We start from the raw sequence: 230,686 nt of genomic DNA, 5'->3' as shown, positions 1-230,686 counted from the left end.
TATCCACCATGGCGGCAACTTCGCTCAATAGGTCGTGCTGCTTGGCAATGTCCTCGGTAGTAAACAAAGGTCGAGTGAACATCAGCTCCCAGTGCAGCGACAGGCTCTTGAGCTTGAGTTTACGCACGTCGAACAGCTCCGGGTCATCGATCAGTGCCAATTTGCCCTGGGGCTTCAAGGCATTGATGATCGCCTCGAAGTGGTGATCGGTTTGATTGAGGCTGACCACCATATCCACCTGCTCATAGCCTGCGGCGTTGAGCGCTTCATCCAGCGGTTGGCGGTGGTCGATCACTGCATCGGCGCCGAGCGAGGTGATCCAGGCTTGGCTTTCCGGGCGTGAGGCCGTCCCAATCACGGTGATATCGGTGAGCTGCTTGGCCAGCTGAATCAGAATCGAGCCAACGCCACCGGCAGCACCTACCACTAATAATGTTTTGCCTTTGGTGTCGCGCAGGCCCAGTTCCAGGCGGTCAAACAGTAGCTCCCAGGCGGTAATGGCGGTGAGAGGGAGAGCCGCTGCCTGGACGTCAGACAGACTTTTCGGCGCCAGGCTGGCGATACGCTCATCGACCAGTTGGTACTCGGCATTGGAGCCTTGGCGAGCGATGCTGCCCGCGTACCACACCCGGTCACCCGGCTGAAAGCGAGTGACTGCACTGCCCACGGCATCGACCACGCCTACCGCGTCGTAACCCAGCACCCGCGGCTCGCCGCCGTCGGGCAGCGCGCTTTTGCGCACCTTGGCATCTACCGGGTTGACGGAAACTGCGCTTACCGCGACCCGAATATCGTGGGGCTCGGGGGTGGGCAGCGGCAGCTCGACGGCGTGCAGGGCGTCTGGGTGGTCGATCGGCAGGCTTTTGGTAAACGCGAATGCTTTCATGGTCGTTCTCCAAGAGATGATGAATGGTGACATCATGCCTGGGTGTCGTTTTATGAAAAAGAGGGCTAATGTGGCTAACAGTTTCCAATTTTATTTGAAAATAAGGGCCCTATCGCTCCATGCGTACCGATGACCTAAACGTGTTTGTCTATGCTGCCGAGCACGGCAGCCTTTCCGCCGCCGCGCGGGAGCTGGCGATTACCCCTGCAGTGGCTAGCGTGGCGATCAAACGGCTTGAAGACGCGTTGGGCACGCGGCTACTGGTACGCTCTACCCGCAGTTTGCGGCTAACACCCGCCGGGGCGCACTATTTAGTGCATGCGAAAACGGCGCTGGGTGCCCTTGCCGAAGGGGAAAAAGAGCTGCACCGCGAACGCCAAGAGATTGCGGGAGAACTCAGCCTCTCAATGCCGTCTGATCTAGGCCGCAACGTGCTGCTGGGCTGGCTGGACCGTTTTGTGGCGCTGCATCCGCAGCTGCGATTGCGGCTTCGAGTCAGCGACCGGGTGAGCGATCTATTTCGCCAGCCAGTGGAGATTGCCCTGCGCTACGGCGTGCCGGAGGATTCCAGCCTGGTCGCCCTGCCGCTAAAAGACGATAACCAACGGGTGGTGTGCGCCGCACCTCGCTATATCGCGCGCCACGGCGAGCCCGCCACGCCAGATGAGCTACGCCAGCACAACTGCCTCTGCTTCAATCTTGGTGAGCGGGTGCACAACCAGTGGCAGTTCGGCAGTGAGCGTATCAGCGTGCAGGGCAATCGGGTGAGCGACGATGCTGAGTGCGTGCGCCGCTGGGCGCTGGCGGGAGAGGGTATTGCCTATAAATCTCGCCTGGATATTCAGGCAGACCTAGAGGCAGGCCGCTTGGTGGCGCTGTTGGCTGCATTTCCTACCGAGCCCGCGCCGCTGTATCTGGTCTGCCCGCACCGGCTGTCGCTCACGCCCGCCGTAGTCGCGCTGAAAGACTTTCTGATCGAACGGTTACAAGAGGATGCCAAGTGAAGAGCATCATCTATCCTCGAGGAGCTCGCTATGTTTGCAGGGTTTGAAAAACAGATGCGCCGTGTGAACGGCGTCGATATTGCCTACCGCATGGGGGGCAGCGGCCCGGCGTTGCTGCTGCTTCACGGCCATCCGCAGACCCATGTGATTTGGCACAAGGTAGTGGATACGCTTGCCCAGCACTTCACGGTGATTGCCGCTGACCTGCGCGGCTACGGCGACAGCGGTAAGCCTGACGATGACCCCGAGCACCTCAATTACGCCAAGCGCACCATGGCCGCCGATATGGCTGAATTGATGAGCGCGCTTGGGTTTGAGCGGTTTAAAGTACTGGCCCACGACCGTGGCGCGCGGGTGGCGCATCGTTTAGGCGTTGATCACGCCGAGCGGGTCGAGCGGATGGTGCTGTTAGATATCGCCCCGACGCTGGCGATGTATCGCGGCACGAATGAAGCGTTCGCACGCAGCTACTGGCACTGGTTCTTTCTGATTCGCCCTCAGCCACTGCCAGAAATGCTGATTCAAGCCGACCCCGCTCAGTATCTACAAAGCGTGATGGGCGCCCGCAGCGCGGGCATGGCGCCCTTCGCCCCAGCAGCGCTGGCGGAGTACGAGCGCTGCCTGGCACTTCCCGGCACGGCCACCGGTATCTGCGGCGACTACCGCGCCAGCGCCACCATCGACTTGGAGCACGACCAGGCGGATATCGACGTGGGGGTGAAGCTCACCTGTCCGATCAACGTGATGTGGGGCGCCAAAGGTGCGATTGAAGCCTGCTTCGATGCCTTGGCTGAATGGCGCAAGGTAGCGACGCAGGTAGAGGGTAAGGCGCTGCCCTGCGGGCACTACATTGCCGAGGAGGCTCCTGACCTGCTGCTGGAAGAAGCGCTGTCGTTTCTACACCAGGATGAATGACACTAGGTGCTAGCAGTACCGATCATCGCGTCGGTTCTGCTAGCGCTACTCTTAACGTTCCATGCTGCTGACGATCAGTGCCGCATTGACGCCACCAAAACCAAACCCGTTGCACAATACATGCTGAGTGGCGTGCTGATGCGCCGACGTGACGAAGGTCAAATCCTGCATATCCTCGTCGCACGCCTCCAGGTTAATGGTGGGCGGGAGTTGCTGATGCCGGAGTGCCAGTACGGAAAAAATACTCTCTATGCCGCCGGCTGCGCCCAACAAGTGACCTGTGGCGGCTTTCGTGGCCGATATGGGAATAGCGGGCAAGCGCTCACCGAATACGTTGCGCAATGACGCTATTTCAGCCCGGTCGCCAACGGGTGTGGAGGTGGCGTGGGCATTGATATGGTCAATCGCATCAGGATCTAGTTTGGCCATCCCTAGCGCCGCTTGGATCGCGGCGGCTGCGCCAGATCCATCTTTTGGACCTGCCGTCAGATGGTAGGCGTCCGCGCTGGTACCGTAACCGCTAATCACTGCTAAAGGCGTGGCGCCCCGTGCCATCGCATGGTCAAGGGTTTCGATCACCATGACGCCAGCGCCTTCTCCCATGACGAAACCGTTACGGGCGTTATCAAACGGTCTGGAGGCACGCTCCGGTGCGTCTGCCTCTGTGGAAACGGCCTTTAAAGCGTTGAAGCTGGCGAGTGAAAGCGGGTCGATGCACGCTTCGGCCCCGCCGACGAGGGCGACATCGGCTTCGCCATTGCGGATGATGCGCATGCCGTCGCCAATCGCCTGTAGTCCTGCTGCGCAAGCCGTTACTGGGCACCCCAGCGGGCCTTGAAATCCATAGCGAATGGAGAGATTACCAGCGGCCAAATTGGCCAGAAATGCGGGCACCGTGAAGGGGGTGATTTTACGATAGCCGCGCTCGACAAGTGTCCTTTGTGCTTGTGTGATGGTAGGAAACCCGCCAATACCAGAGCCAATGATGGTAGCCGTTCGGCGTTTTTGCGACTGCTCGACGGGGAACCAATCGGCCTGCGACAGTGCCTCTTGGGCGGCTGCTAACGCGTACAGGCTGAACAGGTCCATTTTGCGCTGCTCTTTGGGGTCGGCGATGGCACTCAAGTCAACGCCGCCGCTGGGGTCCTGGTGAATGCTTGGTACCGTCCCAGCAATTTTAATCGGGATATTGCTGGTATCGAAGCGGTCAATGGTGCTGATGCCAGACTGGCCGTCAACCAGGCGCTGCCAGCTTTTATGGACGCTGTTGCCTAGCGGGCTGACCATGCCCATGCCGGTAATCACAATAGGTGACTGCATAAGTGACTCCTGAATCAGTAGTGTGGTCACCCTAGCAATGGGCAGTATATGATCAAGATAATATTTAGCTGACGCACGATGAGGTGAGTATGCCTTACCCCAAAAGCCATAAATCGAAAACCAAAGAGCGCATTTTGGCGTCGGCGACCGAGCTATTCAGCCGCAACGGGTTTCAGAAGGTATCGATTGGCCAGATCATGAAGCTGGCGAAGATGACTCACGGCGCCTTTTATGCCCATTTCGCGTCAAAAGAGGCCCTCTACCATGAATCCGTACGCCTGACCATCGATAACAGTCGGGCCGCTAGACTGGTAAAAGGCCCTCTTTCGTTAAAACACCTGACCGAATTGGTCGATAATTACTGCAATCTCCAAGAGCTGGAAGCGAAGCATAAGCCTGGGCCCGAGGCGGTGCTGTTCAATGAAATAGGCAGTGAAAAAGCCGAAATCCGCACCCTGTTCGAAGCGTCTTACATGAGTATGAAAAAGATGCTCGAAACGCGGTTGATGGCGCTTAGCAAGTTGAAACAACTTCCCTTTGCCGCTGATCGCAACGCGATTGCGGATAAGTCGCGGGTAATATTGGCATCTCTAGTGGGAGCCGTGGCGATTGCGAAAAGTCTACCTAGCGAGGCAGAGCGCAAGCAGGTGTTGATCGCCACACAGCGCCAGATTCTAATCATGCTAGGGATCAGTGACACCGAGGCCGAGCGTATGTTGCAAGCGCAGTAAGACGTTACTCTCTTTAACGGATCGCCAGGATGCTGCTATGGCCGACACTGCCATTGTCACATAACGGCAGCCGGTAATTTAGGCGGTGGCCCAAGACGAGGCGGGCAAAAAACTGGATAATGGCCGCCATTCGCCTGATGCGTTGGCGCTCAGGCACACTCATTACTCTGGACGCCCGCCCATGGAAATCAAAGTCAACTACCTCGACAACCTCCGCCTGGAGTCCAAGTTCGACGATTTTACGGTCATCTCCGACCAGCCGATTCGCTACAAAGGCGACGGCTCGGCCCCCGGCCCGTTCGACTACTTCCTGGCCTCGTCGGCCATGTGTGCCGCTTACTTCGTCAAGGTGTACTGCAACGCGCGCAATATCCCCACCGAGAACATTCGCCTCTCGCAGAACAATATCGTCGATCCGGAAAACCGCTATAAGCAGATCTTCAAAATCCAGGTCGAACTGCCGGAAGATATCTCGGAAAAGGATCGCGAAGGCATCCTCCGCTCCATTGACCGCTGCACGGTGAAGAAGGTCGTGCAGACCGGCCCGGAATTTCAGATCGAGGTGGTCGAAAACATCGACGAGGACGCTCAGGCGCTGCTGATGGGCGCGCCGGAAGGGAGCAGCACCTACATCGAAGGCAAAGACTTGCCGCTGGAGCAGACCATTGCCAACATGAGCGGTATTCTGGCCGACCTCGGTATGAAGATCGAGATCGCTTCCTGGCGCAATATCGTACCCCACGTGTGGTCGCTGCATATCCGCGACGCGGCATCGCCGATGTGCTTTACCAACGGTAAAGGCGCGACCAAAGAGAGCGCGCTCTGCTCGGCGCTGGGCGAGTTCATCGAGCGTTTGAGCTGCAACTTTTTCTACAACGATCAATTCTTCGGTGAAGAGATCGCGGGCAGCGCGTTCGTACACTATCCGAATGAGAAGTGGTTCAAGCCGGGGACGAATGACGAGCTGCCGAAAGGGATTCTCGACGAGCACTGCCTGGCGATTTACAACCCCGAAGGCGAGCTTGGCGGCTCGCACCTGATCGATACCAACTCGGGCCGCGAAGACCGGGGCATCGTCTCGCTGCCGTTCGTGCGCCAGAGCGATGGCGAAACGGTCTACTTTCCCTCCAACCTGATCGAGAACCTGTTCCTCAGTAACGGCATGAGTGCGGGCAACACCCTGGTGGAAGCTCAGGTGCAGTGTTTATCTGAAATTTTCGAGCGGGCGGTGAAGCGTGAGATCCTCGAGCAGGAGCTGACCCTGCCCGACGTACCCCAAGAAGTGCTGGCCAAGTACCCCAGTATCGTCGAGGGCATTAATGCCCTGGAAGCTCAGGGCTTCCCCGTGCTGGTGAAGGATGCCTCCATGGGTGGGCAGTTCCCGGTGATGTGCGTGACGCTGATGAACCCGCGCACCGGCGGGGTATTCGCTTCCTTCGGTGCCCATCCCAGTTTCGAAGTGGCGCTGGAGCGCAGCCTGACCGAGCTGCTCCAGGGCCGCAGCTTCGAAGGCTTGAACGACCTGCCGCTGCCGACTTTCAACTCGCAAACGGTGTCCGAGCCGAACAACTTCGTCGAGCACTTCATCGACTCGGTGGGCGTGGTCTCCTGGCGTTTCTTCAGTGCCAAGCCTGATTTCGAGTTCAGCGAGTGGGACTTCTCCGGCAGCAACGAAGAGGAAGCCGAGACCCTGTTCGGCATTTTCGAGGAGCTGGGGGCCGAAGTGTACATGGCGGTGCACGAAGACCTGGGCGCACCGGTATGCCGTATTCTGGTGCCGGGCTACTCCGAGGTGTACCCCATCGAAGACCTGATTTGGGACAACACCAACAAGGCGCTGGATTACCGCGAAGATATCCTCAACCTGCACCGCCTGGACGACGCACAGCTGACCGACCTGGTCGAGCGGCTGGAAGAGAGTCAGATGGACGACCACGCCGATATCATCACGCTGATCGGTATCGAGTTCGACGAGAACACCGTGTGGGGCCAGCTGACCATTCTGGAGCTCAAACTGCTGGTCTACCTGGCCCTGCAGCGCCATGAAGAGGCGCTGGACTGCGTGCAGATGTTCCTCCAGTACAACGACAACACCGTCGAGCGCGGCCTGTTCTATCAGGCGGTCAACGCGGTGCTGGAGATTGCCCTGGACGACGAGCTGGCGCTAGACGACTATCTACCCAACTTCAAACGCATGTTCGGCGAAGCCACCATGGAAGCCGTCGTCGGTTCGGTAGAAGGCACGGTACGCTTTCACGGCCTCACGCCCACCAATATGCAGTTAGAGGGCTTGGATCGCCACCAGCGCCTGATCGAGAGCTACAAGAAGCTTCACGCAGCCCGAGCGGCTAAAGCGGGTCTCTAACGGCGTTTATGGGTGAGTAATATCGGTGATTAACGACAGCGGTGCGTGGCCTCATTGGTCCGCACCGTTTTTTATGTGATGCACTGTGGTGCAGCAATTGGCGCAGTGAGTGCAACCAACTGCATCGCTGCGCCAAATTTCATCCCGCCCTTGGCTTGGTACAACACTCTCCGCGCATCCCAATAGCACAAAGACGCGGTCGTTAACGACGCAACTTACAACATAACGCTCAATAATAACGCGGAGAGTACTCCATGCTCGATATGCTCAATGACCTCCTCTGGGGGAAGGTATTACTTGTTTTACTGGTGGGAGTGGGAATCGGTTTTACCGTTGCCTCCCGCTTCGTACAGTTTCGCTATTTTGGTGAAATGTTCCGCATCCTGGGCACAGGACAAGCCTTCAAGCGTAACCAGCACGGCCACTTGAGCTCGTTCCAGGCGCTGGTGCTGTCGGTGGCGGGTCGTGTAGGTGGCGGCAACATTGCCGGTGTGGCCGTGGCGATTACGCTGGGCGGTCCTGGGGCCATTTTCTGGATGTGGCTCGTCGGCCTAATGGGCATGGCCACCAGCTTTCTGGAGTGTACGCTGGCGCAAACCTATAAAGAGGCCGAGGGCGACGGCACCTACCGTGGCGGCCCGGCGTACTACATCGTCAAAGGCCTGGGCAAGCAGTGGCGCTGGCTGGCGGCGTTCTACTCGGTGCTGCTGCTGATTACCTTCGGTTTTGCCTTTACAGCTCTACAGTCCTATGCGGTTGCCACGTCCTTTGGCGATGCCTTTGGCGTGCCGGTGCTGTACAGCGGTATCGCGCTGGCCATGCTGGTGGGGCTGATCATCTTTGGCGGTATCAAGCGGATTGCCCGAATTTCCGAATTTTTGGTGCCGTTCATGGCCGTGGGGTACATCGCCGTGGCGCTGCTGGTCATTGCGTTGAACATCACTGAGATTCCTGGCGTGATCGCGCTGATCGTGAAAAGCGCCTTTGGTTTGGAGCCGCTGGTGGGCGGCGGTATTGGCGCGGCCATCATGATGGGTTTGAAGCGCGGCCTGTTCTCCAACGAAGCGGGCTTGGGCAGTGCGCCCAACGTGGCCGCCGTTGCCTACGTGCCGCACCCGGCCAACCAAGGGATCGTTCAGGCGTTCTCGGTGTTTATCGACACGGTCATCATCTGTTCGGCCACGGCGTTTCTGATTCTGCTTAGTGGCGTGTATGACCCGGCTGCTGGTGCGGGGGTCGAAGGTATTGCGTTGACCCAAGCTGCTCTGGCAGACCATGTGGGTGAGTGGGGCCGCACCTTCGTGAGCCTAGCGCTGCTGCTGTTTGCCTTCAGCACCATTTTGTACAACTACTACCTGGGCGAAAACAGCCTGAACTTCTTCAGCCGTGATAACCAGAATCTGTTCAACGCCTTCCGCGTGGCCATCGTGCTGCTGGTGTGCTGGGGCGCGACGACCGACCTAGGCACCGTGTTCGGTTTTGCCGACGTCACCATGGGCCTCTTAGCGGTCGTGAACCTCGTGGCGCTCATTCTGCTGTTCAAATGCGCTCTGCGCATTATGAAGGATTTTGACAGCCAGCGCCGTCAGGGCATCGAACAGCCGATTTTCGACGCCAACCAGCACCCGGATCTCGACCTGGACCCCAAAGCGTGGGAGCTGGAGCCCCAAGAGGCCGAAGCGCTAAAACAGCGCCTGGAAAGTGCGCTAGCGAAGTAAGTTCGCTTCTTTTCAGCTCATAAGGAGAACCCATGCCCCGCGTCCTCATCCTCTATACGGGCGGCACCATCGGTATGCAACCCTCGCCCCAAGGGTATGTGCCCAGCGCGGGGCTGGCCGAGCGCTTGGCGGCGCACTTGGCCGTAGGTGATCCTTATCGGCTGCCTGTCTTCGAGGTGGTTGAAATACAGCCACTTATCGACAGCGCTGAGCTGATGCCCGAGGCGTGGAATCGTCTCGTGGCAGCGCTAGAGAGTCACTGGCAGGCTTACGATGCCTTCGTGATTTTGCATGGCACCGATACCATGGCCTACAGCACTGCGGCGCTGTCGTTCATGCTCGGTGCGATTAACAAGCCGGTGCTCTTCACCGGCTCCCAAATTCCGCTGGGTGAGCCAAGAAGTGACGCGCTGAACAACGTGGTCAGCGCATTACAGCTAGCGGCTCATCCGGCGACGCCCTGCGAAGTGAGCCTGCTCTTCCATGACCGGCTACTACGCGGCAATCGCGCCCGTAAGGTGCGCACGCAAGGTCTGGATGCCTTCGATTCTCCCAATTTCCCCTGGCTGGCCGAGATCGGCATTGACATCACCTTTCCCCAGCCCTCGGCGCTGCTCAGTGGGGAGCCTAACTTTGCTCCCCTTCAGCTAGACGATGAAGCGGTGGCGGTACTGCCGCTGCATCCAGGAATGTCGCTACGGCGCGCTAAAGAACTGCTGGAAGATACCACGCTCAAAGGAGTGGTGATCTCAAGCTACGGTGTGGGCAATCCGCCAAGCTTTGAGGGTGAACTGCTAAACGCCATGAAAGCCGCTAACGAACGGGGTGTGGCGCTGCTCAACGTGACTCAGTGTGCCCAAGGGAACGTCGTGCAAGGCGCCTACGCCACGGGGGCGGCGCTCAATCGAGCGGGCGTGATCGCCGGTGGGGATATCACGCTGGAAGCTGCGGTCGCTAAGCTCACCGTACTGCTAGGCCGTGGGCTTTCGGGGCCCGCACTGCGTATGGCGCTGAGTGCGTCCATTCGCGGCGAAGCAACGGCCCGTTAAGGGGACGTTACGCTTAAGGCGGTTACGGTCAGTAAGATCATCCCCATCCCGACCATTTGAATGAACGCCAGACTTTCCCCCAACACCGCCACACCAAACAGCGTGGCGGTGACCGGCTCGACCATAGCGACCATAGATGCCAAGGCCGGTGCGGCATGTTTGATGCCCATTACGTAGAGCAGAAACGACAACCCCGCCCCTAAAATACCCAGCGCCACAAACAGCGGAAGCTGTGGCGCGCTGACCACGCTGAGTGTCTGAGAGAGGTCGGCGGGCACGAGCAGAACGATGACCAGCACCGTAAAGGCAATCGCAAGCACGGCGGAAGGACTGCCATGGGGGGCGGCGTACTTGAAGCCAAAAATGAACAGCGCATAGGAAAGCCCCGCCAGCAGCCCCGTGGCGACGCCCATCAGCGACAGATCGCCTGCGCCAATGGCGTACAGCTTGGTTAGTAGCACCACGCCGACCATGACCAGCGCGATGGCCAGCCACTTAACGGCCGTCGGACGCTCAAGCTTCAGCACAAACGAGGCCAGATAGACAAACACCGGGGCGCAGTACATTAATGTCGCCGCCACCGCCACGTTGCCGTACTCAATACTCAGAAAATAAAACGTGAAGTTGCCCGCAACCCCTAAGCCTGCCACCACTGACCAGAACCACAGCGAATGGCTGGCCAATCCACGGCCGCCCCGCTGCACCAACAGCCACAGCAGTGCGAAGATAAGCCCAACGAAACCACGATAAAATGAGACGACGGCGGCATCCCAGCCGCTGTCTAATAAGATGCCCGCGATGCCTCCGGAAATCCCCCAGAAGAGTGCCGCGAGCGCAATCCATAGCGTGCTGGCGCCTGGCATGTGTCACCTTTCGTCCGTGAATGGTATGACGTGGCTTTGAAAGGTAGATGCCGAACATTCAGAACGAAAGCGCTTGGCTCGCTACTTAACTTAACCAAAGAACCAATAGCATACGAAAACGGCGGTGGTGATGCCTGCCGCGTCGGCTATCAACGCGCAGCCAAGACCATGACGAATGCGTGTAATGCCCACCGCGCCGAAGTAAACCGCCAGCACGTAAAACGTGGTTTCGGTGCTGCCTTGGAAGGTCGCGGCCAGTAGCCCAGGAAAGCTATCGACCCCAAAGGTGTTCATGGTTTCGATCATCATGGCACGGGAGCCACTGCCAGAAAGCGGTTTCACAAAGGCGGTGGGCAGCGCATCCACGAAGCGGGTATCCCAGCCAATGCCCTCCACCAGCCAGCGGATACCGCCAAGCCCGGCATCCAGCACGCCGCTGGCGCGCAGCACACCCACCGCGACCAGCATGGCAATCAGGTAGGGCAGTAGGGTGATGGTAAAGCTCAGGCCCTCTTTAGCCCCTTCGATAAAAGCGTCGTACACCTTGACGCCGCGTAGCGCCCCAACCATCAAGAACAGTATCACGATGCTAAATAGTGTTAGGTTGCCGACCAGAGTAGACGCTGCCGCCAGTGCCTGGGCGGACATCCCGGCGAGTGTGGTCATCAGCAGGCCCAGCGCGAGTGCTGCGGCTAACAGGTAGGCCAACACCACCGGTTGCCATAGTTTCAGGCGCTGCATGATCGCCACGGCTATCAGCCCTGCCAGACTGGAGGCGCTTGTCGCCAACAGGATCGGTAAAAAGACCAGCGTTGGCTCGTCCGCCCCTTGCTGGGCACGGTACATGAAGATCGTGACGGGCAGCAGGGTCAGCGACGAGGTGTTCAGCACCAGAAACAGAATTTGCGCATTGCTGGCGGTATCGCGGCTGGGGTTCAGGGTTTGCAGCGAGTGCATCGCCTTGATGCCAATCGGCGTCGCAGCGTTGTCCAGCCCCAGAATGTTGGCGGCAAAGTTCATGCTGATCAGGCCCATGGCTGGGTGGCCGCGGGGCACCTCGGGCATCAATCGGCAGAACAGCGGGTCGAGCACTCGCCCCAGCAGGCGTATCAAGCCCGCCTTTTCGGCAATGGCCAGAAACCCCAGCCACAGCGTCATGGTGCCCAGCAGCACCAGAATGATATCGACGCTGACCTTCGCCATATCGAACAGCGACTGCACTAGGCGGGCAAACACCTCGCTGTCGCCACCCACCAGCCACTGCCAAAGCGATGCCGCAAAGGCGGCAATGAAAAAACTTAACCAAATTCCGTTGAGCATGGCGGGTGGGCGTCCTTGGTGATGAATAAAGCAGAGCACTTGCTGCGTATCCTACCCAAGGAGCGCCCGTACGCGCTAACCCGACAGCGAAAGAAAAAACAGTATCAGCGGAGGCGACAGCAGCGACAGGATAAAACCGCTAACCACCGCGATCGGCACACAGGCCACGCCGCCGTGCTGCTGTATGACGGGCAGGGTGAAGTCCATGGAGGTGGCCCCGCCGTAGCCAATTGCTAGCGCGGTGTGGCGGTGAATGACCAAGGGAATCAAAATGAACGCCAGCAGCTCGCGGGTGAGGTCGTTGAAGAACGCCACGCCGCCCATCAAAGGGCCGAGCTGGTCGCCAATCAGGATGGCCGACAGCGAGTACCATCCAAACCCAGAAGCCAGGGCCAATCCTTCGTTCCAGCTCAGCGAGAGCAGCGGCGCGGCGGCCAGTCCCGCCAGCAGCGAGCTCAGCGCCAGCGTGATGGCAATGGCAAGCCCCAAGCGGTTTAGCAAAATCTGCTTCAATGGCATGCCGGAGTTGCGTAACTGGCAGCCAATCAACGCCAACAGCAGGTAGAGCACCCACTCCGCCAGCCGGTCAGCCGTGGTGAATAGCGCCTCGCCAACCCTTGGCCCCAGCAGCAGACCTGCAGTGACACCCGCGGCGACCACTCCCACTAACATTAACGAGCCCTGCATCGCGGCGAGTTTACTGGTGGGGGCATCTTTCACCACTGGCGAGCCGCCCGCGCTGAGTCGTACCCGCCGTGACAGCCACCATAGCGCCGCTAGGTTAAATAGGGTGGTCATGCTAAACAGCAGCAGGGCATTGCCCCCCAAACGAGAGAGCTGGCTGCCTAGGTTGTCGAGACCGGCAAGGCTGATGCCCATCAACAGCAGGATCACATATACCGAGCCGCTAACGGCTCGGTTGATCAGGTTGAGTAACGTTGATGAGCCAACGCGTACCAAGTAGCCCAAAAACAGCGGCAGTAAAACGATCAATAGGCCAGACAGCATTTAGGGCGCGTTATCCTCGGCAGGGGTGAACTGGGTCATGGTGAGCGTCGTTTGTCGGCGCCCCTCTTTTTCATAGGTGGCTGAGAGGATGAGCCCCGGCCAGTCAGGATGGAAGTTGATCAGCAAATGCCGATCGGGCTTTTCAGCATCGATCAGCGTGACTTGCTTGGCGTCGAACTCACCGGCAGGCACACGGGCTGTAGTGGGCTCGTTCACGAAGTACTGGAAGTGTTCGTCGCGCCCACGGTGATCCACGAAGTCGATATCGCAGGGGTTGCTCTCGGTGCAGCCTTCTGTGCCAGCCCGGCGGGAGAGGTCGAACAGGGCGGCTTGACGATCGATGGAGGGAATGTCGTCTTGGTTGAGCTGATAGCTGTCGCCGACGCCGAAGAGAGAGTAGCTGCTGTTATAAAGCAAAGAGTGTGTGTCGCCATCATCGATGTAGAAACGACTGCGCTCGTTACCTCGGGCGACGGCAATGGAGAAACTCATGTCGCTCAGCCAATGCGAGCCTTCATGCGTGAGCGTATGGGTAATGTTGGCGCTCGGCCAGCCGCGAATGTCAAGCCGGTACTGCGCCTCGAATGGCTGAGGAGAGGCCAAGGAAGCGCTGTCATCGGCAAGCGCGGCGGCGCTGGTCGTCATCAGCGCGGCAGTCAGTGTAGCGCCCATTAGGCCGTGCCGTGTGTTACGAGCGAATGTGTGTTGCAAAGGCTCTTCCTCCCTACAGTGTGTCGTCCTAAGAGCCTTTAGCAAGCGCTTGGTTCCTTGGGTGAGTATAGCGAGCGGGCTACTTGCCGTCAGTAGCCCAGCTTGGGATCGACGGTGGCGACCGGCTCTCCTGCATCGAAGGCATGCAGGTAGGAGATGACCTGGTCGATGGCATCGTTCAGCGGTGTGGGGGCCGCCATGTGAGGCGTGACGATGACCTTGGGATGCCGCCATAGCGGATGGTCAGCGGGCAAGGGTTCTTTATCGAACACATCCAGTAGCGCGCCGCGCAGATGGCCTGAACGCTCGTCCTGACCCAACGCATCAAGCAGCGCCTGTTCGTCGATCAGGCTACCGCGACCTGGATTGATGACACTGGCCCCTTTAGGCAGTTGGGCCAGCCGCTCGCCGTCGAGAATGTGCCGGGTTGCCGCGGTGTCAGGCAAGATCGTCACCACGCTTTGTACTTGGCTCAACAGCTCGTTCAGACCTTCATCGCCATGTAAGCAGCGCACACCGTTGATGTGCTTGGGCGTTCGGCTCCAGCCCAAAACGGGGAAGCCTGCTTGCTGGAGTGCACTGGCGACGTAGCTACCGATGGCGCCCAGCCCTAATACGCCGACTGGCCAGTTTGTTTTATCCGGCACTGTCTGGGGCTGCCAACGAGCGCTGGATTGTTGCGCAGCGTAACGATCCATACTGCGATAAAAATACAGCACGCCGTAGAGCACATAGTCGGCCATCAGCTCGCTCATCCCGGCATCACGCAATTTGACGATGGGCACGTCTTTGGGTAGTTCAGGCGTCTTGAGCAAATGATCGACGCCGGCTCCCAGGTTGATAATCCCCTTCAGCTGGGTTTGTTCCTCGAAGAGATGCGCGGGCGCTTTCCACACCGCGAGGTAATCGGCATTGGCGCGCTCACTGGGGGGAGCGTCGCTCGTCACGACGTCCGCGTGGGGTAGCGCTTGGGCAATGGCGTTCTGCCACTGGGCCGCGTCGTCGATATGCACGACAATTTTCATATGATCTCCTCGTTATCTAGCCAATGCCGTCATTCACTATCATGGGTGAGAGTCTTACGAGTTCGCAACCCGTAGAGCGCCTTGTGCCAAGGAGTAAGAGCGCTGTTAACACCTCGATGTATACAACGTTAACGGCATATGAAATTTTTGTCATAAAGGTTTTGACCGGCAACCAAGGGTGGGTGCTAGTATCGGCTTAAGACGACATTGGCGGGCCAACAGCGGCGGTGGCCAGGTCGATCCTGTGGCCCAGTGCGGCATGTCCTTGCGGCTCGCGCTGGTTCTTAGTGATCTTTGATGGCGAGTTGCCCGATGACTGAGGTTTCCCTGCCTTTCACTCGTGAAGAGTATGCAAACCGCCTTTGGAAGGTGCGTACCGAAATGGCCGTTCGCGGCATCGATGTACTGATCGTCAGCGATCCCTCCAACATGGCGTGGCTAACCGGCTACGATGGCTGGTCGTTTTATGTTCACCAGTGTGTATTGGTAGGGCTGGAAGGCGAGCCGGTGTGGTTTGGGCGACGTATGGATGCCAACGGCGCGCTGCGCACCTGTTGGATTCATCCAGACAACATTACCTACTACCCGGATTATTACGTCCAGAACCCCGACATGCACCCGATGGAGTATTTGGCGCAGTCGATCATGCCCGACCGCGGTTGGCACACCGGCGTGGTGGGTATGGAGATGGATAACTACTACTTCTCTGCTAAAGCCTACCAAAGCCTGCTCAAGGAGCTGCCCCACGCACGCTTCATGGATGCTAATGCACTGGTCAACTGGTGCCGGGCGATCAAGTCACCGCAAGAAGTCGCCTATATGCGCGTGGCGGCCAAAATCGTCGAAGGTATGCACTCACGCATTCTAGAGGTGATCGAGCCAGGACTGCCAAAGAGCAAGCTGGTGTCTGAAATCTATCGCGTCGGTATCGAAGGCTTCGTGGACGAGAACGGCAAGGTGTTTGGTGGTGACTATCCAGCCATCGTGCCGATGCTGCCCACCGGTAAAGACGCCGCCGCCCCACACTTGACCTGGGACGACACGCCCTTTCGCAGCGGCGAGGGCACCTTCTTCGAAATTGCCGGGGTGTTCAAACGCTACCATGCCCCCATGTCTCGGACCGTGTTTCTCGGCACGCCGCCCACCGACTTCATCCGCGCCGAGTCGGCCTTGCTGGAAGGCATCGAGCACGGCTTGGCGGTGGCCAAACCCGGTAACCGCACGGCCGATATCGCCATGGCGCTGGGCGCGGCGATGGACAAGTACGGCTTTGACCGCGGCGGCGCACGCTGTGGCTACCCCATCGGTATCTCCTACCCCCCCGACTGGGGCGAGCGCACCATGAGCCTGCGCCCGTCGGACGAAACGATTCTGCAGCCCGGTATGACGTTCCACTTCATGCCAGGCCTGTGGGTCGATGACTGGGGGCTGGAAATTACCGAAAGCATACTGATTACAGAAGACGGCTGCGAAACGCTGGCAAACTTCCCCCGCCAGCTGTTCGTCAAGTAGCTGCGTGACAACACAAGGGACACACAATGACGCTTCAACCGAACTCACTGCGCCCAAGCCCTATTGCTGCCACCGTTGATTTCGACGCCGACGGCGTTCAGCACGGCTTTTTAAAACTGCCGATCTCCACCGATGAGTCGGCCTGGGGCGCGGTGATGATTCCCGTCACGGTGGTGAAAAACGGCGAAGGCCCTACGGCGCTGTTGACGGGGGGCAACCACGGCGATGAGTACGAGGGAATTACCTCCCTACTCAAGCTCTCTTCGACGCTCAAAGCAGAGGACGTGACCGGCCGCGTCATCATCGTGCCCTGCATGAACACCCCGGCGGTCATGGCAGGCAAGCGTACCTCGCCGATGGACAAGGGCAACCTGAACCGCAGCTTTCCCGGTGACCCCAACGGCACGGTGACTCCGCAAATCGCCGACTATTTCACCCGCGTACTGGTGCCCATGAGCGATGTGGTGCTCGATCTGCACTCCGGCGGCCGCACGCTGGATATCCTGCCGTTTGGTGCCTCTCATGTGTTGGATGACAAACAGCAGCAGCAGGCCGCCTTGGAAGGTGCCAAGGCCTTTGGTGCGCCTTACGCCATGGTGATGTTCGAGCTGGATGCCGAAAAGCTGTTCGACACTGCCTGCGAGCGCCAGGGCAAAGTGTTTGTAGCCACTGAGCTGGGCGGCGGCGGCACCTCTACACCGCAAAGCATCGCCATTGCCGAGCGTGGCGTACGCAACTTCTTGATTCATTACGGCCTAGTAGCGGGTGATGTTGAGATGCCCGAAGGTGGGCAGATGTACCTCGATATGCCCGATGCCAGCTGCTACGTGCAGAGCCAACACTCCGGCATGTTGGAATTGTTAGTGGCCCTGGGGGATGAAGTGAAGAAGGGTCAAACCATCGCCTATGTCTACGACATGACCCGCAGCGGCACGGCTCCGGTGGCCTACCAAGCTGAGCGTGACGGCATTCTCATGGCTCGCCGTGCGCCGTCACTGATCAATATGGGGGATACCCTGGCGGTGATCGCCGATGTTGTCGAACGCCTGGAGGCGTAGCCCCCGGCATGATGAAACTGGACCGTTTTGATCTCAAAATCCTTGATATCCTCTCTCGGGATGGGCGAATCACCAAATCCAAACTGGCCGAGGCGATTAACCTGTCCGTTAGCCCCTGCTGGGAACGGGTGAAGCGCCTTGAAAAGGCTGGAGTGATCGAGGGCTACACCGCGCGCATCAATGCCGACGTACTGGTGCCGCGCAACCCCGTGTGGGTGCAGATCGAACTCAAACAGCACAACGCCGATAGCTTTGCCCGCTTCGAAGCCCTGGTGATGCAAACCCCCGAAGTGACCGAGTGCGTGGCCGTCGGCGGCGGGGTGGATTATCTGGTCAAGTTCGAGGCCCGCAGCATCGACAGCTATCAGCGCCTAATGGATAAGTGGCTGGTCTCCGAGGCGGGCATCGAGCGTTACTTCACCTATATCGTGACGAAAACGGTCAAGTATCAGCCCATCGGCATCGATACCAGCGCCGCACTGTAGCTACGTTTATTGGCTGCCAAAAAAAACCGATTTAAATCGTCCTGCCACAAAAAAAGTGCCGGAAATCTCCGGCGCTTTCGAAAACACTTCGTGATGGTTCTCCCTTACGCTAGGCACATAGATTCCACACGGCCTTAACCGCCGTTAATGGCTCTTTCGATGTACACGGTGTGTCGCCGTTGGCTGGCTTCACCGTACTGGCTGCACCTGGGGAGATACTCATGACCACACTATCCACCACGCTCGTGAAACGTCTGGAAGATCCGCGCCTGTTTCGGCAGTACGCCTATGTGAATGGCAAATGGACCCATGGCGAGGGTGGCCGCGAAGAAGCGGTGGTTGACCCCGCGACGAATGAGGCCATTGGTCATATTCCTCTGCTAGAGGCGAACCAAATTACGGCGGCGGTGGACGCGGCGGAAGCTGCGTTCGTTCACTGGCGTGCCCTGCGCGCCGATGAGCGCTGCGAACGCCTGCTGGCGTGGTACGACCTTATTCAAGCCAACCGTGAAGACTTGGCCACTATCATGACGCTGGAGCAGGGCAAACCGCTACCGGATGCTCGTGGTGAGGTGGAGTACGGTGCCAGCTTCGTGCGTTGGTTCGCCGAAGAGGGCAAACGCACCTACGGCGAAACCATCCCAAGCCACATTCCCAATGCATCGCTCGGCACCATCAAGGAACCGGTAGGCATTGCCGCGATGATCACACCCTGGAACTTCCCGCTGGCGATGATCACCCGTAAAGCCGCCGCTGCACTGGCCGCAGGCTGCCCGGTGATCGTGAAGCCCGCCAACGAGACGCCTTTTTCGGCACTGGCGCTGGCCGAGCTTGCCGAGCGTGCGGGCATTCCGGAGGGTATCTTCAACGTGGTGTTGGGGGACCCTGCGGAAGTCTCCAAGATTTTATGCAGCGAACCGCGCATTCGTGCGCTCTCGTTCACCGGCTCCACCCGCGTGGGCCGCCTGCTCATCGAACAGAGCGCCAATACGGTAAAACGTCTTTCGCTGGAGCTGGGTGGCAACGCGCCGTTCATCGTTGGACCGGATATGGATCCGAAAGAAGCCGCCTATGCGGCGGTGGCCGCGAAGTTCCAAACGGCGGGGCAAGACTGCCTAGCGGCTAACCGGATTTTGGTGCACGAATCGATTCACGATGAGTTCGTGGCCCAGTTCACCGAGCGTATGGCGGCGCTTAGCGTGGGTAACGGCCTGCACGGCGAAGTCGACCTTGGCCCGCTCATTCATCGCCAGGCAGTGGAAAAGGCTGCTGCGATTGTGGACGATGCCATTTCGAAAGGTGCCACCCTGATCGCGGGTGACCAAAGCCAAGCGCCGGGCGATAACTTCTTCATGCCGGTGCTGCTGACGGGCGTAACGCCGCAAATGAAAGTATGGCGGGAAGAGAACTTTGCCCCCGTGGCCGGCATTACCGCTTATAGTAGCGACGACGAAGTGATCGAGATGGCCAACGACACCGAATATGGTCTGGCCGCGTATATCTATACCCATGACATTCGCCGCATCTGGAAACTGATGCGCGCGCTGGAGTACGGCATGGTGAGCGTCAACTCGGTGAAGATGACCGGCCCGCCCGTGCCTTTCGGCGGCGTCAAACAGTCCGGCCTTGGCCGTGAAGGTGGCGCGACGGGGATCGACGAGTACTTGGAAACGAAGTACTACTGCCTGGGGGCGCTGGGTTCCGTATCGGGTAGTTAAATATCGCCATTGTGCATGGCTGGATAGGGGCACACGAACACGCTGTAGACCCATCCCTGGGCGCTCGGCTTTTTCATCCCTGAAAAAGACGGTTCGCTTAGCCCCTATCCAGCCCCACTGGCCCCAGTACTATTGAATTGAAGCCTTTCTAATATGTGAAAGGCGTATCGTACAGAGAGAACGTTATGAGCTTGCATCAGGACCTGATCGAACGCGACCGCAAAGTCACCTTCCACGCCTCTACCCATTTGCGTGATTTCGCCCATGGCGATGCGCCGGGCCGCGTGATTACCGGCGGTAAAGGCATCCACATCATGGATAAAGATGGCCGTGAGTTCATCGACGGTTTTGCGGGCCTTTACTGCGTCAACATCGGTTATGGCCGCACCGAAGTGGCGGAAGCGATTTACAAGCAGGCGCTTGAGCTTTCCTACTACCACACCTACGTCGGCCACTCCAACGAGCCGCAAATCGAGCTGTCCGAGCGCGTATTGAAAATCGCGGGCCTCAACATGTCCAAGGTTTACTACGGCATGTCCGGCTCTGACGCCAACGAAACCCAGCTCAAGATCGTGCGCTACTACAACAACGTGCTGGGCCGCCCGCAGAAGAAAAAGGTCATCTCGCGTATGCGCGGCTACCACGGCTCCGGCATCGCGTCTGGCTCACTGACCGGCCTGAAGGCGTTCCACGACCACTTCGATCTGCCCATCGAAACCATCCGTCATACCGAAGCGCCGCACTACTACCTGCGTGCCGCCGAACAACACGGCATGACCGAGCTCGAATTCTCCGCCTACTGCGCGGACAAGCTCGAAGCGATGATTCTGGAAGAGGGTCCGGACACCGTGGCCGCCTTCATCGGCGAGCCGGTGCTGGGCACCGGTGGTATCGTGCCGCCGCCAGAAGGCTACTGGGAAGCGATTCAGCCGGTGCTGGACAAGTACGACGTGCTGCTGATCGCCGACGAAGTGGTGTGTGGTTTTGGCCGTACCGGCTCCGACTTCGGTAGCCACCACTACAACATGAAGCCAGACCTGATCACCATCGCCAAAGGCCTGACCAGCGCCTACCAGCCGCTGTCGGGTGTCATCGTCGGCGACAAGGTATGGAAAGTGCTGGAGCAGGGTACCGGCGAATATGGCCCCATCGGTCACGGCTGGACCTACTCTGGCCATGCCCTGGGCTGTGCCGCTGGCCTGGCGAACTTGGATATCATCGAGCGCGAAAACCTAGTGGGTAACGCGGCGGAAACCGGCGCTTACTTCCAGCAGCAGTTGAAAGCGACCTTCGAAGGCCACCCGTTGCTGGGCGACGTGCGCGGCGTAGGCCTGATGGCGGCGCTGGAGTTTTCACCGGATGCCAAGCAGCGCCTGCACTTCGACCCCACGCTGAAAGTCGGCCCACGGGTGGCGGCAGCGGCTATGGAAGAAAATCTGATTGCCCGCGCCATGCCTCAGGGCGACATTCTCGGCTTCGCGCCGCCGCTGACCATCAACCGTGGCGAAGTGGACGAGATGATCGGTCGTGCCAAGCGCGCCATCGACCGCGTGACCGATGAGCTGGTGCGTGCGGGTGACCTGAAAACCGGCCAGCAGGAAGCCGCCTTCACGATTTAACGCCTGAACGCATAACTCGACCAACGACACTGCCCGCTTGCTGCGGGCAGTGTCGTTTCACTACGTACTGAAACGACACTGCCCGCTTGCTGCGGGCAGTGTCGTTTCAGTACGTAGTGAACACTGGGATTAAAACCGGTAGTCGACGCCCAGGCGAACGTCGCGCCCGGGCTCGGCCAGCCCTACGATGCCCTCATAGCCTGGGAGGTGCTCGAAGTCTGCGTTGCTGGCATGGTCCAGATACTGCTTATCCAGCAAGTTGTTGACGGTTAGCGTGACCGCTAAGTCCTCGCTTTGGGTGGGAAGCCAGCGGACATAGGCATCGTGTACGCCATACCCCGGTTTGCTAATGGTGCCCACCGAGGTCTCCAAGGCGCTAATGCCCTCGACGAACTGGCCACGCCAGCCCACCTGCCAGGCGCGATTGACTTGGTAGTCGACGTTTGCCGTCCAGGTATTGCCGATGGTGTTACCAATACCGTTGTACTCATAAACGGTCAGCGGCTGGCCATTCAGCTCGATATCATTGTGATGGAAGCTCAGCCCGGCGGACAGTGATGCCCACTGGTAATTCGCGCTGAGCACATAACCGTTGGATTCAAGATCGCCGACGTTCTGATACAGGGTAGGGCGGCCCAGGGGGTCGGCAATGACGTCATCGATGGTCGAACGGTACAGCTCCGCACTGAGTTGCCAAGGGCCCTGCTCGAAGCGCGCGGCGATTTCACTATTACGGGCCTGTTCGCCGCGAAGGTCCGGGGCGTTGGCGGCGCCTTCGAGCTTGAACGCATCGTGGGCTTTCGGGCCGCGGAATGCGCGTGCATGGGCAGCGCTCAACGTGACGTGATCGGAGACCATCCACTCGGCGTCGATATTGGGGCTTATGTCGTCCTCGCGGTAAGAGAGGCCGCTATTATCGGTGAGGCGATAACGGTCGTACCGGGCGCCGATTCCCAGTCGAACGTCATCGGTGAGCTGCAGGTCGTTTTGTACGAATATCCCGGCGATATCACCGCTTTCGCGTTCCTGTGTGGGGTTTTCCTCGTAACCTGCGGTGACCTCGTCATCACGATAGTCAATGCCGTAAACGATACGGTGGCTGCCCACACGGCTCGTATTGGCAAGGGTCAGCCCGGTGGACTCGGATTCGCCGAAATAACGTCCCCAGCGGTCCGCGACGTTTTGTTCCACATCGGCCGTGGTGTGGTACAGCGTGGCTTCCAGGTCGAGCCATGATTGCCCCTGCGGGCGCAGTTGGTAATTCAGCGTACTGGTTTGGCGCTCAGCATCCAGCGAGTACAGGCGATTGAAGCCGCTAACGACCCATTGAGGCCGCTGGGCCCGTTCGCCTTCGTCCTGACGAATCTCATGGCTGAGCGTAAAACGCTGTGTGCCGAAGTCCCCTAGCAGTTTCACTTGGCCCAACTGCTGATTGGCCTCGGTGCCGGCCTGTTCGCTGCCGTTGCCGTCTTCATAGCGTTGCTGGTCGCGTTCGACGAGAGTGCCCATGGCGCTCCACTGGTCGTTGACGCGACCAAACAGGGTGGTGCTCACGCGATAACTTTCTGGGTTGGTGCCCGCTCCCGCCGACAATAGCCCGCCCAAGCGCTCTCCATCACGCAGTAGATCATCGGGGTCTTTAGTGACGAAGCGCACGCTGCCGCCTAGGGCACCGGGGCCATCAGTGGCACGACCGGCCCCCGTGGTGACTTCGACGCGCTTGAGCAGGGCAGGATCTACACCAATACGGCCCGTATGGTGAAACAGGCTGCCGCTTTGTGCCGCGCCGTCGATGGTGACGTTCAACAGCGGGTCTTCGATGCCTCGCACGTAGAGCTTCTGTGCGATGCCGAGCGAGCCGCCCACACTGATTTGTGGGTCTTGATCGAATAGATCGCCAAGATCGTCGGCTTGGTAGCGCTCCAGCGTCTCGGCCTCTACCACGCTGTCGCCATGGAGAGGCGCTTCCCCGACGACGTGAAGGGTATCCAGCGACGCTGGCGATTGAGCAAACGCGGTGCTGCTCATCAGAGTAGCGATGGTTAGCGTAAGAGGATGACGAAGAAAGCGAGCGGTTGGCTGCATGGTAACGAGTAGGCTCCCATATTTTTCTATTTGATTATTATTCTCGTTTGAGTGTGCGCGGCTGGCTAGCGTTTTTACAACTGTTACAACTGATCGTGTGCGGGTAGGTCGATGCCTTGCTGGGCTGCATCTCTCGGCAGTGTGATGAGGTGTTCCAAACCACCCTCGGGGTGGTTACGTGTGACGATGTTGCCGCGCACGGCATGGATATGACGCAGTGCCAATGCAAGTCCTAGCCCCGTGCCTTCTGGGCGGCATCGGCGTGCATCAGCTGTGCGATAGAAGGGGGTAAACAAGTGCGGTAACTGCGAGGCCTCGACGCCTGGACCGTTATCGCGCAGGGTTAGCCGATAGCCGCGCGGCTGGGGGGTCAGAGACAGTGTCACTGTGGGCGGCGGTGACGTAGCCAACGAATAGTGGCAGGCGTTGCGTAACAGATTCTCCAGCGCCTGTCCCAATGCGCGCTGGCTAGAGTGGTACAGCAGAGCGCTCTCCGGCAGCGACACGCTCCAGCAGTGATCGGGGTACTCGAAACGCGCGTCGTCCAACAAAGCGTCCAGTAGGTCGACCAGATCAAAGGTGTCGGTACCCAAAACCGGTGTCTCGTGGCTCAGCCAAGCAAGCGTCAGGGCATCATTGACTAACTGGCGCATCTGCTGACTTTCCTGCTCCAGGCGAGCGACGGACGAAGGCGAGCTAGCGCCTGCTTTCATATGCTCGATCGCCAAGCCAAGGCGTGTCAGCGGCGCGCGAATTTCATGGGAGAGATCGGCCAAAAGCTGCCGCTGGGCAGCGATGGTCGCTTGGGTTTTGCTGGCCATGCCGTCGAATCGGAGCATGAGCTCGCCTAACTCGTCGTCACGGGGCATCGTGCTCGGTGGCGGATGAGGCTGACCGTCACTGATGGCCTGCGTGGCATCGCGCAGGTAGCGCAGCGGCCCGCTAATGTGTCGATACAGCAGCCAGCCAATGGCTAACAGCGTCAGAAGCGGGATAACACCATTGACGAGCCAAATGACGCTTCTCAAGTGGCTACCCGGGCGCATGCGCTGGGGCAGGGTAATTAAAAAGTGACGGTGGCCGCCTTCGAAGGTGATGTCCATGATGGGATTGTCGGGAAAATAGAGATGAATCGGCCACTCGATCAGCCGGCCCAACCGATAACCCTCTTGAAACTGTTCGGAGAGCGTGCCGCCAGCCACTGGCGTTACGCTCGAGGTAACCACCGCTGCCCAGGTGTTCTCCTGGGCTTGCAGTGCGTCTAGCCAGTCGGCGAGTGCGGCGTCGTCGCCCGCGCGGTAAAGGGCTTCGGCAGTCTCGCCCCAGCTTGCCAAGGTGTGTTGGTGATGCGGGGCAATCACGCTCATTTGGCGCTCTGCCCATTTCTCGAGCAGTGACGTCGAGACCACTAACGCAATGCCGCCGGTCGCCACGATGCCGCACAGCTTCCATAGCAATCGCTGTCTCATTGCAAGCAGTACCCTTTGCCGTGCTGAGTTTGCAGCCTTAGCGCGTCGAAACCGGCACCGCTGAGCTTACGACGAACGCGGCTGACGTGCATATCCAGGCTACGGTCATAGGGGCTGTACTCCCGCTGAAACAGGCGATGATAGAGATACGTCTTGCTCAGCGTTTTGCCTCGGTGATGGGCCAACAGCCACAGTAAACGAAACTGTAGCGGGGTAAGCTCGACGGCTTGCCCTGCCACTTTGAGCTCTGTGCGAGAGGCGTCAAGGGAGAGGTCATCCACCTGCAAGCACTGCGCTTGGGCAGCGGGTGGTGGGGCCGAGCGACGCAGCAATGCGTCGATACGCAGCGCCAATTCGAGCGGGTGGAAGGGCTTGGCCAAATAGTCATCCGCGCCGTGCTGTAGCCCTTTGATGCGCTCTTCTTCGGCCCCGCACGCGCTCAGCATTAAAACGGGCAGGGAGAACCTGTCACGCAGCACTGCGAGTAGCTCCAAGCCGCTCATGCCCGGCAGTCGGACGTCCAGTAGCAGCAGATGGATATCGTTTTCCTGTACACATCGAAAACCGCTGTCGGCATCCAGGCAGTGAGTAACGCGGTAGTTACGCTGGCTGAGCAGCGTGATCAACTGCTCACCAAGGATAGGGTCATCGTCGATCAATAAGAGGTGGTGAGGAGCAGGCATCATGAACCATAAAGAGCATTGTTCTAGCGAATGATAATAATGATTGTTTGCATTAATGTTGGCAAGTAATGAAACGAACACCGCAAGGCGAGGTCTCTTTTCACGGCCAAGTGAGATGTCATGCTAATGGAGGTTTTCGGCCAGCCCGCTACGCTTAACGTCATAAAGCCATCAATGTTTGGAAAGGAGCCTGTCATGCAACCGGTACTCGCTTTTGACGTATACGGCACGCTGATTGATACCCAAGGCGTGACGATCGAGCTGGAACGTCGCCTGCAAGATGCGCAGCAGGCGGCAGAGTTCGCCAAGCGCTGGCGGGAAAAACAGCTAGAGTACAGCTTTCGCCATGGGCTGATGGGCGCCTATGTGCCCTTTGCCGAGTGTACCCGCGAGGCACTGGTATTTACCGACCGCGCGCTGCAAACCGGCCTGTCGGATAACGATCGTGACCACTTGATGGCGGTTTATGCTGAGCTGCCCGCTTTTCCCGATGTGGTGCCTGCGCTGGATCGACTGCGCGATGCCGGTATTCGCTGTGTGGCGTTTTCGAACGGTACCGAAGACGCCGTCAATCAGCTGTTGACGCGCGCCGGGGTGAAAAGTCACATGGACGCCGTGGTGAGTGTCGACGCCATTAAGCGCTTCAAGCCCGACCCCGCCGTTTACGCCTATCTTCGCACACGGTTAGAGACGCGGCCGGAAAACACATGGCTCATCTCCAGTAACCCGTTCGATGTGATTGGTGCCACCCATGCGGGCTTGCGCAGTGCCTGGGTACGTCGCCATTCGGATGCACCGTTCGATCCTTGGGGGATCGAACCCGATATGACGGTGCCCGAGTTGGAGACGTTGGCAGAACGCATGATGCGATAGGTTGGTATCCATCGCTATCGACCCCATAATGGGGGCAGCTTTCGTTATCACGGGTAAGACGACATGTCGAAAAAAATCTACTGCATCGCAAGCTTCAAACCCAAAGCCGGTAAAGAGGAAGCCGTCTTCAAAGCGCTGCAGAGCCTGGAGCCTAATACGCATCGCGAAGATGCCTGCCTGCACTACACGGTGACCCGCCAAATCGATAACCCGTTTGCCCAGGGCACTAGCTATCCCATCGTGTTTCACGAGATTTGGGCCAGTCGTGAAGAGTTCGAGGCGCACTGCCAGCGCAAAGAAATTCAAGAGTTCTTCGCCCAGCACGTTGAGTCGCCCGATGGCGATATCGAAGACGCCAACGTGTGCGTCTACACCGATGAGCCGTGGAATTTTGATGCGCCCAAGGTGTCATGAGGGCACAACGTGTAGAATAGGCGACCAAAACCGAACGATGATGGAGCCCATATGACCGAGAAAAAGATGAACGTCGAAAGCTTTAACCTGGATCACACCAAGGTAAAAGCCCCCTACGTACGTTTGGCCGATATCAAAGAGGGCCAGAACGGCGACCGTATCCATAAATACGATCTACGTATCTGCCAGCCTAACAAAGAGCACATGGAGATGCCTGCGCTGCACTCCCTGGAGCATTTGATGGCGGAAATGTCGCGCAATCACACGGATAAAGTGGTCGATATCAGCCCGATGGGCTGCCAGACCGGCTTTTACATCGCGCTGATCAACCACGATGATTACGACGATGTGCTGTCGATCATCGAGCAGACCCTCAACGACGTACTTACCGCCACCGAGGTGCCCGCTTGCAACGAAATGCAGTGCGGCTGGGCCGCCAGCCACAGCTTGGAAGGCGCCCAGGCGCTTGCCAAAGGTCTGCTGGCCAAGCGCAGTGAATGGACCGAGGTCTTTGCTTAAAACCCTGGCGTTAATCTAAAACGCCAAACGCCCCCTTAATTGGGGGCGTTTTGGTGTGGGGGCAGCGTCTTTGGTGCGTAGGCCAAGAGCCTCTTTAACACCCGATAGTGCGCATTACCCGCTTTTAACAAGGCTTCATTTTCGGTTGCTCTGCCTAGTCGCGTTGTGCATCTAGTTAACTAGCAAAGTCACTTGTTGCCTTACGGACCCAAACTTGTTTTCACATAAACGCCATCAAGCGTGGGGCGTCGATTAGCAGGGTACTGCCGTTACCTTAACAAAACTGCGACAGTTGTCGTAAAACGCGTGGCAGGGCGCCCGGCGCAAACGAGACCGCCCATGGTATATTAGGCCGCTAATGAGTCAGACAGGCAGTGGGGTAGATACATGGGTGTTGGAAGACCGATGCAGCATGAGCCAGAAGCGGCATTGAGCGCTGCTATGCAATCATTTTGGCGTTCGGGCTACCATCATACATCGTTGCGCGATTTGCTGAGTGCCATGAACATTTCCCGCAGTAGCCTCTATCATGCTTATGGCAGTAAAGAAGCGCTTTTTACCGAAGCGCTGACACGTTACCGGGATCAGCTTTTGGGAGAGCTAGCGACATTGCTCGCGCAACAAGAGAGCGCTTGGCACTTTATCGACTGTTTACTGACACGCACTGCCGAGCAGGCAGAGAGCGAGCAAGCGGCGTTGGGCTGCTTGATATTCAACTCGGCCACTGAGTTGGGTAACGGTGACAGCGCAGAGGCCCAGGCGGCCAAGCAGAGTGTTCAGGCCATCACCGATTTCTTCGTTACGGTGATTGAACAAGCACAGCAAGAAGGCGCTATCTCTCCGGGACATGATGCAGGCAGCTTGGCGTACTTCTTGACGCTCTCTATGTCAGGGCTGCGGTTACTACTCAAAAGTGGTGTCAATCAACAGCAAGCGAAAGCGCAGGTCGAACATGTATTACGCACGCTGGCGAGTCGCTAAGGTGCACGTACTTGTGCATGTGCAGTACGCCTATCAGCGCAGCTAAATGTTTGATGAAGCATATAATAAAAAGTGTCCGCTTGGTTCTTTTGCTATTTTATTGCTCTTTAGGTTTTAGCCTAATTGCACACTGGTCGTATCACTCCTTGTGTTTCATTAATGTTAAAAATTATCAACTTTTTGAAGTAAGCATCTGAAAGTAATGGTGCTTAGAAAACGAGGCGTTTTACCAATTGACAGTGCTACCCTGGCGCGAGATAAAGTATAGCTAGTCTATGATGTGGGCAACTGGGTCGATGCCACCAGGGTATAACGTAATGCTCAACAAGCGCTGGCAACACATTCGTCACTATAAGTTGTCTCTTGACGTCGACACCGACGCACTGGATAAGCTCATTGCTTCCGTCGCAGACTTTTTCGAATTTCCCATTGCGCTGGTTTCCGTTCTGGGTCAGAAACAGTGGTTTATCGCCAAATCAGGGTTAGACGTAGATGTTACGTCGTTGGAGGATGCATTCTGCCGCCACGTGGTAGCTTTACGGGCTCCATTGGTGATCGAGGATGCCAGCCAACATCCTGATTTTTGCGATAATCCACTGGTGCTAGCAGCGCCGCACATACGCTTTTATGCGGGCGTGCCCCTCACGGCAGGCGGTCGCGAGGTAGGGGCCGTTTGCTTGATCGATAACCGGCCCAATACGCTGTCTGAGAAAGACCTACGTTTTTTGGAGTCGCTGAGTTACTTCATTAGCGATTACATCTATCTTATCGATAAGCAAAGATCAGGCATCAGTAATAGTGATTTCGCCATGATGATCGAGTCTGCTGACGTGGGCGTTTGGGACTGGGAGATAGCCAACGATCACAGTGTATTCAATCAGCGTTGGTGTGAGATGCTGGGCCTGGAGTGCGATGAGGTGGAGAGTCGCTCCAGCTTCTGGAAACGTTTGATTCATTCGGAGGACTTCACGTCGGTCAATAACGCTATCCGGCGGCTCTTGGCGCAGGAGGACGGCGTATTGAACGTCGAGTATCGCATGTGTCATGCCGAGGGCCATTGGCTGTGGGTCAACTCCTATGGCCGGGTGGTGGCCAATGACAGCGCAGGGAGGCCGCTGCGTTTAACCTGCATCACGCGGGATATTTCGGAGAAAAAGAGCGCCGAGCTTCGGGAGCGAAAGCAGGTGCAGCTACTCAACTTCATGAACCGCGCCCAGAGCGTTTTTCTTCGCGAAAAAGACATTCGCCACTCCTGTGAACTGATCTTCGATGAGCTGTTATATCTCGCAGAGAGCCAGTTTGGACTGATCGGCCAGGTGCAAGTGCGAAGCGACGGGGAGAAATCCCTGTTTATCCACGCCCTATCGAACATTAGCTGGAGCGAGGAGACCAATGAACAGTACCGGGCTTACCAGCGGGGCGAACTGTTTTTCAATAATCTGGACAATTTGTTTGGCCACGTAGTGACCAGTGGTCATGTCGTGATTGCCAATCGCCCTCGTCAGCATCATGCATCTCGCGGTACGCCTGCCGGGCATCCACCGCTACAGAGGTTTTTAGGGTTACCTATCAAAATTGCCGATGACACTGTCGGTATGATAGGGCTCGCCAATAAACAAGACGACTACACTGACGAGGACGCCCTCTTTTTTCAGCCACTTTTAGATACGTTAGGCGCCCTCTTTTATGCCTTGGAAGTGGAAAAGTCCCGCCATCATGCAGAACAGCAGCTACGTTATCTCGCTGAAACCGATATGTTGACGACATTGCCAAATCGGCGCGCTTTTGTGGAGCGCGCAATGGCCTTTTATTTACAAGCGAGGTTTACCTTTACTGTTGCTGTCATCGATATTGATTATTTCAAGTCGATCAACGATCAATACGGACATCATGTAGGCGATGAGGTACTCAAGGAGGTGGCCAATCGTCTCAGCAACTCGCTACGTACGGATGACTTGGTCGCACGTATGGGCGGCGAGGAGTTTGGCGTCTGCTTGTGCGACACTCATGACGCCCCAACGCTAGAGACACTTCGGCGAGGGATCGCTGAAAAGCCTGTTTTGACCAGTGAAGGGGCGGTGCATGTCACAGTGAGCATTGGCGCTTGCCAAGTGAGCCCCTGCGGGAGTGATGAACATTGGGAAGAGGATTTACGCCATGCCGATATGGCGCTGTATCGTGCCAAAAAAGAGGGACGCAATCGGGTGAGATGGCACATGCCGAGCATATCGACACATTTTACATAGGTGGGCTAGCAGTGCAGCAATGAATTGCCTAAGCTCTAATGATTGACAGCCTAATGTTGAGTCTCTATAAGGCTATTTCACCCACTACCAAGAGCTTCCATGTTCCTTCTCATCACGATTGCTACCCTTTCAATCGCGTTTTCCTTTCTGTGTTCCATCCTTGAGGCAGCGCTGCTGTCGATTACGCCGAGCTATATTGCCAAGCAAAAAGAAGACAATCCAAAGCTACATACCGCGCTGACCAAGTTAAAAACCAATATCGATAGGCCCCTGGCGGCGATTCTGACGCTCAATACGATTGCGCATACCGTCGGTGCCACGGCTGTCGGTGCCCAGGCGGCGGTGGTGTTCGGCGAGTCTTCCATTGCGATCGTGTCTGCGGTCATGACCATGTTGATTCTGATCCTTTCAGAGATCATCCCCAAAACGATTGGTGCGACCTACTGGCGTGCTTTGGCCCCTGTATTGCCAAAACTCCTCAATCCAATGATCGTAGGGTTACTACCGTTCATTTGGATGTCAGAGCAGATTACTCGCCGTCTAGGTAAATCTGAACATGACGTGGATTTGCGTGACGAAATCAAAGTATTGGCGCGGGTGGGGCTCGAAGAGGAGGTGTTGGATGCTGACGAATCACGCACCATCATCAACATGCTCAACCTGCACGATATTACGGTGAACAAGGCTATGACGCCACGCACCGTGTGTGAGACCGTGCCACCCAACATGACCGTCAGCGAGTTCGACGAGCAGTACGGAAAGGCGCCATTCACACGCTTTCCGGTGATGGATAACGGCGAGCAGGCGTTTGGCTATGTGCATAAATCGGATATGTACCACGCCGATGACACCAAGACGATGCGTGAATTGATGCATCCCATCGGCAGCGTCGACGTCTCCAATAATGTGGAGCAGGTCTTCACCTCCATGTTGAAAGATCACCTTCATATGCGCGTGGTCTACGATGAGCACGGTACCTTCGTGGGTCTGATCACCCTGGAGGACATTATCGAAACCATCCTGGGTCAAGATATCGTCGATGAGACCGATAGCGTGGCGAACTTGCGCCACTATGCAAAACAGCGCTGGGTCAAGCGGATCAAACGCGAAGAGAAAGAGGTAAAACCGGCCGAGTGAGCGCTGCCATCATTTCATTGCTTTAGCACTAAACGTTCTATAGTGAAGGCGTTGAAAGTCATATAAGGTATGAGGACCACTTCATTTCAACGAGGAGCAACGATGTCATTACGTATCAATGCAGTCGTGCCTGATTTCGAAGCAGAGACGAGCCACGGGCCGATCCGTTTTCACGATTGGATCGGCGACAACTGGGCGATTCTGTTCTCACATCCGAAAGATTTCACGCCGGTGTGCACTACGGAGTTCGGCGCCGTCGCAACGCTAAGTGCCGAGTGGGAAAAGCGTGGTACCAAGGTCATCGGTGTGTCCGTCGATGGCGTCGAAGATCACAAGCGCTGGGCGGGCGACATCGAAACCGTGAGCGGCAGTAGCGTCGGCTTCCCGATCATTGCCGACGAAGGTCTCGAGGTCTCCAAGCTGTTCGATATGCTGCCGGAAGATGCCTACCTGCCTGATGGCCGCACGCCCGCCGATAGCGCCACGGTGCGTTCGGTCTTCATCATCGGCCCGGACAAGCAGCTCAAGCTTTCCATGACCTACCCGATGACCGTTGGCCGTAACTTTGCGGAGATTTTGCGGGCGTTGGATGCGTTGCAAACCACCGCGAAGCATGGCATCGCCACCCCGGCGGATTGGACGGTCGGACAGGATGTCATCATTCCACCCAGTGTCTCCGACGAGGATGCCAAGCAGAAGTTTGGTGAGTTTGATGCCGTGCTGCCTTACCTGCGCAAGACCAAGCTGCGTTAAGCACGCCGATAGCACGTGTTAAAAGCCCCGTCAGCGCAAGCTGGCGGGGCTTTCGTGTTCATAGGGCGTCACCGTCATGCAGGTTCGAGCGTCAGGTGTTCGATGGAGTGAGAAACGCTTTGTGCCCCCTGAAGAATGTCGTTCACGATCGCCTCGATCTGCTGCACGCTGGTCTGGCTGGTTTGCCCCTGCTCCACGACCTGTTGCATCGCCTCAGTGGTGCGCAGCACTAGAGCGCTATTCTCTTTGAGCACTCGGGTGATCTCGTTGACGGCGTCGCTTGAGCCTCGGGCGAGCTGACGCACCTCGTTAGCCACGACCGCAAAGCCACGCCCTTGTTCACCCGCACGGGCGGCTTCCACGGCAGCATTGAGGGAAAGCAAGTTAGTTTGGCTGGCAATTTGAGCAATCGTGTTGGCCGTTTTGTTGATTTGCTCTGCCTGTTTGTTTAGGTCGCTAATCAGGCGCTGCGCGTCTCCCAGCGTGTGGCTGGCATGCTGAAAGTGAGAGAGGACGTTTCGCAGATGCTCGAGTCCCTCTTGCGCAATGCGCTGGGTCTGATGAGACGACACGCGGGCGCTTCCCACGGTCGCGCGAGCGGCTTCGGATGCTTCCATGGCACGGGTAATGTCCGTGGCGAATTTCACCACCTTCACCACCTTGCCATCACCGTCCACGATGGGGTTGTACGTGGCTTCCAGCCATACCACGCGGCCCTTTGCATTCAAGCGCATGAACTTGCCTTGCTTGAACTCACCCTTGGCGAGCTGCTTCCAGAAGTCTGGGCGCTGCTGGTAGAACTCCTTCGTACAAAACATACGGTGATGCTTGCCACGAATGTCACCTAGCGAATAGCCCATGGCCTGCTCGAAGTTACGGTTAGCATCCAAGATGTAACCGTCTGGGGTAAATTCGATGACTGCCATGGAGCTATCCAGCGCCTGTAAAATCGCGCGTTCACGGGCGGCGCGCTGGTGTTTGTCGGTGACGTCAGTGGCCACTTTGAACACCTGTACGACATTGCCTCGACGATTTTTAATAGGGACATAAGTGGCCTCTAGCCACACTTCCTCACCGTGGGCATTGATGCGCCGGAAACGACCTTGCTGACGCTCTCCTGCGGCGAGTGCTTCCCAAAAGGTGGCATAGGCTGCGCTCTGAGTATCTTCTGGATAGCAGAAAAGACGGTGATGCTGACCTTTGATCTCTGCCAGAGAGTATCCCACCGTTTCCAGAAACTGCGGGCTGGCATCTTGAATGATGCCTGCGGGAGTGAAGTAAATGCAGGCCGTATGTTGCGCCAGGGCGTCGCGCAAGTTATCAGAGGGGAAGGGGCTAAACATGGGGCAGACTCTCAATCACGTTATTATAAATGCGCTAAGAGTAGACCAGTTTCTTATAGAAAACACTGTTTTGTATCAGTGTGACACAAAATGTCACATGGGTAGCGTTAAGTATCTTTTTTAACATATGTTGACTAGTATGGACAGGTAGGTGGGGTAGCATCGGCGGAGAACCCCAAGTGGGTGAACCAAGCTATTGCGCTGCCGCCAGCGTTATCGCCGTCGCTCATTAAAGCGATGCCGTGAATCTCATCGGGCGCGCTGCCGAACAGGGCGCGATAGTCGGCGCGCACGTCGCGTACTTCCGCCTGCCACTGGCCTACGTTGTGTTCGCCGCTTTGCAGTGCCAGAAGCTGAGCGCGGTCAGTAAACGCATTGGGCCAATGAGCTCCCTGCGGCTGCTCAGACGCCCAAACGTAATTCACGGATTCCACTTGCCAGGGCAATAGGCCTGTTTTTCGGGCAACGTATACTCTTGCGGGGTAGTCGTCGCCCGCTTTGGTCGTTTCGTCAAGCCCCGGGTAGGTAGTGCTAACTCGCCAGCACCAGTGCAGATACGGTGTGGCGTTTAGGTCGATGGTTCGCTCAAGATAGCGAGCGGAGGCTTGCCCCAAGGCGTCTGCTTGAAGCACGCGCTGGCCGGATTTTTCCACCACGCGGTAGCGCGTTTCCCCAGCGAAGCTGCGCGTTGGCCATGTCATGATTCGCTCTGGTGTAAAGCGTACTTCTTGCGCCGAGGCGTGATGAGTGATGTTAACGCTGATTAAGAACGTCATGATGAGACATGGCCAAGACGTGCCGCACATACCGTTTTGATGCTTTCTTTTCGTTGTCATAGTGGTCATCTCTCTAACTGCGCGCAGGGTGTCGCTTTCATGCACGTTAACCTACGATTGACCCCTGCTCGCGAACCCAGCTGTACTTCGAGTGCTCTCGAAGACATCGCCATGTGAGGTTACACTGATTCGCCAATGGGTGACCCAGACGCCCGTTTCCTTACAGACGTCGTCAGCGGTTATCTCACCTTTTTATATGACATATCGAGTCAATGATTTCTCATGGAAAATACGCTGGTACTAGGAGTCGTAGGGAGTTTGGTGGCGGGGTCATTGACCGCAGTGGGGGCTCTGCCAGTACTGCTGGGAACCACGCCGAGTCGAGGGTTTCGAGATTTAGCGCTGGGTTTTGCCGCGGGTGTGATGCTGGCGGCCTCGTTTTTTTCACTGATCATTCCCGCACTCGACGCCGCTGAGATTTACTATGCTGGCGGGCCGGTGCCTGCGGCTCTCGTCTGCACTGCCATTTTGCTAGGTATGGGTGCCCTTGCCTTACTCAACGAGGGGTTGCCCCACGAGCACTTTCAACAGGGGCGGGAAGGGCCCGAAGCCGCATCGCTGCGCCGCGTTTGGCTATTCGTGTTTGCCATTGCGATTCACAATCTGCCGGAAGGGTTAGCGGTCGGCGTTGGTTTTGGTGCCAATGGCCTAGAAGGAGGTATGCCGCTAGCGATAGGTATTGGCTTACAGAACATGCCGGAAGGGCTGGCGGTGGCCGTCGCGCTGATGGGCGAGGGTTACTCCAAGTGGCGCTCCTGGTCGATCGCCGCGTTGACCGGGCTCATCGAACCGATTGGGGGGCTCTTTGGTGCTAGCGTCGTCACCGTCTCCCAAGTACTGCTGCCTTGGGGGTTGGCGTTTGCGGCAGGGGCCATGCTCTATGTGATCAGCCATGAAATCATTCCCGAAACCCACCGCTGCGGCCATCAGAAGAAAGCGACGTTTGGCCTGGCGATGGGCTTGGTGATCATGCTGTTTCTCGATGTGTGGCTGGGCTAGGCTCAGCGTTGCAAGTGTTCTACGAGCGCCTGGGCAAAAGTATCGGTAGTGCCGGTGCCGCCCATATCGGGTGTCACCATGTCGCGGCGGTTTTCGAGCACGGCGCGAATCCCCTGACGAATGGCATCCCCCTTGGCGGTCATGCCGAGATGGTCGAGCATCTGGGCGGCGGCGAGCAGTAGGGCACAGGGGTTGGCAATTTTCTTGCCTGCAATGTCGGGGGCTGAGCCGTGTACCGCTTCGAAAATCGCTGCTTTCTCACCGATGTTCGCCCCTGGGGCGAGGCCCAAACCTCCTACGAGACCGGCGCAGAGGTCGGATAGAATATCGCCGAATAGGTTGGTGGTGACCACCACATCGAACTGATGAGGGTTCATGACCAGCTGCATACAGGCGTTATCCACGATCATCTCTTGGAATTCGATCTCGGGATACTCGCTGGCGATGTCGCGGGCTACGTCCAAAAACAGGCCGGAGCTGGTTTTGATGATGTTGGCTTTGTGAACGGCAGTGACTTTCTTGCGACCGTTTTGCTTGGCGAGTTCAAAGGCGTAACGCACGATGCGCTCGGAGCCTTGGCGGGTCACTTTGATCACTGAAATGCCGGTGTTGCCGTCGTCAATCATCTCCTGGCCATCGGAGAGGTAGGCCCCTTCGGTGTTTTCCCGCACGGTGATCATGTCGATATCGTCGTAACGGGAGCGCGTGCCCGGAAAGCTGATGGCGGGACGCACGTTGGCATAGAGATCGAAGTGGCGGCGTAGCTGTACGTTGATCGATGAAAATCCCTTCCCAATCGGCGTGGTGAGCGGGCCTTTCAGAGCGATACCGTGCTTTTCGATGGCATCCAGCGAGGATTGCGGGATGAGCGTGCCGTGTTTGTCTAGCGCGACCAAGCCCGCGTCGATGAATTCGTAGGTCAACCCGCACTCGAGTGCGTCGAGCACTTGCAGGGTGGCGTCCATGATCTCAGGGCCGATGCCATCACCTTTGATCACTGCGACTGTCTGGCTCATGTGCGGGTCCTCTCGTTCGATAGCGTGGGAAAGAGTCAAGATGTCGAGAAGGCGACGGTAATATCGCCATGCAAGTGCCATGGTAAGCCAAGCTTAGGGGGCAGGTCATCGTCTAAACGTCTAGGGAGGCGGGTGTCAATCGGCCTGTTTGCTGGTAGAATGCCGCGCTCACGGCGACCAGCACGTCTGGCCTCTCGCCTGAATAACGATGATAGAACAGCAAGGTGTAACCGTAATGAACAATGCATGGGCATTCATTGCTCTGCCGACTTCAGGGCTGATGACTCCACCCTAGGTTTTTCCCTCCTTATCAGCGCCATGATGCTTGTCGCGTCATCCCGGCGCTATGGCACTCCGATGCCGCTATTTGGCTACCGACGCGTGTGCGTCTTCGTTCGGTAGCATTCATTCGACAAGCTATGACTAATGTGTGCTCATTTGCTGCCTCTGTGCGGCTATGGCACGCACTATCTTTAAACCTCAAACCATGGACTCCCTGAATGGCACCTTTCAGCAAGCATGAGTGGTTTTCTAACATCAAGGGCGACACGCTGTCCGGTATTGTCGTCGCGCTGGCGCTCATTCCTGAAGCGATCGCCTTTTCGATCATTGCTGGCGTGGACCCGAAAGTAGGGCTCTATGCTTCGTTCTGTATTGCGGTGGTGATCGCCTTTACCGGTGGCCGCCCAGGTATGATTTCTGCCGCGACAGGGGCGATGGCGCTGCTGATGGTGACGCTAGTGAAAGAGCACGGGCTAGAGTACCTGCTGGCCGCCACGCTGCTGACCGGCGTGCTGCAAATCATCGCGGGTTACCTGCGGCTGGCGGAACTCATGCGGTTCGTATCTCGCTCGGTGGTCACCGGGTTCGTGAATGCGCTGGCGATTCTGATTTTCATGGCGCAACTGCCGGAGCTGACCAACGTGACGTGGCACGTGTATGCCATGACGCTGGTAGGCCTGGGCATTATCTATCTGTTCCCCTATCTGCCGATGATCGGAAAATCGGTGCCTTCGCCGCTGGTATGCATCGTGGTACTGACGGTGGTGTACATGGTGAGCGGTATGGATATTCGCACCGTGGGGGATATGGGCGAGCTGCCGGATACGCTGCCGGTTTTCCTGTGGCCAAACGTGCCGTTGAACCTTGAAACGCTGATGATCATTTTCCCCTATGCTGTGATGTTGGCCGTGGTGGGTCTGCTTGAGTCGATGATGACGGCCACCATTGTAGATGACCTTACCGATACGCCTAGTGATAAAAATCGCGAGTGTAAAGGCCAAGGCATCGCCAACATTGGGGCGGGTTTTATGGGCGGCATGGCCGGTTGTGCGATGATCGGCCAGTCAGTGATCAACATCAAGTCGGGCGGCCGGACGCGCCTATCGACACTGATCGCGGGCGTGGTGCTTCTGCTGATGGTGGTATTCCTAGCAGACTGGGTGTCGCAAATTCCCATGGCAGCGCTGGTGGCGGTGATGATCATGGTCTCGATTGGCACCTTTAGCTGGGAGTCCATTCGCGATCTGAAGAAGCACCCGTTGAGCACCAATATCGTCATGCTGGCAACGGTGGCCGTCACGGTCGGTACCCACAATCTGGCGATCGGGGTTTTCGTGGGCGTACTGCTGGCGGCGCTGTTTTTTGCCAACAAAGTCGGCAACATCATGTACGTTGGTTCGAAAGAGGTAGAGGCCGGCAAACAGCGCGAGTATCAGGTGGTGGGGCAGGTGTTTTTTGCCTCATCCGAGCGTTTTATGGCTGCGTTCGACTTCAAAGAGAGCATCGACAAAGTCACCATTGATTTATCGAAAGCGCACTTTTGGGATGTGACCGCCGTTCAGGCACTGGACCGCGTGGTGATCAAGTTCCGTCGCGAAGGCACCGAGGTAGACCTAGTGGGCTTGAGCGAAGCAAGCGCCACTGTCGTGGATCGCTACGCCGTTCATAACGACCCGGAAGCGGTCGATAAACTGATGGGCGGCCATTAATCCTCACGGGCATCCTGTCATCGCCGACGCTTACTTGCCGTGAGCGTCGGCTTTTTTTGTGTCTTTGCTGGGAATTAGACGCTTCGGTACCCAGCGAAGGTATGCCACCATACCCAGTAACTCGACCAGCGATTGGCACACGATGATGACCACCGCGGCTTGCCAGCCATTGGGTAGGGTGAGAGCGATGGGCAGCATGACGAAGGAATTACGGGTGCCGAAGCTAAACACCAGTGTGCGTGTGCTGGTGGGCGGCAGTTGAAAGAGGTGGCCAAGCGCTTTGCCGAGCAGCGCCGCGACGATCAAGAAGCCTATGAAGATCAACACTGCGTGCCCGAGTAGCTGACGCAGGGTCAACACCTGTGTGACCTGAGTCGCCGCAATGATCAGCAACACGCAGGCTAAAAGCGGTACCGGCATCCATCCCAGTGCTCGGGTAGCCCGTTCGATAGTGGCGGATCTCTGCGCTGCGCGCTCCGTGAGCCAGGCGAGCAGCAGGGGCAGCACTATCAAGCTCAAAAAGGCGCTCAGTAACGTAGGGGAGAGTGTTAATTGCAACCATTCGCTGCCTAGCAATAGCCATAGATAGGCAGGTAGTGCCACCATCTGCACGAGCAATAAAAGGGGTGTCGCGGCAATGGCGCGGGCTGCGTCGCCTTGGCCTAAGTGCGTAAAGGTAATAAACCAGTCGGTGCAAGGCATCAGCAGCACCAATAAAACGCCTGCCAGCACGGGCAGCGGCAAGGGAATCCACACCACCAACACCCCCAGCAGTGCAGGAATCACGACAAAATTACCTATCAACAGCGCCGCTATGAAGCGCGTATCTTGAAGACCCTGCTTTATTTGCAGCAGCGGGATTTGGGTGAACGTGGCGAAGAGCAGTAAACCGAGCAGCGGCCATAGTGCCTGCTCAAACGCTGCCATTGGTTCTGGAGCCAATAGGCCAAGGCAAAGTCCGAGCGCGATAAACGCCAGATAAATCCATGACTGCTGCTGTTCGAGCTGTTCACGTATCAAGAGCTTAGGCCACTGGTTGGTTTAAAAAGGCCAAGCGCTCGCCCATCCAGGCGGCGGCTACGCACAGCGGTAAGCTGCCTATACCGTAGAGCAGCGCCAGCCCTAGGCTGCCCTGCTGGGCCAAGTGCAGCGTTTCCAGGCTAAACAGTGAGAAGGTAGTGAATCCCCCGCAGAAACCTGCCATTAGCAGCGGTTGCTGTTGTGCCAGCGCGCTTTGGGGCAGGCGGGTCGTCGTCGCGGCGAGCCAGCCGATGAGGCAAGAACCCAACACGTTGACCAGCAATGTCCCCCAAGGGAAGTGGCCACCCAGCACGGCCATCGACGCCAGCGAAACGCCATAGCGCAGCACGCTGCCCAGAGCGCTGCCAAGGCCAACGGCAAGATAGGCGTTAAGATTCATCGAGGGCTCCTCTGCTCTTCAAGCCTGGGCCAGCCACCAGCCCAGCGCTGCCGTGGCGACGCCCAACAGTAGCGTGGCGACCATGTTGAGGGCGGCGCGCAACGCCTGGCCGCGCTGCCACAGCTCGAGGGTCTGTAAGCTAAACGACGATACCGTGGTATAGCCGCCGAGCAGACCCGCTAGCGCAAATAGCCAAAACGGCTGTGTGTTGGGCACGCCGTAAACGCCTAGCAGCCAGCCTGCCAGCAGCGCTCCGCTAGCGTTGACGACGAGTGTTCCCCAGGGGAAGGCGTTGCCCAGTAAGCGGGCCATGGTATTGGAGATCGCAAAGCGTCCCAATCCTCCCAGTGCACCGCCCAGTGCGACGAGTAATAGACTCGTGATGCCGTGCCCCATGCTACGCCTCGCGCTGTCGTGGTGAAATCGCTAGGCGGCTAAGTGTAGCATTGCGACGGGAGGGACGCAGAAGTCGGCCATTACTCAAAAAAGCCGGTGCTACGGTGTTGCCGATCCACCTCTTCGTGTACAAAAGAGTCAGAATGACGATCACTGTTCATGCACCCGTGTAAGGAGACACCCCCATGTCTGACTACGTGTTAGCCGCCATCGATGGTTCCCACTACTCAGAAAGTGTCTGTGACTATGCGGTGTGGGCCGCCACGGCGCTCTCGGCTCCGCTGCGTTTTCTGCACACCGTCGATAACCATGCCCAAGTCGCCGAGCCCGATCTGACCGGCCATCTTGGCCTAGGCACCCGCGAGCACCTCTTGGAACAGCTTTCGGACATCGAAGAGCAGAGGGGAAAGCTCGCCCGCGAGCAGGGGCGTTTGATGCTGGATGCTGCCAAAGCGCGCAGCGAGGCAGCCGGTTTTGCAGACACTCCCTGCATGCAGCGTAACGGCACATTGGTGGATACCTTGGCGGAGCATGAAAAGGAGATCCGCCTGTTGGTGCTCGGCAAACGAGGAGAAACGGCGCACCAAGCCAGCGGCCATCTAGGGTCTAACCTCGAGCGCGTCGTTCGCGAGCTGCATCGGCCCATATTGATGGTGCCGAAGGCATTCGCCCCACCCAAGCGCATTCTGATGGCCTTCGATGGCAGCAAAACCGCCCGCAAAGGGGTAGAAATGCTGGCAAAAAGCCCGCTATTCGAGGGCGCTGAGTGTCACGTGGTGATCGTGGGGGCCGAAACCGCCGAGAATCGCTCGCAGCTCGAGTGGGCCACCGAGACGCTTCGGTCGGCAGGACACCATACCGAAGGTGCCATTCGAGCGGGAGACGTCGAAGAAGCGCTGCGTGCCTATAAAGAGGAAAAGGGGATCGACCTGCTCGTGATGGGCGCGTACGGTCACTCGCGCATTCGTCATCTGCTGGTGGGTAGCACTACCACGGCGATGTTGCGTAATGCCCACTTACCGGTGTTGATTTTACGCTGATGTAAAGCGATGGTCGCCCGGCCGCCGCGCGTTTGGCAGCGGCCGGGGTACCGATCAGGCGGTGCTACTAGCCACTTCCCGCTGCTCGGCGCGAGCGGGCTGAGTCGCATTAATCCCCGACAGCACGGCTTTGAGCGATGCGCTCACCGTATCGCTATCCTCCGCCACGGCACACACCCGCTGACCATCGATGTTGAGCTGCACGAAGGCAATGGCGTTGGCTTCGCTGTCGCCGCCCAGTGAGTGTTCGCTGTAATCGAGAATGGCGACGTGGCTACCAGTATGGCGTCTCCAGGCATCGGTGAACGACGACATGGCGCCATTGCCGGTCCCTGATAAGCGCAGCGTGTCGGCACCCTGCCACAGCGTGATGTCGATCCCTTCCTGCTGCCCCTTCGAGAGTCGATAGTCGGCGAGGGACAGCGGCGCACCATGGGAGAAATGGTCGAACATCACCTGTCGAATCATTTCGCTGGAGAGCTCGCTATTACGGCGTTCGCTCTCTTGTTGTACGTAGGGGGCCAGCGCGAGCATCATCCAACGAGGCAGGCTGATGCCGTAGTCGCGCTCCAACAGAAAGGCCATGCCGCCTTTGCCCGACTGGCTGTTAACCCGAATGACGGCCTGATAGTCCCGCCCGATATCGTGCGGGTCGATGGGCAAATAGGCCACTTGCCACGGTTCGTCGGGTTTTTGGTGCTTGAGCGATTTACGAATCGCATCCTGGTGACTGCCAGAAAAGGCGGTATACACCATCTCACCTACCCAGGGGTGACGGGGATGCATGGCAATCCCTGTACACTCGTGCACCACCTGAATGATCTCGTCGGGGTTGGAAAGATCCAGCTTGGGATCGATACCCTGGCTGTAGAGGTTCATGGCCAGCGTAACGATATCCATGTTGCCGGTGCGTTCACCGTTTCCCAGTAAGGTGCCTTCGACACGGTCGGCCCCCGCCAGTAGTGCAAGCTCTGCCGACGCCACGGCACCGCCCCGGTCGTTATGGGTATGCACCGAAATGATCACGCTATCGCGGCGACTGATGTGCTGGCAGAAGTACTCGATCTGATCGGCGTGATGGTGGGGGCCTGCCACTTCCACGGTGGTGGGCAGGTTGAGAATGCACTTGTTGTCTGGGGTGGGCTGCCAGACATCCATCACCGCTTCGCAGATGGCCAGGGAGAAATCGATTTCGGTGCTGGAGAAGCTCTCCGGTGAGTACTGGAAGCGCCAATCGACGTCGGGATATTGGGCCGCATAGGTCTTGACCCACGTTGCGCCTTGCACGGCGATATCGGTGATACCGTCGCGATCCATCTCGAACACCCGCTCCCGTTGGATCGTGGACGTGGAGTTATACAGGTGGATGATGGCGCGCTTGACGCCCACCAATGACGCAAACGTTTTTTCGATCAGGTGTTCGCGGCACTGCACGAGCACGGCGATGGTCACGTCGTCAGGAATTTGATCCTCTTCGATCAGCCAGCGCACGAAATCGTAATCCGGCTGGCTGGCGGAGGGAAAGCCGACCATCACTTCTTTGATACCGACCTTGATGATCTGATGCCAGAAGCGCTGTTTCTGCTCTACCGTCATCGGCTCGAGCAGGGCCTGGTTGCCATCGCGTAGGTCTTCACTCACCCAGATGGGCGCTTGAGTCAGCTCCCGGTCGGGCCACTGACGGTCGAACGCGGGCACCCGGGGAGCAGGACGATATTTGCGATGATCAAAAGCAGGCATGGTGAATTTCCTGAGAACGGTGAGTTGTTTGGGGCGGCCGCTGGTGGCGCAAGCCGCTGTGGCGTGCTCTTCCGGGTCAGGGAGAGCCTAGGGAGGACGCCTGGGTAAGGCGTCAATCGAGGACTGCTTTTGGCAGTCAACATAGTCTACGACACATGGCGCGAAAGGTTATTGCGAAAATATGGCGTTAGCGCAAAAAAATGGCAGAATATATCGAATTAAATTCTTATTTTGGTAGGAGATATCGCTGTGGCCAACGCGCCTTTGACCCTCGACCGTTTTGATCGCCGCATCCTCGACGTGTTGCAACAGGAGGGGCGTATCAGCAATCAGGAACTGGCCGAACGCATTGGACTGTCCCCTTCGCCGTGCTTACGGCGCGTGCGAGCCCTGGAAGAGCACGGCTTGATCATCCAGTATCGAGCGGTGGTCGATGCGCGGCCGCTCGGCTTTCAACTCATGGCGCTGCTGCATATCTCGATGGATCAGCACACCCCCGAGCGCTTCGATAACTTCGAGCGTCATATCCGTAACATTCCCAACGTGGTGGAGTGTTTGATCATTACCGGGCAAGCCGCCGATTTTCAGCTCAAAATCCTGGTGAGAGACATGGACGATTATCAACACTTGCTGCTCCATGTGATCAACCGCATCGAAGGCGTCACCGGCGCCCATACGAGTTTCGTGTTGCGCCGGGTGTTCGAGCATCGCCCCGTGCCTACCTCATACTCGCTGGCTAACGAAGCGTAGGCAGCGGCGGCATAGCGGTTTACACTGCTTTTTTTCTTCTAGCCAGGAGTTCGATCTATGCATATTCAGCGCCATGATACAAAAGCCCGCATGAGCCGTGCCGTCATACATCAGGGGGTGGCCTATTTATGCGGTCAGGTAGCAGGCCCCGAGGCTCGCCACGGCGATATCAAAGCACAAACCGAGAGCATGCTGGCGCGCGTCGATGCGCTTTTAAAAGAGATCGGCTCTAGCCGAGAACAACTGCTAAGCGCCACGATTTACTTGAAAGCTGGCAGTGATTTCGCCGCCATGAACGAGGTATGGGATGCCTGGGTACCGAAAGGCCATGCACCGGCACGCACCTGCGTATGCGCGCCGATGCCTGCCGATGAGCTGAAAGTCGAGATTACCGTGACGACGGCCGTGGGTGCGTAACTGCTATCGCTTATTTGACAGGCTTTTCTGCCGGAAAGCGGGTGTCGCGTAGGCTGTCTTTGATCTTTTTTAGGTGCGGCAGAAAATCTTCGCCGCGCCTGAGCGTGACACCCGTGGCCAGGGCATCGATCAGCGTCAGTTGAATGACCCGAGACGTCATCGGCATGTAGTGGTCGGTATCTTCAGGGGTGGCGACTTCCAGCGTGGCCGTGCACTCCTGAGCGAGCGGAGAGTGGGGCGCGGTGATGCCCAGCACTACGGCGCCTGCTTCCCTGGCTACCTTGGCAATGTCGACCAGCTCACGGGTACGCCCAGTGTAGGAGATGATCACTACCACATCGCCGGTATGGCAAGCGGCTGCCACCATTCGCTGCATCAGCACGTCGACGTAGGCCATCACCGGCAGGTTGAAGCGGAAAAACTTATGCTGGGCGTCTTGCGCCACGGCGCCGGAGGCACCCAATCCAAAAAAGTGGATCTGTTTTGCTTGCGTCAGGTAATCCACCATCCTTTCGACGGCGGCCATGTCCACTTCCCGCTGCGCTTCGTCTAGCGCCGCAATGGTCGCCCCAAAGATTTTATGGGTGTACTGAGTAGCGGTATCGCCCGGCTCGACGGCACGGGTGACGTAGGGCGTGCCGCCTGCCAAGCTCTGGGCCAGCTTGATTTTGAAATCGGGATAGCCCTTGGCGCCGAAGTTGCGACAGAAGCGGTTGACGGTCGGTTCACTGACGCTCGCCGCTTGAGCAAGGCTGGCGATGCTCAGGCTGGTGGCCGCTGCGGGGTCTACCAGAATGACGTTCGCAACTTTACGCTCTGAGCGATTCAACTCTTCCAAGCGTTCCCGTAAGCGGTCTAGCAGGTCATGCGCCATTAACTGACTCCGTGGCAAGCGTTAGGTGTGAAGAAGGTGTCCAGTCCCTGCACCAGCGATAGAACTCATCGGCAGGCAATGGACGAGCATAGTAATACCCCTGAGCAGCTTCGCAACCAATTGAACGTAAGTAGTCGGCCTGCGCAGCCGTTTCGATACCCTCGGCGACCACGTCGCAGCCCACGGCATGGGCAAGCTGGGTGATGGTGAGAGCCAAATGGCGATCGATGGCGTCCTCCTCCAGGTCCATCACGAAGGCGCGATCGATTTTCAGCGTCGAGAAGGGCAGCGTTTTGACATACGCCAGTGACGAGTGCCCGGTACCAAAATCATCGATGGCCACGGCAATGTTCACTTCTGCCAACTGCGCGAGCTGGATGCGCGCATTGTGCATATCGCTGAGCAGACCCGATTCGGTGACTTCCAGGGCAAAGAACCTTGCCGGGATGCCATGATTGGCCAGTCGCGCCAGCAGGTTCTCGGCAAAGTCCTTACGCGCTAGCTGACGTGCTGCTACGTTCACGGCAATATGGAAATCGTCGTCCAACAGTCCCTTGGCCCGCCAGTCGGCAATATAGCGCATGGCTTCCTCGAGTACCCACTCGCCAATCGAGAGGATATCACCGCTGGCTTCTGCCAGGGGAATGAAGTCGCCAGGGGAGACGTGGCCCAGCTCTGGGTGGTGCCAGCGTAGCAGCGCTTCGGCGCCCACTACGCGCTGAGTTTCGAGTGACAGCTTGGGTTGGAAGGCCAGGGACATTTCCCCTCGCTGTGTGGCGCCGCGAATGGCCTGCTGTAGGTGCAGTCGGTGGCGCTGCTGGTTTTCCAGAGCTTCATTGTAGCTTTGCAGTCGCAGTGTGCCGCTCTGCGGAAGTGCCAGGGCGGCCATGTGCACCAAGCGCTCGATGTCGAAGTGGCCCTGCGACCAACTGATACCAATACGCGCGTTAAGCGGCAGTAGCAGGTCGTCTAGGGACTGGTCGTGTTCGAAGCAGTCGAGCAGCCGTGAAGCGAGCTGACGCAGCTCGCTCAGCTCGGCCGTTGGGGTAATCACCAGCAGCTCGCTGCCGCCCCACAGCCCGAGTGTGCTGCTAACGTCCAACTGGCCGTCGAGCCGGCGGCTAATGTGCACCATGAGCTGGTCGGCAATGCCGTAGCCATGTAAACGCACGACATCATCGAGGTGATCCAGCGCGATAAACAACAACCCCGTGGGACAGCCCTGTTGCGCCGCATCGGCCAAGCGTTGTGTCAAGGCGCGACGGTTGGGTAGCTGGGTGATAGGGTCGGTGCGTGACTGGCGATCCAACTCCTCGGTGCGCTTGGCCACCATCTCCTCCAGCGTCTCGGCCTGCTGGTCGCGAACACGATAGCGGTGCTCCACGCTCAATATGTTGTGAATCCGCTGAAGCACTTCATCGTGTTTGAAGGGTTTGGTCAGAAAGTCCCTTACACCCATGCTCAGCGCGCGATGGCGGGTTTCGTCATCGATTTGTGCGGTCAGCACGATGATCGGCGGCGCATGCTCGGCAAACGTCGCCTGCAGTTGCTCCATCACGCTGTAGCCATCTAAATGAGGCATACGGATATCGAGCAAGATGAGGTCCGGCATCGCTTGCTGACAATGTTGCAGGACTTGGCGAGGGTCGCTCAGACCATGCACGTTATCGAATCCATGATCGTCGAGCAGATCCAGCAGTAGCTCGACGTTGATGCTGTTGTCATCCACTACCAGCAGGTGTTTGTTCATGAACGTCATGGCGCCTTCCTTGGTATGGCGTCTGTAGACACATAGCGGCTCAGTGTCGCCGAGAGCTGATCAATGTCGAGCGGCTTGGTGAGGTAATCGGCAAACCCTGCCGCTAGGCCGTGCGCACGGTCACGCTCCATGGCGTTGGCCGAGAGGGCCACCACTGGAATGTGGCGTAACGAGGTATCTTTTTGAATCGCATCCAGCGCCTGATAGCCGTTCATGCCGGGTAGGTGAATGTCCATCAGCACCAGATCCGGAGGAGATTGACGCATGAGATCAAGCCCTAGCTCGGCGCTGGTGACGGTCTGCAGCCGCACCTGGTCAAAGTCCTCCATGATATCTTCCATCAAGCGCTGGTTGGTGGGGTTGTCTTCGATATAGAGTAGGTGATGACGCTGGCCAGGGGCGGCGCTGGCCAGCGTCATCGGCAAGGGCGTCTCGCTAAGCGCATCGGCCTCGGTGATGGGGAGGGTAAACCAGAACGTCGCGCCTTGGCCGGGTGCACTCGTCACGCCAATTTGGCCCTGCATTCGCTCCACTAACTCTCGGGTGATCGCTAACCCAATACCCGTCCCCTCGATGGTGCCATGCTCGGCATCGAGCCGATTGAAGGGTTCGAAAAGCTCGTGCTGTCGCTCTGGTGCGATGCCATGCCCGGCATCCGTGACGCGAACGCACACGTCGTTGCCCCGTTGATCGACGGCAATCCGTATCGAGCCCTGGGGGCGATTATATTTGATGGCATTGGAGAGTAAGTTGAGCAATACCTGCTTGGTGCGGGTGTAATCCGCGGCGACCCACCAAGGCGCAGGGAGTGGCTCGCGCTGAAGCACTAGCCCTGCTGCCTCAATATTGGCTTCTAACGTGCTGCAGGCATCCTCGATCACGCTCTCTATCGCGATCGGCTCGATGGAGAGCGCCATGTGGCCGGACTCGATTTTAGCCAAATCGAGCACTTCGTTGATCAAGCTAAGCAGGTGCTGCCCACTTTTCTGGATTTGACCTACCTGTCGCTTCTGCTTATCGCTGAGCGGCTCGCGCCGTCCTTTGCCAAGCAGCTGCGCAAAACCAATGATGGCATTGAGCGGCGTACGTAGCTCGTGGCTCATGGACGATAGAAATTCGCTCTTCGCCCTATTGGCCTGTTCGGCTTGGTCCCTCGCCGCCGCGAGGTCCATGGTGGCCTGCTCACGCTCTGCCAACTGTCGATAGAGGTTGATCAGCAGCGCGCAGGTATCGGTAAACGGCTGAAGCCAGTGTAACAACGAATGGCTCAGCGTTTGTTGGCTGTTGGCAATGGCGAACATGCCTATCAATTTATCGCCACTGAAAATCGGCGCGCCCAGGTAATTATCGATACGCGGGTGGCCCGGTGGAAAGCCGCCGCGTTTGGCGTGACGATAAACGTCGTCGGTGATCACCACGTCGCCGTGGGCAAACACACGGCCCAACAGCGAGTTGGGATTGGTCAGCATCATATCCCCACTGCGCAGCTGTTCCATCAAATGGCGCGACTCATCGCTCCAAGAGAGATCGGTAATGGCGTGGATCTTGAGCGTATTGGTCGTGCTCGTTGGCATTACTTCGCCAATCAGCGCGTAATCGCTGTCGGTCAGCTCGCGCAATGCCTCCATGAGAAAGGTCCAGAGCTGCTCGCCGGACATTAGCGCCTGATAATCGGTAATGCCCTGGTGCAGCACTTTCAGCAGGCTCTGCTCTTTATGCATGCGGTGATTGGCGTCGTAAACGTCGCTCAGGTTGGTCAAAATACCAAGGAATTCCACCACGTCGTTCTGCTCATTATGGATGGCGTTGACCGCTAGATGAACGGGAACGAGGTGGCCTTCTTTGTGCAACGCCTCTACTTCGCGACCCCGTCCAATGACATTAGGGTCACTGCCTGCCAAAAAGCGCGCAATGAATTGGTCATGTTCGGCGCGAATCTCGGCCGGGGTCAGCATCGAGACGTTACGACCCAACACCTCGGCTCTGGTATAGCCCAACATGGTGAGTGCAAAAGGGTTGATGCTCAGCACGTTGCCAGCTAGGTCGATTCGCACGATGCCGGTGGCACTCTCGTTGAACAGCGCCTCGTAACGACGCGTGGTTTGCGACAGGGTGTGGCGCATTTGATGCTGGCGCAACAGTTCGTCCACTTGCCCTGCCAGGCTGGCCAGTAGCTGTCTATCCCGCGTCGAGAAAGCGCGTGGCCGATCACTGATCAAACATAGCGTACCCACGGCCAGCGAATCGGAAGGCCTGAGCGGGTGCCCCGCATAGAAGCGGAGATGCGGTTTCCCGGTGACGAGCGGGTTATCGGCAAAGCGCGGATCGCTCTGGGCATCTTCGATGACCAGCGGCGTATCGGCGGCGATGGCGTGGGCACAAAAAGAGACCTCTCGGCAGGTTTCGCAGATGGGTAGCCCCGGGTGAGACTTGAACCACTGGCGCTCTTCGTCGACCAGTGATACGAGTGCCATCGGCACGTCAAACAGGTCCCGGGCAAGCTGTGTCAGACGCTCGAAGGCGTCGTCGGCCGGGGTATCGAGGATGCTCAACGCGCGCAAGGCCGTCAGGCGCTGTGTTTCATTCTCCGGTCGCTTGGCGGCTTGCATGGCGTTTCCTAGACGTGAGGGGGGATTGAAAAAAACGTATTAAATAAATATCGGACATTAATCCCCTAGCTTTAACCAAGACGCAGCAAATGCAGCAGCCAGCGATGATAGGGCGGTCTTAACCAGCCGCTATTGGAGCGCTTGGACTGGTAGAACACGCTACGTTGGTGGCTAAAGCGTTCAAACCCGTGGCGGCCGTGGTAAGCGCCGCTGCCACTCTCGCCAACGCCACCAAAAGGAAGAGTCGGCACGGCGTGGTGAAGGAGGGTCTCATTGAACACCAACGCCCCGGAACACGTTTGATGGCGAAGCGTCTCCTGCAGCGCCTTCTGGTGGGTGAAGGCATATAGCGCCAAGGGGCGAGGGCGTGCATTGATCAGCCGAATGGCATCATCGATATGCTTGACGCTGATCACCGGTAGCGCCCGCCCAAAGATCTCCTCTTGCATGAGCGATAAGCTCTGCTGCGGGTCGATGACCAACGCCGGCGCGTGGGGGCCGTGTTCGAGCACGCGACAGCCGCGCGCTCGGGCATCATCGAGCAGCCGTTCGATTCGTGCGTGGTGGGCGTCGCTGACGTAGCCGGTGGCGTCTTTGGCATCGGGTCGCTGGCGGCGAATGGCTCGTTCCAAGGCGTGGGTTAGAGCGTTCAAGCGGCGGCTCTCAACGATGACGTAATCCGGCGCGATACAGGTTTGTCCTGCGTTGAAACCTTTACCGAAGATAATCGCCTCAGCGGCGCTGTCGAGGTCCGCATCACTGGCCACCAGCGCTGGTGATTTGCCGCCTAGCTCCAACGTGACCGGTGTTAGGTTGGCTGCGGCAGCCGTCGCGACCTGCCTGCCTATCTGGGTCGATCCGGTAAACACCAGATGGTCGAACGCCAGCGCGCTGAACGTCTTGGCGACGTCGGCCCCACCCTCGATCACGCAGAACTCCTCTTGCGTGAAGTGTTGGGGAATCAGCTTGGCGAGCAGTGCGCTGGTGTGGCGCGCGTGCTCGCTGGGTTTGAGCATCACCGTGTTGCCAGCCGCTAGCGCATCGATGGCGGGCATCATGCTAAGGCTCCAAGGATAGTTCCAGGGAGACATCACCCCCACGACGCCCAGCGGCTGAGGAGCGACTCGGGCGCGCGCTGGCCAGAGCCGCAGCGGAACGCGTGCGCGACGAGGGCGCATCCAGTGCCACAGGTGGCGGCGCGCATAGCGAGCGGCATGAAGGACGGGAAGAATTTCAGCGAGATGGATTTCAATCTCGCTGCGCTGGCCGAAATCGAGCTGGATGGCTCGCACGATGTCGTGCTGATGGCGTTTCGTCATGCGGGCGAGGCGCGCCAAGCGCTCGCGCCGCACGGCCAGCGTGGGAAAAGGCGCCGGGCCTGCCGCCTCACGCTGCGCCTGTAACGTATCCGTTAAGTCGCGATTCATGGCCTCTCCTTAGGGGTATACCGACTGCCGACGATACGCAGGGCCGAGCGACCTTGAAACGCTGTCTGAGCAGGATCGACAATTGTTTACAAACTAGGCGTTCACACGCGTCAGCGGCCGGAGTGGTACAGTAAGGCATACGCCATCTGTGCCAATGTGCCAGGGAGATGTTATGCCTTCTCGTCCGCTCTCCTACTCCATTCTACCTGCCATCGAGGCCGTTGCGGCAAGCCAGTGGGATGCGCTCGTGCGTGACGAACAGCCTTTTTTACGTCACGGGTTTTTACACGCGCTGGAGGCTAGCGGCTCCGTCAGCACGGCCACCGGTTGGGAGCCTTGTCATCTGTGTGTCTGGCAGGGCGAGGCGCTGGTGGGTGCGCTGCCAATGTACCGTAAGTACCACTCCTATGGGGAGTACGTGTTCGACTGGGGGTGGGCCGACGCGCTGGAGCGCGCCGGCGGCGATTATTACCCTAAGGCGCTGAGTGCGATACCTTTCACGCCAGTGCCAGGCCCACGTACCTTGATCGCGCCAGACGCCGATGCCGACGCCGTTCGAGCCCAGTTGGCGATAGGCTGGCGGGAACAGTGTGACGCCCTGGCGCTGTCGAGTTGGCACCTGCTGTTTGCCGAAGAGCCGGAAGTCGAGGCGTGGCAGCGCCAGTGCCCTGATCTGATCGCTCGGGAAGGCGTACAGTTTCAGTGGCGAGATCGTGGTTTCGGTGATTTCGAGGGCTTTCTCGCCAGCCTCACTTCCAAGCGGCGGAAAATGATCAAGCGTGAGCGGCGTTTAGTGGCCGACCAGGGCATTACCCTGCACCGTTTGGAAGGCGGGGAGATCCGCGATGTCGACATGGCGCATTTTTACCGCTGCTACACCATTACTTACCACGAACGCGGACGCCCGCCCTACCTCAATCACGCCTTCTTCGAACGTTTGCGTCACGTGATGCCCGAATCGCTGATGCTGGTGCAGGCGCGGCTAGCGGGGCGTCCCGTCGCCGCAGCGCTCTATTTCCAGGGAGGCAAGACGCTCTACGGTCGCTACTGGGGGAGTGAGGTCGTCGCCGACTGTCTGCATTTCGAAGCGTGCTACTACCAAGGCATCGACGCGTGCTTGGCCAAGGGCATGACGCTATTCGATCCCGGCACCCAGGGCGAACACAAGCTCGTGCGGGGGTTTGCTCCCCTGCGGGTTCGTTCGCTGCACTATTTGGCCCACCCGGGGTTGGCCGCTGGCGTGGCGCAGTTTTGTCAGCAAGAGGGTGTCCATATCATGGCCTATCGCCGCGCCGCCGAAGATGCTTTACCGTTCAAGTAACGCCTACCGCGTCGCGGCTCGCTGGACTCTGCCCTTAATGGCATAATGCGCGCCGTTTCCGCTTTCACGAAGGATGTCTGGGATGCACAAATGGCTCGTGGGCCTGCTACTGACCGTGTTGGGATTGCTACAGTACCAACTTTGGCTGGGCAACGGCGGCTGGCAAGATCTGCAGCAGGTGGAGCAGCGGGTGGCCCTGCAGGAGGCGGCCAATGATCCCCTGCGTGAACGCAACGCACGGCTGGCGGCGGAAGTCACCGATTTGAAAACCGGGTTGGATGCCATCGAGGAACGCGCCCGCAGCGACATGGGCATGGTGCGCACCGACGAGCAGTTCTTCTGGGTGCCGGGCGTGGCCATCGAAAACGAGTTGGTCGGCATTCATGCCGGGCTAGTCGCTCAGCCCGGTGTCATTCCAGCCGACGGTGAGAGCGAGTGATGCAGACCTCGCCGCTTTGGCTCGTTGTGCCTGCGGCCGGGCAGGGGAAACGAATGGGCGCCGACAAGCCCAAACAGTACCTTCCCCTGGAAGGCCAACCCATCTTGGCGCACACCCTTGCACGTCTGCATGATGCCTTCCCCCAGGCGCATTTAGTGCTTTGCCTGGACTCAGAGGATCACTGGTTTCGGCCAGACTGGGTACCGTTCAGTCACTGGCAGCAGGTGCCCGGCGGTATAGAACGGATGGATAGCGTGATGAACGCACTGGAGGCCATCGCGGCCAACGACAGCGACTTGGTCATGGTGCACGACGTCGCGCGACCTTGTATCACCCGCGCCGATCTGCACGCCTTGTATCGGGCGGCCCAGTCTCATCCCAGTGGTGCCCTGCTGGCCATGCCGGTAGCAGATACCATGAAGCGCGATCAGGGGGACCAACTAAGCCACGCCACCGAACCCCGTGATGGCCTGTGGCACGCGCTGACGCCGCAAGGGTTTCGCTATGCGCTGCTGCGGCGCGCGCTGACCAAGGCCCAGCAGCAGGGCACCGTGGTCACGGATGAAGCCTCGGCCGTCGAGGCGTTGGGGGAAGCTCCCCAGCTCGTTAGTGGGCGGCGCGATAATATGAAAGTCACCCACCCTGACGATTTAGCGTTGGCAACGGCCATCATGGCAGCCCAGCGCAGCCCAAGTAACAGGAGTTTCTAATGCGAATTGGCCACGGCTTCGATGTACACCGCTTTGGGCCGGGTGATCATTTGATGATCGGTGGCGTCAAGCTGCCGTTCGAACAGGGCTTCGTTGCCCACTCCGATGGCGATGTGCTGCTCCACGCCATCAGCGATGCGCTGCTCGGCGCCTGTGCGCTGGGCGATATTGGCCGCCACTTTCCCGATACCGACCCGGCATGGAAAGGCGCGGACAGTCGCGGCTTACTTCGTCATGTGGTCGCGCTGGTGAGGGACGAAGGGTTCGACGTCGTGAACCTGGACGCTACCATCATGGCGCAAGCGCCCAAAATGGCGCCGCACATCGAGGCCATGCGTGCCGCGATTGCCGAGGAAATAGGCGTGACGCTGGGGCAGGTCAACGTTAAAGCCACCACCACCGAACGTCTTGGCTTTACCGGGCGGGGGGAAGGGATCGCCGCCGAAGCGGTGGTGCTGCTGGCCGCGCAAGAGGCATCGAATGCTTGATCTCCCCGCCTGGCAGCGCAGCTTGACGCCGACATTCGGCGTGCCTGCGCCCGGCCAGTATCGCGCTCGGCCGGAAGACTTCATCGTCGATGAACAGCTCGACTTTACCCCGGAGGCTCACGGCGAGCATCTGTGGCTACGCCTTGAAAAGCGTAACCAAACCACGTTAGATGTGGTGAAACTGCTCAGCCGTTTGTGCGGTGTCACCCCGCGCGATATCGGCTACTCCGGTATGAAGGATCGCGTGGCCGTTGCGCGCCAGTGGCTGAGCGTTCATCTGCCCGGTCGCGAAGCGCCTGAGGACTTAACTGCCACGCTTGGCGCTGCGGGCGTCACGGTGCTGGCCATGGCGCGTCATCCGCGAAAGCTAAAGCGGGGCGTGCACCGCACGAATCATTTTACGCTGCGCCTAAGTGGCGACGCGGTTCGCCCAAACGATTTATTGCCACGTTGGGAAGCGCTCTGCGCCCAAGGTGTCCCCAACTACTTTGGCCACCAGCGGTTTGGCGCTGGAGCGCGCAATCTGCAGCGCGCCGCCGCCGTACTGGCCAAAGGTTGGCGCAAACGCGATGATCGCCAGGGGATGATGCTCTCGACCGCGCGCAGCTTTCTGTTCAACGAGCTGCTCAGTGCCCGACTGGCAGACGGTAACTGGTGCCAGCCCGTCGCGGGCGATACCTTGATGCTTGATGGCACGCAAAGCGTGTTTTCCATCGATGACGTCGAGGAGAGCCTGGTGGCACGCGCCGCCGCGCTGGATGTTCATCCCACGGGCGTTTTGTGGGGTGTGGGCGGCGGGGCGCACGGTGATGCGGGCCGTTACGAAGCGCAACTGGCGGCACGCCATCCTGCGTTGTGCGCCGGCCTCGAGCAGAGCGGCGTCAAGCGTGGACAGCGTGCGCTGCGTGCCCGGTTGATCGCGCCTCAGGCCAACTTCGAACAAGAGTCCGTGCTACTCTCGTTCGCGCTGCCCCGAGGCAGTTTCGCGACGGCGGTGATTGGCGAATTGATTCATCATCCCGACACGGCATGACGCCGAAGTAAGAAGGAGGTTCTGATGCGGCGACTGCTGCTTTCCAACGATGACGGCGTCCATGCTCCTGGCTTACGTGCGCTCTACGAGGCGCTTTTGCCCCATGCCCATGTGCGTGTGGTCGCCCCGGATCGCGACCGTAGCGGCGCAAGTAACTCGCTCACGCTGTCGCGTCCGCTGTCGCTCACCGCGCTAGAGAATGGTTTTTACAGTGTCGATGGCACGCCCGCGGACTGCGTTTATCTGGGCGTCAACGGCGTATGGGACGAGCGTCCGGACCTGGTCATTTCGGGTATCAATCATGGCAGTAACCTGGGGGACGACGTGCTTTACTCGGGCACAGTGGCCGCCGCGATGGAGGGACGCAATCTCGGCATGACGGCCATCGCCATGTCGCTATGCGGCACCCAGCACTTTGCCACGGCAGCCAAGTTTGCTGCCAGCTTGATCGGCGCGGCCGACCAGCTCTCGCTGCCGCCGCGCACGCTGCTGAACGTGAACGTGCCAGACGTTCCCTGGGAAGCGATCAAGGGCGTCAAGGTCACGCGTCTCGGCTATCGCGGTCCCGCAGAAAAACCGGTGCCCGTCAAAGACCCCCGAGGGCGTACGCGCTACTGGATCGCGCCTGTGGCGGCGAATGCGGATGACGGAGAGGATACTGACTTTGCCGCCGTCGATGCAGGCTATGTGTCGATCACGCCGCTGCAAACCGATTTAACGCGCCACCCGGCGCGTCGTGATGTGCAGGATTGGTTGGATGCCTTTGCCTGATCTATCCCCTAGGGAGCTGCGCGGGCGGGGCATGACCTCTCAGCGCACTCGAGATCGTATGATCGAGCGCCTGGTCCAGCAAGGCGTGAGCGACCCGCGCGTACTGGACGTCATGGCCAGCGAGCCTCGCCATCTGTTCGTCGACGAAGCGCTGGCCCATCGCGCTTATGAAGACACCGCACTGCCCATTGGCTTCGGCCAAACGCTGTCGCAGCCGCTAACGGTGGCGCGCATGACGGAGTTAGTGCTGCGCGCATCGCCCCGGTGCGTGCTAGAAGTGGGCACTGGCTCAGGCTATCAAACACTGATTCTATCGCGGCTGGTAGAAACGCTTTACTCCGTGGAGCGAATCTATACCCTGCACGAGCGTGCCGCCGAACGTCTTTGGCGGCTGCAAGCACCGGCCACGCTGGCCGTCGCCGATGGCGGTGAGGGGTGGCCGGAAGCAGCCCCTTTCGACGTCATCCTGCTCACCGCTTGTGCGCAAACGCTGCCTGAGGCGCTGCTGGAACAGCTCCGCCCCGATGGCGTGATGATCGCGCCGCTGGAAGAGCCAGACGGCAGCCAGTGGCTGACCCAAATCAAGCGGATTGGCTCCGCCTTCGAAAAGCGCCGCTTAGAACCCGTGCGTTTCGTACCTTTATTGCAAGGAGTGGTGGATTGAAGCGTCGACCCCTAGGACTGTTTTTGCGAGGCGCTGGGATGGGCGCGGCCGATGCCGTTCCCGGCGTCTCGGGAGGCACGATTGCCTTTATTACCGGTATTTACGAAGAACTCATCGATACCATCAAGCAGTTTGGCCCCAGCGCCCTTGGCGCATGGCGCCGCGGCGGCTGGAAAGGACTGTCGCAGCATTTGAACGTGGCCTTTTTGCTGCCGCTGCTGCTGGGTGTGGCGGTCAGCTTGTTCAGCGTTGCCCACTTGGCGCTGTGGCTGATGGAGGCCTATCCGCTACTGTTGGAAGGCTTCTTTTTTGGGCTGGTCGCGGCGTCGGCCTTGGTGGTCGGTCAAGCCGGTGATCGATGGAAAATTTGGTACTTGCTGCCGCTGCTCATCGGCTTGATGCTCGCCGAATGGTTGCCGAGCCTAATGCCGCTGGTACTCATGGTGGGTAACGAGTCGCTGGTCGTCATCCTGGCGGGTGCCATTGCGATCAGTGCCATGTTGCTGCCCGGCGTATCGGGCAGCTTTTTACTGCTGACGATGGGGCTCTACGGCACCATCATGGGGGCTATTCGCAGCTTCGACATCGGTATTATCATACTGTTTGGAATGGGCTGTGTGGTGGGGCTGGCACTCTCGTCGCGCCTGCTATCGTGGCTGCTACGGCGCTACCATGGCGCGACGTTGCAGCTGCTGTTGGGCTTCATTATCGGCTCGCTACCGGTTCTCTGGCCCTGGCGTGAACTGTTACGCTACCAGCTAGGCCCCGATGGGCAGATGATCCCGCTGGCTTACCGCTATTTGTTACCCAGCGATTACGCCGTGCTGACAGGGGCGTCGGCACAGGTAACTGGCGTGATAACGTTGATGGTCGTCGGTGCGCTACTCGTCGTAGCGCTCAACCGTCGTGCGGCCACTCATGCCCAGCATCACTCGACAGATAATCGTTCCATTGATCGTTAGCACGGCGTTGAACAGGAGTAGGGTTTCCATGCGTAAGGTTTTTATGATGACGGTGCTTGCACTGGCGGTGAGTGGCTGTGCCAGTCAGCAGTCCAACACCCCCCAGGTGCGCGATTTGAGCGACGCACGCCGTGCGGTGGAAAACTCACCACAGTACACCGTCAAAGCAGGCGATACGCTCTATGGCATCGCGTGGCAGCACAATCTGGACTATCGCCAGCTCGCCGCCATCAACAATATCGATGCGCCTTACCAAATTTATCCTGGTCAAACCATCGCTTTGCGTGAAGGCGCGGGAGGTATGTCGACTTCGTCTGGCGGCAACGCGTCACCCGCTTCGACCAGCGGTGCCGTTGCTACGGGGCTGCAACCACAAGCCACTGCCGTGGCGAGCAATGACCAGGAACTCGACTGGCTGCTGCCGGACGAGAGTGCCATCGAGCGCAACCAGCGGCTGACGGCAGAGCGTGCGGAGCGCACGGCGGTCGAGGCGTCTCAACAGGTCGCTGCCGCTACCGAGTCGTCTGAGGTGGCTGCTCCTCAGCAGCCAAGCACTCAACCCGAGCAGGAGCCCGAGCCCGAGCGGGCACCCGCGCCGGAACCTGAGCCGACACCCGCCGCCGCACCAGAGCCTGCCGCTGAGCCGACTCAAGCTGCCCGCACCGATCGTTCGTCACGGACCTTTACGCCTGCCGAAAACATCGACTGGCGCTGGCCCACCGACGGCCAAGTGACCGGCGAGTTCGGGCAAGGCGGCAGCATCACCGCTGGGATTGATATCGCCGGACAAAAGGGGCAACCTGTCCGTGCTGCAGGTCCTGGTATCGTGGTCTACGCCGGTAGCGGCGTACGCGGTTACGGTAACCTAATACTACTGAAACACAACGATCAGTTTCTCAGTGCTTACGCACACAATGATAGTTTGAGCGTAAAAGAGAATGATGTCGTCGAGGCTGGTGAAGTCATCGCCACGATGGGCGATAGCGATGCAGATGCCGTCAAACTGCATTTTGAGGTGCGCCGCGATGGTCAGCCGCAAAATCCGTTGGACTATCTGCCCTCTCGCTAGTCATCCCTTGGCGGGTGTAAGGTAGACCTGCCAAGACTACCCGAACAGCTGATTCAGGGCGTCATATAACAATAAGGTGCACGCGCACAGGAAGTGCGACCACCCTTACTTTTCTACATGGCGGATAGGCGAAACCACGGGGGTATGACCATGAGTATGCTGGAGAAGGACCTACAGGAGATTGACCTGGATGAAGTTGAAGAGGCGTTGGATGACGCCGATGACGACGCCACAGCCGAAGAGGATGCGTTCGAAAAAGCGCTGGGCCGTGAAGATCGTCAATCGACTCAAAGCTTGGACGCGACACAGATCTACCTCAATGAGATTGGCTTTTCTCCGCTACTGACGCCGGAAGAAGAAGTGTATTACGGACGCTTGGCGCGTAAAGGCGATGCCCTGGGACGTTCGAGGATGATCGAGTCGAACTTGCGCTTGGTGGTTAAAATTGCCAGACGTTACTTGAACCGGGGGTTGACGCTGCTCGATCTGATCGAAGAAGGCAACCTTGGTCTGATCCGTGCGGTAGAGAAGTTCGACCCCGAGCGGGGTTTTCGCTTCTCGACGTACGCCACATGGTGGATTCGCCAGACCATCGAGCGTGCGTTGATGAATCAGACGCGCACCATTCGTCTGCCTATCCATGTGGTTAAAGAGCTGAATATTTATCTGCGCGCTGCTCGTGAACTGACCCAAAAGCTGGACCACGAAGCCACCGCCGAAGAGATTGCCGAACATCTCGACAAGCCGGTCGAGACGGTCAAGAAAATGCTCGGGCTGAACGAAAGAGTATCATCGGTGGATTATCCCATGGGAGGCGAAAGCGACAAGCCGCTGATCGATACGCTCACCGATGATGAAGTACTCGGCCCGGAAGCCTGCTTAGTGGACGGCGACGTGCGTGAGCACGTAGACCACTGGCTGGATGAACTGAGCGAGAAGCAGCGAGAAGTCGTGGTACGTCGCTTTGGTCTACGCGGCCACGAGGCGGCAACGCTAGAAGAAGTGGGTGCCGAAATTGGTCTCACCCGTGAGCGGGTGCGTCAAATCCAGGTAGAAGCGCTAAAGAAGCTGCGCCGCTCGCTGGAAAAACAGGGCCTCTCTCTCGACGCGATTTTCGAGAGCTAGGCGATCGTTGTGAGTCGCGTCAGCCGTTCTGGCCGCAGCACCGATAGCGCACCGAGTGACCCACTCGGTGCGCTGTTTTTGGGCGAAAGGTTTTCCACCGCTGCCGGGCGGGACGCTTGATCGTGTCAGCATTGTCCATCCGCCAGCGGCACTACCTGCCCATGCAGGAGTGAATGAGAGGGTGAACGAGATAGTGAATGAAATGGTAGATGAAAGAGCGAGAATGCCATGCGCCCGCTAGTGGCCCATATTGATTTGGACGCCCTGCGTCACAACTATCAACTGGCGTGTCGCTGCGCCCCGCAAAGCCGCTCGGTAGCGGTGATCAAAGCCGACGCCTATGGGCATGGAGCACTGGCCTGCGCCCGTGCGCTGGAAGCCGACGTCCCGGCCTTTGCCGTGGCGTGCATCGAAGAAGCGTTGAGCCTGCGTGAAGGCGGTATCCAAGCCCCCATTGTCCTGCTCGAGGGTATCTTCGACGCCGACGAGCTGGTCCTGGTAGATGAACACCGTCTGTGGATCAGCGTTCATAGCGCCTGGCAGGTAGAGGCGCTGCTGTCTTATTCGCCCCGGCAGCCGATTCCTGTTTGGCTGAAGGTGGATTCCGGCATGCACCGGCTGGGGTTCTCGCCCGAGCAAGCGGCCAGCGTGTGGCAGCGGCTGGTCGACACACCCCAGGTAACGGCGCTGCATCTGATGAGCCACTTTGCCAGTGCCGATGCCCAAGACCCTAGCGTCTTCAACCAGCAGATGCGCGTGCTGCAAGGGCTAGCGGATGAACTGAAGGCACCGCTGTGTTTGGCCAACTCTCCGGCGACGCTGGCCTGGCCAGTCGCTCACGGTGATTGGAATCGCCCTGGGGTGATGCTCTATGGCAGCGACCCGCTGGAAGTGGCCAACGACGTCACCCGCCAGCTACGCCCGGTCATGTCGTTACGCTCGGAAATCATCGCGCTGCGCGAACTCGATACCGGCGAGCAGGTTGGCTACGGCGGGCGCTGGAAGGCCCCGCGTCCCTCCAAGATTGCCGTGGTGGCGGCAGGGTATGGCGATGGCTATGATCGCCACGCGGTCGACGGCACGCCGGTGCTAGTCAATGGCCAGCGCTGCCCGATTGCTGGAAAGGTGTCGATGGACATGCTGACGGTGGACGTGACCGATGTACCCGAAGCGGCCATTGGCAGTGAAGTGGTGCTATGGGGAGCAGCCAGCAATGGCGCCGTACTGCCGGTGGATGAGGTGGCCCGCTATTGCGCTACCATCAGCTATACACTGCTCACCGGGGTGCTGCCTAGAGTTCCTCGGCGTTATCATGGGGCTAACGTTTGAACGGTTATCGGTATGTCTAACGCGTCTAATCCGCGCTCCTTTGCGCACCCTCGTTACTGGCCAACATGGCTGGCGATTGGCCTAATGTACGTGGCCGCGTGGCTTCCTTGGCGCGTGAAGCTCTGGGTGGGGAAAGCGATTGGCCTGCTGGCGTGGCGCTTCGTGAAGCGTCGTCGGCACATCACCGCCACGAACATCGCGCTCTGCTTTCCAGAAAAAAGCGCCGACGAGCAGCGCCAACTGGTCAAAGAGACCTTCATTGCCAACGGGATCGGTTTGGTCGAAACCGCAACTGGCTGGTGTCGTGATGCCGAAGGGCTGCGTCATCGAGTGGCCTATCACGGCCAAGAGCACCTTGCACGCGCTAAAGCCCAGGGCAAAGGCGTGCTGGTGGTGGGTATCCACTTTTCGACGCTGGACTTAGGCGGGGCGTTACACTCGCTGTTCTTCCCGGCGGATGTGGTTTACCGCCCCCATAACAACCCGCTCTTCGAGCGATTCATGACCCGAGCACGTTCACGCATCTTTGGCCAAGCCATCGATCGCCATGACCTGCGCGGCGTGGTGCGCCGCATCAAAGCGGGGCACATCGTGTGGTACTCACCGGATCAGGATTTCGGCCGCGATGTCAGCGTCTTTGCGCCGCTGTTTGGTCAGCCGGCGGCGACCATCCGTCTCACCTCGAAAATCGCCCGCATGACGGGCGCCCCCGTCGTTCCGCTGATGTTCCACCGCAACCCGGATAATCGCACCTACACCATCGAGTGTTTGCCGGCGTTCGAGGATTTCCCTAGTGGGGATGAAATGGCCGATGCCTCGCGGGTGAATGTCTTCATCGAGCGGGCAATACGCAAACATCCCGAGCAGTATCTATGGCTGCATCGGCGGTTCAAGACTCGCCCAGAGGGCGAGGAGAGTGTTTACTAGCCATCGCAGCCCAGTCAAGGTAAGAAAAAAGCTGCCCGCGGGCAGCTTTTCATTGGTATCGATGCGGTCTTACAGCCATGTGTTAGTCGAGGTTGCGGGAGTAGAAAATTTCCAGCATCTCTTTGCGCAGACGGCTTTCGATGTCTCGTGCTTCTTCGAAGGTGATGTCGCGACGTGAGGTGCCGAACAGGTAGTTATCCAGTTCGAAATCCTTGAGCAGCATCTTGGTGTGGAACATGTTTTCTTGATACACATTCACGTCGATCATCTGGTAGGCCTGCTTGGTATCTTCTGCCAAGTAGTCCTGAATGGACGTGATGTCGTGATCAATGAATAGTTTCTTGCCATCCACGTCCCGGGTAAAACCACGTACGCGGTAATCCATGGTCACGATGTCGGAGTCGAAGCTGTGGATCAGGTAGTTCAGCGCTTTCAGCGGGCTGATATGACCACAGGTCGAGACATCGATATCCAAACGGAAGGTACTAATGCCGTTGTCCGGGTGCGATTCTGGGTAGCTGTGCACCGTCACGTGGCTCTTGTCCAGGTGCGCGACCACGGTTTCCGGTAGCGGGCCCGGCCCCGGCTCGGTTTGACCCGGCGTGGGTTCATCCAGCTCGTGCTCGGCGATCAGGATGGTGACGCTCGCCCCGTGGGGTTCGTAATCCTGGCGTGAAATATTCAGCACGTGGGCGCCGATGATATTGGTCACGTCCTTGAGAATCTGCGTCAAACGTTCGGCGTTGTAGAGCTCATCGATATAGTCGATGTAAGCCGCACGCTGCTCTTCGGTCTTGGCGTAACAGATGTCGTAAATATTGAAGCTCAACGAGCTGGTCAGGTTGTTGAACCCGTGGAGTCGGAGATTATCTGACACGTCCGAACCTCCCTATGGCAGATGAAGACACCCCGACGATCCAGCGCCGGAACCGATAAACACTTGTTACCGTGCTGACGCAGCCGCGACGTCCGACGCGGCCCCGCACTACGCAGTAGGGGGAGAAACAAGCGGGCGTATTATGCCCGCCCGTGGCGTGGGTTGCATCCGGCCAGGCGATTTTTTTTGACGCAGAGCGACCGTCTCGCGGCGCAGGGCTCAAGCTTCGATAATCTCGAAGGAGTGAGTAATCTCGACGCCGCCGTTGACGAGCATAATCGAGGCGCTGCAATACTTCTCCGCGGACAGCTCTACCGCCCGTTGTACCTGCTTTTCTTTCAGGCTGCGGCCTGTAACGACAAAGTGGACGTGAATCTTGGTAAACACAGAGGGCACTTCTTCGGCACGCTCGGCGTCGAGCTCCGCCACGCAGTCGGTGACATCGGCGCGGGCCTTATCGAGAATGTTCAAGATATCGAAAGCGGTGCAGCTTCCCATGCCCATCAGCAGCATTTCCATCGGCCGCGGGCCGGTATTGCGGCCACCGTGATCGGGCGGACCATCGATCACTACGCTGTGCCCGCTACCCGACTCTGCGACGAACTGACGACCATCGGTCCATTTTACCCGTGCTTTCACGTTGCTCTCCTCATCTTGGCGACGATAGGTAAGTCGCGCAGCATAACATTTCTAGGCGACAGCGCACGGCTTCATCGCGCGCGGTTAACAGGCGTCAAGGCTGCGCCAGATGCTGTTCCAGTTCGGCGAGCCGCTCCGGGGTGCCTACGTCTACCCAGTGGCCGGAAAAATGCTCACCGCTGACTCGTTGCTTGGCCATGGCTTGCTTTAGTAACGGTGCCAGTGCAAACGCCCCAAGGGGCTCTCGAGCGACGAGTTCGGGGTGTAGGATGCCAATACCGGCGTAGGTCAGGCGTGGCTCTCCCATTGGCGTAACGCGGCCCCGGTCGAGGGCAAAATCGCCGTTTGGGTGGTGTTCCGGGTTGTCCACCAAGATCAAGTGGGCAAGATCGCCCTCTGTCAGCGCGGCCGCGCTGGGCAGGCGATCACACCACACATCGCCATTGACGAGTAAAAACGGCGCCTCACCTAGCAGAGGCAGCGCCTTGCGAATGCCTCCGCCGGTTTCGAGTGGTTGTGGCTCCTCGCTCCAGTGAAGGTGCAGTTGGTGTGCCGAGCCATCACCCAGCGCCTCCATGATCTGCTCGGCACGGTAGCTTACGTTGATCACCACCTCCTCGATGCCCGCACGCTTCAAACGCTCCAGGTGGTGGACGATCAGCGGTTTGCCCGCTACGGGTAGCAGCGGTTTCGGGCAGTGGTCGGTGAGTGGGCGCATCCGTTTGCCCAAGCCCGCTGCTAGGATCATCGCTTTCATGGCGCTGATGCCTCCAGGCGCTGGAGAATGGCGGGGCGCAGCACCTCGCGGACCCAGTCGGCAAACTCATCGTGTTCGGGAAGGGCCATTAAGCTATCTTCCAAGTGGGTTAAAAAGTGCGGCAGGCGGGCCAAGTAGCCTTGCTTGCTGTCACGCAGCGTCAATCGACAAAAAATGCCCAGGACTTTGAGCGAACGTTGGGCGGCCATCGCGTGGCACTGGGCCAAAAAGGCAGCCTCGCTCACCGAGCGAGTCAAGCGACCCTCTTGCCGGGCTTGCTGATAGAAGGTACTCACCAGCGCGGCAAACTGGTCAGCGCTGAAACGGCAGTAGCGACCTCGCAACAGCGAAATGACGTCGTAGCTGAGCGGGCCTGCCACGGCGTCTTGAAAGTCGATCATATAAAGCGTCTGATCGTGCCACATCAGATTCATCGCATCGAAATCGCGGTGAACGCTCACCACCGGCTGTTCTAGGGCGCGCTCGATCAAGCCCGTGCGCAGCGTTTCCCAGCTATCGGGAGCGGATAGCGACAGCCAGCGCTCCAGGCACCATTCGGGAAAGAGATCCAGTTCCCGGGCGAGCAGGGCGGCATCGTAGGCGGGAAGAGCGGCCGGATTGGCGCGGTTTTGCAACTCGGCAATCAGTGACAGCGCCGCCAAGTGGTTCTCTTTCGTGCGTGCCGGGTCGGTAAAGGTAGCCTGCAGCGGCGTATCGCCCAGATCGTCGAGCAGCAAAAAGCCGGCCTCCAAGTCGCTGGCGTGAATGGCGGGAACCGGTAGCCCGGCGGCGTGCCAGCGCTGGCCGATGGTCACAAACGGCGCGGAGTCCTCCTGGGCAGGTGGCGCATCCATGATGATTTGCGTGTTGCCATCCGGTAGCGTTAGCCGAAAATAGCGCCTAAAACTGGCGTCACCGCCCGCAGCAGAGAGGCGAAGAGTGGCACGGTCGAGGCCGTGGTGTTGCGCCGCCCACTGAGTGAGGGCGTCGATCCGAGAAGAGGACATGCAAGCTCCTTGCTGGTCGGGCATCATGCGGGCTGTATAATACCGATTCTGGATGCCAAGGATAACGAACATGGGCAAGCGAATCTCGCGCACCGTACCGGTTGCGCATACGCTGCTGGGCAGTTTGCTCGCTGGCGCCTCGTTTTCAGCGGTGGCACAGGACCCAACCCTGCCCGCAGAGGCGCTGGACTGGCAGGCCTGGCGCCAAGACGAAGCGTCGCAACAGCTATGCCGGGGGCGCTATGTGATGCCCGGCTACCGCTTGCCAGCGGAACAGAACCCAGAAACGCTTTCGGTGGAAACCGACGAAGTGGACTACGCCGCCGATGGCGAAGCCTTGCTGCGGGGCGATGTGGTGCTGCGCCGAGGTAATACCGAGCTGGAGGCCGAGCGCGTCTTTCTTCCGGCGGATCGCCAGCGGGTGGATGCCGAGGGGAGCCTGGCCATTCGTGATGGACAGGCCCTCGTGCGCGGTGAACAAGCCACGCTGATGCTGAACGAAGATCGCGCCTCGCTGCGTAACAGCCACTACGTGCTTTACGAACAGCATCTGCGTGGGCAAGCCCGACAGCTAGAGCAGACTGGCGAAAATCAGTACCGCCTTCAGGAGGCTACGTTTACCACCTGTGACCCCGGTGCCAATAGCTGGCAACTGGTGGGTAGCGATATTCGTCTCGATCAAGCCTCGGGGTTTGGTACCGCCCGTCACGCGCGGCTGGAAGTCAAAGACGTCCCGATATTTTACTGGCCGTGGCTGCGTTTCCCCATCGATGACCGCCGCCATACCGGGCTGCTCTCGCCGTCAGTGAGCTTCTCAAGCGATGGCTTCGATTATACGCAGCCGTTCTACTGGAACATTGCACCGAACCAGGATGCCACCATTACCCCGCGCTGGATGTCGGACCGTGGTCTGCTGCTCAACGGAGAGTATCGCTACCTGCTTGAGGGCAGCCAGGGCTTGGTGGAGGGCGGCTATCTCGATAGCGACGGCGGCACCAATAACGGCGATAACCGCTTCGAAGGCGACGACCGCTGGTACATTGATGCTCAGCATGCAGGACGGCTCACGCCGCGCAGCGACTATCGACTGCGCTACGGCGCGGCCAGTGATGGCCGCTATTTCGACGACTTTGGCGGCGAGTTCGGCAACAGCGACCGCGTCAGTATGGAGCGTCTGGCCCAGGTCGATTATCGCGGTGAGCGCTGGCAGCTCGACGCAAGGGCCCAGGGCTTTCAGCGCCTGGAAGACCCGCTCAGCGATACCGATCGTCCGTTCTACCGCCTGCCGAGTTTGACCGCCAACGCCAACTGGCAGCTAGACAACGGCCTGTATACGCAGTGGCGCTCGAACGCGACCTACTTCTGGCGCGACGTGGATGAGCGGCGAGTTCCTGAACGCGAAGCGGCCATCGGTTCGCGCCTGCACCTGACGCCCGCCGTGGGCTGGCGCTACGAGCAGCCTTGGGGCTATATCGAGCCGCGCACCGAGCTTTGGCACACCGCGTACGAATTGGATTATGGCGATCGGGTGACCGATCGCGCCACCTCGCCTTCGCGTAGCGTGGCGATCACTTCCATCGATAGCGGCTTAGTCTTCGAACGTGAACTGGAGCTCGGCGGGCGCGATTATCGCCAAACCCTCGAACCCCGGGTGAACTATGCCTATGTGCCGCGCACCGACCAGACCCAACTACCCGATTTCGATAGTCGCGAGCGGGCGTTCTCCTGGGATCAGCTCTGGTCGCCGCACCGCTTCTCTGGAGCTGACCGCGTGGGCGACCTCAACCGCGTCTCGCTCGGCGTACAGTCACGCTTGATCGAAGATAGCGCTGGCCGGGACCGACTCACCTTCGGTGTCGGTCAAAGTTACTATTTCTCCGAGCGGCGCATCGATAGCGAAGGCGACCCGGACACGCTGCCGCCGCGCCCCAGCGAAGACCCTTCCGTGAATCCGGAAAGCCGCTATCAGGCCACCCGTGACCGCTCTCCGCTGGTCACTCGCCTGGATTGGCAAATATCGGATCGCTGGAGTACCGGTTACGAGTGGCTTTACGATGATGAGCGTGAACAGACCGAGCGCTCCAGCGTGGACGTTCGCTATCGCCATCCGGAGGGGCACGTAGTGAACCTTGGCTACCGTTGGGAGATCGAAGGGTTCGATCCGAGCGTGGTGCCGGGGGACGATGGTTTCCGCGACTACAGCCGTGAAGAGTGGGATCTTTCGCTGGCGTGGAAAGCGAGCCCAAGGATTGATTTGATTGGCCGCTACCTGCACGATCAAACCAACAACCGTCCCTTGGAACAGCTCGCGGGCCTGCAGTGGAACGACTGCTGCTACGGCGTACAGCTGGTATGGCGTGAATGGATCGACGACAACGATACGGCGCGGGTTGGCGATGACTTCAACGACCGCGGGCTATTTTTGCGCTTCGTGTTTCGTGGTCTAGGTGGCGTGGGCCAAGAGGCCGACGGCTACTTTGAACAGGCGATTCCTGGCTACCGTCCCACGCCCTTATGAACGACCACTTTAAAATAGCGACTGAAAGAGACTTTTTATGATGATCAGAAAGACCTTGCTGAGCTGCGCGCTGAAGAAACGAGCCACCCAGCTGTCCGCAGGCAGCCTGATGGTGCTCTGCCTGGGCACGGGTGCGGCGCTGGTTCCGCTGACCGTTCATGCGCAAAACTTCGAGTCGGCCCAGCGTCAGCAGTTGGATAGCGTCGTCGCAGTCGTCAATGATGGCGTCATCATGCGCAGCGAGTTGGATGACCGCATTGCCCAGGTGGAGCAGCAAGCAGCGGCTCAGGGCGGCAATTTGCCGCCGCGTAACCAGCTGGCCCAGCAAGTGTTGGAGCGTATGGTCATGGATGAAATCCAGCTGCAAATGGCCCGCCGAGCCAATCTGAGCGTGGATGACACCGAACTCAACCGCCAGCTGCGCAGCATTGCCGAATCCAACGGCATGACGCTGGACCAGTTTGCCGATGCGGTAGAAGCCGACGGCATTACCCTGGCCGACGTGCGCGAAGACGTACGTCGTGAAATGTTAATGCGCCAAGTACAGCAGCGCCAGATCAGTCAGCGTGTCACGGTCTCCGATCGCGATGTGGAGCGTTTCTTGAGCCAGCAGCCGAGCCAGCAGCAGGGCCAAGCCTTTATCGAAGAAACCCGTGCCCGCCATATCCTGGTGGAACTGACGCCTACGCGTAACGAGAACCAAGCCCGTGCCCGCGCAGAAGAGGCTCGCCAGCGTTTACAGCAGGGCGCAGAGTTCGCGTCGGTGGCCCGTGAGTACAGCGACGATCGTGGTAGCGCCATGAACGGCGGCGACCTGGGCTGGGTGCGCCCTGGACAAACGGTCCCTGCGTTTGAAGAAGCCATGACGTCTCTCAGCCCGAACCAGCTCTCCGAGCCTGTGCGCTCGCAGTTCGGCTATCACGTCATCGAAGTGCTGGAGCGTCGCCGTCAGGACGTGACCGAAGAGAGCCGTCGTGAGCAGGTGCGCCAAGCGATTTTCCAGCGTCGTGCCAACGAAGAGCTGCAAACCTGGCAGCGTGAAATCCGTGAACAGGCCTTCGTGGATATTCGTCTCTAATGACGCGGCCGCTGCTGTTGACCACCGGTGAGCCCGCGGGCATCGGGCCAGAGCTTGCGCTGATGCTGGCCGCTCGTGGGCAATTAGCCAACACGGTTGCGGTGGGTGACCCGCAGATGCTGCGCCAGCGCGCCGCGCTGCTCGGGCTGGCCGTAGAGGTCGTCGAGGCCACGCCGGGTGGCTTGGATATATCCTCTCCAGGGCGTTTGGTGGTGTGGCCCGCCACACTGCGAGCGCCTGCCACGCCTGGGGTGCTCGATCCCGCCAATGCCCGCTACGTGTTGGAGACACTGCAAATCGCCGTAGACGCCTGCCAAGCAGGGCAGGCTGCGGCTATGGTCACCGCGCCGCTGCATAAAGGGGTCATCATCGAAGGGGGTTTTCCCCATTTCACCGGCCATACCGAGTGGTTGCGCGACGCCTGTGGCGTCGATGAGGTGGTGATGCTGTTGGCGACCGATGCCGCGCTGCATGCCAAGAACCCGCTTTGGCAAGGCAGCGGCGATTTGCGCGTGGCGCTGGTGACGACTCACCTGCCGCTGCGTGACGTGGCCGATGCCATCACATTCGAGCGGGTCACCCAGATTACTCGCCTGCTGGCCGCTGACTTGAAGCGCCAATTCGGCATCTCGAATCCGCGCATTGCGGTGTGCGGCCTCAACCCCCATGCCGGGGAAGAGGGGCATTTGGGGCGCGAAGAGCTGGACACGATCATTCCGGCTCTCGACGCGCTGCGTTCCGACGGGTTGGAAATCCAAGGGCCGCTGCCCGCCGATACGCTATTCACGCCGCGTCATTTGGCCGGGGTCGATGCCGTCCTCGCGATGTATCACGACCAGGGCTTGGCAGTGCTAAAATACGCCGGCTTTGGTCAGGCCGCGAACATTACCCTGGGGCTGCCGCTGGTGCGCACCTCGGTGGACCACGGCACCGCGCTGGATTTGGCGGGCCACGGTACTGCCGACCCCAATAGCCTGGGCGTCGCGCTTGCCCTCGCGCAGCGGCTTGCCGCTCAGCGTGCCAGCTCCCTGGCCGCTTCATGAATCAACCCTCCAAGGAACACTGTTAGATGTCTCAAGTGCCTCAGCAGCACCGTGCTCGTAAACGCTTCGGTCAGAACTTTCTGCGTGACCTCGGCATCATTTCGCGTATCGTCCGCGCCATTGGGCCACGCGAAGGCGACCGACTCGTCGAAATTGGCCCCGGGCAAGGTGCACTGACGGCGCCGCTGCTGGAAGCGGCGGGAAAGCTGGAGGTGATCGAGCTGGACCGCGATCTGATTCCAGGCCTGCGGGTGCAGTTTTTTAACTACCCTGAATTCGTGATTCATGAAGGCGACGCGCTGAAGTTCGATTTTGCCGAGCTCAAGGGCGAGGGCCCGGCGCTGAGGGTAGTGGGTAACCTGCCTTACAACATTTCCACGCCTTTGATCGTGCATTTGCTGAGTATGGGCAGCGCCATCGCCGATATGCACTTCATGCTGCAGAAAGAGGTGGTGGAGCGCTTGGCCGCCGAGCCGGGCAGCACCGACTGGGGTCGCCTGTCGGTGATGGCGCAATACTACTGTCAGGTCGATCAGCTGTTCATCGTGCCACCGGAGGCCTTCGTGCCGCGCCCGAAGGTGGACTCCGCGATCGTGCGTCTCACTCCCTTTGAGCACCTGCCTCACATCGCCGACGATCCGGCCCTGCTGTTCGAACTGGTCAAGCTGGCCTTTGGGCAGCGGCGTAAAACGCTGCGCAATAACCTGAAAGGGCGGGTCAGCGCCGAGACGTTGGAAGCGTTGGGCATCGACCCGGCGCGACGCCCGCAAACCCTGACGGTGGCGGAGTACGTCACCATCGCCAATCAGGTCGCGGCCTACGAGTCGGCCAGCGCAGACAACGACCGCCAGGGAGGCGACGAGGGGTGAGTGGTTTGGAGATCGAGGTCAGCGTTACGCCCGAGTTTCGTGATGCCGAGTCGAGCGACAGTGAATCCCGCTACGTGTTTAGTTACACCGTAACGGTCCACAATCAAAGCCCACATAGCGTGCAGCTAATGGCGCGTTACTGGAAGATCACCCAGGGCAGCGGCGATAGCCAAGAGGTACGCGGCAAAGGCGTGGTGGGCCAGCAGCCGCTGATTGGCCCTGGTCAGCGTTTTCGCTACACCAGTCGAGCGATCTTACAAACGCCGGTGGGGGTGATGGAGGGGGCTTATACGCTGCTCAATACCTATACCCAACGAGCCTTCGACGTGCCCATTGCACCGTTTCGGCTCGCCGTTCCACGGCAGCTACATTGACGCTGATCAGGCGTGGGACGGTCGCCTGAGTTGGCGATCTAAATGGTCACAAAGGCGCAACGCCAGTTGAACGATCGTCAGCGTAGGGTTGGCGTGGCCGACGCTTGGAAACACGCTTGACCCCGCTAAGTACATGTTTTTTTGGTCGAACAGGCGACAGTCACTATTGACGATCCCCTGTTCGGCGCGATGGCTCATCCGAGTACCGCCCATATGGTGGCGCCCCGCCAGCTCGCCTTCGCTGGGCATTACGACAGGCTGGGCAGCTAACCAATCAGCGAGCTTTAAGCGCCCGATATTCTGGTTGAGCAGGTGTTCTCCAAGTAGCAGCATACTGTCGCGAATGGTGTGGCGGTCTAGCGCTGACTGCTGCCAAATAAGCCGACTGCGTGGGATACCGAACTCATCGACCTCCGTATCCAGCGCCACTCGATTGTCGAAACGCGGCTCCTGCTCCCAGGCGGCGCGTAGAATCACGCCATGCATGACGCGACCTTGGGCTTGCCACGTGGAGAGCTGTTCTCCTAGTGCTGGCGCGTCTTGTGACAGCGTATCGATCAACTGCTGAGTGGCCTCCCCGTTCATGCGGTGTAAGCGCAGGCCGCAGTTGAGCAACTGGCGCTTGGAAAGCATATCGGGAGTGGGGGATAAAAAGACGTTGTACTCTTGATCCAGCCCCAGTGCCTGCGGCTCAAACAGCAGTGCTTGGCCCACGGAAGCATGCGGATGCTCCATCCAATAGCGACCCAATGTCGAGGCGTCGCGGATAAGCTGACCATTGGATTGCTGGTTTAACCACAGCAGCAGTCGCGAGTTTTCGATGCCGCCGCAGGCGAGTACGAAGTATCGTGCACGAACCTGGCACTCATCCCCCTGAAAGTTACGCAAGGTGGCGCGCTCGACTCGGCCAGCGTGACGTTCAAGCGCCACCAAATTGGCCGTCAGACAGTAGTCAACATGGGCATACGCATTGAGTGTGGCGGCATATTTATCTTTCAGCCGCACAGGGTTGCCCAAAGAGAAGTAAATACGCTCAAATCCTGAGCCGGGCACCGGGTAATCGGCATGGGGTTGCGTTAAATTCAGTAGCTTGGCGGCCTGGGTGTAATAGGGCGCGAGCGCCTCTTGAGTAATTGGCCAAGCCGTATCAGGAGCGGCCGTCTTTGCAGTAAAATCGTGGGCGTCCAAAGGCCTACATACCCCGCCCCAGTGATTGGTAGAGCCACCTAAATAGCGTAGGCGTGCGTCATCCAGGGGAATGTAGGGGTCGCCGACGACCTCGCCTCGGTAAATGGCTTGGGAGCGCTCGCTGTAAGAGGCCTCTCCACCTTCGCACAGCAACGTACGATGCCCTTGCTCAGCCAGCGTCACGGCCATGGCGATCCCGGCTGCACCGGCACCGATGATGCAGATGTCGTAGTCGGTTGCTTGGGTCGCGAGGGTGTCAAAGGCGAGATACATTAGCGATCTTCAGCGCTTAGCAGCCAACCGTTCACCAGTACCGGCGCCGGTGGAGAGACGGATTGTGCAGCCGCTATCGGCCACCGGCTTAGGGTGAGCACGGTGCCTGTCGAAACAAGCAGGCATCTTAAAACGTCTCGGCGGGCAAGATCGATCGGGGAGTGACGCGGCAAGTAAGGGCTCATCAGCGTACCGTTATCCTTAACAGAGAGTCGCGAGCTGTCTGAGTACATAGTGATGTAACTTTGCCGATTGCTCCAGAATTTTTGTGCTGCTGGAGGGAGATAACGCCGAGGCGTTCCCCTGAGTCGTTAGGCGTGTTGTCCATCATTTTCATTCCATTCATCACAAGGCCTTAGCCTATGAGTACGTACGCCATTGGCGATCTCCATGGTTGCCATGCCGAATTTGTCAGCCTGTTGGAAAAACTACGCTTCAACCCGGCCCAGGATAGGCTTTGGCTGGTAGGGGATCTGATTAATCGCGGCCCTGGTTCGCTCGCTTGCCTGATGGAGGCCAAGGCGTTGGGGGGGGCCGTGCGCTGCGTGCTGGGCAACCACGATTTTCATTTGCTGGTGGTGGCTCGTGGGGGCGGCAAGTTGAAAAAGAACGATACCTTGGACGATATTCTGGCATCTCCCCAGCGTGAGTCGCTGCTGGATTGGCTGCAGAACCAGCCCCTGGTCGTGCGCGAGGAGAGTACGCTCATGGCGCACGCGGGCCTACTGCCAAGTTGGAGTGCCGAGCAGGCGCTAGCGCTTAGCGGTGAAGTGCAGTCGGCACTTCAGAGCGAGCGTTCGGGCGAGTTTCTGTCCCAGCTTTTTGGCAATCAGCCGGATCGTTTTCGGGACGACCTGGAAGGCATGGATCGTCTGCGCTGTATCGTCAACGTGTTGACCCGGATGCGCTTCATCGACACCCAGGAGCGTCTCGATTTTGCGGCCAAAGAGGGGCTCGATAGCGCCCCTGATGGATTCGCTCCCTGGTTCCAGTTTCCACGTCAGGATGATATACGCCTAATGTTTGGCCACTGGGCCGCGTTGGAGGGGCGCACGCCCCACGCCAAGATCAACGTCGAGGGGCTGGACACCGGCTGTGTATGGGGCGGCGCGTTGACCGCTATGAATCTGGAGACCGGCGAGCGCACCTGCGTGATTAGCCAGCAAGGAGGCCGTTAAGTGTTTCAACAGGATGCTCTTACCCAAGGGTTAGAGGTGTACCGGGTAGGTGGAGCAGTGCGGGATGCGTTGCTGGGCTGGCCGGTGGTCGATCACGACTGGGTCGTAGTAGGGGCGACGCCGGACGACATGCGTCGGCGGGGCTTCAAGCCTGTGGGTCGCGACTTTCCGGTTTTTTTGCATCCCCATACGTCAGAGGAGTATGCGCTGGCGCGCACCGAGCGCAAATCTGGTCATGGCTACGGGGGCTTCGAGGTGTATGCCAGCCCGGACGTGACGCTGGAGGAAGATCTGTCACGGCGTGACCTGACGATCAATGCCATCGCTCAAGGGACTAACGGAGCGCTGACCGACCCGTTTCACGGTCGGCAGGATATCCAGCAACGCCTGTTGCGCCACGTATCGCCTGCCTTCAGCGAAGATCCGCTGCGGGTGCTACGTACCGCGCGCTTTTTAGCTCGCTATGCGCATCTGGGCTTTGCCATCGCCCCAGATACCCAGGCGTTGATGCGTCATGTTAGTGAAAGCGGCGAACTTGGCCATCTCGCCGCAGAGCGGGTGTGGGTCGAGACCGAAAAAGCGCTGGGCGAATCCAATCCAGAGCGCTATTTCACGACGCTACACGAGTGCCAAGCGCTGGCCACTTGGTGGCCGGAACTTGCCGATGACGAAACGTTGGCTGCTGCCCTCGATGCGCTAGCCAGCGCGCCTGAGACCTCGTCACCCGCGCTGGCCCACTGGCGCTATGCGCTATTGGTGTCGGTGCTTAGTGATGAGCAGCGCGACGCGTTAGCGAGCAGGCTGCTGCTGCCCAACGCGGTGGCGCAGTTGGCCCGCCATACCGCGCTGACGAAAGCGCTGCTCGATGAACCGCTCGACGATGAGCGAGTGCTGCACTGGTTGGAGCGCTTGGATGGCTGGCGCAAACCCGCTCAAGTCATTGCGCAGTTACAACTTGTCAGCCGTTTGGCACCGGCGCGCCAACCCCGGCTAGAGAAGGCGTGGCAAGCCGCTCAGGCAGTGAGCCCCCAGGCATTGCTCGGTGAGGGGTATCGTGGCGCCGCCCTAGGAGACGCGCTGCGCCAGCATCGCCAAAAAGCGGTGGCAGGCGCGTTAGACGAGGGGGCGTCGCGCTAGCGCGCTATGGCCACCCGGAGCTGCGGCTCGGCTTGGGAAATCCAGCGGCCTCGCCAGTGAAAATCGATCGGCCATAGGCGTTGGTCGCCTAAGGTAAAGCGCTTCCAGAGTGTGGCATAGGGGGTTTGGCAGGCGGGGTGGCGCGTGTTGGGCAAAAGCTCCGCCAGGGGTTGAAGCACGAAGGCGTTACGGGTGATTTCGCCACGCGGCAGCGCGACGTCATCAATGACCCCGCAGGCATCGCCGACGGTCAGTAGATCGATGTCCAGCGCGCGGGGGCTGCATTTCATCATGTCCGGCGTTCGGCCGTGGGCGATTTCGAGCTCTTTGGACCATGCTTGAAGCTCGCTCACCGACCAGTCGCTATAGAAAGCGACCACCAAGTTGTAGAAGTTGCGGCTATCGTTGAAGCCGACCGGCTCACTTTCGAAAATGCGTGATATCTGCAGCGGGCCAAAGGTATCTTCCAGGGCGTCTAGGCAAAGTCGGATATGGGTGTCAGGATCGATGTTGCTGCCCAAGCTCAGTGTGACCAGATTCATAACGGTGTGTCCTGCGTGGCCTCCGGCAGCGTGCCGCGCGTGATTTCCAGGCCGACGCTGGCCGCTTGAGGAACGGCACCGGGTTTGCGGACGGTCATGCGAAGCCAACTGATCGGAAATTCGTGCTGCAAGCAGGCAGCAAGGCGCTCTGCGAACGTTTCCACCAAGGCGAATTGATGCTCGTCGGCAAACTGCTGGATTCGCTGGCAGATAGCGGCATAATCCAGCGTTAGGCGTAGCTCGTCCGTGGCGGCAGCTGGCCGAATATCCGTTGCCAGCGATAGATCCAGGCTCAGCGATTGCGTTATCGTGCGTTCCCAGTCGTACACACCGATGACGGTGTCGACGGTGAGTGCTTCGATCAAAATGCGGTCCACAGGCCTTCCCCCAGGGTCAACAAGCGGGCGATTGTACTTGAGGATGACCAGAAACGACAGTAAGGCAGCGGCGTCGGCCGCCCATGCCAGGGTAGGCAGTCCATGATATGGATCGTAATCGGTTATTTGAGCGGTAGTTGGCTGGCGGCGGTGAGCGTATGTCGGTGGGCCGGTGTGACGGATCCACGGTTTTGCGGCTCTTACAACCCAGGATTTTCGAACGTGCTCCGCCTATATGGTCCAAGGCTCGCCGCGGCCACGCTGCTGCTCGATGCGTTAAAAGGGGTGCCTGCCGTACTGGCTGCCAAGCTGCTGGCGCTGCCGGTATGGTTGCAAGGTCTCGTGGGGCTGGCCGTGTTGCTGGGCCATAGCTATCCGATCTGGCACGGCTTTCGCGGCGGAAAGTCGGTCTCCAGCGCGTTTGGCGTGCTGTTGGTGCTGGTACCCAGCGTGGCGCTGCTCACGGCGCTTTGCTGGGCGCTACTCGCGTGGCGTTTGCGCACGGCGGCGGCGGCATCGCTCGTTAGCGCGCTGTTGGCACCGCTGCTGTGTCTCTGGCTAGCCCCCGGCTACGTCAGCGTTGTAGGGGGCTTTAGCCTGCTCGTATTGGCCCGCCATGGCCTCAATATTCGCCGTTTGCGCCGCGGGGAAGAGCCGCCCCTACGCGGATAGGCGCGAGAGCTACCGTGGTGCGGTAAGCGTATCGAGCGGCCAGCGAGGGGTCGCCTGCATCACGCCGTTGTCATCCCGCTCGCCGGCTGCCAAGCGCTGCGCACCGACATAGGCAATCATGGCGCCGTTGTCGGTACAAAAGCGCCCGCGAGGGTAATAAGCACGGGCTTGGCGCTTTTGGGTCTCCAGCGCTAGCCGTTCACGCAGGCGAGTATTGGCGCTGACGCCGCCTGCCATCACGATGCGTTTTAGGCCGGTTTGGTCAAGGGCGCGGCGGCATTTGATCACCAGTGTATCGACGACGGCTTCTTCGAAGGCTCGCGCAACGTCGGCCTTCGCCTGATCATCCAATTCGTCTGCCGCTTCTAGCTGTCGAATGGCCGTTAGGGTGTGGGTTTTAAGGCCTGAGAAACTGAAGTCCAGCCCCGGACGATCAGTCATTGGGCGCGGAAAACGAAAGCGCGTCGGGTCGCCCTGTTCGGCAAGCTTTGCGACCATCGGTCCGCCTGGATAAGCAAGGCCGAGCATTTTGGCGGCCTTGTCGAAAGCCTCCCCGGCGGCGTCATCCACCGACTCCCCCAGCAGTTGGTAGTGCCCTAACCCCTGTACTTCGACTAGCTGAGTGTGGCCGCCCGAGACCAGAAGGGCCACGAACGGGAAATCGGGGGCGTCATCTTCCAGCATCGGGGCGAGCAGGTGACCCTCCATGTGGTGAACGCCCAGCACCGGTATGTTCAGCGCTTTGGCCATGCCGTGGGCAGTGCTGGCGCCAACCATCAGAGCGCCGACGAGGCCCGGTCCGGCGGTGTAAGCGATACCGTCCAGGTCTTGGCGGGTGAGCTGGGCGTCTTTCAATACTTGCTCGATCAACGGCAACAGCTTGCGGGTGTGATCTCGGGAGGCCAGCTCCGGCACGACGCCGCCGTACTCCGCATGCATGGCGATTTGGCTATACAGCGCATCGGCCAACAGGCCGCGCCCGCCGGTGAACGCGGTATCGTAAATGGCGACGCCGGTTTCGTCGCAAGACGTTTCAATGCCCAGTACGCGCATGGCAAAAGAACTCGTGTAGGTGGTAAGACAGAGGTTACAAACCGGCTAGTCTAGCATTATGGCAGTAGAGGGGCGTAAGCATTTGCAAAGATCGTCAACCGCGACTAGACTACTGTGCGCTGTAAAACTGGGTCGTACACCGTTGTGTTCGGTGTGCGTACTATCCGAACTCAAGACTCCTTAAGGTAGGTGAGTGCTTAATGCCTTCTGTAAAAGTACGTGATAACGAGCCGTTTGACGTCGCCCTGCGTCGCTTCAAGCGTTCTTGCGAAAAAGCTGGCGTTCTGTCTGAAGTACGTCGTCGCGAGCACTACGAGAAGCCGACTGCTGAGCGTAAACGCAAAGCGGCCGCTGCCGTAAAACGTCACGCTAAGAAGTTGCAGCGTGAGCGTAAGCGTTTCGAACGGCTCTATTGATCCGTACCTGGGGATAGCCAGCGCAATTGACCGGTTATCCCAAGAGGGATGCCAAGCGGCCGCCACTAGGTGGCCGTTTGTTTTTCGTTCTGTGATGTGTGTTTTGCGCGGTTTAAGGTGATCAGGCGCATTGTCTGATGACGTTAGACCCGCCCATTAGCGCTTCGCGCGAGGATGCCCGCAGTTCATGGCAGGCCAAATTCCACAGCGTTTCATTGACGACCTGCTCGGCCGCGTTGACGTGGTGGAGGTTGTCGGCGAGCGCGTGCAGCTTAAGAAAGCGGGTCGTAACTTCTCCGGTTTGTGCCCTTTCCATCAGGAAAAAACACCGTCGTTCACGGTGAGTGCCGACAAGCAGTTTTACCACTGCTTTGGCTGTGGCGCTCATGGCAACGCGCTGCGCTTTTTGATGGAGTACGACAAGCTGCCGTTCCCCGAAGCGGTAGAGCAGTTGGCCGGGCGTTTAGGTCTCGATGTTCCCCGTGAGGGAGCGGATGACCCGCGTGCTCAGCAGCGCGAGAAAAAGCGTAAAGAGGGCGTCAACCTGCTGGAAGTGGCCGCCAGCTTCTACCGCGAGCGGCTGAAAATGCAGGAGGGTCAAAGTGCTCAGCGCTACCTGCAGGGCCGCGGACTGTCGCCAGAGGTCATCGACACCTACGGTATTGGTTATGCGCCGGGTGGCTGGGAGGCGCTCAAGCAGCATCTGTCGGCAAAAGGGATCGGCGAGCCGGTACAGGTCGAGTACGGACTGCTGATCCACCGCGAAGACACTGGGCGCACCTACGATCGTTTTCGCGACCGAGTGATGTTTCCCATCCGCGACTTGCGTGGTCGTACCCTAGGCTTTGGCGGCCGGGTCATGGGGGATGAACAGCCCAAATATCTCAATTCACCAGAAACGCCTGTCTTTCATAAAGGGCGCGAGCTATACGGTTTGTACGAGGCGCGTCAAGCGTCTAGCAAACTCGAGCAGTTGGTGATGGTCGAAGGCTATATGGACGTGGTGGCGCTGGCTCAGTTCGGCATTCATAACGCCGTCGCTACGTTGGGCACGGCGACCACTGAAGATCACTTGAGCCGCCTGTTTCGTTTGGTGAGCCGGGTAGTGTTCTGCTTCGACGGTGACCGGGCGGGCCGCCAGGCGGCAAGTCGCGCGCTGGAAACCGCTCTCCCGCAGATGATCGATGGGCGCGAGGCAAGGTTTCTGTTTTTGCCGGAAGGTGACGACCCGGATTCGCTGGTGCGTCGAGAGGGCAGAGAGGCGTTCGAAGATCGTGTCACCTGTGCGATGCCGCTCTCGGAGTTTCTCTTCGAGCAGGCCGCCCAGGGGCGCGATTTGAATACGGTGGAAGGGCGCGAGCGATTTGCGAGTCAAGTGCTGGAGGCGCTGAACAAGGTGCCTGACGGTATGCTGAAATCGCTACTGCTCGAGTCACTGGCCAAACGCAGCGGGCTGGCCCAGTCGCAGCTTCAGGCGCTGCTGGATAAGCGCACCGCTTCCGCCAGCGCACCGCCGCAGTGGGAGCCAGTGGATGACGCGGCGCTCGAGCCGGTGGTGGCGGACGAGACTTCACGCCCTGCTGCCCGCCGCCGTCAGGGAGCGAAGCTGCAGGCGCTATCGACGGTGGCTCGGATCGTACAGCTACTGCTTCACGAACCACGCTTGGTGACGGTGCTGCCCGAGACGTTGGAGTGGCTACCCGACAACAGCGAAGAGGCACCGCTGTGTCGCGACCTGATCGCGCTGCTGCGCGCCGGGCGCTACCGGAGTCCGCAGGTGGTGCTGGCGCATTTTCAGGGTAGCCATGAGGGTCAGGTGTTGGCCGAGCTCGCCCAGCGTGAGCTGCTGATTCCGAAAAGCACTCGGGAGGCGGAGCTCAATGGTTTGGTCGAACATTTGCTAGAAAAGCAGCGCAAGCGCTCGCCTCAGGAAGAGTACGATGCGCTGCTGGCGCTGGAGCGCTCTGGACAGAGGCTGGATAAGGAGCAGCGTCAGCGATTGGCGAGTCTGATGATGGAGCTGGTTCAGCGCTCAGGAGACAGACCGGTCAAGAGCAATACATAGCGAGGGGTTGAATTACGACGCTTCAACACCACATATAGGGTTAGTCGCCAGGCGCTGGCCTAACCGAACAACCTAACACACCTGAATGACCGCGCAAATACGTTTCGCTGGAAAAAATCCCGCTATTTACGCTATACTGTTCGGCTTGTTGAGTTTAATCGATTCAGCGCCCCAGGTGTTTCATTCTTCTTCGTCGAGATAGGGTTTCTATGGCTGGAAATGCGCAGCAGCAGTCACGTCTGAAGGAGTTGATCGCGCGCGGCAAGGAGCAGGGCTACCTGACCTATGCCGAGGTCAACGACCATCTACCCGAGGATATCGCCGACCCGGATCAAGTGGAAGACATCATTGGCATGATCAACGACATGGGTATCAGTGTCGTTGAGGAAGCGCCAGATGAAGACACTTTGATGATGTCGGATCACTCCACGGACGAGTCCGCTGCGGAAGAGGCCGTTGCGGCGCTCGCCGCCGTGGAAAGCGACGTAGGTCGCACCACCGACCCCGTGCGCATGTACATGCGTGAAATGGGAACGGTCGAGCTTTTGACCCGCGAAGGCGAAATCGAAATCGCCAAGCGAATCGAAGAAGGCACGCGGGAAGTGATGTCCGCACTGGCGTATCTGCCGGGCGCGGTCGCGTCGATCCTCGAAGCCTACGACGCCACTCAGGACGAAGAAGCGCCTGGGCGCTTATCCGATCTTTTCTCTGGCTTCATCGACCCCGACGAAGGTATCCCCGGGGTTGCCGAGGCAGAAACGCCGGAACCTGACGTCGATACCGAGCTGAGCGACGATGACGATATCGATAGCGACGCCGACGATGACGAAGAAGACACCAGCGCCAGCGAAGGCGGTCCAGATCCAGAAGAGGCTAAAGCGCGTTTCGAGCAGATTCGTGAGCAGAACGCGGCGGTGGAAGCCGCGCTGGCCAAACACGGTCGTGGTAGCTCCGAATTGAAATTCGAACAGGAGCGCCTCGCCGAGCTGTTCTCGCCGATCAAGCTGGTGCCGAAGCACTTCGAGCGACTGGTAGGCCAAGTGCGGATCAGCGTCGAGCAGGTGCGTGCCCAAGAAAAAGCGGTCATGCAGCTGTGCGTCAAGAAAGCCAAGGTGCCGCGCAAGACGTTCATCAAGTCGTTCCCGGGCCACGAGTCGGATCAGACGTGGCTGGACGCCTTCCAAGAAGCGCAGCCCAAGTACGCTGACCGCTTAGAGCCACTGCGTGCCGATATCGCCCGTTCTCAGCGCAAGATTGCCTTCGAAGAGGACATGGTGCAGCTCTCGGTAGCCGATCTGAAAGAGGTCAACCGCAAGCTGTCGATTGGCGAAGCGAAAGCACGTCGTGCCAAGAAAGAGATGGTCGAGGCGAACTTGCGCTTGGTGATCTCGATTGCCAAGAAGTACACCAACCGCGGCCTGCAATTCCTCGATCTGATTCAGGAAGGCAACATTGGCTTGATGAAGGCGGTGGACAAGTTCGAATACCGTCGTGGCTACAAGTTCTCGACCTATGCGACATGGTGGATTCGTCAGGCCATCACTCGCTCGATTGCCGATCAGGCGCGGACCATTCGTATTCCGGTCCACATGATCGAGACGATCAACAAGCTCAACCGCGTCTCCCGTCAAATGCTGCAAGAGATGGGGCGCGAGCCGACGCCGGAAGAGCTGGGCGAGCGTCTGGAAATGCCTGAAGACAAGGTGCGTAAGGTGCTCAAGATCGCCAAAGAGCCGATCTCCATGGAGACGCCGATTGGTGATGACGACGATTCGCACCTGGGGGATTTCATCGAGGACGGCACCATGCTACTGCCGATCGATATGGCCACCGGCGAAGGCTTGATCGAAGCGACCCGCAACGTGCTGGGTGGTTTGACGGCCCGCGAAGCGAAAGTCCTGCGTATGCGTTTCGGTATCGACATGAACACCGACCACACGCTGGAAGAAGTGGGCAAACAGTTTGACGTTACCCGCGAGCGGATTCGTCAGATCGAAGCCAAAGCGCTGCGCAAGCTGCGTCACCCCAGCCGCTCAGAACCGCTGCGCTCGTTCCTGGACGAGTAAAGCCGCGAGTAGTGCAGAGTGAGTGGTGAATAGAGTAGCCACGAAGACCGAAAAGCCCGCCGTTCTCTGAACGGCGGGCTTTTTATGTTATGCCGTTTAAAGCTTAGAGCGTGTAGTAAGTGGCAGAGCCTGGACCAACCGGTAGGCCAAGAATAAACACCCAGATAAAGAACAGCACACTCCAACCGATCAGCATGAACAGCGTGTAAGGCAGCATGAGCGCCACCAGCGTGCCGATGCCCATGTCGTTACGATAACGGGTCGCCACCGCGAGAATCAGGCCAAAGTAGCTCATCATGGGCGTAATTAGGTTGGTGACGGAATCGCCGATCCTATACGCCGCCTGAATGACTTCGGGCGCGTAACCCATGAGCATCAGCATGGGGACGAAGATAGGGGCGGTGACCGCCCACTGCGCCGAGGCGCTACCCAGCGACAGGTTGACGAAGGCACACATGAGAATGAACAGCGCAAACAGACCGGGGCCTCGCAAGCCAAGGGAGTCCAACAGGTCAGCGCCCGCCACGGCAGTCACAGTGCCAAAATTACTCCAGTTGAACAGCGCCACGAACTGAGCGGCAAAGAACACCAGCACGATATAGAGGCCGAGACTGCTCATGCTTTTGGCCATGGCATCGACGATATCGCGATCGTTTTGCATGGTGCCCGCCAAACGGCCATAGACAAAGCCCAGTACGGTGAACGCAATGGCAACGATGACCACAATACCGCGTAGGAACGGCGAACCGCTCACGAGGCCCGTCTCTGGGTTGCGCAGAATGCCACTCTCCGGCACCACCATGACGGCCACTAACGCTACCAGCGCCAGGGCGGCTAAGCCCGTACCTTTGAGTGCCCGTTTCTCTGTAGCGGTCAGACCATCCATACGGTGCTGGTCGATATCGCTATCGGCATAGGCCGAATCGAATTTGCCAAGCTTGGGTTCGACGATGCGTTCGGTAACCAAACCGCCAATCAGGGTGACGAAGAACGTGCTGGCAAACATGAAGAACCAGTTAGCCTCAGCGCCAACGACGTAGGCAGGGTCGAGCAGGCGTGCGGCTTCTTGGGTGATGCCGGAAAGCAGCGGGTCGACCGTGCCGATCAAAAGGTTGGCGCTATAGCCACCGGAAACGCCGCAGAAAGCCGCTGCCAAGCCGGCCAGTGGGTGGCGACCCAAGGAATGGAAGATCATTGCGGCCAACGGAATGAGCACCACATAGCCAAGCTCGGCGGCCATGTTCGACATGATCCCGGCAAACACTACGGCGTAAGTCACGATGCGCGGAGAGCGGTTGAGCACCAGCGCGCGCATACTCGCCGATAATAGGCCGGAGTGTTCGGCAACGCCGACTCCTAACATGGCCACCAGCACCGTGCCCAAAGGTGCAAAACCGGTGAAGTTGGTCACCATATTGGTGACGAGAAGGCGTAGCCCTTCCGCATTGAGCAGTGAATTCACCGCAATCCACTCGCCCTCGTTCGCGGGGCGCGGGTCGGCGACGGATACGCCCAGGGCGGCAGCGATACCGCTAGCCAGCACGACCAGTACACAGAGAATGGCAAACAGTGTGACCGGGTGCGGTAATAGATTTCCCAGCCATTCGACGCTATCGAGAAAGCGTGTGAACGCTCCGCGGTTCAGGTTTTCTTCGCGATTTCGTGGGTTTGTCATAAGGTTTATATCGTTGGTAGGTTATTGTTTAGCAAAAATGCCTATGAAAACAGATCGGCTGACACTACGTTGATGGTGCCAAGGGCGCAAATGGCTTTACGTATAGCGAGATGTAAAAAATGAAACACCGCTGATGCGGGGCGTCAGCGGTGTTTGGCTGGGGGGATAAGTGATTGGTTAAGGCGTTTGCCGTGCGCGATAGATGCGTCGTGCGAGAAAGAGAAGCTCGATGGTGGCAAACAGAATCAAGCTGTAGCCGAGTAGTTCGATGGCCTCTTCGGCAATGTCTTTGAAGTCACGGATATAGTGCTCTTGCAACACGGCTCGCCAAAAATCTTGGCGTCCATAAAGGCGAGAAAAGATATAGGTGACCAGCACGCCTGCCGCAAATAGACCAAACGAGAAGGTGTTGCTGTAGTGGCGAAACTCTTCCAAAAACCGCTGGCGGTGAAAGATGACCCAGCCAAGACTGGGGAGCACGATCAGCGCGACGAGATATTTCCAGGTGTCTTCCGCCACGTAGTGATCGAGAAAGTAGTCCTGCTCACGCACGAGCGATGCGCCGATAAACGCCAGCAGCAGCAGCGTGACGGTGGGCCATACTTTCAATACGTGGCGAATATAGATCAGTAGCGCGCAGCAGCTTGCCAATACCAAGGTTTGTGTGAATTCGGTAAAACCAAGCTCGGAGTAGCGAACCTCGGGCAGGTAAAGCACTTCCAGGTAACCGCCTTGGGCGATACCGCCGATGGCGAGCGTGTACAGAGTGGCACGAAGTAGCGCGGTGCGAAAACTGATCGCCCAGGGGGGTGACGATGGCATACCAACATCCTTATTGGGGGTGAGGCGAGGAGAGTAAACATTCAGAAATGAATGTTCATTATATCGTCACTTTCCTGTGCTCGCACGTCTCACCTTCTATGCATGACTCGACGGACAGTCGATAACGCTGCAAAGTAAGAGTAACCAAGAAAATACCAAGCGGCGATGGTATCAAGTCGTCGTCACTACTAAGCATGACCGTTGAGGGGCGGGCACTATTATGGCCATTAGCGTGTTTGATCTGTTTCGAATAGGGATTGGGCCCTCCAGCTCGCATACCGTGGGCCCCATGCGGGCCGCGCGGGATTTCGTGATGTCACTGACCGTACCAGACGTCACCCGAGTGGTGGTAAGGCTGCATGGATCGCTGGCCGCCACTGGCGTTGGGCACGGGACCGATAGTGCGGTCATCATGGGGCTCATGGGTGAGACACCCGAAGCGATCGACCCGGACATCATTGCCGGGCGATTGGCCGGTTTGGATGACGGTAAGCCGTTGACGCTTCCCCACGGCCAGTCCCTGGTATTTCAGCGCGCTCAGGACATCGAATGGGACGACACCTGCTTGCCCTTCCACCCTAACGCCATGACGCTAACGGCCTACCATGACGATACGGTGGTTAGCACGAACACCTATTATTCGCTCGGCGGTGGGTTCTACGTGGACCAGGCCTGTGCCGATCAGGGGGGGCTGGATGAGGATAAAACGGCGCTGCCATACCCGTTCGAATCGGCCAATGAGCTGCTGGCATTGTGTCAGCAGCACGATCTGCGGATTAGCGAGCTGATGCTCGAAAACGAGAAAGCGTGGCGCAGCGAAGCGTCGATTCGCCAAACGCTGTTAACGATTTGGCACGCCATGCGCCAGAGTATCGATAACGGTTTGATGGCCACCGGGCGGCTGCCGGGTGGTTTGAACGTCCGCCGCCGCGCTCATTCGCTGCATCAGCAGCTGCTTGCACCGCCCGACCATCAGCGTCTCATCGTGACCAGTTTCTCGGTCATGGATTGGGTCAATCTGTTTGCCCTAGCGGTGAACGAAGAGAATGCCGCCGGTAAGCGAATGGTGACCGCGCCGACCAACGGCGCTGCGGGCATCGTGCCCGCCGTGCTGGCGTACTATCTGAAGTTCGAGCCGGACGCCTGCGATGCCGATGTGGTGGATTTCTTGTTGGCGGCGGGGGCCATGGGCATCCTGTGTAAAAAGAACGCGTCCATTTCCGGCGCTGAAGTAGGCTGTCAGGGGGAGGTGGGCTCCGCCTGCGCCATGGCCGCCGCGGGCCTTGCCGAGGTGCTGGGCGGCACGCCCAAGCAGGTAGAGAACGCTGCCGAAATCGGCTTGGAGCATAACTTGGGGCTGACCTGCGACCCAGTGGCAGGACTAGTCCAGGTACCCTGTATCGAGCGCAACGCGATCGCCTCGGTGAAGGCAATCAACGCCGCGCGTATGGCGCTACATGGCGACGGAGACCACTTCGTTTCGCTGGATAAGGTGATCCGCACCATGCGCGATACCGGTCGCGATATGCAGGACAAGTACAAAGAGACCTCGAAAGGTGGTCTCGCAGTCAATGCCATCGAGTGCTAATGAGCAGGTAACAGAGTGTCGATATGGTCGACCAAATGATCGACCAGCTGACGAATCTTGGGCGATAAGTGGCGGTGGCGAGGGTACACCGCCCAGACCGCCGTGTCGTGGTGTTGGAACGGCTCCAGCACCGACACTAACTCTCCACTGGCCAGATAAGGCGCCACGTAGTAATCCGGCAGCTGGGCGAGCCCCAGCCCTTTGAGGGCGGCATCCAGCAGGGCCGGTCCAGAATTAGCGCTCCAACATCCCTCTACCTTTACCTCCCGGCGCTGGCCGTTGACTTCGAAGAGCCAGTTGGGCCGCGAGCCGATCAGGCAGCGGTGCTGGCTCAATTCCGACAGGGTGTGTGGCCTGGGCGCTTGACGAAAGTAGGCGCTCGACCCCACCACGTACTCCTGGCGTTCACACAGCCGTCGGGCAATCAGGCTGGAGTCTTTGAGTACGCCCATGCGGATGGCAATGTCGAAGCCTTCCTCGATCAGCTCGACCGGGCGATTGGTAAAGTGCATGTGGACTTCCAACTGGGGGTGCAGGCGCTGGAAGTCGTTGACCAGCGGCGCGATATAGCGCTCGCCAAAGGTGGTGGCCGAGGTGAGCTTCAACAGACCTTGCGGGCTGGCTTGAAGTTCGCTGATGGCTTGCTCGGCGTCGCGCAGTCCGTCGAAGAGATGCCGGCAGTGCTCCACGTAAAGCGCCCCCGCATCGGTCAGCCGAATCTGCCGCGTGGTGCGGTAGAGTAGCTGCACGCCTAGCTGGTTCTCAAGCTGGCTGACCAAACGGCTGATATGCGAGGTAGAAACTTTGAGGTGTCGAGCGGCGGCGGAAAAGGTGCCCAGCCTGACCACCTCGACGAAGGCTTCGATACGATCCCAACGCTGCATGGCGAGCCCTTAATCGAGTGGATTGTTGCTCAGTGACAATAATCTTATGAGTGTATCCCGCTTTATCCCTCTCGCCTAGCTGACCTACACTGCAAGTCTCTCTCGCGTTTCCATGGAGTGTTTTGATGATGTCGATGATCTCTTCACGCTGGCCTCGGCGTGCTTTGGTGGCTGCTATCAGCACCGGTTGGATCGCTGCCGCTCAGGCAGAGGTGCCTGCCCAGCAGCAAGAGCAGGCACCAGGCTGGTTCCGTATGATGGTGGGCGATAGCGAAGTGACGGCGCTTTACGATGGCCATACCACACTAGACACTTCGCTCTTAAAGGGCATGGAGCAAGACGAGATTTTGCGTCATCTCGATGCACTGTTCATCGATGCAGAGAACGGCATGCAAACTGCCGTGAACGCTTTTTTGATCCACACCGGCCAGAACCTGGTGCTCGTCGATGCAGGATCGGCGGCGTGCTTTGGCCCCACCTTGGGGCAGGTCGAGCAGAATCTGCGTGCTTCGGGCTATGCGCCGGAAGAGGTCGATACGATCTTGATGACGCACCTGCACCCAGACCACGTCTGTGGTCTGGCAGACGAGAACGGTGACGCGGTCTACCCGAATGCCGAGCTGCGCGCCAGTCAAGGCGACGCTGACTTCTGGTTGGACGAAGAGCGCTCCCAAGCGCTTCCAGAGGAGGAGCGTGCCTTCTTTACCATGGCACAAGAGGCCGTGGCGCCCTATCAAGAGGCTGGCCGATTCAGCCCCTTTGCGCCGGGCGATGAACTGCTGATGGGGATCGTTGCTCAAGACACCCACGGCCATACGCCGGGCCATGCGAGCTTTATGCTCAATAGTGATGACGACGCCATGTTGGTATGGGGCGATGTCGTTCACAGCTACGGCGTACAGTTTGCTGACCCAAGCGTTGCCATCGAATTCGACTCTGATCCCGAGCAGGCCGTACGCACTCGTGAAGCCGTGCTGGAAAGTGCGGTCGAAGAGAAACACTGGGTGGCCGGTGCCCACATGCCCTTTCCGGGCATTGGTCATATCACCGAAGACGAGGAAGGTTATCGCTGGCTGCCCATCGAGTTTGGGCCGGTTTCTGGCGATAGCGAGTAACTGAATATAGCGAACGCGCCATGGCGTGTTCGATGACCGTGAACCCAAAGGAGTCACCATGAAATCACGCGCGGCAGTTGCACTCGAAGCGGGTAAGCCCCTAGAGCTGGTAGAGATCGATGTAGAAGGCCCGAAGGCGGGAGAAGTGTTGGTCAAAATGGCCGCTACCAGCGTGTGCCATACCGACGCTTACACGCTCTCTGGCGCCGACCCAGAGGGCAACTTCCCGGCAGTGCTCGGGCACGAGGGTGCGGGCGTCGTTCAAGAGGTGGGGGAAGGCGTCACCAGCGTCAAGCCAGGCGATCATGTCATTCCTCTTTACACTGCAGAGTGCGGCAAGTGCAAATTCTGCCTGTCAGGTAAAACCAACCTGTGCGGCAGTGTACGGGCGACTCAAGGCAAAGGCGTCATGCCTGATGGCACGTCGCGTTTCTCCCTAGACGGTAAGATGTTGCACCACTACATGGGGACGTCCACGTTCAGCGAGTACACGGTGCTGCCGGAGGTGTCCCTAGCGGTGGTGTCCAAAGAAGCACCCATGGACAAAATCTGTCTATTGGGCTGTGGCGTGACCACGGGCATTGGTGCCGTCTTGAACACCGCTAAAGTAGAGCCCGGCTCGACGGTGGCCGTGTTTGGTTTGGGCGCCATCGGCTTGGCGGTCATTCAGGGTGCGGTGATGGCCAAGGCGTCCAAAATCATCGCGATCGACGTCAATCCGGATAAATTCGCCCTGGCCAAGCAGTTCGGCGCGACGGATTTCGTCAATCCTAAAGATTACAGCGATCCGATCCAGCAGGTCATCGTCGATATGACCGATGGTGGCGTCGACTACTCTTTCGAGTGTATCGGCAACGTCAACGTCATGCGCTCGGCGCTGGAGTGCTGCCATAAGGGTTGGGGCGAATCGATCATCATTGGTGTGGCTGGCGCAGGCGAAGAGATCTCTACACGTCCATTCCAATTGGTCACGGGTCGTGTTTGGAAAGGGTCGGCGTTTGGCGGTGTGAAAGGGCGCAGCGAGCTGCCGGGTTACGTCGAGCGCTACATGAACGGCGAGCTCAATATCGACGACTTCATCACCCACGACATGCCGTTCGAGCAGATCAACGAAGCCTTCGACTTGCTGCACGAGGGCAAGAGCATTCGTACCGTGCTGCATTACTGAGTATCATCAAGTCAACGAAACCGGGTAAACGAACGCGGTAGGGGCGACCCTCCGCGTTTTCATCTTCTCGAGGAGCCTGCCCCATGAGCATGAGTGAAACCTTAGAACTGGTGTCGGCCAACCGCAGCAGCGGCGGCTGGCACAAGCGCTACCGCCACTACTCCCGGGCGCTTGACTGCGACATGGTCTTCGCCGTTTACCTGCCGCCGCAAGCGGAAAACGAGCGGGTGCCGCTGTTGTGGTGGCTGTCCGGGCTGACCTGTAATGACGAAAACTTCATGCAGAAGGCGGGCGCCCACCGGATTGCTGCTGAGCTTGGGGTGGCGATCGTCTGCCCCGATACCAGCCCGCGAGGTACCGATCTACCCGGCGAGCACGACAGCTACGATCTCGGCTCTGGGGCCGGTTTCTACGTCAATGCCACCCAAGCGCCGTGGAAGCCGCATTACCGGATGTACGACTATGTGATCGAGGAGCTACCGTCGGTCGTGCGCCAGCACTTTCCCGTCAATGGTCGTGAATCGATCAGCGGTCACTCCATGGGCGGGCACGGCGCGCTGATCCTTGCGCTGCGCCATCCCGGTCGGTTCCGTTCGGTCTCGGCCTTCGCGCCGATCGTCAATCCAATGAACTGCCCTTGGGGCCAAAAAGCCTTTACCAGCTACTTGGGCGACGACCAGTCGCGCTGGCGTCAATACGATGCCTGTGAGCTAGTGGCCAACGGTGCGTCTCGCCAGCGGCTGTTCATCGACCAGGGCGAGGCGGACCAGTTCTTGGAAGAGCAGCTCATGCCTGAGCGCCTGGAAGCCGTCTGTGAAGAGCACGATCACCCGCTGACATTGCGTCGCCAGCCGGGCTATGACCATAGCTACTTCTTCATCGCCTCGTTCATCGAGGATCATTTGCGCTATCATGCGGAACACCTCATGAAACGCTAAGGATTCCGAGATGCTCGATCGCGCGCTGCGCCGTTTTCTTCGTCTGCTATGGCGGCTTGTCTGGCGTGGTGCGCTGGGGTTCGTGGTGCTCTCCGTGGCGTTGGTGCTGCTATTTCGTTTCGTACCGCCGCCTGGCTCCATGGTGATGGTCGAGCGTAAAGTGCAGAGCTGGATCAACAGTGAGCCCATCGACATTCAGCGTCAGTGGCGTAGTTGGGAGCAACTGTCTAGCAATGCCAAACTGGCGGTGATCTCCGCAGAGGATCAGCGGTTCCCCCAGCATCGCGGGTTCGATTTCGTCGAAATGCGTCGCGCCTGGGAAGCAAGTCGAGACGGTGAGCGGCTGCGCGGCGCCAGTACCCTGAGCCAACAGACTGCCAAAAACGTGTTTCTATGGACCGGGCGTAGTTGGTTACGCAAAGGCCTAGAAGCGTGGTTCACTCTGTTGATCGAAACGCTCTGGGGGAAACAGCGAATTCTAGAGGTGTATCTCAACGTCGCCGAGTGGGATACCGGCGTGTTCGGTTTGGAAGCGGCGGCCAATCACTACTTCGGTGCTTCAGGCAGCGCGTTGACCGAGCGTCAGGCTAGTTTGTTGGCCGCCATACTACCCAGCCCACGTACTCGCAGCGCTTCCCGGCCCGACGCCCAGGTCGAGCGTCGCAGCCAGTGGATTCGTCAGCAGATGCGCAATTTAGGCGGCACGGCCTACTTGGAGCGGCTATGAGCGTAGAGGTAATGAGGTGGGCGTTTGACTGAGCCGCTTGGCTCAGTCGTATCGCACGGGTGCCACGGTAGGCAGTTCGCCGATCTGAGGGCGCGCAAAGTAGTAACCTTGCTGCACGGAAATGCCTAGCGCCAGCAGGCAGCGGGACTCTTCTCGGGTTTCGACCCCTTCAGCGACGAGCTGTGTGCCTAGGGTGCGTGCCAATGACACCATGCTCTTGAGAATGGCCTGACGACGCACGTTGCTATCGCAGCCCATGACCAGCTCGCGGTCGATTTTGAGGGTGTCGGGGCGAAGGTCGGTCAACAAATCCAAGTTGGCGTAGCCATTGCCGAAGTCATCTAGCGAGGTGGTAAACCCCATCCGTCGATAGCTATCGATAATATTACGCATATGCGCTCTATCGACGACACGCTCAGTTTCGGTGATTTCGAAGTTAAGCCGCTCGGTGGGCCAGCCCACGCGGCGTGACGTGTCGAGCGTGGACTGAATGCACGCCTCCGGTTCGTACACGGCATTCGGTAAAAAATTGATCGACAGCCGCTCGGTCATGCCCAGTTCGCTGGCAAGCTCGATGGCCTTTACGCGACAGGCTTGGTCGAAGCGATACATCAGCTCATCGGTCACTTGATTCAGGATCGAAAAGGCCGATTCGCCGTTAACTCCGCGCACCAATGCTTCGTAATACACCACTCGTCGTTGGGAAACATCGACAATGGGTTGAAAGGCCATCGTAAACGCAAAGGGAACTGGGGTATCGCATCGGTTGCAAACGCCGTCGACCCTGGCGCAGTGAGGTTGTGCAGTCATTTTTTCCAAGCCCTGGAAGATTCGTTTTTTTCGTATCGAATTATGTCGTCGAGGGGCGTACCACCATGACCACACCGATAATGGCAATGACCATGCCTGCCAATCCCAGCAGCGGCAAACGCTCATCGAATAGCCACCACGCCTGAAGCGCCGTGACTGGAGGCACCAGATAAAAGAGACTCGCTACACGAGAAGCCTCCCCCTTCTTTATCAAGGCCATCAATAGCAGGATAGCGGCAATTGAGAGAATCAGCACGAGCCAGCCAAGCGTGAGTATGAACGTTGTGCTCCACTCCACCTCGCGGCTTTCGAACAGTAGGGCGCCAATGCCCAACAGTCCACCTGCCGCCATGTACTGGATCGCTGCGCCCGACAGCAGTGGCATGCTGGTGCAGTAGCGCTTTTGGTATAGGGTGCCAAGCGAGATACCCACTAGGGCGGCCATCACGCTCACCAACGCACCCATCCCGAAGCCGCTAAAGAGCGTGCTGCCGAGCTCCAGCTTACTGCCCAGAACCAAGCTGATGCCGACCAATCCCAACAACAGGCCTAACCACTGCCGTCTGGTCAACCGCTCGCCGAGCAGCGGTCCTGCGCAGGCGGCGGTGAGGAGTGGCTGCAGGCCGACCAAGAGCGCAGCCAGACCTGCAGGCATGCCCAAATAGATACCGTAAAATACACCGCCTAAGTAGGTGCCATGGACCAGCAAACCCGATACCGCAATATGTTTCCATAACGTAGGTGATGAAGGCCAAGAAATACGCATTACCCATATCAAGGGAGTCAGTAGCAGTAGGGTGAGTACGAAACGGATGAACAAAAAGGTGAAGGGTTCGGCGTAGGGGAGGCCAAATTTTGCGCCAATAAAGCCAGTACTCCACAACAGAACGAACAGGCCTGGCATGGCAGTCAAACCAAGGGAGGCAGCGTCCTTATCTGTTAACTTTCTGAAATTAATAGACATAATCTTCCTGGAGTAGCATGATTCGTGAGTTGGGTGACTTACGCTTTGTTCTTTTTGTTACTGAGTTTTACATAAAAGATTGAACCAGCGCCCAAACGACGCGTCACACTGGGCACATTCATAACGCGCCAATGAGGTTTCTTACCATGCAACGTATGACTGCTTTGTTCTCTGCTGCACTTCTTGCGACGGGTCTGATGGCGGGCACCGCTCACGCCCAACAAGCCGACGGTCAAGCGCAAGACCCAATGGCTACTCAACAAGCCCCGACTCAGGATTTTTCTGATCAGCAGCTACAGCAGTTCGCCGATGCTTCTCAAGAAATCGCCGTGATCTCGCAAGAGTACACACAGCGTCTGCAGGAAGCAGAAGACGAAGCCGCACAACAGGAAGTACGCGCTGAAGCTAACGACCGCATGATCGAAGTCGTCGAAGATAGCGGCTTGGATGTCGATACGTTCAACGCAATCGGTCAGTCCATTCAGCAAGATCCAGAAATGATGCAGCGCGTTCAGGAAATGGCTAGCCAGTCGTAAAGGCCATGAATTGAATGTTTTACCCAAGGCTATGTGGATAGTGCCAGATTTTCCTTAACGTGCGAAGTAACTGTCACGCCGCAAGCCGACCAAAGCCCAACGTACATGCGTTGGGCTTTTTTTGTGCGGGTCATTGAGTCCGGCACTTTCGTTTCACCTCAAAGGGTTGTCCAAGGTGAATGTTCACGACACACTGAGACCAGGACGGCCTATTGTCGTCCCATGATGCATCAAAGCACCGTCCGTTCAACAGAGTCAGCGCCCAGCAGGAGAGCGTATGGACGTCGAGTTATTAGAAATACGCCAGCACATGGGGCAGTTTCCCCCGTTTGATGGCTTATCGGATGAACTGCTGGATGCGATTGCCGAGCAGGTAGAGGTAAGCTACTTCAAAACGGGCAGCGATATTCTGGCGCTCAACGATACCCTCGACGAGCTTTGCTACATCCGCAGCGGCGCGGTCGAGGTGTATCGTCGCCAAGGAGAGCTCTACAACCGCTTGGGCGAGGGCGATATTTTTGGTCACTTCAGCCTGCTGCGAAATCACAAGGTTCGCTTTCCTGCCAAAGCCATTGAAGACACGCTGATTTACTTTATTCCCGACGCGGTATTTCAGCGCCTATGTGAAGAGGACGATGACTTTGCCGACTTCGTCGAACTCGAGCGCCCACGGTTAGAAACTGCCGCAGAGCAGCAGAAGAAGTCGAACGACATGATGGTGACGCGTATTCGCAAACTGGTCACCCGCTATCCGGTCATGGTGGAGGCGACGACGAGTGTCCAGCAGGCGGCTAGGCAAATTATCGATGCCCAGGCGTCTGCGGTGTTGGTCATCAAAGAGGGGAGTGATAACCCTCGCTATAGCTTTCAGGATAGCGAAGGCCAAATTTGGCAGATGTGCGGCATTCTCACCGATAGCGATTTCCGCACGCGGGTCGTGGCCGAGGGGCTATCGCCCAGCACCCCTGTGGGAGAGGTTATCTCCGAGCGGCTGATTACCGTCCAGTCCGATGCATCCGTGTATGAAGCGATGCTGACCATGCTGCGTAGCAACGTCCATCACCTCCCGGTACTCTACCGCCAGCGCCCGGTGGGTGTGGTGCACCTATCCGATATCATTCGCTACGAAACGCACAGCGGACTCTACCTGGTGAGCAATATCTTCAACCAGTCCAGTGCACAAGGGCTTGCCAAGCTGGCGCCCGACGTTCGAGCAGCGTTCGTACGCATGGTGCAGGAGGGCGCAAACTCGCAAATGGTGGGCAGCGCGCTCTCTACCATCGGCCGCAGCTTCACCCGCCGACTGCTGGAGTTGGCAGAAGATACGTTGGGTCCGCCGCCGGTACCCTACTGCTTCATGGTCAATGGCTCCATGGCGCGTAACGAGCAGAGCATCGTCACGGATCAGGATAACGCGCTGATTCTCTCCGATGACTTCGTTGCCGAAGAGCATGATGAGTACTTCCATGCGTTGGCCGCGTTCGTCAGCGACGGCCTTGCCGCCTGTGGCTATACGTACTGCAAAGGGGATGTCATGGCGACCAACCGGCAGTGGCGTCAGCCGTTGGCGGTATGGAAGCGCTACTTCCAGGACTGGATGGCGAACCCAACGCCCGAGAAGCTGCTGCACAGCTCGATCTTTTTCGATCTCGATAGTGTTTACGGGGAGGACCTGTTCGTTGAAACGCTGCAGGATTTAATTGCCCAAACGGCTCCCAAATCACCGCTGTTCCTGGCGGCCATGGCGCGTAATGCGCTCAATCGCACCCCACCTTTGGGCTTTTTCCGCACTATCGTCATGGAAAAAGATGGCAAGCACAACAACTCCATCAACCTCAAGCGACGCGGCACGGCGCCGATGGTAGATTTGATTCGTGTGCATGCCTTGGCCTGTGGTTCTAAAGCGCAAAGCTCCTTTCAACGGTTGGACGACATCAGCAAAACCCAGCTGCTAGCCACCGGGGTGAGTGACAAACTCAGCTATGCGCTCGAGTTCTTGTGCATGTCGCGGATCCGTCACCAAATGATCGACCTGCAGGAGGAGCGTGAGCCGGACAATAATATCGAGCCGGAGAACGTAGAAGACAGCGAACGGCACACCCTAAAGGATGCTTTTCAGGTGTTGAGCAATGCTCAGAAGTTTTTGAAGTTCCGCTACCCCGTTCCCACCCAACGGCAGAGGCGCTGATATGCACGGTATTCGTCCGCGCCAAAAGGTCACTCAAGCCGATTGGAAGGGCTATATGGCCGCTCGGGCCGAGCGGGCCAAAGATGACACCTTGATACGCTTTTTCGATACGCCGATGCCTGATCCCGAGACGCCGCTGTCCGAGGTGCCGCTCGTCGCGCTGGATATGGAAACCACCGGACTCGATGAGCGACGCCATGCGATCGTCAGCATTGGCGTCGTGCCGTTTACGCTAGGGCGTATATCCATGGCTCAGCGCCGTTACTGGGTAGTGAAACCGCCCCGTCCGTTAGATGAGGACTCGATAGCGTATCACCACATCACGCACTCGGAGATTGCCGATGCGCCAGACTTGGATAGCGTGCTAGACGAGCTGTTGGCGGTGTTGGCCGGGCGGGTCGTGGTGGTTCACTTTCGTAATATCGAGCGACCTTTTCTCGATGCGGCGGTGAAGGCGCGCCGTGGTGAGGGAGTGTTGTTTCCCATGATCGATACCATGTCGTTGGAAGCGCGGTTGCATCGACAAACACTGTGGGCCCGCTTTCGCCGCTGGCTGGGTCGTCCGCCGGTATCGATTCGCCTCAACGCCAGCCGCGAGCGCTACGGCTTACCCGTTTACCAAGGCCACCATGCGCTCATTGATGCTCTGGCCACTGCCGAGCTTTTGCAGGCGCAAATCGCCAATCGCTATAGCCCTGAGACGCCTTTAAAAGCGCTGTGGTGTTAGCGCTCGCACCTTCTTTGCAAAACGGGCAGCCCTTGGGCTGCCCGTTGACGTCTTGCCGAGTTGAAGCTGTTACTTACACTGCTTTGGGTTCGCTCATCAAGCCTTTGATGATGGCGTAGCAGGCCACCAGTAGAATGATGGTGAACGGGAACCCGGTCGACACGGCCATGGTTTGCAGCGCGGTCAAACCGCCCCCCAGCAGCAGTGCAATGGCAATCGCGCCTTCGATGATCGCCCAGAACACGCGCTGCGGTTTCGGTGCATCGACCTTGCCACCTGCGGTAATGGAGTCGATGACCAGCGAGCCAGAATCCGACGAGGTCACGAAGAACACGATGACCAGCACGATGGCGATGAACGAGGTGATCTGTGACAGCGGCAGTTGCTCGAGCATGATGAACAGCTGCAGATCCACGCCTGCGTCGCGCACGGCCTCGATGCCTTGGCTGACGTACTGATCGATGGCGGTGCCACCGAAGGTCGTCATCCACAGTACCGAAACGACGGACGGCACGATCAGCACGGAGACCAGGAACTCACGTACGGTACGGCCGCGGGATACCCGCGCAATGAACATGCCGACGTACGGAGACCAGGAGATCCACCATGCCCAGTAGAAGGCCGTCCAGCCTTGGCTAAAGTTCGCGTCTTCACGGCCAAAGGGGTTCGACAGCGCCGGAAGATGAACCACGTAGCTCAATAGGTTCTCGAAAAAGCCGGTCGCGATCAGCAGCGTCGGGCCGACACCGATCACGAAGAACAGCAGCGCGGCAGCCATGGCGATGTTGATTTTCGACAGCAGCTGTACGCCCTTGTCGACACCGGCAACGATCGAGCCAATCGCTATCATCGTGATACCGATGATGAGCAGAATCATCGTGATATCACTTTCCGGCGCGCCAAACAGATAGGTCAAGCCAGCAGCGGCCTGGGTAGCGCCCAGCCCCAGTGACGTGGCCAGACCAAACAGTGTGGCAAACACTGCCAGAATGTCGATCAAGTGGCCCGGCCAACCCCAAACGCGTTCACCCAGTAGCGGGTAGAACACCGAGCGCATGGAGAGCGGCAAGCCTTTGTTGAACGAGAATAGCGCCAATGACAGAGCCACCACGGCATAAATCGCCCACGGATGCAGACCCCAGTGGAAGATCGTTGCCGCCATGCCCAGCGCCGCTGCGCCTGCCGTATCGCCCTCAGCGCCAGCCAGCGGTGCCCAGTCGCCACCATCCAAAGAGGTGCCGAAGTGGGTCAGCGGCTCATTGACGCCAAAGAACATTAGCCCAATGCCCATACCGGCGGCGAACAGCATCGAAAACCAGCCGGCATAGGTAAAGTCCGGCTTGGCATCTGCCCCGCCAATGCGGATTTTACCCAGGGGAGAGACGATCAAACCCAGGCAAAGAATGACGAAGATATTGGCGGCCAAAATGAAGAACCAAGCCAGATTGCCGGTCAGGAAGCCAAAAACGGCGTCGTAGATCGGCGAAATCGTATCTTGCAGTGCCAAGGTGAGTATGACGAACAGCAGCACCACGAGTGACGAAATGGTGAATACCTTGCCGTGTAGGTCAAGGTTGAAGCCCATTGCACTCGTCGTAATGTTGTCTTGGCCGATCACGTAATCGGTATCGATCAGGTTAGCCGGGCCATCAGGGGCGGGGATGCCTTCTGATACCGGCTCATCAGCGGGACGCTTAGAGTCAGGATTATCCACGGGAGCCTCTCCATGTCGGACAGAAACCGCCAAACGCACCTGGATGGACCAGCAGTTACCTTCTGGCCAATCACAAATGCATTAGCAGGCGTGTATTACATCAGTAACAGTAGCAAACGTTGCTTAATCTTTGTTCAACGCGCGGGCACGTTAGCACGAAAAAACGTCACATTTACAACGACGACAGAGGGCCGAAGCCCTCTGTCATTTAACGCTCGGGGCAGAGTATGACTAGCCGTTGAGCCACTGCTCGACCACGTCTTGGTTCTCTTCTACCCACTGCTTGGCATTTTCGTAGGGGTCGCTGCCATCTTCTTGGTTCATCAGCATCACCTCGCCCATCTGCTCGGGCGTCCACTCGAAGGCATCCAGAATGGCGTAGGCTTCTGGCATGTCTTCTTCCAGACCGCTACGTACGACGGTATGGATCTGCTCGGCACCGCCGTAGACGTTTTCTGGGTCTTCGAGGTATTTCAGATCGAACCGAGCAAACATCCAATGCGGCGTCCAGCCAGTGACGACCACATCCTCTTCGTTTTGGATGGCGCTGGCCAAAGCAGCCGTCATGGTGGCACCGCTGCCGCTGCGCAGGTTCAGCCCGAGGTCATAGGTATCCACGACCTCTTCGGTGAGTGCCATCAGGCCAGCACCGGGGTCAATACCGATAATCTCGCCGTTGAAGCTGTCGGCGTTGTCGTTCAGATCGGCGATGGAGTCCACGTCGGTGTACTCAGGTACGACCAAGCCGAGTTTGGTGCCATCCAGATTGGGGCCTAAATCTTCGGTATTGTCACCGACACGCTCCATGTAGTCTGCGTGGGTCGTCGGCAGCCAGGCGGCGACGATGGCATCGGCATCACCCGTGGAGAGGGCTTGGAACATGGCCGCTGCGGACAGCGAGGTCAGTTCCACCTCGAACCCTGCCTGCTCGAGAACCGCAGCAATGACGTTAGTGGAAGCGACTTCAGAGGACCACTCGACATAGGCCAAGTTGACCGTGCCTTGATCTTGGGCGTGGGCCAGGCTGCCAGCGGCTAGCCCGGTACCCGCGACCAGGGCCAAAGAGGCGAGACGGATGCGGTGATTCAACGTACGCGTTTTCATTCACTTGCTCCCTGTTGATGGGCAGTGGCACTTGCCACTGCGGTATGAAGAGGTCGTTCTTTGCTTACTTCAAGGTCTTGACCTTAATGATCGCTTGAATCGATCAGCATGGTCATTCATGACCGGTGGTTCAAGCATGCCAATCAACGCAGCGCTCAATGCTAAGACGAGCGGCGCGATTTGCGCAGCGACTGCGTCAGACGGTCCAGCAGCATGGCTAGAATGACCACGGCAATCCCGGCCTCGAAGCCATCCCCTGGACGCAAGCGCTGGATGGCACGCCAGACTTCGCTACCCAAACCATCGGCGCCAATCATGGCGGCAATGACCACCATCGACAGGGCCAGCATGATGGTTTGGTTGATGCCCGCCATCACCGTGGGCAGCGACAGCGGCAACTGCACTTTGAACAGTTTTTGGCCTCGCGTGGCACCGTAGGCGTCGGCAGCTTCGATGAGTTCGGTCGGCACTTGGCGGATGCCCAGTGTAGTAAAGCGAATGGCGGGCGGCATGGAGAAGATGACCGTGGCAAAAATCGCCGACACCGAGCCAATGCCGAAAAACGGGATGGCAGGGATCAGGTACACGAACGCGGGCATGGTCTGCATGAAGTCCAGCACGGGCATGATCAGCCGGTAGAGTCGCTCGGAAAGCGCCGCGGCGATGCCTACGGGCAGCGCGATGACCACCGCCACTAGTGTGGCAATCACCACCAGCGTCAGCGTTTCGATCATCGGGTTCCAAAGCCCCAGGTTCCAGATCAACGCAAGCCCAGCCGTGGCGCCAATCGCCAAGCGCATGCTGGCGAGTTTCCAGCACAACAGGGCAATGATCGCCAGCAACGCCCACTCGGGCAGCCACATCAGGCTATCGTTCAAACTATTGATGCCGGTTTGCGTAATACGCGAAATGCCGCGCGTCACGGCGGAGTATTCGCTGGTCAGCCATGTCAGGCCGGATTCAATCCAACTACCTAAAGGAATGCGTGTTATCTCCATTACTGTTCTCCTGCTCGTGCCAGTTCATCCAGGACTGCGCCTTTTACCACGACGCCCAATAGGCGCTGCTGCTCATCGACCACGGCAATGGGGTAGCTCTTCTCGCTGAACATGGCGAAGAGGTGCTGCAGCGGCTCGTCTGGCGGCACTTTGCGGAAATCTTGGGTCAAGTAATCGGTGATGGTGTCGGCTTTCTCCTCGATGGCACGGCTAGCAGCGTCGGCCTCCAGCAAGCCCAATAGCTGGCGGTCACGGTCGGTCACATAGATGGAGTCGATGCTGTGATCACGCATGCGGTGCAGTGACGTACGCGGGCCATCGCTGTCGCGGGCGGTGGTGCGCACCGGGCGCATGGCGCTTTCGGCGGTCAAGATACGAGAACGATCGACCCCTTCGATGAAGCGGCGCACGTAATCATCGGCAGGCTTGGTCAAAATCTCCTCGGGCGTACCGATCTGCACCACCTCGCCATCTTTCAGCAGCACGATGCGGTCGCCGATATTGAGCGCCTCATCCAAGTCGTGAGTAATGAAGACCGTAGTCTTCTGCATTTTGGTTTGCAGCTGCAGAAGCTCTTGCTGCATGTCCTTGCGGATGAGCGGATCAAGGGCTGAGAAGGCCTCGTCCATGAGCAGTACGCTGGCATCGTTGGCCAGTGCGCGGGCAAGTCCTACTCGCTGCTGCATACCGCCCGATAGCTGGTTGGGGTAGGCATCTTCCCAGCCTTCCAAGCCCACCTGCTTGAGCGCGTTGTGGGCGATCGACTGCCGCTCGGACTTCTCTACCCCGCGAATCTCCAAACCAAATTCGGCGTTCTGCTGTACCGTCCGGTGAGGGAAAAGCGCGAAGTTTTGAAACACCATCGAGAAATGACGGCGGCGGCACTCCAGCAGCGCTTTCTCACCCAACGTGGGGATGTTCTCTCCGTCGATGATGATCTCGCCTTCGGTCGTATCGATCAGGCGATTCAAGCAGCGAATCAGCGTGGATTTACCCGAGCCAGACAGGCCCATGATGACCAGTAGTTCACCTTCGTAGACGTCGAAGGAGATATCGGAAAGGCCGAGGGTTTGGCCGGTTTTTTCGAGAATCTCAGGGCGTTTGAGGCCCTGGTCGCGTAACTCGAGGGCTTTTTTGGGCTGTTTGCCAAAGACCTTGCTCAAGCCGCGTACCTGAATTTTGACAGGGCGTGTCTCGTCCATCAGCGGTGCCTTTTGATTGAATGAGCAGCCTTGTGTCGTTACTCAACGCGCTTACCTGCGGCCTAGATGTGCTTCCTGCAAGCAGCGACACAAAACGGTTCATAAGTAGGAGTTAAGATTATATTTAACAAGTTATTACAAATTATTATACATAAGTGAGCAGGATGTGCCACAACGCTCCCGCTCACCCCGTCAATTTACGCCACATGTGCCATTTTGAACCCCCACCCATGACCCTGTCGTGACAGCGAGCGGTGGCTACGCTTTTTTAATAAGTTAATGTTTTTAAAAAAAATAAATATATTTTTTTCAATGTTGGCACGAAGTGTGAAGGTGTCTTTTTAGAAAAGCTTGGCAAGTGACGCAAGCACGTTAGTCGAAAAAGGAGGCAATCTTTATGGATAAACAAGTGAGCCAATCGCGCAAGCGTCCACACATGCTGACACTCTGCATGTTAGCCGCAACCGTTAGCACCTTAGCCCTGGCGGGGTGTGGCAACGGCGAAGAGGAAATGCCCCCGGCGCAGCAACCTGACACTATGGAGCAGGACGCGACGACCACGACGGCTCCGGCTTCCGGTAACGAGCCTACCATGGCAGACGAGCCGATGAATGAAGACCCGGGCTTAGGCGAAGATCCCGCGGCGACGCAAGAGCCAATGCCGGGTGAGAATACGCAAACGGGCGCTGTCAATGATCCTGAAGAGAACCCTGGTTTCGGTGAAGGTACCGATCCCATGCCCGGTGCAAGCGATACCACTACCGACGACGTTAACAGTACCGATGATGAAGACGACATGACTAACGGCCAATAGCCGTCAACGCTCCCTACGATGGTAAGCCGACCCAGCTGTCTGTTCCCTGCGGCTGCTCCACACGGTTTATCATCCTTTCGCCCCCGCGCCCGCGGGGGCTTTTTTTGCTTGTTTAAAGCGTATGACGGTGAGTTTGGGCGGTTGCAAGTTACCCGTCAGCCGCTAAGGTTAGGGGGAGCAGACGCTGCTTTGGCGGCTGCTAGCCCATGAACAAGGAAGGAGAATGGACATGATGTCACGATTACGCAATGCGCGTGGGACGGCGCTACTGTTGAGCGCACTGCTCATGGCGGGCGTGCTGACAGGCTGCGGTGATTCCGAAGCACCGACCACCGATTCGGAAGTGCCGACCGACGAACCTCAAGAGCCCATGGATACCGGCCCCATGGCGAATGATGGGCAAGCGACACGTGAGTCGCCCGGCGATGGCGTGAGTGAACCGGAGTAAGCATGAAAAAGCCGGTCGGCGAGTGCGACCGGCTTGGACTTACTCCTCGCTATCTTCCAAACGCCGATAAAGAGTGCGGCGGGCGATGCCTAATACTTCGGCCGTCCGCCGTTTATTTCCCCCTGTCGCTTCCAACACTTTGCGAATATAGCGCTTTTCCACCTCTTCCAAACTTGGCCAGCGGGCTGGCGCGGGTGCCGGAATTTGCGTGCCTGGTAGTACCTCCCCGCTTAGAGTGGGCGTCGTGTCGGTACTGCTCTTTTGCTGGCCGGACTGTTCGCGCAGGCGCTCGGGGAGATCCTGATGCTGTAGCACGCCTGCTTCGCTGAGCGTGACCGCGCGCATGATCGCGTTCTCCAACTCGCGCACGTTGCCGGGATAGGAGTAGTTCAACAGGCTATTGAGGGCCTCTGGCTCGATCTGCTCGATCTGTTTCCCTTGGGTGTCGGCATGTTTGTCGATCAAGGCGAACACCAAGTGCTCGATGTCCGTGCCGCGCTCACGTAGCGGTGGAATGCGTAGCGAGAAGGTTTCCAGGCGGTAAAACAGGTCGCTACGGAAGTTCTCCTGCTCGATCTCTTTCTCCAGGTGGCGGTGCGTAGCGGCAATGATGCGCACATCCACCGGTTCCTCCCGCTCACCGCCCACGGGGCGTACGGTTTTCTCTTGCAGGGCGCGCAGCAGCTTGGCCTGCAGATTGATCGGCATTTCACCAATCTCATCGAGGAATAGGCTACCGCCTTGGGCACTTTGGAAAAGCCCTTTTCTGGCCTCGTTTGCGCCCGTGAAAGCGCCTTTTACGTGGCCGAAGAATTCGCTCTCCATCAGATCGGCAGGAATACTGGCGCAGTTCACGGGCACGAAGGGCGCGTCGTGACGGCTACTTTCCTGGTGGATCGCCCGGGCCAGCAGCTCTTTGCCGGTGCCGCTTTCACCCAGAATCAAAATGGGCGCATCGCTTTTCGCCAACCGAGAGGCATCGTGAAACAGCGACTGCATGGCCGGACTTTTACCCACGATGCCGTGGAAATGGCTGAGCTCCGTATCATGAGACAGCGACAAGCGCTGACGCTCCAGTACGCGAAAAACGGCGTCACGAATGGCATCCAAATCGAGCGGTTTGGTCAAAAAGTCATCGGCACCTAGCTTGAGGGCTTCTACCGCCTGATCGATGGTGCCAAAGGCGGTAATCACGATGATGCCTAGCTCGCTGCCGCTCTGGCGCAGCTGTTGAAGTAACTGAATGCCGGTCATGCCCGGTAGCCGTACATCGGTAATCATCATCGCCACCGGCGTATGGCTCAGTAGGGCAATGGCTTCTTCTGCGCTGGGGACACCCAGTGTGTCGTAGCCCGCGTCGTTGAGCTCCTCCTCTAGCAACTCACGGATAGCGGCGTCATCTTCCACCACCAATAACGGTAAAAGGTGTTCCTGATGGGTCACAAACGTCGTCCTCAAGCGGATGCGGTTTCACTAAGGGGCAGCGTAATTTCAAAGCCAGCGCCGCCAAGTGCGCTGTCAAATACGCCAATCGTCCCGCCGTGGTCGTTGATAATGCGGTGCACCATCGATAATCCCAAGCCGCTGCCTTGACCCACCGGCTTGGTGGTGAAAAAAGGATCGAACACTTGGTGATGGTGCGATGCAGGTATGCCGGGCCCGTCGTCTTCAACCCAAAGGGTCAACTCTTCACTGTGTGCCTGCGCGCGCACACGAATGTGGCTGACCTGGGGAGCTTGGGCGGCATTGCGTAATAAATTGGTCAACACCTGAACGATTTGCTGACCATTGACCAATAAATGGGGTGTCGGAGTGGGAAGATCAATATCCAGGTGGATATTTCGTGGTTCCAGCTCCTCTTCGACCAGCTCGCTGGCGCTGATGATAAGCTGATCGAGCGCTTGGTGTCCTTTCTCTACGTTATGTTGTCGGCCAAGCTCCATCAATTGACGAACGATATCGACGATACGTTCCACTTCGCCACGTATCCTGCCCAGCCGTGCCCGCTCATCGTCGCCAATCGTATCGCGGCGTGCCAGTCGTTGGGCTTGACCGTTGATGACCGTCAACGGGGCGCCGATCTCGTGGGCGACCCCGGCGGCGAGCACGCCCAGCTCGGCCAGCTTTTTGGATTTGCGCAGGCGTTTTTCCAGCTCGATTTCACGGCGCTGGCGGGCATCGATGTCGCGATCTTTTTCGGCCATGGCATCCAGCATGCCATTCAGGCCAGAGGCTAAGCGGCGATACTCCGTGGGGCCATCTGCCGTGGCCCGCTGGCTGCGGTCACCATCTTCGACCAAGAGCATGACGCGCAGCAGGCGGTTGAGCGGCCGCTCGATGTAGTGACGAAACCCCCACCAAATGCTGAACACGATGCCCGCCGCGCCAATGACGAAGACCAGCACCGCCACGATGCTAATGAAACCGGTGTAATTCTCGATGCCGGTATTGAGGCGGTTGACCTGCAGCACGCCCAGCACCGTGCCATCTTGGGTGCGCAACGGCGTCAGGGCGGAGTAGTAGGTCCAGCCCTCCTGCTGACGGTAGCTGCTATGCATGTCGCCGGTTTCGATGACCTGCTGGATCTCTTCTGGTGTGAAGAGATCTTTACCCAACCCTAAACCATATACTTCACGCCCTTGGGGATCGAATACGTACGCGCCATAGATACGGTGAAACGAAAACGCCGACTGCAGCGCCTCTTCCAACGGGGTGGCGCTGTCGCGGGCTACCGCATAGCTCAACGACGTGCTCAGCGCGCGAGTAATGATCTCGACTTCGGTTTGCAGTTTGGAGCGAACGTTGTCTTCCAGCGATTTGATCGCCACCAGACTGAACACCACCAGGATCACGAAGAGCGGCACGATGACCGTTAAGATGATGAGGTTACGTAATCGCATCGTGCTTCCTGGTGGTGTCTCGGGAGTCGAACAAGGTTAGCGCTGCGTGGGCGTCAAGCGATAAAGGCTGCCCTGGCTACCGTCGGTTAGCAAGTAAATCGCCTCATCGGGCCCTTGGCGAACGTCGCGGATACGGCCAATCTCGCCTTCCAGAATCAGCTCTTCATCGGCCACTTGACCCTCGTCGAGGGTGAGGCGCAGCAGCTTTTGGCTGCCCAGGCCGCCCGCCAGCAAGCTACCTTGCCAGGGTGCGAAGGCATCGCTGGTCACTTCGGCCAAGCCAGAAGGGGCAAAGCGCCCCTCGAAGCGGTAAACCGGGTCTTCCATGCCGGGTTTGGATTCCACACCGATGGGTTCGTTGGTGGCATAATCGTTGCCCAAGCTCACCTCCGGCCAGCCGTAGTTGTTGCCAGGCACGATCTGGTTCAATTCATCGCCGGTGCGCGGGCCGTGTTCGGTGGCCCAGGACTCACCATTACTTAGCACGGTCATGCCCTGAATATTACGGTTGCCCAGGGTGTAAATCTCATCCAGCGTATCGTCGTCATCCACGAAGGGATTGTCATCGGGCACGCCGCCGGTCTCGGTGAGCCGCAGCGTAGAGCCCGCATGGTCACCGCTGTCCTGGGCACGGGAAGGGTCGACGCCACGGTCGCCAATGCTCATCAGTAGCGTGCCATCCTGGAGCCACGCTATACGAGAACCGTAGTGTCGGCCGGGGGAGGAGGCGCGATCCTGCTCGAACAAATGCTCGACGTCGCCCAAGGCGTCGTCTTGCCACTTGACGCGCGACAGCGCCGAGCGGCTTTGGCTGCCTTCTGGCTTGCTCCAGGTGAAGTAGATCCAATCGTGCTCGCCGTCGCCGAACTCAGGGTGCAGGGCCACGTCGAGCAGGCCTCCCTGGCCGTTTTGGCTGACGCTGGGCAGGCCGCTCAGTTCCTCGACGCGCCCCTCGGCGTCGACCAGATTCAACTCCCCGCTGCGCTCGCTGACCAGGTAGCGGCCATCGGGCAAAAACGCCACCGCCCAGGGATTCTCGAAGCCATCAGCCACGCGCTCGATAGTGATGGCTAGATGATCGGTGTCGAGTGCTTGGTGAACGACGTTCGCATGGGCAGCGCTGGCAAGCAGAAGCCCCGTTAAAGAAGGGGCCACCCAGCGAGCGGCGCGATGGCAGAGCGAGCGGGGGTGTGGCGTTTGCGGTCGAATGGGCAGGGCGTATCGCATGGGCATTGTATGTCCTCGAGTGGCGCAACGTCTGTAGTAGTCTAGCAGTGACTGCCATCGACGGGTGGGGGTTCCCCAGCGCTACATCAATAGCGCCAGCAAGGCCGGTAAATAGAACAGTGCCATCAAGGTCGAGCAGAACACGAGGCTGGCCACATAGGCCGGTTCGCGTTGGGCGCGTTGGGCAAATAGGTAGTTGAAGACCGCCACTGGCATGCACATCTGTACCACCAGAATGTTCTGCGCCAGCGGCGGCAGGCCTAGCCAGCCAGCGATGAACCACGCGGCCGCCGCGGCCAGGGGAATGCGGATGAGGCTGAAGCCAACCCCAGAGCGCAGGCTTTTCACCTGAATGCTGGCGAGCGATACGCCAAGCGTGATGAGCATGAGGGGCACGGTAAAGCCCGACATGAGATCGACCGTATTGGCCATCCATAGCGGCAGCGGGGTCTCGGTCAGCAGCAGCGCCATGGAGATGACGATGGCATACACTGTCGGGGTTTTGAGCAGAGTTTTAACCGGGTTGCCCTGGCTACTGAGCACCGCTCCCAAGGTGAATTGAAACAGCGAGACCGTCACCATGACCGTAATGCCGTAAGCAAAGCCCGCGCTCCCAAAGGCGTACAGCACCACCGGCAGCCCCATATTGCCCGTGTTGGGATACATCATCGGCGCGATGAGCACTCGCCAGTCTCGCCGCAGCACCTTGGCAACGGCAAAACTAGCGGCCCCCATGCCGACGATCACTAGGGCGGCAGCCAGCATGACTTGGCCGAACGTGCTGGCATCGATCGTTGCCCCCGACAGCGACGCCAGCACTAGCGCGGGCGTCCCAATATTGAAAACGAGGCGTGTCACAAAGTCGACGGGGTAGGGTTGGCCAAGGCGAACCCATAAAAAGCCCAGTCCGGCACCGGCCAACACGGGGGCCATGACGGCGAAGAGTTCAGCGAGCATTAACGTTCCTTGACGATCATCGGCCGCCTATTGTGGGTAATTAGGCGGCTAACTGGCAAGGCGAATTGCTAATGGGCGTAAACGGCGTTTGCGTGGGTTTGCCACTCGTTAGGCACCTGGTCACGCAGAAAGTCCAGCAGCGCGTTGACCCGGCGGGAGTGATGCCCATAGGCATACAGCAGCGTCACGGGTAAGGGGGCGGGCTCCCAGCCGGGCAGGCAGTTGACCAGATCCCCAGGGTGGTGGCGTTCGCGTTTCTCGACCACCCAGTGGGGCAGCAGGCCGATCCCTTGGCCATAGGCAATGGCATCGATGTGCAACGCCGTGAGATCTACCCGGAGCCGCGAGCGGGGCGCGTTGAACAGGTAGTCGGCGTGTTCGGGGTGATGCAGCATAAGACCGCTCGATGCGGTATCCAACAAGTCGATCCAGGCATGCGCATCCAGCTCTTGGGGGTGTTGCGGTGTTCCCGCGTGGGCCAGATAGTGTGGGTTGGCGTAGAGGCCGCGGGTGAGGTGGCCCAAGCGCTCTTGATTCAGCCCGCACTCATGGGTGGCGCCTAGCCAAATGTGCACGCTGTTGCTGTGCATCTTGGTGGGCGGCGTTTCCCGAGTATGCAGGGTCAGCTCGACCTTGGGATAGCGGGTCAGAAACGCATCCACGACGCCTGCCATCCAGCCCCGTGCCAGCGCGCCATGGACTTCCAGCGTCACTTTCCCACTGATCTCCTCGCGTAGCTCCGCCAGCGCCTCCTGGCTGTGGGCGGCCATGGCCAGCAGCTCGGTGCAGTACTGATGAAACAGCAGGCCCGCTTCGGTAGGAATCAAACGGTTCGCCTGGCGACGCAGCAGCGGCTGGTTCAGGCGCGCCTCTAGCTGGCTAATTCGGCGGCTCAACGTCGATTTTGCCAGCCCGAGCTTCTGTGCGCTGCGCGTCAGGCTGCCGGTGGTCATCACATCGGCAAAAGCGGCAAGTTCGTCGAAATCGTACATAGTCGGGACCACTGGCGAAACGGAGTCACGCTATTGTGCCACCGAATTGGCTGAATGAAAATAATTGCCATTTGTGTTCCGTTTGATTGAACGCACCGTCCCGCCCCTTTGTGCAAAGAGTATGTAAAAATATAAATGCTAATAATTCGTATTTGTAAAAAGTGCTCTTTCATCTCAAGGAACCCACTATGTCTTCTCGTTTGCGCCGTTCGCTGCTGGCCAGCGCTGTCGCCTCTGTTGCCTGCACTACCGCCGTTGCACAAGAAACGCCCCAGCTCAACGATATCGTGGTGACGGCCTCCGGCTTCGAGCAGCAAATCAGCAGCGCCCCCGCCTCGATCAGCGTGATCTCCCGTGAAGAGCTGGAGCGGGGTTACTATCAAAACGTCACCGATGCCCTGCGCGACGTGCCGGGCGTGGTGGTCACCGGCGGTGGACGTGGCGATAACGGCAACGATATTTCCATTCGCGGTATGCCGTCGCAGTACACGCTCATCCTGGTAGATGGTCGCCCGATCAACTCACGCGAATCGCGCCCCAACGGCGATGCGGGCTTCGAGCAGGACTGGCTGCCACCGCTGCAGGCCATCGAGCGCATCGAGGTGGTGCGAGGGCCGATGTCGACCCTGTACGGCTCCGATGCCATCGGCGGGGTGATCAACGTGATTACCCGCAAAGTGGCGGATACCTGGCACGGCAACATCCAGCTCGACACCGTACTGCAGGAAGACAGCGCCTCTGGCGATAGCCGCCAAGCGAACTTTTATCTCAGCGGGCCGCTGGTGGGTGAGCGCTTAGGGCTACAGCTCTATGGCCGCACCTCCGAGCGCGACGAAGACGACATCGAATACGGCTACGAAGAGAAGCGTCTGCAGAGCCTCACCGCACGGTTGAGCTTGGCGGCTAGCGACAACCACGACGTGACTGCCGAAGCGGGGATTACCGAGCAGGACCGGCGCTCGCTAGTGGGCCGCTCCGGGCCGGTGGACGGCTGCCGTGGCGGCTGCACCGACAGCATCGGCGAGTACACCAACACCCACGTGGCGGTGACCCACAGCGGACGCTTCGATTGGGGCACCAGCGAGACCTTCGTACAGCGCGAGCGCAGCGAAAACCAGTCTCGGGATATCGAGATTACCAACACCACCGCGAAAACCAGCGCGCTGATTCCTCTGGGTATGCACATGGTGACCGTCGGCGCGAGCTGGGAGGAGGAGTCGCTGGACGATAGCTCGACCAACCAAATCTCCGACCGGCAGACCATCGAAAACAGCCAGTGGGCGCTGTTCGTGGAAGATGAGTGGATGCTGACCGACGCTTGGGCACTGACCGGCGGGCTGCGCTTGGACGATGACGACAACTACGGCAGCCACCTGAGCCCGCGTCTTTATAGCGTATGGAACATGACGCCGGAATGGACCCTGAAAGGCGGCGTGTCTACCGGCTACCGCTCGCCCAACCTGCGGGAAATCACCCCGGATTGGGGGCAGGTCAGCCGCGGCGGTAATATTTATGGCAACCCGGATCTCGAGCCGGAAACCTCGCTCAACAAAGAGATCGCGCTGCTTTACGGTAACGACGCAGGCCTGAACGGCAGCCTGACGCTGTTCCACAACGACTTCGAAGACAAAATTACCCGTATCGCCTGCCCGATTGATATTTGCAATGATGGCGCGAATCAGTTTGGCAGCGACCCGACGTATCGCGTCAATGTCGATGACGCGGTGACCCAAGGGGTCGAGGCCAGCCTGAGCGCACCGTTGAGCGATACGCTGGCGCTGACCGCCAGCTACACGTTCACCGATTCCGAACAGAAAAGCGGTGAGTACGCCGGCGAGCCGCTGACCCAGCTGCCCCGCCATCAGGTGTCGGCCTCGCTGGATTGGGACATGAGCGCACGGCTCAGCCAGTGGACCAAAGTGACCTACCGGGGAGAAGAGAGCCAGCCCACCACCGGGCCCTCGCAAAGCGCCATCGTCGCGCCGTCTTACACCTTCGTGGATGCCGGTATCGGCTATCAGCTCAACGATAGCACCACGGTGAATGCCGGAATCTACAACCTGTTCGACGAGCGCATCACCTACGATGAGTATGGCTACGTGGATGACGGCCGCCGGGTATGGTTGGGCCTGAACGTCGCTTTCTAAATAACGCGAAAGTCATTCATCATCCTGCAAGTCGTCAATCGACGCGGCCACCGCCAAGTGGCCGCGTTTTTTCATGCCTGCGAGCGAGCAGAGCGGCGCTCGGTGATATTGAGCACGCTGATCATCAACGCAGGGAGGAACGTCACTGTGACGATGGCCGTGCCTAACAGGCCAAACAGCACGATGGCCCCCACGCCGCGGTACAGCTCGGTGCCCTCGCCGGGTAGAAAGACCAGCGGCGACAGCCCGCACAGGGTGGTCAGCGTGGTGATGGCGATGGGACGCAGTCGGGTCTGTACCGCCTGAGACACCGCTTCCTGAACGCTGAGCGTTTTGTCATGCAAGCGCCGTCTGGCTTGGTCGACCACCAAAATCGGGTTGTTGACCACCGTGCCCATCAGAATCAAAAAGCCCAGCATGGTAATCATATCGAAGGGCTGGCTGAGCGGTGCTACGCCGATCAATGGCAGTAGGCTGCCCACGCCGTTCATGGCGGCCAGCCCCATGATGCCGCCCACCACGCCCAGCGGTATCGACGTCAGAATCAGCAGCGGATAACCCCAGTGGGAGAAGATCGCCACCAGGAGAAGGTAAACGATCACGATAGCGATCAGGAAGTTGCCGGTGAGCGCCTCACGGGTGGCGTTTAGCTGGTCGCTGGCGCCGGAAATCGACACATCCACCGACGACGGCAATACGCCCTCTTGGCGCAGCCGCTCTAGCATCGCCTCGGCCTGCGCGACGCCGACCTCTAATGCAACGCTGTCTGGGGGGATCACGTTCAGCGTCACCGTGCGGCTACTGTCCACCCGACGAATCACGCTGGTATCCATGGTCTCATCGATACGCGCCACCGCCGACAGCGGCAGCGTATAGCCATCGGGGGTGTGCAGCGGTAGGTTCGGCAGTTGGTCTAATGGCAGCGTCGCCTGTGAGCCATAGAAGTAAATATCGATCTTCTCATCGTCTAAAAAGAAGTCATCCACATACGCCCCTTCTCCCAGGGCAGAGACCGAGAAACCCACCGCCTCGGCAGACATCCCCAGTTCCGCGACTCTGGCCCAGTCGGGGCGAATTTGGATCAAGGGCTGGTCGAGCGACAGCGACGAGGGCTGGCTTTGAATACGCGGGTTGCCAAATAGCGCCTGGGCTTCCAGGTAGAGCGTGTTGGCCGCGCCGTACACCGTGGCTAAGTCTGGGCCCGCCACATCCAGGTTGATGCTGCGCGTGCCGCCGTCGTTGCTGGAAATGATCGAGCCTTTAGAGGCAAAGGCGCGCATGCCGGGGAAGCGCTCGTAGTAGTTCGTGAGCGCTTCCATCAACGCTTCGATATGTGATGGGTCGGCGGCTTCTGCGACGATGAACAGCTGCGTGGGCGCCACGCGCATGTTCATGTAGGCCAGCGGCGGCACCTCGGTGTCGCCCGCTAAGAAGGCATCCGGCTCCGCCTGCACATGGGGCAGAAAGTACGCTTCGATCTGTTCGGCAATACCAGCCATCTCCTGCAGGCTGTAGCCAGGAGGCGGGCTCATGCGGGCAAAGGTTTTGGGCTCTTCGCCTTCGGGCAGGTACTCGGCGGGTGGTGTCAGAACGAGTATCGTCCAGCCACTCATCAGCAGCGTCAGCACTAGGGTCACCCCGCGGCGCAGCGGGGTCGCCATCAGCCGCTCAAGTAGTGCGCCCAGCCGTGAAGGTCGCTCGTCGCCGGACGCTAGAGCGCCGTCGAGTTTAGAGGCGTGATGCATCGAAAAATTGAAACGAGAGCAGAGCGAAGGCACCAAGGTGACCGCCACCAGCATGGAGGCAAAAATTGCCGCCGATACCGCAATGGCTACATCGGAGTAGAGCTGCCCGGCCTCTTCTTCAATGAACAGAATGGGTAGGAATACCAATATGGTGGTGGCGGTGGAGGCGAGCGTGGCGGGCCACACTTCCTGCACGCCGCGCAACGCCGATTCGATGCGGTCCAGCCCCTGGCGGCGGTAGCGCTCGATGTTCTCCAGCACCACGATGCTGTTATCCACGCTCATGCCGATGGCAAAGGCAATGCCCGCCATGGAGATCACGTTGATGGTGCGGCCGGTCAGCATCAGGCCGACGAAGGCTGCAATGGTGCAGAACGGAATGCCAATTACGCCGATGAAGGTGGCGCGGGCTGAGCGCAAGAACAGGTACATTACCAGGGTCGCGAAGGCGGCCCCGAGCAGCAGGTTGCTCCATACGTTGCTCACCGAGGCTTCTACGTAGCGCACGTCATCGGCGGTGAGGACGATCTCCATACCGGCAGGGCGGAGCACGGTCTCGTTGATCGCTGCCAGTTCTTCTTGTACTGCGTATTTGATGTCGATGACATTGGCGCCGCTCTCCCGGCGCAGGTCCATCCCGATCCCCGCCTCGCCATTGAAGAACGACAGCTGGTTGAGCCGCGACTGCCCTTGGCGAACCTCCGCCACATCGGCCAGCCGCACGATGCTATCGCCTTCACGCGTCACCACCAGCTGCGCCAGGGCCTCGGCGCTATCGAACCGGCCCAGCGTGCGCACCAGGTAACGCCGCTTGCCCGCGTCCAGCTCGCCGCCGGAGATATCCCGATTGCGCTGGGTGATCGCCTCGCGCAGCTCCAGCAGCGAGACGCCGCGCTGGGCCAGGGCGGCGGGGTCGACCAACACTTGTAGCTGGCGCTGGGCGCCGCCGTTCACACCGACTTCCGAGACCCCTTCGATGCTCTCTAAACGCGGGCGCACGCGGTCTTCGATGAAGTCGCTCATCAGCTGGATATCCAGCGCCTTGGGGTTGCCGGGCAGGGTGCCAACGTGAAAACGCAAAAACGCATCGGTGGAGAACGCCGCCGACACCACCCGGGGCTGGTCGACGTTATTGGGGTAGGAGGAGACTTGGCTCAACGCGTTGTTCACTTGAATCAACGCGGCGGTCATGTCCACGCTAAATGGAAACTCCAGCTCGATCTCGGCGCTGCCGCTTTCCGCCACCGCCGTCATGCGGGTGAGATTGGGGACGTTGCGCAGATACTGCTCCTGCTCGATCAATATCTCTTTTTCAATATCCTGGGGCGTCGCGCCCGCCCAGCGCGTCTCCACGGTGATGGTGCGCGCTTCGATATCCGGAATCATCTGCACCGGAATGCGCAGCGTCGCGGCGATGCCCAGCAGCAGGAAAATCAGCGCAATCACGATCACCAGCGTTTGCTGGCGCAGCAGGGCAGCAAACATCATTCGCTACCCTCCGAGACGGCTTCGACGTTCACGCCTTCCACCAAGGCTTCATTGCCGCGTATCACCACCTGCTCGTTGCCGGAAAGCCCGCTGGTGATTTCGACGCGCTCGGCAAAGTTGATGCCGACCTCGACCCGCTGTTCGCGCACCTGGTGCGTGCCGGTATCATCAGGCACGGCGACCCACACCGTCACGCGGCCATCCGAGTAGCGGCTTAGCGCATCCCGAGAGACGGTGAGCCCATCGCGGCCGGTGGCGGCATTTACCACGGCGTCGACCGCATTGCCAGGGTAGAGCGGCAGCGACTCGGGCACCTCGGCGCGCAGCAAAAACGTGCGCGCACCGCTGGCGCTGACTGGCACCAGGGTGGCGATGCGGGCGTCGGCGCTCTGCTCGCCCGCAGACAGGGTGAGTGTGGCGTTTTCCTCCAAGGCGTTATAGAACGCCTCGGGCACCTGAAAATCAGCGCGCAGAGCGTCTAGGTTGACCAACCGGGCGACGCTGTCGCCTGGCGTGACCCACTCGCCCAGATTGACGCTTCGCTCGCTGACCACGCCGCTGAACGGTGCCGTCAGGGTGTGGCGCTCCAGTAGCGCCTCGAGCCTTGATCGTTCGGCGTTCAGGCGGGAAAGGGCGGCGTTGGCGACGCTTACCGCGCTGCGCCGAGCGCTCACTTCGGTGGCGGCGATGTTGCGTCCCGCCCCCACCGATTCCGCCTCGCGCAGCAGGCGCTGCGCTTCACTAAGCGCGGCCCGCGCTTCCTCCGCCGCTGCTTCTGCCCCAGCGAGCTCGTAGCGTGCCAAATCATCATCCAGCGCCACTAGCGTGTCGCCTGCATCGACTCGGTCGCCCGGGTTCACGTTAATCGCCGCGACCAGCCCGGCCACCGAGGAGGAGAGCAGCGCATCCTCCAGGGAGTTCACCGTGCCGACCAGGTTGAGCTCTTGATAAATGGGCTCACGGTGGACACTCGCCAGTTCCACCCGTGGGGCCGATTGGGCCAGCGCGTCGCCAGCAACGAGTGAAAAAGCCAGTAGCAGCACTAAGCGAGCTAATGGAAGCGGGCGGGCAAGTATAGGCACCGTCATAACAGGTCGTATCCTCACTTAGGTGAAGGGCGGTCAGGGAGTAGGCGCGCAAGTCACGTTCCTTGCCCATACTACCCAAGCGCATGCGTTGACATAGATTAAAACCATGAATGATCGCCATAGAGGAAAGCTACAGTAGTGGCGCTTCACGCAAAGCACGTCATAAACAGCACGTCATAAAAAAGCCCCGGCGCGTAGCCGGGGCAGCAAGTTAGCATTGAAACAGTAAGTGAAACCTCAAGCGTTAGAAGTCGTAAGTGGCAGAGACCCAGACGCTGCGGCCATCCAGCGCTACGCCGTCGGTGGAACGGCCGGTTTGGGTAAAGCGGTAAGCCAGCAGCGTGTCGCCGTTGTGCACGAAGGTATCCGCGCCGGTGAAGTCTTTATCGAACAGGTTGTAGATGGTGCCGGTCAGGCGCACGTTGTCGCTGAAGCGGTAGGAGCTGCGCAGGTTGAACAGTTCGTAACCATCCAGCTTGTTGCCCAACTGCTCTACCAGCGAGGCGGATTCACCGCTTACCTCGCCCACGAAACGCTCGCGGGAAGAGTAGTACTCACCTTCCAGCGTAGTGCTCCAGCGGTCGTTGATCGCCCAGGTGAGGTCAGCGGTCAGCTTGTGATCAGGCGTGTTGGTCAGCACCTGGCCTTCATTGGCCCCCGAGGTGATTTCGGAATCGGTGAAGGTGTAGCCACCGCTGACCCGCCATGCCGGCGCTAGCTGGTAGCTGGCATTCAGCTCGACGCCACGGGTTTCGGCTTCGTCGATATTGGTCAGCTGGCCAAAGCTCTCCTGCTGGGTGAAGTTGCCGACGCTCAGGCAGTTCGCCAGCCCGGCGTTGGGCGTATTGCCATTACCATCCACAAACTGGCAGTTAGGAATGTCGGCCGCATCGGCGATACGGTCGGTGAACCGGTTGTAGAACACCGTCGCCCCTGCCGAGAAGCCGCTCTGGTTATCGTAAATAGCGCCAATTTCGTAGTTGGTGCTCTTCTCGGGTTCTAGGTCCGGCGAGCCAATGTTGACCGTAGTGCCCTGGCCGCCAAAACCGTTGATGCCGCTATGCAGGTCGTTCAGGCTCGGCGTTTTGTAGCCACGGCTCACGCCGCCTTTCAGCGTCCATTCGGGCGTGGTGTTCCACACCAAGTAACCCCGTGGGCTAAAGTGGCCGCCGAAAGCATCGTGGTGTTCATAGCGGCCACCTAGTGTTAGCGCTAAGTCGTCGCGCAGCATCCATTCATCTTCGGCAAACAGCGCCCAGCTGGTTTGCTCGAAGGTAATATCGCCTGCGGTGCCGTCCTGCAGCTCGGCATCGATGTACTGGCCGCCAATAGTGGCCATGTGGTCACCTAAAGGCGCTACAAATTTGGTGTCGAAGATAATATCGCGGTTTTCCAGCAGGCGATCTTCACCGCCCTGGGCTTCATAGCCGTAATCCGGGGCGCTGCCTGCTGGCAGCGTGCGGCCGAGGGTTTCGGTGAAGTTACGCGTTACGCTGCTTTCCCAGGTGCCTGCGCTGTAGAGGCCGGTGTGGCCAATGGCGATCTGGTCGCGATTGAAGCGCAGCTCGTCTCTATAGCCGTTGACCCGGCCCGGCGAAGGCTGACCGGCACGGTCGGTGCCATCCTGGGTACCCAGGCGGTTATCGTCGTTGGAGTACACCTGACGAGCGCGCTCTGCATCCAGCCACAACTCGTTGGCTTCATCCGGGGTGACGTTCAAACGCCCGCCGATGGAGTAAATGCGCGCTTCAGAAGGGCGCGGGTCGCGACCAGCGCTGTTCTCGATCATGCGTTCGGAGCTGTCGCGGTCGAACAGGCGGCCACGTACTTGCAGGCCTACCGTATCCTCCACCAGCGGCCCGGCACTGTAGAGATTGATGGCCGAGCGGTTGCCCGCATCGCGATCTTCCTGGAAGGTGTTTTCGACACTCACCGAGCCCGCCCAGTCGTCACCAATGCGGCGCGTAATGATGTTGATGACCCCGCCCATGGCGTCCGAGCCATATAGCGTCGACATCGGGCCACGAATGACCTCGATACGCTCGATGGCAGAGAGCGGCGGCATGAAGCTGGTGGAGGTTTCGCCAAAGCCGTTCGGCGTGACGCTACCTGAGGTGTTCTGGCGGCGGCCATCGATCAAAATCAGCGTGTAGTCGCTAGGCATGCCGCGGATGGAGATGTTCAATCCGCCGGTTTTGCCCGTCCCGGCGCGCACATCGACCCCCGGCACATCGGCAATCGCCTCGGCGATGTTAGAGAACTGTTGTTGCTCCAGCTCTTCACGGGTAATCACGGCAATACTCGCAGGGGCATTGTTCAGCGTTTGCTCATAACCGGCGGCGGTGACCACCATATTGTTGAGCGGTGTGCTGCTTTGGGTGGCTTCTTGGGCATGAGCCACCGCAGTAACGCTAAGCGCGATGGCGCTCGCGAGGGCGGTGCGAGTAAAGCGTGGCATGGCGATCCCCTGATATGAATCTTGTTTGTTAATGAAACTGATTATCAAATGAGTTGCGGATTCTAAGAAGAAAAGTTCCCACTTGCGAGATGGTTTTATCGAACAATGCGTTGCTAGTAGTGGAACGATCGCTGGCAGAGAGACGCTGATTTGCCCATGGAGTTAGAAGCGCTATGTGCCGTTCCACCCAGCGTTGCAGGACATGCAACGGGAGATTCGTTGGAATATAGGTGCAAGTGTTTTTGAGAATCGTTATTATCAGCGGCGAGGATCATTTAGGCATAGCGTTTCACCGGAGAGTCATATGCGACACACGTTACTGCAGCGCGGTTTACTGGGAATGGTGATGGGCGGTTTGCTGGCGGGTACTGCCCAAGCGCGCACCTTGGAGACGGCCTACGGCGACGTGGAGGTTGCTGATAACCCGGTGCGTGTCGTCACGCTGTATGAAGGCGCACTGGATGCCGCGCTGGCGGCGGGCGTGACGCCGGTAGGGGCCGTCACCACCCGGGGCGGTGATAACGTGGCGCAATACGTCACTGACTACCTGAATGCCCACGAGCTTGCGCACCCCGAGATCGTGGGCGTCGTGCGGGAAATCAATATCGAAGCCGTGTTGGCCCAGCAGCCGGATCTGATTCTGGCCGCGGCCCAACTGCCGGAGGAGCAGTACCAGCTGCTATCGCAAATCGCCCCCACCGTGGTACCTCCCACACAGCCACTGGCAGCCGATAACTGGGAAGCCGAAGCGCGCCTGTTCGGCCAGGCCTTGAACCAGGAAGAGGCCATTGACGAAGCGATCAGCGCCGTCGATCAGCGGGTCGACGCGATGGCAGAGGCGGTGGCTGACGCCGATGTAGGCGACAACGCCTATCTGGTGCGCTGGATGCCCGGCGGCCCCATGGTCATGTCGGAAAAGCTGATTGCCACTGGCTTGTTGGAGCGCGTTGGTCTGGACGTTCAAGGCGGCGAGCTGATTGGGGAGCGGGGTGTGCATAGCGACGTGTTGAGCCTTGAAAACCTCTCCCAGGTAGACGGCGACTGGCTGTTCCTGGCCACGCTGAACGACGATGGCCAAGCCGCCCTGGAGAGCGCTAAACAGAGCGCGGCCTTCAACCGCTTGAACGTGGTCCAGAACGAGCGGGTGGTGCCAGTCAACGGCCAGCTTTGGAGCAGCGCCAACGGCCCGCTGGCGGCCCAGGCGATTCTGGATGATATCGAGAACGCCCTGTTGCCGTGACGAGTGCCGTGAATCGTTTTGCTCACCTCGCGAGCGGCTGGCGCTGTTCGCCACGCGCTTGGATGCTTATTCTGCTCACCGCCCTTGTGGCGGTGAGCGTCGTTAGCTTATTGATAGGCGCAGGCAGCGTTGGCCCCCGGCAAGTGTTAGGGCTGCTGAGCGGTAGTGATCACGCGGAAGTGCGTTTTATCGTCTGGGAGCTGCGCGCGCCCCGCACGCTAATTGGCATTGCCGTTGGCGTGGCGCTGGGCGTAGCGGGGGCGCTGCTGCAGGCGGTTTCCCGCAACCCGCTGGCCGAGCCGGGCTTGTTGGGCGTGAGCGCAGGCGCGGCATTTGCCGTTTCCCTGGCGCTGGTGTTAGGGGCCAGCGCGGCCACTTTACGCATCCCCGTGGCCCAGCTAGGCGCACTGATCGGCTGTGTGTGCGTGCTCAGCGTGGCGCGGCTGCGCGGTGTTGGTAGCGACCCGGTGCGCTTAGTGTTAGCGGGGGCTGCGTTTTCTGGGCTGCTCGGTTCGCTCAGCGCCCTGATGCTGCTCTACGACCAGCGCGCCGCCGATGAGATTCGCTTTTGGGTAGTGGGCAGTTTGGCAGGCAGGCGGTTAGACGATTTATGGGCGGTGCTGCCCAGCCTGGTGTTGGCAGGGGCGGGCGTTGTCGTGATTGCCCGGCCGCTGGCCGCGCTGGCGCTGGGGGAAAGGGCCGCAAGCGGCCTAGGGCACCGCCCTGGGCTGATTCGCTGGCTGGCGGTAGGCTGTGTGGCGCTGCTGGTCGGCGCGGCGACCGCCATTGCCGGGCCAATTGCCTTCGTGGGGCTAGTGGTGCCGTTTGTGGCCCGTGCCATCGCCGGACCGGATATCCGCCGCACGCTCTGGTTCTGCCTGCCCATTGGCCCGCTGATCGTGCTTACCGCCGATATCATCTCCCGCGTCGTTGTCGCTCCCTCCGAGCTGCCCCTGGGCGTGCTCACCGCGCTATGCGGCGCGCCGGTGCTGATTGCGGTGGTGCGGGCCAAGCGCCTGCCGATGCTCTAACGCACTCCCTTTGGTTATCTGATGCTATGAAAATGACGGCAAAACAGACGATGAGCGGCGTGGCACTGCCCCGCACATCCACCGCTTATCAAGAAGAGGCGAGTGCCCAGACGGTGGCTGCCCCGCTGGGCTACTGGCGCGCCGCGCTGCCCCGTTATGGGGTGAGCGTGCTGCTGGAAAAGCGCGCCGTGGCGGTCAATATCGGGTTGAGTGCCGTGCTGTTGGCCGCCTGCGTGCTCTATTTAAGCCTGGGGAGCGTGACGCTTTCCCCGAATGCGGTGGTGGCTTCCTTAATAGGGCAGGGTGATAGCATGACCACGTTCATGGTGCAGCAGCTGCGCCTGCCGCGCCTGATCGCCGCCTGTTTCACTGGGGCTGCGTTTGCGCTGGCTGGGGTATTAATGCAAACCCTGGCCCGTAACCGCTTGGCGACCCCTGGCATTATCGGCATCGATAACGGTGCCACCGCCTTTGCGGTGGCCTCGATTGTCGGCTTGGGCGTCGGCATCGCCCCGCCCGCCATGGCACTGGCGGGGGCGACTACCGCCGCCGTGCTCACCTTTGGCTTGGCCGCAGGCAGCGGCACCCAGGGCTATCGCTTTATCGTGGCGGGCATTGGCGTGGGCGCGGTATTTGGCGCGGTGACGCAGCTGATGTTGGCGCGGGTAGCGATTGATACTGCCAACGCCGCCTACCCCTGGACCGTCGGTTCCCTCAATGCTCGCCCTGCAAGCGCAGTGCAACTGCTGGGCATTGGCCTGGCGCTTGGGCTGATGGCCGCGCTGGTGCTGGCCCGCTCGCTCACGCTGCTGCGCTTTAAAGATGCGACCGCCAGCGGCCTGGGCACCGCGGTGAAAGCGCGGCGGCTGCAGGTGTTGTTACTGTCAGTGGTGCTCACGGCGCTAGCGGTTGCCGTGGCGGGGCCGGTGGGCTTGGTGGCGCTGATTGGCCCTGAAATCGCCCGTTCGCTCTCCAGCGCCCGCCATGTACCCATTCTAGCCGCCACGCTGGCGGGGGCGCTGGTGATGGTGCTGGCCGATTTAGCGGGCCGCACGCTGTTTGCCCCCATCGAGATTCCCGTGGGGATCGTCACCGCCGTGGTGGGTGGCCCCTGGCTACTCTGGATACTAATGCGCCCGCAACGGAGCCGCCCATGATCTCGTTACCCACGCTTTCCACCGATGCGCTCAGCATGAGCTACGGCCAGCGCCAAGTGATTTACGACCTCGGCGTTAGCCTGCCCAGCGGGCAAGTAACCGCCATTGTTGGCCCCAACGGCTGCGGTAAATCCACGCTGCTCTCAGGGCTTGCCCGCTTGCATAAACCGGACAGCGGTGCCGTGCTGCTTAACGGCCACGACATCGCACAGATGCCCGCCCGCAAATTGGCTACTAAGCTAGCGCTACTGCCCCAAGAGGCGGTTGCGCCGGAAGGGTTAACCGTGACCGAGTTGATTCGTTTTGGCCGCCAGCCCCACCAAGGCTGGCTGCGCCAGTGGTCGGCGGAAGATCAACAGGTGGTGTACCACGCCCTTGCCGCTGCCGGGTTGGAAGCGCTGGCCGACCGGCCGCTGGAAGCGCTTTCCGGCGGCCAGCGCCAGCGCGCCTGGATCGCCATGACCATCGCCCAGCAAACGCCGCTTTTACTACTCGACGAGCCCACCTCCGCGTTAGACTTAGGCCACCAAATCGAAGTGTTCGAGCTGGTGCGCGATCTGGCCTGCCACGGGCGCACCGTGGTAATGGTGCTGCACGACCTCGCCAGCGCCTGCCGCTACGCCGACCACCTGATTGCCATGCGCGACGGGCAAATCGTTGCCCAGGGGGCGCCCGCTGAAGTGGTCACGCCAGCGCTAGTTCGGGAGCTGTATCAGGTAGAGTGCACGCTGCTGCTCGACCCCGATACCGGAAGCCCTTTGCTGGCCAACGTGCGCCGAGCGGCAACACCCGTTTAAAGGTGGCTAATGCTCTATAACAACGCTAGATAACGACGTAAAAGGAATCGATGTGGCTTCTTCCCCACCCCGCGCTGACAAAGCGTCCGTCAATCAAAGCTTTCATGCCTTGATGCGCCTGCTGCGCTACGCCAAAGGCTATCGGCGGCAAATCATCACCGCGACGATCTGCTCGATCATCAACAAGCTGTTCGATATCGCTCCAGAGATTTTGATCGGTGTCGCCATCGACGTGGTAGTGAACCAGGAGAGCAGCTTCGTGGCGCGGCTGGGGTTCGAGTCTCCCCAGGAACAAATCACCATTTTGGCGGTGCTCACCTTCTTTATTTGGGCGGGGGAGTCGCTGTTCGAGTACCTGTTCCAGATCCTCTGGCGCAACTTGGCCCAGCGGCTGCAAGCAGATATGCGCCAGGACACGTATGAGCACGCCCAGCGCCTCGACATGGCGTTTTTCGAATCGAAAAGCTCCGGCCAGCTAGTGGCCACCATGAACGACGACGTCAACCAGTTGGAGCGCTTTTTGGACGGCGGTGCCAACGCGTTGATTCAAGTGGTGGTAACGGTGGTGGCCGTAGGCGCGGTATTCTTCGTGCTTTCTCCGCTCATCGCGCTGCTGGCATTCACGCCGATTCCGCTGATCGTTTGGGGCGCGTTCTTCTTCCAGCGCAAAGCGGGGCCGCTATATAGCGACGTGCGCGAGAAAGTAGGTGACCTGGCCAGCCGTCTCTCCAACAACCTCAGCGGCATCGCCACGATCAAAAGCTTCACCAGCGAAGCGCGGGAAGCCGAGCGGCTGCGGGAGGCCAGCGAAGCCTATGTGGACGCCAACCGCCGCGCGATCAAAGTCAGTTCTGCGTTCATTCCGGTCATTCGCATGGCGATTCTTGCGGGCTTTCTTGCTACCTTCACCGTCGGCGGCATGATGGCACTGAACGGCAGCCTCAACGTGGGCGCTTACGGCGTGCTGGTGTTCCTGACCCAGCGCCTGCTGTGGCCGCTCACTGGCCTTGCCCAGGTGATCGATCTGTTCGAGCGCGCCATGGCCAGCACCAAACGGATTCTGGATTTGCTCGAAGTACCGATTACCGTGAAGGACGACAGCACCACGCCGTTGGCCGCCCCGGTAAAAGGCGACGTGCGTTTCGAGGCGGTGAGTTTCCAATATGAGGCTAGCCAAGTAGGCGTGAACGGCGTGGACCTCCACGTGCCCGCAGGCAGGACACTGGCGCTAGTGGGGGCCACCGGCTCGGGTAAATCGACGTTGATCAAACTGCTGCTGCGCTTCTACGACCCCGCCAGCGGCCGTGTGTTAGTAGATGGCCAGCCTATCACCGACGTCAGTATGCACTCACTTCGCCAAGCGATTGGCCTGGTCAGCCAGGACGTGTACCTGTTCGAAGGCAGCATTCGCGACAACATCGCCTACGGCCAGCCGGATGCGGACGAGGCCGCGATTATCGAGGCCGCCAACACTGCCGAAGCCTGGAGCTTTATCGAAACGCTGCCGCAAGGGTTGGATACACCGGTGGGCGAGCGGGGCGTGCGCCTTTCCGGCGGCCAGCGCCAGCGGCTGTCACTGGCGCGGGCGCTGTTAAAAGACCCGCCGATTCTGGTGCTGGATGAAGCTACCAGCGCGGTGGATAACGAAACCGAAGCGGCCATTCAGCGCTCGCTAAAACGCATCGCCCACGGCCGCACGGTGATCATGATTGCCCACCGCCTTTCCACCATCGTCCACGCCGACGAGATCGTGGTGATCGAAAAAGGCCAAGTGGCCGAACGCGGCACCCACGGCAGCCTGCTAGACGCCAACGGCCACTACGCCGCCCAGTGGCGGGTACAAACCGGTGCCGCCCAAGCAGGCGATGTGGAAGCACTTAGCCACTAAGCGCTCATCAGTGGCTAAGCCAACGTTAGCGGTTCACCAGCAGCGCATTGAGCGTGACGGGCACATGCTCATCGATCTGCTGGTAGCCCAACATCGACAGCACGGTGCGTACCGTGCTGTTGGCCATCAGCGCGTTGCCATCCAACGCCATGGGTTCGGCGTGGGTCACGCGCACCTCGTTCAACCCCTCGCGGGTAAAGCGCAGCGGCACCGCCTCTTCCTGGTTAATCAGATCGGTTTGCACCCGAAAGGTGAGGGTTTCCACCATCGACTCGCCAATATCCAAGCCGTCTAACCGCGCCGGCGGCATTTGCGCCACCAGCGTCACCAGCGGGGTGTTCGCCAGCATGCCCACCCACGGCGGCAGCTCTCCAAAGCGTTCGAGCAGGTCGGTTTGGCTCAAGCGCAGCGGCAGGCGCAGCGTGCCATCGGCCGAAATATCACCCTGCAAATTGCTCACCCGATGGTGATGGGTTTGCGGGGCCTCGCCGTCCAGTTGGGTAATCGACGCCTGCACCCGAGACTGGCCAGGATCGAGCTGCCAATCCGCCTGCACCGGCAGCGCCAACAGCAGCGGGAAAAGAGCCATCAAAGCTTTCAAAGCGGTTCTCCATAGAAGCATTCACCACCAGACCCCAGCGCTGGTAATTAGTGCCGAAAAAATGCCGATCACGCCGTAAGATAGCGTCCCAAGGGGTAGCCTCGCCCCCCCACATTCGCTATGATATGCACGCTTTTCGGGCCTATAGCTCAGTTGGTTAGAGCAGGGGACTCATAATCCCTTGGTCGTAGGTTCAAGTCCTACTGGGCCCACCATATTTTCAAAGACTTACCCGCCTTTTTGACCTCTCCCAGCGGCGCCTTTTTCTGAGCGTCCACAACGTGTCTACGGACGTCTCATACGCAACGTATTTTGGCATTTTCTTTCCTTTGATCACTTTGACTCATTGGCTTTTCTTCACTCAATGCCTATCGCCGTATTACTTAGCCATTCTTTGAGAAAATGAGCACGTGCTAAATTTAGCGGAGATCGAGGTTTAAAATTCTTTCTTAAAGCGACTTTAAAGGTCGCTTTTGTGCTTGAAAATAAACCATCGTGGTTTATTCTTCACTCTGAAGACGGAATTTAAGGCCGCTTTTTAACGTGAAAATAAACCAACTGCTGCACAAGATCCCCTATGGGGCCGTCGTGACGACCGAATGGCTGGCGTTCCATGGCGTCACTACGGACCAAGCACGTAAGCTGGCCAGCAGTGGCTGGCTGCAACGCGTGGGTCACGGCGCCTACTGCCAAGCGGGGGAGCCTCTTACCTGGGAGAGCGCTGTTTTCGCTCTGCAGGCGAGCGACGGCTCGGGGATGCCACCATTTTGGCCGGGTGGCCAGACGGCCCTGGCACTGCATGGCTTTGCCCACTATCTGCCCATGGGGGAGCGCACAACGCACCTGTATGGCAAGGAGGCCGCTCGGCTGCCTCGGTGGTTGAGTGATGCCGAGTGGGCAGGGCGGATGGTGCTCCACTCTGAAAAGGGCCTGCCAGTGCAGCTTCCCGGCAGCTTCACGGACTACAAGCCGGATGGCATGGCCTTCAGCTTGCAGGTATCGACCCCCGAGCGAGCGGTTCTTGAGTGGATCGCCGTGACTCCGAATGCGCTGCTGTTCAGCAGTGAGCTGGTGGACACCTTCGGCGGCCTCAATACGCTGCGCCCGCGCCGGCTTCAGGCATTGCTGGAGGGGTGCCGTTCGGTGAGAACCAAGCGTGCCTTCCTGGTGCTGGCTCGCCACGCCGGACATGCCTGGTATGGTCGTCTGGAACCACGCCGACTGGACCTCGGCAAAGGCAAGCGGCAGCTCTGCCAGGGCGGCAAGCTGGACAGGGAATATCACGTGACGGTGCCGGAGGCGTTCCTGCATGCCGATTGAAGCTCGCTACCACGAACAGGTCAGGCTGCTGGTCTCGCTGCTGCCTTATCTCAATGATGAGCCGTGTTTCGCCCTCAAGGGGGGCACGGCCATCAATCTCTTCGTGCAGCCATTACCTCGCCTATCGGTCGATATCGACCTGGCCTACTTGCCGTTGGAGCCCCGTGACGAGGCCCTGCGACGCTGTCGCGAGGCGCTGCAGCGGCTGGCAGATATCTTCAGTGCCAGACTGCCAGGAGTGCGCGCTGAGCTTCAGGATAATCGCCGAGACGAGCTGAGAATCCTGGTGCGCCGAGGGCGTAGCCAGGTGAAGGTGGAGGTATCGCCAGTACTGCGTGGCACTCTGCACCCGCCCCAGGAGCGCGATGTCGTTGAAGCCGTGGAAGACGATTACGGCTTCGCGGCGGTGCAGGTGGTGTCACTACCGGACCTGTATGGCGGCAAGATCTGCGCCGCGCTGGATCGCCAGCACCCCCGGGACCTTTTCGATGTGAAGCTGCTGCTGAACCAGGGCGGCCTGGATCGCAGCGTATTCGAAGGCTTTCTGGTCTATCTGCTGGGGCACCCCAGGCCCTTGAACGAAGTGATCAACCCACGGCTGAAACCGTTGGACGACGTCTACCGACATGAGTTTGTCGGGATGGCCAGGGTTGACCTTCCATTGCATGAACTGGAGGACGTCCGGCACGAACTTCTGACGCGGCTGGGCCAGCTGATGACGGATGAAGACGTTCGCTTCCTTCTGTCCTTCAAGCAGGGGGCGCCTGACTGGGCGCTACTTCCGATGACGGGCGTCGATCGACTGCCTGCCGTGCGCTGGAAGATCGCCAACATCCAGAGGATGGGGGCTGACAAGCACCGTCAGTCACTGGGCCTGCTGGAGCAGGCCTTAGGCAGGCTTCGCGAATAATGGCTGGGACCCCGGTGGTACAACGGCCTAAGAAGACTTCTCCTTATATCCCTGAAGCGCTAGGCTGTTACGCATAATTATGCTAGGTGCAGGGTATGACATGGCAAACAGCAGGGAAGCTCCGTTTCAGTGGGACACCACCTAGGCCATTACGACTCTCGGCTGGAAGGTCGGCACAGTCTGTGGCTACAACCATAAGGTGCATGAAAGCATCGGTGCCAGCGAGCTAGAGCTGATGTACTACCGCTTTGCCAGATGCGTTGTCATTCACATGGCACCCGACAGTTATAAAAAACGGCAATAACAAGCGTTGCGCGGTCTCTTTGGCACCGCCTAGCCAGATGATATTCAAGGACATAAATATGGCTTCTGAAGCAGACACTCGCGCCAATTACATTGATCCAGCGTTGCATGCAGCTCATTGGCAGGCAACCAATATCGTTAGAGAGCACTACTTCACCGACGGCCGAAAACTGGCAGGTGGGGCCCGTGGTCGACGTTGCTTCGTGGATTACTTGCTTCACAAAGACAATCGGTATCTGGCCGTAGTAGAAGGCAAAAAAGAATCCGAGCATCCAACCAAAGGCCTGCAACAAGCCATCGACTATGCGAGCAAGCTTCGAGTTCGTTTCGTCTATTCCAGTAACGGTAAACAAACCTACGAATTCGATCTGGAAACAGGCAAAGGCGATTACATTGAGTTTTACCCAACGCCTGCTGAACTGGAAAGGCGTTATGCCGGAGAAACAACAGATTTAAGTCAGGAGTTAAGAAACATCCCTTTCCATTTAGAAGGGGCCATGCAGCCACGTTATTACCAAGAGCTGGCAGTTCATGCGGCAACAGACGCTATCGGCCAAGGCAAATCCCGCATTTTGCTCACGCTGGCCACCGGTACCGGTAAAACCTTCATCGCCTTTCAAATTGTTCATAAGGTATTTCAGGCACGCTGGAACCGAGATAATCCCGGTTCACGCAGGCCACGGGTTCTGTTTCTGGCTGACCGTAATATCCTGGCCGACCAAGCCATTAACACCTTCAACCCCTATGAAAAAGACCTGATCAAAATCAACGGGGAAGAAGTGCGTAAACGCAATGGTGTGGTGCCAACCAACGCCCACATATTTTTCGCGATCTATCAGGCGATTGCGGAGCGAGAAAACATTGATGGCTACTACAAAGCCTATCCCAAAGACTTCTTTGATCTGGTGTTGATTGATGAGTGTCACCGAGGTGCTGCTAATGACACAGGCTCTTGGCGAGCTATTCTCGACCACTTCAGCAGTTCTGTGCACCTGGGTTTAACCGCCACTCCGAAACGCACAGACAACGTAGACACCTACGAATACTTTGGTCAGCCAGCCTATGTCTATTCACTGAAAGACGGTATCAATGATGGCTTCTTGACTCCCTACCGAGTTAAGCGAGTTAGAACCAATCTAGATGAATTGGTGCTCACCAAAGATGACGTGATCGTCGAAGGTGAATCTGGTCAGGATTTGTATCAGGTCGAAGACTATGACCGAAAAATTATTGTTGATGAACGCACCGAACTGGTCGCCAAAGCCATCTTACAAAACATCAACCCGCTGGAAAAAACTATCGTCTTTTGTGAGAACCAAAACCACGCGCTGACCATGCGCGACATGATTAATAAATACAAAGCCATAAAAGACCCGCATTACTGTGTACGAGTCACCAGCGACGAAGGCAAGGTCGGCCGCGAACTGCTGGAAAAATTCCAGGACAACGACAAAGACATCCCAACCATTATTACCTCATCACAAATGCTCACTACCGGTGTCGATGCCCGTAATGTCCGCAATGTGGTGCTGGATCGAACCATCGGCTCGATGGTGGAGTTCAAGCAGATTGTGGGGCGCGGTACCCGAGTTTTTGATGGTAAAGACTACTTCACCATCGTGGATTTTCGGGGAGCGACCAACAACTTCTATGATGAGGAATGGGATGGTGAGCCCGAAGCGCCAGAGCCAGGCGGAACCCGAGAACCGACACCGCCACCCTACACGCCAGAGCCGCCTGAAGGCGGCGATGGGCCAGAACCCGAGCCGAGAGAGCCGCGCCCGAGGTTAAAGGTAAAACTTGGCAAGCAGCGTGAGCTCAAGGTCATCGATATTGAAACCCGTTATATCGACGAAAACGGCAAGCCTCTCACTATTCATGAGTTTGTTGAACGGTTAATTCAACAACTGCCAGGTTTGTTCACAAGCGTTGATGAACTTCGGGATATCTGGTCAGACCCAGACCTTCGCGAACAACTCTTGGTCAAATTGGTACAGGCTGGCTTTGATAAAGAACAGCTCTCGATCCTGCGCCGGATGTTCGAAGCCGACGACTGCGACATGTTCGATCTGCTGGCGTTTTTAGCCTTTGAACAACCCATGGCTACCCGTAAATCCAGAGCAGAAGCCGTGCGGGCTAACAGCGTATTCTTCGACCAGTACCAACAGGAAAAGGCCAAGCAGTTCCTGCATTTTGTCTTGAATCGCTACGAGCAAACGGGCGTTACAGAACTGGCGCGTGAGCGCCTGCCAGCTCTGATCGAACTATCCGGTCTTGGTACCACTAAAGATGCCTCCATGGCCTTTGGCGGCAAACCTGCGCAACTGCTCGCCGCCTTCAAACAACTACAACACCAGCTATACCACGTGAGCTAGCCAATGGAACTGAACTTAGCCCCCAACACTTTGCATAGACAAATACAGACCTTGCGAATTGATAAGGTCGCTACGCTGATCGGCGAGAATGGCTCGGGCAAATCCAGTATTTTGCAATCGGTGTTTGAACAACGATTATCCGGGCGAGATCATGAAAACCTTAAGGTCGTGTGCTTCTCATCTGGCCAGAACGAGAACTACTCAGAAAAGTTCAGTGCCTATTTGAAAAGAGAAAGGCAAGCCGGGCGCGGCCTCAATCTCGACTGTTTCTATTTCGACAAATCTTGGTCAAAGCTGCTGATCTTTTTAGCCACAGCCATCAAACGCAACGGTAAAGTTCGGTCTTTCCTGGTGGATCAGGAATACGTCAATGAGTCGCAGCCAGATAAAGACGATTTGAGTACAACCTTCAGGTGCGCCTTTAAAGTAGATAAAAACTACATTGCTCGTGTGCAAGATGCACTCAAGCGTGAAGAACGCGGTGAAGCCGATACTCTGCGTGCGACGCCCTATTTTCGCTCACTGGAAAGCTTTATTACCAACCTGATATCTCGTGAGTATGAGTTTGAAAAGCCCCTGCGAAAGCGAACTTTTGATCTCACTGCCAATGGCTTAATTCGGGTTTCTTTCGACTACCCCAGGCAAATCCAAGCGGGTGATGATGAAGCCGAAGCCGGTGAGCCCAACGCGCAAGCTATGGGTACCAGCTGGGACCCGGAAGTAGCCTTTTTCACTCAGGCCGCCGACAACAACTACTTTATCGATAAGCCACGTTGTCAACTCGTATTCAATAACAATATCGAGCTGGACCAGCTTAGCGATGGAGAATACCAGCTCCTATTCTTGTATGCGCTAATCGATCTGTTCGACTCCGAGAACACCCTGTTCTTATTCGACGAGGCAGACTCGCATCTTCACTATAAAAACGTCGAAAAGCTATGGGCGCTTCTCCACAGCATCCAAGGCCACGCCATTACCACTACGCACTTACTCGATTCCATTTCAGCCAAAGAGAATCGTATCGAGCACCTTAAAGTGGTGGAAAAAGGCAGAATCAGCGAAGACAACAAAATCAAGCAATTGATCAATCGCCTGAGTGTACTGTCACGCGCGAAATCGGTGGAATTTGAGGTCTGTGGCAAACTTCCAAACATAGCCTTGCTCGATGACTATAACGACTGGGTTATCTTCACAAAACTTGCTGCCAGAAAAGGTTTAGATGTAAGCCGATTAGAGCAAGTTCACGCCATTGGAAAACCATCTAGTCGGAACGATGATAACGAACAAATCGGTAAGGCGAAAATTGATTGGACTAACTCACTAAGTAAAGCCGAAACGAATTTTGAAACGATGAATGTTTTTCTTGTTTGCGATCGTGATAATTCAAATCCACGGTGGCATGAAAACGGTGTGTTGTTATTAGGGGCACCTAGAGACGAAGTTAATAGAATTCGCTGGCCTGAAAACAGGCGCGTTCACACTTACTTGCTTTCATGGCGCAGGCGAGAAATTGAAAACTATTTACTTTCTTATAGCGCTCTGACGCACTTTGGCGTTTTAGACTCAATAAACAGTGATCAGCTGGCTCAAGGCTTCCATTTGAGAGATGGTGAGGCTGGGGATAATGACGGAATAAGGATGCTCGATGTTAAGCATGTCGTGAATCCATTGATAGAAACTCAAAGTGTTGGCAAAGATCTAGCCAAAATTGAGTCTTATATTGATCAAATGAAGCCCGAAGAAATCAGTGAAGACATCACCAATATGTACAATTTTATTATCGGAAAACTCTAAGCATGTCACTACAACAGAAAATAGACCGCATTACCGACATTCTACGCCGCGACGACGGCATCAGCGGTGCCATGCATTACACAGAGCAGACATCCTGGGTTTTGTTCCTGAAGTTTCTCGATGATTACGAGTCAGAGAAAGAAGAAGAAGCGGTATTGTCCGGCAAAGACTATCAACCGGTACTGGATGACGAGCATCGCTGGGCAAGCTGGGCTTGTCCTAAAACAGCAGATGGCAAATTGGACCTGGCACGGGCAAAGACCGGAGATGACCTCACCGATTACGTCAATAATCAGCTATTCCCCTACCTGAAAAGCTTTGCCAATGCCGCCGCAACGGGCGCAGATCCAAAATCCTTTACCTACAAAATTGGGGCTATCTTTCAGTATTTGGACAACAAAGTTGCTTCTGGCCATACCCTGCGTGAAGTGCTGGATATTATCGACACACTGAATTTCCAGTCCAGTGATGAAATGTTTGAACTCTCACTGGTCTATGAAGGCTTATTGCAAAATATGGGCGATGCCGGTGGCTATGCCGGTGAATTTTACACCCCGCGCCCTGTGGTACGCGCCATGGTGCAGGCCATTGATCCGAAACCCGGCGAGACGATTTACGACGCAGCAGCCGGTTCCTGCGGATTTTTGGTGGAAGCCTTTGAGCATCTAAAGAGCAAAAAGAACCAACTGTCCACCGAGCAATGGGACTTCATCCAGCGCGACACCTTCTTTGGTTTTGAGAAAACCTCGCTGGCCTACGTGATGGGCATGATGAACATGATTTTGCATGGCATCGAATCACCCAATCTGTTCCGTGGTAATACCCTTACTCAGAACATCCGCGACACTCAGGAAAAAGACCGTTACAACATTATCCTGGCTAACCCGCCCTTTGGCGGTAAAGAGAAATCGCAAATTCAGCAAAACTTCCCTATCCAGAGTAATGCCACCGAATTGCTGTTTTTACAGCACTTTATGAAAACCCTAAAAAGTGGTGGTAAAGCAGCCATCGTCGTACCAGAAGGCGTACTGTTCCAAACCAACAGCGCCTTCAAACACGTTAAACAAGAACTGCTGGAAAACTTTAATCTGCACACCATTCTAAGCCTACCCGCTGGAGTGTTTTTGCCTTACTCAGGCGTTAAAACTAACGTGCTGTTTTTTGAGCGTAGCGGCGGTACTAGCGATTTGTGGTACTACGAATGCGAGCCCGAGCAAAAGCTTACCAAAAACAAACCTATCACCGACGAGCACCTAAAAGAGTTTGTTGAGCTGTATCACAGCCGTGAAACGACCGAACGTTCCTGGATAGTTTCAGCCAGTAAATTGGCTGAAGATTATGATTTATCGGCCAAAAACCCAGCCAAACAGAAAGATGCCGAGCATTTAGCACCACGAGATATCCTCAAGCAGATCCGCACCAAAGAAAAGCTGGTGGCTGGCCTCTTGGATGAAATTGAAAACCTGTTGGCGGAGCAATAAGAATGGAACAGGTTTTACATAAACTGCCGGATGGGTGGAAATATCAAAAGCTTAAGACCCTGATCAAAATGCATTACGGCAAAGCTCTAAAAGCTGTCGACCGTATTGAAGGGGATGTCCCTGTATATGGTTCAAATGGTGTCGTAGGAAGTCATAATGAGCACTTGTGGAGCCAACCTACTGTAGTTATTGGTCGAAAAGGTTCTGTTGGTGAAGCAAACCTTGCCCTTACTCCTTCTTGGACAATTGATACTGCATATTACGTAGAAATAATTAATCAAGATGTTTTAGACCTTATGTATTTCTATCACTTTGCTGATAGGTTTGATGTTTCGTCAATATCGCAAAAAGGGGTTAAACCAGGCATTAATCGGAATGATTATTTGAATTTGAGTTTTCCCCTACCTCCACTCAACGAACAAAAACGCATCGTGGAAAAACTCGATGCACTGCTCACCCGCATCGACACTGCCATCGAGCATTTGCAGGAAAGCGTCACACTGGCTGATGCACTTTCGAAAAATGGGGTGTCCGAAATATTCGAGTGTCTAAAAGATAGTTATGAGGTCGCACCACTATCATCTGTTGTAAAAATTAATAGCGGTATTGCTTTGCCCAAGCTTTTTAAAAATGGCTTCAATGATGGTGATGTTCCATTTTTCAAAGTGGCACAAATGAACAATCATCACGAAAATATGATTGAACCAGAAATTACATTTAATGAAACAGTTGCCAAAGAGCACAAGGTAAAACTATTTCCTAAAGGAAGCACCCTAATCCCTAAAAGAGGCGGAGCAATCTTAACCAACAAAAAGAGAATGTTGCTCGAGGATGCCTCATATGACAGCAACATCATGGGATTAAAAGCTGACGAAGCTAAAATCTCCGACGACTATCTTTTCGCCTTCATGCGCACTATCGACTTAGCAAATTTCGTCGATGCAAGCACGATCCCGCAAGTCAATAACAAGCACATTGACCAAATGCAAATCTCTCTGGCAAGTATCGATGAACAGGCTGATGTGGTTAGTCGCGTAAACTTGTTGGTTAAAAAAGTCGAAAAAATTAATTCTGAAATTCAAAGCCAACTGGATGATTTGGTGGCTCTGAAAAATTCGATTCTTGATTCCGCCTTCAAAGGCGAGCTCTAAGGAGGGAGTATGAGTTTACAAACCAATCTAAAAGGCCGCTTACGCAATACCTCTTTACCCAAAAGTCACGGCCTGATGCCGGTTTTTGAGGCGGTGGTAAACTCTATTCACTCGATTGAAGAAAAGGGCCATGCCGATAACGGAAAAATTGTTCTTCGTATCAATCGAGCGACTCAAGGCGGTTTGGATTTAGACGCTAAATCTTTACCACCTATCATCGGTTTCACTATAGCGGATAATGGTTGTGGTTTTGACGAAACCAATTTTAAGTCCTTCGAAACGCTGGATTCCGACCACAAAATTGCTAAAGGCTGTCGCGGTGTTGGCCGCTTAATGTGGCTGAAGGTGTTTGATCTGGTCGAAGTGGAAAGCTACTTTCTCGATGTTGATGGTGAACTGAACAAACGCGTTTTCCGCTTTGACGATAAACTGGGTGTCCACGGTGAAAAAGTTGTGGATGCTACCGAACAGCAGTCGGGCACCCTTATCAAGTTAGTAGGGTTTGACGACAACTTTCGAAAACAGGTTCCCACCAAAGGGAAGTTTATCGCCAATCAGCTATTGGAGCATGTACTTTGGTACTTTGTTCGTCAAGGCAGCGCACCCAAGATTCTGGTTGAAGATGCAGGTGACGTGTTCGACCTTGACCACTTGCTTGAAGAGCATATGCACGCCAGTGCATTCCTCGAAAACATTAAGATACGTGACTATTCTTTCGACCTGACCCACATTAAGTTTCGTGCATCCGTTAATAAGAAGCATCAACTGGCTCTCTGTGCGGCTAACCGATTAGTTAAAGAAGAGTCTATTCAAGGAAAACTCCCTGGCCTGTACGGCAAAATTTCAGACGCTTCTGGCGAGTTCACCTACACCTGCTACGTATCTTCTGATTACCTCAACGAAAATGTTCGAAGCGAACGCACCTCCTTTGATATTGCTGAAGACGTAGAGGACATGCTTAACGAAGTCAGCTTTAAAGATATTCGCGACGCGGTGTTAGAACGCACTAAAGAATACCTACAAGATGTACTGGCAGAAAATGTCTCAGCGGGTCGTAAACGCGTAGATGATTTTATTAATAGTCATGCACCCCGATACCGGCCTATTGCTCACTATGTTGCAGAAGAACAGCTCATTGTTGACCCGGAAAAGTCGGACAAGGAGCTTGAACTACACCTGCATGCTCAGTGGTACGAGGTTGAGCGACAATTGGTAAGCGAAGGCCATGACATCATGCAGCCTCAGAATGAGGAGCATGTAGAAGAATACAAAGAACGGCTGAGTGAGTATCTACACAAGGCAGAAGACCTTAAAAAATCAGACCTTGCCAATTACGTTTCGCATCGCAAGGTCATTATTGACCTTCTACAGAAATCCATCGAGCGCCTGGACGATGGCAAGTATGCACGTGAAGATATGATTCACGAACTGATAATGCCCATGCGGAAAGATTCCAGCGAGGTTTTCCTGGATTCTTGTAATCTTTGGCTGATTGATGAACGCTTGGCATTCCATAATTACTTGGCCTCAGACAAGACACTAAATGCGATGCCAGTTACTGGTAATGACTCCAAAAAAGAGCCAGATTTGCTCAGCCTGAGAGTATTCGACAACCCACTTCTCGTAAACGATCAGGCCAGCTTCCCTCTTGCGGCACTCACAGTGGTCGAAATCAAGAGACCAATGCGCAACGACATGCGTGAAGGTGAAGATAAAGACCCAATCGATCAAGCACTCAGTTATTTGGAGCGAATACGAGAGGGCAAGGTAACCACAAAATCAGGTCGCCCTATTCCAGGAAATCACGATATTCCCGGTTACTGCTATGTCCTATGTGATCTTACTGAATCAATGCGTCGCCGGTGTCGTCGTGCGAATCTGCGAATCACCTCAGATGGCATGGGTTATTTCGGTTACAACGAACCTTCCCATGCCTACATCGAAGTGATCAGTTTCGATCAGATAGTGAAGGCTGCAAAAGAACGTAATAAGGCATTCTTTGATAAATTGGGACTGCCAGTAGCCCAGTAGTCAAGGTAGAGATACCGCTGCTGTACTGAGCACAATCAGTACAGCAGCGGTACACATATCCGTTCTGTTCGCCTTCGCAAAATTTCACTAAACTACTGATTCTAAACAACTGTATCTTTTTCTAAATTGCAGCTACTTTCCTTTATTTGTCAGTAGCTTATTGTTATAGTGACGGACTCATAATCCCTAGGTCGTAGGTTCAAGTCCTACTGTGCTCCCCATTTCTTGATCTCTTCCCCCAGATCGCCTTCCTTCAAGCCGCTGACCAACGTCAGTAAACGGCTCTTTTGCCATATTCTCCGTTTTCATCCCCACCTGTTTCTGCAGACTTTCTAGGCGGCCCCTCGAACACCCCGTTCCACCTCAATCCCTTGCCTCACCAGTGTGATTGTGGTTGTGAATAAAAATCCGTATCATTCGCCTTACTATAACGATACTCCTCTTCCTACCCGTTGAGACTTCCTCATGCTCCGTAAAACTCTCCCGTTTTCCGTCGCGCCGTTGCCTGCTGCCGTTCGTCGTTCGCTGGTGGTGTCGCTCGGTGGAATGCTATGCGCTGCGCCGCTGGCCGTGCTTGCTCAAGAAGATACCATTAACACCGGCACCACCGTGGTCACCGCGACCGCGTTGAAGGTAGACACCCCCGAGGTAGAGACGCCTCGCGCGATCTCGACCGTGAGCGCGGAAGAGCTGGAAACCCGTGGCGTTAATAAGTACGACGAGACGTTCCAGTATCGTTCTGGCGTTGTTTCCCAGCCCTACGGCAATGACAACAACACGGATTGGTTCTTCTTACGTGGCTTCAGCGCGGAAAGCGCGACCTACCAAGATGGCCTGCGTTTATTCCGCACCGGTGGCTACTTTTGGTGGATGAATGAAACGTTTGGCGTTGAGCGGGTAGATTTACTCAAAGGCCCGGCCTCTATTTTGTACGTTGAAGCGCCCCCCGGCGGTGTGATTAACGCCATCAGCAAGCGCCCGACCAGCGAGCCACAGGGTACGCTGGAAATTGAGGCGGGCAACCAGCAGCATCGCCAAGTGGGCATTGATGTCTCTGGCCCGGTGGCCGAGCGCGACGATATGCGTTACCGTTTGGTCGGACTGTATCGCGATGGGGAGGGGGAGCTTAACGGCAGCGAAAAAGAGCGCTATTTCTTCGCGCCTAGCCTGGAAATGGATGTCAGCGACGATACCACGGTCACTTTCCTGGCTAGCGTGCAGAAAGATGAGGGCGTGCCCACTACCGGTTTCTTCCCTGCGCTGGGTACGTTGAACGACTCTCCGTTCGGCCAAATCGACCCCGAGACCAACCTGGGCCAGCCGGATTACGACCGTTTGGATCAGCGCCAATTGGGCATTGGTTACGAGCTAGAGCATCAGATCAACGATACGTGGGAGTTCCAACAGAACGCTCGCTATACGCATTTAGATCTTGAGTTGCGTAATGTTTACCCGAACTCGTTTGTCACACCGCCACGCAGCATTTCCCGTGGCGTGATTGATCGCGACGGCGAGTACGATGCGTTCAATATCGATAACCGATTGATTGCACGTACCTACACCGACAACACAGAAAACACCTTGCTGCTGGGCGTGGGCTATCAAGAGCTGAACCTGAACTATACCAACCGCGATAGTTTCCGCACTTTGGGCGATGGCTCTACGTTCTTCGCCAACGTGGATACCGTAGACCTCTACAACCCTGATTACGCCGCCTTTACCGCGCCGGATACCGGCGACCCCACCCAGCATGACGTGGACCGCCGCCAGTTCGGTATTTACGTGCAGGACCAGCTACGCGTTGCGGATAAGTGGGTCTTCTTAGCGGGCGCACGCTACGACAGCGTAGATAGCAGTGACGACTTCAGCGATGTCACCGGTAGCAGCAGCCAGGGCTACGACGACGAACAGCTATCACTCACCGCTGGTGCCATGTACCTAGGCGATAACGGCATTTCGCCTTACCTCAGCTACAGCGAGTCGTTTACGCCGGTGGCGGGTATCGGGCCAGATGGTGCAAGCTACGAGCCACTGGAAGGCCGCCAGCTTGAAGCCGGTGTGAAAATTGCCCCGTTTGATGTAGATGGCTACGTGACCGTTGCCGTATTCGACGTGGAGGAGGACAACACGCTGATTTCTACTAGCGCGCCAGTGCAAGAGCAGGCTGGCGAGCGCCGCTCCCAGGGTGTAGAGATCGAAGGTGTGGGCTATCTCACCGATGATCTACAGCTCACGGCGGCGTACACCTATACTGATGCACGCTACGATATCAGCGATTTCCAGCAGGATGAGCGCGTGCCGCTAGTGCCTTTCCATATGGCGTCAGCGTGGTTGGATTACGATATGAGCAATAGCTTGCCCGGGCTTTCCGTCGGGGCTGGCGTGCGGTATATCGGTGAAACGTCTCCGAGCCCTGGCAGCGGTATTAACCGCGATGTGCCGTCCACCACGCTTTACGATGCTATGGCCAGCTACGATATTAACGACAGCTGGACCGCGCAGGTGAACGTGAATAACATCACCGATGAAGAGTACGTGAGCGGCTGCGATTTCTACTGCTACTACGGTGCATCTCGCAGCATCATCGGCAGCGTGAAGTACCGCTGGTAAACGTTTCAAAGTGCGGCACGACCTACACGCCCGGCTAAATGCCGGGCGTTGTGCGTTAGGCGGTCTGCAAAACACGCGTGTTTTCTTGCCTATACTCATGAGACATCGCCTTCGGAGAGGGCGCCATGGGGTAAGGAGACGCAGATGTTACCGAATGGTCGAGGTGTGCTGAGTGGGGCGTCGATACTCGCGATGCTGGTGGGCGGGAGCGCTGCGTTGGCGGAGCCGCTGAGCGCGGAGGCGTCCGATCCGGTGCGCCTGGGTTGGATGCAGGGATTCCCACCCCCTGCCGAGCGCATCATTGGCCAACCCGATGCCGACTATTTTAGCTTTCCCAAGATGCGCTGGACGGTATGTCATTTTCGGGAATTACTGCCTACCAAGAAGGTGAGCCGGGGGCTGGCGGCTCCCTTATCTCTCCCCTATGCCCTAGACGAGGGAATCGATGCCGTTACGTTTTACCCGCTCGGTAGCGAAACGCCGATGACTTGGGCGGCGTCGCTGAGTGAGAACTACACCGATGGCCTGCTGATTTTGCATCAAGGACAAGTGGTGTATGAGCACTATAGTGGGTGTTTAGACGAGCGCGGTCAGCATGGCGCCATGTCCGTCACTAAATCGATGACCGGCCTGCTAGGCGAGATCCTGGTCGCAGAGGGCGTACTCGATGAGGAAGACCTGGTGGGAGACATCGTGCCCGAACTCGCCAACAGCGCTTTTGGAAACGCCACGGTGCAGCAACTGCTGGAAATGACGACCGGACTGGCGTTTAGCGAAGATTACAGCGATCCAGACGCTGAAATTTGGGCCTATAACGCGGCGGCCAGCCCGTTACCGAAACCGGAGGAGTACAGCGGTCCACGCACTTATTATGAATATTTGGCAACGGTTCAGCCAGACGGGAAGCACGGCCAAGTATTTGGTTATAAGACGATCAACACCGATGCCCTGGGCTGGGTGATTGCGCGCACTACCGGCGAGTCCGTGGCATCGCTACTTTCGTCCCGGCTCTGGCAGCGGTTGGGAATGGAGCAAGATGGCTACTTTACGGTGGACTCGATTGGTACGCCGTTCGCGGGCGGCGGGCTGAGTGCAGGGCTGCGCGACTTGGCCAGAGTGGGGCAGCTCGTCTTGGACGAGGGGGAGCACAACGGCCAGTCACTTTTCCCAGCGGCGGCGGTGCAACGTATCCGCCAGGGGGGCGATCGGGAAGCGTTCGCGCAAGCGGGCTACTCTACTCTGCTAGGTGGGAGTTATCGCGGCATGTGGTGGTCACTGCATAATGAACATGGAGCATTCGCTGCTCGGGGTGTGCATGGCCAAACGATGTATATCGACCCCACCGCTGAGATGGTGATCGTGCGGTTTGCCTCTCACCCGGTGGCGGGTAACGCGGCCAACGATCCTACCTCGCTGCCTGCTTATCAGTCGGTGGCGGAGTACTTGATGGGGCGTGCCTCGAGCCCACCTTAGCCTGCCATACGGTGCTTTCGGTGGGGCCTTGCGCTAGGTCAGCACAGGTATCCACGCGCCATAGGGTGGTGGCTTGGCAGTGTACGGTCAGTTCACCTTGCCGCTGGTCGAGCCGCCACTGAAAGCGTATCTCTCGTGTTTGGTCATCGCCCTGATCGCTGATCAGAGCAAGCGTTGGCTGTTCGGTATCTGTACTGAGGTGTGTCAACGCAGCGATTTCAGCACTCTGCTGTGCGGGAGTGAGCTGTGAGCCGCCACGGTAGCCGGGCAAAAAGCGCTGTTGGCGGGCTTCGGCCTGTAAGAAGGGCAGCGCTTGTTCTGGCGTAATACGCCCATATTTGCGCACATTTGGCAGCACGATCACGCTTGCAGCGAGTCGACAGCCGCCGAGGTGGCTGCTCTCCCATACCTCGAACGGCAGCGGGTGCTCAGCTACCGTGCTGGCTAGCGCTTTGAACGTTTTATAACCGTACTTCGCGCAGCACTTATCTTTGGTGCCGTGGGTACAGCAAAGAACCAAATCATTGAGCATCGCTGGCTGCTCCCACTGGCTAAGGCGGCTGCCACTTTGAAAGGCGCTGAAGAACGCCTCTAATTCCCATCGTGCCACGCGAAAGCGGCGCCGCTCCGGCATCAGAAAGAGCTGATGCTGGTACTTTTCCATGCCCGGCTGTTGGATCAGGTTGATGCGTAGGCCATCGTCGGCCAGCGTATCCAGCGTTTGCTTTAATGAATTGCTCATATCGCTGGCGTGGCGGAGTTTGCGCTGCCACTTCGCGCGCGGCCAGCTAAGCAGTAAGTTGCGCTCGGCATGAGCGGCGCTACCCGCCAGCGGGTCTTGCTGCTCTCGGCTTAAATCCGCGCAGAAGGTGTGGTTCATAGGGCTGCCTGTAACGTCGCCGAGGTGAAGGGCACGCACACTGGGCTGCCGCTAGCGGGGTCGCGCAGAATGTGAGCATCCAAGTCGAAGACGCGCTTTAGGTTGGCCGCGGTGAACACATCGCTTGGCGTGCCGCTGATGACGATTTGCCCGTCGCGCATCATGACTAGGTGGTCGGCGTAAGCGGCGGCGAGATTCAAGTCGTGCAGTACCAGTAGGAGCGTGCGGCCATGGTCGTGGGCCAGCCGAGATAGCAGCGCCAACAGCTCTACCTGCACCTTCAAATCTAAAAAGGTGGTGGGTTCATCCAGCAAAATCAAATCGGTCTGCTGGGCGAGCACCATCGCGATCCAGCAGCGCTGGCGCTGGCCGCCAGAGAGCGCTTCCACATCCCGGTCGGCAAACTCGGTCACGTGCATATAGGCCATGGCTTCCGCGATGGCGCTGGCATCCTGCTGCGGGTCTTTTTTCCACAACCCTTGGTGGGGGAAGCGCCCCATCCCTACCAGCTGTTTGACGCTCAACCCTTCGGGTGCGATGGGGCCTTGCGGCAAAATGCCCAGCCGCTGCGCCACTTCTCGGGTGTTACTGCGGTGAATGTCCTTGCCATCGAGATAGACATGCCCACCGCTGGGCGTCAGCGTGCGCGCCAAAGTTTTCAGCAGGGTCGATTTGCCGCTGCCATTGGGGCCCAGTAGCACGGTGAGTTGGCCTTCCGCCACGGTCAGGTCCACCCCCTGCAGAATGCGCTTGGTGTCGTAGCCCGCGTGCAGGGCGTTAGCGGTGAGTCGTGATGCAGGATGGGAATAGGCGGGCATAAGGTAGGCTCAGGCAAGCTCAGTCACGAAATCAGGGCAGCCAGCACCCTAAGACAAAATATTCTCATTTTCAATGTTGTTCTTGTGGCTGCCTCATGTCGAGATATTTCGTTAGTTCGAACGGTTCGTTCGCAAAGGTAGACCTGCTTGGCTCTTTATGGATAATATAATCATTATCATTTAGATGCGCATTGTCATTTCAGTGCGCGCTAACGTGATAGTCAACAAGGGCTCATCAAAACGACGCAACACACACAACGCAAGGGAGCAGACATGCAAACGATGAAACACGCCGCTTTCTGGCCAACGGTCACCTTGGCAGGATTAGTGGCGGCCACTCAGGCCAATGCCCAGCAAGAGGCAACTGACGTGGGGCAGGCGCTCAACGAGTCATCACCCACCATGGTCGTGACGGCGACGCGTAGCCGCAGCGAAGAGGGTCAAACCCCGCAGCGGGTGACAGTGATCACCCGTGAGCAGATCGAACAGCAGCTCGCCATCACCGACGACCCTGGCCAGGTCTTGAGCAACTTGATTCCCTCCTTTTCACCTAGCCGTCAGAAGCTGTCCAACGCTGGGGAGACGCTGCGCGGGCGCGATGCGCTGTTCCTGATCGATGGCGTGCCTCAGTCCAATCCGCTGCGCGATAGCTCTCGTGACAGTTACACCATCGACCTCTCCATGGTCGAGCGGATTGAAGTGATTCACGGAGCCAGCGCCGAGCATGGCTTGGGGGCCACCGGCGGTTTGATCAACTTCGTCACCCGTCGGGCCGAAGGGGGCGGTATTAGCCAAAGCGCGGGCATAAGCGTCACCATTGACGACGACCTGCACTCGGAAGGTCTGGGCAACAAGCTCAACTATCGCATTAGCGGTCAGCAGGGCGACTGGGATTTCGTGGCCTCGGCCACCCGCCAAGAGCGGGGCGTGTTTTACGATGGCGGCGACCGCCGCGTGGGCATTGCCTACCCCGGCGAGCTGCAAAACTCCGAAAGTTACGACCTGTTCGGCAAGCTGGGCTACTGGATCGACGACAATCAGAATATCGAGCTGTCGCTCAATCATTTCGATTTGGAAGAGGGCGACGACTACGTGCCCGTGGTGGGCAACCGTGATGCGGGCATTCCCACTAGCGCCGAGCGGGGCACACCCGATGGCGCCCCGGGCTTCAATGAAGTGACCACGGCTCGCTTGGCCTACTCCCACGCGGATTGGTACGGCAACGCGGTCGATGCTCAGGTGTACCGCCAGCGCTTTCGGGCGCGCTTTGCCACCACACCGTTCTTCCCTTACCTGGACGGCAACGGCAATACCCAGTATGACCAAACCCGTAACGAGTCCGATAAGCAGGGGGCCAAGTTCACCCTGAACCGCCAGGGTATGCTGGACGACCGGCTCGGTGTGACGGTGGGGCTCGACATCCTCGAGGATGAAACCCGCCAAATGCTGGTAGAGACCGGGCGCACCTACGTACCGGAAAGCCGCTATAGCAACATTGCGCCGTTCCTGCAGGGGCAGTTCAAGATCGCCGACCCGCTCACGCTGCATGCCGGGGTTCGCCATGAACATGCGGAGCTTGAAGTGGATGCCTACGAGACGATCGATCGTAGCAACGTCACTCAAGACAACGTCGCGGTAGGAGGCGGCAACCCCAGTTTCGATGAAACGCTCTATAACGTGGGGTTGACGTACCAAGCCACGGAGTGGGCGCAGCTGTACGCCAGTTACTCGGAAGGCTTTGGCATGCCGGACGTGGGCCGCGTGCTGCGGGGCATCAGCGAACCGGGCCAGGATGTCGATACGCTGCTCCAACTTCAGCCTATCGTCACCGATAACCGCGAGATTGGCGCGCGTTTCGACTGGGAGCGTTACGGCCTGGAAGTGAGCTACTACGAGTCGAACTCTGATTTTGGCCAGCGCTTGGCCGAGCAGAACGGTACGTGGGTGGGTAGTCGGGAAAAAACCGAAATCCAAGGGGTGGAAGTGACCGGCAACATGCAGGTCAATGACCAGCATGATCTGTCGCTCTCCTATGCCCATACCGAAGGTAAGTCGGACCAAGACGGCGATGGCAGCGTGGATACCAAACTCACCGGGATCAACATCGCGCCCGATACGCTTAAGTTGGGCTGGAGCGCCGTGTGGAACGACCGTCTCTCGACGCGCCTACAGGGCCGCTACTACTTCGACCGCAGCGTCGATAATCCGGCGCTCGACTTCGATGGCTACGGGTTGGTGGATGCCTCGCTGGCTTACCAGCTTCCCGCAGGGCAGCTATCGCTGGGTATCGAGAACCTGACCGACGAAGACTACCTCACTTATTACTCCCAAGCCGCTCGCATCAGCGATGAGTACTACTTCACCGGTCGTGGGCGCACGTTCACGGTGGGATATCAGCTGGATTTCTAAGGCTTCGGCGTCTTGTTTTTGTGCTGTCTAACGTCTGGCCACTCCTTCGATGGAAGGGGTGGCTAGCCGTCAACCAACTGAACGTGCATGAAGGAACGTGTTTCGTTCAAGCAGTAACACAATAAAAACCGCGCGATGTGACTAGCCATGGATGCGTGGGTTTACCTATCGATAGGTAAGTAAACCTTTCAAAAGGATGACATTCTGCGGGGGCTATATGAGCTACGCACAGGAGCATCGCTCAGCGAGCGATATCAGTCAGTGTGCCTCGGTGCATGCGTTACTCAACTGTATTATCAAAGAAGTCGCCATACCTGAACGAACGTTAGCGTTTCAATGGCCGAGCCATCGTCGCGGGTTACCTGAGGCGTTGCCAGGAGTACCCCTTCTGATCGAGTGGTCAACCTCACTTCACTTATGGGTGATGGTCGACCGTCAGTCGACGGTAGGTAGCCAGTATTATCTTTCCGATGTTTACTTAAAGAGTAAAGACGACACGACGTGGATGGCCGCTAGTGCCGAGATGCTCATCAGCCGTCTGCTCAAACATCTGCCGCGAGTCGATGCCGGCATCAATCAGGAGTTGGCGCAGCAGGTTCGTCAGAGTCGTCAAGTGATGGCTGAGATTGTCAGGCATGCTGCCAAGCAATCTAACCGGCAGCCGCTAGCCGACTATCCGAGCAGCGAGCAAGGGTTATGGTTTGGCCATCCGAATCATCCCACGCCCAAAGCACGCCAGTGGCCTGATGACTGCTTGGCTGATGGCACGCCTTCTTACGCCCCGGAATGTGGCGTCGCTACCTCGCTCTACCAGTTCTCCTTTCCCGCAGACGGGGTACGCGTTCAGGCCAACCGTGTTGAAGAAGAGGACGTCCTTTCCTACGTGGCAGACCAAGCGGCCGCCGAGAGCGATGAACGCATCGTGCTGAGCATGCATCCGGTGCAAGCGGCCATGTTCAAACAATCGTCTGCCGTCCAAGCGCTGCTTCAGCGTAACGTGATCAGAGATCTTGGTCAAAGTGGCTTTAGCGCAGTGCCAACGGCCTCCATGCGCACGTGGTATATCGAAGAGCATCCCTGGTTCATCAAAGGATCGCTCAATGTGCGCATCACCAACTGCGTGCGTAAAAACGCGTGGTACGAGCTGGAAAGCACGCTGGTGATCGATCGCATCATGCATCGATTGGGGCGCTTGGAAGACCCTTCCTTGGCGACGCTCTTCGTTGCCGAGGAGCCCGCCACGGTGCATTGGACGCCTAACGAGGGCAACGAGCAGCAGCAACGCTGGTTCCGCGAACAAACGGGCATCATCTTGCGAGAAAATTTCTGCCGACGGTTTTCTCCTCAAACCTGCTTGTTGACGGGGACGCTGTTTGCGCGTGATACGACGCTGGTGCCTATGGTGCTCTCCTTCATTTCACAGGCGTATGAAGGCTCGCTCAGTACCGGTACCAGTACCTTGCCTGAACAGAACCAAGTGAGAGCATGGTTTCAGGCCTATTTGAAGGCGCTGCTGCCACCGGTGCTGGGACTGTTCTTTCGGCACGGTATCGTCATGGAGCCGCACTTACAAAACTGCGTCTTGATTCATGAGGCGGGAACGCCCCAGAAAATGCTGTTACGTGACTTCGAGGGGGTCAAGTTGACCCGTGATAAGGGCACCGCCTGGTTGGCGGGTGAAGTCCTTCACCCTCGCGTCGAAGCCTCCATGATCTACAGCCGGGAGCAAGGTTGGAACCGAATCGCCTACTGCCTGTTCGTCAACCACATTGCGGAGGCCATTCTCGCGCTGAGCTGGCGACGTCCCGCGTTGGCGGATGCGTTATGGCAAGACACATCGACGGCATTGCAGCATGTGCGTAGCCAGCTGGAGGTAGCCGCGCCAGAGCTCGATGCGCTATTGCAAGGCGGCGCGCTGCCCTGCAAGACCAACTTCAAATTACGGCTCATGGCTCAGGCTGATCGCCAGGCGCAGTATGTGTCGTTGCCCAACCCTTGGCACGCTCTTCGGGTCATGGGGCGGGAGGTGGCCTATGGCTGAGCCAAATGCGCTGCCACATACGATCCTGTCAGCAATAGAGCGGTATCGCCAACAGTGTAGCGATCCCATGGCCGCCTTTTTCTACGATCTGCCTGCCTTGGCCGCCCACGCGCGTGCCATGAAAGCGGCGCTGCCACTTGAAGTGGAGCTGTACTACGCCATCAAGGCGAATAGCGAGCCCGCCATCATCGATACCTTGGCCCCTATTGTGGATGGCCTAGAGTTATCTTCCGGTGGAGAAATCGAGCGCGCGTGTCGCAGTGCCACGCCACGGCCATGGGTGTTATCGGGGCCTGGCAAGCTGGATGCGGACATGCGGAGTGCCATCGAACGGGGCGTAGAGGCGTTTCATGTCGAAAGCCTCGGAGAAATTGCGCGTTTGCAGTCCATCGCTGCAGCGATGGGCCATACACAGCCCGTTCTTTTGCGTATCAACCCCCAATTACCGGCATCGTTTTCCAGTCGTTTGCGCATGGCTGGCACGGCGACACCGTTCGGTATCGACGAAGCACAGCTCCCCAAGGCCGTCAGCGCCGTGGATAGCGCGCCAAACCTAACGCTCTGCGGCTTTCACGTGCATGCCATGTCGCACCAAACAAGCGAGCAGCGCCATCAACAGTTACTCGCGTTCTACCTGGAGCGGTGGCCATCGTGGCGAAGCCTGGCACGTTATCCCGAGCAACTGACGCAGCTCAACGTAGGAGGCGGCATTGGGGTGAATTATCGCGAGCCTTCCCACCAGTTTGACTGGGCTAGTCTCTGCCACGCGCTTGGTCAACAGCTCGACACCCTGTCCGCACCCCCACGCGTTCGTTTCGAAATCGGACGCTATCTCTCTGCCTTTTGTGGCTACTACGTCATGGAAGTGCTGGATACCAAAGTCAGTCATGGTGAAGGGTTTTTAGTCTGTCGAGGGGGTACGCATCAATTCCGCTTACCTGCAGCGCAGGGGCACGATCATCCGATCATTCACTTACCCCGCGACCCAACGCTATCGAGCAATGGCGAACAGCGCGCTTGGACGATCGTGGGGCAGCTTTGCACCCCAAAAGATGTATTGAGCCGACACCAAGAGCTGCGTGGCGTCAGGGTGGGGGACTTTGTGGTGCTGCCTTTGGCAGGCGCCTATGGCTACAACATTTCCCATGCGGACTTCCTTTGCCATCCCCGGCCAGCTCAGCACTTTGTGACGGACACCGCTGAAGCGCTGCCTTCTCGCGCTGGGCCTCGTCGCGTGCTGGCTGCGGGCTACTCAGGCTAATCGTTATCCATTTCTCTATGTTGTGAAGGTACTCCATGACGTCACAAGCAACTTGGCTGCCCACGCGGGCGGTCATCGAGAACGCCGTTGTCTCCACACCCTTTTCTTCTTTGGATAGCTGGCGCCACTACCGCCGTATCGAGCAGCGTGTCATTGGTCAACTGCTGCAAACCCTGCTGTATGAGGATGTGCTGAGCTATACCGTCGTGCCAAACCCGGCCGCAACGCGGGCTGGAGCGTCACGATTTTCGATCACGTTGGGTAGCCGCTGCTATAGCGTTGATGGGTGGGTATGCCACAGCTTCCATTTGATCCGCCTGGACCATTCTACGCTCTCGGTGAGTGGCGCGCCGAACCAACCCGATACCGTCAGTTTGCAGTGCTTCATCACGGATCTCGAAGAGACGCTGGGGGAGGGAGCCATCCAGCCAGGCTTCGTCAACGAGTTGGTGCAGACACTCATCAAAGACACCCAATCGGCCACGTGTGCGCTAAGTGACACTGCATCGCCTCAAACGTTGGAGGCGGATGCATTAGAGCGCTATTTCACGGATGCCCATAGTTACCATCCTTGCTACAAGTCACGGCTGGGGTTCTCCTTACAGGATAACCAGCGCTACGGCCCTGAGTTTGCTCAACCGCTGCGTGTCATTTGGTTGGCAGTGCCCAACCAGTTGGCTCATGCAAGTGCGGTGGACGGAGAAAACTGCCTAGGTCGGGCCATGGAGGAGGCCGGGCCTGAGGTGCTGGCGAGGTTGGAGGACTATCTCGAACGCCAGCAGCGTCGGCGCGATGAGGTCGTGCTCATGCCCGTGCATCCATGGCAGTGGGAAAATGCTCTGGTCGAGGTGCTCTATCCCGAGCTTGCCAGTGGCGATATTGCCTTCCTAGGGGAGGGCGAAGCGGTTTATACCCCTCAGCAGTCGATACGTACCCTGGCTTCGGTAACGCGTCATCTGCCCTATCTCAAGCTGGCGATGAGTATCACGAATACGTCTAGCACACGTATCTTGGCGCGCCATACCGTCACCAACGGCCCCCTCATCACACAGTGGCTTCAGCGGCTGATCGAGACGAATGAGACCGCCTCCTCTGCGGGCTTCGTCCTGTTAGGGGAGATCGTTGGCGTGGCCTTGGATGAGCGCGCATTTGCTGCCAAGCGCTATGCAGAGGTGTATGGCAAGGTCGGGGCTATTTGGCGACAAAATATCCGCCAATATTTACATGAGGGCGAGCAAGCTGCCCCACTCAACGGGTTGAGCCAGCTTACTCGCACGTCGCAAGGGGAGCCCTCTGACCCATTCATCACCCCCTGGGTAGAGCGCTACGGGCTCGTTGCGTGGACGCGCCAACTGATCCTCGTCACGACGCTGCCGATCATCCATCTGCTGTTTGCGGAAGGTATCGGAATGGAGTCCCACGGGCAAAATATCGTCGTCATTCATCGTGATGGCTGGCCTACACGCGTTGCCCTCAAAGACTTTCATGACGGCGTACGTTTTAGCAAGGCGCAGCTCGCCCGGCCCGAGCTGGCACCCAAGCTCGAGCCGGTGCCTCCGCGCCATGCCGCGCTCAATCGCAACTCCTTTATCGTCACCGATGATCTAGCAGCGGTGCGTGACTACTCTTGCGATGCCTTTTTCTTCATTGCGCTTGGTGACATGGCCATTTTTTTGAAGCGCCACTTTGGCTTGGAGGAGACGCACTTTTGGGCCATGGCGGCAGAGGTCGTCAAAGAGTACCAGCGCGAGCATCCCCAGCACGCTGAGCGCTATCGCTGTTTTGACGTGTTTACTCCAGAGTGGGAGGTAGAGGCACTGACTCGTCGCCGTCTCTTTGGAGACGAGCAGCCCCAGGTCAAAAAGGTGCCCAACCCACTGGCCGCCTATGCACCTGAAGGAGCGCGCGTATGTTGAGAACGAATCAGCTAAAGCGTGCGCTGCTAGAGGGCAGGGAAGTCTACGGGGTGATGGCCTCCATGCCGACTGCTGCCTCTATTGAGTTGATCGGAGAAGCAGGCTTTGACTACGTGGTCATCGATACCGAGCACATTCTGATCAACCCAGAAACCATCGAACACATGATCCGTACCGCAGAGAGCTATGGGATGACGCCACTGGTTCGAGTGGCGGATACGGACCCCAAACAGCTGCTGCGCCTGCTGGACGGCGGTGCGCAAGGCATCGTGTTGCCCAATGTGGCGTCGGCCGCGTCGTTAGCCGACGCGGTGGCTGCCTGTAAATACGCGCCTGAGGGAGCAAGAAGCCTCAACGCCGGTCGCCCTGGAGGGTTTGGTAAGTCCTCTCTCGCCGAGTACGTGGGGCAAGCCAACCAAGAAACGATGGTCGTTGCCATGATTGAAAGCCACCAAGGCGTGCAGCAAATCGAAGCGATTTGTGCCGTGCCTGGCTTGGATATGGTGCTGGAGGGTGCGGCGGATCTTTCCCAGTCCCTGGGGGTGACGTGGCAAACCGACCATCCAGATGTCGTCCAGTCGCTCGAGCATGTTCAGCAGACGGCCCAGGCATTCGGGATCCCTTATTGCGCCTTTCTCCGCCAATCCCGCGCTAAAGCGCGATGGCAGGCACGGGGTGTTCGTACCTTCATGCTGGGAGATGAACGAGGGATTGCGTTTCGCGCGCTGCAGAAGAGCCTTCACGAAGCTAAAGACGTTTCACACTGATCGATGTTTTCACGTTACTGATACCGTTTTGGAGGTTAGGCACATGACATCCGTTAATGCTCAGCACTATGCGCAACAGCAGATTCTGCAATGTTTGGTCGATGGGTGCTTGGTAGAAGGCTTGCTAGAGGGGCTCGATGCGCAGTGGAGCATCGTCGGTGACGACGAGAAAGCACTGACTGGCTTGTTTGGTGGTTTTACCCGAGATCCCGCGCAGCGTCTTTGGCGCTGGCCAGCAAAGCCGGGTTGGCATGTCGCGATGCTGCTTCAGCCTGGTATCACGCAGGCTTGGGAGAAAGTGCCGCAGACGCCGGTCGTGTTGGTCGACCATGCCGCAGGTCAGCATCACGCTTTGTCACCTGAGGCCTTCATGCATTACCTCTTTGCTAACGGAGGCGGGGATGACGCAGCCCTAACCCAGGGGCAGGAAGTGTTTTTGCAGGCGCTCTCCGATACGCTTTGGCAAGCGACCAGCTCGGTGAAGCATCAGGTAAGAACGGCGGGTTTGCCAGCGCTTGCCACGGCTGATCATTTTGCTGTGATGGAGCAGTGGGCATCGCTGTTGGATCGCCCTTATCACCCCACGGCGAAAGCCAAGCAGGGGTTGAATAATCAGGAGTATCACGCCTATATGGCGGAGTTCAATCTGCCTATCGAACTCCGTTGGGTCGCCATCGACAATAACGCTTTGCTCAGTGGTGACGGTGTCAACGAAGAAACGCCGCTGCCAGTGCGCTGGCTCGCCAGCGAGACCAGCGCTGGGATGTTGGAGCAGGAGATGGTCGAGCGAGGCCTGGCGCATACGCATACCGCCCTTCCGGTACATCCGTGGCAGCACGAGCATGCGTTGCCCCATTGGTTGCAAGACGCCTTTGAAGCCGGTGCCTGCGTGTCACTCACGACCGTCACGGAACCCTGGCTAGCCACCTCCTCGTTACGGTCGCTTGCGCCCACCACGGCCAGTCCGCACTTTCTCAAACTGCCCATGGCCATTCACTCTCTGGGGGCTTCTCGCTATTTACCGGCCGTGAAAATGATCAATGGCGATCTCAGTGCCCGCTTGCTGCAGCAGGCCAAGGCACGCGACGCTCGCTTAGCGCAAGGCCTCTATCTATGTGATGAAAGCAAGTGGTGGGCGTATATGCCGCAAGGGGCAACGCTCTTTGATGAAGCGCCTCGTCACCTGTCGGCCATGGTGCGTAGCTACCCCTCTGAGTTGCTGGAAGACGATACCGTGCGTTTGGTGCCCATGGCCACGCTGGGAACGCCACTACCGGGTGGTGAGCACCATGTGTTCGATGACTGGTTAGCCGAGCGTGAGTGGCCTGCGAGTGCGGCATCCGTGACAGCCCTCTTCGGCGAGCTGTGCGACCGATTCTTCGAGATCAATCTACGCCTGTTTCGGTTGGGGATGCTGGCAGAAGTCCATGGTCAGAATGCGGTCATGGTCTTTAAATCAGGCCGGTGCCACGGCGTGCTGTTACGCGATCATGACTCGCTGCGTATCTGCGTTGAGCGGCTGGAACAGCATGGGATGCAGGACCCGTGCTACCGCATCAAGCAAGGTCACTCCAATACCCTTTACCACGATAGCCTGGAAGCCCTGCTGTTTTGGCTGCAAACCCTTGCCATTCAAGTCAATCTACGCGCTATCATCGACGCGCTGGTAGGCTACTACGGAGTCTCGGCGCACACTCTATGGGAGACGTTGGCGATACGGTTGAGAGCCCAGCTGAACGAGGTTGCTTTTGACCAACATGACCGGGATAGACTGCTAAAGCAGTTGTTCGAACAGGAGCAGTGGCCCTATAAACGCCTGATTTCACCCATCATCGAGCGAGCGGGGGGGCCAGGCAGTATGCCCTTCGGCACCAGCGCAACCTGTAATCCGCTTCGCAAAGTTATCGTTTCGAAGCAGCAACGCCACCAGGAAGCGGTCACGGAGCACTGAGTCAAAAGCCGCCTAGTAGATCTGCTAGGCGGCTATTCCATCAACATGCCGAATTAGCAAAACCAAGCGGGATGGTTTGCTTTCAGCGCTCGCCGCTTCTCGTCCTCCTGCGTCTGCTTTTCCTCTGCAGCGCTCGCTAGCGCCTCTGCGCGGTGAGGAGGCACCACGAAGAGCCCATCGTCATCTCCAATGACCAGATCCCCTGGGGTTATGACACACCCCTCGATTGTGACGGGCGTATTGATTTCACCCTCTAGCGAGAGTGCCCGGGTGGTTAACGGGCTTGTTCCCCGTGCAAAGGTGGGGAGCGGCAGCTGAGAAAGATGGGCCCAGTCGGTGACCGGTCCATTCGTCACCACGCCCGCCAAGCTCTTTTGTAAGGCGGCGTAAGCGCGAAACTCCCCCCAGCAGGCACGTTGAACATCGCTGCCGACGTCGATCACCAGCACGTCGCCTGGGCGTGCCATGATCAGCGCCTCACGGATGATGCTGCCATCCACATGGGGAATGCGTACCGTGAGGGCCGTGCCTAAAAGCCGAACAGGGCGCTTGAGTGGCAGAAGGGTCGCGATGGCTCCGATATCGGTAAAATGTCCGAGTGTCGAGGTGGCAATGTCCTCGAATCGTTGCCGCTGCTGGGGGGGGATGTTTTCTTGACGGGGAAGGACATGGAACATGGGACTCTCTTTGTTTACCTCGAGCGCGCTAATAGCGCGTGCGGTGAAGTAAATAAACGAAGAAGGGCGCGCCGATGCCGGCCACGAAAATGCCTGCGGGCAGGTCTTTGGGAAGAAAAGCGACCCGGCCTAGCAAATCGGCATATAGGACGATCAGTGCCCCGACCAGCGCCGATACGGGAAGGAGGCGTGCCATATGGCGCCCCACGAATTTAGACGCGATATGCGGCGCTATTAAGCCCACGAAACTGATGGCCCCTGCATAGGCCACCGCAGCGCCTGCCAACACCACAGCACAGGCCAGTAGGATGACTCGGCTACGTATCACCGCGACGCCTAGCCCTTGTGCCACCTGATCCCCCAGCGCCATGGCATCTGCATGGCGGGCGAAGGCCAAACATACCGGTGTGGTCACCACCAGCCACGGCAGTAAGCCATAGACGTCCCGCCACTGGGCTGCATACAAACTGCCGGTGAGCCAGACGTAGGCCGACATGGCCGCAGCGTCGCTGCTAATGACGATCAAAAGCGTGGTGCCTGCGCCCATGGCCGCGGCCAAACCAATGCCCACGAGTACCATACGTGACGGGTGCAGCCCATTTTTCCAAGCGAGTGTAAAGACCAGCAAGGTCGATACCAGGGCACCCAACATGGCAAAGAGTGGCAGCCAATGAATGCTAAAGATGCTGCTAAGCAGTGCTAAAAATAGAACCGCCGCAAGGGCGGCACCGCTCGTGATGCCGATGACGTCAGGAGACGCCAGGGGATTACGCACGATACCCTGCAAGAGAGCACCTGCCATCGCCAAGGCGCTACCCACCAACATTGCCAGCACGATTCTCGGTAGGCGTAACTCCCAAACGATAAACGCAATGTCGCTACTTTGCGGCGCTGCTAATGCCTTCACAACGTCCACGAACGCGGTAGGAAAGCTCCCCAAGCTCAGCGATACGCCCGCGCTGGCAAACAGCAAAACGGCCAAACCGACGACCGTGAGCAGCGACCGATCGTCATGGCGCTGTTCAGAAGAGATAAAGGAGCTTGAAATATGCGATGTCATTGGGCTGCCATGTTGCGTCGCGCCAGATAAATGAAGAAAGGCGTCCCTAGCAAAGCGGTCATCACGCCTACAGGGATCTCCTGGGGAGCAATTAAAAATCGCGACGCCACATCTGCCAGCAATAGAAGGCTGGCGCCCAGTAGCGCGCAGGCGGGCAACAGCCAGCGGTGATCGATACCAAACAGACTCCTCGCCATGTGAGGAACGATCAACCCTACGAACCCGATCATCCCTGACAAGGCCACGGAACTACCCGCCAATACGATCACGACGAGCCCAAGCAGCAGTTTAATCGTGGTGGCCTGTAACCCTAGACCTGTTGCCATGTCATCGCCTAACAAGAGCGCATTGGCATGACGGACCAGCAGGGTGCAGAGCAGGAGCGCTGCGCCAAATAGCGGTAATAAAGGAGCCACCAGCGCAAGTTCTCGCCCAGATACCGAGCCTGCCAGCCAGTAGAGCACGCTTTCGAAGCTTTGCTGATCGATCACCAGGAGCCCCTGGCTAAAGGCGACGAACATGGCCGTCACGGCCACCCCGGCCAGTACGACGCGCAGCGGCGATAGCTCTCCGCGTCGTCCTCTACTGAGCAGAATGACTAAGAGTGCCGCCACCGATGCACCGAAAAGCGCCGCCCAGACATAGTGGGCAGGCGCTGAAAGCGGCAGTAAAGACACGGCCACCACGACAAAAAACATGGCCCCCGCGTTGATGCCTAGGATGCTAGGTGAGGCCAGCGGGTTGCGTGTGATGGTTTGCATCAGAGCCCCGGCAATGGCGAGGCTCGCACCCACTAACGCGGCGATGATCGCCCGCGGCAGACGCTCAGTGATGAGGATGATGTGCGCGACATTGCTGGGATCATAGTGATGTAAGGTTGACCAGAGCGCGTGCCACGCAATATCGGTCGTTCCTGATAGTGTGCTGGTTAAAAATGCGCTCCAGGTCACCACCACCCCAAACAGCAGCCCTAGACTTTTAGCGATGCGGCTATCTAGCATCCTGCGTCTCCTGGCGGCTAGCAAGCGCATCACCTTGCTCGATGCCTTCAAGACCATAGTGGCGATACAGGTCATCGAGCATGGCATTGGCGGCGAGTATACCGCCGCCCATCATCCAGTTGACGGGGTCGACTTCGAATACCCGCTGATGTTCAACGGCCTCTAGCTGCTGCCACAAAGGGTGGGACGACCAGTGCTGGTAGTTATCGAGAATGGCGGGGTCCGGCTCCAGCAGCACGAAAATGACATCGGCATCCAACATAGGGATGTTCTCCGTGCTGGAAAGCTTCATGCCCCAACCGTGCGTGTTCAAGGTGTCGGGTTGTTCGAACCCTAGCTCGTCGAGAATATAGCCTGCAAAGCCGCCCGAGTAGATACGCAGGTGATCACTTTTGAAGCGGATCACCGCGACTTTTTGCGGCCACGCGTCTCCGAGCGCGTCTGCTATCTGTCGGTGAAAGTCGTCGACCCGTGTCGCCCAATCGCGCAGTAACGCATTGGCTGCTTCCTCGCGACCTGTGGCATCAGCCACTAGGGTCAGCGACTCTTTGAAGTCATAAACGTTATCGGCCGTGGCAGTGGGGGCAATGGCTGTCAGCAACGGCCGTATTCTCTGATGACGAAAATCCGTGGCCACGATGACATCAGGGTTCAGCCAAGCGATTTTTTCCAAGTTTGGCTGTGTTTCCAGGCCCACGTGCGGCACGTCGTTTAATTCGTCGCGCAGGTAGCGATACATGGGTTTTTCCAACCATGAGTCCACCACGCCAATGGGAGTGATCCCCAAGGCGACGGCGCTATCGGTGGCTCCTTGGTAAAGCGTTACGACGCGTTCAACGGAGTGTGTTTGGCTCCTAAGGGGTTGGGCGGCACAGGTAGCGCCCATCAAGCTCACGACGAGGGCAATGCTCAGCAGCGTTTTGCCCCATGAAGGTCGCCAGGTGATTCGGTGCGTTTGAAAGGGGATCATTTGGCTCTTCCTTGAAGCGACGTTTGCGGCTGGCCGTTTGAGGAGGAAGGTATCGCCATGTTCAACGAGGCACCTGTGCGCCCCAGCATCCACGCCAAAGGGAGACAGGCCAGCGCGATACCCGCCAAGACAAGAAAGGCCACATGCAGGGCAGAGGCACTGGCCTCGGAGTAGGCAATGCCCAGCTCCAGGGAGGCGCGAACACTCATGTCGTAGTAGACCGATAGGGCGACCACCCCGAGTGAGGAGACGAGTCGACGCGCCATGTTGTTCATGGCCGAGGCCTGGGCCACTTGCTGCTCAGGAAGATCTTTCATGCCCACCGTGGTCGCCGGTAAGTAAGCGAACCCCAACCCCATGCCGCGAAGCCCCATCCAGGCTGCGATGATCCAAACGGAGGTCGCCGCGCTCAGCGTGCCGAGGCCTATCAAGCTGATGACCGTGGCAATCAGGCCTAAACCAATACACCATTGAGGGGGTGCCCGGTCGATACAGCGGCCTGCAATGGGCGAACAGGCAGCGGCAGCAAGCGCAGTGGCGAGAAACACGAGGCCTGTCGTCAGCGGGCTAAATCCCAGCGTGTTCTGCATCCACAGAGGGATCAACAAGATGCATCCAAACAGGATGATCGATTGCAAACAGGCGAGCAGCACGCTGTAGCGAAAGCGAGGGTGGTGAAACAGTGACAGGTCGAGTAGCGGCTGAGCCTGCTGTCGCTCGACGCGTATGAACAGCGTTAACGCGATGGCACCTAGCAGGAGCGGTACGAGAGTAGCGGGACGCAACAGGTCTGATAACGTTTCAACGCCGTTGAGAGACAGCAGTACGCCCCCGATACCCAGCGTGATGAGACAAAAGCCAGGTAGGTCAAACTGGCGTCGAGGCGGCCGCGAGTCGGCGGATAAATAACGGTAACCGCATATCAGCCCTAGGATCGCGAAGGGCATATTCATCAAAAACAGGGCGCGCCAGTGGCTGATTTCCAGCAGTAGCCCTCCCACCGTCGGTCCGATGGCGGGCGCCATCATCACGGCAAAGCCCCACACACCGCTGGCCCGTCCCCGCTGTTCGCGCGGGTAGGCGGAGAAAATCAACGACAGAGACAGCGGAATCATCAAGCCAGCGGCGATTCCTTGCACGCCTCGGGCCACGATGATGCCATTGAGGTGTTGCGCTAAGGCACCCAAACCCGAGCCGGCCAAAAAACCGCACAGGCCCACGAGGTAAACCGTTTTTCGCCCCCACCTGCCCGCTAAATAGCCCGTTAGCGGCATTGTCATCGCCATGGCAATCATAAAGATGGTCACCACCCAGCTGACCTGGGTGGCGCTAGCGTTAAACGTCACCATGAGGTCAGCGACGGCTAGGTTAAGAGCGCTGTTATTGAGGCTGACGGTAAAGGTGCCCAATAGCACGCTGATCAGCACTTTTTTGCCGTTGGAGGTCGCGTTCGGCATGAAACCCGCTTTCTGAGATGTCATGGGGATATGGCAAAGCAGACGTGCTGCTATGACGCCTTAGCCAGAGGGGGATGATGCCATGTTAAAGGCATTTAATGCAAATAGTTATCAGTTGTGATTGGGCGAGGGGGTACGTCAGTCGCCGCGCTCTCAAAGGAGAGCAGCCGCTACCTCTACTGCACCAAATATCGCCACCCCGGCCGCCACCGGCCAGCCCAGTGAGCGCAGGCGTCGCCACACCAATAGCGTGACGCCAAGGCCTATCGCTGTGGCGAGCCAAGAGATGGCGTTGGGGTTGACCGGTACGATCGAGACGCCCAACACGGCGGCAATCATCATGGGGCCTAGAATCACCAGCCATTGGGGCATGGCGTTCATTCCCGTTGTGCTGCCCAGCCGACGCTGCATCCATAAAAAAGGCACCACGCGCATTAGTAGCGTGCCCAATGCACAGATAATAACGGCGATCCACATGGTGCTGCTCATGGGCGGCTCCTGCGTGGTTGAAAGGTGACCGTGTAGAAGCACAGCGCGCCGCAGGCGGCTGCAAGGGGAATCGCCACGTTGCTCCACCCGGCCAAGTTCAAGGCCAGCGCGGCAAGGATGGTACACAGCATGGCGGCGGCCCAGCGCTGGTCGGTAAAGCGCGGTGCCACCATGGTAAGAAATAGGGCTGGAAGGGCGAAGGGCATGATCTCCCCCAGCAGCGGCCAGCGGGCGGTGACCGCCTCGCCGCCGGACGCGCCGACGATGGTACCGATGATCCACACCGCCCACGCCAGCAGCGAGGCACCCACGAACCAACTGAACCGCTTGACTTCCGGTAGCTGGGGTAGCCGTATGAGTGCCAAGGCAAAGACTTGGTCGGTCAGGCCGTGCATCAACCAAGGCCAGTGGCGGCTGCGGGGCAGCAGCGCGGCCAAATTGGGGCCGTACACCACGTGGCGCACGTTGATGAGCAGCGTCATGATGACCACCAGCCACAGCGGTGCGCCCGCGGCAATCATGCCCACGAACAGAAACTGCGACGCACCCGCATAGATCAGTGCTGAAATGGCGGCGGCTTCCCAGGTGGTAAAACCGGCCTGCGTCGCGACCAAACCAAACGAGAGCGCGACTGGAATATAGCCGCCTAGTAGCGGAATGGCTTCACGCACACCCTGTAAGGCAGAGCGCAGCGATGAGTGCTGGGCGTTAACGGTGTGATCGGCTGGCTGGCTCATGAGCGGGTGCCCTCTAGCCCGTAGGTGACGGTGAGCAGCAGAGTGGCTTCTGCCGCCTGAGTGCGGTAAAGGTGTGGCTGATCGGCGGGGAAAGTGACGCTATCGCCGGGAGCGAGCGAGAACGTTGCGCCTTCTGGTCCGGCTTCCAAATAGCCGCTGATCAGCGTCAGCGTCTCTTGGGTGCCCGGTGTGTGGGCCTCGGCGTGGCGCAGGGTGTGGGGCGCGCAGCGCATCCAGTAGGCATCTACCTGTGGTGCGCCTTTACCTTGGTCAATCAACTGTACCTGCACGCCATCCTCGCCGAGCGGCACGCTAATCGGTGCAACTAGGGTGCCAAACGGAACGTTGAGTTGGACGGCCAGCCGCCAGATCGTGTCGAGCGTCGGGTTGCCATTGCCTTGCTCTAAGCGGCATAGGTTGGATTTCGCGATGCCCGCCGCGTTGGCAAGTTGCGAGAGCGATAAATCCTGCGCTTTACGAAGCGCTTGGAGGTGTTGGCCTAGCGTAACAAGAGAGTGCTCGTCCATGGATGTCCTCGCTGTTCCTTTTATAGAACGTTCTATATAAGGAACAGCGATCTGTCAATCGACGAGCCACAAAGGAGCGTTAATCAGGCTTACGCGCTCGACAGGCGGCGGCGGTAAACAGCACATCGGTGGAGGAGTTGAGCGCCGTTTCGGTAGAGTCTTGCACCACGCTAATCACAAAGCCAATGGCGACGGCCTGCATGGCCACTTCGGTCGGAATGCCGAACAGGCTGGCGGCCATGGGAATCAGCATCAACGAACCGCCCGCCACGCCAGACACGCCGCAGGCCGCCAGAGCCGATACGATGCAGAGCAGCAGCGCGGTGGGGAAATCCACGCTAATTCCCAGGGTGTGCGTAGTCGCCAGCGTAATCACGGTAATGGTGATCGCCGCCCCGCACATATTGATGGTGGCACCTAGCGGAATGGAGATCGCGTAGGTGTCGGCATCCAGGTCCAAACGGCGGCAAAGTTCCAGGTTGACCGGAATGTTGGCCGCCGAGCTGCGAGTGAAAAACGCCGTAATGGCGCTGCCCCGCAGGCAGGCAAACACCAGCGGGTAAGGATTTTGGCGGGTAGCCAAGTAGACCAATAGCGGGTTACTTATTAGCGCAACGAACAGCATACAGCCAACGATCACCCCCAATAGCTGGGCGTAGTTCAGCAGTGCCTGAACGCCAGACTCCGCGAGTGTACCGGCCACTAAGCCGAAAATACCCAGGGGGGCCAGGCGAATCACCAGGGTGACGATACGCGTAATGGCGGCGGATAAATCGCTCAGCGCTTGGCGAGTCGTGTCGCTGGCCTGGCGAAGTGTCAACCCCAAACCAATGGCCCAGGCCAGAATGGCGATGAAATTGGCGTCCATCAGAGCCGTCACAGGGTTCGCCACCGCGTTGAGTAGTAAGTCACGCAGCACGGTGAAAATATCGCTCGGCGGGTTGCCGTCGACTTGTCCCGCATCCAAGGCCAGCTCCGTGGGAAGTGCGAAGCTTGCGGCTACGGCAATCAACGCGGCAATCAGCGTACCTGCGACGTAGAGTAAGAGCACCGAGCGAATATGGGTCGGCTGGCCCGCCTGATGGGCGGCAATGGCCGCCGCCACCAGTACGAAGACCAAAATAGGCGCCACGGCTTGCAGCGCGGCAATGAAAAGTTGCCCGAGAAGCGCTACATCGCTGGCTATGTCGGGTACGAGTAGGGCCAACAGCACCCCAGCGACAATACCGATGACGATTTGAGGAATAAGCCCCAGCCGTAACAAGGGTCGAAAAACGGTGGTAGCGGTGGCAATCATTGCGTGACTCTCAGGTAGTAAAAGGGGGGAAGCGATGCGGCGGTAAGCGCCACCGCGCCTGAAAGGGGCAGCATTCTATCAGTTGAGGGCTTCTCTGGGGTGGGTGTGCCAAAAATCGGCACTCGCTGTCACAGAGATGAGCGCCAGACTATACTTCGCTTGCTGCGGGGCATCATCGCAGCGTGGCTTTAGTGCTACTTCCCGCCTATCCCAAAAGAAGAAGAAGGAACGTTTCATGCGTATGAAAGTGTTGTTTGCTGCACTGCTGATGCTGTGCAGCTCGTCGCTCGTCATGGCGGCCGACTACTACGTCGATATCACCAACCGTACTGGCTACACCATTTACTATATGTACGTGAGCCCGGCGGATTCGAAAAGTTGGGAGGAGGACGTGCTGGGCAGCGACGTGTTGATGAATGGGGATACCCAGCGCGTGACGCTAACGGGGTATAACAGTCCCTTATTCGATATTCGCTTGGTCGACGAGGACGATGACAGCTATACCTTCTGGAACGTCGATGTTTCTACCCAAGATATCGTGGTGACGCTAGAGCATTTAGACTAATCATAAAAACGGCCTGCCACTCGAAGAGCGGCAGGCCGTTCGCATCGCTCGTTAGGGACGAGCGCTCAAAACTTCAAGCTGCGGCGCTGGCTTGTGCCACGGAAGCGCGGTTGGCCGCTGACAAGGCGTTAGCCGTTTGATCGACGCTGAAACGTGCCATGTCGGCATAAGCCTGTTCGGTAAGGGCAAGCACATCAGGAGAAGCGCCCCATTTCAACAACATGTCATCAATATGCCGCTCAGCCGCCTCAAACTGGCCACAATGGCTCAGCAGTTTGGCAATGGTGTAGTCACACTGCGGTGTATCGAACATCTCTTCCTTGATTTCTTGAATGGCCAGTTCAAGGCCCGCCTGCGAGATATCGACCAGAGAATGGGTATGCATGCCACGACTCCTTGTGAATGCCATTGGCTGCTCGAAATAGCAGCGTAAGTGTCGAAACGCTATTTGTACGCGTCTTGTACTCTTCGAGAGTAATACAGAGATTGGTGAGAATCAATCACCGTTTTCGACTGTCTGCAAAAATTCACATGGATCAAAAGCCATAAAAAATCCCCACATTTTGTGTGGGGATTTTCGTTGTGATGGAGCGCTCAGCGTCTATCATTAGAGCGTCATAGTGGCTAGCAAAGTGACTAAACAGCCTGTGAAGAATGACACGGTGGCAACGGTCACTATGTCAGGTTGTTTTGCTTTTGCACGACTATGCTTTTGTTCCATAAGAAATTTCTCAAGATGCTCTCGGCTGCCAGGCTGGGTGCCCTGGTAGATGTGTTGACGGATCATGCAACCTCCCAAACGGTCGGTAATGTGGTCGATCCCCCCTCAGAGAGTACAGCTGCGCCAAGTTTCATGCCCTGACGAGCGCGATGAACTCATACCCACAGCATAGACCAGCGGCACCGAAAAGGAGTTCATAAAAGCTATACAAAATGTTAACGGTGATGACATGATCGGGTCATGAACGCAGTGTCCAGTAGCCACCCCAGAGCCGCGTGATGGTGGTGATCAAGCACGCAGTGGCGAACAGGCAAGCCAACAAGGGAAACGCCGTGGGGAACAAACAGAACAACACGAACGCCGCGACCGTTTCGGTGCCCTCGGTCAAGCCTTCTAAAGAGTAAAAGGCTTTTTTAGGAAAGTTAGGCCGTTCTATCTGCCGGGCCTTGGCGGCGATGGCGAAGGCCAAAAATGATGTGCCGGTGCCAATGAACGTAAAGAGCAGCAGCGCAGCGGGCAGCGCATTCTGCGCAGGGTCGGCCAGCGCAAAGCCGAGCACTACCGACGCATAAAAGACAAAATCAAGCCCAATGTCTAGAAAGCCGCCCGCGTCGCTTTGCTGATTATTCAGCCGGGCCAAGGCACCATCTACCCCATCTCCCACACGATTGAGCACGATTGCAGCCAACGCCCACCCGTACTGTTCGAATGCCAGTAGCGGCAAGGCGCTGAGCCCCACGATGAAGGCCGTTAGCGTGACTTGATCAGCGGTAATTTTTTGACGATGCAGGATGTCAGCAAGCGCGAGAAGCGGTCGCTGGGTCAGCGGCATGGTAAAGCGGTCTAACACGATGATATCTCCGTAAAAGGGGACTGGGTTTAATGTTAGTAGCGGCTAATAATTAAGACTAAAGTGTTTAGACTTTGGTTGTAATCGCGGCCAATTCGCTGGACTAAAGGCTTATTGCAGTGAATAAAGGGCACCACAAACGCCAGCGGCGCTGGTAAAAATGCCGTAGGGCCTGCTCCATGTTGAGCCCTTTCGTTCACCCTGACTGCGAGCGGTACGTTAATAATGCGCAGAACTGCTACGATGACGCTGTGGGATCAGCTTTGGCACTCCCACGATCAAGTCAAAAACCTTCTGATGTGTGCGTTGCCTACCTCAAGTACCGGTGGCTCCTCATCCCGCAGCGAGGCTAATGGTACACAAGGCAGCAGCGGCCACTCACCCCGTCCTCCTGCGTATAACCGAGCGCAGAAAATCGGCTTGGTGCTGGGGCCATTGCTGTTTGCAATGGTAGTGATGTTTTTCCACCCGGCTGATCTTAGCTTCGAAGGCCGGATGGTGCTGGCCACTACCTTGTGGGTAGCGGTGTGGTGGATTACCGAAGCCATCCCGATTCCTGTCACTTCTCTGCTGCCGATTATTCTCCTACCCATTACCGGGGCGTTGGAGAGCAACGCCGTTACGGCGGCCTACGGCAACCCGATTATTTTCCTGTTCCTGGGCGGCTTTATGATCGCCCTGGCGATGGAGAAGTGGGATCTACATAAACGCATTGCGCTGTCGATCATCTCCGTGCTCGGTACTAGCATCAACAGCATCGTGTTTGGTTTCATGGCGGCGACGGGCTTCTTGTCCATGTGGGTGTCCAACACCGCCGCTGTGATGATGATGCTGCCTATTGGCACTGCAATTGTCTATCAGGTCACCCAGGAACTGAATAAAACCGAAGGTGACCACAGCGACGAAATCGATAAATTCAGCAAGGCGCTCATTTTCGGCGTGGGCTATGGTGGCACCATTGGTGGTCTAGGCACGCTGATCGGCACGCCGCCGAACATTATCCTGGCGGCGATCGTGAACGAGCTGTTCGGTGTCGAGATTTCGTTCGCGGGCTGGCTGATGTTTGCCTTCCCGGTGGTAATGACGCTGCTGGTGATTGGCTGGGTGATGCTGACGCGCTTCATTTATCCGATCAAGCTCGCCAAATTGCCGGGCGGCCGGGCGCTGATTCGAAAAGAGAAAGAAGCGCTGGGTAGGATCACCTTCGAAGAGAAGGCGGTGCTCGGTGTGTTCCTGTTTGCCGCGTTCTTCTGGATTACCCGCTCGTTTCTTTGGCAGGGACAGATCCTCAATATTCCAGGCATTAACGACACCATGATTGCGATCACTGCTGCCGTGGCGCTGTTTCTGATTCCTTCGCCCAATAAAGGAGGCTGCCTGTTGGGGTGGGACGTAGCCAAAGACGTGCCGTGGGGCATTTTGCTGCTGTTCGGTGGCGGCTTGGCGATTGCCGCAGGTTTTGGCTCATCGGGTCTGGCTTCATGGATTGGCGGCCAAATGAGCGTGCTAGAAGGTGTCAACTTCCTGCTGGTCATTTTGCTGGCGACAGGCATGGTGCTATTTTTGACCGAGATCACCTCCAACACGGCCACAGCGACGATGATTTTGCCGGTGCTAGCCTCATTGGCGCTGGCGCTCGATATTCATCCGTTCGTGCTGATGGTGCCAGCGGCCATGGCGGCCAACTGCGCCTTCATGCTACCGGTAGGCACCCCGCCCAATGCGATCATCTTCGCCACGGGTAAAATCAAAATCATCGAGATGGTGCGCAACGGTTTCTGGCTCAACATCATGGCGATGCTGTTGATCGTGGCCGCGGTCTACTTCTTGCTGCCGATGCTGTGGGGCGTGGATCTCACCACCTACCCGGATGCGTTTAGAGATTAATCTAGGTTAATTTTATGTCACTAACACAAAGCCCTCATCCTTGCGATGGGGGCTTTGTGTATGCGGGTTACGGCGCGAAAGATGACGTTAAGACGACGAGGAGGGTTTTCGACAAACCAGAGTGATTATCTATAGTGGCTTTAGTAACCCCACCTGCACGGATGCATCCTTCAAGGAGACCCGCAATGGAACTGCTGAGACAAGTTCGCGATTATTTACAAGACTATTCACTTAAGCTCGCTACTGCCGAATCCTGTACGGCAGGACTGATTGCCTCGGAACTGGCGCGGGTGCCAGGCAGTGGCCAATCGATGGATTGCGGCCTTGCCGTGTACTCGCCAGAGGCTAAGCAGCGTTATCTTTCGGTAAGCGCTCAAACCCTTGAGCGTTGTGGGTTGACCAGCGAGGCGACATCCAAAGAAATGGCCTTGGGGGCACTCACTAACAATGATGCCAACGTTGCGATAGCCAATACCGGTATCGCTGGACCAGAGCCCCACGATGGCATTCCCGTAGGAACGGTATGCTTTGCTTGGGCGTTTCGGTACGAGCAGCAGATTTATCTCATCGCAGAGACACGGCATTTTTCAGGTGACCGTAACGAAGTGCGTTTAGCGGCGGCCCACTACGCTTTGAAGCGCTTAATGACTCACCACGCTGCAGTGGTAGAGGGAGAGGTCAGCGCCGTCGCTCATCAAGCCCATCAAGCCCATATTCAAACCGCGTTGCGGGTCGTGCCCGCCATCGATCCGCAGCAAGAAGTCGAGCGCCGTGTGATGTTTCTCTATCGCCAACTCCTAAACTCTGGGCAAAAGAGCTTGGTGTTGGGTATCAGTGGCGGGGTCGACTCCACTGTAGCAGGGCGCTTGGCGCAGTTGGCGGTAGAAAAAGCTCGCCAAGAGGGTGTGTCAGCCCACTTCTATGCGATGCGTTTACCCTACGATACTCAGCACGATGAAGCAGACGCCCAGCAGGCGTTGGCATTCATCAAACCCGATAGTGTGCTGAGTGTGAATATCCAGGCCGCGAGCGATGCAATGTTGGCTTCGCTTGAAGCAGGTGGGCTGGGCTTTACCGATGCGCAGCAACGCGATTTTGTCCTGGGCAATATCAAAGCGCGTCAACGTATGGTGGCTCAATATGCTGTCGCAGGGGCTAACGCGGGGCTGGTCGTGGGAACCGATCAGGCGGCGGAGGCGCTCATGGGCTTTTTTACCAAATATGGCGATGGGGCCTGCGATATCGCTCCGTTAACCGGTCTGACTAAAGCCCAGGTACGCCAATTAGGTGCGGTGCTAGGCGCGCCCGAAGCGCTGGTAGAGAAGCAGCCTACGGCTGATCTAGAGACTCTGAAACCCCAGCTAGCCGATGAGGAGGCACTTGGCGCTAGCTACGCAGATATCGATGCTTTCTTGACGGGTAAACAGGTAAGCGAGGAAGCGCGTGCCACGATGATACAAACGTATCAGCGCTCAGCGCATAAACGGCACCTGCCCATCACCCCCTGAGCGCTAGCGTCGCGGTGTGAGGTTGTTATGATGCAGCTAACGTTTCTGTATCGAGTGCGTCATGCGATTACTTCACACCGCCGATTGGCATTTGGGGCGGCTATTCCATAACCTCTCCCTGCTGGAAGACCAGCGCCATGTGTTGCAGCAGCTGCTGGCGATCATCGACCGCGAGCAGGTGGATGCCCTGCTGGTCGCAGGCGATATTTACGACCGCTCGGTGCCACCCGCTGCGGCTGTCACGCTGCTGGATGAGATATTGGTCGAGCTGTGCGAGAAGCGCAGCCTGCCGGTCATCATGATTTCCGGTAACCACGACGGTGCCGAGCGCTTGGGATTTGGCGCCCGCCATTTGCGTCAGGCCGGGCTGCATATCCTCACCGACCTGGCCACCTGCGATCAGCCGGTCACGCTAACGATGGGCGGTGACACGGTGGATGTGTTCGGCATCCCCTACGCCGATCCAGAGTATGTGCGCAGCGCGTTTGGCGTGGACGTGCGCGACTTCGACGGCGCCCACCGCTACCTGCTGGAGCGCATCGAGGCGCAGCGCCAGCCGGGCCGCCCGACGATGCTCATGAGCCACTGCTTTGTCGATGGCGGCACCGCCAGCGACTCCGAGCGCCCGCTCACCCTGGGCGGGGCGGAGAGCGTGGCTTGGGAGCCCATGCAGCGTTTCGACTACGTGGCGCTTGGCCATCTTCACGGCCCGCAAACTCGCGGTGGCGAGCACATTCGCTACAGCGGCTCGCTGCTGAAGTACAGCTTTTCCGAAGCCACTCAGCGTAAAGGCGTCACCCTCGTCGAGGTGGGCAGCGAAGGTGTCACCCAGATCGAGCATCATCCGCTGCTACCCCGTCGTGACGTACGCGTGTTGGAAGGCGAGCTGACGCAGCTGCTGGCCCAAGGCGCCAGCGATCCCTACGCCGATGACTACTTGCTGGTGCGCCTCACCGACCGCCATGCCATTCTCGACCCCATGGGCAAACTGCGGGAGGTCTACCCCAACGTGCTGCACCTGGAGAAGCCCGGCATGCTGGAAGCAAAAGGGCGCCAGCAGCTAGACCGCGAGCGGCTTCAGTTCAGCGCGCTGGATATGTTCAGCGACTTTTTCACCCAAGCCAGCGGTGAGCCGATGAGCGACGAGCAGGCCCGCGCCATGAGCGAGCTGATCACCACCCTCAGCCGTGAGCAGGAGGGCCAAGCATGACGCCGTTGACACTCACCATGCAGGCCTTTGGCCCCTTTGCGAGTACTGAGGCCATCGACTTCACCGCGCTGGGTAGAAGCCCGCTGTTTCTGATCAACGGCCCCACCGGGGCGGGTAAAAGCTCGATCCTCGATGCGATGTGTTTTGCCTTGTACGGCCAAACCACCGGCAACGAGCGCGACGCTGGCCAAATGCGCTGCGACCAAGCGCCCGTGACCCTGCTGACCGAAGTGACGCTGACGTTCCGTCTACGAGATGCCACTTATCGGGTGCGCCGAGTGCCGCAGCAGGAGCGCCCCAAAACCAGCGGCGAAGGCACGACCACGCAAGCGGCGGAAGCTCAATTATGGCGAGTTACTCCCAAGGGCGAGGAGGACGAATGTTTGGTGGCACGAAAGGTCACCGATGCCAACGTCAAGTTGCAGCAGTTGCTGGGCTTGGATGCGCGTCAGTTTCGCCAAGTCATGGTGCTTCCCCAGGGTAAATTTCGCGAGCTGCTGCTGGCTGGCTCGAAAGAGCGCGAAGAGATTTTTGCCCAGCTGTTTCAAACCGAGATTTTTCAGCGTATCGAGCAGCGCCTGCTGGATCAGGCCAAGCAGATCGTCCGTGAGGTGAACGACCACCGCCAGCGGGTGCAGGGCATCCTGTCGGCCAGCGATGTCGAGAGCGAGGCCGCGCTGCAGGAAGCGCTCGCCGCGCTCGACCCGGATCATCACGCCGCCAAACAGGCGCTGGCGGCCGCCACCGAGCAGCGCGAGCAGGCCGTGGCGGCCGCCCAGGCGGGCACGGCGCTGGCCCGCCAGTTCGAGCAGCACGCCGCGCTGGTCAAGGCAAAAGCGACCCTATTGGAGCAGCAGCCCGCGATTCAGCACGCCCAAGCGCAGCTTTACCGGCACGAACAAACCCAAGCGCTCGCAACGCCGTTTTACGCGCTGCAAAGCGCCGAGGAAAACGCCGCTGCCGCCGAGAGCGAATGCCAGGCCGCCCAGCAGGCCATAGCCCCTCGACAGGCCGCCCACCAGCAGGCCCAGGCGACACTGGAGGAGGCCAATGCCCAGCATGAGCGGGTGCCCGCGCTGCAGCGTCAAGCGTATGAGTGGGAGCAATCCCTCGCTACGTGTCAGGAGCTGGCCACGCTGGAAGGGCAGCGCGCCACCCTTGCTCAACAGGTCGCCCAAGCGCTCGAGACGTTAGAGCAGACGCAGCAAGAGGCCAACCGCCAAGAGCAGCACGCCATCGAGCAAGAGATGCGCTGGCACCAGGGCCAGGCGGCGCTGCTGGCCCAGCGGTTGGACAGCGGCCAGCCTTGCCCGGTGTGCGGTAGCCGTGAGCATCCGGCTCCCGCCACTCCCTCCCAAGCGCTGGTGACGCAAGCGGAGATGAAGCAGGCACGCAATGCTTACGAGCACGCTCGCCAGGCCTGGGTGAGTGCCCAGCAGCATGCCCAGGGCTTGGAGCAGCAGTCTCACCACCTCGACGAACGTTGCCAACGGCTTCGCGAGCAGTTGGGCGATAGCGTATCGCTGGAAAGTGTGAACGCGTCGTTAGCCGCCGTGAACCGCGAGATCGACACCTGCGAACGGACCTGGAAAACGGCCCAGGCCCAAGCCCAAACGGCTCATACGGCGCTCACTCAAGCACAAACCACGCTAACCGAGGCCACCCAGCGCCAAACCGAGGCGCAGCACACGTTAGGCACCGCTCGAACCGAGTGGCAAGCAGCGCTGCAGGCCAGCCCCTTCAGAGACGAAGCGGCGTTTACCGCTGCCCGCCTAGAGGCGTCGGAACAGCAGCGCCTGAGTGAAAGCGTCGTGCGTTTTCAGCGGGAGCTCGCCAAATTGGAGGGCCAGCTCGAGGCCAGCGAGCCGCTGCTGGAAGGCAAAACGCCCCCCGACGTTGCTGCCTTGGAGACCCACGCCGAAGCGGCCAAGTCTCACGAAGCGGCGTGCCGCCAAACGTATCAGCGCTTGGCGGCACGCGTCGATCAGCTTACGAGTACTCAGCAGCGCTTGGCGGAGGCACGCCGCGCCGAGGCAGCGCTCGAGGCGCAGTATCAGCTTTGGGGAACGCTCAGCGAGGTCGCCAACGGCCGCACCGGTCACCGCATTAGCCTGCAGCGCTTCGTGCTGGGCGTGCTGCTGGACGATGTGCTGATCCAAGCCTCCGAACGTTTGGTGCGCATGAGCCGCGGGCGCTATCAGCTCGTGCGCCGGGAAGATCCTTCCAAAGGCAATAAAGCCTCAGGGCTCGAACTCGACGTGGCCGATACTTACACTGGCAAGAACCGTCCGGTGGCCACGCTCTCCGGTGGGGAATCGTTCATGGCCGCGCTATCGTTGGCCCTAGGGCTTTCCGATGTGGTCCAGGCCTACGCGGGGGGAATTCAACTGGATACGCTGTTCATCGACGAGGGATTTGGCAGTCTGGACCAAGACGCGCTGGATCAAGCCATCACCATGTTGAGCGAACTGCAAATGAGCGGGCGAACGATAGGGATCATTTCCCACGTCAGCGAACTCAAAGAGCAGATGCCAGTGCGCATCGAGGTGAGCGCTAGCCGTCATGGCAGTTCGGTCGCGGTAAAAGGGGCGCTGGGCTAAGCGCGAGTGCAGGATCGATTCATGCTGTATTCATGTAGCATGCGCTATAACGAACATTAAACGACCCGCGTTCGACCCGTCGAATGAGTATCCATTGAGGAGTGCAAGGATGAACGCAAGCAAAATTCTTCAGCAGTTGATGAGTCAGGCCAGCGGCAGCAAGGGCAGTAGCGGCGGTATGGATGTCAAAGGCGTGATCGATGGCCTCTCCCGCCAGTTGGGCGGCAGTGGCAGCCAAGGCACGCAACGCAGCGGTTCCAGCGGTTTCGACATGAAAAGCCTGCTGGGTGGCGGTGCCCTGGGCATGCTGGTGGGCTCGAAGCGTGGCCGCAGCATGGGCGGCAAAGCGCTCAAATATGGTGCCATTGCGGGAGTCGGCGTACTGGCCTGGAAGGCGTGGCAAAGTACTCAGGAGAAGGAGAAGAAGGGGGCTGGGACCCAATCCTCCTCGGAAGGCGAGCGTGTCGAGGTGTTGAGCGGCGAGGTTCAAGAGCGCCGCAGCTTGGAGCTGCTGCAGGCCATGATCATGGCCGCCCGGGCGGATGGCCATATCGACGAGCAGGAGCAGGCGCTGATTACCGATCAGATCGATGCCCTCGGCGCGGATGAGGAGATGCACCGCTGGGTCGAACAGCAGCTAAAAGCCCCGCTGGACGCCCAGGCCTTGGCCCGTGAAGCGGACTCTCCCCAGGCCGCTCGCGAAATGTATTTGATCAGCGTCGCCGTAACCGACGACCAAAACCCCATGGAGCGCGCCTGGTTGGATCAACTCGCCAGCGCGCTAAATCTAACGCCTGAGATGGCGGCAGAGCTCGAGCGTCAGGCGCAGCAGGCTGGCTAATGCTCGATACGCTCAACTTCTGGCTAGCCACCGGCTTTGGGCTGGGGCTAGCGCCCGTTGCGCCGGGTACCTTTGGGTCACTGATTGGCCTGCCGCTGGCGTGGTGGCTCTTGGGCCGCCCTACGGGGCAGCAGGCGACCATCATCGCGCTGATGCTGATAGCGGCCGTGCCGGTCTGTCATATCGCTGCGTGGCATTATGATGGCCTGGACCATGGCAGCATCGTTGCCGATGAGTACGTCGCTTTTCCGCTCGCGGTGCTGGGGCTAAAAGCCGCCCGCCATCCGCTGGTACTGGCGTTGGCGTTTGGCGTCTACCGCTTCTTCGATGGATTGAAACCGCCGCCCATCCATTTGGCAGAATACGTGAGCGGCGGGTTCGGCATCGTGTTGGATGACGTCATTGCCGCGCTGGTGAGCTGGCTGGTGGTCGCGCTGCTGCTAACGCTCTGGCAGCGTCGGCGGCAAATCGCCTGATACTGTAAAAGAGGCTGCAAACAAGGCGGACCACGAAAACGCCGCAGGTCGTGAAAACGGCGCTGCGGCGTTTTGGGTAACGTGCTCTCCGCCTAGCGCTAGACGAAAAGCGTGGTCACCTTAGCTTTGTACGACGATCACCGATTTGGCGTTGACGAACTCGTGCATCCCAAAGCCGCCGTGCTCACGCCCATAGCCTGAATCCTTCACGCCGCCAAACGGCATTTCCGGCGTGGCGACACCGAAGCCGTTGATGAACACCATGCCGGTATCGAAATACTGGCTGGCAAGCTCGGTGGCGCGCTTCACGTCTTTGGAGATGATGCCGCCGCCCAAGCCGTAGCGGCTGTCGTTGGCAATGCGCATGGCGTCTTCATCGTCTTTGGCACGAATCAACGCAGCGACCGGGCCAAACAGCTCATCGTCGTAGGCAGGCTGTCCAGGGGTGACGTTATCCAGCACGGTGACCGGGTAGAACGCCCCTTTGCCTTCTGGTTTTTCGCCGCCGCAGAGGATTGTCGCGCCTTTACGCACGCTCTCTTCCACCTGCTCGTGAAGGTCGTCGCGAAGATCGACGCGGGCCATCGGGCCTAGGTCGCTATCTTCTTTGGTTGGGTCGCCCGCTTTCAAATCCTTCATGCGCGCCACGTAGCGCTCTTTGAATGCTTCGTAGTTCTTTTCGGTGACCACAAAACGTTTTGCCGCTACGCAGGTTTGGCCGCCGTTGAAGACGCGACCGGTGACGCAGGTATCTACCGCCACGTCTAGGTCGGCATCGTCCAGTACCAGGTAGGCATCGTTGGAGCCTAGCTCCAGTACCGTCTTTTTCAGATGCTCGGCGGCTTTGGCGGCCACTTTTCGACCAGCGCCGTCGCTGCCGGTCAAGGTGACGCCACGCACGGCTTTGTGGGCAATCACCGTGTCGGAGACATCGTGAGAAATCACCAGCGTGCGGAAGACGTTTTCCGGCAGGCCCGCCTCGCGGTAGATTTTCTCCAGCAGCAGCCCGCTACCCGTGACGTTCTCTGCGTGTTTTAGCAGCACGCTGTTGCCCGCCATGATGTTGGCGATGGAGTAGCGCACGACTTGATACGCAGGGAAGTTCCACGGCTGAATGCCGTAAATCACGCCCATCGGGGAGTAGGTGACGATTCCGCGCTCGCCGTTGCCGGGCTTGCGCTCTTCGTCGGCGAGCTTGGTGGGTCCGTGCTCGGCGGTATAATCACAGATGCCGACACACAGATCCACTTCCTGGCGCGCCTGTGAGGGCAGCTTGCCCATCTCTTTGACCATTAGGTCGGCAAGCTCGTCTTTATGCGCCTTCATCGCTTCGCCAATGGCTTTGACGACCTTGGCGCGGTGCTCTAGCGGCTTGAGCCGCCAATCCAGAAACGCCTCATGGCTGGCCTCGACGATCTGCTTGGCCTGGCTTTCATCCATCAGCGTGTAGGTCTCAAGCGTTTCGCCGGTGGTCGGATTGACTGTCGAGATGGTGTTGCTCATAAGATCTCCTATCTTTAGATCAACGGGCGTTCGATCAGGTAGAGCAGTCCTTTAGCCGACTGGTCTATTAATGCTGAATTTCTACCTTAGTAGATAAATGGCGTTTTGCCCAAATGAATCATCAGGCATGTCGTGACACCCTCGTTGGGGCAAGACGGGTAGACAATGGTTCCATAAAAAAGCGCCAAGACAGATAAACCGACTTGGCGCTTTTAAAGGTCACAGGGCGTGATTACTCAAAAGTAGGACCGCCTGCCTCTTCACCCCATACTTCTTCTAAACGGTCATCTCGGCCGCAGCTCAGGCGGTAAAACTTGTAGCGGAGCGGGTTTTTCTCGTAGTAATCCTGATGGTACTCCTCGGCGCGCCAAAACTCGCTGGCCGGCAGGATCTCGGTCGTGATCTCTTGATCGAACCTCGCTTCCATCTCGGCTTTCGAGGCTTCCGCTAACGCCTGCTCCTCCTCGTTGCTGTAGAAGATGGCCGAGCGGTATTGATCGCCGCTATCGCAAAACTGGCGGTTGACGGCGAAGGGGTCGATATTGCGCCAGAAAATCTCCAGTAGCTGTTCGTAGCTGATCTGGCTGTCGTCATACTCGATTTGTACGACCTCTATATGTCCAGTGCCGCCTCGGGAGACCTGTTCGTAGGTGGGGTTGTCCAGCTCGCCGCCCATATAGCCGGAGGTGGTGGCGCTGACACCCGGCTGCTTGTCGTAGGGCGGCTCCATGCACCAGAAACAGCCGCCAGCAAACGTTGCCTCGCTATTGGATTGCGCCTGGAGCGGTGCGCTTGCCAGGCCAGCGGCGGCCATTACGCACAGCGTCAACGGACGAAAAGAGGAAAATCGGTACATGTCTAGCACTCCAGTGACGAATCGATGCTCGGTATTGAGCCCCTTAGTATCGAGAGGTTCCGCGTTCTTAACGCGACCGACCACGCTGAGGCCACACCGTATCGAGGGTATCCAGTGCGGCTTTTATGGTGGGTTCGGTAGCGCGGTCGCTGCGCCAAATCAGGCTGAGCGCGCAGGGCAAGCGAACGTTATCCGCCACTGTCAAACCGCTCTCCTGCCGTTCGGCCATGGCCAGCGCGTCGCGCGCCAAACTTAGCCCCACACCCGCTCTGACCAAATCCAACATACAGGCCTCCTGGTCGACTTGGGCAACGCGGCGCGGTATCGCGCCGCTGTCGGCCAACGCCCGTTCGAGTAGCCGGGAGTGCGCCGACACGGTGGGCGTGACGATCCAGGGTAACTGGGCAAGCGTCTCCCAGCGGGTATCGACGAGCTTGGCTTCCCAGCCTGGCGGGGCGACGACGTGATAATGAAAGTGGGTCAATTCGCGCCAATCAAGGGCTGGACGGGCGGTGCCTTCACCGGGCGTGGCGAGAAAGAAGCCTACGTCCAACTCCCCCTGTTCCACCTGACTCAAAACATTGCCGCTCATGCCGTGGTGAAGTTCGGTTTCCAGCTGGGGCGCGCGGGCCATCAAGCGGCTGAGAAAGTCGCCAAGGCGGATGAACTCTGGGTCGACGATGGTGCCAATGCGCAGCTTGCCACGCAGGGTGCTGTGCAAAGCGCTGGCGGTCTGCTCGAAGGCGAGCGCGCTGGCCAGCGCATTTTCTGCAGTGGGTAGGAGTGCATAGCCGTCAGCGGTGAGGGTTAACCCCTGCGGGCGGCGGGTAAAGAGCGTTAAGCCTAGATGCTGCTGTAGCTGCTTCAACTTTAGGCTGACGGCGGGCTGAGTCAGGTGGAGCTGCTCGGCCGCCCGCGAGACGCTACCGGTGTGGGCAACGGCCACAAAGGCCCGCAGCGTGGCGTACTCCTGCATGGTGATGAACCTACCCTGGTGTGTTATTAGTGAATCTTATATCTTGGTTAAAAATTACTCAATTGATTAGCCTGTTCGGCGGGGTAGTCTTGTGATCATCCTCTGATCACTTAAGCTTTTTTTATAAAGGTAGCGACCATGACCACCCACGCCATCCATCACTTCATCAACGGCCAACGTAGCGAAGGCACCTCCGGTAGCGCCCAAGATGTGTTCAACCCCGCCACCGGGCAGGTCACCGGGCGTGTGGCCCTGGCGTCGAGCGCTGACGTAGATACGGCCGTGCAAGCCGCTCAGGCGGCATTCCCCGCCTGGGCCGATACGCCGCCCATCCGCCGCGCTCGGGTCATGTTCAAATTTCTGGAGCTGCTGAACGCTAATAAAGATGCCCTGGCCGAGGCAATCACCAAAGAGCACGGCAAAGTCTTCACCGACGCGCAAGGCGAGGTGGCCCGGGGCATCGATATTGTCGAATTCGCTTGCGGCATCCCCCAGCTCTTGAAGGGTGATTACACCGAGCAGGTCAGCACCGGTATCGATAACTGGACCGTGCGCCAGCCACTGGGGGTGGTGGCGGGCATCACGCCGTTCAACTTCCCGGCGATGGTGCCCATGTGGATGTTCCCCATTGCCATTGCTGCTGGCAATACCTTCATTCTCAAGCCTAGCCCGCTGGACCCCAGCGCCTCGCTGATGATAGCGGATCTATTGCAGCAAGCAGGCCTGCCGGATGGCGTCTTCAACGTGGTGCAGGGCGATAAAGATTCGGTCGAAGCGCTAATCGATCACCCTGACGTGAAGGCGCTGTCGTTCGTGGGTTCTACGCCGATCGCCAACCTGATCTACGAGCGTGGCGCCAAGCACGGCAAGCGCGTCCAGGCGCTGGGGGGCGCAAAAAACCATATGGTGGTGATGCCGGATGCCCACCTGGATAAAGCCGTTGATGCGCTGATCGGTGCGGCCTACGGCAGTGCGGGCGAGCGCTGCATGGCGATTAGCGTGGCCGTGTTAGTCGGCGACGTGGCCGACAAGGTAGTACCGATGCTCACCGAACGCGCCGAGGCGCTGAAGGTGAAAGATGGCATGCAGCTAGATGCAGAAATGGGTCCGATCGTGACCCGTCAGGCGCACCAGCGGATCACCGGCTACATAGAAAAGGGCGTGGCAGAAGGCGCCGAGCTCGTCGTCGATGGCCGCGAGTTCGACGGCGCGCAAGCAGGCGAGGGCTGTTCTGACGGTTTTTGGATGGGCGGCACGCTGTTTGATCACGTCACGCCGGAAATGACCATCTATAAAGAAGAGATCTTCGGCCCGGTGCTGGTCTGCGTGCGGGTGCCGGATGTGGCGACCGCTATTCAACTGATCAATGACCACGAGTTTGGCAACGGGGTGAGCTGCTTTACCGAAAGCGGCAGCGTCGCCCGCGAATTTGGTCGGCGGATTCAGGTGGGTATGGTCGGCATCAACGTGCCTATCCCAGTGCCCATGGCGTGGCACGGTTTCGGTGGCTGGAAGCGCTCGCTGTTTGGCGATACCCATGCGTATGGCGAAGAGGGCGTGCGCTTCTATACCAAACAGAAGTCGATTATGCAGCGCTGGTCCGACTCCATCGATGCGGGCGCCGAATTCGTGATGCCGACGGCGAAGTAGCGCCAGACCGTTACGGGAGCCTAGCCTATGCCAACGAATACAATGACAAACTCCCACGCTGAGTCGTTCGACTACATCGTGGTAGGCGCAGGCACCGCAGGGTGCCTGATGGCCAACCGGCTCAGCGCCGACCCACAGAATCGGGTGCTGCTGATCGAGGCGGGCGGTCGGGATAACTACCACTGGATCCATATTCCGGTGGGCTACCTGTATTGCATCAATAACCCGCGCACCGACTGGCTGTTCCGCACCGAGCCGGACACGGGGCTAAATGGCCGCTCGCTGATCTACCCTCGAGGAAAAACCCTGGGGGGCTGCTCCAGCATCAACGGTATGATCTATATGCGTGGCCAGGCGCGGGATTACGACCACTGGGCGGAGGTCACCGGCAGTGACGAGTGGCGCTGGGAGAACTGTCTGCCGGACTTCATCAAACACGAAAACCACTACCGGCTGGATGAGGGCAGCGACGGTGACGAGACACACCGTGCGTTTCACGGCCATGGCGGTGAGTGGCGGGTCGAGAAGCAGCGCCTAAAGTGGGAAGTGCTGGACGACTTTGCCGAAGCGGCGGTTCAGGCGGGCATTCCCCGCACCGAGGACTTTAACCGGGGCAGTAACGAAGGGATCGCCTATTTCGAAGTGAACCAGCGCGATGGCTGGCGTTGGAATACCGCCAAGGCATTTTTGCGTAGCGCGCTCAAGCGGGACAATCTGACGCTTTGGCACTCTACCCAGGTGAACCGGCTCTGCTTCGATCGTTCGCAAGCGCTTCGCTGTACCGGGGTAGAGGTGGTGCGCAGCGGCAAAACCCTGCGGGTGCAGGCGCAAAAAGAAGTGGTGCTGTGCGCAGGGGCGATTGGCTCGCCCCACCTTTTACAGCTATCGGGCATTGGGCCTGCGGAGCATCTGCGCGAGCATGGTATCGAGGCCATTCACGATTTGCCGGGCGTTGGCGAAAACCTGCAAGATCACCTCCAAATACGCTCGGTGTATCGTGTCAGTAACGCCAAGACGCTCAATGCCATTGCCAGCACGCTGTGGGGCAAAGCGGGCATCGGCTGGGAATATGTGACCAAACGCACCGGGCCAATGAGCATGGCCCCCTCGCAGCTTGGCGCATTTACCCGCAGCTCCAACGATCAGCCGTACCCCAATATTCAGTATCACGTCCAACCGCTCAGCCTAGAGGCCTTTGGGCAGCCGCTGCATCCCTATCCGGCCATTACCGCGAGCGTATGCAACTTGAACCCTACCAGCCGAGGAACGGTGCGGTTGAAAAGCGCCGATCCGCGTCAGGCACCGGCGATTTCGCCGAACTATCTCAGCACGCCGGAGGATCGCAAGGTGGCGGCCGATTCGCTGCGGGTAACCCGGCATATCGCCGAACAGCCTGCCTTTGCGAAGTACTCACCTGAAGAAGTAAAGCCGGGCGTCGAGTATCAAACGGACGAGGAGTTAACGCGGCTGGCAGGGGATATCGGTACGACGATTTTTCATCCGGTGGGCACCACACGAATGGGTAAAGGTGATGACCCAATGGCGGTGGTGGACGCAACATTGCGCGTGAGAGGGGTGTCGGGGCTGCGGATTGCGGATGCGGGCGTGATGCCCACCATCACCAGTGGAAACACCAATTCGCCGACCCTCATGATCGCTGAAAAAGCCGCCGGATGGATTTTAAAAGAAAATTCATTGCATTGACTTTTTTTTCCATCATAGTGTTGACGTGCAGCGTCGTTAAGCGCATGCTGCATGCAGTTGGTTAGCAAGTCGAACGTTGTCAGCAGTATCGAAACGCTCTAGCGTTGAGTCTGGTGAAGGTTTCTTGTTCTACCCACTGCAACTCGGGTATTACCCGGCTCTACATTAAAGCTAAATCGAGGATTTCGATCATGGCAACTGGTACCGTTAAGTGGTTTAACGACACTAAAGGCTTCGGCTTCATTTCTCCGGACGACAATGGCGACGACCTGTTCGCTCACTTCTCCGAAATTCAAGCTGACGGCTTCAAAACTCTGCAAGACGGCCAGAAGGTTTCCTTCGACGTCACCCAGGGTAAAAAAGGCCTTCAGGCTTCTAACATCAAAGTTCTGGGTTAATTCCAGCTTGATGTTTGCCGCTAGCAGCGTCTGCTAGCGAGCTAGAAAAACCCCGCTCAATGCGGGGTTTTTTCGTTGGTGTATGCTTATCTGCCTCACGCCTCACGCCTCACGCCTCACGCCTCACGCCTCACGCCTCACGCCTCACGCCTCACGCCTCACGATATATTCTATTTTCTTCTTACTGTGTGTCTAAAAATAACTTTTTAGAATATCCGATAAGCGGCACAATGCCCCTCGTACTATTCGGTTATGTCAGTGAGTGGGCTTGAGAAAGGATGTGGGGTTATGTCGCTGGATGCTTGGATTGCAGTAGGGGTCGTGCTGACGATTTTTCCGCTGATGGCGCTCTCACGCCTCGGACCGGATATCATTTTAATGGGTGCGGTGGTCGTGCTGATGACGCTGGGCGTCATCGATCCTCAGCAGGCACTCGGCGGGTTTTCCAATAGCGGTCTGTTTACCGTTGCGTTCATGTATGTACTGGTGGCCAGCATACGTGAAACCGGCGGTATCGATCTGATCATTCGCTATGTGTTGGGCCGTCCCTCGAGCGAACGTGGCGCGCTGACGCGGCTGCTATTGCCGGTGGCATCGCTCAGCGGCTTTCTCAATAATACCCCGGTGGTAGCCACCTATATCCCTGCCGTTTTGAGCTGGAGCCGCCGCCTGAGACTCTCTCCCCAGCGCCTGCTCATGCCACTGAGCTTCGCGTCGATTCTGGGCGGCACGATCACGCTCTTCGGCACCAGCACTAACTTGGTCGTGCACGGGCTTTTGATCGAGCGCTATCCAGACTTATCCATGGGGTTGTTCGACCTGGCATGGGTCGGTATCCCCGTCGCCGTGGCGGGGTTGGCGTATCTAATTCTTCTCGGCCCGCGCCTTCTACCTGCCCGTGGCGGTACGGCCAAAGCCTTTGCCAACCCCCGCGAGTTCACGATCGAAATGGAAGTCGACCCGGGCGGTGTCTTGGTCGACCGCACCGTCGAGGAGGCAGGTCTGCGCCATTTGCAGGAGCTGTTTCTCGTCGAAATCGAACGCGCCGGTAACGTGGTCAGCGTCGTCGGCCCTGGCGAGCAGTTAAAAGGCGGAGACCGCCTCGTCTTCGTGGGCACCTCTGACGCCGCCGTCGAGTTACAGCAGATTCGCGGGCTGATCCCCTCACGGGATGGCGCGTCGAGTCTGGAGAAGGAGTTCAAAGAGCGCCGTTTGGTCGAGGCCGTGGTCTCCAACCAGTGTCAATTCATTGGTCAGCGGATTCGAGATGGACGATTTAGAACGCTATACGGTGCGGCCGTGCTGGCCATTTGTCGCGGCGGCGAGCGGGTGACGGGAAACCTTGGACAGGTACGCCTGCAGCCTGCCGATGTGTTGCTATTAGAGGCGCGCCCGCCGTTCATCGAGCGCCACCGACAGTCGAAAGACTTTTTGCTGATCAGTGAGCTCAATGGCTCGGCGCGGCCCATCCACGAGAAGGCTCCGCTGGCCTGGGGTATTCTGATTGGCGCGGTGCTGCTAGCAGCTCTGGGTGTGTTGAGCATGCTCAATGCCGCCATGTTGGGCGCCGCCATGGCACTGTTGACCGGCTGCTGCTCGGTGGGGGCGGCCAAGCGCGGGTTGGATACCCAGGTGCTGTTGACCATTGCGGCATCGTTTGGGGTAGGGGCGGCGCTGCACGTTTCCGGGGCGGCGGATGCCATGGCCGGTGGGGTGCTCTCTGTGGTGGCTGGCAATCCATGGCTGCTGCTGGTGGGCACTTATGCCGTCGTGGCACTGCTTACGGAATTGGTGACTAACAATGCCGCCGCCGTGATCATTTTTCCGGTGGTCATGGCGGCGGCGGAAAGCCTAGGAGTTAGCCCCATGCCCTACGTGGTCGCGGTCATGTTTGCGGCGTCGGCCAGTTTTCTTACCCCCATTGGCTACCAAACCAACCTCATGGTGTACGGGCCCGGTGGTTATCGGATCGCTGATTTTCTCCGCGTCGGTGGTGGCCTGAACGTGCTGACGGGGGGGATCGTGGTGGCGCTGATTCCATGGGTGTGGCCATTCTAAGCCGCGAATGACTCGCTCCCTGGGCTGCTTTACGCTAGGGTGGCGCTTTTAATATCAGCAAGGACATAGCCCATGACAGCCCCTGGCGAACTGATTATTGAACCGAAAAATGGTCAACCCGCCGATGCATGCGTGTTCATCATCCACGGCCTGGGTGCCGATGGGCACGATTTCGAGCCGCTAGTACCCGCCCTGGCGCTGCCGGAAAGCGCCCATGTGCGCTTCATCATGCCCCATGCGCCGCGCCTACCGGTGACCATCAACGGCGGTATGGTGATGCCTGCTTGGTACGACATCCTGGCAATGGACCTGGGACGCCGCGTCGATGAGGTGCAACTCAAGAAATCCGCCGAGCGCATCCAGGCGCTGATCCAAGAGCAGATCGACCAAGGGATCGATAGCCAGCGCATCATCGTGGCGGGCTTCTCGCAAGGCGGTGCGGTGGCGTATCAGGCCGCGCTGTCGTTTCCGCAGCCGCTAGGCGGACTGCTGGCGATGTCCACCTACTTTGCCACTGCCGACAGCATCTCGCCTGCCGAGGCGAACCGTCAGCTGCCGATCGAAGTCCATCACGGCAACTTCGACCCCATCGTGCCCGAAACGCTAGGTCGCAGCGGCGTCGATCGTTTGAAAACCATGGGCTACAGCGTCAACTATCGCCAGTACCCCATGGCACATGCACTGTGTCCGCAGCAGGTCAACGATATCGGCAAATGGCTAAGCGAGCGGCTGGGTTAAGGGGAGAGCAGTAGGCGTTCGGCGCCTTTGATAGTACGCTGCTGCTATTAATGCCGCGGCAAGGGACAGGCAGGGGCACATGATAGCGTCTATCGATACCGTTGAAAGTGGGTTAGCCGTTTGTCTACTGATGGCCGCCATTGGGTGCTTATTCGATCGCCACCTATTAAGGGCGTGTTGGCTTTTGGTGCTATTTGCGCTGTTGATGAGTGCAGCGTGGTGGTACCTGAACGCCCCGTGGTTAGCCTTGGTGGAAGTGATATTAGGGAGTGCGCTCACGGGGGGTGGCTTTATTTACGTCTTGCGCACACTGCCCAGTCAGAGGCTATCGATGCCACGTTATGATCGTACGCGCGTCGAGTGGCCACACCGTTTGACGAAGGGGCTGCTCATCATTGCCTGGAGTATCATGCTAGGCGTGGCGACTCAGTTTCTATTACCTGATATGGCGCTTTCACTGACCGCGCATCCGCTTATTTTGTGCTCTGTGGTCATTGTATCGTTGGGAATGGGGGCGTTTGCTTTACACCACCATCTGATGCGCCGCTTGATGGCCTTTAATGTGCTTGGATCGGGCGTTTTCTTGATGCTCGCAGGCATGGCGGGTACGTCACCCAGCGCCCAGGCGCTCATCACGGTGGGGTTGCTCATCGCTTGGCTGGGGTCGCTATTGGGGGTTTTACTCCTTCGCCAGCTAGTGCACCAGGAAGGTAGCGCCGCTCTCAACGATGAATACGCCCCTGTAAGGCCGCCTTCATGATCTGGCGCTTTGGTCTGTACGACAATACCTTTGATCCCTTATGGATGACGGACTGGGCACTCGCCGCTGTGCTACTGCTGCCGATGGTGTTTGGTGCGCTCGGAGCCGTGTTTCGCCCCTCTCGTTTGCTGCCGGTTGCCTTGGCCTGCTTGCCGATTTTACTGGCTGGAGGGGTCATGGTATTGGACTACCAACAGGTCGGATTGCTGCGTTGGCAGTGGGAGGTGGCGGGTATCGAGCTAACGCTGCGCTTGAGTGGCCTTAGTGCTCTAATGCTCTTGATTACCCAGTGGACGGCCGCCGCCGTTGCCGTTTATACCCCTGGCTATCTCCGCCTAACGCTCCCCAATGCCAGCGTCCGTTGGTTATGGCCATTAATGGGGTTGCTCGTTAGTGCGCTTTCACTGATTTGGCTGGCGGCGGATCTGTTGATTCTGTATGCCGCGCTGGAGGCAATGGGACTCGCGGCCGTGGGGATGTTGCTGCTGTCGGGTAAGTCTGCGGCGCTACAGGCCGGTATGCGTTACCTCCTTTTGGCTCTGGTGGGGTCGCTCGCGTTTTTACTGGGCGTTGCCCTATTAATGAGTCAATGGGGAACGTTAGATTTAATCGCACTTGAAGCACGGGTGGAGCCAGAGCCCCTTACTTGGGTTGCAGCAGCCCTTATAGGCGCGGGGCTTGCCTTAAAGGCGGCGCTATTCCCTTTGCATGGTTGGCTAACCCCCGTACACGAGAATGCTTGGACGCCGGTCAGTGCACTGCATGCAGCGCTCGTCATTAAGGCCTCGCTCTATATTTTAATGATGCTGTGGGGCATCTTGCTGCCGGAGACGCTGTTTGCTCCTCGTTTGGTGGCCTGGTTGGGCATGTTGGCGATTGTTTGGGGTGGATTGGTGGCCTGGCGAGCCGATTCACTCAAAACGCTGATTGCCTCTTCCACTGTGGGCCAGTTGGGCTATTTGATGGTGGCCTTTCCTCTGGTATTAGGTCCCAACATCGCACCGCTGCCTTTGTCGCTGGCATGGGACGGGTTTTGGTTACATTTGATGGGACATGCGCTAGCCAAAGCAGCCATGTTTATGGCGGCAGGCAATTTGATCATTGCCACGGGTGAAAGCTCACTGAAAGCGCTGGCAGGAACCAGTCGTCGGCTGCCACTTTCGCTACTTATCTTTGGCATGGCTGCCGTTACGTTAATGGGGCTACCCCCTAGCGCTGGCTTTACGGCAAAGTGGCTCTTGCTTCAATCCATGGTGCTGACTCAGCAATGGTTAGCCGTGGCGGCCCTACTGGCAGGCACGCTATTGACGGCTGCCTACGTGTTTCGCGTATTTCGCTACTCGTTTGATGAAACCGCACCGCGACACGATTATCAGCCGCTTGCGCCCGGCATGGATGCCATTGCTCTGTGTTTGGCGGTAGCAGCCTTTGCGCTTGGCTTACTCGCCCACTTTCCGCTGGGGTTGCTGCATGGAGGTGGTGCATGAACGCGGCTTGGTTACCCCTGACGACGCTGGCAACCTCCTTATTCGCGGCGGTGATTATTTTCTCGTTGCCCGAAGAGGCTCGACGTGTCCGCACGTGCATCAACTTACTGGCGGCGGTCGTTAAAATTCTCCTAGTGATAGTGATGGTCGGGCGTGTTTCAGAAGGCTATGAAGACACCTTTAGCTTTCAAATCGTGGGAGGCGTTGATTTTGTGCTGCGGGCGGATGCCCTCGGCGTTATGTTTGCGGGTCTTTCGTCACTGCTGTGGCTATGTACGACGATTTACGCGATTGGGTACTTGGAAGGGGCGGCCAATCGGAAGCGTTTCTTTGGCTTCTTCAGCCTGTGTGTCACCAGTACGCTAGGGATTGCCCTGTCGGGAAACTTGTTTACCTTCCTGATTTTCTACGAAATGCTGACGCTCTCAACTTACCCGCTCGTGGTGCACGCCGGTTCAGCAAAAGCCTTAGCGGCCGGTCGAGTGTATTTGCGTTACACCCTCACGGCGGGCGTCGTGCTGCTGCTAGGCGTTGTCTTGCTGTACAGCTTAACCAACGATCACTCTTTTGCGTCAGAGCAAGGGTTGTCCCCCTACCTGGATGATCACCGTGGTTTGCTAACCCTTATTTTTGCGCTGCTGGTCGGTGGCTTGGCGGTGAAGGCAGCCATGGTGCCGCTGCATGGCTGGCTGCCCAGGGCGATGGTGGCACCGGCGCCGGTGAGTGCATTGCTGCATGCCGTTGCTGTGGTAAAAGCCGGTGCGTTTGGCATTTTGCGTGTCATATACGACCTATACGGCATTGAACTTAGCGTGGAGTTGGGCGTCACCACCGTGCTGGCCGTCGCTGCGTCTATCACCATTATTTATGGGTCGCTGCGGGCGATTGCCCAAGAGGAGTTAAAGCCACGCTTGGCGTTTTCGACGATTAGCCAAGTTTCCTATGTGGTGTTAGGCGTTAGCTTGTTTGGCCCTTTCGGGACGATAGGCGCGCTGGCGCATTTGCTTCACCAAGGCCTGATGAAAGTGACGCTGTTCTTTTGTGCTGGCAATTATGCAGAAGAGCTGGGGATTCATCGCCTTGATGAAATGGACGGTGCAGGCAAGCGCATGCCATTGACTAGCCTAGCGTTTACGGTGGGGGCGCTAGGGATGATCGGGTTGCCACCGACCGCTGGGTTCATTACTAAATGGTACCTAGGCATGGGCGCTATCGAGGCAGATATGTACTGGGTAGTGGCCGTGCTAGTAGCAAGCAGTACGCTGAATGCGATTTATTTTCTCCCTATCGTACATCGCCTCTGGTTCCGTGAGGGTCCGGCCCATGGCAAGGGGCAATGGCCTAAAGAGCAGTCATTAGGGCGGCTGGAAACCCACGGATGGCTGTTGTGGCCAGCGGTATTGACGGCCGTCATTAGTATAGGGGCTGGTTTGTTGGCTGGGTTGCCATTTAGTCCGCTGGATTGGGCAACGCGCGTAGCCGTTGGGGAGTACCTGCCATGAGTTCACTGCTGTTGGCCGTGGCCTTACTCTGGCCGCTTATCGTGGCAGGCAGTAGCGTTTGGAGCGCTTACCGAGTCCCTGTTCAACAGCGTCATTTCATTTCGATGCTGTGGGTAAGTGCTGCCTGGCCTGCTTTACTGCTGGCGTATGCGGGTGACGTGCAGTGGACCATGGATGCTTGGATGTTAGGTGGGTATTGGGAGCTGAATGCGCTCAGCCGACCGTGGCTAGCCTTTACTGCTCTGCTTTGGAGTATGGCGGCGTTTCATGCACGAGGTTACTTCGCCGATGAACAGCGTCAGGCACAAGTAGGGAATGCGTCGGCACAACGGCGTTTACAGCGTTTAACCTTACTGTGGCCGCTAACCTTGCTGGGCAACATTCTTCTGATAGTCGCACAGGATATTGCCAGTTTTTATTTTGGCTTTGCGCTGATGACCTTCGCTGCGTATGCGCTGGTGGTGCATAACGGCACTCCGGCTGCGAAGCTGGGGGCTAAGGCCTATCTTGTGCTGGCCGTTATCGGTGAAGGTTTGATATTAGGTGGTTTTCTCTGGGCCGCAGGCACCTCGGATACGTTAACACTCAAAGGCGTGCGCGACACCCTGGCCACGGCAGACCATGGTGCGTGGATGGCGCTGTTGCTGTGGCTGGGTTTAGGCGTGAAAGCGGGGGTGATTGGGCTGCATGTTTGGTTACCATTAGCGCACCCCGTGGCTCCCGCGCCCGCCAGCGCTGTCCTCAGCGGCGCCATGATCAAGGCAGGCTTGTTGGGTTGGTTGACCGTGTTGCCGTTGGGAATGGAGTCGCTATCTCCTGCCATGATGCAGTTTGGCAATGTCGTATTGGTGGCAGGGTTTGCAGCAGCATTTGGTGCGGCCCTATACGGCATTTGGCAGTCGCATCCCAAAGCAATTTTGGCCTACTCCAGTATCAGCCAAATGGGCATGTTAACGGCGTTAGTGGGTATGGGAATCGTCGTGCCAGCGGTATGGCCGGCCTTGCTACCTGCCATCATTTTGTTTGCGGGTCACCATGCGTTAGCGAAGGGCGCTCTCTTTATGGGTACCAGTGTGAGTGAGCATATGCCCAAGTGGCCCACCTCGCTGCTGTTTCTTTTGATTGCTCTACCGGGCATTTCGCTGACAGGCGCACTCGCGGCAGGCATGTTCAGCAAGTGGGGGGTGAAGCATGCGCTCTATGAGTTCGAGCAGGAGCGCATTATCGCACTATTGACTTGGGCGGCGATGGGCACGGCCGCGCTGGTGACGGTCTGCGTGTGGCGACAATGGCAGCAGCGGCAGCGAGGAAACAGCCATTCGTTTCAGTGGGGGGCGTGGCTAGCGGCATTGATCGCTGCGCTAATGACACCGCTGTGGCTGCCGTTACCGGAGGGGAGTGTGATCGCTCCTCCCTTGAACGAGTGGTTGGGCATTATTTGGCCTTTTCCGGTAGGCGTTGTCGGCATGGCGTTAGGCTTGTTGGCGCTGCGCCGTTTTGATGTGCCAACGCCACCTGCCGGGGATTGGTGGTGGGGATACCATTCCCTTGCCACTCTAGGCTTGAGCGCCGCACGCTCACTGGCCGCGCGATGTGGAAGAGGTAAAACAACCTCCGTGGCGCTGGCGCTGAAGGGTGAGCGTTGGGTCATGAAGGGGTTGTTGCGCGGACTGTCAGTGGAGTCATGGATGCGCCAGCATGGTGGAGGCTTGATGATGGCGTTGGCCGTTCTCCTGGCACTTTTGCTCATTTGGGAGGGACAGTAGTGGGGCAACAAGCAAGAGAGCCATTGGGTGAGCGCGGCCGAAGTGCCGATGTGCCCAACGATATTCCAAAGCGTGGTTGGCAGGATATTGCATGGCGCGTCGTGCGCGCCGCGCGCCGAGACCGGGTCACCATGTTTGCCGCAGGGGTGGCGTTTTACGCGCTGCTGGCGCTGTTTCCGACCATTGCGGCGGTAGTGTCGGTATGGGGACTACTGTTCGATCCTGTCGAGGCGGGGCGGCAGCTCTATACGATCAGCCGCTTCATGCCGCCGGACGCGGCCAACTTGATCGATCAGCAGGCGCAAGACGTGGTCGAGAGCACCGAGTCGGGTAATGTCCTGACCGCGTTGGCGGGGCTGCTCATTGCCATGTTCATTGCCTCGAAAGCAGTCTCGGTGCTGGTCATTGGTCTCAACGCGGTATATGGCGAGCAAGAGCAGCGTTCACTGCTCTATCGAGGGGTGGTCCTCGTTTCGCTGACCTTTGGCTTGATTTGCATGACGCTGGTCTCCCTGGGATTCATCGCCATCGTGCCAGCGCTAGTGGACCGATTGATGATCGAGCCTCCTATGGATCGAGTGCTGCAGTGGCTGCGCTGGCCGGCGCTGCTGGTATTGATGAGCCTACTGATCGCACTGCTCTACCGCTTTGCACCTTATCGCCGCTCACCGCAGTGGCGTTGGCTGAGTTACGGCACGCTGTTTGCGACGCTTATGTGGCTGCTGGGCTCGGGAGGGTTGTCACTCTACGTGCGCTACTTTTCGACCTTTAGCGAACTGTACGGCTCGATAGGTGCCGTGGTGGCCCTGATGCTGTGGTTTTGGCTCTCGGCCTTCGTCGTGTTGTTCGGAGCGGAGCTCAACTGTGAAATGGAGCGTCAAACCTGCCACGACACCACCGTGGGCGAGGCGCGCCCGTTAGGCGAGCGCGAGGCGTTTGCTGCCGATACCATCGGCATCGAAAACCCCTGGAATAGCGACCGTGCCGCGAGACAGCGGCCGCCGTGCGATGGAGGTCAAGAGTGAACCGCCCAGTGAACTGGGCGGTGTAGACGTTCGGGGGCAAAGAGCGCTACAGCAGCTCCTCGGCGGCCAGTGCCAAGCGGGAGCGCTCGACGCTTTTTAGAGTGATATGCCCAGCGTGGGGCCAGTCTCGGAACCGTTCGACCACAGCGGCCATGCCGCAGGTGTTGGCGGTCAGGTAGGGCGTGTCGATCTGCCCGACGTTGCCCAGGCAAACGATTTTGGTGTTGCGCCCGGCGCGGGTGACCAGCGATTTCAGTTGCTTGGGTGTGAAGTTTTGCGCCTCGTCGATGATCAAAAAGGTGTCGTTCAGGGTGCGCCCGCGCATGAAGCTGGGCGAGCGGATTTGTACCCTAGAGCCGATCAGCTGTCGCGTGGCGCCGTTGTCCCAGCTCGACTCCCCCTCGTCGTTGCGCAGCAGGTTATCCATGTTGTCGTGGAAGGCGCCCATCCACGGTGACATTTTCTCCTCTTCGGTGCCCGGCAAGAAGCCAATGTCCTCGCCCATGGGAATCGGCGCGCGGGTAAAGACGATGCGCTCGAAACGTTTGGCATCCAGGGTTTGTTGAAACGCAGCCGCAAGGGTCATGAAGGTTTTACCGGTGCCTGCGTTACCGGCAATGGTGACGAGATCGATCTCGGGGTCCATCAGTAGGTTGAGGGTAAAATTTTGGCGACTGTCGTGGGCGTGCACGCCCCATACGCCCGCGTGGTGGCGATAGTTGGTGAGCAGCTGCAGCCGCGCCGAGCTGGGTGAAAGCTCGCGCACGATGGCTTCGAATTCGGCGCCGTTTTCGCTATCGGACACCAGCATACCCACGTGCCAGTCGCGGGGCATAGTGCCGCTTAATTGATAAAAGGTGTGATGATCCACGCGTTCGACCGTGACATCGACATTCAGCGCTTCCCAGAGCGATGCGCCATTCTGGCCTGCCTGGGTATACACCTGCGCGCCTTCGATCATCGCATCGCTATCGGAGAAGGCGCGGTCGTTGAGGTAATCCTCCACCGGGACTTTTAGCGCGGCGGCTTTTACCCGCAGATTGATGTCTTTCGTGATGAGAATGACCGACGCATCCGGGCGTTCGTCACGCAACCGGCAGGTTTCTGCCAGAATACGGTTGTCGGGGCTATCGTCTAACGCGTCGAAGGGCTTGAGATCGTTGTAGCACAGAAAGTGTAGGCGGCCAGACTCTCCGCTGATGCGGGGAATGGGGATACCTTGCTGAATTTCGTCGAACGTCACCTGGCTGGTGAGATCGGACAGCGTGCGGCTGATTTGCCGTGCCGTTCGGGCGATTTCGCGGATGCCATTCTTATGCTTGTCCAGCTCTTCGAGCACGGTCATGGGGATGACCACATCATGCTCATCGAAATGGTAGAGCGCGGCGGGGTCGTGGATCAGGACATTCGTGTCTAGGACATACAGCCTAGTCGCTTTCTTATCGAGTCGTACCATCGCGGAAACTACTCCTTGGTTGACGGCAACATCGACACTGGCAGATGCACTTTACGCTTAGATGACACGTGCCTGTGTCGGTTCTCTAGCGTGTCCTTTGGGCTCCTTCAATGGCTTTTTTTACAGCGTGGTGGGCAATCGCTTTTTTCGCCACTGCTAAATTTCAACGTTACTCATGCGCCGTGCTCGGCTTTCCGACTGAGAGGGGGCCTCAGCGTGTGGTACCCAAGAAACGGATGACGTTGGTCAGCAGCGCCGTGGCGACCACCCCGAGGCTCTCGCCTTCCACGTAACGGTAGTAATGGCTTTCCAGCAGCAGGTCGTGATTGAGCGCACACAGAGTGTGGCTGGCCAAAGCGTCTTTGACGAGCGGGTAAGGCAGCAAGGCCCAGCCGGTGCCATTGATCACCGCATCACGAATCACCTCGAACATGGTCAGGCCCAGATAGTTGGTGGAGAACAGCGCCTCGCTCACCAATTTGTCGCCTTGGTCGAAGGTCAGGCATACCTGGGTGTACTGTGCCAAATCATCTTTGGTGACGTTGGGCAGGCGACTGAGTGGATGCCCAGGTGCCGCCACGAGACTCATGCTCACTGGGGCAAGGTTGCTGGCATTCACCGCGGCTCCTTCGGCGGTATACAGCCCAAAGGCAATATCCACCGTTTGGCGCAGCACGAACTGGGCATGCTCCTGAGGTGGGAGCAGGTATACCGAAATGGCCGTGAGCGGGTAGCGCTGCTTCAGGTCGTGCATGACCTGTCGCCAAAACGCTTCGGGCAGCGCGTCGTCCCGCGCGATGCAGAGCTGACTCTCTACGCCTTGTAAGTGTTGCTGGCAGTGCTTGTTGATGCGGTTGGCACTGGTCAGCAGGCGGTAGCAGTCGGGTAGCACGCTTTCCCCCACGGCCGTGAGCTGAAGGCTGTTCCCCGACCGCTCGAAGAGTGCCACGCCCAGGCTATCTTCCAGCGCATTGACGGCGGCGCTCAGGGTGCTGCGCTTCATGCCGGTGTGCCGTGCAGCGGCGGCAAACGAGCCGTGCTCCGTGACATCGATGAACGCTTGGACCTGTTCCGCGCGCATGCAAACCACCTCATAAAGTAATAGCTTTCGAGCGCCAATATAGTTGGCGCTGAGCGACTAGTGTAGCGTTGTTTTACTCACTATGATGGCTTGCTCTTATCTCCCCTTCTACTGGAGCAACCCGCGTGACCCCCTTTGTCGCCGAGCGCCGTGCGCTCAGATTTTCCGCCATCTCCGCTAGTCTGTTTGCCTTTACCGGACTTGCCTTGGGCCTTGCGAGTGGCTCGATAACGATCCTCTTCGATAGCGGCTATTCGCTATTAAGTTTAGTGCTGGCATCGCTCTCTCTGTTTGCGCTTCAGCAGGCCCGCAAACCGGCGGATGATCACTACCCCTTTGGGCGGCTGACGGTCGAGCCGCTGGCCGTGCTGCTCAAAGGCGTGGTGATTGCGCTGGTGTGCCTGTTCTCCCTGGTCTCTGCTCTGTGGAGCTTGGCGCAGGGAGGACGTTTGGTCACGCTGGACTTGGCGCTGATGTTTGGCGTGGTCAACGTGAGCGGCTGTTTGCTCACCTGGGGATGGTTGAACCGCTACGCCAAGGTCGCGCAGTCCTCGCTACTGGCTGCAGAGCTTCGCCAGTGGCAAATGGATACTTGGCTGAGTGCCGCCGTCATGCTGGGCTTTGCCCTTACCTGGGGGTTAACCCTCTCGCCTTGGGAACACTTGGCGCGTTTTGCGGACCCGGTGATGGTTCTTATCATTGCCGGTTACTTCCTGCCCATGCCCATTCGTATGGTCAAAGGCGCGCTGCGCGAGTTGATGTTCGGCGAACCGGTCGGCAGCGTGCGCCAGGAAGTGGTACAAGAAGTGGCGGAGTTCGATATCGCCGACGACGATGTACGCCTTGCGCAGGTAGGCAGCTTCCTGATGGTCGACATTCAGCTCGATAAGCAGCAAATCGATGACGCGGAAGAGATCGTCGAGAGCGTCGAGCAGCACTGTAAGCTGCGTAATTTACGACCGGTGACGAGCATTACGCTGGTCACGTAATGCGTGCATTGAAAAAGTGTTGACGCTATCGAAGGTGTGGTGATATCAAGCGCTACCGACAACGGGTGTCGGCCTAACACTGCACTTTTGAGGGTTGCAAAAACATGCCACTGCGCCGCTGTTTGCCCGTGCTGCTGGTCACCGCTTTGGTGGCTGGCTGCGCAAGTTCTACCATTGCCCCACGTTACACCACTGAAAATCCGGACGTCATGCGGATCGGCGGAGATCGCCCCGTCAGTGCGGAACCGCGTACCGAAAACGCCGGTTCGTTCTGCCTGGAAACCACCGAGCGCTGGAACGAACATGGCCGCACGCCCGATGGCCAAACGCTGTGGGCGAAAGATACGCTGCGCCGCGTGGTGCCTTGCCAATAATTGGCTGACATAGGCTCACGCAAGCTGCGCCAGCGCAAGCCGCTGGCGCAGCCTCGCTCAATCGTCCTCTTTCTTTTGCGGTTTGCCTTTACGTTGGGTACCCGCCATCTCTTCCAATTCCTCTTCGCTCATCGAGTCGTACATCTCTTTCGAGGCGTCATACAGCTCGCTGGGCTTGGTCTCGCCGCGTTTGGCGGAAAGGGCGGCGCCAGCGGCTTTTTGCTGGGCTTTCGACGTGGCTTTCATTTAACGACTCCTGTCAGTTGACTTCCATGAGGTGGTCACGCTATTAAGCCTAGCAGTGGGAAGTGATGTTTTCAGATAGGCTGGCGCGTTTAACTTAAGAGACCTCCATGACACCGGCAATCAACAGCGCAAGGCACGCAGGTATTGCGTTTCAGCTCCATGAATATCAGCACGATGCCACCGCCCCGTCCTACGGGTTAGAAGCGGCCGACAAACTTGGCGTTACCGCCGAACAGGTCTTCAAAACCCTCGTCGTTAGCTTGGATGGCAAGCAGTTGGCCGTGGGTATCGTCCCCGTGAATAGCCAGTTGGGGCTGAAGCAGATCGCCAAAGCGGCCGGCGCTAAAAAGGCCGCGATGGCCGCGCCGGATATCGTCGAACGTATCACCGGCTACGTGCTAGGAGGAGTGAGCCCGCTAGGCCAGAAAAAGCGCCTGCCGACGTTCATTGATGCCTCGGCACAAGCGTGGTCGACGCTTTACGTGAGTGCTGGTCGGCGAGGGTTAGAAATCGAACTCTCGCCGGAGGACCTCGCTGCACTCAGCCAGGGCCGTTTCGCAGCGCTCTCTGCATAGAACGATACGCATCGGGTTAAGTGCCTGGCAAAGCAGGAGAGGGCGCTTTCTGGTATGGTGCTTCCATCAATCGGATCGCTGGGCACCGCCGCCCCTTCAGGAATTTTTTGTGTCAGAGACCTCTTTTGCCTCCCTTGCCCTCTCGCCCGCGCTGCTGAGCACGCTCGACTCTCTGGGCTATCACGACATGACGCCCGTTCAGGCGCAGAGCCTGCCGCCCATGCTGGTGGGGCGCGATGTGATGGCGCAGGCCAAAACGGGCTCGGGTAAAACCGCCGCGTTTGGTTTGGCGCTGTTGTCACAGCTGCGTGTAGAAGCCTTCAGCGTACAGGGCTTGGTGCTGTGCCCCACCCGCGAACTGGCGGATCAGGTCGCCGAGGAGCTGCGACGCCTGGCGCGGGGCATGCCCAACGTCAAAGTACTCACACTGTGTGGCGGCGCGCCCTTTGGGCCGCAGCTCGCCTCGCTGGAGCACGGTGCGCATATCGTGGTGGGCACGCCGGGGCGGGTGGACGAGCACTTGCGCAAAGGCTCGCTCACGCTTGGGTCGCTGGCCGTGCTGGTGCTGGACGAAGCCGACCGTATGCTGGACATGGGCTTTCAGGTCACCATCGACGACATCATCGCCGATACCCCCACTGACCGACAAACGCTGCTGTTCAGCGCGACGTTTCCCGATGAGCGGGAGGGGCTGGCAGCCATGACCCGCGGCGTGCTGCGCGACCCGGTCAGTGTCAAGGTGGCAGAGACCCACGATGCCACGACCATCGAGCAGCACTTTTACCGGGTGTCCTATGAGGACGACCGTTTTGCTGCGTTGATCGAGCTGCTGCTTGCCACGCGACCTACCACTAGCGTGGTGTTCTGTAATACCAAGCGGGAAACCCAGGCCGTGGCCGATGGCTTGGTCGATGCGGGCTTTAGCGCCGTCGCGCTGCACGGCGATCTCGAGCAGAAAGACCGCGACCGGCTGCTGGTGCTGTTTGCCAATCAGAGCGCATCGATCTTGGTCGCCACCGATGTGGCCGCCCGCGGGCTCGACATTGCTCAACTAGACGCCGTCTTCAATTACCAAATCGCCCGTGAGCTGGACGTCCACGTTCATCGCGTCGGCCGCACGGGGCGCGCAGGAGCCAGCGGTATCGCCTGTACCCTGGTCACACCGCAAGAAGATTATCGACTCGAACGCCTCGCTGAGCTGTTGGGCGAGCCGCTCGCGACCGAGCCGCTGCCGAAAGCCACCAACGGTTCGCCGTTCGAGCCCCCCATGGCCACGCTACAGTTGGCGGGTGGCAAGAAAGATAAGCTGCGCCCTGGCGACATTCTGGGCGCATTGACCAGCGAAGGCGGTCTGCGCGGTGATCAGGTGGGTAAGATCAAGGTGTTGGCTCGAAGCGCTTACGTCGCGGTGGCGCGCAGCGCTGTCCAGAAAGCTCAGGCCAAGCTGGAGCGGGATAAACTCAAAGGGCGCGCTTTCCGCGTGCGACGCATTCGCCATTAACGATCCCAATGACGTGGTCGCTATCATAAGGAGCCTTCGCAGCAAGTTATGAAAACACCCAAACGATTACAGCCCCTGGTCGACGATGGCCTGATCGATGAGGTGCTGATGCAGTTGATGAGCGGTAAGGAAGCGCAGGTGTACATAGTGCGCTGTGGCGACGACACGCGCTGTGCCAAAGTCTTCAAAGAGGCCAAACAGCGTAGCTTCAAGCAGGCGGTGCAGTACCAGGAAGGGCGTAAAGAGCGCAACAGCCGCCGCGCCCGCGCCATGGCCAAGAAGACCCGCTACGGCCAGAAAGAGCAGGAGCAGGCGTGGCTGACCGCCGAGGTGGATGCGTTGTACCGCTTGGCCGCGGCCGAGGTGCGTGTGCCCAAGCCCTATGGTTTCGTGGATGGCGTACTGCTCATGGAGATGATCACCGATGCAGAGGGGGATGTGGCACCGCGCTTGGACGAGGTCACCCTGACCGAAGAGCAGGCGCTGCGCTATCACGCCAAAGTGATCCAAGACGTGGTGCGAATGCTCTGTGCAGGCTTGATCCACGGTGATTTATCGGAATTCAACGTGCTCGTCGACGCCGATGGCCCGGTCATCATCGATTTACCTCAGGCGGTGGATGCGGCGGGCAATAACAGCGCTGCTGCCATGCTGGAGCGCGATGTGAACAACATGCGTGCCTATTTTGGCCGTTTTGCGCCCGAGCTGCTCGCTACCCATTACGGTAAAGAGATGTGGGCGCTGTATGAAGCGGGGAAGCTGCATCCCGATAGCCAGCTGACCGGCCACTTCGATTTCGATGACCACATTGCCAATGTGGACGAGCTGATGGAAGTGATCGACGACGCCAAAGAGGAGGAGGCCGAGCGCCAAGCGCGCCTGCGCGATGACGACGACGAGGATTGACCCCAATAGTGATAAACTGAGGCAACGATTAGCAGAGTAAGTAGTTGAACGAGACGACTCTGCCATACCGCATCGCCTGAGAGATCATGGGAGGGGAGTGTGAAGGGCAGCCGTTACAGTGCAGGGAGAGCCAAGGCGCTTGTCTTATCACTCGGTGTTGGCGCCGCAGGCGGCACGCTGTTTCATGTGACCGGGCTGCCGCTGGCCTGGATGTTGGGCCCTCTGGTGGCGAATTTGCTGGTGTCTGCCATAGGGGTGAGCGTAGCGGTGCCCGAGTCGCTACGCAGTGTGTTCCTAGCCGTCATGGGCATGGTACTGGGCAGCCAAGTCACCCCTGAGCTGGCCCAGCGGGTGCTTGATTGGCCCATCTCGGCCATGCTGCTGCTTGCAGGTGTGGCCGCGTCGACCGCCGTGGCGTCTGCCTGGTATCGCCGCTGCGGCTTCGACCCCGTCAGCGCTTGGTTTGGCGCATCACCGGGCGCCATGACCGCGATGATCCTGCTCGGTGAACGGTGCGGCGGCGACCCGCAGCGCATTGCCATTGCACAGTCGCTACGTATCGTGCTGGTGATTCTTTTCCTACCGCCGCTATTTTGGGCTTTCGAGGGCGGAGATGGCACGCTGGGTCCGGCGGCGTCGTCACTCACGGATGGCTGGCTACTGCTCACCATCCCTCTTTTACTTCCGTTGGGTAAGTGGTTGCGCCTGCCAAGCCCTGCGCTGCTCGCTCCCTTGTTAGCCACCGCGCTGCTCTCCGGGCTGGATATGGCGAGTCTCGCCCTGCCAAGCTGGGGTATGAACGTGATGCTCTGGGTGCTTGGTAGCGCCATCGGCTCGCGCTTTCAAGGTATGACGCGGCGGCTACTCGGGCGCTATCTTTGGCAATCGGGGGTGGCGACGTTGCTTGCGCTGGTGGTTCTGGCACTGTTTGCCGAACTCATCCACCAAACCGTGGGGGTAGGGCGCGATGTGGCGCTCTTGGCGCTGGCCCCAGGCGGCATTGGTGAAATGGCGATACTCGCCGTCGCGCTCAACATCGACCCGGTGTTCGTGGCGTTTCATCACCTGCTGCGTATGGTCACACTCATGGTCGTCGCTCCTTTTTGGGCCCGCTGGCTCATGCGTCATCATTCTGACGCTTGACGTCGCGATCATGCTTCTAAGCGTTCTTACGCCGTCCTTTCTTTTATTGCGTCTTGTAAGGAATGTCCATGCTGTCACGTTTGCTCTCGCCGCTGTTCCGCTTTTTCGAGGCGCGCGTCAACCCCTACCCAGAGGGCGAGGTCACCACACCGCCCAAAGGACTGTTGCCGTTCATTTGGCACTTTTCCCGCCCGGTATGGCCGTGGCTGCTGGTGATGTCACTGATCACGGCGGTGGTGTCTGCCGCCGAGGTGGTGTTCTTTAGCTACATGGGCGATTTGGTGGATTGGCTGGGCGGCGTCGAGCGCGCCGACTTTTGGACGAACCACGGTCTCTGGCTGGCGGGTGTGGCGGTGTTAGTGGTGGTGGGGTTGCCGCTGCTGGTGTTGCTGCAGTCGCTGGTGACGCATCAGAGCATTTTCGGCAATTATCCGATGATTGGCCGCTGGCTATCGCATCGCCATATGCTCAGCCAGAGCCTGGCATTTTATCAGGATGAGTTTGCCGGGCGGGTATCGCAAAAAGTGATGCAAACCGCGCTGGCCGTGCGGGAAACCGTCACCAAAGTGATGGATCTGCTGGTGTACGCCATCGTCTATTTTACCGGGGCGGCCATCTTGCTGGGCCGGGCCGATCCGTGGCTACTGCTGCCGCTGGGGCTTTGGCTGGTCGGCTATTTGGGCATCATGCGTTTTTTCGTGCCGCGCCTGAGGGACGTTTCCATGGCCCAAGCGGATGCGCGTGCGCAAATGACCGGTCGCGTGGTGGATAGCTACAGCAACATCCAAACCATCAAGCTGTTTGCCGATACCCAGCGCGAAGAGCGCTATGCCAAAGACGCCATGGAAGGCTTCATGACTACCGTGCATCGCCAGATGCGCCTGGTGACCGTGATGAGCGTCTGCTTGACGCTACTCAACACGCTACTATTGGTTGGCACCGCCGGCATGGCCATCGCTGCCTGGTACATGGAGGCGATCTCGTTGGGCGTGCTGGCCATTGCCGTTGCCCTGGTAATGCGGATTCGCTTCATGTCCGACTGGATTTTGTGGGAGGTTGCCGGGCTGTTCGAAAACATCGGCACGGTGCAGGATGGCATGAACACCATCGCCCAGGAACCGACTGTCAAAGATGCTCCTAATGCCAAAGCATTGTGCGTGCCCAACGGCGAGATCGTCTTCGACGCGTTGCGTTTCCAATATGCCCAGGCAAAAGGGGAGAGCAAAAACGTGTTCGATGGTCTGAGCCTGACCATCAAGCCCGGCGAGAAAATTGGCCTGATTGGCCGCTCTGGGGCCGGGAAATCGACCCTGGCAAACCTGCTGCTGCGCTTTTACGACCTGCAGGGCGGACGCATTCTGATCGATGGTCAAAACATCGCCGAGGTCTCCCAAACTTCGCTACGCCACCAGATCGGCATGGTGACCCAAGATACCTCGCTGTTGCACCGCTCGCTGCGGGACAACATCCGCTACGGCAGCCCTAACGCCAGCGATGAGGACGTCTGGCAGGCGGTGTGCCGCGCCCATGCCGACACGTTCATCAATGATCTGGTCGATCCCAAAGGTCGGCGTGGTCTGGATGCCCACGTGGGAGAGCGGGGCGTCAAACTCTCCGGCGGTCAGCGCCAGCGCATTGCCATTGCCCGAGTGCTGCTCAAGGACGCCCCGATTCTGGTGTTGGACGAAGCCACTTCGGCGCTGGATTCCGAAGTCGAGGCGGCGATTCAAGAGCAATTGGATGCGTTGATGGAGGGCAAAACAGTCATCGCCATTGCCCACCGGCTCTCTACCATCGCCATGCTGGATCGTTTGATCGTGGTGGACGAAGGGCGCATGGTGGAGAGCGGCACCCATCAGGAATTGCTCGCCCGCAATGGTATCTATGCCGGTCTTTGGCAGCGGCAGTCGGGCGGCTTTTTGGGTAACGACCTTGATCCTGATAACAACGCCCTCATTTGAGACTAGACCGGTCGCCTAGTGAAGGCGCTTCAACAGGAGGTAGAGATGCAAACGATTGAGCTTCAACAACCCGGCGGTTTAGATAAATTGAACGTCGTCGACACGGCCGCGCCCGGCGAGCCTGGCCCTGGCGAGATCAAAGTGCGCCTGCACGCCAGCTCGCTGAACTTTCACGACTACGCGGTGGTGGCGGGGATGATCCCCACCGACGACAAGCGCATCCCGATGTCCGACGGCGCGGGCGTGGTGGAGGCCGTGGGCGAAGGCGTTGAGGAGTTTGCCGTGGGCGACGCGGTCGTCTCGACGTTCTTTCCCTACTGGCTGGAAGGCCCGGCACGGGTAGGCGACTTCACCACTACCCCCGGTGATGGCGTCGATGGCTATGCCCGGGAGCAGGTAATTCGACCGGCCACATGGTTCACTCGCCAGCCGATCGGCTACAGCCATGCAGAATCCGCCACGTTGACCACCGCGGGATTGACCGCTTGGCGCGCGCTGGTGGTGGACGGCGGCTTGAAAGCGGGCGATACCGTGCTGGTACTGGGTACCGGCGGGGTGTCGATCTTTGCACTGCAGTTCGCCAAGCTGATGGGGGCTCGAGTGATCGCGACCTCCTCTTCCAATGAGAAGCTGGAGCGCCTGCGTAGCCTCGGCGCGGAGCACACCATCAACTACCGCGAGACACCCGAGTGGGGAAAAGCGGTCAAAGCGTTGACCGACGGCAAAGGCGTGGATCACGTCGTCGAGGTAGGCGGCCCCGGTACGCTGCCGCAATCCATCGATGCCGTGAAGATTGGTGGACACATTTCGCTGATTGGCGTGCTGACCGGCCGCGAGGGAGACATTCCCACTGCAAAACTCATGGCCAAGCAGGCCAAGCTGCAGGGTTTGATCGTCGGTAGCCGTCGCCACCAGATCGAGATGATCGACGCGATCGAAGCGGCGAATTTGAAACCGATCATCGATCGTGAGTTCCCGCTTAGCGAGATTGCCGAGGCGTTTCGTCATCAAGAATCGGGCAAGCACTTTGGTAAAATTTGCCTGACGTTCTGAGCGACGCGATGCACTTTGCGTAAAATGCACGTTGCGTAAAGAGTGAGAAAAGCGCGTCTGCCATGGGCGGACGCGCTTTTTTATTGGCCAGCCGGAGGAAGGCCGTACAAGGGCAGAGACATTACTCTCCTAACCGACTGTAGACCACGCCTTTGACTTCCAACTCCCAGATATCGTCATAGGGTACGGTGACGCCATCCACGTCCCCAGGGTCGCCGGTACTGTTTTTGATGACGGTTTCGGGGATGATCTTCACCCCCATGACACCCACATGTTGGATGCGGCCGCTGAATCGATTGCCCTCCTGCTCAATGAGCACCCGCTCGCCTGCAATGCACTTCGCAAGCTTCTCGTGTAGTTCAGCCATCGTGACATTCACCACGCTCATCGTTGCCTCCTGCGCATCGCTCAAAAGTGAGTTACTTGGCAATAACGACTTTATTCTAGACGATAAGTTCGACTGGCCCCTTGGGAGGAGACTCAGGCATGCTAACCTTAATCTACTTTACCTAACCGAGGCAGACGATGGCGCAGAGCTCAACGAACGCGGCGTTATCGCCATGGAAAGTAGTGTCATTGGATAGCTTTCACACCCCTGAACGCACCCAGGCAAGCCAGTGGCGGCGCAGCTTTCGAGCAGCTACCACTTGGATGGTTGGCCGCGAAGCTTCCGAACGCCAAGCCAAACAAGAGAGCGAGCTACGCGCGCTGCCGGAGGTCAAATTGGCCCACTGGGCGCCCAGTATCGACTGGACACCCGCCGCGCGTGGTTTGGCCCAGTCACTGCAAGCCTATGATGAAGCGCCCATGGTGATGTTCGTTTCGCCACCTCACGGTGGACATGCAGCAGTGGTGCGGCACTGGGCCGCGCAGCGAAGCGTGGAGTGCCTTACTCCTCCTACGCTTCCCGAGCTGCTCGAGGGAAGTACCGTATGGCTCGATCATGTAGCCCCGCGCAAGCGCTGGGCCATCCCCGCCCTCGAGCGCCACTTTCTGCGTCACACCAACGGCTTGCAGGGCGTGCGTGAGCTGGTCGAGCGCTCCCTGAGCGGCCGAATGGGGCAGAGCGTGATTGGCTGCGATAGCTGGACGTATGCCTACTTACAGCACGCCGTAGGCCTTGAGGGCGTGCCGGTGCTCACCCTCCAAGGGCTCGAAGGTGAGCAGCTGGCCCACTATTTTGCCCACCACGTGGATCGAACGGTGCAGGTGTGCCCAACGGTGTACAGCACACGCACGGGGAGGTCGGTGCTCACGAGCGAAAGCGACGATAAGGCGGTTTACAGCGAACTGCAGCGATTGGCCGCGCACTGTCGCGGACATTTGGGCATTGCCTGGCACTACTGGCGCGAGCGGCTGCGAGAGCCATCGGAGGAGAATGCATCGGATGACGGCCAAGAGACGCGCAGCGACACGCAAGAGCTGTGGCTCCTTGATGCGTTGGCCGATGCCGAGCTACCGGCGGATACCGGCGACGTCGCTACCCTGCTGCTTCATACGCTGCTCATACACGGCGGGCTCGATGACCAAGCGTTGAGGTACGTGCTGCCGTTTTCCGATCATGAAGCGTTGAACGCACGATTCTCCTTGGCGCAACGCGGCATTCTGAGCGGTCAGGAGGGGCGTTGGCAGGTGGCGCCGCTGTGCTACGCCAGCGTACGACAATTGCTGGCGTCGCGTAATTATTTGGTAGATCCGCTTTAAGGAGCGTCGATGGACGATCAAGGGCAGTATGCCAAGTTATTTAATGAGCTCGATAGCCAAGCGCTAATCACGCTAGGCATTGTGGTGGGCAGTGCCATCGTATTGATCATTGCCAGCCAGCGCGGTCTCAACTGGCTGGCCAATCGGCTGCATGGTCAGGTGCGCTTTCGCGTCTTTGCGTTGGTACCGCTAACCCGCCTGATCATCCTCATCGTGGCACTGGCCATCGCCGTGCCGATCATCGTCGAGCCGTCGTTGCGTAATATGGTGACGCTGCTAGGTGCCATTGGCTTGGCCATTGGTTTTGCGATGAAAGATTATGTGAGTAGCCTGATTGCTGGCGTCGTCTCAGCGGTCGAGTTGCCATACCGCCCAGGGGACTGGGTCCGGATCGAAGACACTTATGGTGAAGTGAAACACGTGGGCATGCGTACGGTAGAAGTACAAACTCCTGATGACGATCTGGTCGCCGTGCCGCATTTGAAGCTCTGGGACACCGCGATTTACAACGCCAACAATGGTGGCACTAGCCTGCAGTGCGTGGCGAGTTTTTATCTTCACCCCGAGCACGAGGCGGGCTGGGTACGCAAGGCGCTTCGTGACGTGGCGCTGACCAGCGCTTATTTAAAATTCGATGAACCGATCATCGTGGTGGCCGAAGAAAAACCCTGGGGCACTCACTATCGCATCCGCGCGTATCCGGTGGATCCGCGCCAGCAATTTCTCTTCATCACCGATTTGACGGTGCGTGGCAAGGCGGTGCTGAGCGAGGCAGGCGTCACGCCCGCGCTCTTGCCCCCGGATGCAGCGCTCGATGCCCACGGCGCGGAAAATCGATAATGACGGCTTCGACGCTCTATATTGGGTGGGACGTGGGCGGTTGGAATTGCGACCACAATCCCGCCAGCCGCGATGCGTTGGTGGTGTTGGATGACGCACTCCACGTGATCGGCACGCCTTGGCGAGGCAACCTCCGTGAGACGCTGAACGAGGCGACCTCGAGTCGTGATGTGATCCATCGGCTGCTGGCGCTTTGCCAGCACGTGGCCAGCGGCGATGAGCGGGTGGTCATGGCCATCGATACGCCGTTGGCACTCCCTCAGGCGCTCCTAGCGCTCGCACGTGGAGAGGCGGTGGATAGACTGGGCCGCTCCCAAGAAAATCCTTACCTGTATCGGGAAACCGAGCGCTGGCTGTTCGCTCGGGGGATCACGCCGCTGTCTCCCATCAAAGACATGATCGGCAGTCAAGCCACGAAAGGCATGCACTTTCTAGCTCGCTTTGCCCCACACGTCGCGGCCTGCGGGCAGTGGCAATCGAAGGGGGACGAGCTGTGTGTGGTGGAGGGGTATCCATCGCCCGCTAAACGATCGGCTGAATTTGCAGCGCTGCGTCGGCGCGTGTGCATGGCTGAAAGGCTGCACGCCATGCTTCATCAACCAACGCCGAAGCAGCAGGATATCCAGGATGCCTGGCACTGTGCACTACTGGCGTGGAGCTTGGAGCATGCCAAAGGGAGTGTGGCTTGGCCGCCAGCAGAGATGCCAGCGGCGGAAGGGTGGATCTTCGTACCCAAAGATGCGTTAAGCGCCTAACGGCTCAAGCGCTCTCTTCCGGTAGCTCCGCGTTATGGAAGACGTTCTGTACGTCGTCCAGCTCGTTGAGCATATTGAGAAATTTCTCGAACATCGCCACGTCATCGCCTTCGATGGGCGTGGTGGTTTGCGGCAGGAACTGAATCTCGTCGACCTCGAAGTCGATCTCGCCGAACGCATCCAGCAAGGCCTGCTTGGCTTTGGCGTAATCGGTATGGGGAGCAAACACCGTAATACGACCTTCTTCCTGCTCGATATCGGTCACATCCACGTCGGCTTCCATTAGCGCCTCCAGGACGGCTTCTTCATCACTGCCGTTGAAGGAGAAAATAGCGCAGTGGTCGAACATGTGGCTGACGCTGCCTGGCGTGCCGATCTTGCTTTTGGTTTTGGTGAAGCAGCCGCGCACATCGCCAAAGGTACGGTTGGGATTGTCGGTCAGGCAGTCGACGATCACCATGGCGTTGCCAGGGCCAAAGCCTTCGTAGCGCGCCGGTGAAAAATCCTCACCGCCTGCGCCGCTGGCTTTATCCAGGGCCTTGTCGATCACGTGAGAGGGCACCTGGTCTTTCTTGGCGCGCTCCATCAAACCGCGCAGCGCAAGGTTGCCATTGGGATCCGTACCGCCCGCTTTGGCACAGACGTAAATTTCACGTCCATACTTGCTGTAAACCTTGGTTTTCGCAGCGGCCGTTTTGGCCATGGATTCCTTACGGTTTTGAAACGCCCTACCCATATTGAAGTCCTTCATTAGCCATGAAACGCCTGCATGGCAGGCGTCATCGTGTTCAAAAAGGAGAAAATTCTACCCAACAGCGTACCATGCTAACAGCGTTATTTAAGCGTGCGAGGCGTTAATGCGTTGCGTCGAGACGTTACGACGACCGCTAAGATCAAGATAGGCGCTATACCTCTTCTGTCTGGCGTATACTGGCGGCTCATCGAGTGTTCCACGAATTCTTCAGGGAGGAGACCATGCCGCTGACACTATGGCTTTCATTGGCCGCTATTTGTGCGATGGGGGCCATGTCGCCCGGGCCGAGCTTGGCGTTGGTGCTGCGTCATACCTTGGGCGGTGGCCGCGTGCCAGGCATCACGGCGGCTATTTTTCATGCCTTCGGCGTTGGTGTCTACGCGCTGCTGACGGTATTGGGGTTAGGCGCGCTGGTGGTGCGTTTTCCCGAATTGTTTCAGTTGATTACATGGTGCGGCGCAGCGTATTTGGCGTGGCTGGGTATCAAGGCGCTGCGCGCTGGCCGTAGCGGTGCGCTCTCGCCGAGTGCCGTGGCCACGACGCCGCAGCAAGCCGCCAAGGAAGCCGTACTGGTGGCCCTGGGCAATCCCAAGCTGATCATCTTTTTCGTCGCGCTATTGAGCCAGTTCGTGACGCCGGAGATGTCCTTGCTTGCCAAGGCGATCATCGTGGCCACGGCGATTATCATCGATGGTGGCTGGTACGTGCTGGTCGCCGTTGGGCTGTCTCACTCACGGGTATTGCCCTGGCTGCAACGCCACGCGCACTGGATCAATCGGATGACTGGCGTATTGCTGATCGCGCTGGCGCTGCGGGTGGCGGCGGGGCCGATCCTTTGATCACGAGGCTGGTGTCGCCAACGTTGCCGTGGCAAGGTAAAGCGTATGCTGGCAAAGGCATTTTAGAGGCCTGGCGATGACGATTTACGAGCAGGATTGTTATACCCATCAAGGTAAGCCCTTCAATCTGCGCGCTTTGCGTGGGCAGGTATTATTGGTGGTCAATGTGGCCAGCCAGTGCGGTTTTACGCCGCAGTTGAAAGAGCTCGAGGGGCTGTACCAGCGTTACCGGGATCGTGGATTTACCGTGTTGGGCTTCCCCTGTAACCAGTTTGGCCGCCAGTCACCAGAGAGCGCCGAGGCGTTTTGTGCCTTCGGAGAGCAGCAGTTTGGCGTGAGTTTCCCGCTCATGGAGAAAGTGAAGGTCAACGGCGCCGATGCCCACCCGCTGTTCGCACAGCTCAAGCAAGAAGCGCCGGGGGTATTGGGTACCAAGGCCGTAAAGTGGAACTTTACCAAGTTCCTCGTTGGCCGAGATGGCAAAGTAATTGCTCGTTTTGGTCCTAGGGATCGCGGTCTCACGCTACGTTTGGCCCTTGAGGCTGCCCTCGACAAAGAGTAGGCCTAGACGTCCCCGCGAACGACCATGAGACGCTGCATCAGTTCGTTCCAACGGTGGCGTACCATCATGGTCGTCAGCCCCGAAAAGAGCGCCCAGCTTTTGCGCCGCCAACCAGTGAGTTTCATGTTGTGGTTCACGAGCTGCTTCATCAGCTTGTAATCGTCGAACTTTCGCCACTCGCTGGCGACGGAAAGCTGGTGACGTGACATGACGGGTGCTAGCTCCAGGCGCAGCACCCATTCCAGCTCCTTGAGTGACATCGCGTGCTGTTCGATCACTTCGATCATATGGGCGTAGTCGCGCTCGCTGGGCTCACGATCGAGCCAGAGAGGGGCAAGGGCCAGCCATAAATCGCCTCGCTCATCGACTAGCTGCTGTGCATTCATCCAAGATCCCGTCGGCAAGTGGTGGGCAGGGCGCTATCGTGCCCCGAATGGCGGATAAGCTCAAGAGCGGACAGGGCGCGCCGAGACCGCTAGAATACCCTCATTGGTAACTCGGCACCCGCCGTGCCGAATGCGATACTCATCTGATGAAGGGGTCCAACGTGATCATTAAACCGAAAGTGCGCGGCTTTATCTGCACCACCACCCATCCGAAAGGCTGCGAGCAGAACGTGCTCGAGCAAATCGAGGCGACCCGCGCCCGTGGTTTGGATAAACGCCAAGGCCCGAAGAAAGTGCTCGTAATCGGTGCCTCTAGCGGCTACGGCCTAGCGGCACGTATCACCGCCGCCTTTGGTTACGGCGCCGATACCTTGGGCGTGTTTTTCGAAAAGCCGGGCACCGAGAAGAAGCCGGGCACCGCAGGCTGGTACAACAGCGCCGCGTTCGACAAGTTTGCCAAGCAGGAAGGCCTGTACAGCAAATCCATCAACGGTGACGCGTTCTCCCATGAAGCGCGCGACAAAGCCATCGAGCTGATCAAGCAGGATATGGGCGAAATCGATCTCGTGGTCTACTCATTGGCCTCCCCAGTGCGCAAGCTGCCCGACAGCGGCGAGCTGAAGCGCTCTAGCCTGAAGCCGATTGGCGAGACTTACCGCGCCACGGCGATCGACACCAACAAGGACGCTATCATCGAAGCCGAAGTAGAACCGGCGACTCAGGAGGAGATCGACGACACCATTACCGTCATGGGTGGCGAAGATTGGGAACTTTGGATGAGTGCGCTAGATGATGCGGGCGTGTTGGCCAAAGGCGCGCGCAGCGTGGCGTTTAGCTATATCGGTACCGAAATCACATGGCCGATTTACTGGCACGGTGCTCTGGGTAAAGCCAAAGAGGACCTGGATCGCGCGGCAGCGGCCATCGATGCCAAACTCAAAGAGAGCGGGGGCGGTGCCAACGTCGCCGTTCTGAAGTCCGTGGTCACTCAGGCCAGTGCTGCGATCCCGGTGATGCCGCTGTATATCGCCATGGTTTACCGCATCATGAAAGAGCAGGGCCTGCACGAAGGCACCATCGACCAGTTGAACCGCCTGTTCGGCGAGCGTCTTTATTCCGGTGAGCCGGGCGACATGGTCACTGACGATCAGGGGCGCTTGCGGTTGGACGACTGGGAACTGCGCAAGGACGTTCAAAAAGCCTGCCAAGACCTCTGGCCGGAAGTCACGACGGACAACCTCTTCGACATTACCGACTATGCTGGTTATAAGCATGAGTTTTTGAAGCTGTTTGGCTTCGAGCGTGACGACGTGGACTACGATGCCGATGTGAACCCCGAGGTCGAGTTCGATGTCGTAACGCTATAAGCGCAGCGCGACGGGCAGCGCACGCCGACGCGCTATGAATCATCGACCGGACTGGATGAGGTGCTGTATGGATACCCGAGAAAGCAAAACCCCGGAAGAAGAGAAAGAGCACGTGCTGAGCGAACGCGTCCCCGAGGACTTCGAAACCTCTCAACCCCAGCAGCAGCCCGAAGCGAGAAAACCCGCCAATGGTCTCCATAAGATGCTGCCATTGGTCATCGTGGTGATGGGTATCATCGTCGCGGGTATCGTGCTGTTGGGGTTGGGCAACAGCGGCGGCTAACGGCTACGCTATTGTGAAATATTGTGAAAGACATCGCCGGGCTACATGGCCCGGCGATTTGCGTTTGAGCCTCTGGCGTGACGCGCTGAGGATGGCCAGAGTAAACATGTCAATTTGATGTTTGTAATCTTTTGCGCCTATCTCCTGCTAAAAGACCGTTAATTTAAGTACAACGTTGTCGATTTTTGCCTTTTTGCTTTGCATTTATGCGCGCTGGTTCACTAGTTTGCAAAGTGTACTTCAGTACAGAAGTGCTTTGGGAAAAGTGCTTTAGGAAATTAGGTACTTCAGCGAAAGGAGCAAAGGTATGAAACGGACAGCACTCGCAGTCGCCATTGGAATGGTATGTGCCAGCTTCTCAGGCGTCGCCTTGGCACAAAATGATGACCAAACAGACCCATCGACCGCCAGGGACATGTCGCAACAGCGACAGAACGAGGTGGCCGAGCAGCAGCGTCGAGATGGCCAGACCCAAGATGGCAGCGAAACGATGGACGTCACGGTCGATCAAGCGCCAGCGGACGTGCAGGTTCAGCAGGAGTCTCCCAACATCAAAGTGGAGCAGTCCAAGCCCGATGTCACTATCGAGCAGCCTAAACCTGAAGTGACCATCGAGCAGCCGGAACCAGACGTGACGGTCGAAGAAGCAGAGCCGAACGTGACGGTCGAGCAGCAGGGCGAGCCCGATGTCTCCATCGAGCAGGCCGATAATGCTGAGGTAGAGGTAAACCGGGCCGAGGACGAGCGTGATGGCTCACAGCAGTCAGCTCAGCAAAACCAAAATCAAAGCCAACAAGTAGTGCGAGAAGACGTTCAGCAGGACGAGCAGGGTCATTCGCTGATGTCGGAGCGCGCACGTGATCTGGAGGGCATGACCGTCGTTAACCAGCAGGGAGACGAAGTGGGTGACATCCAGCACATTGCGCGTCATCAAGAGAGCGGTGAGCTATTCGCGATTGTCGCGATTGGCGGTTTTTGGGGTTTTGGTGCAAGTGATGTCGCGCTTCCCGTCAAAGAGATGCAGCGTGAAGAGGACCAACTGGTCGTCAATACCGATTATGGTAGCGAGGAGATCGAGGCCTCTGCGGACGAATATCGCGAAAGCGATTACCAAATCATCGATAACCAGACGGCGCTCTCAGACGCCGAAGAGAATGCCTAACGTGACTTCGCTACACCCCTGCGACGCCTTTTTTTAGATAGCGACAGCAGGCGCTGCCTTCATTGGCACAATTGGGTAAGATGTCGTTTACACCCACGACCCAGTTAGCCAGCGGCGGTTTTCATGCAGCGCGATAGGCAGCATAGCGAAGTCACATGCATTCCAATACGTTAACGCCACCTAGCCACCGCAGGCGGGTGGCGTTTGTGTTGCTTCCCGGGTTTTCTCTGTTGGCTCACGCCAGCGCTATCGAACCGCTACAGATGGCAAATCAGCTTAGCGGTCACATGCTCTATCATACCGTGACCCTCAGTTTGGATGACGAGCCCGTGCGCAGCGGCGCGCAGCTTTCGCTCCTGGCGCAGCACACGCTGAGCGCACCCCTTGGGCCGATGGATCTGCTTTTCATATGTGCACCGACGCCACTTCCCTACGCACTACCCGCAAAGCTGAATGAGTGGCTGCGTAGTCACCAAGGGCGAGGCGTCGCCTTTGGGGGGCTGGCGGGCGGCACCGAAGTATTGGCCCGTTGTGGTCTGCTTGAGGGCTACCGCGCGACGCTTCCTTGGCAGCGTTTTGACGCCTTTGCCCAGGCGTACCCTCAAGTCACACTCTCACAGCAGCTGTTCGAAATCGATCGCGACCGCCTGACCTGCGCAGGCGGCACCGCCGCGATGGACATGATGCTTACGCTGATTGGTAAGCATCACGGTCCGCGCTTGGCCGAGCAGGTCTCCGAACAGTTCGTCTGCGACCGTATTCGACTGGCCGATGAGCGCCAGCACGTACCTTTGCGCAGCCGCTTGGGGCACGCGCCACAAAGCCTCGTGGATGCGGTGACGCTGATGGAGGCCAATATCGAAGAGCCGCTCTCGACGTTGGAACTCTCTGAGCATCTGGGAATTTCCAGGCGGCAGTTAGAGCGGCTATTCAAGAAGTACTTACAGGCAGTGCCCAGCCGCTACTACCTGGATTTACGTTTACAGGAAGCACGCAAGCAGCTGCGTGAGAGCGACCGGGCGGTGGGCGAGATTGCCTTTGCCACCGGATTTTCGTCGGGTGCACACTTCTCGACGGCTTATCGACACCACTTTGGCATGACACCCCGAGAAGAGCGTCTTGGGTAACGCACTATGTCAGGGTGTCCACAATGCCGCCCTCGACACGCAGTGCGGCGCCGGTCGTGGCACTTGCCTGGGGCGAAGCAGCATAGACGCTCATATGGGCGACTTCTTCAGGAGTGGCCAAACGCTGAATGATCGACGACGGACGGTTCTCTCGAACGAAACGCGCTTCGACATCCTGTTGTGAGGTGCCCTCTTGCTGAGCGATATCGCTGAGCATGTTCAATACACCCTCCGAGCGTGTGGGCCCTGGCAGAATGGCATTGACCGTCACCTGAGAGCCGCTCAATACTTTCGCCAGGCCGCGTGAAATGGACAGCAATGCAGACTTCGTCATGCCGTAGTGGACCATTTCGCTGGGAATGTTGATACCAGATTCGCTTGATACGAACTGAATGCGTCCCCAATCGCGCTCGCGCATGCCTTTGGCGTAATGGCGTGACAAGCGAACGGCGCTCATGATGTTAACATCGAAAAACTGTTGCCAAGTGGCGTCATCCACGTCGAAAAAGTCTTGCGGGCCGAATATCCCGACGTTGTTAATGAGGATGTCGGTATCGGGCTGCTGGTCGATCAACGTCTGACACCCTTCTGCAGTACCCAAATCGGCAGCCACCCCGGTGACGCGAGCTTGTGGGTAGCGCTTTTTGACCGCCTCGATGGCGTCATCCACCCGTTGCTGCGTTCGCCCAGTAATGACGATGTCGGCCCCTGCGTGAGCCAATCCTTCTGCAATGGCATAGCCGATACCAGCGGTGGATCCCGTGATAATGGCACGTTTGCCGCTCAGATCGATCTTCATGATTACGCTCCTTGGGTCAAAAATATCCGTACTGCGCCATAAAGCGCGGGTCATTACCCTTTACTTACTATGGGGGGCTTCGGCCATTCTTCAAGGTGATACGATCAACGGCAGGCGCACGTCGCTATTCGTAATTTACCGTCCCAATACTGAAAGCAGGGCGCCCATTGCCCCCCGTATACTGAATCCACTGTTTACTCCACTGGAGGTATCGTTCCATGAGCCACACCCCGAACCGTCAAGACTTCGACCACTACATGGCGCCCAACTACGCGCCGCAGCAGATTATTCCGGTACGTGGTGAAGGCAGCCGCTTGTGGGACCAAGAAGGCCGCGAGTACATCGATTTCGCTGGCGGTATTGCGGTGAACTCCCTGGGTCACTGCCATCCGGTGCTGGTCAACGCGCTAAAAGAGCAGGGCGAAAAGCTTTGGCATCTTTCCAACGTATTCACCAACGAACCGGCGTTAAAGCTGGCCAAAACTCTCACCGAGCGCACGTTCGCCGATAAAGTGTTCCTGTGCTCCTCTGGCGGTGAAGCCAACGAAGCCGCATTAAAGCTGGCCCGCCGCTGGGCGGTCGACCACTACGGTGAGCACAAAGACAAAATCATCTCGTTCTACCAATCGTTCCATGGCCGCACCTTCTTTACCGTCAGTGTCGGCGGCCAGCCCAAGTACTCCCAAGGCTTTGGCCCAGTACCGGGCGGCATTCTGCACGCCAACTTCAACGACCTGGAGAGCGTGCGCAAGCTCGTGGGCGACGATACCTGCGCCATCATGGTCGAGCCGATGCAGGGCGAAGGCGGCATCGTACCCGCCACTCAGGAATTCTTGCAGGGCCTGCGCAATCTGTGTGACGAGCACAATGCGCTGCTGATTTTCGATGAAGTTCAAACTGGCGTTGGCCGTAGCGGCGAGCTGTATGCTTATAAAAATTTCGGCATCACGCCAGACATACTCACCAGCGCTAAATCGCTGGGCGGCGGCTTCCCGATTGGCGCCACGCTGACCACCGATGCCATCGCCAAGTCGCTGGCCATCGGTACCCACGGCTCTACCTACGGCGGCAACGCGCTGGCCTCTGCGGTGGCGCTGGCGGCGGTCGAGTTCATCGATACGACCGAGGTGCTGCAGGGGGTCAAACATCGTCACGATCTGTTCCGCGAGCATCTGGAAACCATCAACCGCAAACACGGCGTTTTCAAAGAGATCCGCGGCATGGGCATGCTGATGGGGGCCCAGATGTCGGACGCTTTCGAAGGCCGCGCCAAAGATATTCTGCCGTTGGCGATCGAAGAGGGCTTGATGGCGCTGATTGCAGGCCCCAACGTGCTGCGTATGGCGCCCTCGCTGGTGATTCCCGAGGAAGACATCGCCGAGGGCATGGCGCGTCTCGAGCGTGCCATCGAGCGACTTGTCGCTAGCGCATGAGTCAGGCGCAAGTCACACAAGAGGGGGCGTTAACTATGTTGGTAATCCGACCGGTCACGCTGGCTGACCTTCCCGCCTTGGAGCAATTGGCAGAGCATGCGGTGCCTCGGCTTACCAACCTGCCCGCCAATCGGGATCGCCTCGAGGAGCGCATCGTGCGCTCCCAAGAAGCATTCGAGAGCGAGATCGAGTACCCCGGTAACGAGCACTATATGTTCGTGCTGGCGGACGATAGCCGCAACGAGGTGCTGGGGACGGCCACCATCCGCGCCCAGGCGGGGGCTGCCGAGGCCTACTACACCTACCGCCAAGAGACGCTGATTCACGCATCGCAGCAGCTCAACGTGCGTCGTGAGGTGCAAACACTGGCGCTCTCTCATGAAGCCTCGGATGCCACACTGCTCTGTGCACTGTCGCTCGACCCGCGCTACAAGGGCACCAGCGCCGAGAGCCTTCTGCGCCGGGCGCGGCTGATGTTCATCGCCCAGTATCCGGAGCGCTTCTCACGGATTCTGGCGGTGGCTTTTCCCGGCTTTTTGGATAGCCAGAATGAATCTCCCTTTTGGGAGAGCGTGGGCCGCCACTTTTTTGCCCGCAGCTTCCAAGAAATGAATCACATAGCGGGCGTGCGCTCAAAGAGCTTCATTGCCGAGGTGATGCCGCAATTCCCGCTCTATTTGCCACTGCTCACGCCCCAGGCCCGTGCTGCCATTGGCCGCGAGCATCCTGCCCATGAAGAGGCGCTGGGCGAAATGCTGGCCGAAGGGTTCGTGCGCTCCCGACACGTGGATATTTTCGATGCAGGCCCCATCGTCAAAGCTGAGCGCGAGCGCCTGGAAACCTTCCGCCGCGCCGCTTGGCACCCGGTACGGATACGCCCCGAGCACGCGCTACCCGATGCCGAACCGGCGATGATTGCCAATCAAACGCTGAGTGATTTCCGATGCATCGTCGCGCGCTACGCGCTCTCGCCCACGGGGCAGCTGATGCTCTCGCCGCAGCATGCCGCGCGTTTGGGCGTCGAAGAGGGACGGGCGGTGCTGGCCGCGCCGCTGAGTCTGCCCAGCGCCGTGGACGCGCTCGATGAAGGAGAGATGTAATGCGCATTCGACCCATTGCCCGTGATGATCTGGATGGGCTCCAGGCACTTGCGCAGCAGGCAGGCGTTGGTTTTACCTCCTTGCCGGATAACCGCGAGTTTTTGGCCGGTAAAATCGAGTCCGCCGCCCGCGCCTTCGAAGAGCGCACGCCGGTAGACGACCGTCTCTACTTCTTCGTATTGGAAGACGAGACTAATGGTGAACTGGCGGGCTGCTGTGCCATTGAGGGCCAAGTAGGGCGGGAAGTGCCGTTCTATAACTACCGGTTGGGTACGCTGGCGCACTCGTCGGTACAGCTCGATCTGCATCGCACCATCGACACGCTATTCTTGAGCTCCGACCACACCGGCGACGCCGAAGTGTGTTCGCTGTTTCTGCGTCCGGAGTATCGCGGCGAGGCCAACAAGCACCTGCGTAACGGGGCGCTGCTTTCCAAAGCGCGCTGGCTGTTCATTGCCCAGTTTCGCGACCGCTTTCCGCAGAAAGTGCTGGCCGAGATGCGCGGTGTGTTCGACGAGAACAACGTTAGTCCCTTCTGGGAGAGCCTGGGGAAACACTTCTTCCCCATGGATTTCAACGAAGCCGACCGCTTGACCGGCCTGGGCCAGAAGAGCTTCATCGGTGAGCTGATGCCCAAGTTCCCGATCTACACCACCTTCATGTCGGAAGAGGCGCGGGCGTGTATCGGGCAGGTGCACCGTCACACCCGGCCAGCGCTGGAGATGCTTAAAAAAGAGGGGCTGCGCTGGGAAGGCTATATCGACATTTTCGATGGTGGCCCCACAGTGGAGGCCTACATCGATGACGTGCGGGCGATTCGCAACTCGCAGCTTTATCAGGTGGAAGTCTCCTCTAACGCGCCGCAAGAGAGCGTTAGCCGCTGGCTGGCGGCATCTACCCAGATGCTGAACTTTACCGCGAGCTGGATCGGCCGTGGCCCTGCCGACAGTAGCACGATCGTGCTCACCACCGATGAGGCCGATCGGCTAGGGGTTTCCACCGGCGACGCCGTTCGCCTGCTGGAAACCTAACATGAACGCCTGGAACGTCCCTCTACCCGCGCGAACGACAAAAAATCAGTAAAGGAGAGCATGATGCACACCGAGAACATGCATGCCCAGCAGCAACAACTGATCAACGGCACTTGGGTCGTCGGCAACGCCGAGCCTTTTACCAAGCATGATCCGGTGGCGGGTATGCTGCTTTGGCAAGGAGCGGCAGCTTCCAGCAGCCAAGTCGGCGCTGCGGTGGAGGCGGCGCGAGCGGCATTCCCGGCCTGGGCACGTACGCCTTTTGCTGAGCGTCAGGCGCTGGTTGAGCGGTTTGTCGAGGTCGTCACCGCTCGACGAGAAGACTTAGCTATTGCCATTGCCTCGGAAACCGGTAAACCGCTGTGGGAAGCCCGCACCGAAGCAGGTGCGATGATTGGTAAAATCGCGCTCTCCATCAAGGCGTACCACGAGCGCACCGGGGAGCGTGAAAAAGCCGTCGGCAGTGCCAAAGCGGTCCTTCGTCATCGCCCCCACGGCGTCATGGCAGTATTTGGCCCCTATAACTTCCCTGGCCACCTGCCCAATGGCCATATGGTGCCTGCGCTGCTGGCGGGTAACACCGTGGTGTTCAAGCCCAGCGACCAAACCCCGCTCACCGCGGATCTCACCCTGCAGTGCTGGATAGAAGCCGGGCTGCCTGCTGGGGTGATCAACCTCGTGCAGGGCGGTGTGGCCGTGGGACAGGCGCTCTCTGCCCACCCCGGTATCGACGGTCTGCTGTTTACCGGCAGTGCCAAAGTGGGTGGCATGCTGCAGCAGCAGTTTGCCGGGCAGCTGGATAAAATCCTCGCGCTGGAATTAGGCGGCAACAATCCGCTGGTGGTGAAGGATGTGGAGGATGAGCGCGCTGCCGTGCTGACGATTCTCCAGTCGGCGTTTCTCTCAGGGGGGCAGCGCTGCACTTGCGCCCGCCGCTTGATGGTGCCCCAGGGGGAGGTGGGCGACCACCTCATCGATGCGCTTTCGGATGCCATCGCCAAGCTGCACGTGGCGGGGCAGTTCGACGAGGAGCCAGCGCCGTTTTATGGCGGCTTGGTCAGCGTTGTCGCCGCCGATGGCCTGCTCAAGGCGCAGGATGAACTGGAAGCCATGGGCGGCACGGTGATCAATCGTATGCAGCGCCTCAAAGAGGGCACTAGCTTGCTCAGCCCCGCGCTGATCGACGTGACGGGGTTGAACGTGCCCGACGAGGAGCACTTCGGCCCGCTGCTGAAAGTCCATCGCTATACGGATTGGGATGAGGCGCTTGCCCTGGCCAACGACACCCGCTATGGCCTGTCGGCTGGGTTGATCGGGGGCGAGCAGGCGGATTGGGACGACTTCCTGCTGCGTATCCGCGCCGGTATCGTCAACTGGAACCGCCAGACCACCGGTGCCTCGGGCGATGCGCCCTTCGGCGGCGTGGGCGACAGCGGCAACCACCGCCCCAGTGCCTACTACGCCGCAGACTACTGCGCTTACCCGGTCGCCTCCATGGAGGCCGAAAGCCTGGAAATGCCCGAAACCCTGCCACCGGGAGTCCATCTATGAGCCTGAACAGCATCCGGGAAGTCAACTTCGATGGCTTGGTAGGGCTTACCCACAACTACTCGGGGCTTGCCCACGGCAACGTGGCCTCCATGAGCCACGGCGGCTTGGTTTCGAACCCCAAAGAGGGTGCGCTGCAGGGGCTGGCCAAGATGAAATCGCTGATGGACGCGGGCTACGCTCAGGGCGTTTTGCCGCCGCAGCAGCGCCCCGATTTGGGCGCGCTGCGCGACTTGGGCTTCACCGGCAGCGACCGTGAGATGCTGGCACGTGCCGCGACACAAGCCCCTCAACTTTTGCGAGCCGTGTGCTCGGCGTCCAGCATGTGGACCGCCAACGCGGGCACCATTACGCCTAGCGTGGATGCACCCGATGGTCGGATGCACATTACCCCGGCCAACCTGCAGTCGAGTTTCCACCGCTACCTGGAGCCGCGCACCACGGGGCGCGTGCTCCAGGCGATTTTCCGCGATGAGCAGCACTTCGCCCACCACCCGGTGCTGCCCGCCACCCCCGCATTTTCCGATGAAGGGGCGGCCAACCACACCCGCCTGTGCGGTGAGTATGGCGAGCCCGGCGTGCACCTGTTCGTGTATGGCCGCCAAGCGTTTGGCGGCGGACGGAACGAGCCCAAGCGTTATCCGGCCCGGCAGACGCTGGAAGCCAGCCAGGCGGTGGCCCGCCAGCACGGGCTGAGCGACGCCCAGACCGTATTCGCCCAGCAACACCCCGAGGCCATTGATGCCGGGGTGTTCCACAACGATGTGATTGCCGTGGGCAACGGCCCGGTGCTGCTCTACCACGAAATGGCATTTCTTGATGAAGAGCGCACGCTCAACGAGCTGCGCGCCAAGATGAGTACGCCGCTGATTCCTGTCCGGGTGCCGGTGGAAGCGGTGAGCATGGAAGACGCGGTGGCGTCGTACCTGTTCAACTCGCAACTGCTCTCCAACCCGGATGGCACCATGACCCTAGTGGTGCCCAGCGAGTGTCAGGAGCGGGAAGCCGTGTGGCGCACGCTGCAGGACTTCATCCTGGCAGGCAATAACCCCATTGGCGAAGTGATCGTCAAGGACGTGAAGCAGAGCATGCGCAACGGCGGTGGCCCCGCCTGCCTGCGTTTGCGCGTGGTGCTCAGCGAGGCCGAGCGGGCTGCCCTCAGCGGTCGGGTACTGCTCGATGATGCGCTTTACGACGACCTCACCGCCTGGGTGAGCCGCCACTACCGCGACCGCCTCGCCACCGACGACTTGGCCGATCCGCAGCTCGCGACGGAGGTGCTCACCGCGCTGGATGAGCTGACACAGCTGCTGAACATTGGCTCGGTGTATCCCTTCCAATTGGGGTAACGGTTGCAGGTCCTTCATCCACCTTTTGTCGGCGATAGAGCGAGAAGCCATGACGCCGGTATTCCGCGCGACGAACGATAGGACCTTTGCTGAAACGCTCATTCGTCGCAACATGACGGCTTACTACGAACGGTTGGGATGGCACTGGGATACCCAACTGTTCGCTAAGCAGTGGGGCGAGATGGACAGCATCGAACTCTGCGTGAACACCTCGCGCGTCGGGCTGCTGTGTCTTTATCGCGACGACGCTGCTTACGACATTCGCGAATTGCAGATCGATCCTCCATGGCAGCGGCGAGGGTTAGGTACGGCGGCCATCCATTACGTCGAGGATCTCGCTCGGCAGGCCGACGTCGCCTCACTGCGTCTGCGCGTGTTTCGTATCAACCCTGCCCGCCATCTCTATCAGCGCCTGGGGTTTCGAGTGTGTCGAACCGACGGCGATGTCATCACCATGCAGCGAACACTGCGTTAAATCACCTTCTCCCGGCGGTCATGCCCGAGTCCTGACTGCTGCCCGCGATGGACGCCTGCTGGGCAACATCCGCCCTGCCAGGGCAAGTGCTTTTCGTAACATGAATTTAATTCATTTTTAGTTGAGTCGATATCGCTTTTAATTCATCTGTGTGGTCTGGCATAAAGGGCGCATTCGCTTCGATGGATGTTGCTTGTTCACTGGCAGCGCCGTCGCCAATCTCGACCAACAGGGTGCCTGTTCGCGATGAGCTACGACTTTACCTTCGACATCAAGAGCGTCCGGTTCGACGAAAACTACCGTCCTGCCGAGAGCACGCGTACCACGACCAACTTCGCTAACCTCGCCAGGGGGGAGCGCTGCCAGGAAAACCTGCGTAACGCGCTGACTATGATCGGCAATCGCTTCAATACCCTGGCCCATTGGGATAACCCCAAGGCAGACCGCTACGCCGTCGAGCTGGAGATCATTACCGGCGAGCTGAGCGTGGCGGCTGAAGGCACTACCTTCCCGGCGATCGAGATGTTGAAGACGACCATCATCGATCGGCATCTCGACAAACGCATCGAGGGCATGACGGGGAACAACTTCTCCTCCTACGTCCGCGACTACGACTTCAGCGTGTGGCTCTCGGAGCACAACAAGGAGCGGTCGGAATTTGGTATTCCGGAGGGGTTTGGCGATCTTCACGGCAAGCTGTTCAAGCGTTTCGTCGACTCCGAGGCGTATCGATCCGTTGCCAGCAAGGCGCCGGTGATCTGTCTCAGCGTTTCCAGCAACAAGGTGTATCGCCAGACGGAAAATCGCCACCCGGTGCTGGGCGTCGAATACGTGAACGACACATCGTCACTCACGGATTTCTATTTCGCCAAGATGGGCCTGCAGGTGCGTTACTTCATGCCGCCCCATAGCGTGGCACCGCTGGCGTTCTATTTTTCCGGCGATCTGCTGGCCGATTACAGCGATCTCGAACTGATCAGCGCCATCAGCACCATGGAGACGTTCCAGAAGATCTATCGTCCGGAGATTTACAACGCTAACTCGGCGGCAGGAAAGGTCTATCAGCCGCATCTGACCCATCAGGACTACTCGTTGACCCGCATCGAGTACGACCGCGAAGAGCGCAGCCAGTTAGCCGTCGAGCAGGGCAAGTTTGCCGAGCGCTATTTCATCGAACCTTTTCGTCACGTGCTCGAGCGCTGGTCGGCCGATGTCGCCCTTTGATTGACTGTTTACCAAGGATATTGTTATGAAGACATTGCTGCCCACATCGACGGCCGGAAGCCTGCCCAAGCCCGCTTGGCTGGCCGAGCCCGAAAAACTCTGGTCGGACTGGAAGCTGCAGGGCGAGGAGCTGACCCAAGGCAAGCAGGATGCTCTGCGGGTATCGCTGCACGATCAGCGCTTGGCGGGTATCGACATCGTCAGCGACGGTGAGCAGACTCGCCAGCACTTCGTTACCACCTTCATCGAGCACTTGAACGGCGTCGATTTCGAACAGCGCGAGATCGTCAAGATCCGCGACCGCTACGACGCCAGCGTGCCCTCGGTATTGGGTCCCGTATCGCGGGAAAAACCGGTCTTCGTCGAGGATGCCAAGTTCCTGCGCCAGCAGACCGACCAGCCGATCAAGTGGGCGCTGCCCGGGCCCATGACCATGGTCGATACGCTCTATGATGGCCACTACAAGAGCCGCGAAAAGCTTGCCTGGGAGTTCGCCAAGATCCTCAACCAGGAAGCCCGTGACCTGGCGGCAGCGGGCGTGGACATCATTCAGTTCGATGAGCCCGCCTTCAACGTCTTCTTCGATGAGGTGAACGACTGGGGCATCGCCGCCCTGGAGAAAGCTATCGAAGGGGTCGAGTGCGAGACCGCCGTGCATATCTGCTACGGCTACGGCATCAAGGCCAACACCGATTGGAAGAAGACCCTCGGGTCGGAGTGGCGCCAGTACGAAGAGATATTCCCCAAGCTGCAGGCGTCGAGCATCGACATCGTTTCGCTGGAGTGCCAGAACTCCCACGTGCCGATGGAGCTGATCGAGCTGATTCGCGGCAAGAAGGTGATGGTCGGGGCCATCGACGTGGCCACCCACGCCATCGAGACGCCGGAAGAGGTCGCCGACACGCTGCGCAAGGCGCTGCAGTTCGTCGATGCCGACAAGCTCTACCCCTGCACCAACTGCGGTATGACGCCCCTGCCTCGTGAAGTCGCCCAGGGTAAGCTGAAGGCGCTGAGCGCTGGCGCGGCAATCGTACGGCAGGAACTGTCTCGATAGTCCATTGGGCGGGCTCGGCATCCAGTGTCGGGCTCGCCGACTGAGGCCGAAATCAAACGCGTATCAGAAGAGCGAGACATATTAAAAAAAGCCACCGCCTACTTCTCTAGCGAGTTTGACTGAGGCACGCGGTTATACAACATTATGCGAGCCAATAACCCAAGAGGTCATGGCCTTTAAGCACCGGCTATTTGAAGAGTCTAAAAGCTTACAGTTCGATAGATTGATAAATGATAGTGCTTGAGCTTTCATGACTCATCCCAGCGACATGTGCCTTTGTAGGGACTCTCTGAATACGCGTATACGGGTGACATGACGTAAATCAGGGTGGGTCAATAGCCAAAGATGGGTAGTGAGTGCATCGATAGGGGGGGTGAGCCGAATGAGAGTGTCATCTGTATCACCAAGATAGCACGGCAGCACGGTAATGCCGACGCCCTGGCGTGCGGCTAGCTGCATGCCCAGCATGCTGTCTATTTTGTAGGTAACTCGTTTATCCATCATCCATTTCTCCAGCATCGTATCGCCAAGGTGAACATCGGGACCTATCCAGTTTTCTGTTTCTAATGACCTTGGCTCTATGGGATTTGCGCGGTGTTGCCAATGTGACTTCTGGCCATAAATCGCTTGAGTGATGTTGGCGAGTTTCTTGCCTACTAGGGTGTCGGGTGGCGTTCGAGTGGGGCGGATGGCGATATCGGCCTCTCGCCGTGACAGGCTTTGAAGCTGGTTGGATATGGCCACTTCAAGGGTAATCTCTGGATATTGCTGACGAAAACGCGCCAGCAATGGTGAGAGTAGCCCCGCAAACAGCGTGTCAGTGGTGGTAATGCGCAGGCTGCCGGTGAGGGTGACATCTTGCCCGACGATGCGCCTCTCGGCGCCGTGAACCTCAGTCTGGACGCGTTTGGCCGATGCCGCGAGATCATCTCCCGCCAGGGTCGGGGTATATCCCGTGCGGTTGCGCTCGAATAGGGCCACCCCGAGTTGCTGTTCCATATTGCTCAAACGCCTAAAGACCGTCGCATGACTAACGCGCAGTGAACGGCTGGCACCGGATAGTGAACCCGACTCGGCAATCGCCAGCACGATTTGAAGATCATCCCACCGTATTTGCTGTTCATTCATGCAAGCTTGGTTCTCTTTTTTGGCCAATGTCTGATCTTTAATGAACAGGGTAGCCTTTCTTCGAAACCATCGGTAGGGGAGACATAGTATGAACGTGTTGATCGTTTTGGCTCATCCAGAACGTAAGTCGTTCAATGGGGGCTTGGTGGACGTGGCGATAAAGCAGCTAGTGGATGCGGGCCATGTCGTTGAGGTGGATGATCTTTATACCGAGCAGTTCGATCCGGTCGAGCGTGCCGAGCACTATCTGCATCGCGCTGTGGGTGGGGACTATTTTTATCCTCTCAATGAGCAGCGCTCTCACTACCAGCAAAACGCGCTGCCGCAAGATGTTCAGCGGGAGTTGGCGCGCCTGGAGTGGGCTGACTTGGTGATTTTTCAGTTCCCTTTGTGGTGGCATGCCCAGCCCGCCATCCTTAAAGGCTGGTTGGACCGGGTGTTGGTGTATGGCGGTCGCTATACAAGCCGTATGCGCTACGACCATGGCTACTATCGCGGTAAGCAAGCGGTGCTTTCGGTGACCACTGGTTCACCGGAGAAGGCGTTTCAACCTTATGGTCGCGCAGGCAATATGGTGCATTGGCTATGGCCGATGCATGCATCGCTGTATTACGTTGGCTTTGACGTGTTGGCACCCCAGGTGAGCTATGGCGTTCAGGGCGGTGGTATCCGCTATCAAGACGAGGCGAACCTGATGGAGCATCTAGCGTCTTCCAGGGCGGTATGGGCATCCCGCTTGGTCAGCTTGAGTAACGAACGCCCTATTCCCTTTACCGGCTGGGATGACTGGGACGACGAGGGCGTTTTACGGCCAACCTCTCCGCTGCGTTGGCGGTTAGGTTGAGGTATCAAGCTGGCGTCGAGGCCAATGCCTTGGGACATAGCGTGTCATACAGGGTAGCCAGTGCTTCCGCCTGGGTATCCTCGTTCCAGCGCTGGGCGTAGATGCGGCCTCGCTGGGCGAGGCGTGTGCGAAGGGCGTCATCGTCGAGCAGGCGGTTGATTTGTTCGGCGAAGTGGCTACGGTGCTCCTCGGCAATTAGGCAGCCCTCGTCCTGCTGTAGAACATCCTGGGTGCCCATGATGGCGGTCGAGACGACGGGGGTGCCCAGCGCCAAAGCTTCCAGTAACACCAAGCCTTGAGTTTCGGTACGCGAGGCAAACACGAAGACGTCGGCCGCGCGATAGGCGTCCTGTAGCGCGCCATCGCGTGGCAGGTAGCCTAGGAAGTGAACGGAATTTAAAAGCCCCGCGTATTCGGCCTGCTGCTTGAGCGATGCCAAGGCAGGGCCCTCGCCCACGACCGCCAAGTGGGTCTCTGGGTGGTGCCGATGCACTTCTGGCAGCATATCGATCAAAAAATCGATGTTCTTCTCGTGTGCCGCACGCCCCACGAAGAGCAGTAGTCGACCGTGCTTCGGAAGGCCGTGGCGCTCACGAAAGTGGGCGCCCACGGTTTGCGTGGTAAAGCGGGTAAGCGATAAACCCGTGGCGATGGTGGCGACGGACGTACGAACGCCATAGGCATTCAGTGCGGCAGCCATGGCCGATGACGGCGCCACGACGGTCGCGAGTTGCTGGCACTGGTGTACCGAAAAGCGCCTAGCGGCAAAACGCAGGCAGCGGCGGGGTAGCCACGGCACGTAGTGGTGCAAATACTCTTCGAACAGCGTGTGGTAGGTGCCGATCACAGGGATCCCAAGCCGTTTGCTCAGTGCCACGCCCGCGTAGTGGGCTACGAAGGGCGTGTGGATATGAATTAGGTCAAATTCGTTGGCTTGCAGTCTCGTCGCCAGCGCCATGATGGCGCGGTAGCGCATCATGCGGTCTTCCGGGTCGCCGAGCACCCCGCGCGAGTCGATGCGCCAAATCTGAGGCCCCGCCTCGTCGTGGTCGGTGTAGCGAGGGCAAATGAGGTTCACCTGATGTCCCTGGCGTTCCAGCGCCCCCCGAAAGCTTTCGATCGACGTCGACACGCCGTTCACCCGCGGGAAATAGACGTCGGAAAGCATTAAAATCTTCATCATGAACGACTTAACGGCTAGGGTGGCCGCCAGTATGGCAATGCGCCATGACACCGCCATGACAGCCGTGGTGGTGTCGACTTCTTTTCATCATGATGGATATGACATGCGACGTATTTTTGTGCTGCCCACGTCCTGGGCGGGCTGGGGGCTTTTCATTGCCTTTGTGATGCTGGTGCTAGCAGGCACATGGCCGGTGATCGGCCTGGTCAATCGGGCCACGCTGGTAATGGGGCTGCCGCTGATGGTGGTGTGGAGCTATGTGATCATCCTCTCCTGCGTAGCGGTCATGCTGGTGGGCAATCGCATTGTAGAGCGAGACGACCATGAATAGTGCCTGGCCGTTAGTGATCACGCTGTTATACGTGGCCACCGCCATGTTGATCGGCCTTCGCGCACGGGCGGGGCGCTCTATGAATACGCTAGAAGAGTGGGGCGTGGCTGGGCGCAGTATGGGGCCAGTGACCCTCTACTTACTGATCGCGGCGGGCAGTGTGAGTGCTTACACCTTCATGGGCGCACCGGGCTGGGCCTACTCCAAGGGCGTGGCGGTATTTTATGTGGCGGTTTATTTGGCCTATTTAGCGCTGGTGGCGTGGTACTTCGGGCCGAAGGTATGGCAGTTCGGCGAGCAGTTTGGCCATGTGACCCAAGCAAGCGCCATTGCCGACCGTTATCAAAGCCCTGCGCTAGGGGCGCTCTCCGCGCTGGTGATGGCGGTGGGCTCGGTGGCCTACGCAGTGCTACAAACCATTGGTTCCGCTTATATCCTGTTTGTGATGAGCGGCGGGTTGATACCCGTTTGGCTAGGCGTGCTGTTGGTGCTGACTTGTATAGCCGTGTATCTCTACGCCAGCGGGCAGCGGGCGATAGGCCGCACTAACGCGTTCCAGGGTGTGCTGATGCTGGCGGTGGCCTGGGCGGTAGGCCTGTGGGCCGTACACAGCGCCACCGGCGGGCTGAGTGTTGCCAGGGTGTTCGAACGCATCGCCGCCGAGCACCCTGAGTTTTTGACCCTACCCGGCGCAGGTGGCGATATGAGTGTTAGCTTCTGGACCACATCGATTATCGTCTCGATGTTCTCATTCATGCCCCCTGTCTGGACGCAGTGGATGAGCGCCTCCTCCGCACGTACCCTGCGTCGTAGCGCAACGTGGCTGCCTACCTATTACGTGGTGATTCTGCCCATGGTGGTGGTGGGGTTCATCGGTATTTTCTCTCTGCCGGAGCTCGCGCGGGCAGATATCGTGGTGCTGGAATACGCCACGCAGCACTTGCCCGTGGTGCTGGTGGGGCTGCTGGGCGCGGGCACCCTGGCAGCCTCCATGTCCTCCAGCGAGCCATTCATTCACTCGGTTTCTCTCTCGGTGAGCAAAGACGTGCTGCAGCCGCTTTTGAAGCTCTCGGAGGGTGTCACCGCCCAGTTGGCGCGGCTTTTGATTCTACCCATCATGTTCTTGCTGATTGCGCCGTTGGCGATTGCCGAGCCGGGTAGCCTAGTAATGATTCTGCTGGTAGGGCTTGGTTTTGCGTCGCAGGTGTTGCCTGCGTTCATTGGTATGTTCTTTTGGCCTCGCGCCTCTAGGTTGGGCGTCATGGCGGGCATTCTGGGCGGTTTCGTTGTGACGGTGGCATTCACCACGCTATGGCGACACCCGCTCGGCATTCATGCCGGTTTTTGGGGGCTCATGGTCAATTTGCCGCTGTTCGTGCTGGTGTCGCTGGTGACGCCTGCAACGTGTGAGAAGGTCGTCGAGCGTTTCTTTCGCATTTCAGCCCCTCGCGGACTGACGCGTTTGGGCAGACGGGTGTCTTAATCTCTTAACGTCCATCGTCTACGCTTATCTCAGAGCGTTTTAATGCACTGACAAAGGCACTGCAATGAGCCACGCATTGACTGGACATAACCGCCCTCAACAGGTCATCGAGGCCATTCAACAGGCGAATGCGTCGCTGAGCGCGGCGCATCGGCAGGCGAAATACGCCAAAATGGCAGCCTCTCCTTATCGTTTCTTTCGCGGTTCCAACCATCTGTATTGGCAGGATGTTTGGCACGACTGGCGCTTCGCGCTGTTCGGCGGCTGGCCCAATACCCAAACGTGGCTACAAGGCGATGCCCATGCCTACAACTTTGGCGCTTACGGCCATCACGATGACCAAGTACGCTACGGCATGGATGACTTCGATGATGCGCTCATTGGGGATTATCAGTACGACGTGTGGCGGCTGGCTATCAGTCTCGTGTTGGATGCCTGTGAGAACGCTGAGTTAAGCTCCAAAGCGGTGGATAAAGCGCTCAAAAAATTGCTGGAAGGCTACATAGAGACGCTGAGTGCGTACCGTGATGAAGAGCGGCCGATTTATGCGGTAACGCTCGACAGCGCGAAAGACCCGCTCAAATCCTTTATGGGTAAAGTAGCCGATAAACAAAGCCGGGCGCGCATGCTGGAGAAGTGGACGACTCTTGACCCCGACAAAGGACGTCACTTTGCCGAGCGCCCCGGCAAGCTCGCCAATCTGCCTGCCGATGTAGCAAGCCAGCTACGCCGCATCATCGAGCAGGAGTACCAGCAAACGCTGCAGCACCCCATCAAGGAGAGCGACCCGCAGCACTTCTTCGTCAAAGACACCGCACGGCGTTTGGATGCCGGCACCGGGTCGCTGGGCGTCGAGCGATACTACGTGCTGATCGAAGGCGGGGCAGATCACGAGCACGACGATGTGATCCTAGACATCAAAGAGCAGGTCACGCCAGAAGCCTACCGCCTGATGGACAAAGCGCAGCAGCAGGCGTGGCGCAAGCTATTTCCCAATGAAGGCATTCGCCATGCCGCGGCGTTCCATGCCATTGCCGAACACCCGGATGCCTACCTTGGCTGGTTGACCATGAACGGCAAGGTGTTTTCGGTACGCGAGCGATCACCGTTCAAAAAAGACTATCCCACCCATAAGCTTTCTGGCGGTAAAGCCTACCGCAAGCTGGCACGGCAGTGGGGTGAGATTCTGGCCCGGGAACACCTGCGCGGCGCGCAGGCGCTTAACCGAGGCAAAGCCGTACCGTTTGCCAACGCGGTATGCCAGCGATTAGAAGGGCGTGAGGAGCAGTTTATTGGCGTGGTCGCAACGCTTGCTAAGGCCTATGCCGACTGTGTTACTCAAGACTACCAAGTGTTCATGGAGCATTTTCAAGCCAACGACACGGCATCATAGGTTGAGTAGTGCCGTGCCAGTGGCTTAATACGTAACTCGTTAGCTGCTACTGGCACCACCGACGATGCCACTTCTCAAGCCGCTTTCCTGACCGGAGCGGCTTTTTAAATGATGAGACACGGTGTCTTCTGGGGAGCCTGCCATTTCACGGAACATGCCCATGGAGCCCAGCAGAGCCGAAGATTCGTAAGGCACGAAGACTCGCTCGCCGTCTTTCGCCATCGTGGGCAACACTTTGATATAGCTTTGGCCAAGCAGGTAACCTACCACCGTGCGCTTGTTCTCTTCGCTATCGCCAATAGCGCTCAGCACCAGCTTGATGGACTCCTGCTCACCCTGGGCGCGCAGAATGGCAGACTCTTTATCGCCCTGGGCATTCAAGATGGCGGATTCACGCTGGCCTTGGGCCATGGCAATGGCGGCCGATTTTTCACCCTCGGCTTCGGTCACGGTGGCGCGACGCTTCCGCTCGGCTGCCATCTGCAGGCGCATGGCCGACTCGACCTCTTCCGGCATGGCGATATCCTGCACTTCCACACGGGAGATCTTGACGCCCCACTTGGAGGCGGGCTCTTCCATCGCCGCCTGAATCTCGTTGTTGACCTCCGCGCGGGACTCGAACAGTTTATCCAACTCCATCTTACCCACCACCGAGCGGAGCGTGGTTTTCGCCAATACCTCGACGGCTTGGCTCATGTTTTCGACTTCATAGACCGCCCGCTTGGGATCGATGATTTGGTAATACAGCGCGCCATTGATGCGCACGGTGACGTTGTCCGTGGTCACCACGGGCTGGCCGGGGAAATCCATCACCGTCTCGCGGCGGTCGATGCGGGTCTCATCGGTGGTGATGGCGGTGTACTCCTCGCCCATTTTGCGATAGCGCAGCATAGTGATGGCGCGGGGCTGTTCGATGAACGGAATGATGATGTTGATACCGCTCTCCAGCACGCGGTGAAAAGAGCCGAGACGCTCGATCACCATCACTTCCGATTGGCGAACGATCACCAAGCCTTTCGAAATGATCAAAATGCCGATGACGACGATGATCAGGCTAATCAGTAGGCCGGGGCTTATCGGTAAATCCATGTCAAGACTCCTGGGTGTTGGGGGTGGCGCGTGAACGATCATCCGTGTCGGATGGCGTTAAGGTGACCAGCGCGGTCGTGCCTTCAAAGCGTTTGAACACGACCTGCGTGCCTTCGGGCAGCTCGGTTTGGCCACTTTCGAGCACACGTAAACGGAAAAAATCGCCATTCACTTTAATGCCGGTGGCCTGATCATACTCGCGTAAAAGCGTGGTATAGCGGTTGCCTTTTTCGACGCCGGTACCGGTGGTGCCGTAGGCAACCCCTTTGGGGGAGAAGCGTGGCCGAATCACCATCACGCCCACCGGCACCATCACGCCGGCAAAGACGCCCATGCTGAGCAACTGCCAGGGCAGCGATAGCCCCAATGCCGTGACGGCGGCGGTCAGCGCCGCCGCGATGCCGAGCGCCAGCAGCACCATGGCGCCCGAGGTCAGTTCGGCAAGACTCAACAGCAAGGCGAGCACCAGCCAGCTGTAAGCAGGGTTCCAATCCATATTGACTCCATGAATGACGAAAAAGATTGTTTAACAGAGTAACGCACTTAGCCCATATTGACCTGTGGGCTGCCTATAGGTTTTACACTTCGTTCGGCTTTATTGGTAAGTGTTAATGGTTGTGACACGCGATCACGCGTTCCTTCATCAGGAGAAGTCTATGTCTCGTTATGTTGCACTTCGGGCGGTGTCTGCAAAGCCACGTGTGATGCCGGTACTGAGCCTTTGTTTGCTGTCAGGCTTTTTAATCTCCTCGAATAGCTATGCGCACCATCACACAGAAGAGGGGCATGGCGGCCATCAGCAGCATGGGGGAGAGCACAGCGCTACCCATAGCGACAACCCTGCTGTTATCGCTTATCGAGCCGCAAATGATCGCATGCACAACGATATGAATATGGCGTTTACCGGCCAACCCGACGTGGACTTTGCGCAGGGCATGATTCCACACCATGAGGGCGCTATCGCCATGGCAGAAATTGTGCTGGCGCACGGCGAAGATGACGAAATTCGTCAACTGGCCGAGGACATTATTGCCGCCCAAGAGAGTGAAATTGCTTTCTTGAAAGCGTGGTTGGCTAGGCAAGGGTATTAACGCAAGCATTGAGTAGGGTGAGCTAAAGAATTAATTGTTTGACTCTGTAATAATGCGCGATTCATTATTTAAAGAGGTATGTTGCCTCGATACTCCCGCTCTTTTGTGAGTCCAAGCGGGAGTTGCATGTCTTTTTGTGAGATAGTCTCTCAGCTTTATTTTTTCTTAGCTGCTTTTTCCTAACTTTTCAGTGCCTAAGAGCCACCTCCATTGTTAACTTCGTGTCAGCTGATTTTTTAGTTCGCTACTATTATTGCTGACTTTTTGGGTAAACCCAGTAAGAAATAATCCGGTCTTCTTCATAATCATAATTTAACTTCATCTCATAGGTTCTATGAAATCTATTAGGTGACCAAATTCGTGCCTCATTAGAATATTCACATGTCAAGGTTTGTCTAGACTGGTAAAATTCTTTACATTCTTTTGGATGCATTTTTCTCCAGCTAACTCGAAGATTGTTGGCCATCCAGTTAAGCTGTGTTATTTTATCTTCGATCCACTCTCTTGGGTTAATACTCGTCTGGCTAGCTTCTGAATAAGATGGCCACGCTCCATCGAAATCCATTTGATAAGACTGATCGCTTTCATTGGTTTTGTTTTCTCTCACATATGTTTTACGGTATATCTCTCTATTGTGAGATGAAAGCAAGTACAATGTTGCTTGCTCATGATCTTGATTCTTAATAGCTTCAATGAAGTTGGTCATTGTAGGGTGAGGGGGAGGCCCTTTTGGTTGCATGTATAAAAATATTGATACTGAAAACGTCGCTACTATTGAAAATATAATGATCTTGAGTTTCATTTTAAAAAAAGCTCGCCGGTTGAACGCCAACCGAGAAATAGTTGGCGTAAAATTTTATTAAGATATTAAGATGAGTAGAGCTCAGACCTAAACAGCCGCAATTCGGCCTCTACAAATCTTTTTCTTGCTTCTTCATTTTCACAGTTGATTGTGCTGCAGAATTGTTCATCTAGACTATACTGTGAAATTGTATCGCTAGCTTCTAACGAAATATTTTTAGCCGCTTCAATATTGCTGTTTCTATGATACGCTTTGGCAACTTCCAGTTGCACGATAGCTATGCTTAGCGAATTTTGTAAACTGGGAATAACTTCGTTAGCTTCTTCAATGTCTCCTTGTCTAGCCAGCGATATCCCATGGCTTTCCAAACGGTGGTTGCGAATTTCAGGCGTGGGTATTGCATCAATGATAATACGCTGTATTTGAATTTCAGAAAGCTCATCTGATGCCCTGTCTTCGAGCGCTAATGCTTCTGATATTATATCCTCGGCAGTCAAGTCAGATGAAAGGATTGAGTTTTCGAGAAGCTCTTCACCTTTTTTGGTAGCTGCATAGCGTGTACGAAGTCTTTCTATTTTGTGTTTCGCTTGACTATAGATTGTAAGCTTTTCGATGATAGAAGTGTTGTTTTCTAACGCATCGATTGCTTCAATATCTTTCATTAAGGACTCATGTAGGCTGTTTGCTTCACGCTCTTCCTTTGAACATCCTGCCAAAAGTATTGTGATAATAATTAGGGTAATGAGTTTTATCCAAAAATTCATTTTCTTCTCATCCTTGATGATGTTTTTGCTGTGATTTTGAAGTGTTAAAGAATAGGTCTTTATCTTCTTGGTTAAATTCATTTCGCATGCTTTTTGAGGTGTTTATGCTGTTGGTTTTTAAGTAAAAATTAGATAGGAGCTCCCTTGTGGTTTGCCAGGCAATACTTGCGTTCAGCCAAAGAATCATTTTTAATTTTTTTCAGCTGCACTTGCATGAGAGATAACTTTTTTCATTGTTGGAGACCTACAGCCAATACCTTGCTATTTAGCAGCTTGCGTCTCGTCATCCAGCGCCCAGGCGAGCGGCGCCATGAGCGCTGTCAGCGTTAGCCCTGCTAACTCTGCCCGCCAGCCAGAGCGTTGTATTAACGGCATCAGGGTCCAAACTTCTCTGGAAAGTAAGAGAGGGGCGGTTCGAGGTTGAGCCATTCATCCATTATGCGTTCTCCTTCCTCGCGCTGTTCTGGGGCGACGCTATCGTGGTAAGCACGCAAAGCATTTTCAGAGGAAGTGCCAGGCACCTCTTGGTTGATAGCAAGGAAGATAGCCCATCCTTCTGCCGGATTTGGTTCCGGAGCTGCTCGGCATAAGCTCCGCCCTTCTTCGTTAGGTGCTATATGACAAGCAGCTAGCCAGCCTCGCCCATTGATATGCCCTGCTTCAGAAGCTTTTGTTATCCATTTCCAGGCCTCTTCGGGCTGATCTAAATGATTCAGAACAGAAGCAAGATTATTCATTGCTGGCGCATGACCCGCCTCTGCCGCTTGACGAAACCATGGCTCTGCGGCTTCTAAGCGCTCCACGTCGTTGGCGTAACTCTCTTCATCGTTACGGGCAATTTTGCCGAGCAAGTTCATGGATTCCACGTGGCCTGCCTCAGCGGCGCGCAGTAACCACTCCATGGCTTTTTCTTCGTCGGGCTCTTCGACGTAGAAGTAGATGTCATACAGGACGGACATCGCCTCAGGATCACCCGCCTCGGCCTTGGGTAAGGTCAGTTCCAGTGCCGCCTGTGGCCAGTCATCACCGTTTTCGGGGCAGACATTACCTAGTTCACAGGCACCGCCATCGAACAAGCGAAGCATGGCGTAGGGTTCACCGTGTTGGGCCGCCTGATAGTACCAGTCTAGTGCGGCTTGGTTCATGCCGCCCATGACCAAGCGGCGGTTCGCTTCGCCCAGGTAATACATCGCCTCTGCATCACCAGCCTCTGCTGCTTGTTCTAAATAAGATATAGCTGTTTGTGGTCTACTGATACCATATAGCCGCATGCCTTCATCCTTGGCAGCTTGCGTCTCGTCATCCAGTGCCCAGGCGTGCGGAAACATGAACGTTGTCAGCGTTAGTCCGGCGAATATCACGGAGCGTTGAATTAACCGCATCAGGGGCCAAACTTTTCTGGGAAATAAGAGAGAGGCGGTTCGAGGTTCAGCCACTCATCCATCATGCGCTCTCCTTCCTCGCGCTGTTCTGGGGTGACGCTTTCCCGATAAACACGCAGTGATCGTTCTGAAGAAGTGCCGGGGACCTCTTCATGTATAGCAAGGAAAATCGCCCAGCCTTTTGCTGGCTCTGGGGCGGTAGCAGAATTACATAGAGTCAACTCTTCCCAATCAGGTGCAATGTTACAGGCAGCCAACCAGGTTCGTCCGTAAATATGTCCTGCATCGGAAGCTTTGTTGACCCATTCCCATGATTCCTCGGGCTGGCCTAGGTGGTTTAATACAGATGAGAGGTTATGCATGGCAGGTGCATAGCCCGCCTCTGCGGCTTGGCGGAACCATGGCTCTGCCGCTTCCAAGCGCTCAGTGTCGTTGGCATAACTATCTTCATCGTTACGGGCAATTTTGCCGAGTAAGTTCATTGATTCCACATGGCCTGCCTCGGCGGCGCGCAGTAACCACTCCATGGCTTTTTCTTCGTCGGGCTCTTCGACGTAGAAGTAGATGTCATACAGGACTGACATCGCCTCAGGATCACCCGCCTCGGCCTTGGGTAAGGTCAGTTCCAGTGCCGCCTGTGGCCAGTCATCACCGTTTTCGGGGCAGACATCGCCTAATTCACAGGCGCCGCCATCGAACAGGCGCAGCATGGCATAAGGTTCACCGTGTTGGGCAGCTTGGTAGTACCAGTCCAAGGCGGCCTGAGATAGCCCACGGCTAAGTAGTCTATTAGCCTCGCCTAGGTAATACATTGCCTCTACGTCACCACTGGCTGCGGCTATTTCTAGTGGAGGTTGCATCTTTTCCCACTGATGAATACCCCATAGCCGCATGCCTTCATCCTTGGCAGCTTGCGCCTCGTCATTCGGAGCCCAGGCGTGGGACAGAAAGGACGTTAGCGTTAAACCGGCTAACATTGTCAGGGTAATTGATCGCATGATGTCATTCCTTTCATAGCCATCTTATTAACTGGCACAGATGTCAGTCCCTAGGCCAGCAACGTACCTGCGATAATCAATCTTTGAACCAGGAACATCAGGATTATCAGTGCCTGATATCCGTTCCATAAAACGATCCAAGGCC

Annotated in this window: 203 protein-coding genes and 1 tRNA gene (2 of these 204 only partly in view); 125 read left to right on the top strand and 79 right to left on the bottom strand. The window is 58.2% G+C overall.

The window, feature by feature from the left end; all coding sequences use genetic code 11:
* Nucleotides 1–886: the 5' portion of a zinc-binding alcohol dehydrogenase family protein gene (locus FRH_RS01820; RefSeq protein ID WP_281997668.1), read on the bottom strand. 125 nt of this gene lie to the left of the window's left edge; the window shows 886 of its 1,011 coding nt (coding positions 1–886); its start codon is at nucleotides 884–886; the stop codon falls past the left edge of the window.
* 119 nt (nucleotides 887–1,005) lie between these two features.
* Here FRH_RS01820 and FRH_RS01815 point away from each other — a divergent pair, with 119 nt between their 5' ends.
* Nucleotides 1,006–1,890 carry a LysR family transcriptional regulator gene (locus FRH_RS01815; RefSeq protein WP_281997667.1) on the top strand — a complete coding sequence of 295 codons (885 nt, stop codon included), beginning with the start codon at nucleotides 1,006–1,008 and terminating at the stop codon, nucleotides 1,888–1,890.
* A gap of 30 nt (nucleotides 1,891–1,920) precedes the next feature.
* Entirely contained in the window at nucleotides 1,921–2,805 is an 885-nt protein-coding gene (locus FRH_RS01810) for an alpha/beta hydrolase (RefSeq protein ID WP_281997666.1), read from the top strand.
* 51 nt (nucleotides 2,806–2,856) lie between these two features.
* Here the strand turns inward: FRH_RS01810 and fabF are convergent, their stop codons facing one another.
* Complete coding sequence (gene fabF, locus FRH_RS01805; protein WP_281997665.1) at nucleotides 2,857–4,125, bottom strand: beta-ketoacyl-ACP synthase II; 1,269 nt, start codon at nucleotides 4,123–4,125, stop codon at nucleotides 2,857–2,859.
* Between the two features lie 89 nt (nucleotides 4,126–4,214).
* On the opposite strand from fabF, the gene FRH_RS01800 reads away from it, so the two are divergent.
* The 4 genes from FRH_RS01800 (at nucleotide 4,215) to FRH_RS01785 (ending at nucleotide 9,988) form a co-directional block, all read left to right on the top strand.
* Nucleotides 4,215–4,856 carry a TetR/AcrR family transcriptional regulator gene (locus FRH_RS01800; RefSeq protein ID WP_281997664.1) on the top strand — a complete coding sequence of 214 codons (642 nt, stop codon included), beginning with the start codon at nucleotides 4,215–4,217 and terminating at the stop codon, nucleotides 4,854–4,856.
* A gap of 181 nt (nucleotides 4,857–5,037) precedes the next feature.
* Nucleotides 5,038–7,221 (top strand): OsmC domain/YcaO domain-containing protein, encoded by a 2,184-nt coding sequence (locus tag FRH_RS01795; protein WP_281997663.1) that lies wholly within the window; start codon nucleotides 5,038–5,040, stop codon nucleotides 7,219–7,221.
* A 254-nt stretch (nucleotides 7,222–7,475) separates the two neighbouring features.
* Nucleotides 7,476–8,939 (top strand): alanine/glycine:cation symporter family protein, encoded by a 1,464-nt coding sequence (locus FRH_RS01790; RefSeq protein WP_281997662.1) that lies wholly within the window; start codon nucleotides 7,476–7,478, stop codon nucleotides 8,937–8,939.
* A gap of 32 nt (nucleotides 8,940–8,971) precedes the next feature.
* Nucleotides 8,972–9,988, top strand: coding sequence for an asparaginase (locus FRH_RS01785; protein WP_281997661.1), 1,017 nt, complete (start codon nucleotides 8,972–8,974; stop codon nucleotides 9,986–9,988).
* Here FRH_RS01785 and FRH_RS01780 read toward each other — a convergent pair.
* The 5 genes from FRH_RS01780 to FRH_RS01760 all read right to left on the bottom strand — a co-directional run bounded on the left by FRH_RS01780 (nucleotide 9,985) and on the right by FRH_RS01760 (nucleotide 14,915).
* On the bottom strand, nucleotides 9,985–10,851 hold the full coding sequence (locus tag FRH_RS01780; RefSeq protein ID WP_281997660.1) for a DMT family transporter: 867 nt from the start codon (nucleotides 10,849–10,851) through the stop codon (nucleotides 9,985–9,987). The genes FRH_RS01785 and FRH_RS01780 overlap by 4 nt on opposite strands.
* Before the next feature lie 90 nt (nucleotides 10,852–10,941).
* A complete protein-coding gene (locus FRH_RS01775; RefSeq protein ID WP_239295977.1) occupies nucleotides 10,942–12,171 on the bottom strand; it encodes a spore maturation protein in 1,230 nt (409 codons plus the stop codon).
* A gap of 75 nt (nucleotides 12,172–12,246) precedes the next feature.
* A complete protein-coding gene (locus tag FRH_RS01770; RefSeq protein ID WP_281997659.1) occupies nucleotides 12,247–13,179 on the bottom strand; it encodes a lysine exporter LysO family protein in 933 nt (310 codons plus the stop codon).
* A complete protein-coding gene (locus tag FRH_RS01765; protein WP_139526889.1) occupies nucleotides 13,180–13,824 on the bottom strand; it encodes a hypothetical protein in 645 nt (214 codons plus the stop codon).
* 155 nt (nucleotides 13,825–13,979) lie between these two features.
* Entirely contained in the window at nucleotides 13,980–14,915 is a 936-nt protein-coding gene (locus FRH_RS01760) for a glyoxylate/hydroxypyruvate reductase A (protein WP_281997658.1), read from the bottom strand.
* Between the two features lie 312 nt (nucleotides 14,916–15,227).
* Here FRH_RS01760 and doeA point away from each other — a divergent pair, with 312 nt between their 5' ends.
* From doeA to FRH_RS01735, 5 genes are all read left to right on the top strand, one after another.
* Nucleotides 15,228–16,427, top strand: a complete 1,200-nt coding sequence (gene doeA, locus FRH_RS01755; RefSeq protein WP_139526462.1) for an ectoine hydrolase DoeA — start codon at nucleotides 15,228–15,230, stop codon at nucleotides 16,425–16,427.
* A 26-nt stretch (nucleotides 16,428–16,453) separates the two neighbouring features.
* A complete protein-coding gene (doeB, locus tag FRH_RS01750) occupies nucleotides 16,454–17,485 on the top strand; it encodes a N(2)-acetyl-L-2,4-diaminobutanoate deacetylase DoeB (protein WP_281997657.1) in 1,032 nt (343 codons plus the stop codon).
* Nucleotides 17,486–17,493: 8 nt separating this feature from the next.
* Nucleotides 17,494–17,970 (top strand): Lrp/AsnC family transcriptional regulator, encoded by a 477-nt coding sequence (locus tag FRH_RS01745; RefSeq protein WP_281997656.1) that lies wholly within the window; start codon nucleotides 17,494–17,496, stop codon nucleotides 17,968–17,970.
* Between the two features lie 221 nt (nucleotides 17,971–18,191).
* Nucleotides 18,192–19,688 (top strand): NAD-dependent succinate-semialdehyde dehydrogenase, encoded by a 1,497-nt coding sequence (locus tag FRH_RS01740; protein ID WP_281997655.1) that lies wholly within the window; start codon nucleotides 18,192–18,194, stop codon nucleotides 19,686–19,688.
* A gap of 185 nt (nucleotides 19,689–19,873) precedes the next feature.
* Nucleotides 19,874–21,307 (top strand): aspartate aminotransferase family protein, encoded by a 1,434-nt coding sequence (locus FRH_RS01735; RefSeq protein WP_281997654.1) that lies wholly within the window; start codon nucleotides 19,874–19,876, stop codon nucleotides 21,305–21,307.
* Nucleotides 21,308–21,436: 129 nt separating this feature from the next.
* Here FRH_RS01735 and FRH_RS01730 read toward each other — a convergent pair whose 3' ends face one another.
* The 3 genes from FRH_RS01730 to FRH_RS01720 all read right to left on the bottom strand — a co-directional run bounded on the left by FRH_RS01730 (nucleotide 21,437) and on the right by FRH_RS01720 (nucleotide 25,547).
* A complete protein-coding gene (locus FRH_RS01730; protein ID WP_281997653.1) occupies nucleotides 21,437–23,392 on the bottom strand; it encodes a TonB-dependent receptor in 1,956 nt (651 codons plus the stop codon).
* Nucleotides 23,393–23,475: 83 nt separating this feature from the next.
* Entirely contained in the window at nucleotides 23,476–24,861 is a 1,386-nt protein-coding gene (locus tag FRH_RS01725; protein ID WP_281997652.1) for a sensor histidine kinase, read from the bottom strand.
* Nucleotides 24,858–25,547, bottom strand: a complete 690-nt coding sequence (locus FRH_RS01720) for a response regulator transcription factor (protein WP_139526469.1) — start codon at nucleotides 25,545–25,547, stop codon at nucleotides 24,858–24,860. Before FRH_RS01720 ends, FRH_RS01725 begins: the two co-directional genes overlap by 4 nt.
* 192 nt (nucleotides 25,548–25,739) lie before the next feature.
* On the opposite strand from FRH_RS01720, the gene FRH_RS01715 reads away from it, so the two are divergent.
* The 7 genes from FRH_RS01715 (at nucleotide 25,740) to FRH_RS01685 (ending at nucleotide 32,467) form a co-directional block, all read left to right on the top strand.
* Nucleotides 25,740–26,417 carry a haloacid dehalogenase type II gene (locus FRH_RS01715; RefSeq protein ID WP_281997651.1) on the top strand — a complete coding sequence of 226 codons (678 nt, stop codon included), beginning with the start codon at nucleotides 25,740–25,742 and terminating at the stop codon, nucleotides 26,415–26,417.
* 63 nt (nucleotides 26,418–26,480) lie between these two features.
* The gene (locus FRH_RS01710; RefSeq protein WP_139526471.1) at nucleotides 26,481–26,831 is read left to right on the top strand and encodes an antibiotic biosynthesis monooxygenase; all 351 of its coding nucleotides are present in this window, start codon (nucleotides 26,481–26,483) and stop codon (nucleotides 26,829–26,831) included.
* Between the two features lie 51 nt (nucleotides 26,832–26,882).
* Complete coding sequence (locus FRH_RS01705) at nucleotides 26,883–27,350, top strand: S-ribosylhomocysteine lyase (RefSeq protein ID WP_239295969.1); 468 nt, start codon at nucleotides 26,883–26,885, stop codon at nucleotides 27,348–27,350.
* A gap of 441 nt (nucleotides 27,351–27,791) precedes the next feature.
* Nucleotides 27,792–28,331, top strand: coding sequence for a TetR/AcrR family transcriptional regulator (locus tag FRH_RS01700; protein WP_176558225.1), 540 nt, complete (start codon nucleotides 27,792–27,794; stop codon nucleotides 28,329–28,331).
* A 317-nt stretch (nucleotides 28,332–28,648) separates the two neighbouring features.
* The gene (locus FRH_RS01695) at nucleotides 28,649–30,577 is read left to right on the top strand and encodes a diguanylate cyclase (protein WP_281997650.1); all 1,929 of its coding nucleotides are present in this window, start codon (nucleotides 28,649–28,651) and stop codon (nucleotides 30,575–30,577) included.
* Nucleotides 30,578–30,676: 99 nt separating this feature from the next.
* Nucleotides 30,677–31,714, top strand: a complete 1,038-nt coding sequence (locus tag FRH_RS01690) for a CNNM domain-containing protein (protein WP_281997649.1) — start codon at nucleotides 30,677–30,679, stop codon at nucleotides 31,712–31,714.
* A gap of 102 nt (nucleotides 31,715–31,816) precedes the next feature.
* The gene (locus FRH_RS01685; protein WP_281997648.1) at nucleotides 31,817–32,467 is read left to right on the top strand and encodes a peroxiredoxin; all 651 of its coding nucleotides are present in this window, start codon (nucleotides 31,817–31,819) and stop codon (nucleotides 32,465–32,467) included.
* 74 nt (nucleotides 32,468–32,541) lie between these two features.
* On the opposite strand, the gene FRH_RS01680 is transcribed toward FRH_RS01685, so the two are convergent.
* Both FRH_RS01680 and FRH_RS01675 read right to left on the bottom strand, forming a co-directional pair.
* Complete coding sequence (locus FRH_RS01680) at nucleotides 32,542–33,810, bottom strand: PAS domain-containing methyl-accepting chemotaxis protein (protein ID WP_281997647.1); 1,269 nt, start codon at nucleotides 33,808–33,810, stop codon at nucleotides 32,542–32,544.
* A gap of 134 nt (nucleotides 33,811–33,944) precedes the next feature.
* Complete coding sequence (locus FRH_RS01675) at nucleotides 33,945–34,586, bottom strand: DUF3047 domain-containing protein (protein ID WP_281997646.1); 642 nt, start codon at nucleotides 34,584–34,586, stop codon at nucleotides 33,945–33,947.
* 282 nt (nucleotides 34,587–34,868) lie between these two features.
* Here FRH_RS01675 and FRH_RS01670 point away from each other — a divergent pair, with 282 nt between their 5' ends.
* Nucleotides 34,869–35,645 carry a ZIP family metal transporter gene (locus FRH_RS01670; RefSeq protein ID WP_139526478.1) on the top strand — a complete coding sequence of 259 codons (777 nt, stop codon included), beginning with the start codon at nucleotides 34,869–34,871 and terminating at the stop codon, nucleotides 35,643–35,645.
* 2 nt (nucleotides 35,646–35,647) lie between these two features.
* Here FRH_RS01670 and FRH_RS01665 read toward each other — a convergent pair whose 3' ends face one another.
* Nucleotides 35,648–36,661, bottom strand: a complete 1,014-nt coding sequence (locus FRH_RS01665; RefSeq protein ID WP_139526479.1) for an isocitrate dehydrogenase — start codon at nucleotides 36,659–36,661, stop codon at nucleotides 35,648–35,650.
* Between the two features lie 500 nt (nucleotides 36,662–37,161).
* On the opposite strand from FRH_RS01665, the gene FRH_RS01660 reads away from it, so the two are divergent.
* Entirely contained in the window at nucleotides 37,162–38,652 is a 1,491-nt protein-coding gene (locus FRH_RS01660) for a SulP family inorganic anion transporter (protein ID WP_139526480.1), read from the top strand.
* Nucleotides 38,653–38,682: 30 nt separating this feature from the next.
* On the opposite strand, the gene FRH_RS01655 is transcribed toward FRH_RS01660, so the two are convergent.
* Genes FRH_RS01655 through crcB (FRH_RS01645) form a run of 3 tightly spaced genes read right to left on the bottom strand, consistent with a single transcriptional unit; the run spans nucleotide 38,683 to nucleotide 40,468 of the window.
* Nucleotides 38,683–39,669, bottom strand: a complete 987-nt coding sequence (locus FRH_RS01655) for an arsenic resistance protein (protein WP_153842717.1) — start codon at nucleotides 39,667–39,669, stop codon at nucleotides 38,683–38,685.
* Nucleotides 39,670–39,676: 7 nt separating this feature from the next.
* Complete coding sequence (gene crcB, locus FRH_RS01650; protein ID WP_281997645.1) at nucleotides 39,677–40,072, bottom strand: fluoride efflux transporter CrcB; 396 nt, start codon at nucleotides 40,070–40,072, stop codon at nucleotides 39,677–39,679.
* 18 nt (nucleotides 40,073–40,090) lie between these two features.
* Nucleotides 40,091–40,468 (bottom strand): fluoride efflux transporter CrcB, encoded by a 378-nt coding sequence (gene crcB / locus FRH_RS01645; RefSeq protein ID WP_219861607.1) that lies wholly within the window; start codon nucleotides 40,466–40,468, stop codon nucleotides 40,091–40,093.
* Nucleotides 40,469–40,653: 185 nt separating this feature from the next.
* Here crcB (FRH_RS01645) and FRH_RS01640 point away from each other — a divergent pair, with 185 nt between their 5' ends.
* On the top strand, nucleotides 40,654–41,508 hold the full coding sequence (locus FRH_RS01640; protein ID WP_139526483.1) for a universal stress protein: 855 nt from the start codon (nucleotides 40,654–40,656) through the stop codon (nucleotides 41,506–41,508).
* A gap of 54 nt (nucleotides 41,509–41,562) precedes the next feature.
* Here the strand turns inward: FRH_RS01640 and FRH_RS01635 are convergent, their stop codons facing one another.
* Nucleotides 41,563–43,248, bottom strand: a complete 1,686-nt coding sequence (locus FRH_RS01635; protein ID WP_139526484.1) for a 2-isopropylmalate synthase — start codon at nucleotides 43,246–43,248, stop codon at nucleotides 41,563–41,565.
* Between the two features lie 249 nt (nucleotides 43,249–43,497).
* Here FRH_RS01635 and FRH_RS01630 point away from each other — a divergent pair, with 249 nt between their 5' ends.
* Both FRH_RS01630 and FRH_RS01625 read left to right on the top strand, forming a co-directional pair.
* Nucleotides 43,498–43,998: an Lrp/AsnC family transcriptional regulator gene (locus tag FRH_RS01630; protein ID WP_139526485.1), complete on the top strand. Its 501-nt coding sequence runs from the start codon at nucleotides 43,498–43,500 to the stop codon at nucleotides 43,996–43,998.
* A 57-nt stretch (nucleotides 43,999–44,055) separates the two neighbouring features.
* The gene (locus tag FRH_RS01625) at nucleotides 44,056–44,415 is read left to right on the top strand and encodes a RidA family protein (RefSeq protein WP_281997644.1); all 360 of its coding nucleotides are present in this window, start codon (nucleotides 44,056–44,058) and stop codon (nucleotides 44,413–44,415) included.
* Nucleotides 44,416–44,425: 10 nt separating this feature from the next.
* On the opposite strand, the gene FRH_RS01620 is transcribed toward FRH_RS01625, so the two are convergent.
* The 4 genes from FRH_RS01620 to FRH_RS01605 all read right to left on the bottom strand — a co-directional run bounded on the left by FRH_RS01620 (nucleotide 44,426) and on the right by FRH_RS01605 (nucleotide 51,084).
* A complete protein-coding gene (locus FRH_RS01620; protein ID WP_139526487.1) occupies nucleotides 44,426–45,289 on the bottom strand; it encodes a MurR/RpiR family transcriptional regulator in 864 nt (287 codons plus the stop codon).
* Entirely contained in the window at nucleotides 45,279–47,048 is a 1,770-nt protein-coding gene (locus tag FRH_RS01615; RefSeq protein WP_139526488.1) for an EAL domain-containing protein, read from the bottom strand. The genes FRH_RS01620 and FRH_RS01615 overlap by 11 nt, the downstream gene beginning before the upstream one ends.
* On the bottom strand, nucleotides 47,045–49,657 hold the full coding sequence (locus FRH_RS01610; RefSeq protein WP_281997643.1) for an ATP-binding protein: 2,613 nt from the start codon (nucleotides 49,655–49,657) through the stop codon (nucleotides 47,045–47,047). Before FRH_RS01610 ends, FRH_RS01615 begins: the two co-directional genes overlap by 4 nt.
* A 71-nt stretch (nucleotides 49,658–49,728) precedes the next feature.
* The gene (locus tag FRH_RS01605; protein ID WP_281997642.1) at nucleotides 49,729–51,084 is read right to left on the bottom strand and encodes an aldehyde dehydrogenase family protein; all 1,356 of its coding nucleotides are present in this window, start codon (nucleotides 51,082–51,084) and stop codon (nucleotides 49,729–49,731) included.
* A gap of 172 nt (nucleotides 51,085–51,256) precedes the next feature.
* Here FRH_RS01605 and FRH_RS01600 point away from each other — a divergent pair, with 172 nt between their 5' ends.
* The 12 genes from FRH_RS01600 (at nucleotide 51,257) to lpxL (ending at nucleotide 61,922) form a co-directional block, all read left to right on the top strand.
* The gene (locus tag FRH_RS01600) at nucleotides 51,257–52,405 is read left to right on the top strand and encodes a GNAT family N-acetyltransferase (protein ID WP_281997641.1); all 1,149 of its coding nucleotides are present in this window, start codon (nucleotides 51,257–51,259) and stop codon (nucleotides 52,403–52,405) included.
* A gap of 82 nt (nucleotides 52,406–52,487) precedes the next feature.
* Nucleotides 52,488–52,844: a cell division protein FtsB gene (gene ftsB / locus FRH_RS01595; protein WP_139526492.1), complete on the top strand. Its 357-nt coding sequence runs from the start codon at nucleotides 52,488–52,490 to the stop codon at nucleotides 52,842–52,844.
* On the top strand, nucleotides 52,844–53,554 hold the full coding sequence (gene ispD / locus FRH_RS01590; RefSeq protein WP_139526493.1) for a 2-C-methyl-D-erythritol 4-phosphate cytidylyltransferase: 711 nt from the start codon (nucleotides 52,844–52,846) through the stop codon (nucleotides 53,552–53,554). Before ftsB ends, ispD begins: the two co-directional genes overlap by 1 nt.
* Nucleotides 53,554–54,042 (top strand): 2-C-methyl-D-erythritol 2,4-cyclodiphosphate synthase, encoded by a 489-nt coding sequence (gene ispF / locus FRH_RS01585; RefSeq protein WP_139526494.1) that lies wholly within the window; start codon nucleotides 53,554–53,556, stop codon nucleotides 54,040–54,042. Before ispD ends, ispF begins: the two co-directional genes overlap by 1 nt.
* Nucleotides 54,035–55,075: a tRNA pseudouridine(13) synthase TruD gene (locus FRH_RS01580; RefSeq protein WP_139526495.1), complete on the top strand. Its 1,041-nt coding sequence runs from the start codon at nucleotides 54,035–54,037 to the stop codon at nucleotides 55,073–55,075. Before ispF ends, FRH_RS01580 begins: the two co-directional genes overlap by 8 nt.
* A gap of 24 nt (nucleotides 55,076–55,099) precedes the next feature.
* On the top strand, nucleotides 55,100–55,846 hold the full coding sequence (gene surE, locus FRH_RS01575; RefSeq protein ID WP_139526496.1) for a 5'/3'-nucleotidase SurE: 747 nt from the start codon (nucleotides 55,100–55,102) through the stop codon (nucleotides 55,844–55,846).
* On the top strand, nucleotides 55,833–56,510 hold the full coding sequence (locus FRH_RS01570; protein WP_139526497.1) for a protein-L-isoaspartate(D-aspartate) O-methyltransferase: 678 nt from the start codon (nucleotides 55,833–55,835) through the stop codon (nucleotides 56,508–56,510). Before surE ends, FRH_RS01570 begins: the two co-directional genes overlap by 14 nt.
* Nucleotides 56,507–57,472 carry a DUF368 domain-containing protein gene (locus FRH_RS01565; protein ID WP_139526498.1) on the top strand — a complete coding sequence of 322 codons (966 nt, stop codon included), beginning with the start codon at nucleotides 56,507–56,509 and terminating at the stop codon, nucleotides 57,470–57,472. Before FRH_RS01570 ends, FRH_RS01565 begins: the two co-directional genes overlap by 4 nt.
* 28 nt (nucleotides 57,473–57,500) lie before the next feature.
* The gene (locus FRH_RS01560) at nucleotides 57,501–58,541 is read left to right on the top strand and encodes a peptidoglycan DD-metalloendopeptidase family protein (RefSeq protein WP_139526499.1); all 1,041 of its coding nucleotides are present in this window, start codon (nucleotides 57,501–57,503) and stop codon (nucleotides 58,539–58,541) included.
* Nucleotides 58,542–58,691: 150 nt separating this feature from the next.
* Nucleotides 58,692–59,666, top strand: coding sequence for an RNA polymerase sigma factor RpoS (rpoS, locus tag FRH_RS01555; protein WP_139526500.1), 975 nt, complete (start codon nucleotides 58,692–58,694; stop codon nucleotides 59,664–59,666).
* Between the two features lie 228 nt (nucleotides 59,667–59,894).
* A complete protein-coding gene (gene alr, locus FRH_RS01550; RefSeq protein ID WP_281997640.1) occupies nucleotides 59,895–60,995 on the top strand; it encodes an alanine racemase in 1,101 nt (366 codons plus the stop codon).
* Between the two features lie 12 nt (nucleotides 60,996–61,007).
* A complete protein-coding gene (gene lpxL / locus FRH_RS01545) occupies nucleotides 61,008–61,922 on the top strand; it encodes an LpxL/LpxP family Kdo(2)-lipid IV(A) lauroyl/palmitoleoyl acyltransferase (RefSeq protein WP_219861585.1) in 915 nt (304 codons plus the stop codon).
* 82 nt (nucleotides 61,923–62,004) lie between these two features.
* Here the strand turns inward: lpxL and speD are convergent, their stop codons facing one another.
* The 4 genes from speD to FRH_RS01525 form a co-directional block, all read right to left on the bottom strand.
* Nucleotides 62,005–62,799 carry an adenosylmethionine decarboxylase gene (gene speD, locus FRH_RS01540; protein WP_044629679.1) on the bottom strand — a complete coding sequence of 265 codons (795 nt, stop codon included), beginning with the start codon at nucleotides 62,797–62,799 and terminating at the stop codon, nucleotides 62,005–62,007.
* Nucleotides 62,800–63,018: 219 nt separating this feature from the next.
* Nucleotides 63,019–63,438, bottom strand: a complete 420-nt coding sequence (locus tag FRH_RS01535; RefSeq protein ID WP_281997639.1) for an OsmC family protein — start codon at nucleotides 63,436–63,438, stop codon at nucleotides 63,019–63,021.
* Between the two features lie 94 nt (nucleotides 63,439–63,532).
* Nucleotides 63,533–64,195, bottom strand: coding sequence for an N-acetylmuramate alpha-1-phosphate uridylyltransferase MurU (gene murU, locus FRH_RS01530; RefSeq protein WP_281997638.1), 663 nt, complete (start codon nucleotides 64,193–64,195; stop codon nucleotides 63,533–63,535).
* A complete protein-coding gene (locus FRH_RS01525) occupies nucleotides 64,192–65,202 on the bottom strand; it encodes a phosphotransferase (RefSeq protein ID WP_281997637.1) in 1,011 nt (336 codons plus the stop codon). The genes murU and FRH_RS01525 overlap by 4 nt, the downstream gene beginning before the upstream one ends.
* A 70-nt stretch (nucleotides 65,203–65,272) precedes the next feature.
* On the opposite strand from FRH_RS01525, the gene FRH_RS01520 reads away from it, so the two are divergent.
* Genes FRH_RS01520 through apaG form a run of 5 tightly spaced genes read left to right on the top strand, consistent with a single transcriptional unit; the run spans nucleotide 65,273 to nucleotide 71,084 of the window.
* Nucleotides 65,273–67,720 carry an LPS-assembly protein LptD gene (locus FRH_RS01520; protein ID WP_139526506.1) on the top strand — a complete coding sequence of 816 codons (2,448 nt, stop codon included), beginning with the start codon at nucleotides 65,273–65,275 and terminating at the stop codon, nucleotides 67,718–67,720.
* Nucleotides 67,721–67,757: 37 nt separating this feature from the next.
* Complete coding sequence (locus tag FRH_RS01515; protein ID WP_139526507.1) at nucleotides 67,758–68,798, top strand: peptidylprolyl isomerase; 1,041 nt, start codon at nucleotides 67,758–67,760, stop codon at nucleotides 68,796–68,798.
* A complete protein-coding gene (gene pdxA / locus FRH_RS01510; RefSeq protein ID WP_281997636.1) occupies nucleotides 68,798–69,841 on the top strand; it encodes a 4-hydroxythreonine-4-phosphate dehydrogenase PdxA in 1,044 nt (347 codons plus the stop codon). The genes FRH_RS01515 and pdxA overlap by 1 nt, the downstream gene beginning before the upstream one ends.
* 26 nt (nucleotides 69,842–69,867) lie before the next feature.
* Nucleotides 69,868–70,710, top strand: a complete 843-nt coding sequence (gene rsmA / locus FRH_RS01505) for a 16S rRNA (adenine(1518)-N(6)/adenine(1519)-N(6))-dimethyltransferase RsmA (RefSeq protein WP_281997635.1) — start codon at nucleotides 69,868–69,870, stop codon at nucleotides 70,708–70,710.
* Nucleotides 70,707–71,084, top strand: a complete 378-nt coding sequence (gene apaG / locus FRH_RS01500) for a Co2+/Mg2+ efflux protein ApaG (RefSeq protein WP_139526510.1) — start codon at nucleotides 70,707–70,709, stop codon at nucleotides 71,082–71,084. The genes rsmA and apaG overlap by 4 nt, the downstream gene beginning before the upstream one ends.
* Before the next feature lie 6 nt (nucleotides 71,085–71,090).
* Here apaG and FRH_RS01495 read toward each other — a convergent pair whose 3' ends face one another.
* Nucleotides 71,091–72,545: an FAD-dependent oxidoreductase gene (locus FRH_RS01495; protein WP_281997634.1), complete on the bottom strand. Its 1,455-nt coding sequence runs from the start codon at nucleotides 72,543–72,545 to the stop codon at nucleotides 71,091–71,093.
* A gap of 362 nt (nucleotides 72,546–72,907) precedes the next feature.
* On the opposite strand from FRH_RS01495, the gene FRH_RS01490 reads away from it, so the two are divergent.
* Both FRH_RS01490 and FRH_RS01485 read left to right on the top strand, forming a co-directional pair.
* The gene (locus FRH_RS01490) at nucleotides 72,908–73,723 is read left to right on the top strand and encodes a symmetrical bis(5'-nucleosyl)-tetraphosphatase (RefSeq protein ID WP_139526512.1); all 816 of its coding nucleotides are present in this window, start codon (nucleotides 72,908–72,910) and stop codon (nucleotides 73,721–73,723) included.
* A complete protein-coding gene (locus FRH_RS01485; protein WP_281997633.1) occupies nucleotides 73,724–74,860 on the top strand; it encodes a polynucleotide adenylyltransferase in 1,137 nt (378 codons plus the stop codon).
* Here the strand turns inward: FRH_RS01485 and folK are convergent.
* Both folK and folB read right to left on the bottom strand, forming a co-directional pair.
* Entirely contained in the window at nucleotides 74,857–75,402 is a 546-nt protein-coding gene (gene folK, locus FRH_RS01480; RefSeq protein WP_281997632.1) for a 2-amino-4-hydroxy-6-hydroxymethyldihydropteridine diphosphokinase, read from the bottom strand. The two genes, FRH_RS01485 and folK, sit on opposite strands and share 4 nt — an antisense overlap.
* Nucleotides 75,399–75,779, bottom strand: a complete 381-nt coding sequence (gene folB / locus FRH_RS01475; RefSeq protein WP_281997631.1) for a dihydroneopterin aldolase — start codon at nucleotides 75,777–75,779, stop codon at nucleotides 75,399–75,401. The genes folK and folB overlap by 4 nt, the downstream gene beginning before the upstream one ends.
* Nucleotides 75,780–75,881: 102 nt before the next feature.
* On the opposite strand from folB, the gene plsY reads away from it, so the two are divergent.
* Nucleotides 75,882–76,451: a glycerol-3-phosphate 1-O-acyltransferase PlsY gene (plsY, locus tag FRH_RS01470; RefSeq protein ID WP_281997630.1), complete on the top strand. Its 570-nt coding sequence runs from the start codon at nucleotides 75,882–75,884 to the stop codon at nucleotides 76,449–76,451.
* 9 nt (nucleotides 76,452–76,460) lie between these two features.
* Here plsY and tsaD read toward each other — a convergent pair whose 3' ends face one another.
* Entirely contained in the window at nucleotides 76,461–77,504 is a 1,044-nt protein-coding gene (gene tsaD / locus FRH_RS01465) for a tRNA (adenosine(37)-N6)-threonylcarbamoyltransferase complex transferase subunit TsaD (protein ID WP_281997629.1), read from the bottom strand.
* Nucleotides 77,505–77,704: 200 nt separating this feature from the next.
* Between tsaD and rpsU the strand changes: the two genes are divergently transcribed.
* The 3 genes from rpsU to rpoD all read left to right on the top strand — a co-directional run bounded on the left by rpsU (nucleotide 77,705) and on the right by rpoD (nucleotide 82,051).
* Nucleotides 77,705–77,920, top strand: coding sequence for a 30S ribosomal protein S21 (gene rpsU / locus FRH_RS01460; protein ID WP_016416934.1), 216 nt, complete (start codon nucleotides 77,705–77,707; stop codon nucleotides 77,918–77,920).
* Nucleotides 77,921–78,107: 187 nt separating this feature from the next.
* Nucleotides 78,108–79,985 (top strand): DNA primase, encoded by a 1,878-nt coding sequence (dnaG, locus tag FRH_RS01455; RefSeq protein ID WP_281997628.1) that lies wholly within the window; start codon nucleotides 78,108–78,110, stop codon nucleotides 79,983–79,985.
* Nucleotides 79,986–80,194: 209 nt separating this feature from the next.
* On the top strand, nucleotides 80,195–82,051 hold the full coding sequence (gene rpoD / locus FRH_RS01450; RefSeq protein WP_139526519.1) for an RNA polymerase sigma factor RpoD: 1,857 nt from the start codon (nucleotides 80,195–80,197) through the stop codon (nucleotides 82,049–82,051).
* Nucleotides 82,052–82,154: 103 nt separating this feature from the next.
* Here rpoD and FRH_RS01445 read toward each other — a convergent pair whose 3' ends face one another.
* Complete coding sequence (locus tag FRH_RS01445) at nucleotides 82,155–83,726, bottom strand: AbgT family transporter (RefSeq protein WP_139526520.1); 1,572 nt, start codon at nucleotides 83,724–83,726, stop codon at nucleotides 82,155–82,157.
* Between the two features lie 177 nt (nucleotides 83,727–83,903).
* A complete protein-coding gene (locus FRH_RS01440; RefSeq protein ID WP_281997627.1) occupies nucleotides 83,904–84,548 on the bottom strand; it encodes a hypothetical protein in 645 nt (214 codons plus the stop codon).
* A gap of 220 nt (nucleotides 84,549–84,768) precedes the next feature.
* Here FRH_RS01440 and FRH_RS01435 point away from each other — a divergent pair, with 220 nt between their 5' ends.
* Nucleotides 84,769–86,136: an L-serine ammonia-lyase gene (locus tag FRH_RS01435; protein WP_139526522.1), complete on the top strand. Its 1,368-nt coding sequence runs from the start codon at nucleotides 84,769–84,771 to the stop codon at nucleotides 86,134–86,136.
* On the opposite strand, the gene FRH_RS01430 is transcribed toward FRH_RS01435, so the two are convergent.
* A complete protein-coding gene (locus tag FRH_RS01430) occupies nucleotides 86,133–87,020 on the bottom strand; it encodes a LysR family transcriptional regulator (RefSeq protein ID WP_219861577.1) in 888 nt (295 codons plus the stop codon). The genes FRH_RS01435 and FRH_RS01430 overlap by 4 nt on opposite strands.
* Nucleotides 87,021–87,145: 125 nt before the next feature.
* On the opposite strand from FRH_RS01430, the gene FRH_RS01425 reads away from it, so the two are divergent.
* From FRH_RS01425 to mtgA, 4 genes are all read left to right on the top strand, one after another.
* The gene (locus tag FRH_RS01425; protein ID WP_281997626.1) at nucleotides 87,146–88,135 is read left to right on the top strand and encodes an MBL fold metallo-hydrolase; all 990 of its coding nucleotides are present in this window, start codon (nucleotides 87,146–87,148) and stop codon (nucleotides 88,133–88,135) included.
* Nucleotides 88,136–88,193: 58 nt separating this feature from the next.
* On the top strand, nucleotides 88,194–89,303 hold the full coding sequence (locus FRH_RS01420) for an S-(hydroxymethyl)glutathione dehydrogenase/class III alcohol dehydrogenase (protein WP_139526524.1): 1,110 nt from the start codon (nucleotides 88,194–88,196) through the stop codon (nucleotides 89,301–89,303).
* 83 nt (nucleotides 89,304–89,386) lie between these two features.
* Nucleotides 89,387–90,241 carry an S-formylglutathione hydrolase gene (fghA, locus tag FRH_RS01415; protein WP_139526525.1) on the top strand — a complete coding sequence of 285 codons (855 nt, stop codon included), beginning with the start codon at nucleotides 89,387–89,389 and terminating at the stop codon, nucleotides 90,239–90,241.
* A 10-nt stretch (nucleotides 90,242–90,251) separates the two neighbouring features.
* On the top strand, nucleotides 90,252–90,968 hold the full coding sequence (gene mtgA / locus FRH_RS01410; protein ID WP_139526526.1) for a monofunctional biosynthetic peptidoglycan transglycosylase: 717 nt from the start codon (nucleotides 90,252–90,254) through the stop codon (nucleotides 90,966–90,968).
* A 42-nt stretch (nucleotides 90,969–91,010) separates the two neighbouring features.
* On the opposite strand, the gene FRH_RS01405 is transcribed toward mtgA, so the two are convergent.
* The gene (locus FRH_RS01405; protein ID WP_139526527.1) at nucleotides 91,011–91,700 is read right to left on the bottom strand and encodes an EAL domain-containing protein; all 690 of its coding nucleotides are present in this window, start codon (nucleotides 91,698–91,700) and stop codon (nucleotides 91,011–91,013) included.
* A 118-nt stretch (nucleotides 91,701–91,818) separates the two neighbouring features.
* Entirely contained in the window at nucleotides 91,819–92,742 is a 924-nt protein-coding gene (locus tag FRH_RS01400; protein ID WP_139526528.1) for a DMT family transporter, read from the bottom strand.
* A 146-nt stretch (nucleotides 92,743–92,888) separates the two neighbouring features.
* Between FRH_RS01400 and FRH_RS01395 the strand changes: the two genes are divergently transcribed.
* The 3 genes from FRH_RS01395 (at nucleotide 92,889) to FRH_RS01385 (ending at nucleotide 96,193) form a co-directional block, all read left to right on the top strand.
* On the top strand, nucleotides 92,889–93,278 hold the full coding sequence (locus tag FRH_RS01395; RefSeq protein WP_139526529.1) for a DUF4168 domain-containing protein: 390 nt from the start codon (nucleotides 92,889–92,891) through the stop codon (nucleotides 93,276–93,278).
* Between the two features lie 277 nt (nucleotides 93,279–93,555).
* Nucleotides 93,556–95,466, top strand: a complete 1,911-nt coding sequence (locus FRH_RS01390) for a DUF294 nucleotidyltransferase-like domain-containing protein (RefSeq protein ID WP_139526530.1) — start codon at nucleotides 93,556–93,558, stop codon at nucleotides 95,464–95,466.
* A gap of 1 nt (nucleotide 95,467) precedes the next feature.
* Nucleotides 95,468–96,193 carry a 3'-5' exonuclease gene (locus FRH_RS01385; protein WP_139526531.1) on the top strand — a complete coding sequence of 242 codons (726 nt, stop codon included), beginning with the start codon at nucleotides 95,468–95,470 and terminating at the stop codon, nucleotides 96,191–96,193.
* 73 nt (nucleotides 96,194–96,266) lie between these two features.
* On the opposite strand, the gene FRH_RS01380 is transcribed toward FRH_RS01385, so the two are convergent.
* From FRH_RS01380 to FRH_RS01365, 4 genes are all read right to left on the bottom strand, one after another.
* Entirely contained in the window at nucleotides 96,267–97,907 is a 1,641-nt protein-coding gene (locus FRH_RS01380) for a BCCT family transporter (protein ID WP_139526532.1), read from the bottom strand.
* A gap of 231 nt (nucleotides 97,908–98,138) precedes the next feature.
* Complete coding sequence (locus tag FRH_RS01375) at nucleotides 98,139–99,011, bottom strand: glycine betaine ABC transporter substrate-binding protein (protein WP_153842610.1); 873 nt, start codon at nucleotides 99,009–99,011, stop codon at nucleotides 98,139–98,141.
* A gap of 161 nt (nucleotides 99,012–99,172) precedes the next feature.
* Entirely contained in the window at nucleotides 99,173–100,009 is an 837-nt protein-coding gene (locus tag FRH_RS01370) for a proline/glycine betaine ABC transporter permease (RefSeq protein ID WP_139526534.1), read from the bottom strand.
* The gene (locus tag FRH_RS01365) at nucleotides 100,009–101,211 is read right to left on the bottom strand and encodes a glycine betaine/L-proline ABC transporter ATP-binding protein (RefSeq protein WP_281997625.1); all 1,203 of its coding nucleotides are present in this window, start codon (nucleotides 101,209–101,211) and stop codon (nucleotides 100,009–100,011) included. Before FRH_RS01365 ends, FRH_RS01370 begins: the two co-directional genes overlap by 1 nt.
* 397 nt (nucleotides 101,212–101,608) lie before the next feature.
* Here FRH_RS01365 and FRH_RS01360 point away from each other — a divergent pair, with 397 nt between their 5' ends.
* Nucleotides 101,609–102,025, top strand: coding sequence for a hypothetical protein (locus FRH_RS01360; RefSeq protein ID WP_281997624.1), 417 nt, complete (start codon nucleotides 101,609–101,611; stop codon nucleotides 102,023–102,025).
* Between the two features lie 229 nt (nucleotides 102,026–102,254).
* On the top strand, nucleotides 102,255–102,473 hold the full coding sequence (locus FRH_RS01355; RefSeq protein ID WP_281997623.1) for a hypothetical protein: 219 nt from the start codon (nucleotides 102,255–102,257) through the stop codon (nucleotides 102,471–102,473).
* A gap of 39 nt (nucleotides 102,474–102,512) precedes the next feature.
* Here FRH_RS01355 and FRH_RS01350 read toward each other — a convergent pair whose 3' ends face one another.
* The 5 genes from FRH_RS01350 to FRH_RS01330 form a co-directional block, all read right to left on the bottom strand.
* Entirely contained in the window at nucleotides 102,513–103,916 is a 1,404-nt protein-coding gene (locus FRH_RS01350) for a sigma-54 dependent transcriptional regulator (protein ID WP_153842613.1), read from the bottom strand.
* A gap of 11 nt (nucleotides 103,917–103,927) precedes the next feature.
* Complete coding sequence (locus FRH_RS01345; RefSeq protein ID WP_281997622.1) at nucleotides 103,928–105,373, bottom strand: HAMP domain-containing sensor histidine kinase; 1,446 nt, start codon at nucleotides 105,371–105,373, stop codon at nucleotides 103,928–103,930.
* Nucleotides 105,374–105,409: 36 nt separating this feature from the next.
* On the bottom strand, nucleotides 105,410–106,606 hold the full coding sequence (locus FRH_RS01340) for a PQQ-dependent sugar dehydrogenase (protein WP_281997621.1): 1,197 nt from the start codon (nucleotides 106,604–106,606) through the stop codon (nucleotides 105,410–105,412).
* A gap of 75 nt (nucleotides 106,607–106,681) precedes the next feature.
* Complete coding sequence (locus FRH_RS01335) at nucleotides 106,682–107,557, bottom strand: AEC family transporter (RefSeq protein WP_153842614.1); 876 nt, start codon at nucleotides 107,555–107,557, stop codon at nucleotides 106,682–106,684.
* Between the two features lie 68 nt (nucleotides 107,558–107,625).
* A complete protein-coding gene (locus FRH_RS01330; RefSeq protein ID WP_239295938.1) occupies nucleotides 107,626–108,549 on the bottom strand; it encodes a LysR family transcriptional regulator in 924 nt (307 codons plus the stop codon).
* Nucleotides 108,550–108,737: 188 nt separating this feature from the next.
* On the opposite strand from FRH_RS01330, the gene FRH_RS01325 reads away from it, so the two are divergent.
* A complete protein-coding gene (locus tag FRH_RS01325; protein WP_281997620.1) occupies nucleotides 108,738–110,696 on the top strand; it encodes a ligand-gated channel protein in 1,959 nt (652 codons plus the stop codon).
* A 71-nt stretch (nucleotides 110,697–110,767) separates the two neighbouring features.
* Here the strand turns inward: FRH_RS01325 and FRH_RS01320 are convergent, their stop codons facing one another.
* The 3 genes from FRH_RS01320 to FRH_RS01310 form a co-directional block, all read right to left on the bottom strand.
* Complete coding sequence (locus FRH_RS01320) at nucleotides 110,768–113,929, bottom strand: efflux RND transporter permease subunit (protein WP_348773457.1); 3,162 nt, start codon at nucleotides 113,927–113,929, stop codon at nucleotides 110,768–110,770.
* Nucleotides 113,926–115,017 carry an efflux RND transporter periplasmic adaptor subunit gene (locus FRH_RS01315; RefSeq protein ID WP_281997619.1) on the bottom strand — a complete coding sequence of 364 codons (1,092 nt, stop codon included), beginning with the start codon at nucleotides 115,015–115,017 and terminating at the stop codon, nucleotides 113,926–113,928. Before FRH_RS01315 ends, FRH_RS01320 begins: the two co-directional genes overlap by 4 nt.
* Nucleotides 115,018–115,261: 244 nt before the next feature.
* Nucleotides 115,262–117,475 (bottom strand): TonB-dependent receptor, encoded by a 2,214-nt coding sequence (locus FRH_RS01310; protein WP_281997618.1) that lies wholly within the window; start codon nucleotides 117,473–117,475, stop codon nucleotides 115,262–115,264.
* A gap of 304 nt (nucleotides 117,476–117,779) precedes the next feature.
* On the opposite strand from FRH_RS01310, the gene FRH_RS01305 reads away from it, so the two are divergent.
* The 5 genes from FRH_RS01305 (at nucleotide 117,780) to FRH_RS01285 (ending at nucleotide 123,588) form a co-directional block, all read left to right on the top strand.
* Nucleotides 117,780–118,715, top strand: coding sequence for an ABC transporter substrate-binding protein (locus FRH_RS01305; RefSeq protein WP_281997617.1), 936 nt, complete (start codon nucleotides 117,780–117,782; stop codon nucleotides 118,713–118,715).
* 62 nt (nucleotides 118,716–118,777) lie between these two features.
* Nucleotides 118,778–119,746 (top strand): iron ABC transporter permease, encoded by a 969-nt coding sequence (locus FRH_RS01300; RefSeq protein WP_281998143.1) that lies wholly within the window; start codon nucleotides 118,778–118,780, stop codon nucleotides 119,744–119,746.
* A gap of 26 nt (nucleotides 119,747–119,772) precedes the next feature.
* Nucleotides 119,773–120,903 carry an iron ABC transporter permease gene (locus tag FRH_RS01295; RefSeq protein WP_281997616.1) on the top strand — a complete coding sequence of 377 codons (1,131 nt, stop codon included), beginning with the start codon at nucleotides 119,773–119,775 and terminating at the stop codon, nucleotides 120,901–120,903.
* Nucleotides 120,900–121,700, top strand: coding sequence for an ABC transporter ATP-binding protein (locus tag FRH_RS01290; RefSeq protein WP_281997615.1), 801 nt, complete (start codon nucleotides 120,900–120,902; stop codon nucleotides 121,698–121,700). The genes FRH_RS01295 and FRH_RS01290 overlap by 4 nt, the downstream gene beginning before the upstream one ends.
* A gap of 112 nt (nucleotides 121,701–121,812) precedes the next feature.
* Nucleotides 121,813–123,588, top strand: coding sequence for an ABC transporter ATP-binding protein (locus tag FRH_RS01285; protein ID WP_281998142.1), 1,776 nt, complete (start codon nucleotides 121,813–121,815; stop codon nucleotides 123,586–123,588).
* A gap of 25 nt (nucleotides 123,589–123,613) precedes the next feature.
* On the opposite strand, the gene FRH_RS01280 is transcribed toward FRH_RS01285, so the two are convergent.
* On the bottom strand, nucleotides 123,614–124,189 hold the full coding sequence (locus tag FRH_RS01280) for a hypothetical protein (RefSeq protein ID WP_281997614.1): 576 nt from the start codon (nucleotides 124,187–124,189) through the stop codon (nucleotides 123,614–123,616).
* A gap of 138 nt (nucleotides 124,190–124,327) precedes the next feature.
* On the opposite strand from FRH_RS01280, the gene FRH_RS01275 reads away from it, so the two are divergent.
* From FRH_RS01275 to FRH_RS01230, 10 genes are all read left to right on the top strand, one after another.
* Nucleotides 124,328–124,404: transfer RNA gene (locus tag FRH_RS01275), tRNA-Ile, on the top strand.
* A 328-nt stretch (nucleotides 124,405–124,732) separates the two neighbouring features.
* Nucleotides 124,733–125,509: a type IV toxin-antitoxin system AbiEi family antitoxin domain-containing protein gene (locus FRH_RS01270; protein WP_281997613.1), complete on the top strand. Its 777-nt coding sequence runs from the start codon at nucleotides 124,733–124,735 to the stop codon at nucleotides 125,507–125,509.
* Entirely contained in the window at nucleotides 125,499–126,419 is a 921-nt protein-coding gene (locus FRH_RS01265) for a nucleotidyl transferase AbiEii/AbiGii toxin family protein (RefSeq protein ID WP_281997612.1), read from the top strand. Before FRH_RS01270 ends, FRH_RS01265 begins: the two co-directional genes overlap by 11 nt.
* A gap of 362 nt (nucleotides 126,420–126,781) precedes the next feature.
* Nucleotides 126,782–129,097, top strand: coding sequence for a type I restriction endonuclease subunit R (locus tag FRH_RS01260; RefSeq protein WP_281997611.1), 2,316 nt, complete (start codon nucleotides 126,782–126,784; stop codon nucleotides 129,095–129,097).
* Nucleotides 129,098–129,100: 3 nt separating this feature from the next.
* Nucleotides 129,101–130,891, top strand: coding sequence for an AAA family ATPase (locus tag FRH_RS01255; protein ID WP_281997610.1), 1,791 nt, complete (start codon nucleotides 129,101–129,103; stop codon nucleotides 130,889–130,891).
* 2 nt (nucleotides 130,892–130,893) lie between these two features.
* A complete protein-coding gene (locus tag FRH_RS01250) occupies nucleotides 130,894–132,372 on the top strand; it encodes a type I restriction-modification system subunit M (RefSeq protein WP_281997609.1) in 1,479 nt (492 codons plus the stop codon).
* Between the two features lie 2 nt (nucleotides 132,373–132,374).
* Nucleotides 132,375–133,523: a restriction endonuclease subunit S gene (locus FRH_RS01245; RefSeq protein ID WP_281997608.1), complete on the top strand. Its 1,149-nt coding sequence runs from the start codon at nucleotides 132,375–132,377 to the stop codon at nucleotides 133,521–133,523.
* A 9-nt stretch (nucleotides 133,524–133,532) separates the two neighbouring features.
* Nucleotides 133,533–135,554 carry an ATP-binding protein gene (locus FRH_RS01240; protein WP_281997607.1) on the top strand — a complete coding sequence of 674 codons (2,022 nt, stop codon included), beginning with the start codon at nucleotides 133,533–133,535 and terminating at the stop codon, nucleotides 135,552–135,554.
* 465 nt (nucleotides 135,555–136,019) lie between these two features.
* Entirely contained in the window at nucleotides 136,020–138,164 is a 2,145-nt protein-coding gene (locus FRH_RS01235; protein WP_281997606.1) for a TonB-dependent siderophore receptor, read from the top strand.
* Between the two features lie 144 nt (nucleotides 138,165–138,308).
* Complete coding sequence (locus FRH_RS01230; protein WP_281997605.1) at nucleotides 138,309–139,637, top strand: serine hydrolase; 1,329 nt, start codon at nucleotides 138,309–138,311, stop codon at nucleotides 139,635–139,637.
* Here FRH_RS01230 and FRH_RS01225 read toward each other — a convergent pair.
* Nucleotides 139,570–140,517, bottom strand: coding sequence for a sucrase ferredoxin (locus tag FRH_RS01225; protein ID WP_281997604.1), 948 nt, complete (start codon nucleotides 140,515–140,517; stop codon nucleotides 139,570–139,572). The two genes, FRH_RS01230 and FRH_RS01225, sit on opposite strands and share 68 nt — an antisense overlap.
* Entirely contained in the window at nucleotides 140,514–141,335 is an 822-nt protein-coding gene (locus tag FRH_RS01220) for an ABC transporter ATP-binding protein (protein ID WP_273682429.1), read from the bottom strand. The genes FRH_RS01225 and FRH_RS01220 overlap by 4 nt, the downstream gene beginning before the upstream one ends.
* A 273-nt stretch (nucleotides 141,336–141,608) precedes the next feature.
* On the opposite strand from FRH_RS01220, the gene FRH_RS01215 reads away from it, so the two are divergent.
* The 6 genes from FRH_RS01215 to FRH_RS01190 all read left to right on the top strand — a co-directional run bounded on the left by FRH_RS01215 (nucleotide 141,609) and on the right by FRH_RS01190 (nucleotide 151,680).
* Nucleotides 141,609–143,744, top strand: coding sequence for a TonB-dependent receptor (locus tag FRH_RS01215; RefSeq protein ID WP_281997602.1), 2,136 nt, complete (start codon nucleotides 141,609–141,611; stop codon nucleotides 143,742–143,744).
* Nucleotides 143,745–143,961: 217 nt separating this feature from the next.
* Nucleotides 143,962–145,785 carry an IucA/IucC family protein gene (locus FRH_RS01210; protein WP_281997601.1) on the top strand — a complete coding sequence of 608 codons (1,824 nt, stop codon included), beginning with the start codon at nucleotides 143,962–143,964 and terminating at the stop codon, nucleotides 145,783–145,785.
* On the top strand, nucleotides 145,778–147,046 hold the full coding sequence (locus FRH_RS01205) for a type III PLP-dependent enzyme (protein WP_281997600.1): 1,269 nt from the start codon (nucleotides 145,778–145,780) through the stop codon (nucleotides 147,044–147,046). Before FRH_RS01210 ends, FRH_RS01205 begins: the two co-directional genes overlap by 8 nt.
* A 35-nt stretch (nucleotides 147,047–147,081) precedes the next feature.
* On the top strand, nucleotides 147,082–148,962 hold the full coding sequence (locus tag FRH_RS01200; protein ID WP_281997599.1) for an IucA/IucC family protein: 1,881 nt from the start codon (nucleotides 147,082–147,084) through the stop codon (nucleotides 148,960–148,962).
* Nucleotides 148,956–149,729 (top strand): aldolase/citrate lyase family protein, encoded by a 774-nt coding sequence (locus tag FRH_RS01195; protein WP_281997598.1) that lies wholly within the window; start codon nucleotides 148,956–148,958, stop codon nucleotides 149,727–149,729. The genes FRH_RS01200 and FRH_RS01195 overlap by 7 nt, the downstream gene beginning before the upstream one ends.
* Nucleotides 149,730–149,772: 43 nt before the next feature.
* Nucleotides 149,773–151,680 carry an IucA/IucC family protein gene (locus FRH_RS01190; RefSeq protein WP_281997597.1) on the top strand — a complete coding sequence of 636 codons (1,908 nt, stop codon included), beginning with the start codon at nucleotides 149,773–149,775 and terminating at the stop codon, nucleotides 151,678–151,680.
* A 53-nt stretch (nucleotides 151,681–151,733) separates the two neighbouring features.
* Here FRH_RS01190 and FRH_RS01185 read toward each other — a convergent pair whose 3' ends face one another.
* From FRH_RS01185 to sstT, 9 genes are all read right to left on the bottom strand, one after another.
* Nucleotides 151,734–152,357, bottom strand: a complete 624-nt coding sequence (locus FRH_RS01185) for an RraA family protein (protein ID WP_281997596.1) — start codon at nucleotides 152,355–152,357, stop codon at nucleotides 151,734–151,736.
* 28 nt (nucleotides 152,358–152,385) lie between these two features.
* A complete protein-coding gene (locus FRH_RS01180) occupies nucleotides 152,386–153,417 on the bottom strand; it encodes an iron ABC transporter permease (protein ID WP_281997595.1) in 1,032 nt (343 codons plus the stop codon).
* Complete coding sequence (locus tag FRH_RS01175) at nucleotides 153,414–154,418, bottom strand: iron ABC transporter permease (protein ID WP_281997594.1); 1,005 nt, start codon at nucleotides 154,416–154,418, stop codon at nucleotides 153,414–153,416. Before FRH_RS01175 ends, FRH_RS01180 begins: the two co-directional genes overlap by 4 nt.
* Nucleotides 154,408–155,388 (bottom strand): iron-siderophore ABC transporter substrate-binding protein, encoded by a 981-nt coding sequence (locus tag FRH_RS01170; protein ID WP_281997593.1) that lies wholly within the window; start codon nucleotides 155,386–155,388, stop codon nucleotides 154,408–154,410. The genes FRH_RS01175 and FRH_RS01170 overlap by 11 nt, the downstream gene beginning before the upstream one ends.
* Nucleotides 155,385–156,845: a DHA2 family efflux MFS transporter permease subunit gene (locus tag FRH_RS01165; RefSeq protein ID WP_281997592.1), complete on the bottom strand. Its 1,461-nt coding sequence runs from the start codon at nucleotides 156,843–156,845 to the stop codon at nucleotides 155,385–155,387. Before FRH_RS01165 ends, FRH_RS01170 begins: the two co-directional genes overlap by 4 nt.
* A gap of 153 nt (nucleotides 156,846–156,998) precedes the next feature.
* Nucleotides 156,999–157,334 (bottom strand): AzlD domain-containing protein, encoded by a 336-nt coding sequence (locus FRH_RS01160; protein ID WP_281997591.1) that lies wholly within the window; start codon nucleotides 157,332–157,334, stop codon nucleotides 156,999–157,001.
* Nucleotides 157,331–158,071, bottom strand: coding sequence for an AzlC family ABC transporter permease (locus FRH_RS01155; RefSeq protein WP_281997590.1), 741 nt, complete (start codon nucleotides 158,069–158,071; stop codon nucleotides 157,331–157,333). The genes FRH_RS01160 and FRH_RS01155 overlap by 4 nt, the downstream gene beginning before the upstream one ends.
* Nucleotides 158,068–158,598, bottom strand: coding sequence for an XRE family transcriptional regulator (locus FRH_RS01150; RefSeq protein WP_281997589.1), 531 nt, complete (start codon nucleotides 158,596–158,598; stop codon nucleotides 158,068–158,070). The genes FRH_RS01155 and FRH_RS01150 overlap by 4 nt, the downstream gene beginning before the upstream one ends.
* Before the next feature lie 79 nt (nucleotides 158,599–158,677).
* The gene (sstT, locus tag FRH_RS01145) at nucleotides 158,678–159,895 is read right to left on the bottom strand and encodes a serine/threonine transporter SstT (RefSeq protein WP_281997588.1); all 1,218 of its coding nucleotides are present in this window, start codon (nucleotides 159,893–159,895) and stop codon (nucleotides 158,678–158,680) included.
* Between the two features lie 235 nt (nucleotides 159,896–160,130).
* Here sstT and FRH_RS01140 point away from each other — a divergent pair, with 235 nt between their 5' ends.
* Nucleotides 160,131–160,460 carry a hypothetical protein gene (locus FRH_RS01140; protein ID WP_281997587.1) on the top strand — a complete coding sequence of 110 codons (330 nt, stop codon included), beginning with the start codon at nucleotides 160,131–160,133 and terminating at the stop codon, nucleotides 160,458–160,460.
* A 73-nt stretch (nucleotides 160,461–160,533) separates the two neighbouring features.
* Here the strand turns inward: FRH_RS01140 and FRH_RS01135 are convergent, their stop codons facing one another.
* Together FRH_RS01135 and FRH_RS01130 are read right to left on the bottom strand one after the other, a co-directional pair.
* Complete coding sequence (locus FRH_RS01135; RefSeq protein WP_139526575.1) at nucleotides 160,534–160,845, bottom strand: hypothetical protein; 312 nt, start codon at nucleotides 160,843–160,845, stop codon at nucleotides 160,534–160,536.
* Between the two features lie 574 nt (nucleotides 160,846–161,419).
* The gene (locus tag FRH_RS01130; RefSeq protein WP_281997586.1) at nucleotides 161,420–162,031 is read right to left on the bottom strand and encodes a CDP-alcohol phosphatidyltransferase family protein; all 612 of its coding nucleotides are present in this window, start codon (nucleotides 162,029–162,031) and stop codon (nucleotides 161,420–161,422) included.
* 243 nt (nucleotides 162,032–162,274) lie between these two features.
* Between FRH_RS01130 and FRH_RS01125 the strand changes: the two genes are divergently transcribed.
* From FRH_RS01125 to FRH_RS01095, 6 genes are all read left to right on the top strand, one after another.
* Entirely contained in the window at nucleotides 162,275–163,918 is a 1,644-nt protein-coding gene (locus tag FRH_RS01125) for a DASS family sodium-coupled anion symporter (RefSeq protein ID WP_348773461.1), read from the top strand.
* A gap of 185 nt (nucleotides 163,919–164,103) precedes the next feature.
* Nucleotides 164,104–165,426, top strand: a complete 1,323-nt coding sequence (gene nadE, locus FRH_RS01115) for an ammonia-dependent NAD(+) synthetase (RefSeq protein WP_348773456.1) — start codon at nucleotides 164,104–164,106, stop codon at nucleotides 165,424–165,426.
* Nucleotides 165,427–165,487: 61 nt separating this feature from the next.
* Nucleotides 165,488–166,636 carry an exonuclease SbcCD subunit D gene (locus tag FRH_RS01110; RefSeq protein WP_281997584.1) on the top strand — a complete coding sequence of 383 codons (1,149 nt, stop codon included), beginning with the start codon at nucleotides 165,488–165,490 and terminating at the stop codon, nucleotides 166,634–166,636.
* Nucleotides 166,633–169,236, top strand: coding sequence for an SMC family ATPase (locus tag FRH_RS01105; RefSeq protein ID WP_281997583.1), 2,604 nt, complete (start codon nucleotides 166,633–166,635; stop codon nucleotides 169,234–169,236). Before FRH_RS01110 ends, FRH_RS01105 begins: the two co-directional genes overlap by 4 nt.
* 109 nt (nucleotides 169,237–169,345) lie before the next feature.
* Nucleotides 169,346–170,077, top strand: coding sequence for a tellurite resistance TerB family protein (locus FRH_RS01100; protein ID WP_281997582.1), 732 nt, complete (start codon nucleotides 169,346–169,348; stop codon nucleotides 170,075–170,077).
* Entirely contained in the window at nucleotides 170,077–170,553 is a 477-nt protein-coding gene (locus FRH_RS01095) for a phosphatidylglycerophosphatase A (RefSeq protein ID WP_281997581.1), read from the top strand. The genes FRH_RS01100 and FRH_RS01095 overlap by 1 nt, the downstream gene beginning before the upstream one ends.
* 120 nt (nucleotides 170,554–170,673) lie before the next feature.
* On the opposite strand, the gene FRH_RS01090 is transcribed toward FRH_RS01095, so the two are convergent.
* The 3 genes from FRH_RS01090 to FRH_RS01080 all read right to left on the bottom strand — a co-directional run bounded on the left by FRH_RS01090 (nucleotide 170,674) and on the right by FRH_RS01080 (nucleotide 173,888).
* Nucleotides 170,674–172,056, bottom strand: coding sequence for an NAD-dependent succinate-semialdehyde dehydrogenase (locus FRH_RS01090; RefSeq protein WP_139526582.1), 1,383 nt, complete (start codon nucleotides 172,054–172,056; stop codon nucleotides 170,674–170,676).
* Between the two features lie 232 nt (nucleotides 172,057–172,288).
* Nucleotides 172,289–172,912: a peptide-methionine (S)-S-oxide reductase MsrA gene (gene msrA / locus FRH_RS01085; RefSeq protein ID WP_281997580.1), complete on the bottom strand. Its 624-nt coding sequence runs from the start codon at nucleotides 172,910–172,912 to the stop codon at nucleotides 172,289–172,291.
* A gap of 67 nt (nucleotides 172,913–172,979) precedes the next feature.
* On the bottom strand, nucleotides 172,980–173,888 hold the full coding sequence (locus FRH_RS01080; RefSeq protein ID WP_219861471.1) for a LysR family transcriptional regulator: 909 nt from the start codon (nucleotides 173,886–173,888) through the stop codon (nucleotides 172,980–172,982).
* A gap of 138 nt (nucleotides 173,889–174,026) precedes the next feature.
* On the opposite strand from FRH_RS01080, the gene FRH_RS01075 reads away from it, so the two are divergent.
* From FRH_RS01075 to FRH_RS01030, 10 genes are all read left to right on the top strand, one after another.
* A complete protein-coding gene (locus FRH_RS01075; RefSeq protein ID WP_219861467.1) occupies nucleotides 174,027–175,538 on the top strand; it encodes a CoA-acylating methylmalonate-semialdehyde dehydrogenase in 1,512 nt (503 codons plus the stop codon).
* Between the two features lie 42 nt (nucleotides 175,539–175,580).
* A complete protein-coding gene (locus FRH_RS01070; protein ID WP_281997579.1) occupies nucleotides 175,581–177,242 on the top strand; it encodes a GMC family oxidoreductase N-terminal domain-containing protein in 1,662 nt (553 codons plus the stop codon).
* Nucleotides 177,243–177,433: 191 nt separating this feature from the next.
* Nucleotides 177,434–177,640 (top strand): cold-shock protein, encoded by a 207-nt coding sequence (locus tag FRH_RS01065; RefSeq protein ID WP_054641278.1) that lies wholly within the window; start codon nucleotides 177,434–177,436, stop codon nucleotides 177,638–177,640.
* A 288-nt stretch (nucleotides 177,641–177,928) separates the two neighbouring features.
* Entirely contained in the window at nucleotides 177,929–179,698 is a 1,770-nt protein-coding gene (locus FRH_RS01060) for an SLC13 family permease (RefSeq protein WP_281997578.1), read from the top strand.
* A gap of 72 nt (nucleotides 179,699–179,770) precedes the next feature.
* Entirely contained in the window at nucleotides 179,771–180,436 is a 666-nt protein-coding gene (locus FRH_RS01055) for an alpha/beta fold hydrolase (RefSeq protein WP_219861463.1), read from the top strand.
* A gap of 79 nt (nucleotides 180,437–180,515) precedes the next feature.
* Entirely contained in the window at nucleotides 180,516–181,196 is a 681-nt protein-coding gene (locus FRH_RS01050) for a DUF4040 domain-containing protein (protein WP_281997577.1), read from the top strand.
* Nucleotides 181,193–182,683: a proton-conducting transporter membrane subunit gene (locus FRH_RS01045; protein WP_281997576.1), complete on the top strand. Its 1,491-nt coding sequence runs from the start codon at nucleotides 181,193–181,195 to the stop codon at nucleotides 182,681–182,683. The genes FRH_RS01050 and FRH_RS01045 overlap by 4 nt, the downstream gene beginning before the upstream one ends.
* Nucleotides 182,680–184,185, top strand: a complete 1,506-nt coding sequence (locus tag FRH_RS01040; RefSeq protein WP_219861459.1) for a proton-conducting transporter membrane subunit — start codon at nucleotides 182,680–182,682, stop codon at nucleotides 184,183–184,185. The genes FRH_RS01045 and FRH_RS01040 overlap by 4 nt, the downstream gene beginning before the upstream one ends.
* Nucleotides 184,182–185,951 carry a complex I subunit 5 family protein gene (locus tag FRH_RS01035; RefSeq protein ID WP_219861456.1) on the top strand — a complete coding sequence of 590 codons (1,770 nt, stop codon included), beginning with the start codon at nucleotides 184,182–184,184 and terminating at the stop codon, nucleotides 185,949–185,951. The genes FRH_RS01040 and FRH_RS01035 overlap by 4 nt, the downstream gene beginning before the upstream one ends.
* A complete protein-coding gene (locus tag FRH_RS01030; RefSeq protein WP_231125560.1) occupies nucleotides 185,951–186,976 on the top strand; it encodes a YihY/virulence factor BrkB family protein in 1,026 nt (341 codons plus the stop codon). The genes FRH_RS01035 and FRH_RS01030 overlap by 1 nt, the downstream gene beginning before the upstream one ends.
* A 46-nt stretch (nucleotides 186,977–187,022) precedes the next feature.
* On the opposite strand, the gene FRH_RS01025 is transcribed toward FRH_RS01030, so the two are convergent.
* Nucleotides 187,023–188,432 carry a PhoH family protein gene (locus tag FRH_RS01025; RefSeq protein WP_139526593.1) on the bottom strand — a complete coding sequence of 470 codons (1,410 nt, stop codon included), beginning with the start codon at nucleotides 188,430–188,432 and terminating at the stop codon, nucleotides 187,023–187,025.
* Nucleotides 188,433–188,643: 211 nt separating this feature from the next.
* The gene (locus tag FRH_RS01020; protein ID WP_139526594.1) at nucleotides 188,644–189,513 is read right to left on the bottom strand and encodes a LysR family transcriptional regulator; all 870 of its coding nucleotides are present in this window, start codon (nucleotides 189,511–189,513) and stop codon (nucleotides 188,644–188,646) included.
* Nucleotides 189,514–189,638: 125 nt separating this feature from the next.
* Between FRH_RS01020 and FRH_RS01015 the strand changes: the two genes are divergently transcribed.
* Nucleotides 189,639–190,502 carry a cation diffusion facilitator family transporter gene (locus FRH_RS01015; protein ID WP_089675650.1) on the top strand — a complete coding sequence of 288 codons (864 nt, stop codon included), beginning with the start codon at nucleotides 189,639–189,641 and terminating at the stop codon, nucleotides 190,500–190,502.
* A gap of 104 nt (nucleotides 190,503–190,606) precedes the next feature.
* On the top strand, nucleotides 190,607–190,876 hold the full coding sequence (locus FRH_RS01010) for a hypothetical protein (RefSeq protein WP_153842651.1): 270 nt from the start codon (nucleotides 190,607–190,609) through the stop codon (nucleotides 190,874–190,876).
* Nucleotides 190,877–190,933: 57 nt separating this feature from the next.
* Here FRH_RS01010 and FRH_RS01005 read toward each other — a convergent pair whose 3' ends face one another.
* Nucleotides 190,934–191,122 carry a DUF3008 family protein gene (locus FRH_RS01005; protein ID WP_139526597.1) on the bottom strand — a complete coding sequence of 63 codons (189 nt, stop codon included), beginning with the start codon at nucleotides 191,120–191,122 and terminating at the stop codon, nucleotides 190,934–190,936.
* Between the two features lie 107 nt (nucleotides 191,123–191,229).
* On the opposite strand from FRH_RS01005, the gene ybaK reads away from it, so the two are divergent.
* The 6 genes from ybaK to FRH_RS00975 all read left to right on the top strand — a co-directional run bounded on the left by ybaK (nucleotide 191,230) and on the right by FRH_RS00975 (nucleotide 198,261).
* Nucleotides 191,230–191,697 (top strand): Cys-tRNA(Pro) deacylase, encoded by a 468-nt coding sequence (gene ybaK, locus FRH_RS01000; RefSeq protein ID WP_139526598.1) that lies wholly within the window; start codon nucleotides 191,230–191,232, stop codon nucleotides 191,695–191,697.
* A 109-nt stretch (nucleotides 191,698–191,806) separates the two neighbouring features.
* Nucleotides 191,807–193,198, top strand: a complete 1,392-nt coding sequence (gene dbpA, locus FRH_RS00995; protein ID WP_281997574.1) for an ATP-dependent RNA helicase DbpA — start codon at nucleotides 191,807–191,809, stop codon at nucleotides 193,196–193,198.
* A 48-nt stretch (nucleotides 193,199–193,246) separates the two neighbouring features.
* Nucleotides 193,247–194,104, top strand: a complete 858-nt coding sequence (locus FRH_RS00990; RefSeq protein ID WP_281997573.1) for a PA4780 family RIO1-like protein kinase — start codon at nucleotides 193,247–193,249, stop codon at nucleotides 194,102–194,104.
* 99 nt (nucleotides 194,105–194,203) lie between these two features.
* Nucleotides 194,204–195,247 carry an AbrB family transcriptional regulator gene (locus tag FRH_RS00985; RefSeq protein WP_281997572.1) on the top strand — a complete coding sequence of 348 codons (1,044 nt, stop codon included), beginning with the start codon at nucleotides 194,204–194,206 and terminating at the stop codon, nucleotides 195,245–195,247.
* 68 nt (nucleotides 195,248–195,315) lie between these two features.
* Complete coding sequence (locus FRH_RS00980) at nucleotides 195,316–197,208, top strand: ABC transporter ATP-binding protein (protein ID WP_281997571.1); 1,893 nt, start codon at nucleotides 195,316–195,318, stop codon at nucleotides 197,206–197,208.
* A 45-nt stretch (nucleotides 197,209–197,253) separates the two neighbouring features.
* On the top strand, nucleotides 197,254–198,261 hold the full coding sequence (locus tag FRH_RS00975) for an NAD(P)-dependent alcohol dehydrogenase (RefSeq protein ID WP_239297207.1): 1,008 nt from the start codon (nucleotides 197,254–197,256) through the stop codon (nucleotides 198,259–198,261).
* 121 nt (nucleotides 198,262–198,382) lie between these two features.
* On the opposite strand, the gene FRH_RS00970 is transcribed toward FRH_RS00975, so the two are convergent.
* The gene (locus FRH_RS00970) at nucleotides 198,383–198,649 is read right to left on the bottom strand and encodes a hypothetical protein (RefSeq protein ID WP_139526604.1); all 267 of its coding nucleotides are present in this window, start codon (nucleotides 198,647–198,649) and stop codon (nucleotides 198,383–198,385) included.
* Between the two features lie 137 nt (nucleotides 198,650–198,786).
* Here FRH_RS00970 and FRH_RS00965 point away from each other — a divergent pair, with 137 nt between their 5' ends.
* From FRH_RS00965 to FRH_RS00955, 3 genes are read left to right on the top strand one after another with little or no spacing between them, the layout of a single operon-like run.
* A complete protein-coding gene (locus FRH_RS00965) occupies nucleotides 198,787–199,965 on the top strand; it encodes a hypothetical protein (RefSeq protein ID WP_281997570.1) in 1,179 nt (392 codons plus the stop codon).
* Between the two features lie 9 nt (nucleotides 199,966–199,974).
* Nucleotides 199,975–200,805, top strand: coding sequence for a mechanosensitive ion channel domain-containing protein (locus FRH_RS00960; RefSeq protein WP_281997569.1), 831 nt, complete (start codon nucleotides 199,975–199,977; stop codon nucleotides 200,803–200,805).
* On the top strand, nucleotides 200,805–201,560 hold the full coding sequence (locus FRH_RS00955) for a DUF429 domain-containing protein (protein WP_281997568.1): 756 nt from the start codon (nucleotides 200,805–200,807) through the stop codon (nucleotides 201,558–201,560). The genes FRH_RS00960 and FRH_RS00955 overlap by 1 nt, the downstream gene beginning before the upstream one ends.
* A gap of 4 nt (nucleotides 201,561–201,564) precedes the next feature.
* On the opposite strand, the gene FRH_RS00950 is transcribed toward FRH_RS00955, so the two are convergent.
* Nucleotides 201,565–202,296 (bottom strand): YebC/PmpR family DNA-binding transcriptional regulator, encoded by a 732-nt coding sequence (locus FRH_RS00950; protein WP_139526911.1) that lies wholly within the window; start codon nucleotides 202,294–202,296, stop codon nucleotides 201,565–201,567.
* Nucleotides 202,297–202,535: 239 nt separating this feature from the next.
* Between FRH_RS00950 and FRH_RS00945 the strand changes: the two genes are divergently transcribed.
* Both FRH_RS00945 and FRH_RS00940 read left to right on the top strand, forming a co-directional pair.
* A complete protein-coding gene (locus FRH_RS00945; RefSeq protein ID WP_139526607.1) occupies nucleotides 202,536–203,153 on the top strand; it encodes a LysE family translocator in 618 nt (205 codons plus the stop codon).
* Nucleotides 203,154–203,229: 76 nt separating this feature from the next.
* Nucleotides 203,230–203,715 (top strand): glutathione peroxidase, encoded by a 486-nt coding sequence (locus FRH_RS00940; RefSeq protein WP_139526608.1) that lies wholly within the window; start codon nucleotides 203,230–203,232, stop codon nucleotides 203,713–203,715.
* Nucleotides 203,716–203,717: 2 nt separating this feature from the next.
* Here FRH_RS00940 and FRH_RS00935 read toward each other — a convergent pair whose 3' ends face one another.
* Complete coding sequence (locus tag FRH_RS00935; RefSeq protein WP_153842658.1) at nucleotides 203,718–204,101, bottom strand: hypothetical protein; 384 nt, start codon at nucleotides 204,099–204,101, stop codon at nucleotides 203,718–203,720.
* A gap of 161 nt (nucleotides 204,102–204,262) precedes the next feature.
* On the opposite strand from FRH_RS00935, the gene fabV reads away from it, so the two are divergent.
* The 4 genes from fabV to FRH_RS00915 all read left to right on the top strand — a co-directional run bounded on the left by fabV (nucleotide 204,263) and on the right by FRH_RS00915 (nucleotide 208,040).
* Nucleotides 204,263–205,468, top strand: coding sequence for an enoyl-ACP reductase FabV (fabV, locus tag FRH_RS00930; protein ID WP_153842659.1), 1,206 nt, complete (start codon nucleotides 204,263–204,265; stop codon nucleotides 205,466–205,468).
* Nucleotides 205,469–205,535: 67 nt separating this feature from the next.
* Nucleotides 205,536–205,751: a hypothetical protein gene (locus tag FRH_RS00925; RefSeq protein ID WP_139526611.1), complete on the top strand. Its 216-nt coding sequence runs from the start codon at nucleotides 205,536–205,538 to the stop codon at nucleotides 205,749–205,751.
* Between the two features lie 307 nt (nucleotides 205,752–206,058).
* A complete protein-coding gene (locus FRH_RS00920; protein ID WP_139526612.1) occupies nucleotides 206,059–206,913 on the top strand; it encodes a PRC-barrel domain-containing protein in 855 nt (284 codons plus the stop codon).
* Nucleotides 206,914–207,068: 155 nt separating this feature from the next.
* Nucleotides 207,069–208,040 (top strand): GlxA family transcriptional regulator, encoded by a 972-nt coding sequence (locus FRH_RS00915; RefSeq protein WP_176558231.1) that lies wholly within the window; start codon nucleotides 207,069–207,071, stop codon nucleotides 208,038–208,040.
* Nucleotides 208,041–208,044: 4 nt separating this feature from the next.
* Here FRH_RS00915 and FRH_RS00910 read toward each other — a convergent pair whose 3' ends face one another.
* On the bottom strand, nucleotides 208,045–208,839 hold the full coding sequence (locus FRH_RS00910; protein WP_153842660.1) for an SDR family oxidoreductase: 795 nt from the start codon (nucleotides 208,837–208,839) through the stop codon (nucleotides 208,045–208,047).
* Nucleotides 208,840–209,057: 218 nt separating this feature from the next.
* On the opposite strand from FRH_RS00910, the gene FRH_RS00905 reads away from it, so the two are divergent.
* The 8 genes from FRH_RS00905 to FRH_RS00870 all read left to right on the top strand — a co-directional run bounded on the left by FRH_RS00905 (nucleotide 209,058) and on the right by FRH_RS00870 (nucleotide 218,053).
* Nucleotides 209,058–210,272: an aspartate aminotransferase family protein gene (locus tag FRH_RS00905; protein WP_281997567.1), complete on the top strand. Its 1,215-nt coding sequence runs from the start codon at nucleotides 209,058–209,060 to the stop codon at nucleotides 210,270–210,272.
* A 35-nt stretch (nucleotides 210,273–210,307) separates the two neighbouring features.
* Nucleotides 210,308–211,372 carry an arginine N-succinyltransferase gene (locus FRH_RS00900; RefSeq protein WP_153842662.1) on the top strand — a complete coding sequence of 355 codons (1,065 nt, stop codon included), beginning with the start codon at nucleotides 210,308–210,310 and terminating at the stop codon, nucleotides 211,370–211,372.
* Nucleotides 211,372–212,403: an arginine N-succinyltransferase gene (gene astA, locus FRH_RS00895; RefSeq protein WP_044629254.1), complete on the top strand. Its 1,032-nt coding sequence runs from the start codon at nucleotides 211,372–211,374 to the stop codon at nucleotides 212,401–212,403. The genes FRH_RS00900 and astA overlap by 1 nt, the downstream gene beginning before the upstream one ends.
* 78 nt (nucleotides 212,404–212,481) lie before the next feature.
* Nucleotides 212,482–213,954, top strand: coding sequence for a succinylglutamate-semialdehyde dehydrogenase (gene astD, locus FRH_RS00890; protein WP_281998140.1), 1,473 nt, complete (start codon nucleotides 212,482–212,484; stop codon nucleotides 213,952–213,954).
* Complete coding sequence (gene astB, locus FRH_RS00885) at nucleotides 213,951–215,300, top strand: N-succinylarginine dihydrolase (protein ID WP_281997566.1); 1,350 nt, start codon at nucleotides 213,951–213,953, stop codon at nucleotides 215,298–215,300. The genes astD and astB overlap by 4 nt, the downstream gene beginning before the upstream one ends.
* A 49-nt stretch (nucleotides 215,301–215,349) precedes the next feature.
* Entirely contained in the window at nucleotides 215,350–215,775 is a 426-nt protein-coding gene (locus tag FRH_RS00880; protein ID WP_281997565.1) for a GNAT family N-acetyltransferase, read from the top strand.
* Nucleotides 215,776–216,021: 246 nt separating this feature from the next.
* A complete protein-coding gene (locus tag FRH_RS00875; RefSeq protein ID WP_281997564.1) occupies nucleotides 216,022–216,999 on the top strand; it encodes a DUF1852 domain-containing protein in 978 nt (325 codons plus the stop codon).
* 25 nt (nucleotides 217,000–217,024) lie between these two features.
* A complete protein-coding gene (locus FRH_RS00870; protein ID WP_281997563.1) occupies nucleotides 217,025–218,053 on the top strand; it encodes a methionine synthase in 1,029 nt (342 codons plus the stop codon).
* Between the two features lie 255 nt (nucleotides 218,054–218,308).
* Here the strand turns inward: FRH_RS00870 and FRH_RS00865 are convergent, their stop codons facing one another.
* Entirely contained in the window at nucleotides 218,309–219,181 is an 873-nt protein-coding gene (locus FRH_RS00865; protein ID WP_230834908.1) for a LysR family transcriptional regulator, read from the bottom strand.
* Between the two features lie 88 nt (nucleotides 219,182–219,269).
* Between FRH_RS00865 and FRH_RS00860 the strand changes: the two genes are divergently transcribed.
* Entirely contained in the window at nucleotides 219,270–220,025 is a 756-nt protein-coding gene (locus FRH_RS00860) for an NAD(P)H-dependent oxidoreductase (RefSeq protein WP_230834907.1), read from the top strand.
* A gap of 4 nt (nucleotides 220,026–220,029) precedes the next feature.
* Here the strand turns inward: FRH_RS00860 and FRH_RS00855 are convergent, their stop codons facing one another.
* Entirely contained in the window at nucleotides 220,030–221,265 is a 1,236-nt protein-coding gene (locus tag FRH_RS00855; protein WP_230834906.1) for a glycosyltransferase, read from the bottom strand.
* A 46-nt stretch (nucleotides 221,266–221,311) separates the two neighbouring features.
* Here FRH_RS00855 and FRH_RS00850 point away from each other — a divergent pair, with 46 nt between their 5' ends.
* The 3 genes from FRH_RS00850 to FRH_RS00840 all read left to right on the top strand — a co-directional run bounded on the left by FRH_RS00850 (nucleotide 221,312) and on the right by FRH_RS00840 (nucleotide 224,415).
* Nucleotides 221,312–221,539, top strand: coding sequence for a hypothetical protein (locus FRH_RS00850; RefSeq protein ID WP_044629281.1), 228 nt, complete (start codon nucleotides 221,312–221,314; stop codon nucleotides 221,537–221,539).
* Nucleotides 221,532–223,022 (top strand): sodium:solute symporter family protein, encoded by a 1,491-nt coding sequence (locus FRH_RS00845; protein ID WP_239285370.1) that lies wholly within the window; start codon nucleotides 221,532–221,534, stop codon nucleotides 223,020–223,022. Before FRH_RS00850 ends, FRH_RS00845 begins: the two co-directional genes overlap by 8 nt.
* A gap of 64 nt (nucleotides 223,023–223,086) precedes the next feature.
* Nucleotides 223,087–224,415: a DUF2252 family protein gene (locus FRH_RS00840; protein WP_219861428.1), complete on the top strand. Its 1,329-nt coding sequence runs from the start codon at nucleotides 223,087–223,089 to the stop codon at nucleotides 224,413–224,415.
* 39 nt (nucleotides 224,416–224,454) lie between these two features.
* Here the strand turns inward: FRH_RS00840 and FRH_RS00835 are convergent, their stop codons facing one another.
* Entirely contained in the window at nucleotides 224,455–225,504 is a 1,050-nt protein-coding gene (locus tag FRH_RS00835) for an SPFH domain-containing protein (RefSeq protein ID WP_044629248.1), read from the bottom strand.
* 1 nt (nucleotide 225,505) lies between these two features.
* A complete protein-coding gene (locus tag FRH_RS00830) occupies nucleotides 225,506–226,000 on the bottom strand; it encodes a nodulation efficiency, NfeD-like protein (RefSeq protein WP_281997560.1) in 495 nt (164 codons plus the stop codon).
* Between the two features lie 160 nt (nucleotides 226,001–226,160).
* Between FRH_RS00830 and FRH_RS00825 the strand changes: the two genes are divergently transcribed.
* Nucleotides 226,161–226,595, top strand: a complete 435-nt coding sequence (locus FRH_RS00825) for a DUF305 domain-containing protein (protein WP_275443556.1) — start codon at nucleotides 226,161–226,163, stop codon at nucleotides 226,593–226,595.
* Between the two features lie 250 nt (nucleotides 226,596–226,845).
* On the opposite strand, the gene FRH_RS00820 is transcribed toward FRH_RS00825, so the two are convergent.
* The 5 genes from FRH_RS00820 to FRH_RS00800 all read right to left on the bottom strand — a co-directional run.
* On the bottom strand, nucleotides 226,846–227,397 hold the full coding sequence (locus tag FRH_RS00820; RefSeq protein WP_281997559.1) for a hypothetical protein: 552 nt from the start codon (nucleotides 227,395–227,397) through the stop codon (nucleotides 226,846–226,848).
* A gap of 65 nt (nucleotides 227,398–227,462) precedes the next feature.
* Complete coding sequence (locus FRH_RS00815; protein WP_281997558.1) at nucleotides 227,463–228,242, bottom strand: hypothetical protein; 780 nt, start codon at nucleotides 228,240–228,242, stop codon at nucleotides 227,463–227,465.
* Between the two features lie 293 nt (nucleotides 228,243–228,535).
* The gene (locus tag FRH_RS00810) at nucleotides 228,536–229,543 is read right to left on the bottom strand and encodes a tetratricopeptide repeat protein (protein ID WP_281997557.1); all 1,008 of its coding nucleotides are present in this window, start codon (nucleotides 229,541–229,543) and stop codon (nucleotides 228,536–228,538) included.
* The gene (locus tag FRH_RS00805; protein WP_218013973.1) at nucleotides 229,543–230,541 is read right to left on the bottom strand and encodes a tetratricopeptide repeat protein; all 999 of its coding nucleotides are present in this window, start codon (nucleotides 230,539–230,541) and stop codon (nucleotides 229,543–229,545) included. Before FRH_RS00805 ends, FRH_RS00810 begins: the two co-directional genes overlap by 1 nt.
* 27 nt (nucleotides 230,542–230,568) lie before the next feature.
* Nucleotides 230,569–230,686: the final stretch of a hypothetical protein gene (locus FRH_RS00800; RefSeq protein WP_281997556.1), read on the bottom strand. 701 nt of this gene lie beyond the right edge of the window; the window shows 118 of its 819 coding nt (coding positions 702–819); its start codon lies off the right edge, out of view; the stop codon is at nucleotides 230,569–230,571.

The sequence above is a fragment of the Halomonas sp. A020 genome (assembly GCF_027943625.1).
Taxonomy (GTDB): Bacteria; Pseudomonadota; Gammaproteobacteria; order Pseudomonadales; family Halomonadaceae; genus Vreelandella; species Vreelandella piezotolerans.
The sequence above is the reverse complement of the archived record's forward strand: the minus strand, read 5'-3'. Positions and strand labels throughout refer to the sequence as shown.

Coding starts and splice junctions, on each gene's coding strand:
- FRH_RS01815 (WP_281997667.1), top strand. CDS start 1,006: ATGCGTACCGATGACCTAAACGTGTTTGTCTATGCTGCCGAGCACGGC.
- FRH_RS01810 (WP_281997666.1), top strand. CDS start 1,921: ATGTTTGCAGGGTTTGAAAAACAGATGCGCCGTGTGAACGGCGTCGAT.
- fabF (WP_281997665.1), bottom strand. CDS start 4,125: ATGCAGTCACCTATTGTGATTACCGGCATGGGCATGGTCAGCCCGCTA.
- FRH_RS01800 (WP_281997664.1), top strand. CDS start 4,215: ATGCCTTACCCCAAAAGCCATAAATCGAAAACCAAAGAGCGCATTTTG.
- FRH_RS01795 (WP_281997663.1), top strand. CDS start 5,038: ATGGAAATCAAAGTCAACTACCTCGACAACCTCCGCCTGGAGTCCAAG.
- FRH_RS01790 (WP_281997662.1), top strand. CDS start 7,476: ATGCTCGATATGCTCAATGACCTCCTCTGGGGGAAGGTATTACTTGTT.
- FRH_RS01785 (WP_281997661.1), top strand. CDS start 8,972: ATGCCCCGCGTCCTCATCCTCTATACGGGCGGCACCATCGGTATGCAA.
- FRH_RS01780 (WP_281997660.1), bottom strand. CDS start 10,851: ATGCCAGGCGCCAGCACGCTATGGATTGCGCTCGCGGCACTCTTCTGG.
- FRH_RS01775 (WP_239295977.1), bottom strand. CDS start 12,171: ATGCTCAACGGAATTTGGTTAAGTTTTTTCATTGCCGCCTTTGCGGCA.
- FRH_RS01770 (WP_281997659.1), bottom strand. CDS start 13,179: ATGCTGTCTGGCCTATTGATCGTTTTACTGCCGCTGTTTTTGGGCTAC.
- FRH_RS01765 (WP_139526889.1), bottom strand. CDS start 13,824: ATGACGACCAGCGCCGCCGCGCTTGCCGATGACAGCGCTTCCTTGGCC.
- FRH_RS01760 (WP_281997658.1), bottom strand. CDS start 14,915: ATGAAAATTGTCGTGCATATCGACGACGCGGCCCAGTGGCAGAACGCC.
- doeA (WP_139526462.1), top strand. CDS start 15,228: ATGACTGAGGTTTCCCTGCCTTTCACTCGTGAAGAGTATGCAAACCGC.
- doeB (WP_281997657.1), top strand. CDS start 16,454: ATGACGCTTCAACCGAACTCACTGCGCCCAAGCCCTATTGCTGCCACC.
- FRH_RS01745 (WP_281997656.1), top strand. CDS start 17,494: ATGATGAAACTGGACCGTTTTGATCTCAAAATCCTTGATATCCTCTCT.
- FRH_RS01740 (WP_281997655.1), top strand. CDS start 18,192: ATGACCACACTATCCACCACGCTCGTGAAACGTCTGGAAGATCCGCGC.
- FRH_RS01735 (WP_281997654.1), top strand. CDS start 19,874: ATGAGCTTGCATCAGGACCTGATCGAACGCGACCGCAAAGTCACCTTC.
- FRH_RS01730 (WP_281997653.1), bottom strand. CDS start 23,392: ATGCAGCCAACCGCTCGCTTTCTTCGTCATCCTCTTACGCTAACCATC.
- FRH_RS01725 (WP_281997652.1), bottom strand. CDS start 24,861: ATGAGACAGCGATTGCTATGGAAGCTGTGCGGCATCGTGGCGACCGGC.
- FRH_RS01720 (WP_139526469.1), bottom strand. CDS start 25,547: ATGATGCCTGCTCCTCACCACCTCTTATTGATCGACGATGACCCTATC.
- FRH_RS01715 (WP_281997651.1), top strand. CDS start 25,740: ATGCAACCGGTACTCGCTTTTGACGTATACGGCACGCTGATTGATACC.
- FRH_RS01710 (WP_139526471.1), top strand. CDS start 26,481: ATGTCGAAAAAAATCTACTGCATCGCAAGCTTCAAACCCAAAGCCGGT.
- FRH_RS01705 (WP_239295969.1), top strand. CDS start 26,883: ATGACCGAGAAAAAGATGAACGTCGAAAGCTTTAACCTGGATCACACC.
- FRH_RS01700 (WP_176558225.1), top strand. CDS start 27,792: ATGCAATCATTTTGGCGTTCGGGCTACCATCATACATCGTTGCGCGAT.
- FRH_RS01695 (WP_281997650.1), top strand. CDS start 28,649: ATGCTCAACAAGCGCTGGCAACACATTCGTCACTATAAGTTGTCTCTT.
- FRH_RS01690 (WP_281997649.1), top strand. CDS start 30,677: ATGTTCCTTCTCATCACGATTGCTACCCTTTCAATCGCGTTTTCCTTT.
- FRH_RS01685 (WP_281997648.1), top strand. CDS start 31,817: ATGTCATTACGTATCAATGCAGTCGTGCCTGATTTCGAAGCAGAGACG.
- FRH_RS01680 (WP_281997647.1), bottom strand. CDS start 33,810: ATGTTTAGCCCCTTCCCCTCTGATAACTTGCGCGACGCCCTGGCGCAA.
- FRH_RS01675 (WP_281997646.1), bottom strand. CDS start 34,586: ATGACGTTCTTAATCAGCGTTAACATCACTCATCACGCCTCGGCGCAA.
- FRH_RS01670 (WP_139526478.1), top strand. CDS start 34,869: ATGGAAAATACGCTGGTACTAGGAGTCGTAGGGAGTTTGGTGGCGGGG.
- FRH_RS01665 (WP_139526479.1), bottom strand. CDS start 36,661: ATGAGCCAGACAGTCGCAGTGATCAAAGGTGATGGCATCGGCCCTGAG.
- FRH_RS01660 (WP_139526480.1), top strand. CDS start 37,162: ATGGCACCTTTCAGCAAGCATGAGTGGTTTTCTAACATCAAGGGCGAC.
- crcB (WP_281997645.1), bottom strand. CDS start 40,072: ATGAATCTTAACGCCTATCTTGCCGTTGGCCTTGGCAGCGCTCTGGGC.
- crcB (WP_219861607.1), bottom strand. CDS start 40,468: ATGGGGCACGGCATCACGAGTCTATTACTCGTCGCACTGGGCGGTGCA.
- FRH_RS01640 (WP_139526483.1), top strand. CDS start 40,654: ATGTCTGACTACGTGTTAGCCGCCATCGATGGTTCCCACTACTCAGAA.
- FRH_RS01635 (WP_139526484.1), bottom strand. CDS start 43,248: ATGCCTGCTTTTGATCATCGCAAATATCGTCCTGCTCCCCGGGTGCCC.
- FRH_RS01625 (WP_281997644.1), top strand. CDS start 44,056: ATGCATATTCAGCGCCATGATACAAAAGCCCGCATGAGCCGTGCCGTC.
- FRH_RS01620 (WP_139526487.1), bottom strand. CDS start 45,289: ATGGCGCATGACCTGCTAGACCGCTTACGGGAACGCTTGGAAGAGTTG.
- FRH_RS01615 (WP_139526488.1), bottom strand. CDS start 47,048: ATGACGTTCATGAACAAACACCTGCTGGTAGTGGATGACAACAGCATC.
- FRH_RS01610 (WP_281997643.1), bottom strand. CDS start 49,657: ATGCAAGCCGCCAAGCGACCGGAGAATGAAACACAGCGCCTGACGGCC.
- FRH_RS01605 (WP_281997642.1), bottom strand. CDS start 51,084: ATGAATCGCGACTTAACGGATACGTTACAGGCGCAGCGTGAGGCGGCA.
- FRH_RS01600 (WP_281997641.1), top strand. CDS start 51,257: ATGCCTTCTCGTCCGCTCTCCTACTCCATTCTACCTGCCATCGAGGCC.
- ftsB (WP_139526492.1), top strand. CDS start 52,488: ATGCACAAATGGCTCGTGGGCCTGCTACTGACCGTGTTGGGATTGCTA.
- ispD (WP_139526493.1), top strand. CDS start 52,844: ATGCAGACCTCGCCGCTTTGGCTCGTTGTGCCTGCGGCCGGGCAGGGG.
- ispF (WP_139526494.1), top strand. CDS start 53,554: ATGCGAATTGGCCACGGCTTCGATGTACACCGCTTTGGGCCGGGTGAT.
- FRH_RS01580 (WP_139526495.1), top strand. CDS start 54,035: ATGCTTGATCTCCCCGCCTGGCAGCGCAGCTTGACGCCGACATTCGGC.
- surE (WP_139526496.1), top strand. CDS start 55,100: ATGCGGCGACTGCTGCTTTCCAACGATGACGGCGTCCATGCTCCTGGC.
- FRH_RS01570 (WP_139526497.1), top strand. CDS start 55,833: ATGCCTTTGCCTGATCTATCCCCTAGGGAGCTGCGCGGGCGGGGCATG.
- FRH_RS01560 (WP_139526499.1), top strand. CDS start 57,501: ATGCGTAAGGTTTTTATGATGACGGTGCTTGCACTGGCGGTGAGTGGC.
- rpoS (WP_139526500.1), top strand. CDS start 58,692: ATGAGTATGCTGGAGAAGGACCTACAGGAGATTGACCTGGATGAAGTT.
- alr (WP_281997640.1), top strand. CDS start 59,895: ATGCGCCCGCTAGTGGCCCATATTGATTTGGACGCCCTGCGTCACAAC.
- lpxL (WP_219861585.1), top strand. CDS start 61,008: ATGTCTAACGCGTCTAATCCGCGCTCCTTTGCGCACCCTCGTTACTGG.
- murU (WP_281997638.1), bottom strand. CDS start 64,195: ATGAAAGCGATGATCCTAGCAGCGGGCTTGGGCAAACGGATGCGCCCA.
- FRH_RS01525 (WP_281997637.1), bottom strand. CDS start 65,202: ATGTCCTCTTCTCGGATCGACGCCCTCACTCAGTGGGCGGCGCAACAC.
- FRH_RS01520 (WP_139526506.1), top strand. CDS start 65,273: ATGGGCAAGCGAATCTCGCGCACCGTACCGGTTGCGCATACGCTGCTG.
- FRH_RS01515 (WP_139526507.1), top strand. CDS start 67,758: ATGATGATCAGAAAGACCTTGCTGAGCTGCGCGCTGAAGAAACGAGCC.
- pdxA (WP_281997636.1), top strand. CDS start 68,798: ATGACGCGGCCGCTGCTGTTGACCACCGGTGAGCCCGCGGGCATCGGG.
- rsmA (WP_281997635.1), top strand. CDS start 69,868: ATGTCTCAAGTGCCTCAGCAGCACCGTGCTCGTAAACGCTTCGGTCAG.
- FRH_RS01495 (WP_281997634.1), bottom strand. CDS start 72,545: ATGTATCTCGCCTTTGACACCCTCGCGACCCAAGCAACCGACTACGAC.
- FRH_RS01490 (WP_139526512.1), top strand. CDS start 72,908: ATGAGTACGTACGCCATTGGCGATCTCCATGGTTGCCATGCCGAATTT.
- folK (WP_281997632.1), bottom strand. CDS start 75,402: ATGAATCTGGTCACACTGAGCTTGGGCAGCAACATCGATCCTGACACC.
- plsY (WP_281997630.1), top strand. CDS start 75,882: ATGATATGGATCGTAATCGGTTATTTGAGCGGTAGTTGGCTGGCGGCG.
- tsaD (WP_281997629.1), bottom strand. CDS start 77,504: ATGCGCGTACTGGGCATTGAAACGTCTTGCGACGAAACCGGCGTCGCC.
- rpsU (WP_016416934.1), top strand. CDS start 77,705: ATGCCTTCTGTAAAAGTACGTGATAACGAGCCGTTTGACGTCGCCCTG.
- dnaG (WP_281997628.1), top strand. CDS start 78,108: ATGGCAGGCCAAATTCCACAGCGTTTCATTGACGACCTGCTCGGCCGC.
- rpoD (WP_139526519.1), top strand. CDS start 80,195: ATGGCTGGAAATGCGCAGCAGCAGTCACGTCTGAAGGAGTTGATCGCG.
- FRH_RS01445 (WP_139526520.1), bottom strand. CDS start 83,726: ATGACAAACCCACGAAATCGCGAAGAAAACCTGAACCGCGGAGCGTTC.
- FRH_RS01440 (WP_281997627.1), bottom strand. CDS start 84,548: ATGCCATCGTCACCCCCCTGGGCGATCAGTTTTCGCACCGCGCTACTT.
- FRH_RS01435 (WP_139526522.1), top strand. CDS start 84,769: ATGGCCATTAGCGTGTTTGATCTGTTTCGAATAGGGATTGGGCCCTCC.
- FRH_RS01430 (WP_219861577.1), bottom strand. CDS start 87,020: ATGCAGCGTTGGGATCGTATCGAAGCCTTCGTCGAGGTGGTCAGGCTG.
- FRH_RS01425 (WP_281997626.1), top strand. CDS start 87,146: ATGATGTCGATGATCTCTTCACGCTGGCCTCGGCGTGCTTTGGTGGCT.
- FRH_RS01420 (WP_139526524.1), top strand. CDS start 88,194: ATGAAATCACGCGCGGCAGTTGCACTCGAAGCGGGTAAGCCCCTAGAG.
- fghA (WP_139526525.1), top strand. CDS start 89,387: ATGAGCATGAGTGAAACCTTAGAACTGGTGTCGGCCAACCGCAGCAGC.
- mtgA (WP_139526526.1), top strand. CDS start 90,252: ATGCTCGATCGCGCGCTGCGCCGTTTTCTTCGTCTGCTATGGCGGCTT.
- FRH_RS01405 (WP_139526527.1), bottom strand. CDS start 91,700: ATGGCCTTTCAACCCATTGTCGATGTTTCCCAACGACGAGTGGTGTAT.
- FRH_RS01400 (WP_139526528.1), bottom strand. CDS start 92,742: ATGTCTATTAATTTCAGAAAGTTAACAGATAAGGACGCTGCCTCCCTT.
- FRH_RS01395 (WP_139526529.1), top strand. CDS start 92,889: ATGCAACGTATGACTGCTTTGTTCTCTGCTGCACTTCTTGCGACGGGT.
- FRH_RS01390 (WP_139526530.1), top strand. CDS start 93,556: ATGGACGTCGAGTTATTAGAAATACGCCAGCACATGGGGCAGTTTCCC.
- FRH_RS01385 (WP_139526531.1), top strand. CDS start 95,468: ATGCACGGTATTCGTCCGCGCCAAAAGGTCACTCAAGCCGATTGGAAG.
- FRH_RS01375 (WP_153842610.1), bottom strand. CDS start 99,011: ATGAAAACGCGTACGTTGAATCACCGCATCCGTCTCGCCTCTTTGGCC.
- FRH_RS01370 (WP_139526534.1), bottom strand. CDS start 100,009: ATGGAGATAACACGCATTCCTTTAGGTAGTTGGATTGAATCCGGCCTG.
- FRH_RS01365 (WP_281997625.1), bottom strand. CDS start 101,211: ATGGACGAGACACGCCCTGTCAAAATTCAGGTACGCGGCTTGAGCAAG.
- FRH_RS01360 (WP_281997624.1), top strand. CDS start 101,609: ATGGATAAACAAGTGAGCCAATCGCGCAAGCGTCCACACATGCTGACA.
- FRH_RS01355 (WP_281997623.1), top strand. CDS start 102,255: ATGATGTCACGATTACGCAATGCGCGTGGGACGGCGCTACTGTTGAGC.
- FRH_RS01345 (WP_281997622.1), bottom strand. CDS start 105,373: ATGCGATTACGTAACCTCATCATCTTAACGGTCATCGTGCCGCTCTTC.
- FRH_RS01340 (WP_281997621.1), bottom strand. CDS start 106,606: ATGCCCATGCGATACGCCCTGCCCATTCGACCGCAAACGCCACACCCC.
- FRH_RS01335 (WP_153842614.1), bottom strand. CDS start 107,557: ATGCTCGCTGAACTCTTCGCCGTCATGGCCCCCGTGTTGGCCGGTGCC.
- FRH_RS01330 (WP_239295938.1), bottom strand. CDS start 108,549: ATGTACGATTTCGACGAACTTGCCGCTTTTGCCGATGTGATGACCACC.
- FRH_RS01325 (WP_281997620.1), top strand. CDS start 108,738: ATGTCTTCTCGTTTGCGCCGTTCGCTGCTGGCCAGCGCTGTCGCCTCT.
- FRH_RS01320 (WP_348773457.1), bottom strand. CDS start 113,929: ATGATGTTTGCTGCCCTGCTGCGCCAGCAAACGCTGGTGATCGTGATT.
- FRH_RS01315 (WP_281997619.1), bottom strand. CDS start 115,017: ATGACGGTGCCTATACTTGCCCGCCCGCTTCCATTAGCTCGCTTAGTG.
- FRH_RS01310 (WP_281997618.1), bottom strand. CDS start 117,475: ATGCCACGCTTTACTCGCACCGCCCTCGCGAGCGCCATCGCGCTTAGC.
- FRH_RS01305 (WP_281997617.1), top strand. CDS start 117,780: ATGCGACACACGTTACTGCAGCGCGGTTTACTGGGAATGGTGATGGGC.
- FRH_RS01300 (WP_281998143.1), top strand. CDS start 118,778: ATGCTTATTCTGCTCACCGCCCTTGTGGCGGTGAGCGTCGTTAGCTTA.
- FRH_RS01295 (WP_281997616.1), top strand. CDS start 119,773: ATGAAAATGACGGCAAAACAGACGATGAGCGGCGTGGCACTGCCCCGC.
- FRH_RS01290 (WP_281997615.1), top strand. CDS start 120,900: ATGATCTCGTTACCCACGCTTTCCACCGATGCGCTCAGCATGAGCTAC.
- FRH_RS01285 (WP_281998142.1), top strand. CDS start 121,813: ATGCGCCTGCTGCGCTACGCCAAAGGCTATCGGCGGCAAATCATCACC.
- FRH_RS01265 (WP_281997612.1), top strand. CDS start 125,499: ATGCCGATTGAAGCTCGCTACCACGAACAGGTCAGGCTGCTGGTCTCG.
- FRH_RS01260 (WP_281997611.1), top strand. CDS start 126,782: ATGGCTTCTGAAGCAGACACTCGCGCCAATTACATTGATCCAGCGTTG.
- FRH_RS01255 (WP_281997610.1), top strand. CDS start 129,101: ATGGAACTGAACTTAGCCCCCAACACTTTGCATAGACAAATACAGACC.
- FRH_RS01250 (WP_281997609.1), top strand. CDS start 130,894: ATGTCACTACAACAGAAAATAGACCGCATTACCGACATTCTACGCCGC.
- FRH_RS01245 (WP_281997608.1), top strand. CDS start 132,375: ATGGAACAGGTTTTACATAAACTGCCGGATGGGTGGAAATATCAAAAG.
- FRH_RS01240 (WP_281997607.1), top strand. CDS start 133,533: ATGAGTTTACAAACCAATCTAAAAGGCCGCTTACGCAATACCTCTTTA.
- FRH_RS01235 (WP_281997606.1), top strand. CDS start 136,020: ATGCTCCGTAAAACTCTCCCGTTTTCCGTCGCGCCGTTGCCTGCTGCC.
- FRH_RS01230 (WP_281997605.1), top strand. CDS start 138,309: ATGTTACCGAATGGTCGAGGTGTGCTGAGTGGGGCGTCGATACTCGCG.
- FRH_RS01225 (WP_281997604.1), bottom strand. CDS start 140,517: ATGAACCACACCTTCTGCGCGGATTTAAGCCGAGAGCAGCAAGACCCG.
- FRH_RS01220 (WP_273682429.1), bottom strand. CDS start 141,335: ATGCCCGCCTATTCCCATCCTGCATCACGACTCACCGCTAACGCCCTG.
- FRH_RS01215 (WP_281997602.1), top strand. CDS start 141,609: ATGCAAACGATGAAACACGCCGCTTTCTGGCCAACGGTCACCTTGGCA.
- FRH_RS01210 (WP_281997601.1), top strand. CDS start 143,962: ATGAGCTACGCACAGGAGCATCGCTCAGCGAGCGATATCAGTCAGTGT.
- FRH_RS01205 (WP_281997600.1), top strand. CDS start 145,778: ATGGCTGAGCCAAATGCGCTGCCACATACGATCCTGTCAGCAATAGAG.
- FRH_RS01200 (WP_281997599.1), top strand. CDS start 147,082: ATGACGTCACAAGCAACTTGGCTGCCCACGCGGGCGGTCATCGAGAAC.
- FRH_RS01195 (WP_281997598.1), top strand. CDS start 148,956: ATGTTGAGAACGAATCAGCTAAAGCGTGCGCTGCTAGAGGGCAGGGAA.
- FRH_RS01190 (WP_281997597.1), top strand. CDS start 149,773: ATGACATCCGTTAATGCTCAGCACTATGCGCAACAGCAGATTCTGCAA.
- FRH_RS01185 (WP_281997596.1), bottom strand. CDS start 152,357: ATGTTCCATGTCCTTCCCCGTCAAGAAAACATCCCCCCCCAGCAGCGG.
- FRH_RS01180 (WP_281997595.1), bottom strand. CDS start 153,417: ATGACATCGCATATTTCAAGCTCCTTTATCTCTTCTGAACAGCGCCAT.
- FRH_RS01175 (WP_281997594.1), bottom strand. CDS start 154,418: ATGCTAGATAGCCGCATCGCTAAAAGTCTAGGGCTGCTGTTTGGGGTG.
- FRH_RS01170 (WP_281997593.1), bottom strand. CDS start 155,388: ATGATCCCCTTTCAAACGCACCGAATCACCTGGCGACCTTCATGGGGC.
- FRH_RS01165 (WP_281997592.1), bottom strand. CDS start 156,845: ATGCCGAACGCGACCTCCAACGGCAAAAAAGTGCTGATCAGCGTGCTA.
- FRH_RS01160 (WP_281997591.1), bottom strand. CDS start 157,334: ATGAGCAGCACCATGTGGATCGCCGTTATTATCTGTGCATTGGGCACG.
- FRH_RS01155 (WP_281997590.1), bottom strand. CDS start 158,071: ATGAGCCAGCCAGCCGATCACACCGTTAACGCCCAGCACTCATCGCTG.
- FRH_RS01150 (WP_281997589.1), bottom strand. CDS start 158,598: ATGGACGAGCACTCTCTTGTTACGCTAGGCCAACACCTCCAAGCGCTT.
- sstT (WP_281997588.1), bottom strand. CDS start 159,895: ATGATTGCCACCGCTACCACCGTTTTTCGACCCTTGTTACGGCTGGGG.
- FRH_RS01140 (WP_281997587.1), top strand. CDS start 160,131: ATGCGTATGAAAGTGTTGTTTGCTGCACTGCTGATGCTGTGCAGCTCG.
- FRH_RS01135 (WP_139526575.1), bottom strand. CDS start 160,845: ATGCATACCCATTCTCTGGTCGATATCTCGCAGGCGGGCCTTGAACTG.
- FRH_RS01125 (WP_348773461.1), top strand. CDS start 162,275: ATGACGCTGTGGGATCAGCTTTGGCACTCCCACGATCAAGTCAAAAAC.
- nadE (WP_348773456.1), top strand. CDS start 164,104: ATGGAACTGCTGAGACAAGTTCGCGATTATTTACAAGACTATTCACTT.
- FRH_RS01110 (WP_281997584.1), top strand. CDS start 165,488: ATGCGATTACTTCACACCGCCGATTGGCATTTGGGGCGGCTATTCCAT.
- FRH_RS01105 (WP_281997583.1), top strand. CDS start 166,633: ATGACGCCGTTGACACTCACCATGCAGGCCTTTGGCCCCTTTGCGAGT.
- FRH_RS01100 (WP_281997582.1), top strand. CDS start 169,346: ATGAACGCAAGCAAAATTCTTCAGCAGTTGATGAGTCAGGCCAGCGGC.
- FRH_RS01095 (WP_281997581.1), top strand. CDS start 170,077: ATGCTCGATACGCTCAACTTCTGGCTAGCCACCGGCTTTGGGCTGGGG.
- FRH_RS01090 (WP_139526582.1), bottom strand. CDS start 172,056: ATGAGCAACACCATCTCGACAGTCAATCCGACCACCGGCGAAACGCTT.
- msrA (WP_281997580.1), bottom strand. CDS start 172,912: ATGTACCGATTTTCCTCTTTTCGTCCGTTGACGCTGTGCGTAATGGCC.
- FRH_RS01080 (WP_219861471.1), bottom strand. CDS start 173,888: ATGCAGGAGTACGCCACGCTGCGGGCCTTTGTGGCCGTTGCCCACACC.
- FRH_RS01075 (WP_219861467.1), top strand. CDS start 174,027: ATGACCACCCACGCCATCCATCACTTCATCAACGGCCAACGTAGCGAA.
- FRH_RS01070 (WP_281997579.1), top strand. CDS start 175,581: ATGACAAACTCCCACGCTGAGTCGTTCGACTACATCGTGGTAGGCGCA.
- FRH_RS01065 (WP_054641278.1), top strand. CDS start 177,434: ATGGCAACTGGTACCGTTAAGTGGTTTAACGACACTAAAGGCTTCGGC.
- FRH_RS01060 (WP_281997578.1), top strand. CDS start 177,929: ATGTCGCTGGATGCTTGGATTGCAGTAGGGGTCGTGCTGACGATTTTT.
- FRH_RS01055 (WP_219861463.1), top strand. CDS start 179,771: ATGACAGCCCCTGGCGAACTGATTATTGAACCGAAAAATGGTCAACCC.
- FRH_RS01050 (WP_281997577.1), top strand. CDS start 180,516: ATGATAGCGTCTATCGATACCGTTGAAAGTGGGTTAGCCGTTTGTCTA.
- FRH_RS01045 (WP_281997576.1), top strand. CDS start 181,193: ATGATCTGGCGCTTTGGTCTGTACGACAATACCTTTGATCCCTTATGG.
- FRH_RS01040 (WP_219861459.1), top strand. CDS start 182,680: ATGAACGCGGCTTGGTTACCCCTGACGACGCTGGCAACCTCCTTATTC.
- FRH_RS01035 (WP_219861456.1), top strand. CDS start 184,182: ATGAGTTCACTGCTGTTGGCCGTGGCCTTACTCTGGCCGCTTATCGTG.
- FRH_RS01025 (WP_139526593.1), bottom strand. CDS start 188,432: ATGGTACGACTCGATAAGAAAGCGACTAGGCTGTATGTCCTAGACACG.
- FRH_RS01020 (WP_139526594.1), bottom strand. CDS start 189,513: ATGCGCGCGGAACAGGTCCAAGCGTTCATCGATGTCACGGAGCACGGC.
- FRH_RS01010 (WP_153842651.1), top strand. CDS start 190,607: ATGCCACTGCGCCGCTGTTTGCCCGTGCTGCTGGTCACCGCTTTGGTG.
- FRH_RS01005 (WP_139526597.1), bottom strand. CDS start 191,122: ATGAAAGCCACGTCGAAAGCCCAGCAAAAAGCCGCTGGCGCCGCCCTT.
- ybaK (WP_139526598.1), top strand. CDS start 191,230: ATGACACCGGCAATCAACAGCGCAAGGCACGCAGGTATTGCGTTTCAG.
- FRH_RS00990 (WP_281997573.1), top strand. CDS start 193,247: ATGAAAACACCCAAACGATTACAGCCCCTGGTCGACGATGGCCTGATC.
- FRH_RS00980 (WP_281997571.1), top strand. CDS start 195,316: ATGCTGTCACGTTTGCTCTCGCCGCTGTTCCGCTTTTTCGAGGCGCGC.
- FRH_RS00975 (WP_239297207.1), top strand. CDS start 197,254: ATGCAAACGATTGAGCTTCAACAACCCGGCGGTTTAGATAAATTGAAC.
- FRH_RS00970 (WP_139526604.1), bottom strand. CDS start 198,649: ATGAGCGTGGTGAATGTCACGATGGCTGAACTACACGAGAAGCTTGCG.
- FRH_RS00965 (WP_281997570.1), top strand. CDS start 198,787: ATGGCGCAGAGCTCAACGAACGCGGCGTTATCGCCATGGAAAGTAGTG.
- FRH_RS00960 (WP_281997569.1), top strand. CDS start 199,975: ATGGACGATCAAGGGCAGTATGCCAAGTTATTTAATGAGCTCGATAGC.
- FRH_RS00955 (WP_281997568.1), top strand. CDS start 200,805: ATGACGGCTTCGACGCTCTATATTGGGTGGGACGTGGGCGGTTGGAAT.
- FRH_RS00950 (WP_139526911.1), bottom strand. CDS start 202,296: ATGGGTAGGGCGTTTCAAAACCGTAAGGAATCCATGGCCAAAACGGCC.
- FRH_RS00945 (WP_139526607.1), top strand. CDS start 202,536: ATGCCGCTGACACTATGGCTTTCATTGGCCGCTATTTGTGCGATGGGG.
- FRH_RS00940 (WP_139526608.1), top strand. CDS start 203,230: ATGACGATTTACGAGCAGGATTGTTATACCCATCAAGGTAAGCCCTTC.
- FRH_RS00935 (WP_153842658.1), bottom strand. CDS start 204,101: ATGAATGCACAGCAGCTAGTCGATGAGCGAGGCGATTTATGGCTGGCC.
- FRH_RS00925 (WP_139526611.1), top strand. CDS start 205,536: ATGGATACCCGAGAAAGCAAAACCCCGGAAGAAGAGAAAGAGCACGTG.
- FRH_RS00920 (WP_139526612.1), top strand. CDS start 206,059: ATGAAACGGACAGCACTCGCAGTCGCCATTGGAATGGTATGTGCCAGC.
- FRH_RS00915 (WP_176558231.1), top strand. CDS start 207,069: ATGCATTCCAATACGTTAACGCCACCTAGCCACCGCAGGCGGGTGGCG.
- FRH_RS00910 (WP_153842660.1), bottom strand. CDS start 208,839: ATGAAGATCGATCTGAGCGGCAAACGTGCCATTATCACGGGATCCACC.
- FRH_RS00905 (WP_281997567.1), top strand. CDS start 209,058: ATGAGCCACACCCCGAACCGTCAAGACTTCGACCACTACATGGCGCCC.
- FRH_RS00900 (WP_153842662.1), top strand. CDS start 210,308: ATGTTGGTAATCCGACCGGTCACGCTGGCTGACCTTCCCGCCTTGGAG.
- astA (WP_044629254.1), top strand. CDS start 211,372: ATGCGCATTCGACCCATTGCCCGTGATGATCTGGATGGGCTCCAGGCA.
- astD (WP_281998140.1), top strand. CDS start 212,482: ATGCATGCCCAGCAGCAACAACTGATCAACGGCACTTGGGTCGTCGGC.
- astB (WP_281997566.1), top strand. CDS start 213,951: ATGAGCCTGAACAGCATCCGGGAAGTCAACTTCGATGGCTTGGTAGGG.
- FRH_RS00880 (WP_281997565.1), top strand. CDS start 215,350: ATGACGCCGGTATTCCGCGCGACGAACGATAGGACCTTTGCTGAAACG.
- FRH_RS00875 (WP_281997564.1), top strand. CDS start 216,022: ATGAGCTACGACTTTACCTTCGACATCAAGAGCGTCCGGTTCGACGAA.
- FRH_RS00870 (WP_281997563.1), top strand. CDS start 217,025: ATGAAGACATTGCTGCCCACATCGACGGCCGGAAGCCTGCCCAAGCCC.
- FRH_RS00865 (WP_230834908.1), bottom strand. CDS start 219,181: ATGAATGAACAGCAAATACGGTGGGATGATCTTCAAATCGTGCTGGCG.
- FRH_RS00860 (WP_230834907.1), top strand. CDS start 219,270: ATGAACGTGTTGATCGTTTTGGCTCATCCAGAACGTAAGTCGTTCAAT.
- FRH_RS00855 (WP_230834906.1), bottom strand. CDS start 221,265: ATGGCGGTGTCATGGCGCATTGCCATACTGGCGGCCACCCTAGCCGTT.
- FRH_RS00850 (WP_044629281.1), top strand. CDS start 221,312: ATGCGACGTATTTTTGTGCTGCCCACGTCCTGGGCGGGCTGGGGGCTT.
- FRH_RS00845 (WP_239285370.1), top strand. CDS start 221,532: ATGAATAGTGCCTGGCCGTTAGTGATCACGCTGTTATACGTGGCCACC.
- FRH_RS00840 (WP_219861428.1), top strand. CDS start 223,087: ATGAGCCACGCATTGACTGGACATAACCGCCCTCAACAGGTCATCGAG.
- FRH_RS00835 (WP_044629248.1), bottom strand. CDS start 225,504: ATGGATTTACCGATAAGCCCCGGCCTACTGATTAGCCTGATCATCGTC.
- FRH_RS00830 (WP_281997560.1), bottom strand. CDS start 226,000: ATGGATTGGAACCCTGCTTACAGCTGGCTGGTGCTCGCCTTGCTGTTG.
- FRH_RS00825 (WP_275443556.1), top strand. CDS start 226,161: ATGTCTCGTTATGTTGCACTTCGGGCGGTGTCTGCAAAGCCACGTGTG.
- FRH_RS00820 (WP_281997559.1), bottom strand. CDS start 227,397: ATGAAACTCAAGATCATTATATTTTCAATAGTAGCGACGTTTTCAGTA.
- FRH_RS00815 (WP_281997558.1), bottom strand. CDS start 228,242: ATGAATTTAACCAAGAAGATAAAGACCTATTCTTTAACACTTCAAAAT.
- FRH_RS00810 (WP_281997557.1), bottom strand. CDS start 229,543: ATGCGGTTAATTCAACGCTCCGTGATATTCGCCGGACTAACGCTGACA.
- FRH_RS00805 (WP_218013973.1), bottom strand. CDS start 230,541: ATGCGATCAATTACCCTGACAATGTTAGCCGGTTTAACGCTAACGTCC.